This is a genomic window from Phyllobacterium trifolii, assembly GCF_014192095.1.
GTDB classification, from domain to species: Bacteria; Pseudomonadota; Alphaproteobacteria; order Rhizobiales; family Rhizobiaceae; genus Phyllobacterium; species Phyllobacterium trifolii.
The window spans coordinates 1-226,021 of record NZ_JACHXN010000002.1; the positions used below are offsets into that span (position 1 = coordinate 1).

Genomic DNA, 226,021 nt, shown 5'->3' on the forward strand with positions numbered 1-226,021 from the left:
GCCGAGGAAAGAGCGGCTCTCGTGAAAATCCACGACAATGGCCCCGGCCTTACGCCTGAAACCCGAAAGAAACTGTTTAGCCCCTTTTATACGACGAAGCCGGACGGAATGGGCATGGGCTTGTCAATATGTCGTTCGATTTTGACCGCGCACGGCGGGAGCATCAGTGCAAGTTCCGAACCGGGAGCAGGCACCACGTTCGAATTCACCATTCCTTTGAAACAAGGGACCGGGTAATGGACGAACACAGCTCGCCACTTGTCTTTGTCGTTGACGATGATGCACATCTGAGAGAAGCGTTGGCCAATCTTTTCAGGTCGGTTGGCATGAGTGTAGAGCTGTTCGGCTCCACCTCCGAACTCCTCTACCGTCCTGCCAAAATTTCTGCCGGAAGCTGCCTTGTTCTCGATATTCGGCTTCCTGGAGTCAGCGGGCTCGACTTCCAGGATAAGCTGGCTAACCTTGGCAACAATATTCCCATCATCTTCATGACGGGCCACGGTGATGTTCCGATGTCGGTACGGGCGATGAAGGCTGGCGCCATTGATTTTCTCACCAAGCCGTTCCGCGACCAGGACATGCTCGATGCGGTCTCGAATGCGCTCGTTCTTGACAGGGCTCGTCGGACGAGCGATGGCGAACTGTCCGCGCTGGTGAAGCGATATGAAAGCCTGACGGCTCGAGAGCGTGAGGTAATTGCCTTGGTGACAAGCGGCCTGATGAACAAGCAGATCGGATGGGAGCTTGGCCTGAGTGAGATAACTGTCAAAATCCATCGCGGCCACCTGATGGAGAAAATGGCTGTGCGAACCCTTGCTGAACTCGTCAAGGCCTATGAGGCGCTTAGGCCTGTCTTGAACAAGTGATGTCTGCTTAGACGATTGCCGCGGCACGGCAGCGAATGTTGGGAGCAGCATAAGGCCCGGCGGTCAGGCGAAGCCGACCTGAAACGAACATTTCAACGGTCCTGCTTCAAGCCGCGCAGCTGTCAAATTGCACGTGCAGCCGCTCGTATTGGGATGGGTAATTGATACGAACCCATTCCGTGGCGCCGCGCAGATATGCGATTTCGACCGCACTGCCGAGATCAAGTTTCAGATCGTGGATTTTGTGCTCAAGGTCCTTCATCCGGCTCGCAGTCGCCAGGGCCTTTCTGTCTTTTGGGCTATTTGTCATTGTCATTCCATCTGTTGGCCACTCAGCGGCGGGTTGACGAGGTGGCGGACGCGCGGGCTTGAATTAACCAAGCCCGTTCCAGACCTGATCCTCCCAAATATTGTTCTCCCATTCCGGGAAGACCTTACGAGTATCGCTTCGATAGTACTTGCTGCCGTGTCCAGACGTCTTGTCCATGTGCCGCGTTCGATCAGAGGCGAACGAGCCAGAGGTCCCATGACCGGGCACGAAACCTGCGGAAATCGCCGTGGAGATGACAACGGCAGCTATTGTATGGGTCAGAAGGTTTTTCATAGCCACTATGTTACATTGGCTTTTGGAGAATGAAATTATGCTTCGGATGTACATGATTATACATTGGTATAATTGTTCCATGACTAGTATTGGACGCCTCCAATGATGTGTGGGAAGTTGGACGGTAAAGCTGCGGGCTATGAGACAAAAGACCGTCCGGAGGGGCTCGGACGGTCTTTTGCGGGCCATTGGATGGCCGCAACTTCAACGGGCGGAAAACGTCGAAGTTATGGTAGCCGGGGGAACTACCAGCCCCGTCGGGGTTTGTGACAGGCGCAATTAAAAGACTACCTTTAGCCTGCCCGAGGCGTAAGTATACGTTGGTATATTCTGCTTAAACGAAAGATCGAATAGACCTCCAGTGACGGGAAGACGTAGCGCGTTTTCGCCATGGAGCAGCTCGTCGCCAACAGCGTATGTACCGGTAAGAAAACCTTTGAACGGCCCGGTGCATTCGCTCCACATTCCACTGGTCGCCACATCCATTCGATGTTCGAGACTACCGCAACGGCCATCGTCACTGCTCCTAGTGGCCAATTGCGTGCCGCACGTCGAGTAGTGCTATCTTGCAAAGGTTTGCATCACCAGCCCTGTCAGCCGCGCGCGCACGTGCGAGTGCAGCCAAAGCTCGTTCGCCTTTCGCTCCTTCACCGGCTTGTTCCTCCGCACGTGCGATTGACTCAGGTGTAGGCTCGTGATGGAGACCGGCAGATTGGCTCTCAGGGAGCGTAGGTCCAGCACCGGCCGTCGCTTCCAGTACAGCGTCGACCTGCATCTGAACGGCTTCGATCTTTTCAGTGCAGGGACCTGCGTAAGCGGCGGCAGCAAACCCCAACGCGAACGTTGCCTGGACGCCAAAAAAGATTGCAAAGATGCGAGTCCATCCTCGGGATATGGGTTTCGCCCCATATGAAATGCGTTGTGCATCAGGGGCACACACCACAACAGCATTCTGTACTTTTATGAGACCGATCAAAATCTTGATCCTCCGGCTAAGTTGACTAGAGAAAAGCGCTGACAGAATCGGATATGGTGCAAAGTAGCGCGCCCGCGCTGGATGCTCCATCATACCAACGTACGGGTGAATAATGCGGTCGTTTGATTGAGTTATACGTTCGATTAATATTGATTTGTTAGTCATGCCGGAAGGGCGGTTTGGTGCTCGTTTTCGAGAATAAATCAATAGCGTTCGGCCTGGACATGCCAACCACCCGCGAGGAAATGTTTGCTTAGCGCTAATAGCGGTCAGTTATTGGTGAACTCTGCTCACCGCAATGGCGGTTTTCTGAGAAAGCTGTTGCGATCGGCTGACTTCACGCGCAACCATGCCTCACGGCCGTTGCGCAGGACTCTCATGGGAATCTCTACGCCCGCGGGGCCGCTGGTCCACACCTTCCGGTAAAAATCACCGAGCCCATCAACCTCCTCACCTCGGATCTCCGAGATAACGTCGCCCTGACGCAGGCCCGCCTGAGCCGCCGGTCCCCCTGGCGCGACACTCATAACCACGACCTTGCCGCTGCTCTCGGCGGAGAACGCCCCGAGCCAGGGCCGCGGCGGTTTGTTGACTCGGCCGCGCTTGAGTAGATCATCCAGGATCGGCGGCAACAAATTGATCGGTACGATCATATTGATGTCTGCAGGCTCTCCATTATTGCTCATTTGTAAGTGAAGCGAGCCGATGCCCAGGAGTTTGCCGTCTGCGTCGAGCAGTGCAGCCCCTCCCCAGGAAGGATGAGCCGGCGCAATGAAGATCGCCTCATCCAGTACGTACTCCCAATAGCCGGCAAACTCCTGTTTGGCGACGATGTTCGCTCGGACGAACTGACCGATCCCGTCCGCAAGCACAACGGGATCTCCGACCTGGGCTCGGGCTGCGTCACCGAAGTCCACCGCAGGCACGCCGAGGGGCCCAATCGCCTGCACGAGGCCAAATCCCGTTTCTTGATCATAGGCCAGCGCATGACCGGGAATAACTTGCCCGTCATGGCGCGTCAGCCAAACCTCCTCGGCTTCTGTAATCAGATAGCCGATCGTGAGCACCAGCCCGCCCTCCCGAATGACCACGCCGCTGCCCTCTCTCAAGGTACCCAGCGTAGCCGCTGTAAACGCGTCATCGGGAATTGAGGAGCGTACAGTTATAATTGATTGCAAAGCCGTATCGATAGTCATGATTTCAATCCTGGCAAGGGCCCGGCAAAGGCCGCGATTCATGGCGTCGTGCGAACCACCTTGATCGGGATGGGCGCGTTTCGCCGCGACCTTGATACAGGTATGCGGCACCACTTCGCCCATTATTCAGCTGCATTCGGTTTTTTCACAGCCCCTGCGGTTGGCAGCATCACTGGTTTGAGCATGAACGCTGCCAGCAATCCAGTGATGGCAAAGCCTGCCGAGGTCAAGAAAAGCGGTGTGAATGCTGCGGCATAACTATCGGCAACTGCTTGTCGCGCCGCCTCTGGCAACGCACCCAGCATTTTCGGCGTCAACTGCTCAATATTACTGACCCCGGGAATGGTGACGCCGACACGGGATAGGTTTGCTGCAACGATAGCGCCATAGATGGAAATGGCGATAGACGCTCCGCCCATGCGCGAAAGTGTCACCGCCCCTGTCGCTGCCCCGACGTCCCGGCTGTCTGCTGCGTTCTGCACGCCGATCACCGGAACCTGTTGTCCAAGACCGATGCCGATGCCGTGCATGGCCATCAGGATGCCTATGAGAAACACGGGCGTTCCTGCCTGGACCAGCGTGAACAACATGAAGGCGAGAAAGCTCAAAGAAAGACTGGCTATGGATTGTGGTTTGTACCGACCTGTCGTCGAGATCAGCCGCCCTCCCAGGAGAGATCCACAAACGATGCCTCCGGTCAAAAGGATGAAAAACACACCCGCCTGCGAGGGCGACAGACCCGTTGTAGTCTGTAGGAAAAGCGCGAAATAATTGACCATGCCGATAGCAATCGCCCCGCTGGTGATCGAGATCACGAGCAGCAGCGAGAATGTCGGATTCCGGAAAAGTGTCGGCGGGACGATGGGCTCCACTGCTCGGCGTTCAACGAACACCCAACTCGTGGCGCACACGATGCCGAATGCAAGAATGCCAACACTCTGGACCGATATTATCGAACCGAACAGCTCTGAGCTGTCGGCAACGAGCACGATGCTGCTCGTGGTCAGAGCCAACAATATTGCGCCTGCATAGTCGATCTTTGGCTTACGTTCGGGCTTGCGATAGGGAAGCATCGTGAACAGGCCGGTCAGGACGATGATCCCAACCGGGATGTTAACCAGAAAAATCGATCGCCAGCCGAAAAGATCGCTCATCGTGCCGCCGAGTACCGGACCGATTGCTCCAGAAGCCATGAGGACAAGGCTTGAATAACTCTGATATCGCGCCCGTTCTCGCGGTTCGAAAAGATCGGCGTTGATGGAGAAGATCGATACCATGATACCGCCGCCGCCGAGCCCTTGCAGAACCCGTGCAGCGATCAGCGTGTTCATCGACACGGCGAGACCGCACACAGCTGATCCGATGGTGAATATCGCAATGGCGGTCATCATCACATATTTGCGCCCGAAAAGATCGCCGAGTTTGCCGTAGATCGGCATGACAGCACTCGAAGCAAGCAGATATGAGGATCCGATCCAGCCGAAGCGTTCCAGATGGCCGAACTCGCCGACAATTGTGGGCAAGGCAGTCGAGACGATCTGGTTGTCGAGCGTCGCCATGAACATGGCCGAACTCAGGAAAAAGAAGATGATAAGCCGCAGACGGTGGTCCGTCACGAGCGGCGCGGGCGGTGCATGCATGTCCATTGAGCAGGGTATCCGAACTAGATTACAGAGATAAGTGTGCTATTAGCATATAATTGTCAACAGCACTGTAATGCTATTTGCATATTTGGATGCCTTGAAGTATCAGTGTGTTCAAAAATGTGACAGGTGCCATGACGACACATAAACGTGAAGCCGACAATCAGAGCTACCATGAAGACATCGTGCATATCGGTCAGGTAATGACGCGGATGCGCCTGTTGGTAGGTAGACGCCTGATTGGCCGCCTTGCAGTTCAAAACGTTGCGCCTGGCCTGGAACTCTCGCACCTCGACGTCCTTGACGCCGTGAGACGAGCGGAAACAGCAGGCGAAGTGACCGTTGGTGCGATCGCCGAAATTTTGCGCATCGATCCCTCCCGGGCTAGCCGTATCGTTGCGGAAATGGTCACCCGGGGCGTCCTGCGCCGCAAAGCCTCCCAAGCGGACGCGCGGCGCATCGTGGTCGTTATAACAGCGCTAGGCCGGAAATTGGTCGCGGAAATAAAGGCCCAGAAACTCGCGGTCGTGCAGAGGGTCGTCCAAGACTGGCCCGCCGCGGATGTAGAAGCGTTCGCTACGTTTTTTGACAGATTCATCAGCGGATACGAGCAGACGTTCCTGCCTCGCAAGGATTAAACCACCTCCGCCGCAGTGACCTTAATTCCTTCACGATATGTTGAAGGCCTGGCGCAGTTTTTTCTGCCTGAGGCAAGCTGTCGCCTTTAATTCGCCTAGCACCCTTGCTATATGCATGGCTGTTATAAGCATCCTTATGAGTTTGCACATCCCATCATGGACAATGCACCAACACTGAGCTTTCTCCTGCATGAGGTCGCGCGCCTGTTGCGCAAGCGTTTCGAACAGCGTGCAAAGGATCTGGGCCTTACGCGGTCGCAATGGCAGACACTGGCCTATCTCTCCAAAAACGAGGGAATCCACCAGGCGGGTCTGGCCGAGCTTTTGGAGGTCGAGCCGATCACTTTGGTTCGTATCCTCGACAAGCTTGAGGAGCGCGGCCTCATAGAGCGCCACAAGCATCCCACCGACCGGCGCGTCCGGCTGCTGTTCTCCCGCCAAGAGGCGCGGCCACTCCTCGATGGTATTCGTCGTGTTGCGGATCTCACCCGCTCTGAAGCACTTGCCGATGTCCCGGATGCAGATCGCGAACATCTCATTCGAACACTGACCCTTATGAAGACAAATTTGATCGACGCATGCCAAACGCCGGTCGAGGACAGAGAGAAAAATCATGGCTGACGGTTCACCTTCCCTGCGGATACCTGCCAATTCGGACAATTCCGCTCGCAATGACCCGGTAATGGAAAAGCCCGATACGACCATCGAAACGGTGCCTGCCGTACCTGTGGCCAAGGAAACTACGCCCCCTGCGGCTCCCGCACCGGCGCGCGCGCGGCGCAGCTTGAAGCGTCCGCTGCTTTTTGTGCTTTTGCCGGTTCTTTTGATCGTTGGCGGCTATTTCTATGCGACTGGCGGTCAGGTCATGTCGACCGACAACGCCTATATCCAAGCCGACATGGTCGGTGTTTCCACCGACGTGTCCGGTATCGTGCAGTCGGTGGATGTCCGCGACAATCAGCAGGTCAAGCAGGGCGATGTGCTGTTCCGTCTCGATGCCTCTCCCTTTGCCATCGCACTTGCCGGCGCGAAGGCGCAGCTTGGCGTAGTCCGCAATCAAGTTCTCAATCTTGAAGCGAGTTACAAGCAATCGCTGGCGGAGATAACCCAGGCTGAAGCCGATATTCCTTTTTTCGAAAAGTCGTTGCAGCGCCAGCAGGACCTGAATGCAAGCTCCTTCGCGTCCCGCGCGACCTATGATCAGGCCAAGCACGATCTAGACGCGGCCCAGCAAAAGGTAGATGTTGCCAAGGCAGAAGCGGCGGCAACGCTGGCGCAGCTTGGCGGCAACGCAGATCAACCCGTTGAACAAAACCCTTCTTATCTGCAGCAGCAATCGGCTGTCGACAATGCCCAGCGCAATCTCGACCACACGGTTGTCCGTGCCCCGTTTGACGGCGTCGTCACCAATGTGAGCTCTCTGCAAACAGGCGCCTATCTTCAAGCGTCGCAGGCTGGTTTCAGTCTCGTCTCGACAACGCATATGTGGATCGCTGCGAGCCCGAAAGAGACCGAGCTCACCTACGTGCGCCCTGGCCAGACAGTTGCCATCAGCGTCGACACCTATCCGGACGTGACGTGGAAAGGCACGGTCTCCAGCATCAGCCCAGCTTCCGGCTCCAGCTTTTCGCTGCTGCCTGCCCAGAACACCACAGGCAACTGGGTGAAGGTCGTTCAGCGCATTCCCATGCTCGTCAGCATAGATGACATGGCGGGCAAGCCGCCGCTGCGGGTGGGCATGAGTGTCACCGTAGGTGTCGATACAGGCCATGCCCGCGGCCTCCCATCTTTCATGACAGACGTGGTCGGTCTTTTCGGCAGCAAGGATCATGTCTAATACCATCGCAATTCCCGGCGCCGCGCCCGTTGTCGCCAACCGCGGCGCGATAACCGCTTGCGTCATCCTTGCGGTGATCATGCAGGCGCTCGACACGACGATCGCCAATGTGGCGCTGCCCTATATTCAGGGCAGTGTCTCGGCGAGCGCTGATCAGATCAACTGGGTCCTCACCTCCTACATCGTCGCCGCGGCCATCATGACGCCGCCGTCGGGCTTTCTCGCCGCCCGCTTCGGTCGCAAGAATGTCCTTCTGACCGCCATTGTCGGCTTCGTGGCCGCGTCGGTCCTGTGCGGTCTCGCCCAGTCCTTGCCGCAAATCGTCGTCTTCCGGCTGATGCAAGGCCTCTTCGGCGCATCGCTTGTGCCGTTGTCGCAGGGTATTCTGCTCGACATCTATTCGGTGGAAGATCGCGGCAGGGCCATGGCGCTTTTCGGCGTATCGGTGATGGTCGGCCCAGTGCTCGGACCGGTCATCGGCGGCTGGCTCACCGACCATATCAGCTGGCGCTGGGTATTCTATATCAATGTGCCCATCGGCATGCTGGCGTTCTTCGGTATTGTCGCCTTCGTTTCCGAAACAACGAAAGAGGTGAGCGCAAAGCTCGACTGGTTCGGTTTCGGAACCCTGAGCCTTGCCATCGCAACGCTGCAGCTCTTCCTCGACCGCGGCGAACAGCTCGACTGGTTCTCTTCCGCTGAAATCCAGATTGAAGCGTTGATCTGCGCCTGCGCCTTCTATCTCTTTCTTGTACACACGTTCACCGCTAAGAAATCCTTCGTTAATCCACGGCTCTTCCTAGACCGCAACTTTTCGGTCAGCATGTTCTTTATCTTCGTCATAGGCGTCACCTATCTTGCGTCGCTCGCCTTGATGACGCCGTATCTGCAGACGCTGATGGGCTATCCCGTCGTCACCGCCGGTATCGTTATGGGGCCGCGCGGCGTCGGTACAATGGTCTGCATGTTTATAGTCGGCAGACTGATCGGCAAGGTCGATACGCGCCTTTTGCTGTTCCTCGGCTTCAGCCTGACCGCATGGGCAATGTACGACATGACCGGTTGGACGCCCGACGTGTCGCAGTGGACTATCGTCTGTGTGGGCTTCATCCAGGGCGCCGGTCTCGGCTTCCTTTTCGTGCCGCTTACGACAATCGCCTTTGCCACCCTCCCCGCGTCGATGCGCGGCGAAGGCACCGGCCTCTACAATCTGTCGCGCAATATCGGTTCGAGCGTCGGCATCGCTGTTGTCACCGCGCTCATCACCGAGAATGTGCAAAGCAATCATTCGTCGATCGCCGCCTATGTCACGCCGTTCAACCACGCATTCAACGCCCCTGCTGTGATGCAGAATCTCGATCCCATGAAGGCCGCGGGCCGCGCCGCGTTGGACGGGATGATCACGACGCAGGCGACGATCATCGCCTACATGGACGATTTCAAGCTCTTGATGATCATGTCGCTGGTCTCGATCCCACTGGTCATGCTGCTGCGCAAGCCTGCATCAAACGCCGCCCCAGCGGATCATGCGGCCGTGATGGAATAAGGCGTGAGCCGGGATATAAGCGTCCCCCTCGCCTCGCCAGAAAGTCATCACGAGACCTTCACTTTACTTCCTTGAGGTCTCCGAGCAGCGTTGGAATCAGCTCAGATACTGTAGGGTGTATAGGAACAGCCCATTTCAATTGCGGATAGGTTGCATCCACATTCATGATATCGATAATGCCGTGGATCGCCTCGTCGCCGCCAGTCCCCAGTATGGCTGCACCGAGTATCTTTTGTGTCTCTGCGTCTACCACGACTTTCATGAAGCCTTTTGTCTCGTCCTTTTCCACGGCGCGACCGACACGGGTCATCGGCCGTTTGGAAATCAGCAATGGTCGGCCCGTCTTGCGAGCCTGCGCCTCTGTCAGGCCTACCCGGCCGAGCGGCGGATCGATATAGAGCGCATAGCCGAGGATACGATCGCTCTCTTTGCGGTTCTCTCCGTCAAGGAGATTTGCCGCAACGATCTCGAAATCATTGTAAGCCGTGTGAGTGAAGGCACCGCGCCCGTTGCAATCGCCAATTGCCCAGATGCCAGGTACGTTTGTCTCAAGCTGATCATCAACTTTGATGTATCCACGCTCATCAAGTTCTATACCTGCCTTGCCGGCACCAAGATCGTCGGTATTGGGCCGCCGACCGATTGCCAGCAACACATGTGAGCCGACAACCGTTGGTGAACCGGCTGTGCAATCGACACCGACCTCCGCACCCTCGGCGTGAGGTCTAAACGATATGCATTCCGCATTAAGGCGAATTACAATTCCCTCGCCCTCGAGAATTTCCTTGATCGCTTCGGATACATCCTCGTCCTCGCGCGCAACTAGCCTTGGGCCCTTCTCGACAATGGTCACGTCCGCACCAAACCGGCGGTACATTTGCGCAAATTCGAGGCCTATATAGCTGCCGCCGATGACAACCAGGTGCTTCGGCACTGTATCGAGCCCCAGCATGGACGTGTTGGTCAGGATGTCGATGTCGTCAACGCCGGGCATATCCGGCACATTGGCACGGCCACCAACATTGAGGAAAATCCTGGGGGCGGTGAATGCGGCGCCATGGATATCGATTTCATGCGGTCCGGTGAAACGGGCGTGGCCCTGAATAACCGTGCAGCCATCCATGCTACGCAAGAATTTCTCGACCCCCGTGCGGGCATTGAAGGACACAGTGTCGGCGCGCTGCTTGACCCGCTTCATGTTGATTTGGACAGACCCACCCGTCTCGATGCCAAAATCAGCACCACGTCGGGCAAGATGTGCTGCATAGGCACTCGCGACCAGCGTCTTCGTCGGCATACAACCTGTGTTGACGCACGTACCTCCGAATAGCTTGCGTTCGACCATGAGCACTTTCATGCCGGCGTTTGTGAGACGACCCGCCAGAGATGGTCCGGCCTGCCCTGCACCGATAATGATCGCGTCGAAAGCTTTGGTCATAGCTGTAGCATAGATCAGGGCGGATGCTGCGTCACCCCGGCTCTTTCAAGGTTGGATGCGAGAATTGGGTAATTATTTGGAATGCCGGGTGAACGCCGGGTTCAGTCGCCGTTCAGATCGACAGCGATATCCTCAGGAAAGTCCAATGGGGTATTTGTCATGCTTGTTCAGCGTCTTGGCATCATTTTCGTGATTTTCGTCGCCTTCGCACTGTCCTTCGGCAGTTTCGTCAACCATGCGAAATCGAAACGCGTGGGGCACTACCAAAACAACCTCCTGCAGGTCAGAAACTAGATCGCAACGAGATCAGCGGGTTTTCTTCCAGTCTTTTTCCGCCTCGTCGAGTCGATCCAGCAGGTCCTGAAGCAATTTGGGGATGTTCCTATCGGCTTCCGATGGGCGAGCTGTTTTGGCCACATGGCGGAAGTCCGATCGAACGACCTGTTCTCGCAGTACATCCGCTGCGCGAGGGCGGGAACCTGGATGTTTTGCAGCCATCACCATTCCAATCACTCCTGTGCACCGCCAACAATCTGACCGCACATCTTCCGGACTTAACTTCCGTCCGGCGCATTTGTTTCAAATTCTATGGCTCTATAGTCAACAAATCCTGAATCGCACGACGAGCCTGACGTCCATTAAAATTTACTGCCGGGGAACCTGAACCGGATCGCAGCGTTCTTCTCAAAACCTTAGAGGATATGCCTATGTTGATCCGTATCGGTTACGAGATAGCCATTCGCTGTAACGAACCCACGCCTATGACGACCTATCTCAACCTGGAATCGGGGCGTATACCGGACATCCAATGCGAGCGTGGTCCGATCTCTACTCCGGACACAAAGCTTGAAACGTTTCGTGATCTTTTCGGAAACAGCTGCATCCGCCTCCTGGCTCCTGCGGGCAACCTCTCATTGAAGTATGATGCGGTCGTCAAGGATGACGGGCTCCCCGACTCCGTCGACGAGGACGCGATCGAGGTGAGCGTCGACCAACTTCCGATCGAATGTCTCGCTTATCTGTCGGCCAGCCGCTATTGCGAAACCGATGAATTGAGCAACCTTGCATGGAGTCTCTTCGGCCACGTCAAACCCGGCTGGTCGCGAGTCCAGGCGATAACGGATTATGTCAACCAGCGACTGACCTTCAGCTACGGTTTTGCCAGATCGACTCGCACTGCAGCGCAAGCACATGAGGAGCGCGTTGGCGTTTGCCGGGATTTCGCGCATCTGGCCGTTGCTTTCTGCCGCTGCATGAATATTCCCGCGCGCTATGTGAACGGCTATTTGGGCGATATCGGTGTGCCGGCTGATCCGGCGCCAATGGATTTCAACGCCTGGTTCGAGGTCTATCTCGGCGGCAAATGGCACACATTCGACGCCCGTCACAATCAGCGTCGCATCGGGCGGATTGTCGTTGCGCGTGGCCGGGATGCTGCCGATATTCCATTGATCCACACATTCGGACCGCATGAATTGACAAATTTCAAGGTCTGGACCTTCGAGGAACACGATCCATCTTTTGCCAGTCAACGCTTCGAGAAAATATCGCTGGTAACCCCCTGGTTCAGCCAGCGCTGGTCGCGCTTGTCGCGGGCAGTCAGGGAAAGATCGGAAACAGAGCCGACTATCTAGAGCAAATTTCCCGCTTGCCATATTTGAGCGTCAGTGAAAGCCTGTTGCGCTGCGGTAAGCCCTTTCAACTGCCGGTAAATTCTTTTCGATTTGCAACGCCACAATTGCGAAGCTATTTTCTCCTCCTTGTCGGGGTTCGTTTCGTCTAGGGGAAAGGAATAGTCCTATGCCTTTCGATAATCCTTCAAAACCGATCTACTCCCAGGATGACTGGAACGTCATGCAAACCGCCTACAACAAGGCAGCTGCGATGCTTGTGGTGAAATCAAGCTCGGAGGAAGACGCGAAAGTCATCGCAGAGACCGTGATGACCGCCTTCAATCGCGGCAATCGGGATGTCAATTCGCTGGCAGCTCTGGCGGTCATCACCGCGATTAACTCGCATCCGGGCGTCCATGGCGGCGGGGTCGATCAACAGAAGCGCTATGCGTAGGACAGATCGCTCTACAACCAGGCATGAGCATATACTACGACTTTGACTTTCATCGATGATTCCGGCACATCAGTTTGCAGTGGAGATTGCAGACGGGGGTCGGAAAATGAAATTCGTGATGGCTGCCATATTATTGTTCAGCAGCTTTGTTTTGGCCGGGTGCGGCTCCTACGCAACGTGGACTCCACGCCAGCCCGAACCAACCCAGATCAATCCGCCTGAGTGCCAGCAAGGCATCGGTATTTGTCCAGGACGATATGGACGCGCAGGTCAAATGCGGCGGCACACCTAAGAGACGTCTTACCCGGCAAAACTTTGTCGGAATAGTGCGTTCAGATCGTCGATGACGTTCCGCGCAGCGTGGCGCTGCAAAAGCCCCGCATTGAGCCTACCTGAAGCTGCTTCTTGAAAGTCCATGTAACCTTTATGGCGTGGGCGCACCCAGGCAGCTTCAAGCGTCTTGCGCGTTGCCGCGTAGAAGCTTGTCGTCGCCTTATTGACAGTTTCGTCTTCCCAAGCGTCGGTATGAGCCGGTTGACCACCCTCTGACGCATATGGCCCTCGTTGCACCTCGCCTCCGGCAATCCAGTACGCGAAATCGATAGCCGCGGCGCGATTTGCTGAAAAAGCCGAAACACCGATGCCCGTGCCGCCCAGCGCCGAGCCGGCAGGACCATCATCTCCCGCGGCGGGAATATCAGCAAAGGCGACGAGATTGGGCCTGAAACCATCGATGGAATAATTGACGTAGCCGTAGATCAATGGCGAACAGGCAATGTGCGAACCGGCCTCGCCCATCCTCTCCAGTGCCGCAATGGGGTCCATTTCGAAGCACGCGGGATCAATCAGCGCCACAATTTCACGCATCATTTCGAAAGTACGTATTCCGCTTTCAAGATCAATCAGTTGCCCGGTGACTGCACACGGTGAACCAAGATTGCCGCTCAACGTATAAAACGTCATCAGCGAGTGGGGAGGACGCAGCGGCAACAGGACCCTGCCCGCCTTGGCCAGACCCATTACCTCGTCCCAGCTTGCTGGCGAATCTTCGAGCAGGTCGGGCCGCCACGCACAAACCTGCGTCGCGGTATCGATTGGAAACGCCCATTGCCTTCCCTGCCAATGATAACTCGGGTAGGACTGCCCTACGCTTCCGGCGGAAAGCGCTTGTTGCTCTGCTTCACGTCCCGTCACATCGAGCGGTGCGAGACAATTTTCAGCTGTGATCTGGCCGACATGCGGATGATCGATGACGATCAGATCATATTTCCGCGCCAACTCCTCGACAGGAAAGGACTCAAAATCCTGCAGCGAACGTTTTTCCCATTCAATCTCGACTCCGGTCTGTTCTTTCCAGAGTTTTGAACACGCCACCATCGGGTCATAGCCGCGAGGATGGCTCCATGTCATGCCTTTGAGCTTGATCGCGCTCATAGGCCAAACTCTTTGCGGATTGCCTCGCTGTGTTCGCCGATGCGCGGAGCGGCCCGATCAAACTTCGCACGCTGGCCGTTAACCCGTATGGGCGAGCGTGTGGTGAGGATCGAAACATCGTCGTCGCGCTCCACGGTCTGCAACATGTCGAGAACTTTGAAGCCTTCGCTCTCCAGAAGCTCTTCCCAGTTCAGCACCTTGGCACACCAGATGTCCGCCGGTTCGAGAATGGCGAGCCAATGGTCGGTGGTCTCGGTTTCGAGCCGGGCAGCGATAATGCGTTTGATCTCGTCGCGCGCCGTGAACCATGTTGCCGGGCTGTCGCGGTAGGGCGCCAGATCATCGAGCGAGAGAAGGTCTGCCAATTTGGGTAGCGGGGTCATTGCGAGCGCCAGATAGCTGTCCTTCGTGTGGTAGACGCCGTAGGGTGCGGAAAGATAGGCATGGGCACTGCGGAAATCCGAACGTTTTGGCAGGCGCCGGCCATCGTTCAAATGTGTGGTCAAAACTTCGAACTGGAAGTCGATGAGCGATTCCATCAAGCTTGTCTCGATGTGGCTGCCCTTGCCAGTGATGCCGCGCCTGACAAGACAGGCGAGAATGCCCTGCACGATTGCCGCGCCCGCCAGCATATCGCCCACCGCCAGTCCAAACGGCACTGGCCCTTGGCTCTCATCGCCGTTCAGCCACATCAGTCCGGAACGGGACTGCGCCAAAAGATCCTGACCCGGGCGAGAAACCCATGGGCCTTCATCGCCATAGCCGGAAATGCTGGCATAGACGAGACGCGGGTTGATTGTCTTCACCGCCTCGTAGTCGAGGCCAAGACGCTGGATGACACCAGGACGGAAATTCTGGATCAGCACATCGGCGTTGGCGAGCAATGATTTCAGGGCCGCAAGATCGGCCTCGTTTTTCAGGTCAATCGCGAGGCTTTCCTTGGCGCGGTTGATCGCATGGAAAATGGTCGAGTCGCCACCAATTTCCGTATCGCTCAAATAAAGCCGGCGGGAGAGGTCACCTCCATCAGGCCTCTCTACCTTGATGACACGAGCGCCAAGATCCATCAAGCGCAGTGAAGCATAAGGCCCGGACAGGAACTGGCTCATATCGACGACAAGCAGGCCCGCCAACGGCAATTCATTATCGGCAGTCATTATTTCTCAGTCTTTCCAACGAAATCGGCAGGATTTTGGTACTTTACGGTCTGCAAATGCTCGCAATACAGAACGAGTTCACCCTCGTTCTTGTACACTTCATAGCTCGCTCGGATCAGGCCCAACTCCTCGTAGCGCGGGCGCTTATCCAGATTGGTACGGATCGTGTAGATCGTGTCATTGAGAAAGACTGGCTTGATGAAACGCAACTTGTCATAACCATAGGAAAAGGCGTTGACGCAGTTGGTTGCCACGAGTCCTAGGCCCGCAGAAAACACGAAAGCACCGGCAACAAGCCGTTTGCCGAAGATGCCCTCGCTCTCGGCAAACATCTGGTCCTGCACATAGGGGTGAATGTCGGTAACCAGCATGTTGAATAGGTGGCTATCGCTCTCAGCTATTGTCCGGCGTAGTGATCGTATCTTCTGCCCCACCGGCCAATCCTCGTAAAACCAGTTCTCGGCGTTCCACACGGGCAGCGCGGCATGGTCTTCCGGCATGTTTTTCGGATGAGTGGAGGAGACGCCGATGCCGGGTGCAAAATCGGTCATGGCCGCAAGGCCCCAGCCAGCAGATGTTGCCTCTGCAATCTCACGCGCCATTCTCCGATATCTTCTCTTGTGAATAATCTTTTCACATATGGGTACAGATGACAAGTGCAGGAAGCGTTAAATTCTAACTGTGAATGACACCCTCGCCCAATAGCCGCTCGCGATCGTGGGGACCTTCGAAGTCAATTTGGGGCCCGATGGGTACAATGCCGGTCGGATTGACGTGTGCGATGGAGTAGTAACCCGCCTTGATATGGTGGATCCTCACGGTGCTGCGCACATCCTGCCACTGGTAGAGCTCGCGCAAATAGTTGGAAAGATTGTGATAATCCTTCAGACAGCGGAGATTGCATTTGAACGCGCCATGATAGGCAGCGTCGAAGCGCACCAGCGTCACGAACAGGCGCCAGTCCGCTTCGGTTAAATGGTGACCAGCGATATATCGATGATCGGCTAAATGCGCCTCAACCTTGTCCAGCGCCTTGAAGACATCCGTCGCAGCTTCTTCGTAGGACGATTGAGTCTTGGCAAAACCGGCGCGGTAAACGCCATTGTTGATATTCTCGTAGATAAGCTCGTTCCATTTATCGATTTCGGGACGCAACTGCTCTGGATAGAAATCCTGGCGATCGCTGGTCAAGCCGTTGAAGGCGGTATTCAAAATTCGAATGATATCAGCGGACTCGTTGTTGACGATCCGTCCCTCTGTGCGATCCCAAAGCACCGGTACTGAAACTTTGCCCGTATAGTTAGGCTCGCTGGCGGTATAGAGCTGATGCAGATAACGGATCGGCGGCGCCTTAGGCCCTGCGTCTTGCTCCTTGGCGAAAGTCCAGCCATTTTCGCCGATGGCAGGTTCGGCGACGGAAATACGGATTATGTCGCGCAAGCCTTTGAGGTTACGGAAAATCAGAGTCCGGGACGCCCATGGGCAAAGATACGAGACGAAGAGCTGATAGCGATGGGGTTCGGCCGGGAATGTCGGTTTCCCTTGAGGGTCCGGGGCACCATCGGCTGTAATCCAGCCGTGGAAGTGCGTCGCCTCGCGGTGGAATGCTCCGTCCTTCATTTCGCTGGCGGCTACTTCGCCCTCGACCCATTTTCCGTTGACCAAAGCTGGCATTTGATTTGTTCCTGACATTCGAATTGTTGGTCAGGATCGCATTTCGCCGCCCGGTTGCAAACCGCGCAAGCTTTGACAGACTGTATTTGCACCCGCGACAGTTGGTTCACCTGATCGCGGCGATCAAATCCTTATCGGGAAAGCAGGTAGGCGCCAGGCCCTGTTTTGCCTGCCAATCACCAATTGAGCGACGAGTCTTGAAACCGGGAAAGCCATCCGCGCCACCCGCATCATAGCCTTTCTTTTCCAAAATTCGCTGTAGACCCGCGATATCCGAACGATAAAGTCCACCAACATCGCCCCAACCGGCAGAAAAGCCCGTTGCGCCGTGCGAGATACGATCTCCGACATGGCTGATAAACAGCGCATAGAGATCACTCATGTTGTATTCCTTGATCACATAAAAGTTCCTGGTGACGATGAATGCAGGGCCGTGCCGTCCCGCAGGCATCAGCAGAAAGCCTTCACGTTTGGTCTCGCTGGAAGGAAATGGCTTGCCGTTGACGCGGGTAATGCCGAGTTTTTCCCACGCCGCAAAAGGCTTGCCTTGGTCAGGACCTTCCAGCGCACAGCTGACATTAGCCGGAACATTGACCTCGTAACCCCAGTCACGGCCCTTCTGCCAGCCATATTGCGCAAGGTAGTGCGCGATCGAACCAAGCGTGTCGGGTACAGAATTCCAGATGTCACGTTTGCCATCCCCGTCAAAGTCTACGGCGTGTTCGAGATATGAACTCGGCATGAACTGCGGCTGGCCCAAGGCGCCCGCCCAGGAACTTTTCATGCTGCCGGCGCCGATATATCCTCTTTGAACGATCTCCAGTGCGGCGATAAGCTCTTCGCGGAACATATCCTTGCGCGTAGCCATGAAAGCCTTGGTGCCGAGCACGGTAAACGCGTTGTTGGGAATTTTGACGCTGCCGTAGCCGCTTTCGCGCCCCCAGATCGCAAGGACGATCTCACCCGGCACACCATATTTCGCCTCGACTGCCTTCAAGATGCGCGAATATTGGCCGGCCCGCGCGGTCCCGCCTGACGTAACCGCATTGATCGTCTTGTCATTGAAATACTTGCCGGGTGAACCGAATTCGGATTGAGTCTGCTTCTTCGGTGTTTGTGGTTTTTCACCCGGCATTACGAGGTCGGGAAGTTCAAAATTCAAAGAGACACCCGAGAAAGCCTGATCGAAAACCGTCTTGGAAATGCCTTTTGACTTGGCTTCTGGCCAGAGATCATTAGCCAACCAGGTTTCAAATTGGGATTCGACCTCGACCTTCGATACGGCAAACGCTGAAGAACTCAGAAGCACTCCAATCAATACGATGGCATATTTCACCAGGCCTGTGATCAAAACGTTCTCCCTACAGCGATGTTCGAGCCCGCAGCGCGGCGGTCAATGTTCCTTCGTCGAGATAGTCGAGCTCGCCGCCAACAGGGACGCCATGGGCGAGCCGAGTGACGCGAATATCAAGCCCTGAGAGCTGGTCCGTAATATAATGTGCTGTTGTCTGGCCCTCGACGGTGGCGTTGACCGCAAGGATTACCTCCTTGATCTCGCCTTCCGCCACCCGTCCGACCAGCGATGCGATATTGAGATCGTCCGGCCCGATGCCATCCAGGGGCGACAGACGCCCGCCAAGCACGTGATAGCGCACGTTCATAGACCCGGCACGCTCCAGTGCCCAAAGATCGGAAACATCTTCTACGACGATCAATGTCGCTCGCTCCCGCCGAGGATCGGTGCAGATCATGCATGGATCAGATGTATCGACGTTGCCGCAAATCGAGCAGATGCGCACCTTTTCAGCGGCATCCTGCATGGCAGAGCCAAGCGGTATCAGCAGTGCTTCTTTCTTCTTGATGAGATGCAGTGCGGCCCGGCGCGCCGAACGTGGCCCGAGGCCCGGCACTTTGGCCAGGAGCTGGATCAGACGCTCAATTTCGGGACCGGCGATTCGTTTCGACATAGCGTGGGTGTAGAGCAATTTAGCACTTTAGGGAATCAGGACGCGCAACAACTGTAGCGAATACGCTGCTGAAAAGCACAACCCTGCATGCGTTGCTGCCAACCTTCAGTATGTCCATGATCGGGATAGGGTGCACTTGCGCCAATGGTTCGAAGGTGAAGCAACAGCATCGTGCCAGCCGGTGCATCGGGAGGATAGGCCACCCGACTGCGGCAACAGGCCTTGCCATCGAACTTGGAGGTAAACTATGCGGAGATTTCCGTTTAGTGTTGCCCTCATTATGAAAAGAACCCGGAGCAGCTGGTCACTGACAATCCGGGTTCAATTCATATAAGGGAGGGGGGGACGGGCGACAGCTCGTTCCCCACTCCAAAGGCAATATAGTCGATACACGTGTCTTTTCCAATAAACTTGTGGTTGCCGCCAGAGTGGCTAAAACGGCAGCTTGAATCCGGGCGGGATTGGCAATCCGGCGGTAAGGGCCTGCGTTTTCTCGGCCATAATCGCCTCGACCTTCGTCTTGGCTTCGTTGTGCGCCGCGATGATCAGGTCCTCGATAACCTCGATATCGTCTTCCTTGAATAGCGACGGATCAATGGTGAGAGCGGTCAGCGCGCCCTTGCCGGAGAGCTTTACTGTAACGAGGCCGCCCCCCGCTTGGCCTTCCGCTTCAAGAGCAGAAATCTCTTCCTGCATGGCCGCCATCTTGGCCTGCATTTCCTTGGCCTGTTTCATCATGCCCATAATGTCACGCATGGAAAACTCCTGTTGTTCAATCGTCTTCTTCGATGGGTGCCAGTGTATCACCACTGGTAGCCGCACCCTCGATCATTTCGCTGTCCGCCTGTCCGGCTGGCGCCGCGATGCGCACATTTATAATCTTCGCGCCCGGAAATCTTGACAGGATGGCCGCAACATCCGGATCTGACCTTGCATCGCTCAAAAGTGAATCGCGTTTTGCCGTTTCGGTCTCGTTGATCGTCGCATCGCCTTGCTCGCGCGAAAGCGAAACCATCCAGCGAATGCCGGTCCAGTCGCTCAGCCTCTGCGACACATCCGTCAAAAGCGTCTTCGGTGCATTCTCCGTTAAATTGATTTCAAGCCGCCCGGGCCTGATGCTGACAAGCCGCACACAGTTCTTGACCATGATCTTGAACTGCATGTCACGCTGCTTTTCCGCCAGCGCGATTATATCCTCGATGCTGTTGACTGGCACCGTCGGAGCCTGCTCTTCAACTATTGGCGGAGCGATCGGCTCGGACCTTGCAGCAGGTTCGACCAGACGCATTGTGGCGCCACTATTGGAGCTGATCGCACCGCGCGCCAAAGCGATCGCGTCGGTAGAGCGTGCCACGGCTCCACCGCCATTTCCGGGACGCGGGCCATCACTGCGCGGAGCCTGAGCGGTAAGCAGTCCACCCTCCTCCAGCGATTTCAACGCCTCGTCCAGCGTCGGCAGGTCGGCAGCATGGGCAAGCCGGATCAGCAGCATTTCCGCTGCCTGCACGGGCCGGCTGGAATTGTCGACTTCGGTTATCCCTTTGAGCAGCATCTGCCAGGTGCGCGACAGCACCCGGATGGAAAGTTTCTCTGAAAAATCCTTGCCGCGAAGCCGCTCATCCTCCGATAGGGAAATGTCATCGGCCACGTCGGGCGTGAAGCGGATACGCGTCACCAGATGATTGAAATCGGCAAGATCGGTCAGCACAACGCTCGGGTCTGCACCCACATCAAATTGCGCCCGAAATTCGCGCAAGGCAGATGCAACGTCGCCGCGCATCAGCATTTCAAACAAGTCGATGATGCGAGCCCGATCGGCAAGACCGAGCATTGAACGGACGGCCTCGGCATCAACGGTGCCCGCGCCGTGGGCAATGGCCTGATCGAAGATTGAGAGCGAATCGCGCACCGAACCTTCGCCCGCCCGGGCAATCATGCTGAGCGATGCATCGTCGACCGCAATTGTTTCGAGGCCGGCAATCTTCTTCAAATGCCCGATCAGGAGACTTGTGTCGATACGGCGCAGATCAAAGCGCTGGCAGCGCGACAAAACAGTAATCGGAACCTTGCGGATTTCCGTGGTGGCAAAGATGAATTTTACATGGGGCGGCGGTTCTTCGAGCGTTTTCAACAGGCCGTTGAAGGCCTGATTGGAGAGCATGTGCACTTCGTCGATGATGTAGACCTTGTAGCGCGCAGAAACGGGACGATAGCGCACCTGCTCGATAATCTCGCGGATATCGTCGATACCCGTGTGCGAAGCGGCATCCATCTCGATCACGTCGACATGGCGACCTTCCATGATCGCCTGGCAATGCTCGCCCGGCACAGAAAGATCGATCGTCGGCTTGTCGATGTCAGTTGTCTTATAATTGAGCGCGCGCGCGAGAATACGTGCAGTCGTCGTCTTGCCGACTCCGCGGACCCCGGTCAGCATCCATGCCTGCGCAATGCGGCCGGTCTCGAACGCATTGGTCAACGTACGAACCATCGGCTCCTGGCCGATCAGATCGTCAAAATTTTGCGGGCGATATTTGCGGGCGAGCACGCGATAGGCGCTGTCTGCCATGGTGTTCATTCCGCTCCTGCTTTTGGTCTACTCGCGTTGCGCAAGTTTGGACCGCCATGCACCGCAGCGTCAATGCCGATAACGGCTTTGGCACAGGCAAGGTGACAAAGAAGAAAGGGTGGGAGGCTGGCACGGCGACCCGTGCCTGGCTCGTTGGGGCTGCTTCCTTCCGGACCTGACCCGGTTGGCGAGTGGCTCGTCCACCACCAACCTCCCGAGGCTCATATCGGCAATTCGCACGCAAAAAGCAAGCGTACAGCCGAAAAAACTGCTATTTGTCGCAAATCATGATGTTCGAACTCGATAGCAAGCTTGCAGCAGACACGTTTTCCATTGCGAGACTGGGTCTCTGTGACCTGCGCCTGATGAATGACCGCCGCTGGCCATGGCTCATCCTGGTTCCACAGCGCCCGAATATTTGCGAGATCCATGAAATGACCCCGCTCGATCAGACGATGCTCACCTTCGAGGCGGGAATCGCCGCGCAGGCGCTGAAAACCGTGGTGGACTGCGAAAAAATTAACACAGCCGCCATCGGGAATATTGTCCGGCAGCTGCATCTGCATGTCATTGCTCGTAACAGCGGCGATCCCGCCTGGCCCGGGCCAGTCTGGGGCTTTGGGCAGCGCGAGCCTTATGAGGAAAAAGAAGCAAAGGCCTTTGCGAACGCCATACTGAAGGCTATCTAATTACTCAACATACTTGGCTTCCCACGCCGGAGGCTCTCTGGAGTTCCATCCCATGCCTTTTCGCCTCTTTGATGCTCCGGATATGGAGCCAAGCCATTTCGTCGGCTTTGCCGGAAACAGGATCAACCGCCATTCAGAAAAGCGCAACGACGATGTGGTGGCCACTGCACTTGCCAACGCCAACGCTCGCATCCTGCTCACGGGCCAGGGCCAAGTGCTGGTTATGGGTGGCGACACGGGCAGTGCGCTATTCAGTCTGCCAGATGCAACAGCACTGTTACCTGCCCCGGACAAGACCATTTATCTCGGTACGCAGGACGATGTACCGATTCTTGCTTCTATCAGCGGTTTTGATTTTGCAGCCTTGCCGGATTCGATCAAGGCTTTCGACTACCGTTCCGTCTATACGCAAGGCCTCGTCCCGCCAGACCAGCTTGGCGCGATGGCGCAGGCCGTCTCGTTGCTGACATGGCACGAGAATCACAAGTTCTGCGGCCGGTGCGGCACTGAAACCGTGATGCGCGATGGAGGCTACCGGCGCACCTGTCCCAATTGCGAGGCACAGCATTTTCCCCGCACTGACCCGGTTGCGATCATGATGGTAGTACACGAAGACAAGTGTCTTCTGGCACGCGGTGCGCACTTCGGCCCGGGCATGTATTCCTGCCTCGCGGGCTTCATCGAACCAGGTGAAACGATCGAAAACGCCGTGCGCCGCGAGACGTTCGAGGAAACGAACCTGCCGGTCGGCCGCGTGCTCTATCACGCCAGCCAACCCTGGCCCTTCCCCTATTCACTAATGATTGGCTGCCACGCGGAGGCACTCTCCGACGAGTTCACGCTGGACAAGGCCGAACTTGAGGATGGGCGCTGGTTCTCCCGCGAGGAAGTTGTCGCGATGCTCGATCGCAGCCATCCTGACGGGCTGATGACCCCGCCGCCAGGTGCTATCGCTGCGCACCTCATTCGCAGCTGGGTGCAGAGCGGAGTTTAGGCCCTATTCTTCCTCACCCTGCGCACTGCGGAAAGTCGTATCGGCGGGATAAACACCGAGGATCCGCACTTCCTTGGAGAAGAATTCCAGTTCGTCCAGGGCATGCGCGACATTCTTGTCGTCTGGATGGCCTTCGATGTCGGCATAAAACTGGGTTGCGGTGAACTTGCCGTCGATCTGATAGCTCTCGAGTTTCGTCATGTTGACCATATTGGTGGCAAAACCGCCCATCGCCTTGTAGAGCGCAGCAGGAACATTTCGAACGCGAAAAACGAAGGTCGTCATCATAAGTTCGTCGGACCTACGCGGCGCCCACTTCTTGGTCTTGGTCAAAACCACGAAGCGCGTGACATTGTTTTCAGTGTCCTCCACGTCCTCTTCGAGGATATCGAGGCCATATAAACTGGATGCAAGCCGCGGCGCCAGTGCAGCCATCGTCTTGTCCTTGACCTCCGCAACGAGGCGCGCCGCTCCCGCCGTATCACCGGCAATCACCGGCTTCCAGCCGTTCTGACGAATATACTTTCGGCATTGGCCGAGTGCATGAATATGGCTGTGGACCGAGGTGATCTCGTTACGTTTCGTTCCCGGTAACACCATTAGCTGAAAATGGATCGGCAGGAAGTATTCTCCGACAATGTGCAGGCGAGATTCCGGTAGGAGATGATGGATATCGGCGACGCGACCAGCGATCGTATTCTCGATAGGGATCATTGCGAGATCTGCCGCACCGCTTTCGACCGCGTTGAACGCATCCTCGAATGTCGGGCACGGCATCGGTTCCATATCCGGGAACATGTCGCGGCACGCCGTATCGGAGTTCGCGCCAGGTTCACCCTGGAAAGAGATGCGATTGGTCTTTGCCATGATAGACTGCCTTATATAGAGGTGAGAATGTCTCGTGCGCGTTCGAGGTCTTCGGCCGTATCAACGCCAAGGGGCACCGAATCAACGATTTCCACATCGATCCGCATGCCAGCCTCCAGCGCGCGCAACTGTTCGAGCCGCTCGCGGCGTTCCAGCGGCGATGGTCCGAGGCCGACAAAACGTTCGAGAGCGGCGCGGCGATAGGCGTAAAGCCCGATATGATGGTAGAGCGGCCCCTCGCCCCAAGGCGCGGTCGCGCGGGTAAAATACAGCGCGCGCAGTTGGTCTTTCCCCGTGGGCGAGCCAATGATCTTCACGACGTTTGGATTGGTCTTCTCATCCTCGCGCCGGATTTCGACGCCGAGCGTGCCTATGTCGGCGGGACCATTCTGCAGCGGTAGCAGTGCACGCTTTATGATTTCCGTCTCGATGGTCGGCAGGTCACCCTGAACATTGACCACCGCGTCGACATTGCCGTCGGGATCGAGGGCAAGCAATGCTTCATAAATGCGGTCGGAACCGGATTCGTGATCATTGCGCGTCATCACCGCTTCGAGCCCGTGCGCTTCGACCGCCGCTTTGACATCGAGATTATCGGTTGCGACCACGGTGCGGCCAAGTCCCGCAGCCCTCGCCCGTTCCGCCACGTGCACGATCATCGGCTTGCCGGCGATATCGGCCAGCGGCTTGTCCGGGAGCCGGGTCGAAGCCATTCTCGCCGGTATAAGTGTCAGTATTTTCATCATTGCAAACACGCCTACGGTGTCAAAAAGTCTCAGGCAGAACCGCCCTTATATGTGTTGCAAGTCTGGAGTAAAAGACCTAGTTTCCGCGCGATCACGAGGGGACTCTTGTCGAAAAATGCAGCGATCTGCATTGACCAGATATTGAGAACCTAAGCAAGTAAGCTGAACACAAAGCTCCGGCACTGCACGAGCAAGCGCCGCTATCGACTTTGTATTCAGTGTACTTGAACAGGACACAAGTGGAGCAATGATCGACGATGGAATCGAGCGCATTCAACAAATATGCCATGGCGTTTCTGGCAACCGTTTTCGTTGTCATGTCGGCAGGCATCCTGTCCGATGCTTTTTTCGATTCTCACGCACCTGAAAAGCCCGGTTATATTATCCAGGCCGCCGAGCCCGAAGCTGGCGGCGCAGGCGGTGAAGCCGCCCCTGCGGCGGCTGTGCCGATTGCAACGCTTCTCGCTTCTGCCGATGCGACACGCGGCGAAGCGGTTTTCAAGCGCTGCCAGGCTTGCCACACCGGTGAAAAGGATGGCCCGAACAAGGTTGGTCCCAATCTCTGGGATATTGTCGACCGTCCGATCGCGACCCATCCGGGCTTCGGCTATTCCGGCGCCATCAAGGATTTCTCCAAGGGCGGCCAGGAAAAGTGGACCTATGACCACCTCAACCACTTCCTGACCTCGCCGAAGGGCTACATCAAAGGCACGGCCATGGGCTTCGCCGGCGACAAGAAGGACAATGAGCGTGCCGATCTGATCGCTTATCTGCGCACGCTGTCCGATAGTCCAAAGCCGCTGCCAACTGCCGATGCGGCGGCTGCACCTGCAGGCGATGCGGCAAAACCCGCAGATGCGGCGGCCAAGCCGGCTGAAGATGCTGCTCCCGCTGCGCCCGCAGGTGAAAAGCCAGCCGATGGGGCAGCACCTGCTGCTCCAGCTCCAGCCGCTCCAGCACCCGCCAACTGATTTAATAGCCATTTCGCGATAAGCCGGGCCCAGTGCCCGGCTTTTTGCGTTCTTGGCTGGGTTTTTTCGGTGGAGGCCTGTTCTCTGCCGCATTTTCTCTTAGACTACCAGCAAAGAGAACCTGTGGAGATTTGATTTGCGATTTCGCCCCTTCGTTGCCAGCCTCGCTCTCCTTGCCATCGCTACCGCTGGCACCGTCCAGATAGCTCAGGCCGCAGAACCGGAATGGCGGACAGGGACAAGTCTCCTAGGCGAGCTGAAATACGGTGCCGACTTCAAGCACTATGACTATGTCAATCCGGATGCACCCAAGGGCGGAACGCTCAACCAGACCAGCGAGGGTAGTTTCGACAGCCTAAATCCTTACGTTGTCCAAGGTACGCCCGCTTCAGGATTGGGAGCATTGGGAGGCGGCCAGCTCTACGATACATTGATGAGTCAATCCCTTGATCAGGTCGGAACAAACTATCCACTGATCGCTCAATCCGTCGCTTATCCCGACGACTTTTCCTGGGTCAAGTTCAAGCTCAATCCCGCCGCGAAATGGCACGATGGCGAACCCATTACAGTCGACGACGTGATCTGGTCCTTCAACGTCTTGAAGGCGCAAAGCCCGCTTTACAACAAGTATTACCACGACGTTGAAAAGGCCGAAAAAACTGGCGACGGCGAGGTAACCTTCACTTTTACGAGCGGCGGCAACAGGGAACTGCCGAATATCATGGGCGATCTTGTCGTCCTTCCCAAGCATTGGTGGGAAGGGACAGACGCTTCCGGCAAGAAGCGCGATATTACCAAGCCGACAATGGAGATCCCCCTTGGATCTTCGGCCTACAAGATCGAGAGCGTCGTTCCGGGTAAAACGATTGTCTGGAGCCGTGTCGAAAACTATTGGGGCAAGGACCTCCCAGTCAATGTCGGCCGCAATAATTTCGACCATATCCGCTATGAATACTTCCGCGACCAGAATGCCTCCTGGGAGGCCTTCAAGAAGGGCGGCTTTGAGGATTATCGAGGCGAAGCGAGCATTGGCCGCTGGATGCGCGGTTATGATTTTCCCGCTGTTGCGCGCGGTGACGTTATCAAGGCGATGTTTCCGCTCCGCTCGTCGGGCCGCATGCAGGGATTCCTGATCAATACAAGGCGCGACAAGTTCAAGGATCCGAAAGTGCGCGAGGCTTTGAACTGGGCCTATGATTTTGAAAGCATGAGCAAGAATCTGTTCTTTGGCCAGTATAAGCGCATTAACAGCTATTTTGCCGGGTCCGAGCTCGCTTCCAGCGGATTGCCGAGCGGTAAGGAGCTTGAAATCCTGGAGACTGTAAAGGGGCAAGTGCCTGAAGAAGTCTTCACCAAGGAATTCAAGCTTCCGGTCTACGACACGCCGCAATCGCAGCGGGACAATCTGCGCCATGCCGTTCAACTTCTGAAAGCGGCCGGTTACGACCAGAAGAATGGAAAGCTCGTCAATACACAAACGGGACAGCCATTGACCATCGAGTTTCTGGCGGATGATCCCTCGGCTGAACGCTTTATCGGACCGTTCATGGTAAATCTGCGCAAGCTCGGTATCGACGCACAGATTCGCGTCGTGGATAGCGCACAATACACGTCCCGGCTCAACGACTTCGATTTTGATATCACAACACCAAACGTCGTCATGGCCCAAAGTCTGTCGCCAGGCAACGAGCAACGCGACTTCTGGAGTTCGGCCGCAGCGGATACGCCGGGAAGTCGTAATTACATGGGCATCAAGAACCCGGCTGTCGACAAGCTGGTCGATCGGGTGATTTTCGCAAAGGATCGTGATGAGCTTGTGGCCGCGACGCATGCGCTCGACCGGGTGCTGCTCTGGAATTATTACGTGGTCCCGCAATGGTATGACGACAGAATCAAAATTGCGTACTGGAACAAGTTCGGCATGCCGGAGAAGCAGCCTGAATATACCGGAATCGACCCTTTCTCGTGGTGGATCGATACCGCCAAGGAACAAGCCCTGAAGGCGCGCGCCGAATGACGCGACTTACCCGCCGCGATGTACTGAAATTATCAAGCGCGACGATCCTGACGACGGTGGCGCCGCGCCTTGCACTGTCGGAAGTCGCGACCGATGTGCCTCTGCATGGGCTCTCAGCATTTGGCGAGCTGAAATATCCCAAGGATTTCACACATTTCGACTATGCCAGTCCCGATGCCCCCAAAGGCGGCACCTTCGCCTTCTCGCCATGGAGCTGGTTTTTCAACCAGTCGACTCAGACCTTCAATACGCTGAACAGCTTCTCGCCCAAGGGCGACGCGCCGCCGCGCATGGAGCTATGTTTTGATACGTTGATGGAAACCGCACTGGACGAGCCAGACTCCATATATGGGCTGGTGGCGGAAACAGTGACTGTCTCCGGCGACCGCAATACGTTCACCTTCAAACTACGCCACGAAGCCCGGTTCCACGATGGCTCGCCCCTCACCGCGCATGATGTGGTTTTCAGCTATCAGACGATACAGAAGAAGGGCCACCCTTCGCTTTTGTTGTTGCTGACCGAGATGAAGGAGATCGTTGCCGTCGACGATCACACCCTGCGTATCAGCTTCAGCGGCAAGCATTCCGACCGCGCCATTCTCGACATCGCCAGTATCATGCCAATTCTCTCAAAAACCTGGTATGCCACGCGCGATTTCGATGCCTCGACGCTTGAAGCTCCGCTTGCTTCGGGACCTTACCGGGTCGGCAACGTTTCGGTCGGCCAGCGTATCGAATATGAGCGTGTCGCGGATTACTGGGGAAAAGACCTGCCGGTCATGCGCGGCTTCAACCATTTCGACCGGATCAGGATCGATTTCTACCGCGACCGCCAGCCGGAATTCGAAGCCTTCAAGAAAGGGGATATCTTCTTTCGTCTCGAATCCACCGCCAAGACATGGGCGACGGAATATGATTTTCCGGCAATCCAGCAAAAGCGTGTCATCAAGCGCGACTTTTCCGGTGAGAAACGCCCGCAAATGCAGGCTTGGGCGCTGAACCAGCGCCGCGAACATTTCCGCGATCCGCGTGTTCGCGAAGCCATCGCCTTGTGTTTCGATTTCGAATGGACACAGAAAAACCTGTTCTATGGTCGCTACGACCGTTCACAATCGCTGTTCGAACAGTCGGATTTTCTCAGCTCCGGAAAGCCTTCGCCCGAAGAACTGGCACTCATGGAGCCGTTTCGCGACAAGCTGCCCGAAGCCATCTTCGACGAAGCGCTATTGCAGGCTCCCTCAGATGGTTCAGGCCGCGACCGCAAGAATCTGCGCCGTGCTTCCGAGCTTCTGACTCAGGCCGGGTTCAAGCGAGAGGGCAACCAGTTGGTCGATGCGGGAGGCAAACCGCTGAACGTTGAAATGCTCATTCAAGCCGAGGTTTTCACGCGAGTATATTCGCCCTTCATCAACAATCTCAAGGCAATAGGCATCAATGCCTTTTTGCGCCTTGTCGATCCCTCGCAATATCAACTGCGCCTGCAGGATTTTGATTTCGACATGATGGGCATCGCCTATATGCTCGATGCCACCCCAACGCGTGAATCTCTAGAGATCATGTTCGGGTCGAAGGCCGCCAGCGTAGCCGGCTCGTGGAATTTTCCCGGCACTGCCGACCCGGTTATCGATGCGCTTATCGCGAAAGTCAGCGAGGCGCACTCCCGTACGGAATTGATTTCAATCTTGCGTGTTCTTGATCGACTCTTGCGTATAAGACGCGACTGGATTCCAAATTGGTACGCAGCGAATCATCCGATCGCCTATTGGGACATGTTCGGCTTCAAGGAGCCGAAACCCGATTACGGTTTTCCGGTTGAGACGTTGTGGTGGCTCGACGAAGCAAAGGCGAAGGCAATTGGCAAGGTTTGATATTTTAGCGATGTTGAGAGGGAGCTCCTGATGGGAGCCTATATCCTTCGCCGTCTCGTTTTGATGGTTCCGACACTGTTCGGAGTTTTGCTTGTCTGCTTCGTCATCGTACAATTTGTCCCAGGGGGCCCGGTACAGCGCATTATCGGCCAGCTGACCGGCCAAGGCGGCAATGCCATGGACCGCATCGGCGGTGGCGGTACAGATTTCGGTCAGAGCCAGGATCAGCTTGGCCTTGGCGAGGGTAACTCAAAATATCGCGGTGCACAGGGCTTAGACCCCGCATTCATCGCCAGTCTGGAAAAGCAATTCGGCCTCGACAAGCCTCCCTTGGAGCGCTTCGGTCTTCTGATGTGGAATTATGTGCGCTTCGATTTCGGCAAGAGCTATTTCCGCGACATCAGCGTCATCGATCTCATCAAGGAAAAGCTCCCCGTCTCCATATCGCTTGGCCTATGGATGACGCTGCTCTCCTATATGATCTCGATTCCACTCGGCATACGCAAGGCAATCAAGGACGGCTCGACCTTCGATATATGGACCAGCGGCATCATCATTGTCGGCTATGCGATCCCGGGCTTTCTCTTTGGCATCATGCTGATCGTTTTCTTTGCAGGCGGCTCGTTCTTCGACTGGTTTCCGTTGCGCGGGCTGACCTCGAACAATTTCTCGCAGCTCTCGCTTTTCGGTAAGATCGTCGACTATGCATGGCATCTCGCACTGCCGCTGACCGCGATGCTGCTTTCCGCCTTTGCCACAACGACGCTGCTTACCAAGAACTCGTTCCTCGACGAAATCCGCAAGCAGTACGTGACGACGGCGCGCGCCAAGGGGCTCAGCGAGCGCAAGATCCTCTACGGCCACGTCTTCCGCAACGCCATGCTGATCGTGATTTCCGGCTTTCCGAGCGCCTTCATTTCAATCTTTTTCACCGGCCAGCTCCTGATCGAGGCGATCTTCTCGCTCGATGGACTGGGATTGCTGGGCTATGAATCGATCATCAACCGCGACTATCCCGTGGTGATAGCCACGGTCTATATCTTTGCGCTTGTCGGCGTCGTCGTCAGTCTCCTCTCCGATCTTCTCTATACATGGATCGATCCGCGGATCGATTTCGAGCGGAGGGACGTCTGATGACGAGCGAGGTTTTACGCGCACCCGCCATCCCGGTTCGGCGTCCACGCCTGTCGCCGCTCAATGCGCGCCGCTGGCAGAATTTCAAGGCCAACCGCCGCGGCTGGTGGGCGCTGTGGATATTCCTGTTTCTGTTCATTGCCTCGCTGTTCGCCGAGTTCATTGCCAACGACAGGCCAATCCTCGTTTCCTATAAAGGCGAAATCCTCTTTCCGGTTCTGGTCGATTATCCTGAGGAAAAGTTCGGCGGCTTCTATGCGGTCACTGACTATCGCGACCCAGTAATTCAGGACGAGATCAATGCCAATGGCTGGGCGATTTGGCCGCCGGTCCGCTATTCCTACCGCACGGTCAACAACGAGTTGCCCGATACGGCGCCGTCGAAACCCTATTGGCTATTTACGCCCGAAGAGCGCTGCGCCCGTTATCCGCAAGGGGTCAACGATCCGAATTGCACCTTTGGCAATTTGAACATTCTCGGCACCGACGATCAGGCACGCGATGTCTTCGCCCGTGCGCTTTACGGTTTCCGCATCTCGGTGCTGTTTGGCCTCATCCTGACAGCCGCCTCGGCGGTCATCGGCGTTACCGCCGGCGCCTTACAAGGCTATTTCGGTGGCTGGCTCGATCTCATCGCCCAGCGCTTCATCGAGATCTGGTCCTCTGTTCCAACCCTTTATCTGCTCCTGATCATGGCCTCGATCCTGCCGCCAGGGTTCTGGATTCTGCTTTGCATCATGTTGTTGTTCTCGTGGGTCAGCTTCGTCGGCATCGTGCGGGCCGAATTCCTCCGCGCCCGCAATTTTGAATACGTCAATGCAGCCCGCGCGCTCGGTGTGCGCGATCGAACCATCATGTTCAGACACCTGCTGCCAAACGCAATGGTGACCACCTTGACGTTCCTGCCCTTCATTCTCAATGGATCGATCACAACGCTGACATCGCTTGATTTTCTAGGTTTTGGCCTTCCGCCGGGATCCCCGTCGCTTGGTGAGCTACTGGCGCAAGGCAAGAACAATCTTCAAGCGCCGTGGCTCGGTCTCACCGGTTTCATCGTCATATCGCTGATGTTGTCGCTGCTGATTTTCGTCGGTGAAGCGACACGTGACGCGTTCGATCCGCGCAAGGCTTTCAAATGAACGCTCTACTTTCAGTACGCGATTTGTCAGTCGCCTTCACCCAGAACGGCAAGGAGTCTCTTGCGGTCGATCGTATTTCTTTCGATATCGCTCACGGCGAGACGGTCGCTCTGGTTGGAGAATCCGGTTCCGGCAAGTCGGTGACGGCCCTGTCGATCCTGAAGCTGCTGGCCTATCCGCCCGCATCACATCCGTCGGGCCAGATCCTGTTCAATGGCGAGGACCTTCTGGACAAGGATGAAAATGATCTGCGCCGGGTCCGCGGCAACGACATTACCATGATCTTCCAGGAGCCGATGACTTCGCTCAATCCGCTTCATCCAATTGAGAAGCAGATCAGCGAAGTGCTGAAATTGCATCAGGGCATGGGCGACAAGGCGGCGCGTCAGCGCACTCTGGCACTGCTGGAGGAAGTTGGCATTCGCGAGCCGGAAAAGCGCATGAACGCTTATCCGCACCAGCTTTCCGGCGGGCAGCGCCAGCGCGTGATGATCGCCATGGCGCTTGCCAACAAGCCAAAGCTGCTGATCGCCGACGAACCGACCACTGCGCTCGACGTGACCGTGCAGGCGCAGATTCTGAAACTGCTTGCGGAGTTAAAAGCCGCACAGGGCATGTCGATGCTCTTCATCACCCATGACCTTGGCATCGTGCGCAAGATCGCCGACCGCGTCTGCGTTATGACAGGCGGCAAGATCGTCGAAACCGGTCCAACGAAGCAGATATTCGACAATCCGCAGCACGAATATACGAAGCATCTGCTCGCGGCAGAACCGAAGGGCAATCCGCCATCCGCCGACCTTTCGGCTGAACCGGTGATGCGCGGCGAGAACCTCAAGGTCTGGTTCCCGATCAAACAGGGTTTTCTGCGCAAAACCGTTGACTACGTTAAGGCGGTCGATGGCATCGACGTGACGATCCGGGCCGGGCAGACGCTCGGTGTCGTCGGCGAATCCGGTTCAGGCAAGACGACGCTTGGTCTTGCCCTGTCGCGCATGATTTCGTCCGAGGGCGTGATCCGTTTCGGGACAAAGGACATCAACCAATATTCGTTCAAGCAAATGCGCCCACTGCGCCGCGAATTGCAGATTGTGTTTCAGGATCCCTACGGCTCTCTCTCTCCACGCATGTCGGTTACCGACATTATTGCCGAAGGTTTGCAGGTTCACGAGCCGAAGCTTTCAGTGGGTGAGCGGGATGCGCGCGTCGTCGCAGCGCTCAAAGAAGTCAATCTCGATCCGGAAAACCGTTTCCGCTACCCGCACGAGTTCTCCGGTGGCCAACGTCAACGCATCGCAATCGCACGCGCCATGGTGCTCAACCCGCGTTTCGTCATGTTGGACGAGCCTACGTCCGCGCTAGATATGAGCGTGCAAGCGCAGGTCGTCGACCTTTTGCGCTCGTTGCAGCAAAAGCATAATCTGGCTTACCTCTTCATCAGCCACGACTTGAAGGTGGTCAAGGCACTTGCCAATGACGTGTTGGTGATGCGCAATGGGAAGGCAGTGGAATATGGCCCTTCGGAGGAAATCTTCGCACGGCCCAAGAGCGATTATACAAAAGCCCTGATGGCTGCGGCCTTCAGGATAGAAACGGCCGAACAGGGAGCGGTGAGCGAATGACTGGGAATGCGGATGACACAATCTTGTTGGCGGTGACGGGCTGGGACCCGGATGTCTGGCAAACCGAATTTGCCAAGGCCGCACCAGCGCGCAAGCTTGTGCTCGATGCCGACACGGCCAAGGACAAGATTCGTTACGCCTTGGTGTGGAAACAGCGGCCGGGCTCTCTCATGGGCCTGCCCAACCTCGAGGTCATCTTCTCGCTTGGCGCCGGTGTCGATCATATCTTCCATGATCACCAGCTTCCGGATGTTCCCATTGTGCGCATTGTTTCGCCGGACCTCACCATGCGCATGAGCGAATATGTTGTATGGCAGGTGCTCGACCATCACCGGCTCGGCCTGCGCTATCGCCAGCAGCAGACCCAGAAGGTCTGGCATGAGGATCGACGCCAGCCCGCTGCACACGAGGTGACGGTTGGCATTCTGGGGCTCGGCGTGCTTGGACGCGATGCCGCGCAGAAATTGCGCAATCTCGGCTTCCGCGTCAGCGGGTGGAGCCGCCGCCTGCAAACCATCGAGGGCGTCACAAGCCACTTCGGCAAGGACGGACTGAAGGATTTCCTCAAGGATGTGGACATCGTCGTCTGCCTGCTGCCATTGACGCCGGAGACTAAAGGCATTCTGTCGATGAGCATGTTCGCACAGATGAAGGCCGAGGGTCCGCTTGGTGCGCCGGTATTGATCAACGCCGGTCGCGGCGGCTTGCAGAACGAACCCGATATCCTTGCCGCGCTTGATCGAGGCATGCTGTCAGCTGTGACGCTCGACGTGTTCAAAACCGAGCCATTGCCGAAGGGTAGCCCGCTATGGACACATCCGCAGGTTGTCATCACGCCGCATGCGGCTGCAAGTTCCAGCCCCCAAGCGTTGGTTCCGGAAATCATAGCGCAGCTTGAGTCTTATGAGCGTGGCGAGCCGCTCAAAAATATCGTGGACAAGGCCGCGCAATATTAGATACCGATTATCTCTCCCTTGAGGGAGATAAGAAGAACTAAAGCCGGCGCACCGCAGTCGGCTTGCCATAAAGATAGGCGATGCGTTCGATAGCCTCGCGCAACGGTTCGAGGGTGACACTCATCGTATGGCCGCTCGCATGCAGCACCATGGAGTGGCTCGCCATCATCGCCGCGTGACCAGTCCAGAACAGGAAGTCGCCGCGCTGCAGATTGTGATAGTCCTTGTCCGGTTCGATCAGCTCGCCGATCGAAGCCGCCTGCATATCCGAATCGCGCAACACGCCCTGGCCGGTCATCAGCAGTGAAAGCTGGATCAGGCCTGAACAATCAATGCCAAATCCCGAAACGCCGCCCCAAAGATAGGGCGTGTGCATAAGCGTTTCTGCGACAGCCACGTGATCATCCGTCACCTCGTCTATGGGCACGAGATGTTTGGCGATGATCGCCTCGCCGCTTGGCAGCATGGCATAGAGCGTGCTGCGCCTCTCCTGCCCGCCGGTAACCGCAACAAGCGAGCCCATCGACAGCGCTTTGGTTCGTGGGAACTTCAGGTCCGAGCCCGGGTAAACAAAGGTCCGCGGTGCGATGACGATATGGGTCGGTTCATGAGTGCGAAGGTCCAGCGTCGTGTCCACCACATAGCCGACATAGCCATCGCGCTCGTTCTGGACCCAGCACCAGCCATTGTCGTCTTCGAAGACGAGCACATCGTCGCCGTAGAGAAACTGTGTGGTGATACCAGCGTCGCCCCGCGGTTCGGAGCGCACGTCGACCACTGGATCGGCGATGCGCATCGGCATGCCGGCGGTGAATCGCTCCGCTTCAACCAGACCGCGCAAGCTTTCATCCGCAAGGTCGGGCCGGAATGCGTTCAGCCGCTTGTCGAGATTTACAGTTTCAGCTTTCAAAGCGGCAATCCTCTTGCTTTGGCGATAATCAGGTCGCCGAGCCGTTCAACATACAGCGCACCTTTTACCGTTCTCTTGACGAGAACATTGCGCTTGTCCTTCTCATCGCGGTGTCGATCGACCAAACCGTAGGATCCCATTGTGTCGAGAGCGCGGGTGATGACGGGTTTTGTTACGCCGAGCTTTGCCGCCATACCTCGTATCGTGTGCGGCGGCGGTTCGAGATAAACCGTAAGAAGCACAGCCAGCTGCCGCATCGTGAGATCGTGGGCATCGTCGCGCACTTCCGACAACGCAATTTCCTTCCACAATGTCAGTGCCTGAAGCGGTCTCAGCTCTATATTCATGAACGTTACCCGCGATCATTTCGGCTCCGTTCCATTCTAGCCGTTGCATCGAGGCACGCAAGGCAATCATTTGCTCGGGTAACGCTCTTTGAGAAGATGGTAAAGTGCGCGGATAGCCTGTGCCTCGCCTCCAATCGGAGCGTGCGGCTTCTCCACCGGGTTCCAGCCGAAAATATCGAAATGCGCCCAGACCTTCGCCTTGCCGACGAAGCGTTGCAGGAATAGCGCCGCAGTGATCGATCCGGCAAAACCATCGGACGTGACATTGTTGAGGTCGGCGACACGGGATGAGAGTTTGGCGTCATAGGGTTGCCAAAGGGGCATGCGCCAGACGGGATCTGCAACCGCGTATGCAGAGGCGGCTACCTCCGAAGCAAATCCATCATCATTGGTGTAGAATGGTGGCAAATCCGGGCCCAGCGCGACACGTGCTGCGCCGGTCAGGGTAGCCATATCGATGAGGATTTCTGGCTCGTCGTCATCAGCCAATGCAAGCGCATCCGCGAGGATCAAGCGTCCCTCTGCATCAGTATTCCCGATCTCGACGGTCAGGCCCTTGCGGCTGGTCAATATGTCTCCAGGGCGAAACGCATTGGCCGAAATCGAATTTTCGACCGCCGGTATCAGTACACGCAACCTGACCGGCAGCCTTGCATCCATGATCAGTCCAGCCAGCGCCAGCACGTTGGCCGCCCCGCCCATATCCTTTTTCATCAGGAGCATGCCGCTCGAAGGCTTTATATCCAAACCGCCTGTGTCGAAGCAAACGCCTTTGCCGACCAGTGTCACCTTTGGCGCATTTTTCTTGCCCCATGCAAAATCGATCAGGCGAGGTTCCTGGCTTCCTGCCCGTCCTACCGCGTGGATCATGGGGAAATTCTTCTTCAATAGATCATCGCCCTTGATCACGCTGAGCGTTGCCTTGTGTTCCTCGGCAACGTTCCGTACCGCTGCTTCCAGCGCTACGGGCCCCATATCGTTGGTCGGCGTGTTAATAAGATCCCTTGCCAGCATGACGGCCTTGGCGAGCCGTCTCACATCCGTCTCATCAGCGCCCTTGGGTGTCGAAAGCGTGACTTCAGCATCATCTTTTTTCGTGTAGCGCGTAAATTTGTAACCTCCGAGGAGAAACGCCAAAGCAGTGAGATCTGGCTCGCTGACTGGGCTCGCAATGTACCAGTCCCCTTTTGGCAACGCACTGGCCAGCTTGCCGGCAACGAGCCGAATATCGTCCTTGCCAATGCCGAACAGAGCACCCGCAACGTCGCCGTTCTCCCCCGGAACAACAAGAACACGGGCAGCCTGGCCATCAAACCCATTGGCTTTGGCCCATGCGAGAGCGCCACTATCGAGGCCGGCATCTTCCAATTCGCCTTTTTTCACGAACCAGATCGGCTTGCTGCCCGCCATTGTTCCAACTTTGATATCACTAGCCATAACGTTCTCTTCTCGCTCGTACTTTTGTATCGCGCCCTCAGGTCATTAACCGTCCGTTAGGGTTAACAGAATATTTCTAAGCCAAGGAAATGGTTAACGCACAGGTGATTTGTGCTGCGGGTGGGGCAAACTATGACAAGCGTTGGCATTATTCAATGTAATCGCCGCTTCATTTATGCTGTTGCAATTGTCGCGTTGGCCTCCGGAATTTCCGGCTGCGCAACCACCGACAAGACGACGACAGGATCGATCATCCCGGCCGCTACTACCACCGACACGCTTCCCGCTGGCAATTTCGATCAGATGAACCAGGAACAACTGATGCAGGCTTCGTCCAGCCTCGGCAAGCGCTACGAAGCAAATCCTAAGGACAGGTCTGCGGCGCTGAACTTTTCCACTGTCTTGCGCATGACAGGCCGCAGCGATCAGGCCCTCGCCGTGATGCGAAGCCTCGCTATTGCCTATCCGAAAGATCGCCAGGTGCTCGCCGCCTATGGCAAAGCGCTCGCCAGCACAGGCGAGTTCGACGCGGCTCTCGACGCGTTGCGCCGCGCCCAGACGCCGGAATACCCGGATTGGAAACTGCTCTCGGCCGAAGGTGCTATCCTCGACCAAATGGGCAAGACGGGTGAGGCTCGTGATCTCTACAAGCAGGCACTGATCATTAATCCAAACGAAGCTTCGATCCTCTCCAATATGGGTATGTCCTACGTTCTATCCGGCGAATTGGCCACTGCCGAACAATATATGCGCCAGGCCGTGAATGCGAAGGGCTCTGACAGCCGCGTGCGGCAGAACCTTGCACTTGTCGTTGGGCTGCAGGGGCGTTTTGACGAAGCCGAGAATATCGCCAAACAGGAACTCTCGCCCCAACAGGCACAGACGAATGTGCAATATCTGCGGTCGATGTTGTCGCAACAAAATTCATGGAACATGCTGAAAGACAAGAAGCAGCCCAAGAGCTGATCGTTTCGTCCGACGCAGCAAAACAGCCGCCCAGTCAGGTGGCTTTTTCGTGAGCGATTGGCACAGGGGGCTGTTGAAATTCATGCGCTGACGCGACGAAAATGGTGGTTTTCGAGCACCGGAACGCAGCGTACTTTGAGGTACATGAGTACCGGCGCGCAGAAAAACGCCATTTGCAGGCCGTCAGAGCGTCAATACCAACAGCCCCAGTTATTTTGGCGTTGCGGGGCCGAATATGCCACCCTGAGCCTGTATCTGAATGGCAGCGGGTCCAAGAATGACGCAGAACAACACGGGAAGCAGAAAAAGGATCATTGGCACTGTCAGTTTTGGCGGCAGTGCTGCAGCCTTCTTCTCAGCCGCCATCAACCGCATTTCGCGACTCTCATCGGATAGAACGCGCAAGGCGGTGCCGATCGACGTACCATACCGCTCCGATTGGACCAGCGCCTGTACCACGGACTTTACGGTTTCAAGACCTGTGCGGGTCGCAAGATTGTCATAGGCTTGGCGCCGCTCCGGCAAGAACGAAAGTTCCGCATTTGTCAGGACCAGCTCCTCAGCCAGCTCGCCCGACTGAACGCCGATCTCTTCCGATACCTTTTTGAAAGCGGCTTCGATCGACATTCCCGACTCCACACAGATCAACAACAGGTCCAGAGCATCGGGCCATGCCATTTGTATGGATTGCTTTCGCTTACCAGCAACATTTCTCACATAGAGATTTGGCAGATAGAAGCCAACATACGCGCCGGCAAAGCACGTCGCCAACCGAATAAGCGTCGATTTATCCGCAAGGCCGCCCAAACCGAAAACATAGAGAACCGCAAGAGCGAGCGTAATAAATGGCAGGCCAAACCGTGCGGCCAGAAAGATATTCAGAGCGTTCTGTCCACGAAAGCCAGCCATGCGCAGCGCGGCGAGCGTCTTTTCGTCAGCGAGTGCCCGTTGCAGATCCAGTCTTTCGACAAACTGGCGTACGCCTTGCCGTTCCGTTAGCCGCAGGGACTTGCCGTTCTTGCGTCTGCTATCGCTTTCCGAAGCAAGACGTGACCTTTCGCGCGACCTGATCTGGTCGCGCTCAAGAGCAACCGATTTCATGCGCGTTTTAAGGCCCGCCCCCGACAGCATGGGCATGAGAAATGTGACGAGCGTGGCGAAAATTGATACCCCGACCAGAATAGCGAAAATGAATGCCGGGTCCTGGATGGCTTTAGCAAAGGCGTTTACCATGCATCTCTCGCTAGAATTTGAAGTTGATCATCTTCTTCATCACCAGGATGCCGATCGACATCCACGTCCCGGCGCAAGCAAGAATGAAATTGCCGGTGTTGGTGTTGAAAAGAATCATGATGTATTGCGGGCTTGTCAGGTAAACCAAAAAGGCAACGATAAAGGGCAGTGCGCCGATAATATAGGCCGAAGCCTTTGCTTCCATGGACAGCGCCTGAACTTTGGCGGCCATCTTTTTCCGATCACGCAAGACACGTGACAGATTGCCTAGGGCTTCGGAAAGGTTACCGCCCGCCTGAGCCTGTATCTGGATGACGATGCCAAAGAAACTGGCTTCTGAGCAGGGCATGAATTCGGACATGCGCATAGCGCCTTCCGGGATACTGACACCGACCTGTTGAGCATCGACGATGCGGCGGAATTCTCCACGCACGGGCTCCTGAGCTTCGTGCGCTATGAGCCGGATTCCATCGTTCAACGGAAGACCCGAACGGATGGCGCGGACAATCACATCGATTGCATTCGGAAACTCGTTAAGGAAAGCCTTGATGCGGCGGCGGCGGCGGAAATAGACGAACCAACGCGGCAGGCCAAGAGCCCCGGCCAAGAACAAACCCGGCGCGAGATAAAGCGGCGATCCGAACATCAGGCCGAGCACAGTGACCACGATGCCTGTAATAACCGAATAGAGATAAAATCGCGGCATGGTGACCTTCATACCCGCTTGCTGAATGAGCATTTTCAACGGCGGCGACTTGATATTCTTGTCGCGCAGCTTCTGGCGTTGTTCAAGATCCTTCAATGTATCGTGAACCGACTTGCGACGCTTGACCGCCTCGGCCTGCTTGTCGCGAACCGTGAATTTGCCAAGGCTATCCGTTGCGGCGAGCTTGACCTCTTTCAGTCGTTCGTCCGCCTTTTTCTGCCACGCAATAGAATCAAAAAAGAATACGTAGGCCAATGCGGCGACGGCGAGCACAACCAGTACGATGAAACCAAGCTGCGCGAGATCAAGCCCGAACATTGTTGCGCTCCGATCCCACCATCATAGCTTCGCCGCTTCCATGGAATCGAGCGCATTGGCGAGCCGCCGGTCCTCATTGTAATAGCGCGCCCGCTCCCACATGTGCGGGCGGCCAATGCCCGTGGAGACGTGCTTTCCGATGAGACGGCCATTGGCGTCCTCGCCTGTGATCTCATAGACGACAAGGTCCTGCGTTATAACAACTTCGCCTTCCATGCCGATCACCTCGGTGATGTGGGTGATGCGCCGCGAACCATCGCGAAGGCGTGCCGCCTGAATAATAATATCCACCGAACCGACGATGATTTCACGCACGGTCTTTTGCGGCAAAGCAAAGCCGCCCATGGCGATCATGGATTCCATACGGCTGAGACACTCCCTCGGGCTATTTGAGTGGATCGTACCCATGGACCCATCATGGCCGGTGTTCATCGCAGAAAGCAGATCGAAGACTTCGGGTCCGCGCACTTCGCCGACGATGATCCGTTCGGGTCGCATACGAAGGCAGTTCTTGACGAGATCGCGCATGGTGACCTCGCCTTCACCTTCGAGATTCGCGGGCCTTGTTTCAAGCCGCACCACATGCGGCTGCTGAAGCTGGAGTTCCGCTGAATCCTCACAAGTGATGATGCGCTCATCTTTGTCGATATAATTGGTCAAGCAGTTAAGGAGCGTCGTCTTGCCAGAGCCGGTACCTCCGGAGATAACGATATTGCAACGAACGCGGCCAATGATTTGCAGGAGTTCGGCGCCGGCAGGAGAAATGGCGCCGAAACGGACAAGCTGGTCCAGTGTCAGCTTGTCCTTCTTGAATTTACGAATTGTCAGGACCGGTCCGTCGATCGCAAGTGGTGGTGCGATAACGTTGACACGCGAGCCATCGGGCAGACGTGCGTCGCAGATGGGACTGGACTCGTCCACGCGTCTTCCTACCTGACTGACTATACGCTGGCAGATGTTGAGGAGTTGCTGGTTGTCGCGGAAACGAACGCCGGATTCCTGTACCTTGCCGAGCACTTCGATGTAGGTCTTGCGGGCACCATTGACCATGATGTCGGCGATGTCATCGCGCGCCAGTAAAGGCTCCAGTGGACCATAGCCTAAAACGTCATTGCAGATATCGTCGAGCAGCTCTTCCTGCTCCGAAATCGACATGGCGAAATTCTTGATCGCGATGATGTCGTTGACGATATCGCGGATTTCTTCGCGTGCCACTTCCGGATCGAGTTTCGACAATTGCGCAAGGTCGATCGTGTCGATCAGTGCGGCGAAAACCTGCGATTTCGTATCGTAATAAGCTTCGTTTTTTTCGCGCAGCGGCGCGACAGGCTTCGGCGTTTCGACGGGCGAACGCTTGGGCTCCAATATATCCCGCGGCAGTCCGGCCGGCGCGATGACCCCTCCCCCGAGAGGCAGCGCCGTCTCCAGGGCTGGCGCCCGAAACTCCTGAACCTGGCTTCCGCCGGCCCCGCTTGATTGGGGATTACCGCGTTTACCGAACATGATTTCTCTTTACTGTTTCTTTCGCTTCAACCGGGAAAGTACCGACGACAATCCGGGCTTCTTCTTGGGCTTCAGTGTCATGCGACCAGTCAGGATATGCGCGATCTCGTTAATGCTTTGAACAATGGGATTAGCCCCATCCGTTTCCGCCAACATCCGGCCATTGTTAGCCGCGCTCCCGAACAGCGCAGGCTCGAAGGGGATCTTGGCGATCGGTAGAATTCCAAGCGGACTGCAGAAATCGAGGGGGGCAATTTCAGGGCGTTTGGGCACACCGACCTGATTGAGGATCAGTCTTGGCGGGGCGTCATTGGGGCGAAGCTGCTTCAGGGTATCGAGCAGGTTTTTTGTATTGCGCAGATTTGCCAATTCCGGTGATGCAACGATAACGACTTCATCGGCCCGGGCCAGCGTTGTGCGCGTCCAGCCGTTCCACGTGTGCGGCACGTCCAGAACGACGTGGGGAACGGATCTCTGCGCCACGTCGATCAGGTGCGCAAAGGAATCGTCGCGGAAATCGAAAACGCGATCAAGCGTCGATGGTGCCGCAAGCAGCGAGAGATGTTCGGCGCATTGTGCCAAGAGGCGGTCGAGATAGACATCGTCAATGCGTTCTGGCGAAAACACAGCTTCGGCAATTCCCTGTGCCGGGTCCTGGTCGAAGTTGATATTCGCCGTGCCATAAGGCAGGTCCATGTCGGCAATAACCACCTCATTCTTGAAGAGCGACGAGATGGCCCAGGCAATGTTGTGCGCCATTGTGGAAGCGCCGACACCGCCTTTGGCGCCAATGAAGGCAATCGAATGGCCGAGCGGCTTTGCTTCCGGATCGACGAACAGGCCGCCTATGACGCCGACAATCTCCGACAGATCGATCGGGGCAACCATATATTCCGATATGCCGTTGCGGATGAGTTCGCGGTAGAGCCAGACATCATTGAAATGTCCGATGATGACGACCTTCGTTGAGGGGTCGCACACCTCAGATAGAGCCGTCAGGTTCTGCAACATATCGCGTGGTGCAGCGGACGTCTCAAGTAGAATGAGATTGGGCGTCGGCACAGTCTGGAACAGTTCAACGGCAGTATCTACGCCGCCCATATGGACCTGAACGTGGGTTTTGGCCATGCGCCGATCTTCGCTGGCACGCGCTATCTGTTTCGCAACGCCATCGCTTTCGCAAAATGCCTGAATCGATATGCGGGGTATCGGCCGATGCGCGTGCAAGGCTATACCCGGCGATCGCTCGCCACCGTCTCCAGGCTGGTTTTCTGTTTCGAAGCCCACTTGACTCATTTTAGCATTCCGCTTTTCAAAGAGAGTTGGTTGCTCAAGACCAGCTTAGTACTCAACTTCCTGTGCCGTGATTGGCTCGGGTGTAGGCGCATTTCTGTAATCATCGATCACGACAATTCGCCGTTCTGCATCGATCGGAGACGTCGCGCGCGGTCCGAGCAAATCGGCCGGGTTGGCGAGCTGTGCAGCAAAGTTGTTTTGACTGGCGCAGCCGAAATTGGCGTAGTGCCTGTTTTCGGCCGTTTCGAGTAAATCCTTTGGCCATTGCCCGCACGTATTGGTCGATGCTGTCATGGCCGAAAACGACAGGCGTATCGGAGCAGATTCTTCTGGGCCTGCCCGATAACGTTCGCTGGAGATGTTGAATGGCTTCACGCCATGCCTCCGCAACGTCGCGGCAATATCTCCTCGCAACCTCGCCGCAGCACGCTCATTGGGCGAACCATCGGGAATGAGAATATGGATGACGCCGGAACCGTTTGCCCGGTAATTGGCTGCAGCACGATCGACAATGCTTCGCTGCGTGATCGAAAGTTTTGTATCTCCGTGGCCGACCGGTATGTCGGCGACCTGTTCTTTTTCAGAAATGACGATCGGATGATTCGTCCGGTAGTCATCCGGAATGCCTCCCGTCACATCTCGCTGCTGGGCGCATCCTGCAAGCAGGGTTACGGCCAGCAATGCCAGGACCGACTTCATGCGGAGTTTCTTGTTCACGTTCGACATGATCCGTTCCTCGTTCATTTGTAGATGTACCCGACGGAGCCCTCGTACTGGCCCGCAGGCAGACTGGCTTCCTTGGCGCCGTAAACGCGATTGACCTTGCCGAGGAATATCCCTGCAGCGTCACTGGCCGGATTTAGATTATCGTCAGGGCGAGCCAGTGCAGAGCGTGCGACCGGGCGGACGAGATAAGGCGTAATGATGATGACCAACTCGCTTTCATTCCGCACGAATTCTCGACTTCTAAACAGGGTGCCCAGTACCGGGATCTTCGACAATCCCGGAAGACCGGATATCGCAGCCCGGTTTTCATCTCGCATCAGTCCTGCGATCATCATCGAGCCGCCGGAGGGAAGTTCCACCGTTGTGTCGGCAAGGCGCTTGCGTATGGAAATGAGATTTGTCGAAGGTGCCGGTGCTAGATTTCGGTTAAAAAATCCATCGAAATGGGGATTTGTCCCTGCAGACAAACTGACGGAACCTTCCATTGTTGGCTCCGAAACCGATGTCCGGACTTTCAAACTGATCCGCCCTGGCGACAATACAACAGGAACGAATTCGAGCCCGATACCGTATTCAATCTTCGTAATTTCATATGCGGAGCGTTCAGCTCCAGTCTTGGAGTTCTCGGATACAGATTGTCCACTAACCAGATTATACTCACCACCCACCTTGAACGTAGCCTTCTCGCCCGACACTGCTGTCAAAGATGGCTCGGCCAAGGTTTTCATCACGCCGGCGCTTTCCATAGCATTGAGATATGCGTCAATAGTTGTGCTACCTATCGAAATGGGCGCAGATACTCCGGTGTTGGACAATGCCTTGCCTGCCAGTGAAGCGAGATTCTCGGAGCTGAAAAAGATACCGTCGGACTTTGTAGAGCCAATAAGATTGACGCCAAGTTGCTTCATCACGGTGCGGCTGACTTCTGCGACAGTCACCTTCAGCGTGACCTGATCGTCGCCGGCGATTTGGATAAGATTGACGATCTTGCTCTTCTGACGCGCCTCGTCCTGGTCGCCGATGACGACGCTGGTGCCACCAGCCCCGCCGCTCACAGCAGTCTGCTGATATTGTCCCGTCGTCGCCTCGCCGCCTGAGACGAGCAATGTCGCAAGATCGGTTGCCCTCTTCGCATCCAGCGGTGTCTCGACAGATCCTGTCAGAATAACGTTGTCATTCATTAGCTCGACTTTGATGTTCGAGTCCGGAATATATTTTTTCAAAGCGTCTTCAAGACCGGCGACATCTCGTTCGATCATCAGATCGAAGCTTGCCAGCTGCTCGCCATTCGGTCCAAAAACGAAAATATTCGTTTGCCCGACCTGCTTGCCGAAGAGATAAATACGCCGTGCCGTGCGGGTCACGGCATCGGCAACGCTCGGATTGGCCACGAGGATATCATAGGCGTCCGCTGGAAGATCGACGACCAGGGATTTGTTCAGGCCAAGATTGATGCGCTTGTTCATGCCCTGGCCCTGGTTGAGCCTTACGACATTGCTTTCGGCAATCGCCGTGCTTTGTATTGCAGGAACCGCGAGAGCGCAGCCAAGGGCAACAGCCATTGCCATCGATGGAAGCCGGAAACCGTATTTGATCATCTTTGTCTCGCTTCCCATTTTATTATTTCCGCCCCAGGATTTCGGTCACGGTGCCGGACTTGATCAACTTCACGTTGCCTGCCCTGCCGGGTGAGTTGACGAGATATTCGGCGCCGGGTCCCGTCTGTTCCTGCGCGTCCTGTACGGAGCGCAGAACCAGCGACAAGCGAGCAGCCATCTGCTGAGCGACGGTCAGAATTTCGGCTTGCTCCGGCGTGAGTTCAAGCGTTGCTGTAGAACCAACCTTGGTCTTGTCACCCTTTTCGTCCTCTTGAATTGTTTGATCGATCGCCAACACGCGAATGTTGCTGAGAATGGTTTCAGTCGCGTACTGCTTCTGCTCTCCCTCCATCTGCCGGATCATGATCACATCGACATAGTCATCCGGCAGGATAAACCCGCCTGCGCTGGTCTCGGCTGCAATCTGTGTCGCAACGGCGCGCATGCCTGCCGGGAGCTGTGCGGACATGAAGCTCTGGCCCTTGCCGATCAATTTGGCTTCACGGATCGGCTCTCCGGGGAAGATCTGCAAGCGGACTGTTGAACCTTTCAGTTCTTCTTCCGCATTAGGTCGTTCGGAACGCTTGATGTATCCATCAGCGACGGCGTCCTCTGGCCATTGCTGCCAACGCATCTGCCCTTGTACTTCGGCTCCAACACCGAGATTTTCGGTGGCGACCAGAACGTCCTGCAGCTTGATCTGCGGACCGGCATCGGCGACAACCGTAACATTGGGCTTCATATGCGTGGCGATGTAGCCGGCCGCACCCGCAGCAGCGACCGCTACGACTAATATGACAAGACGAGCTTTTTGCATTGATGTGCCCCACTAGACTTTCGTCTTAGATACTTTGGTCGCACATTGACGTGTTAATCGTGTAATTAAGGTTAACGTATTGCTTAAAAGTATGATTAACGGCGCTTAACGTTTACTATTTAAGCTATTGCTTGGCCCGGAGACTGCGCTTCGGGATCAATCCCAAACATTGCTCAACTATGAGCAAGACGATCGATAACCCAAAGGCCGAGGGGTGACGACGGAAAGGCCAGCAGTCCGGCAAATCCGAGCGCTATTCCATAGGGCACGCCTTCGCCTTTCTTTGCGAGGCGGCGCATGAATTCAAATCGCTCCGTATAGACCCGCGCAACAAACGAGCCGCGGTAGTGCAGGATCAACATGGTCAACATTCCGCCAAACAGCGATAGCGTTACCAAGTACTGCACCAGTTCCAAATTCCAGCCCAACCAGAGTGCCGTCGCGGCCATGAGCTTCGCGTCGCCGCCACCCATTGTTCCGGTGGCAAACAAGGCAAAAGTGGCTGCAAGCACTGTCACAGCCGCAACAAAGTGCATCCCATAGACATCCCAGGCCATACCGGTCAAAGGCGCAATGACCATAAAGGATACAATCAGAATAATTGGAACCCTGTTCTGTATGGTCATGGACAACAGGTCGGATGTGGCGGCAAACACCATGGCAAACGGAAAGATGACGAGTATAGCTGCTTCAACCATGGTTGTGTTCCGGCGAAAAAGTGATCGATTCCTGTCGGGTCATCTGTTGGCGGCTTCCGTCACGTCATTGGTGAAACTCGCGTACAGATCCTTCAACGATGTTCCGAGCGTACCTGCACCAACCATAATGCCTATGCTGATGATCGAGGCGATCAACGTGTATTCGATGGCTGTCGTGCCCGATCTATCCCGCACGAAATCTGCGAAGACGTCGAAGATGATCTTTACGGGTCGTCTCATGTCGAACTCGCTCGTGCCTCTGGCGTCACTGAATACTCATGGAAAGTAGGTGCCGCTCATTGCATTCGGCTTAAGAAATACCGTTACGAAAATGTAAACCACCATGAAACCTTAAATCACGTCACCAGAGGATGAAAAATACCGGTCCGATTTGGTATAAATTCTAACTATACTGTTTCTACAAATCTAACCGCCCCCGCGAGTCTCGTCGGCGAAGGCGCAGCGGAACGGCCGCCTCGCATATACTTTCATTATCTATTTGAAGATTTAAGCTTTCCTTCACCAATCCCCGCCATGGTTAACCGAACAATTTTCGAAGGGCTATCCTATGGTTCACGTCAGAAGCCGAAGCATCCGTTCCTGTGTCCTCACAACGGTGCTGACCCTGGCTGCAGTTTTGTCGGTTGCGCCGGCAACGCAGGCCGATACCGGCATCCACATCGTGATGAACCAGGCAAGAATCCTCAAACTCGCCCGTCCAGCCGATACGGTGGTCGTTGGAGACCCGGAGATTGCCGATGCGGTGGTCAAGGATTCGCGTACGGTCGTTCTAACAGGCAAGGGTTTTGGCATCACCAATATCGTCATCATCGATGCGGACGGCGCTGCTATCGTCGATGACCAGGTCATGGTCAGCCGTAGTGTCGCCAATACGACCCGCGTCTATCGCCGGGCCTATGTCCAGACGCTTTCGTGCACCCCCTATTGCGAGACCGCGCAGAAAACCGCTGCCGAGAAGGCATCCGACGCGCAAATCGGCGGCGGCGGCTAGGTCGACGCGGGATAGGGTTGAGAAAAAGTAAATCCATTGCCAGCAATTTGCCGTTGTCCCCAAACGAGATTCTAATATCTGATGTGTAAGAGTTCCTTCGGGCTAATTGCGCGGGGAAACTATGTTCGGGAAAATCCACAAATTTTTTGGCACTCGAGACACTGCCGAAGCGAATGATCGGCCGAGGAGCACGCGACGGTCTACCGCGGCGCGGTTCTTCGCCAACAAGCGTGGTACGGTTGCAATCGAATTCGCGATGATAGCGTTGCCCTTCTTCCTGCTAATCTTTGCTGTGATCGAGGTGAGCCTGAGTTTTACAGCCCAGCAGGTCATGGCGAACGCAACGGACGATATTGCACGCCAGCTACGCACCGGTGAGATCAAGACCCTCAATCTGACTCAGCTGAAGCAAATGGTTTGCACCAGACTGCTGATGCCGGCGGCGAACTGTCCCGACCTGGTTGTGGATTTGCGCACCTACACCACCTTCGCCCTCGTTCCGAAAACGATCCCGCTCAAGACAGGTGGCGATGTCAATTCGACTGGATTCAAGAGCGCACCGGGCGGCGCCAGCACGATCAACCAGCTGCGCGTCTTTTATCGCTGGCCGATTTTTACCGATCTCATGAAACCTCGCATCGCCACCATCGATGGAACAGGAAAGATACTGCTTTTCTCGTCCGCGACCTGGAGAAACGAACCCTATCTCTGAACCGGCACCTTCAAACAAGCATTCCTTCATTCTTCCGAAAGTGTGACGCATGGAAGCCTATAACAAACAAAAACCGACCGCAGTCTCGTTGCTGAAATGGATGCGGAGCTTTCTCCGTGATCGGCGCGGTGTCGCGGCGCTGGAGTTCGCCCTGATCGCGCCTGTCATGATCGCGCTCTATATGGGTAGCGTGGAGGCTACTGCGGGACTTGATCTCAACAAAAACCTCGGCCGTGCCACCAGCATGGTCGCAGATCTGGTTACTCAGCAACAGACCATCACCAAGGCGGATATCAAGAATATCATGGATATCGGAACGGCGACGCTTCTGCCCTATACGCGCGACACGCCGCAGATCACCATCACCGCCATCGACATAAATGCAGCCAGTGTGGCGACAGTTGCGTGGTCAAGGCGCAAGGTCAATCTGATCTACTCGAAACCTTATGTGGCCGGAAGTGCAGTGGCTCTTGATCCAAATCTGCTGATCCCGAGTACGTCGGTGATCCGGGTCGAGATGTCGATAGCCTATGTGCCGCTCATGGCCTTCTATATGAAGAATGTGATCACGAAAGCAAACGGCACTTCGGCGATCGGAATAACCATGCCCAAGACCGCCTACGGACGCGTGCGGCAGGGAGAATCAGTCGCCTGTTCAGACTGCTGATCGCAGACATTTGTCATTGCGCAAAGTTTCACCTATCTGTGGGAACAACCCTATCGGAGTGAGGCATGTCTCGCGCTTTCCTTTTTGTACTCGATTCCTTTGGTATCGGCGGGGCGCCAGATGCAAAGGCGTTCGGGGATGAAGGTTCAAATACATTCGGTCATATCGTCGAAGCCTGCGCAGCCGGGGCCGGCGATCGAGCCGGACTGCGTTCCGGTCCACTCCACCTGCCTAACCTGAAGGCACTCGGTCTCTTCCACGCCGCCAATCTCGCGTCAGATCTTCCGTTCCCTTCGGAGCCGCTCGCTCCGTCCGCACTATGGGGTGCAGCGGAAGAAGTATCCAGAGGCAAGGACACGCCGTCCGGCCATTGGGAGATTGCCGGCGTGCCGGTTACGTTCAACTGGGGCTATTTCCCCCAGAAAATTCCGACCTTTCCCGACAGTCTCGTAGCAGATGCCATGCAACGTGCGCAGATACCTGGCATCCTCGGCAACAAACACGCATCGGGGACGGACATCATCGATGAATATGGTGAGGAGCATATCCGCACGGGCAAGCCCATATTCTACACGTCGACCGATTCCGTCATCCAGATTGCCGCGCATGAAGTGCATTTTGGTTTGGACCGGCTCTATGAACTCTGCGCTATTCTTCGCGAGCTTGTCGATCCGCTCAATATTGGCCGCGTCATCGCAAGGCCTTTTATCGGAAACACCCAAGCAACCTTCACGCGGACCGGCAATCGCCGCGATTATTCTGTCCCGCCGCCGGAGCCGACATTGCTGGACCGGCTGACAGACGCGGGCCGCATGGTGATCGCCATCGGCAAGATCGGTGATATCTATGCTCATCGGGGCGTTGGCCAGGTGCGCAAGGCCAATGGCAATATGGCGCTCTTCGATGAAACGCTGGTTGCCATGGACGACGCACAGGACGGCGATCTGGTCTTCACCAATTTCGTCGATTTCGACATGCTCTATGGCCATAGACGTGACGTACCCGGGTACGCGGCAGCGCTGGAAGCCTTCGACCGGCGGCTGCCGGAGGCATTGGCCAAACTGCGTCTGGGCGATCTTATGGTTCTCACTGCAGATCACGGCTGCGACCCGACCTATAAGGGAACTGATCATACGCGCGAACGTGTGCCTGTCCTCTGCTACGGTCCAGACCTTCCCCACGCCTCATTCGGCATTCGCCCGACCTTCGCCGATATTGGAGAAACGGTCGCCGCCCATCTCGGTATCGCGCCGGGCTTGCATGGCAAGAGTTTCCTGAAGGGAACCGGAGACCTCTCTCCAAATGCCTGAGTTACCAGAAGTTGAGACGGTCAAACGCGGACTGCAGCCGGTCATGGAGGGCTCGACGATCCTTGCCGTCGATCAAAATCGTCCCGATCTGCGCTTTCCTTTCCCCGAACAGTTTGCCAAGCGGCTGACAGGTCGTCACATCGTGGCGCTCGAACGACGCGCCAAATATCTGATTGCGCATCTCGATGACGGTCTTGGCCTGATCAGCCATCTCGGCATGTCCGGCTCCTACCGTATCGAACATGAGGATGGCAGCAATATGCCTGGTGCCTTCCACCATGACCGGTCGAAAAACGCGGCCCACGATCATGTCGTATTGCATTTGGACACCAAGGACGGCAAGCGACGCATCATCTACAACGACCCGCGACGCTTCGGGTTTATGTTGTTCTCCGAACCCGGCAAGCTCAATGCGCATCCGCTAATCAAGGATCTCGGCACCGAACCGACAGGCAACCGTCTGGACGGGTCGCTTCTGGCGAAGTTGTTTGCAAACAAGGCCGCCCCGTTGAAAGCGGCGCTGCTCGATCAGAAGCTCATAGCCGGTCTCGGCAACATATATGTGTGCGAAGCGTTATGGCGGGCTGAACTTTCGCCATCGCGTATGGCCGGGAGCATATCAGGCGAGAACAGCACAGCCACGGACATGTCCAGACGTCTTGCCACTTCGATTCGCTCTGTCATCGGCGACGCGATCAACGCGGGCGGATCGAGCCTCAAGGACTACAGGCAAGCCGACGGCGCTCTTGGCTACTTCCAGCACTCCTTTTCCGTTTACGACCGGGAAGGTCAGCCTTGCCCGCGCAAGGGCTGCCATGGCACGGTGACACGCATGGTTCAGAGCGGGCGTTCGACGTTTTACTGTCCCGTCTGTCAGCAATGATTTGGAGGAGTTCGGATGACTTACGAAAACATCATCGTCGAGACGCGCGAAAAGGTCGGCTTCATTCAACTCAATCGCCCCAAAGCGCTCAACGCCTTGAACTCAGCGTTATTGGCCGAACTTGCCGAAGCGCTTGAGGCTTTTGATAAGGATAACACCATCGGCGCCATAGTGCTCACCGGTTCGGAAAAGGCCTTTGCAGCGGGCGCTGATATCAAGGAGATGCAAACGCTGGAGTTCGCCGACGCCTATCTTGGCGACTATTTCAGCGAATGGGAGCGGGTAACGCGGTTGCGCAAGCCACTGATCGCCGCCGTCGCCGGCTATGCGCTCGGGGGCGGCTGCGAACTGGCGATGATGTGCGACTTCATTATTGCCGCCGATAACGCAAAATTCGGCCAGCCGGAAATCACACTCGGCGTCATGCCTGGCATGGGGGGGTCGCAGCGACTCACCCGTTTTGTTGGCAAGTCGAAATCCATGGACATGTGCCTGACCGGGCGCATGATGGATGCCAACGAGGCGGAGCGCAGCGGGTTGGTCTCACGCGTGGTGCCCGCCAATGAACTGATCGACGAAGCCATGAAGGTCGCCGCGAAAATTGCATCTTTCTCCTTGCCCGTCGTCATGATGACCAAGGAGACCATTAACCGTGCCTACGAAACGACGCTCGCAGAAGGCTTGAGGTTCGAACGGCGTGTGTTTCATTCCATGTTCGCGCTTGAGGATCAACGCGAGGGAATGAACGCCTTTGCGGAAAAACGCACGCCGGATTTCAAAAACCGGTAAGGGCAAAATCGCGTAGATTCCAAGTTGACGCAAAAGCAAACGTCATCTATAAGCCCGACAACGTTCGGTGGCCTCTTGGCCGCCCTATTATTTTGTGACGGCCGCTTTAACGCTGCCGATTAGCTGACAGAAAAGAGAGGCAACATGGCCAACACTCCTTCGGCCAAAAAAGCGGCGCGTAAGATCGAAGCCCGCACCGAAGTAAACAAGTCCCGCCGCTCCCGCGTGCGCACCTTCCTTCGCAAGTTCGAAGATGCGGTAGCAAGCGGTGATCAGGCAGCCGCTTCCATCGCCTTCAAGGCGGTTGAACCGGAAGTGATGCGTGCTGCATCGAAGGGTGTCTTTCACAAGAATACCGCTTCGCGCAAGGTGTCCCGCCTGTCGGCTCGCCTGAAGAGCATGTCGGCCTGATCAACGTGTTATTTTTATATATGAAGACCCGGCTGCTCGTTAGCCGGGTTTTTTGTTTTGAGTGATTCTGTGGGAATAAATTCGTTTCCCAAGGAAAAGATCGTGGCTTATCAAAACCATGACATATGGCGGTCACAAACTCGCTAGGACAAAAAGCGTCAATCATCAATTTGCTTTTGTTTTCAATGGGTTATAGAAGGTAGTCGTTACGGCGTGAAGCGGGCGCGGAGAATCTCCCGCCTCAGCCTCTGTCAAGCGATAATTTAATATTTTTTTTTGCCAACATGAGTCCGCACTGCAACAAAATGTACAGCCCAAAAAAGGCTTTGAATCAGAACGATTTTTCCTCTTTGTCTCAAAGACTGTTAAAAAAAAAGCAAAATCGTTAACCTTTAATTCATCAAAAAACCCTTGGGGCGCACTTGCCCTTCCTGCAAAGGTTTTTGTAAGGTCCAGACATCGAAGGGGTGGGCAGAAACCCATTTAACAGGCTTAGTAAATGTAGGGTCGGGCGCAGATTTTATTGTTTGCGTGACGGGTAGATTTTGTCAGTACTCAAATCTTACGATTTGAGTTGTTTCAAAAACAAGAGCGAGTCGACGACGCTGGCGAGAGCCGGGCGAGAGTTTTACTGCGCCTAAACTGAGAGGGATGCGAACGTGGTAGTTATACATATTCTGGACCAGATTTATTCAGTCCGGCACTGCGTTATCGCTGAGACCTCTACCCTTTAGCTTTTAGACTGTTCGGGCTTACCACTGGGGCGGTTGGCCGGAATTCATTTTGCAAAATACGGGCGTGACCCGAACGACAATATCAGGATGAGGCGATGACAATGACCAGCGGAATAATGGAAAACGGCGCAAAGGCAGCCATGGTCCCGCTCCATATGGAAGGGGATAAAATGGACACGGCCAGCAGCCAGGGGGAGCTGATTTTTGAGCGCGTCAAGCTCAAGCTGAAAGCGAAACTCGGAAGCGAGGTTTATTCGAGCTGGTTCGGCCGCCTGAAACTGGATGAGACATCAAAGAGCATCGTTCGCCTGTCGGTTCCGACCGCCTTCCTGCGTTCGTGGATCAACAATCACTACTGCGACATGATCACTGCCCTCTGGCGTGAAGAAGATGAGCAGACGCTCAAGGTTGAGATCGTTTTCCGCAGCGCCAGCCGCGCCACCCGCCCGGCTTGCGATACGGAAACCACGGTGCGCGCCGACAGCCGTGCCCTCCTTCGCGAAAAGCCCGTCTTTCCGGTCGGCAACACCACGCAGGACAAGAAGGCGCCTACGCATTTTGTCGACCGCGCCCAAAATTCCGTCTTCGGTTCGCCGCTCGACCCGCGCTATACATTCGACACCTTTGTCGATGGCACACCCAACCGCGTTGCGCTTGCTGCTGCGCGCACGATTGCTGACGCAGGCGCCAGCGCTGTCCGCTTCAATCCGCTGTTCATTCACGCCTCTGTCGGTCTCGGCAAAACGCACCTCTTGCAAGCAATTGCCGCTGAAGCGTTGAAGCGTCCAGAGCGTGCCCGTGTCGTGTATCTCACCGCCGAATATTTCATGTGGCGCTTTGCCACCGCCATCCGCGACAACAACGCATTGTCGTTCAAGGAACAGCTCCGCGACATCGATCTGCTGATCATCGACGACATGCAGTTTCTGCAGGGCAAGTCGATCCAGCACGAATTCTGCCATCTGATCAATACGCTGCTCGACAGCGCCAAGCAGGTCGTCGTGGCTGCGGATCGCCCGCCGTCGGAATTGGAATCGCTTGATCCACGGGTTCGTTCGCGTCTTCAAGGCGGTGTCGCGCTTGAAATGATCTCGCCGGACTATGCGATGCGCCTCGAAATCCTGAAGCGCCGCCTTGTCGCCGCCCAGACGGAAGACCATTCGCTCGACATCTCGCCGGAAATTCTTGATCACGTTGCCCAGTCCGTCACCGGCAGCGGCCGCGAACTCGAAGGTGCATTCAATCAGCTCCTCTTCCGCCAGACATTCGAGCCTAATCTGTCAGTCGATCGCGTCGATGAACTCCTGAGCCATCTGATGCGCGGCGGCGAAGCCAAGCGTATCCGCATAGAGGAGATCCAGCGGATCGTTGCTCGGCACTACAACGTGTCAAAGCAAGACCTTCTATCGAACCGGCGCACGCGCACGATCGTTAAACCCCGTCAAATCGCTATGTATCTCGCAAAGACACTGACACCCCGTTCGCTGCCGGAAATTGGCCGCCGCTTCGGTGGCCGCGATCACACCACCGTTCTTCATGCGGTCCGCAAGATCGAGGATATCGTCGGCAAGGACCAGAAATTGTCGCAAGAGCTGGAGTTGCTCAAGCGTTTGATCAACGACCAAGCTCAATAGTTTATCAACAGAAAGCCTGCGGTATGGTACGCTGATGCCAGCCGCAGACTTGCTTTTTGCGGTAAATATCTGCCAATTTGCCTGACCTTGGGAAAATTGCGTTTCCCTCACCAGAAAAGTGCGGCAAACCCGCGGTGCTTTGGCTGGAATTGAAGTCAGCGAGACCGGTTTATCATGCGTGTAACTCTTGAACGTTCCAATCTTCTGAAGTCGCTCAACCATGTGCATCGTGTGGTCGAACGGCGTAACACCATTCCGATCCTGTCGAATGTTCTGTTGAACGCCGATGGCGCCAGCCTCGCCCTCAAGGCTACCGACCTTGATCTCGAAGTGACGGAAGCGACGGCGGCGCAGGTGGACCAGGCTGGCGCGACAACAGTTCCAGCGCATCTTCTCTACGATATCGTCCGCAAGCTGCCTGATGGCGCGGAAGTCTTGCTTGCAACCAATACCGACGGCAATTCCATGGCGGTTACCTCGGGCCGGTCGAGTTTCCGCCTGCAGTGTCTGCCGCAATCGGACTTTCCCGAGCTTACAGCCGGCTCCTTCACGCACACATTCCGCATGCCAGCGACCGCGCTGAAAGGCTTGATCGACCGGACACAATTCGCCATCTCCACTGAAGAGACCCGCTATTACCTCAACGGCATCTATTTGCATGCCATCGAGAGCGACGGCGCGCTGAAGCTGCGGGCAGTTGCTACTGATGGCCACCGCCTTGCCCGCGCCGAGCTTGAAGCTCCGTCGGGTGCTGAAGGCATGCCCGGCATCATCATTCCGCGTAAGACCGTCGCTGAACTGCAAAAGCTTGTCGATGACCCAGATATCGTCGTGACCGTTGAACTCTCGGAGACCAAAATCCGCTTCACGATTGGCTCGGTCGTCCTCACCTCCAAGTTGATCGACGGAACCTTCCCTGATTACCAGCGCGTCATTCCCTCCGGCAATGACAAGAAGCTGACAATCGACCGCCAAAGCTTTGCTTCCGCCGTCGATCGCGTCTCGACGATTTCGAGCGAGCGCGGCCGCGCCGTCAAGCTGACCATCGCGGATGGCCAGTTGACGCTCACCGTCAACAATCCTGATTCCGGCAGTGCCACGGACGAGCTTGCCGCGGATTATGATTCAGATCCGATCGAGATCGGCTTCAATGCGAAGTATCTGCTCGATATTACGGCCCAGTTGACAGGATCAGAGGCGATTTTCATGCTGGCCGATGCAGGTTCGCCGACGCTGGTGCGTGATACGGGCGACGAAAATGCGCTGTATGTACTCATGCCAATGCGGGTATAGCACCGCCAAGCATAGAGCGAGGTTCGACCATATTGAATCGTTCTGCCGAAGGGAATTCGTGGACAAGGTCAAGGGGTTTGGCGAGGCCGATGCCTTTCCATCGGACGATGCCGAAGCCCGATGGATTTGGCCCGAATTCACCCGGCCCTTCGGGTTTCCGGCTGGCGGACAACCACTTTGTCAGGCGGCATCGTCCGATGGATAAACATCGGCCTCGCCACCTTTCGCGTGGATTGTCTCCCCATCCGAGGAAACAGAACTGGTTGAATATGATCGAATCTCGCTCTATCCCATGACCGATGATCCGAATACGGACGCGGGCAAACCGGCCCGCGTTTCGATCAGCCGGCTGAAGCTTGCCAATTTCCGCAATTATGAAAGCCTGTCGCTGCGGCTGGCGCCGTCGCATGTGGTGCTGACCGGCGAGAACGGTGCGGGAAAGACCAATCTGCTCGAGGCGATTTCGTTCCTGTCGCCGGGTCGAGGTCTGCGCCGCGCAACCTATACCGATGTCACCCGCAACAATGCGGCCGACGGGTTTGCCATTCACGCCGCCATAGAAACAGCCGAGGGTACCGTCGAAGTCGGCACGGGGCTTGCCGGTAATACGTCCGGGGACAACGCGCGGCGTGTCCGCATCAATGGCGTAACGGCGGCGGGCGCCGACGAACTCCTGGAATACTCCCGCATACTCTGGCTGGTTCCAGCCATGGACGGGTTGTTCACAGGCCCGGCCGCTGATCGCCGCCGCTTTCTTGACCGTATGGTCCTCGCCATTGACCCGGCGCACGGCAGGCGCGTCCTCGACTACGAGAAAGCAATGCGCAGCCGTAATCGCCTGCTTACGGAAGAGCGCGGCAACGATGCCTGGCTCGATGCGATCGAGACGCCGATGGCCGAACTGGGCATCGCTATTGCTGCGGCGCGAGCAGAGCTCATGCGCCTGATCAATGGGATGATAGAGCGCTTGCCCGATAACACCCCCTTCCCCAAAGCGGATTGCCTGCTCGAAGGCGAGTTGGAGCAACGTATCGGTATCGAAGCGGCTACCGATGTGGAAGAAACGTTTCGGCGTGCGCTGCATGACGGGCGTAGCCGTGATCGTGCTGCCGGGCGCACGCTCGATGGCCCGCATCGCTCCGACCTGCTCGTCCGTCATCGGCCAAAGGCAATGCCGGCTGAACTCTGTTCGACCGGCGAGCAGAAGGCATTGCTCATCGGCCTCATTCTCTCCCATGCGCGATTGACGGGCGAACTTGCTGGCATGGCACCAATCCTTCTTCTGGACGAGATCGCCGCGCATCTGGATGAGGGCCGAAGGGCGGCGCTATTTGACATCATAGAAGAACTTGGCGGCCAGGCCTTCATGACCGGTACGGACAAGGCCCTGTTCAGAAGCCTGGAAGGACGAGCCCAGTTCTTTGATGTTTCGCACGGCGCGGTAGTACCGGGCTGAGCATATCAAAGACGGTCGATAGGATCATTCCGTTGGTTCATGAGTTGGCGGTGGTTGGACTTTCCGGGAGTCGTGACCGAGCACAAAGTGCGACAGGATCAATACCGGCTCAAGAATGACAATTCCGATCAGGATGCCCGCCAAGCGGTCAATACCTGGATCGACGACGGCATCCGAATAGCTATCCGGCACCAGCACCACAAGGAAAGCCAAAACAAACTGTGTACCGATGTAGCTGGTTGCCGCGTTGCCGTTTTCGATATGCCGCCCCACCAGCACGCCGAGGCATACGGCCAGTGTCATGAGCACCGGTGAGTGGTGACTTGCGAAAAGAATTGCGATGGCCAACAGGCCGCCGGTACTGCAGCCGACGAAGCGCAACACCAGCTTGGAGGTCACTGGATTGAGCGGGTCTGCGCCAAGGCTCGCCACCGGAATCATCATTACCGCCATGATCGTCACGCTTGATTGCGCTAGCGAAGTGATGCCCAGCCACGCCCATATCCATGGAATGAACGCCAGAGCGATCGCGGCCTCGACCGAATGCCTGACTGCACCCAAATGCCAGAGGGACGAATGCCGTACTGCGGTCTGCACCGCAGTTTCACCGCCTTGCACATTCAACCTGCGCCGAACGAGAAATGTCGAGGCGGCACTCACCAGAATGCAAGCGACAGTGCCCGCCACGATCTCAAGGAGGCGCGACTGCGCGAAGGGGAGCACGCTCTCCGTTGGATGTTTCATCCCTTCAATGACGATCATGCAGAATGTGAGCCCGGTGAATAGCCAGGCATAACTGCGCCGGCCAACCAGCGCGAAATAGAGGGTGACGCCGCCGAACACAGCGAGCGCGACGCTCATTAGCGCAGGTGACTCAACGGCCATCGGTGCGACTAGCAGCGCCACGCCGGCGCCAGCTGCAGTCCCGACCAAACGCAGACTCCCGCGCATCAGGCTCTGCGAGACATGCGAGCGCATGACCATATAGCCGCTGAAAGCCGCCCAACCGACATTCTGAGCCCCCAGAGCATGGGCAAAGACGATCGCGAGCAAGACGGATACCACGCACTCGAACTCGTCGATCATGCGTGGTCCAGGATGATGTATCGAGCGCAACTCGCCAATGAGTGCCGGCCACAGGCCGGGGATATCACGAAAAATGCGCTGGACGTAACTCATGCCAGACTATTAGCAGAACCTTCGCGCTATTGCGCAATGACCTGTTGAAGCACCGGAACCATCACCACCGGGGGCGGATTCCATTTCCCTGTCAGCGCGTCCATTTCCGGCCCGTAAAGCCGCATGGTCAGGTTGAAAGGTCCCGCCGGTGCAGGCAGCCAGTTGGCCTCCTTATCCTTGCCAGGGCTCTTTTCCTGGAAGTGGATATCAAGCGAACCATCGGCATTGTACTCAAACGGCATCCAACTGCTCACGGCGAACCGATTGATGCTGTTGGCAACCTGGAAGCCCTGAGGATCATAGAGCGTAATGGACCAGAACGCCTTGACTGGCGGCAGCGACGCCTTATCGAAATGAATTGTGTAACTGTTCGCTCCATTCAGCGGGTTGCCCTTTTCGTCGCCGAGATTGAGCGGGTAGATGGCGTCTTCAGGAAGATTGGCGCCGAGCCCCACCTGCGCGACAATGGCACGCTTCAGATAGTAATTGCCGTAGACACCCATCGTGTCGGTATTCATCGACCAATTGTTCGCGACCCGGGCCAGGGTCGCCATCTTCCATTCCATTAGTTTGCTCGCCTCCGCCGGCACACCTTCGAGCGCCTTGGCGACTGAGGGATCGAGCTTGGTAATGTCGAAGCTCTGACCAGGCTCTATGCCGATCCGTCTCATCTGGGAGATGATGGGCTGATCCGTCAGGTGGGGCGGATTGATTTTCAGGATATCCGCGGCTCGGGCGAAAAATTCACCGGCCGACATTCCGTCCACAGTGGCCTTCGGCGATGTCTTCATGTCAACTGCCGGGTCGATCGTGACTTTGACCGGCTCCGGCGTTTTGCCCCATTGCGACAGCGGCGTTACCTTGTAGCCGGCCTGTATCTTGTGGACCGCATCATAGTCCGGTGGGCCGTCGGTCTTGGTGCGCCCGATTATCCAGACAAAGGGTGTCGGCGCGTCTATACGTTGCGTTCCCTCGGGTAACCCTCCGCCCTCCCACTTTGGTGGAACGATAGCAAAATCGGCTTTGGCGGTGCCTGTCGTCCGCCAGCCGGGCGAGGCAAAGACGTCCGACCACATGTCGAGCATTGGCAGCAGATAAAACCGCCCGTTCGTGTCCGGAACCGAAACAATCATCGGCTCCTTGGTCATGTCCAGCCAGGCGACTGAGTAAAGCGTATCGAAATTGACGCGAACGACATCGCGCATGTCAGCCGTCGGGAATTCCGGCACGTTGGTGAATTCATTGGCCGGTCCGCGGCCCATCATCTTGCCAGCCTCGATATTGGTGGCCTGTTTGCGGGTGACGTCCATCGTCACCAGCGGATAAAAATACACATAGGCGTCCAGGCCTATGGAATGCGCCTGCTGCTCGGTAATGGCATCGGCGGCGCTATGATGCACAGTCGACGCGATGAACAAGATCGTACAGGTGATAAGTGCGAACAGTTTTGCCTTCATGATTGTACTCCCCGTTTAAAAAGGCCATTTCTGCTTGATCGGCTGGCGAGTGGGAGCAACTTGGATTTCAATTGTTCATGGGCTGCAGGCAAAGGCGATCAGCTTGGCACCGGGTCAGTTTTCAATATGTGGGCGGCGCGCACTGAAGTCAGCGGACATTTTGTCCGGCAAGCCTTGTCCGGCAGCGTACAAAGAAACAAGTACGTTACTGTAACACTGCCGCCGAAGTTGGGCTGCCTGACCTTGGAACAACGCCTTGTAGGTGTTCTGGTGATGCTGCAGGCCTACGTCTTTACCTGGATGATCGTCACACCACCCTGATCTGGACAGTAGCAGCTCAATAAAAAAGGGAGCCACAGGCCCCCTTCCGATCAGGTCCGGGTAATTGAAACGCCGCCATCCCTGCGGCGCGCACCCACAACCAGCTTGGCGCCTTCTTGCGCAAAAAGCTTCGCCGTGGCGCGGCCAAAGCCAGCGCTGGCGCCGGTAACGATTGCAACTTTTCCAGATAGGCGTTCCATGTTCATTCTCCAATTGGTCGGGAGCGATATTCCCGTTATTGCCATAGTATGGTGTTGCACGTCTGTTCGGATAAGTCAGTGAATACCCGAACTCGTATTCGAAAAAGCGGACAATCCCGATAAAGTGCTGACGTGCAAGCTGATCCGTTCCCGTGTTACGGTCACTCGAAGAATCACCCCCCCCAAATCCAGATTATGGAGTTTTCATGCCTGATCTATCAGCTTTCCCTATTGCCAAACGATGGCCGGCAAAACATCCGGACCGCTTGCAGCTCTATTCCTTTCCGACGCCAAACGGTGTGAAGGTTTCGATCGCGCTCGAGGAAATTGGTCTTCCGTACGAAGCGCATGCAGTGGACATCGGCAAAAACGAGAGCTGGACGCCCGAATTTCTGTCGTTGAACCCGAATGGGAAGATCCCAGCGATTGTCGATCCGAATGGGCCCGGCGGCAAGCCGCTGGGACTGTTCGAGTCCGGCGCCATTCTGCTTTACCTCGCGGAGAAGACCGGCAAGCTCATGCCTGCGGATCCGGCTTTACGGTATGAGACCATTCAATGGGTGTTCTTCCAGATGGCGGCGATCGGACCGATGTTCGGCCAGGTCGGCTTTTTCCATAAATTCGCCGGCCGCGACTATGAGGACAAGCGCCCGCTAGAGCGTTACCGGGACGAGTCGAAGCGGCTGCTCGGCGTTCTCGAAACGCGTCTCGATGGACGTGACTGGATCATGGGTGACTACAGTATAGCGGACGTTTCGATCCTCGGCTGGGTTCGCAATCTCGTCGGCTTCTATGGCGCACGCGATATCGTAGAGTTCGACAGCCTGAAACGCGTGCCCGCATGGCTGGAACGCGGTCTCGCACGACCGGCGGTGCAGCGCGGCCTCGATATTCCCAAGCGGCCTTAAAGAGTACGCGGTTCTGCGGTTACGGCAGGCGTGTAGGATCAAGTGCAGCTCCGTCGTCCTTGGACAACCCAAGGGCAAGGAGCAGCTAAGATGGCACAGCAGGACAAGATTACCGTCGAAAACATCAACCATCCCGGTCAGTCCCGATCAGTCGACCGGGCTAGGTACGACGCCATGAAAAAGGCTTACCTCAAGGTGCTTCCGGGCAAGTCGCCCGGCCTGACGCTTGCGGAAATCAGCGTGCGTCTATCCCGCGAACTATCCCAGGAACTTTATCCGGACGGTGCAAGGGCAGGCTGGTGGGCCAAGACTGTCCAGCTCGATCTGGAGGCGAAGGGGGTGATCCGACGGGAGAAAACCAGCCCGATACGGTTGTTCAGGGCGTAAGAGCATCGGAGCGCAGAAAACCGCCATCTTCAGCGCTCCGTGGCGGATTTTCGTTTGGGCTCTCAATGGATGGAGATTATCCCGTCCACCGCCCGCCATTCGCGCGGCTCGATCAGGCGCTGGTGAACGATGCGAATTGAATGGAGTGGCCCCTCGAGGTCCTTTTGCCAGAAATCAAGAAAGCCTTTCAATTCCGGGAAGTTCGGCGCAAGATCGTATTCTTGCCAGATGTAAAGCTGAAGAAATTTGGGGTAGTCGGGAAGACGATAATGTATTTCGGCCGTCGTCAGCCCATAGCCCTTCAACTGAAGTTCGAATGCTCTGCCGCTCATGATATCATCCTTATGGAACAACTCATGTATTGCAGTGAATCTTGCCAGATTCTGTATTGCTTTCAAGGGGAAAAAGCCCCACGAACCAAGGAGTGAACGACGATGGCTGCAAAAGAAGTCAAATTCGGCTCTGAGGCTCGCGATCGAATGCTGCACGGCGTCGACATACTCGCCAATGCCGTCAAGGTTACACTGGGCCCCAAGGGCCGCAACGTCGTCATAGAGAAGTCCTATGGCGCGCCACGCATCACCAAGGACGGCGTAACGGTCGCCAAGGAAATCGAACTTGAGGACAAGTTCGAGAATATGGGTGCGCAGATGCTGCGCGAGGTCGCATCGAGAACCAGCGATGTTGCCGGAGATGGCACGACGACGGCGACAGTGCTCGCCCAGGCGATAGTCCGTGAAGGCGCCAAGGCCGAAGCGGCCGGCATGAACCCGATGGATTTGAAGCGCGGTATCGACCTTGCAGTTGCTGCAATTGTCGAGGAACTGAAGCGCAACGCCCGCAAGATCTCGAACAATTCCGAAATCGCCCAGGTCGGCACCATTTCTGCCAATGGTGATACGGAGATCGGACAATATCTGGCCGATGCCATGGGAAAGGTCGGGCATGAAGGCGTCATCACCGTCGAGGAAGCCAAAACGGCCGACACCGAACTCGAAATCGTCGAGGGCATGCAGTTCGACCGGGGTTACCTCTCCCCATACTTCGTCACAAACCAGGAAAAAATGCGCGTTGATTTTGAGGATCCCTATATCCTCATCCACGAAAAAAAGCTCTCTAACCTCCAGGCCATGCTGCCTATCCTCGAAGCGGTCATGCAATCCGGCAGATCACTGCTCATCATCGCCGAAGATATCGAGGGCGAAGCTCTTGCAACCCTCATCGTCAACAAGTTGCGCGGTGGTCTGAAAGTCGCCGCCGTCAAGGCTCCGGGATTTGGTGACCGCCGCAAGGCCATGCTTGAGGATATCGCAATCCTCACCGGAGGAACGGCGATCAGCGAGGATTTGGGGATCAAGCTTGAAGGCGTGACACTTGAAATGTTGGGCAGTACCAAAAAGGTTGTAATCGATAAAGAAACCACGACGATTGTCGGTGGTGCTGGCTCCAAGGTGGCGATCGAAGGGCGCGTCGCCCAGATCAAAGCGCAGATCGAAGACACGACATCCGACTACGACCGCGAGAAACTGCAGGAGCGTTTGGCAAAGCTTGCCGGAGGTGTTGCGGTTATTCGCGTAGGCGGTTCAACGGAAGTCGAGGTCAGGGAGAGGAAGGACCGCGTCGATGACGCGCTGCATGCGACGCGAGCAGCCGTCGAAGAGGGCGTCCTTCCAGGTGGTGGAGTAGCGCTCTTGCGTGCAGCCAAGGCACTTGATGGGCTACAGGCTGCAAATGCCGATCAGCGCGTTGGCATCGAGATCGTACGCCGTGCCACCGAGACACCGGTTCGTCAGATCGCCGAAAATGCGGGTGCTGAGGGATCGATCATCGTTGGCAAGCTCCGCGAGAATGCCAATTTCTCTTTCGGCTGGAATGCCCAGACGGGGGAATACGGCAATCTCTTCGACATGGGCGTCATCGATCCCGTCAAGGTGGTGCGAAGCGCGCTGCAGGGTGCCGCGTCCGTTGCCGGCCTGCTGGTTACGACCGAGGCCATGATTGCTGAACGCCCGAAGAAACAGGCGGCGCCGCTGCCACCAAGCGCAGCAATGGATTACTGAGCTCAAGAAGCCGGTCCCAACAGCCTGCTCTTTGATCGCGCAGAATTAGTATCTGGAGCCTAACGCCGCCGCATAAAAACGCGCCGCGCCGGCAAATGGTCAACAAGGAGGATAGAATGCCAAAATTCGTGATCGAACGCGATATGCCAGGTGTCGGCAAGCTGACACAGCCGGAGCTCAAGGGCGCCTCGCAGACATCCTGCGCAGTGCTCCGCGATCTCGGAACAGATATCCAGTGGATCCATAGCTATGTCACGGATGACAAGATTTATTGTGTATATCAATCTACAAGCGAAGAACTGATCCGCGAGCACGCCAAAAAGGCTGGCTTCCCGGCAAACAAGATCTCGCAGGTACGCAACATTATCGAGCCGGCCACTGCCGAATAAAACGCAACTTCCTGGTTGCACTTTTCGACTGATGTGGCATGATAAGGGCAACCAGGAGGTTGCGCTTATGTCTGATCGTATCGAAAAAAGCATAGACTTGAATGCGCCGGTCGAGCGGGTCTGGCGCGCCCTTACAGATCATATTGAGTTTGGTGAATGGTTCCGCGTCAAGCTCGAAGCCCCGTTCAAGCCCGGCGAAATGGCCAAGGGCCGGATCACCTATCCTGGCTACGAGCATCTCAAATGGGAGGTGACGGTAAAAACAATGGACGAGCCACGGCTCTTCTCCTTTACCTGGCATCCCTATGCGGTGGAGCCCGGCTTCGACTACTCCAAAGAACCACCAACACTGGTCGAATTCAAACTCAAGCCCAAGGGCACAGCCACAAAGCTGACTATCGTCGAATCCGGCTTTGATCGCCTGCCACCACAGCGTCGGCCGGATGCCATGCGCATGAATGAAGGCGGCTGGGCCGAGCAGATCAAGAACATCAAAAAGCATGTTGATTGAAACACCTGGGCGCGATACCGCGTCACTTTTCGCAGCCCTGGGCGACCGCACCCGCCTGTCACTGCTGACCAAGCTCAGCGACGGGCAAACGCGTTCGATCGCCGGGCTGTCAGCTGGCACGGATCTTACCCGTCAGGCCATCACCAAGCATCTGCGCGTTCTCGAAGAGGCGGGGCTGGTCATCAGCAGCAAGGTTGGGCGGGAAAGCCAGTTCGCTTTCCGGCCCGAGCCTATCGATGATATCCGCGCCTATCTAGACAGTGTCTCGCAGCAATGGGGCGATGCCCTTTCGCGTCTTCGGGCTTTCGTGAAAACGTAAGCATTTACTTACATGCCGTTTCGTTTTCACGCTGAACGATGGAGCGATGCAGAATCACACTGATCAACGCGCAAAATCATTAGTATTGACTAATCAATGAGTATCTACTAATGTATTTTTCATGATTGAAGCCACCGCCATCGACGCTGTCCTGCGCACGCTTGCTGATCCTACCCGGAGAGCCATATTCGAGCGTGTCGTCAATTCCGACGAGATTACCGTCGTGGAGTTGACGCGGGGTAGTGGCGTGACACAGGGCGCCATCTCCCAACATCTCAAGTCGCTGAAGCAAGCCGGGTTGGTCGCCGAGCGCCCCGAGGGTCGCAACGTCTATTACCGCGCTCAGCCCGAAGGCCTTGTACCGCTTGCCGACTGGATGAGCCATTATGGCGTCTTCTGGCGCGAACGCTTTGCAAATCTCAAAACGCTCCTGAAGGAGATCGATCCATGAAAGACGCCGCACCGAAGTCCGACACGCAAGACATCATGGTCGACGAGGTCTTGCCGCATGCGCCGGAGACAATCTGGAACGCATTGACAAAAGGCGAACTGATCACGCGCTGGCTTGGTATGCCGACAAGCGGGTTCGAGCCCGTCGTGGGCAAGCGCTTCACATTCAAAACGACGCCGGCCGGCGCGTGGGACGGTTTCATCCAATGCCAGGTTTTGGAGGCAGTGCCGAATGAACGGCTCGTTTATACCTGGCAAGGCGGGCATGAGGGAAATGTCGGCTATGGCTCGCGCTTGGAAACTGTGGTCACGTGGGTTCTTTCCAAGGCAGAAAATGGCACCCGCCTTCGCCTTGTCCATTCAGGCTTCGTGCTGCCGCGCAATGATACTGCTTTCAGGAATATGGGCGCAGGCTGGAAGAAGGTCGTTCCCGGCATTGGCGCCATCGCAGCGGAACACGCCTCGTTGAAAAAGCACAATTGAAGCAACGATCGACTGCATCAGACGTTGGAAAGGCACTCAACTCATAGGAGGTAGCTATGAAGAATCCGGTCGTTTCACGCGATGAGTGGCTTGCAGCCCGGCTTGCGCTGCTCGAGGAGGAGAAGCAGCTGACGCGCCGCAGTGACGAGATCGCGCGGCGAAGGCAGGCTCTGCCATGGGTCAAGATCGACAAGGACTATGAATTCGATACAGACGAAGGCCGTGCGTCGCTCCCAGGTCTCTTCAATGGGCGCTCGCAACTGCTCATCTATCACTTCATGTTCGGGCCCGATTACAAAGCGGGGTGTCCTTCCTGTTCAGCGATCGCCGATGGCTTTGACGGCTCCGTTGTTCACCTCGCCAATCACGATGTAACGCTCATCGCGGTGTCACGGGCGCCGCTTGCCAAGTTGCAGGCGTTCAAACAGCGTATGGGGTGGACTTTCCCCTGGGCATCATCATTCGGCAGCGACTTCAACCCGGACTTCCACGTCACATTCACCGAAGAGCAGCAGCGCAAAGGCACCATCGAATACAACTACGTGCGTGAGGAGCCCGCGCCGGCCGGTGACGACGGCTCTGAAGGGGAGGATATATTCGCAACCATGGCCGGTACAGATACGGCTACGTACGCACGCGAGAGGCCGGGCATAAGTGCATTCGTGCTCGAAGACCGCGTCGTCTATCACACCTATTCCGCCTATGCGCGCGGGGTTGACGGCATCTGGGCAATGTATCAATGGCTCGACCGCGCACCCAAGGGACGAAACGAAAAAGACGACGTCTGGTGGCGCCGCCACGACGAATACAACAACTGAGCAAAGTTCGTGCTTGTGGCGGTAGCGCGGGCACGGCCGATCCCAGAATTCATCAAAGGAGATGGCATGAATGGGGGGTGAGCGGCCAAGCGGCCCGGTGCCTGTATGGTGTTGGGTAAGGCGGATAGGTTTCAGGTTGCATTCGCGTTTTAGGGCTTTTGACCCTGTAAAGGAGATTACCGTCGCCTGCTTCCGAACGACCATCTTGAGGCACGGTGACCGCCGAGGACCTCGTATAGGAGTTTGGCTTGGCCGTTCACACCCTTTGCAGGGTTCCGCCTCACGCCAACCAATGGAGTATAGCAAATGGCGCATGTCGGTGTCGATCTTCATAGCAACAGTTTTACCAGCTGCCGTCTCGATCTGGATGGGACGGAAACATTGGCGACCTATCAGCTTTGTGCGACTGATCTATCCAGCTTCCGCAAAACCCTTTTGGCGGATGATGAAATCGCCGTGGAAGCGACAGGCAACAGCGCCTGGTTCCGCGAGCAGGTCATTGACTCCGTCCAACGCGTTGTTGTGGTCAATGCCAAGCAATTCCAGGTGATCCGCAAATCGGTGAAAAAGACCGACAAGAATGATGCGCGCGCTCTGGCCTTTTTCCTGTCGAAGGACATGTTGCCGGAAACCCGCGTGAAAACTGTTGCTACAAGCGAGCTCGCCTCGTTGACCCATACCCGCGATCTCCTGGTCAAGCAGCGCACACGGCTTCTGAACAAGATCCACGCCCAGTTTACCCGCCACGGCATCAAGATCAAAAAGGAAAGCCTCGGCTCGAAGCGGGCGCTGGAAAAGCTTGAGATCATGCGGTTCTCGAGGCTGGAGCAGTTCGAACTGACCATTCTTCGCGATCAGGCGCAGAGCCTGACAGAAGCACTCGCCAAGATGGACAGGGAGATTGAATCAGCGGCGGCAAAATTGGAAGGCTATGAAGGGTTGAGCTCCATAAAGGGCGTGGGTGCACGCTCTGCAGCTGTGCTTCTGACCTCCATCGGCAATGTCAATGACTTCGACAATGCTGACAAACTGGCGGCCTATCTAGGTATTGTTCCAAGGGTAAGCCAGTCCAATGACACGGACAATCGCGGCAGGATTACCAAACGCGGCGACCGGCTTGCCCGTACCACCTTGGTCCAGTGCACACTGACTGCCATTCGTTATTCCGGCTACCTCAACAGCTATTACCGCCGCATCAAGGACCGGCGCGGATCAGGCAAGGCCATCATTGCAACGGCGCGCAAATTCCTCACCATCATCTTCGATACGCTCAAGAACGGCTGGGTCTTCGAGGACTTTCCAAACTTCAAAATCGCAGGAAAATCAATTGTCTCTGGACAATCATCATAGGAGATCAGAATGAGCGAGGCCTATACGGGCGGATGCGCTTGCGGCGCGATCCGTTATCAAATTTCCGCCGAACCGGTTGTCATGCTCGATTGCCAGTGCCGCCAATGCCAGCATGAAAGCGGTACAGGCCATGCGTCCCATCTGACCTTCCCGCGTGCGGGCGTAAAGGTTGAAGGCGAAGCGACGCTCTGGAACGCGACTGGCGATAACGGAACTGTCAAAACCCGCGCATTCTGTCCTACCTGCGGATCGCCGGTCTACATGACACTTCCAGATATGCCGGACTATTTCGTCGTGCGTGCCGGGAGCCTTGATGATCCTGGCCGATACAAGCCACAGATGGTTTCCTGGGCCGCCGCCGGGCACGCATGGGACCGCCTCGATCCAGCCTTGCCGAAATTCGACAAGATGCCGCCGACGTGACGGCTAGAGCAAGTTTTGTCTAGATTGTTGACCAGCGGCAACAGGCGTATAGTCGCTGCAGGCGGAGGGCGGATCAGTTCGCGGCCTCCGGCGTAAGCCGGGCCGCGTGGGAGGTTTGCCATGACCACTTACGTAATGTTGATCAACTGGACCGAGCTCGGCGTGAAGAACGTACGCGATTCGCCGGCAAGGCTTGATGCAGCCAGAAAGCTGCTCGGCGAGATGGGCGGTTCCTTCAAGGAATTCTATCTCACCATGGGCGAATACGACATGGTTGTGATCGGCGAGGCGTCCGATGATGCCGTCATGGCGCGGTTCGCACTTTCCCTCGGCATGAAAGGCAATGTGCGCACGAAAACCCTGAAGGCCTTCCCCGAAGCAGCCTATCGCGAGATCATCGCTTCGCTCGGCTAGAGCAATTCCAGGAAAAGTGGGAACCGATTTTCCGTCCGGGATTGCGAAGGATGCATGTAAATTATCTGGAGGCGAGACGCGACGACCCGCCTGGCATGCGTGCGACCACGACAAGCTGCGTAACCTCGCCCCGCTTGAAGGCGGCGAGGAAACGGCGATAATCCTTGAAGGACACACAGCCGTTCGAATCCCCGCGCGGTCCGAGCATATAGGTATGCGCCAGAAGTCCGTCGCGCCCGAAGATCTTACCCGGCTCGACAGGGTTGAGCCTGATTGCCTGTACGCCGTGGAAAAGCTTCTCGCGCATTGTGAGATTATAGGTATGCGGCGGTGTGGCGCCGCGCATCCTCTTGTGGACATAGCGTGGATTGTCGAGCATCGGCCCGAGCCCGGAATGCGCTTCAAGGCGCTCGCCATTCGGCATGTAGACGGTTTTCGCCTCGATACTGTAGATGGCCGTGCGGTTGCGTGAAGCAAAAAGCGGCGCAGGCCTGTAGCTCGGCGCATTGTCCTGAATGGCATTGTCCTGCGGCGCATAGGCCAACATTTGCGGGGCGGCTCGCTTCAAGGCCTTCGTCGAAGGCAAGAGCACATCGTCTGCCGGCCGGCGCGGCCTTATCCCCGGAAGTGGCACCGCAGCGATATCATCCTCCGCGGCCGGTTCCTCCTCGGCGAGTACGAGGCTGAATGGCCCTTGCGGCGAGGTTCCGACCGGCGGCGGCGCGTCCTGCAAGGCAGCCACCGCAATCGCAGGCGCCGGGGCGGAAGGCGCAGCAACAGGCGGCTCTGCGTCAAAAGCGGTGTATGTCTGGATCGAGGCGACTTGCATCGTATCGATGCCGGAAGCGCGGGCACCAAAGGCATCTTCGGCCAAGGGCCCGGCTCGCACCACATCAAAACGCGCGCCGAAAGATTCGGCGGCCAACGGATGATGCACGGCGGCTACCACCTTGGGCTTTGGCTGCGCGATGACGCTGATCTCTCCGGTCGGTAAAATCACCGAGCCTTCGTCCATCGTGCTGACCTGCCAAGCCGTGTGTTTCAGCTCCGGCACGCGTGGAAACTTCGAGGTTTTGGGTAAAGTGTCCAAAGAACTGACGAGCGCGATCGAAGGCGCCGAAAACGCCCGCTCTGCCCGATTGAAGGCGCCGCTACTTGCGGCATGGGAGCCGAAAGCGCCTTGCATGGTTGCCACCGCGGCGAGCGCGCCGAGAGAAGCCACGGCACTGACGCCCGCAAGCAAGCCAGCGGACAGCAAACGGCGGCCACGAAAACGGCCCCTCTCGCCAGAAGACGCAAAGCCCCTGGCGGATCTGACTGCAAACCCCATGATACACGCAACCCACGCTTGGACACCAACGCGTCAGCCTGCGCAAAACCCTATTCCCGTGGCAAAACTGAGGCCACAAGACGTAAAATCTGGCTCACGCCGTCATGCTGACTTTATGGACAATGAAGAATGTTGGTTACCAACCCGTTTATGCAGCGACGAATGTTTGAATGAATTTTGGCCAGGAGAGCAGAGGGAGCAGCCCACCACTCCCTCGTGGTGGGCACCCCCATTCAAGCCTCGACTTCGACGACGAGTTCAATCTCGATCGGCAGGCCAAGCGGCAGGCTTGCAACGCCGAGCACGACGCGGCCGGAGAGCTTATCCTCTCCGAAGACCTCGAGCAGCAGCTCGGACGCTCCATCCGCGACTTTCGGATGGTCTCTGAAATCACCCTCGGTGGCGATGTAGACGCCAAGGTTTGCGACGGCCTTTACCTTGTCCAGTGAGCCAAGATGTTCTCGCACGGCCGACAGTGCGCTGAGCGTCGCCACTTCCGCGGCCTTGCGGCCGTCCTCGGCGGTGAGTTCACCCCCAACGCGTCCGATGAACTGGGGCTTGCGGTCGATGACAGGCAACATCCCGCTAAAGAAGACGAGGTTGCCGATCGTCACTGCTTCCACGTAAGCGCCAAACGGGGTTGGTGGTGGCGGAAGCGTGATGCGCAGTTCCTGCAGCCGCTGTTCTGCACCGGCTGCCGATGCTTTCACGAGGTCTACCATTTGCCCAGATGTGCGCCGCCATCAACGTGCAGCACCTCCCCGGTTATGTGCGGAGCTTCCGTCAGGAAGACGATCGCATCGACGATTTCCTTAACGGTGGAGATGCTCGCCATCGGCGACAGAGTCCGCAGGAAGTCCTTCGGATTGTCCTTGTGCAAAGGCGTGTCGACCACACCGGGGGCGACAGTGTTAACCCGGATACCATCGCTTGCATATTCCATTGCGATGTTCTTGGAGATCGCGTCGATCCCGCCCTTGGTCATCATGGGGACCGAGGCGGAAAGGCCGGCAATCGGATGATCGATCAATGGCGTCGTGATGCTGACGATGCTGCCGCCGGAGTTCTGCGCCAGCATCTGCTTTACGGCCCGCTGGGTCAGGTGGATGAAGCCTTCGAGATTGGTCGAGGACAGCTTCCTGAAATCGTCCATCGTATAGTCGATGAACGGCTTGGTGTAGAAGATGCCGGCATTGTTGACGAGGGCATCGATCGAGCCGAACCGGCTGATTGCGGTCTCTGCAACGCGCCTTGCTGTTTCGGGATCACCAATATCGCCATCGACGACAGCAATCTGATCAGAAGCCCGGAAGGCATCTGACGACGTTACCTGGCGGGACGTCGCGACGACATTGTAGCCGCGCTCGGCAAAAGCCGTGACTATGCCTGCTCCGATACCCTGGGAAGCGCCCGTGACGATAACAGTTTTAGGTGTTGGCATTTTAATCTCCATCGGTTGCTAGCGCAGCAATTGCGCTTGTTGCCGATGAATATGGCTGAGACCCTATTGCGCGATTAGATGGAAATATCTGGAATCTATTTTCCAATTATGCAAAAATCTTGTCATGACGGATTTGAACGATATCGCGGTTTTCGTGAAGGTTGCGCAGTTCGAGAGCTTCAGCCGCGCAGCCCGCTCGCTCGGGATGCCGGTATCGACCGTCAGCCGCAAGGTCTCTGCGCTCGAGGACCAGCTCGGGGTCACCTTGATCCAGCGCACGACCCGCAAACTGACGCTGACGCTACAAGGCCGTGCCTACTACAGTCAGTGCAGCGAACCTCTCAGCCACTTGTTCGATGCCGAGCAGGTTCTGACCCAAACACAGAAGCAGCCGGAAGGCCTGCTCAAAATCTCGGTGCCTGTGCTCATGGGGCAGGAACCATTTTATGCGTTTCTCTCCGCTTTCCTGAAAAGACACCCGCGCATAGAGGTCGATCTATTCATCACAAACCTCTTCGTCGATCTGATCGCGGAGAATGTCGACGTCGGCATTCGCTTCGGAGAGTTGCGCGATTCAACAATCGTCACGCAAAGGATCGGCAAGAGCGTCCGCTATGTCGTCGCGGCACCGGACTATCTCGAAGGCCGTACGGCTCCGGAAAAACCAGAGAATTTGAAGGACCACCAGTGCATCCTGCTCAACGGGCGCAACAATGAGGCGGAATGGCATCTGGTCAACGGACGCAAATCGCTCAAGCAGCATGTGTCAGGGCCGCTGTCGAGCAGGGATTTTCAGTCGGTCGCCGCGTTCACTTATCGTGGCCACGGGATCGGCCTTTTGCCGTCGACCTATTGCGACGAACAGATCAAACGCGGCGAACTCATCCGCCTGCTGCCGGACTGGTCATCGCCGGAGATCTTCGTGCATGCGGTCTATCCGACCCGCCGGTATCTGCCCGCAAAACTGCTGGTCTTCCTCGATGAACTGAAGGCGTGGAAGAGTCCGCTATGGATTCCATTGCGCTGACAGCCATGTAGTTTGGCCAGTAGCATACATCGAACTACTTAGAGAGACCGACCGCCGCAAAGTAAAAATACCGACATCAGGGCCCAAAGCTTGCCGTTTTGCACTATCTCGGCTACTTTTGACAATTGCTGCAAGTTAGTCGGGGACGGCTGTCAGCCGGGTTTCACATGTCACATAATCTTATGGTCAATGGCAATGACTATGCCGTCGATGTGGATGACGACATTCCGCTTCTATGGGTTCTTCGCGACACCATAGGTCTTACAGGCACGAAATTCGGCTGTGGCATTGCCATGTGCGGTGCCTGCACTGTGCATGTGGATGGCATGCCGGTGCGGTCGTGCATCATGCCGGTCGCAGAGGCGGTGGGCAAACCTGTCACCACGATCGAGGCGATTGGCGATACTGCCGAAGGCGCGCGAATACAGAAGGCCTGGCTCGAAATCGATGTCGTCCAGTGCGGTTACTGTCAGTCCGGACAGATTATGTCCGCGACTGCCCTCCTTGCTGCCAATCCATCGCCGACCGACGACGATATCGATGCGGTCATGGCGGGAAACATCTGTCGATGCGGTACCTATCCGCGCATTCGGGCGGCCATCAAACAGGCGGCGAAGGCGGGGTGATGCGATGTCCATTCACGACAAAGTCAACGTTTCCGTTTCACGCCGCCACTTTCTGATCGGCACATCGCTAACAGGAGCCGGCCTCGTTTTCGGATTGCGGCCGTCGATTTCTTCGGCTGCCGCAGCCGGTTTTGAACCAAACCCCTTCATTCGCATTCCTGCCGATGGCAAGATCGTCCTCATCATGCCAGCCGCGGAGATGGGGCAAGGCATCTATACGTCGATCGCGATGCTGCTCGCCGAAGAACTGGAAGTCCCCCTCGACCAGGTAGTGCTGGAGCATGCACCCGCCGATCCTGCCCGTTACGCAAACCCTTTGCTGGGCGACCAGATCACCGGCGGTTCACTCTCCATTCGTGGCGTTTACGAGCAGATGCGCAAGGCCGGTGCCAGCGCCCGTATGGTGCTGATCAACACCGCAGCGCGTGGCTGGGACGTTGCGCCGGATACGTGCACAGCCGAGGCCGGGGAGGTCGTTCACGCCGCAAGCGGACGCACCGCGGCCTATGGCAGCCTTATTCGAGCCGCTGCTGCCGAGACCGTTCCACAGGACGTGCCACTGAAGCCGTCATCCAGCTTCAAGGTTATCGGCCAGGCCATCCGGCGCCTTGATAGCCCGCAGAAAGTGAACGGTACTGCAAAATTCGGCATCGACGCCCGTCCGGAAGGCGTGTCCTACGCCGCAATCGCGATTTGTCCGCACTTCGGCGGTAAACTGCGCAGCGTCGATGACAAGCCGGCAATGGCGGTTAAAGGCGTCAAGCAGGTGGTCCGCATCGAAGACGCGGTTGCGGTCGTGGCCGATAATACCGGTGCCGCCCGCAAGGGGCTTGCGGCGCTTTCCATCGAATGGGATCCGGGTCCGAGCGGCGATCTCACCTCGGCCGAGCTTGAGAAGCGCGTGGAGGATGCGACGAACGGCGGCAAGGCCCTGCCCCATATAAATGAAGGCGATGTCGCCAAGGCTGAAGCCGAACACGGGCCCGTTCATGAATTCGTCTACCGCATGCCGATCCTCACGCATTCGGCAATGGAGCCGATGAACTGCACGCTTCACGTTCGCAAGGACAGCTGCGACGTGTGGACCGGCACCCAGGTTGCGGGGCGTGCGCGGCAGGCGGTAGCCGACGTCACAGGCCTGCCTTTGGACAAGGTGGTGGTTCACAACCAGCTTCTCGGTGGCGGTTTCGGCCGCAGGCTCGACGTCGACGGCGTCATTCTGGCGGCGAAGATCGCGAAACAGGTTGATGGCCCGGTGAAGATCACCTGGAGCCGCGAGGAGGACATCCGCCACGACTGTTATCGCTATCTGAACTACAGCAAGGTCAGCGCGACGCTCGGCCCGGACGGCATGCCCGTCTCGTGGCGTCACCGCGTGATCGGTCCAGCCGTCATGGCGCGCTGGCTGCCGGCCTTTACCAAAGATGGTATCGACCTTGACATCATGGGCGGTGCAGAATCGTCCTACGCGATCCCGAACAAATTTACCGAGTTCGTGCGCCATGAGGCGCCCGACGGAATGTTGACCGGTAACTGGCGCGGCGTCGGCGCTACGCGCAACATCTTTCCGATCGAAGGCAGCATCGACGAACTGGCTACCGCCGCGAAAATCGATCCGCTCGAGTACCGCAAGCGCCTGCTGCAACATAAGCCGCGCCTGCTGGGTGCTCTTGATCTGGCCGCTGAGAAGGCGGGCTGGTCAAATGCCCTGTCTCAAGGCAAAGGCCGGGGCATCGCCCTTTCGGAGGATTTCGGCAGCTTTGCCGCAATGATCTCTGAAGTCAGCATTGGGGACGACGGAAAACCCAAGGTCGAGCGCATCGTCTGTGCAGTCGACTGTGGTCAGGTCGTCAATCCGGACACGGTGGACGCCCAGATATTGAGCGGCATCGTCTATGGCCTCAGTGCTGCACTCTACGGACGCCTGACCGTTCAAAACGGAGCCGTTGTCGAGAGCAACTTCGACGACTCCCCCGTGTTGCGCATCCATGAGACGCCGAGGATCGAGGTATACATCATCCCTAGTTCGGAGGCGCCAGGCGGCATAGGCGAGGTCGGAACGCCCGGTGTTGCTCCGTCGCTGTTCAACGCGATCTTTGCGGCGACCGGCAAGCGGCTGCGGTCGCTGCCGATCGACCAGCACGAATTCCAGAGGGTGTGATCATGGCCATGCGTTTTGCCGCCATTGCGATTGCATCCGTTCTCGCTACAGCCGGAACATATGTCGTCATGGGACCCTTGCAGGTCAACGCCGAGACATCAGCCAGCGGCGCGCTCAAGGCCGTCTCCGATTTCGATACGATAACGGACACCAGCGCACGCTCGAAGGCCATCTTCGAAGAGGCAAGCCGCGTCCTGACGCATCCGCGCTGCATCAACTGCCATCCGGCAACCCGCAGCCCGACGCAAGGGGAAGACAAGCATCCGCACGTGCCGTTGATGATCGCCAGCAACAGCTCGGTCGGCCCGCTGGGTCTTGCCTGCAGCGCCTGCCATGGCGCGGAGAACCGTTCGATCGTCGGAAGCCGCATGAAATCCATCCCGGGCAACGCACACTGGCAATTGGCCCCGGCGAGCATGGCCTGGCAAGGACTGACGGTCAGCGAAATATGCCAGCAGGTGAAGGACACGAGCCGCAACGGCAATCGCTCGCACGAGGATCTCATAAAACATATGGGCGAGGATCACCTCGTCGGCTGGGCTTGGCATCCGGGCGATGGACGAACCGCCCCGCCCGGATCGCAGGAGACATTTGCCGCGTTGATCGCCGCCTGGGTCAAGACCGGTGCCGACTGCCCCGATTGATCAACCGGGCCCGGCCAGACACCCAACAAAACTGTGATTTTGCCGAAATGGAATTAGCGGTTACGCTGCCAGCGCATCACAAAAAGCTCAGGAGTTAGACGATGAAGACAATCCTCGTACTTGCCGCTGCTTTCGGTCTTACCGTATCGGCCGCCTCGGCCGATTGTGCGGGCCATACTGCCTCCGTTGACAAGGACATGACGACAGCCAGTGTCTCGAAAGACCAGACACCCATTCCGGCTGAGAACCAATCAGTCAAACAGGAAAAGCCCCAGCAGGAAGCCGAATAGCTCGGGTTTTCGGGGAATGTGAACTATCGGGCGCGATCGGTGAGCTGATGCTTACCTCGCAAGTAAAGGTGAGCGTGCACCTGATGATGGACGCTCAAGATGCTTGAGCGGCACCCGCCCCGCGCGTCAATCGACGTGGTCCCAGTGGCGTCACAGGCGGTATCGCCGCCTCTCCGTCATCCTTTTCTCTTCGTCATCCTTTCCCTCTCCGTCATCCTCGGGCTTGACCCGAGGACCCACGGCTGAACTGCGAGGGCATCTCCATTCCGGCATTTGATGCCTGCTCCGTCATTGAGCAAGGATTTAACTGGAATGCTTGGTTGCCCCGAAACAACTGTGCTTCCTTTGCCATGGGTCCTCGGGTCAAGCCCGAGGATGACGGAAAGGTGGGTAGAGACTTCAGGGAGCAAACCCACACCCCTCGTGGTGAGCTTTCCTGAGCTTGTCGAAGGCCAACCACGCGACAGCTATTTCGCGGCCCTGAGTTCCGAAGCGCTTTTCAGGACCCTCCCGCCATCGTCCTGCTCGATCATATAGGCGGGCTCGTCTTTGGAAGCCTTGCGCGTCACCTCGACACCCTTGATCCTCCGCGTCACCGATTTGGTGAACTCCTCGACGACCTTGCCAGCGCCAACGCCCTCGGCCCAGTTCCATTCAACACGCGCGCCGTTGTGGAAATGTGTCATGGGTGGGTGTTCCCTGTTGGTGGTGATTGAGAGCGGAATGATTGGCAGCGAGAGAGTGTTCCGAAAGAAGCATACTTCGTCTGAAGCCTAACCACCTCTCAGTCGTCCTCGGGCCTGACCCGAGGATCACGGAATGACGGACTTCAGGGAGTGCACCACCTCCCTCATGGTGAGCTTGTCGAACCACGCACAGCTATTTTTGCCATTTGGCACAACTAACCCTCCGCGTTCAAGAGATGGTGCATCGCTTGAACGGTAAGAGCGGCGGTCAAAGAAATTGCGGTGATGTAAAGAATGAGGAGAAAGGCCCACACAATACCAATCTGCGCCGGAGGCCAAATTTTGTCTGTATCACCAGTAAAATCCAAGAGTAAAAGTTCACAGCTATGGTTTGGATTCCTATTCAAATAGTCGCTTGCTACGGGCAGATAGTCCCAGCCTATTGCCATTCGACCATCCGAATAAGGACAACTCCACTCCGCTCTAACGAAAAAATATGCCAGCAAAACTACAATTGTTAAACCCGTATAAAGATAAAAAGTACTTGGTCGAGCTGGTGCTTTGACAGCCAACATTGCGCTGAGCATCATCGAAGCAACTATACTGATTATAAAGGGGCCTAGTCTAGAAACGTCCCCAGCTTCCCGCCAAAGCGTTGGTGGAGAAGCCACGATTGGTCCAACAATCGCAAAAATGAAGGCTGCGAAAGCTGAAAGCAGCGCCCACTTTGATTTTAGGCGCGAGATCAGCAGCTCGAGCTTCATTGAGTAATCAAGCAGGTGATCGATTGATCCTGCGCACCCTTGAGACCAATGTTGACTTCCTGTCGCTCTATAACTTTTCCATTCAAAATAGCCACCATTTCATATCGTCCGGGAGGGAGCGATCCTTCGCTTGGGCTGGTCGGATTGTTGAATCGGTATATAGGATCTTGGCCTGAAAGATATTTGGGACTGAACCCAATAAAATAGCCGTGTACTTCCTGCTGATTTCTCATTGTTTTGACGACAACAGACACTTCGCTGTACGCTATAGCCGATGCGGTGGGGACTGCACGAATATATCCCGCTTTCACCGCCAAATCGTCTTTTACATCATAAACTATCTTCGCGTAACCTGCGTTTGTTTGCACTGCTGCCTCATCGAGCAACTTTCTATTGTAGTTCATTATTTCTTTATACTTATCTGTGGGAGAGCCGACCTTCCCAAAACTGTATTCTATAAAGGACCAATCTTCCGAAATTTCTCCCAGCGCTTTATTAACATCAGGCACATCCGATTTCTGCTTGAGAGCCCTTAAGCTGTCCGTTGGCACCGCCAACCCCCAATTATCTTGCGCTTTTACAATCTCGATCGGAAGCAACAAAAACATTGCCGTTAGTACAAAAGACTTCCAAATTGACATGAACAGTCCCCCCACTAATCAGAATACATTGCTGCTGGTTTGAGTTCTAGTGGTTTATCACCGATGCCATCACACCCACAGTCATCAAAGCAAGCCGCTCCTCCCTTCACTCCCCTTGAACCTAACCCTCAAAATTACTCATCCCTTCGTCGTCTTGCCAATTCCTCCACTGATCCTTACATAAATCGCTGGAGGACGGCCTCCACGCTTCCCAAGCGTTTCCAGACAAAATCCGGGACGGCCCGATCGAACATTAAAGGATGGTCGTCATGGCCTGGATTATTCTCATTCTCGCCGGTCTCTTCGAAATCGGCTGGGCCATCGGGCTCAAATATTCCGATGGTTTTACCAAACTCACCCCGTCTGTTCTCACCGCCGGCAGCATGGTCATCAGCGTCGTTCTGCTTGGCCTTGCCTTGCGCGATCTGCCCGTCGGCAGCGCCTATGCGGTGTGGACCGGCATCGGCACGGTCGGCACGGCGCTGCTCGGCATGTATATCTTCGGCGAACCGGCAACGGTTGTGCGCCTCGTCTGCATCGGCCTGATCGTTGCGGGTATCGGCGGGCTGAAATTTCTTGCCTAGCACCACTTATCTCCCCCCTTGTGGGGGGCCGAAGGCGGGCGAGACCCGTGGCTCGCCCCGGTAGCGATTTCAGCATCTTAGCTTCTTTAGCTAAGTGCTAGAAATCGCAAGAGAGGGGATTTGCAATAATTATACTACCCCCTCACTTGGCTTTTCTAAGGATTTAGCAAAGAGGCTAAATCCAAGAAAATCCTTTCTCTCCCACAAGGGGAGAGATAAAACAGCGTCATGACCGAACAGCAGATCACGCCCCTCACCTCTTCCGAAATCGAGCGCTATGCCCGCCATATCATCCTTGGCGAGGTGGGCGGGCCCGGCCAGCAAAAGCTGAAGCGCGCCCGCGTGCTTGTCGTTGGCGCCGGCGGGCTCGGCGCGCCGGTGCTGCAATATCTGGCGGCTTCGGGTGTCGGCACGCTCGGCATTATCGATGACGACCGCGTGTCGCTGTCGAATTTGCAGCGGCAGATCATCCATTCCACCGAGCTTGTTGGCGCACCCAAGGTGGAGAGCGCGGCGCGCGCCATCGCCGCGATCAACCCGCATGTGACTGTCGAGGCGCATGAGCTGCGCATCGCGCCGGACAATGTGGCGGATCTTGTCAGCCGCTATCACATCGTCGTCGATGGCTCGGATAATTTCGATACGCGCTATATGCTGGCGGATACTTGCCTTGAACAAAAGCGGCCGCTGGTTTCGGCGGCGCTCGGGCGCTTCGACGGGTCGGTGACGACGCTGATGCCCTACGCGGCGAATGCGGCGGGCGAGGCGAACCCATCCTACCGCGATCTCTTCCCCAATCCGCCGCCGCCAGGGCTTTTGCCCGCCTGCGCCGAGGCCGGTGTGCTCGGCGTCCTGCCCGGCGTCATCGGCACCCTGCAGGCGACCGAGGTGATCAAGCTCATCACCGGCATCGGCGAACCGCTCATCGGGCGGCTGCTGCTCTATGATGCGCTGACCTCGCGCTTCGAGACCATCAAGTACAAAGCACGCAAGGCCTGAGCGATGGCGCTCGCGCTTTCCGCCGAACAACAGGCGATTGCCAATGGCGCGCGCGGGGAAGGTGCCGCGATGGCGATGCGCATCGTCGCTGCCACCGCTCGGCTGATGGGTGCGCCATCCCTCATCCCGATCGCCTCGGCGCATATCGACGGCGCGCTCTATCACGGCGATAGCGGCACGCTGTTTGCGGAAAAGCTGGCCCTCGGCGGCGCCAAGGTTGCCGTGCGCGCAACGCTCAATGTCGGCTCGCTCGATCTTACCGGCTGCTCGAAGAACCGCCTGCCACCCCATGAACGCGGCATGGCGCGGCGCATGATGGATGCCTATCGCACCCTCGGCTGCGAGCCAAGCTGGACCTGCGCGCCCTATCAGGCCGGGCACCGTCCGGCGCTCGGCAGTGACGTCGCCTGGGGCGAGAGCAATGCGGTGGTGTTCTGCAATTCGGTGCTCGGCGCACGCACCAACCGCTATGGCGATTTTCTCGATATCGCCTGCGCCATATCCGGCTTTGCGCCCTATTACGGCCTGCACCGGCCGGAAAACCGCCGCGCCACGGTGGTGTTTGATGTGTCCGGGCTGGATCCGGCATTCCTCGGCTCGGAGGTCGCCTGGCCGATCCTCGGCAGTCTTTACGGCCGCGAGGTTGGCGATGCGATCGGCGTCGTTGCAGGCATAGCCGCCCACCCCGGCGAAGATGCACTGAAGGCATTCGGCGCGGCTTCCGCTTCGGCCGGCGCTGTCGGCCTGTTCCATGTCGCCGGCGTCACCCCGGAAGCGCCGGACCTTGCAACCGCCCTGCATCACCAGCCGCCACAAGCTGTGATCAAAGTGACGGCCGAAATGATCGCGGATTCGCGCCGCCGCCTCTCCACGGCGCTTGACATGGACCGTATCGACGCCGTCGCCATTGGTAGCCCGCATCTGTCAATCGCGGAGTTCGACCGGCTGGAAGCGTTGATCGGCAAGCGTAAGCTCAAGGTTACGCTCTACGCCTGCACCGGGCGCCATGCGCTTGCCTCGCTGGAGTCAAGTGGCCGCAGGGTCGCCCTGGAAGCAGCCGGCGTCGTCATCGTCGCCGACACCTGCGTCGTGGTCACGCCCATCCTGCCGGATATCGCAGGTGCGGTACTGATGACCAATTCCGGCAAGTTCGCGCATTATGCGCCGGGCAATACCGGCTATGGCGTCATCTATGGTTCCATGGCCGAATGCGTGGAAAGCGCGGTGCTCGGCCGCCCGGTATTTGAGGCCGCAGCATGAAGGCGGAAGTCCTCGTCGCGGGTCAACCTGCCGAGGCGCCTGCCCTTGTGCTCACCGCCCCGATCAGTTTCTGGGGCGGCGTCAATCCGAAGACCGGCATGATTGCAGATGTGCGCCATCCGCAGCATGGCGTTTCGATCAGCGGCAAGGTGCTGTGCCTGCCCGGCACCATCGGCTCGTCCTCGGCTGCCGCCGTGCTGCTCGAGCTGGTCAGCGCAGGCCTCGCACCGGCCGCGCTCATCCTGCATGAACCCGACGCGATCCTGCTACTCGGTCTCATCGTTGCGCAGGAGATGGGCCACGCAACGCCGATGGCGCTGAGATTGGCTCGCGGAAAATTTGCGGGATTTGCTGGTAACAAGCTGGCAATTGGCAGCGACGGTTCAATTACACCGAGCTAGGTGCTTCGAGACCGTATGAGAATTCAGCCTGACGAGTCCAGCTGGTGTGGTTTTTCGAGAACCGGAGCGCAGCGGACTTATTCGTCCGTGAGCACCGGAAGCGCAGAAAACCGCATCAGATTGCCGTCAGGGTGGATTGTCACCGGTCTCGGGGTAGGACCCGGTCGGGCGGGCGATGCCCATCGATGAAGGCGCGGATGTTGATGATCACCTTTTCGCCCATGTCGATGCGACCTTCGAGCGTTGCCGAACCCATATGCGGCAGGATCACAACCTTGCCTTGCCTTGCAAGCTTGCGGAGCTTGGAGTTGACCGCGGGCTCGTGCTCGAACACGTCCAGCGCCGCGCCCGAAAGTTTGCCGTGTTCCAGCTGCTCGATCAGCGCATGCTCATCGATGATCTGACCGCGCGCGGTGTTGACGACAAACGCCGTCGGCTGCATTAGCGCGATGCGCCGGGCGGAGAGGAGATGGAAAGTCGCGGGTGTCGAAGGACAATTGACCGAAATGATGTCCATACGGGCAAGCATCTGATCGAGGCTCTCCCAATAGGTCGCCTCAAGTTCGTCTTCGGTCTTGGGGCTCACCGGCTTGCGGTTGTGATAGTGGATCGAAAGGCCAAACGCCTTGGCGCGGCGGGCTACAGCGGTGCCGATCCGGCCCATGCCGACAATGCCGAGGCGCTTGCCCCAGATGCGGCGGCCGAGCATCCACGTGGGTCCCCAACCTTCCCATTTGCCATCGTCGAGCAGGATCGATGCCCCCTCGACCAGACGCCGCGGAACGGCCAGCATCAAGGCCATGGTCATGTCCGCCGTGTCTTCGGTCAGGACATTGGGTGTGTTGGTAACGGTAATGCCGTGTTTGGCGGCGGCCACGACATCGATATTGTCGGTGCCGTTGCCGAAATTGGCGATGAGCTTGAGATTGGGGCCGGCGGCGCTGATAATCTCTTCGGTGATATGGTCGGTAATGGTCGGCACAAGAACGTTGGCGTGGCTGACAGCCTCGATCAGTTCCGCTCTCGTCAGCCGCCGGTCATCGACGTTAAGCCGCGCCTCGAAGAGTTCGCGCATGCGCGTCTCGACGGAATCCGGCAGTTTGCGGGTAATGACGACCAGAGGCTTTTTGCTCACCAATATTCCCCTCCCAATTCGCGACGCATTGAGACCTCTTTAACCAAGTCATTGCAAACTGCAATTGCTCGTGGCGTTCTGCACCTGTCTATCAAGGCGGCGTACAGAAGACAAAGAAAAATAGGGATCGTTCTCCATTCGGCCGCAATTTGGCGGTTGCAAACCCGGGACGATGAAGGACTGACTTGTTGAATATTCGAAATTTTCGCCTTTTTGCTTTTGCGGCTGCGATCGTTCTGGCAATTCCACTCGGTATGCCGGCGCTGGCGCGAGCGGCCGCTGCGGCGCAGATAGGCCCGAGCGGCCTGCCGCTGCCACGTTTCGTCAGCCTGAAGCCGGGGCGCGTCAATTTGCGCGTCGGGCCCGGCCGCGATTACGCCGTGACCTGGCTGTTTCTTAAATCCGGCCTCCCGGTCGAGATCGTGCAGGAATATGACAATTGGCGGCGCATTCGGGATTCGGAGGGCACGGAGGGCTGGGTCTATCAGTCGCTGCTGTCTGGCAAACGCACAGCAATGACCGCGCCTTGGCAGCGCGACAAGGATGGCGTGATGCTGAACGTCTATCGCAGTGCCGACGATAAGGCGAGCGTTGTCGCCAAAGTGCAGCCCGGCGTTCTGGGAAGCCTCAAGACCTGCAACGGGAATTTTTGCCGTGTCGTATTCAGCGGCGCCAGCGGCTGGATGCGTCAGTCGGACATCTGGGGCGCCTATCCGGACGAGAAGTTCGACGACTAGACCTCGGGAAGCGGCGGCACAACGTCGCCATTGGCTCATTTCGCCTCACAGTTCCCCTTTGCGGACCGAGGGTCAAATTTCGGCCCGACTCTTTCGCTAGCAGCCCTTTGGACCTGCCGTCATGTAATCACCACAACCGATTGCTAGTGGTGCGGTTGCATATGCGAGCAGACGATTCGAGCACTGGGCCCACCCCTGAAGGAGAACGTAATGGCTAGAATGCATGCTATTGTCGGGCGTGCCCGCCGTGTGATTGACGAATCCCTTTTGAGCAACACGGCGCGATCGGTCCGGCGGGACCGACTTACATACCTGTCGCCACGGAAGCTGAGGCGCCTTGAAGGCGCGTTGAGTGAGATCCAGAAGCGGCGGGTGCCCGGCGATGTGGCGGAGTTCGGCGTTGCCCTCGGCGGAAGCGCGATCGTCCTCGCCACGACGGCGACAAGCCAGGGGCGGAGCTTCCATGGCTTCGACGTTTTCGGCATGATCCCTCCTCCCACTTCGGAAAAGGACGACGTGAAATCGAAGGACCGCTACGAGAAGATCGCGAGCGGAAAGTCTTCGGGGCTCGGCGGCGACGAATATTACGGATATCGCGACAATCTCTATGACGATGTCTGCCGGTCTTTTACGAAGTATGGCCTCGATGTCGACAGCTCGAACGTTGATTTGCACAAGGGGCTGTTCGAAAACACAATGCCGAACGCCAAAATGGAACGTATGGCCTTCGCCCATATCGATTGCGACTGGTACGATCCGGTCATGTATTGCCTGAACAAGGTCGCTGACCGGCTGAGCCAGAATGGCGTCATTTTGATCGATGACTACCACGACTACGGTGGATGCCGGACCGCAACAGATGAATTCCTGCGCCAGCGCGGGGATTTCACTTTTGATGACGGAGAAAACGTCATCCTTCGCCGGACGGGCATGATCGCCTGACCATCCAATTCAGCCGGGACAGAATATTGCGTCGCACCAAAATTGTTGCAACGCGTCAAAATTTACCTATGCTGCCCGGTAGAATATTTCCCGAAATTGGGAGTTTCGACAAGCCCATGAGCGCCGTCACCGCATCAAAATCGTTTCGCCCTGACATTGAAGGGCTGCGTGCCCTGGCAGTTTCTGGAGTGATTGCCTTCCACTTCGGCTATACTGGCCTGCCCGGCGGCTTTGTCGGCGTAGACATCTTCTTTGTCATATCCGGCTATCTCATTACCCAGCATCTTCAGCAGGAAATCGCCAAGCACGGCACGGTCAATCTTTGGACGTTCTACGCGCGGCGGGCACGCCGTCTGCTTCCAGCCTCGCTGTTCGTCATTCTCGTTACCCTCGTGGCCGGATATTTTATCCTCGCGCCGTCCGAGCAGCAGCTTTATTCCAAGGGAGCACTGTTCGCTTCGACGTATATAATCAACCTGTGGCTCATCCGTTGGTCTCTAGACTATTTCGCTGTCGACGCCACGAACAACCCGTTCATTCATTTCTGGTCGCTATCGGTCGAGGAACAGTTCTACCTTGCCTGGCCTGCACTTCTCCTGCTGTTCACCCGGATACGCCCGGGTAAACATGGTGTGTTTCTGCTGATGGCAGCCGTTGCCGCCATTTCGTTTGCGCTTTGCGCGTGGCTAACCGTTGTTTCCCAGCCCTGGGCGTTCTATTTTTCACCTCTCCGGGCTTGGGAATTTGCGATCGGAGGCCTTGCCTCCATGGCGTTGTTGAACAATTGGGCCAAGCGATTTTGCTATGCGCCGGCAATGGGTTGGATTGGCCTTGCATTGGTCATTGCAGCCTATTTGCGCGTGTCCGAGCAGGATCCCTTTCCTGGCTTTATTGCACTGGTCCCTGCCCTGGGAACTGTAATGGTGCTGCTTGGCGGCGTGCATCAAAGCGCCTACGGTCCAAAGGCCCTTCTCGCGGTCAAGCCCGCTCAGTGGGTGGGAAAGCTGTCGTATTCACTCTACCTTTGGCATTGGCCGGTCATTGTTTATGCGGCGATGCTGGTACCTGATCTGACCAGCGTACAACGTATCCTGCTCATGCTGCTGACCCTTGCATTGTCGATTTTCAGCTATCGTTTCGTTGAAAATCCGATACGCAGGAATGCATGGCTTATGGCCAGCACGCGCCGTTCCCTCGCCTTCGCCGCGCTGCTGACGATGACGGGCGTGGCGGTCGGCTACGCAAGTTCGACGTTTGCAAAGCACAATATCACGTCGCAGCAACGTATGATTGCCGAGACAGCTGAACGCCCGTCCACGGTGCGCGCAACGGATGAAAGCTGCGTGCTCGATCTCGAGACGGTCAAGCCGAAGCCTTGCATATTCGGGTCGCAATCTTCCAGTCAAACGATCGTGCTTTTCGGTGACTCACATGCCGATCACTGGTCGACGCCTCTTATCGATATTGCCAAGAAAGACGATATCCGCCTCGTCACATACCTCAAATCATCATGCCGGGCGACGCGGGTCACCACATGGTCCATCAAACTCAAACGTGATTACACCGAGTGCGATGAGTGGAGAGATTTGGCGATCAAGGAAATGATCGCAATGAAGCCTCAACTCGTCATCATCTCGCAGCTTTCGATAAGTCATCTCAATGAGGAGATCAGTGACCCATCCGAACTGTCGCCGCTCAGGCGACAATGGGCTGACGGGATAAAGTCAACGATACAGCCGCTTGTCGACGCAGGCATCAAGGTCGTTTTCCTGCGCGATGTCCCAACGCACAAAGCGTATCTGGACAAATGTGTGGCGCGCGCGCTCTGGCAAGGCAGAGACCCGTCGATTTGCGATACGCCACGCGCTGCGGCCCTCAATGAGGGTGATGCAAAAATTGAAAAAGGCATCGTGAGCAGCATCCAGAATGCATCATATGTCGATATGACATCATTTTTCTGCAGCGACACGCTGTGCCATGCCACGATCGATGGAAAGTTGATGTTCCGGGATCGTCACCACATTGCCACCGCCTACGCCGAATCCTTGGCGGGGCCACTCGAACGCGCAATCTTGAAACCGGCGATAGCAGGTGCTGTGAAATCTCAGCCTGCCAGTGAGAAAAACCTGTAAATAGAATAGCTTGCTGTGGGCGCCATGATTTCCGCTGGCGCCCGCAGCTTTACTGCCCGCCCCAAAATAGCCAATTACCTCTACGAATGATGCATCTCGTGCCGCCTGCCCGGAGAGATTGCATTTGAACGCGTTTATTCGTTATAAGCCATTGTTTTCAGCGTCATATTTATCGAAAACCAGGATGACACATCCAGCTTGGACACCACACTCGCTTATACGTATCGTAATAGCTGGCTAAGGGTCAGGACCTAATGAGCGGGGAACCAGTATTGAAGACACTTCTTGGGTTGTTGAGGTCCGATAGGCCTGCGCCGCGGAACGCAAGACGCCGTCTTTCAATCGATATCTCAGAGATGGCCGTTTACACGATCGGCGATGTGCACGGTTGCTACGATCAGCTGCTTGAACTGGAAAGCATGATCACCGAAGACGCTGCTGGGTTGCCGGGCAAAAAGCTCATCATCATGCTGGGAGACTATGTCGATCGCGGGCCAGCCTCCGCCCAGGTTATCGAGCACCTGCTCCACAAGCCGCATGCCGATTTCCAGCGCATATGCCTGACCGGCAATCACGATATCGCCATGCTCGATTATCTGGAAAAACGGCTGTCTCTATCGGGCTGGTGGCACATGGGAGCTAACTCGACATTGCTTTCCTACGGCATTGATGTGGAGCGTCTGAGAATGATCCACCGTACGCCGCAAATGCTGGATGACACCATCCGCGCTTCAATTCCCCACCGGCATAAACAGTTTCTGCGATCCTTGCCAATCATGATCAACGCCGGAAGTTTCCTGTTTGCACACGCCGGTATAAGGCCCACCCTTTCGCTGAAGGATCAGAAAGATGACGACCTTGTTTCTATCCGCAGCGAATTCTTTGAAAACGCCCATCTGCTCCGGCAGTGGGTCGTTCACGGCCACACGCCGATAGAAACCCCCCGCCAGGAAGGCAGGCGGTTTAACCTCGATACCGGGGCATTCTCGACAGGCAAACTGAGTGCGTTGCGGCTCTGGCAGAAGAAGGGCCGCGTGTTCACGACGTAAGGGCTCTATGTTTTGGTTGGGGGCATTCGTGGCGTATCGAGATAGTAGCTTGAGTATCGCTCCATGAAATGCTCGGTGCTTCCGTAAGAGCTGTACTTTGCAAGCCGCTTCATATCGACCTTGTTGAGGACCAGTCCGAGAATCTTCGGCGCGATTTCCGCCTCCGCTTGCAGCACGGACTTGACGAGTGCGCGAGGCGTGACACCCCACTCTGCCACCATGACGAAGCCATCGGCCATTGGAGCGAAGGCTTTGGCGTCGACGACGGGACCTAGAGGTGGCAGGTCGATGACAATATAGTCGAACACAGTGCGCGCTTCATCCAGCAGTTTCTTCATACCCGGGCTTGAAAGGATCTCGCTGGTGTGACGCAAATTCCGGTGAAGCACCGTTGGAATGATGGCCAGCTTGGTCTTGTTCTCGACCTTGACGGAATTTTGCCAAGGCTGACCATCCATGACCGCCTTTACGAGCCCTCGTTGCGTTGAAAGCGACAGGGCGCGGGACAGACCTGGATTGCGCAGATCGCCATCGATGAGCAGCGTCTTGGCCCCCTTTGCGGCCAGCAATCCCGCAAAATTGGCAGCAATCGTGGTTTTGCCTTCGTGCGGCAAAACGGAGACGACGCCGATCACCTTGCTTTCCTTGCCCTGCAGCACAACGTCCGCAGCGATTTTGACGTTCCGCAATGTTTCGGCAAATTGCGAAGACGGGTTATCGACAGCCAAGCGGATTATATTGGTCCGGGCTGGCGGCGCGGCTTGTCCCTCCAAGGCCACAGGCGCTCTCTTGGCCTCTGTTATACCCTCGAGTTTTGGCACAAAGCCAAGGAACTTGACGCCGAGAAGCGTGCGCACATCTTCGCCAACCCGGAAAAAGCGCTCACGGTATTCACGCCATGCGCCAATGCCAGCGCCAGCAAAAAGGCCGAGCAGCAGGGAGGCTGCGAGGGCGAGTTTCTTCTTCGGGCTCGATGGATCCGTCGGCGTCGATGCAACCGAGATCACGCGCGCCTTGGCGATCGGGAAGGACTGCTGCTGTGACGCTTCCTGATAGCGGCCGAGATAGGTCTGATAGAGATTGGTCAGTGCCTGGGCATTCTGTTCCAGATCCCTCAAATGCACGAGAGCTTCGTTTGCAGTGGACGTTTTGCCGGTCGCACTATCCAAACCTTCGCGCAGGGATGTCTCGCGTGACTGCGCAGCCTCATACTGATTGCGGTAGCTTTCGGTTATTTGCTGGAGCTCCTGGAAAATCTGTCGGGAAACGTCCTGCTCCTCGGTGCGCAGACTGACAGCTTGCGGATGATCCTGGCCGAAACGGCTGACGATTTCCTGCTCGCGCTTGGTGATCGTCAGATAGCGCGCCCTCAGGGTTCCTATCACCGAGGTGCCACTCTGGTCCGATACAACAGCCGCATTGTTGACAGCGCCCTCGGGACCCGAGGCCAATATCGACTTATATTGATTGTAAAGGGCTCGCGCCCGCGCGGTGTCAGCCTGCGCCAGGATCAGCTGGCTGTTGATATCAGAAAGTTGCTGCTCGGAAACCAGCGCTCCCTTAGCCGCCGTCAGACCATTGGCGGCCCGGAAGCGCTCGGTCTCGAGGGCTGCTGCCTGTGAACTTTCCTTCAGTTCATTCAAGCGGCCCTGAAGCCAGACGGTCGCCCTTTGCGTCGCATCGAAATTTGCGTCCAGCTGATCCGAGAGATAGACGTCAGCATAGGCCTTCGCAATTCTTCCGGCGAGTTCCGCGTCGTCTGACGTATAGGTGAGATCGATGACAAAGCTGCGTCCTTGCCTTTGGACATCAACGTTGGACTGCAGGAGCGATGCCGCATATTCGACCTTGAGATCCGCAGCGGACAGGCCATCCGTATTGGCCGGTTTGCTACTCCCGAAGAGCCCGACGATGGACCGCATTGTGGAAATGGCGGTTGCGAAAATGGAGCGCGGCGGGTTCATAAACCCATCGTTCTCGTCAAGCTTCTCCTTTCTCACCACCTTTTCTGCAAGCTCAGCCGACTTCAGAATCGCGATCTGGCTGAGTATTGTTGTATCTGTCTGCATATTGGCGGGTGCAGGCGAAGGTTCATCAGCGAATTTGCCAAGATTGTCGTCGAGCAAAATACTGGTCGCGGCCGTATATCCTGGTTTGGCGGCGATGATGTAAATGAGGCCGAGTAACAGACCCACAGCAGCGGTTATGGCGACCGTTCTTGCCTGCCGCCGGGCGATAGTCATCAAGTGCTCGAGGTCAATGAAATTATCGGAGTGGGCTTGCCCTTCCGGGCTTCCCGCTAGCCGAACATTAAAGAGTTGATTGCCTTGATGCATGTTACCGCCGATTGTTTGCTTTCGTATAAAATATTGACTGGGCCTGCCTGCCTTTAGGACGGGATCAAGCGCCTGAGACGTATTCCAATAGGCATAGAGAGATGGCGAAGCGCCGCAGGGTCCTTCAATACCACCTCGATGATCCCGCTGATCGATCTGCGTTTAATATGACCGACGAGAGAGAGAAAAGATTTCGCCTCCTCCAGGCTGCGCGTCCGTCGCGCCTGGGCAGCCTTAGCCTCAGCACCGAGTTCGAATTTTGCCAGGAATGTCTTGTCCGCCTCTAACATGGCGATGATATGATGTGTTTCGAGGACGCGCGAAATAGACCCAGGACGCACACGATAGGCATATCCGACTGATGGTTCCACGACGCATTTTCCTCCCTTCGCCAGAATGGATGCGAGGAAGATATAATCTTCTCCGATACGCAGGTTCTCTTCGTAACGCAAACCATGCGTCTCGATGAACCGGCGCTCAAAAATCGGCTTCATGTAGCCGAAATTGAAGGTCGTCACGAAAACGAGGTTCGAAGCTATGAAATCCGCCAGTGAAATCTCGCGGATTTTCGCAAGGTAGTGGACGGGAAACATCGTCTCTCCCTTTGTCTCGCCGTCCTTTATCACTTCGATATTGTCCACGGCGGCTTGCGCGCCGGTATTCTCCGCACGGGTTATCATCGCCGCGATGCGGTCGGGAAACACCGTGTCGTCGGAATCGAGCACCGCAATCCAGCGGCCCTTCGCGAGGGCAAGAGCGGCGTTGCGAGCGCAACCAGGACCGCTATTGCTTTCCAGTGTGACGACGCGTACCCGCTCGTCCGCCAACGAACCGGCGATGGCGGCGGTGTTGTCGGTAGACCTGTCATCGACAATTATGACTTCCACGCTCACGCCGCGCTGTGCCAGCGCGCTTTCTATTGCGCGCCGGATCGTGTCCGCGGCGTTATAGGCGGCGATAATGAAGGTGACATCAGGCTGCACGGGATTTATCTCTCCTCGCTGGCACCATCGCCACCTCTCCATATTGCTCGATCTCGCGGATGCCTATCAGGCCGCTGACGACACCCACATGCATAATGCCGCGCAGGAACCATCGGTTGCGCCGGGTAGCAGAAAAGGCCGTCACGAGTGCCATAGACACGCAAAAAGCCGCCTTGGTACCCGCAAGCACCATCTGAGCGGCACGTTTCATGCCGGTTGATCCACTCCTGAGCATCCGCCCATGCGTCTGACCGACGCGGAAGCGCCGTTTGCAAAGCCACGAAAATTTGGCCCGCGCCTGCGGCACCGGTTCGAAAACCCAGGCTTGGGGTGCGTATGAAATCCTGCCGCCCGCTTCGTGAATTTCGGTGAAATATTGTGTGTCTTCACCGCCGCTTCGTCCCAGCGCCAAACTGAAACGCCGGTTCCCGATGAATGTCGAGGAGCGGCGTAACAAGACGTTGCATGTATAGCCGGTGAGAATTTCCTCGCGTACCCATACAGGAAACGTCGAATGGAAATCACCCTTACTCATCCAGCGTGGCGCATCGCTTGCATAAGTTGCTTGTACGGGTCCGAGTACGGCATCGGCATTCGTATCGCGTGCCGTGGTCAATAGACGTTCTATCCAGTCCTCCGACGCCGTTTCATCATCGTCGATGAAGGCAACATAGTCGCCGGTGCTGGCGTCGAGGCAGGCATTGCGAGCCAATGATATGTTCGCTGCCGGGCTGTGGATATAACGCACTTCAAACGGAAGTTCCGACGCGATATCGGCAACCCGATCTTTGGCGCTGGGCTCGATATCATTATCGGCGACAACAACGCGTACGCGGCATTTTTCCGGCAGGTTCATTTGGCCGAGCGAAAGCAGGGTCGCCCTCAGCTCCTCACGACGATACGTGCAGATACAAATGTCGATCCAGGTCTCACTAGCACTGGATTGATTGCTCGAGCCAGTCATCAGGGCGTATCCCCCCGTCTGCGCGAATCGAACAGTTGCAGCCAAAAACCCGTGGACCAGGCGAGATGCATGATCATCGCTGATACGGACGCCAACGGACCGTAAGGATTACGTTCGCCAACGGCCAACCACACGCCATAGCCCAGGCAGATTGTCATCCATAGTACAGCCGGTACCGCCGCCCACCAGCTGAGGGCAGCGAGAAAAACGCCGGCGACGACAGGAAGGACCATAAGGGGAAGCGCCTGACGAACCTTCGGAATCATGCGATGTTTCAGGAGGTTTTTTGCCCTGCCTCTCCCATAGCCGAGATACTGCTTGAACAGCGCCGATACCGATGACCGCGGATAGTAGACCATGAAGGTCTTGTCCGTCATCCATATGCGTGCACCGGCAGCCTTCAGCCGGCAATCAAGCTCGGCGTCCTCGTTGTGGGTGAAGCCCTCGTCGTAACCGCCAACCTCGCGGAACATCGAAATACGCATCAGGGCATGATGGCCGTGATCAGTCCAGTGGCCTTTTGCGCCATGGCGATGCCGCGCGCCACCGTTACCAAGTTTGGAATTCTGTGCGAGGGCTGTCGCCTTTTGAAAGGTCCCGAACCCTTCGGTCGCCATGCCGACGACGACGGAATCCGCTCCCGTAGCTTCCGCTTCATTGAGCAGTTTTTCGCAATAATCGTCCGGGTATTTTCCATGCGCATCGATACGAATGAGATAGTCGTGCCCTTCGCCATAGCTCGCCACCGCCAGATTGATTGCGGCGCTCTGGACGCGTTTCTCATTGTGCAGGAGAATGACACGCGGATCGTTCTGCATTATTTCCGCAACGATCTGCTGCGTTCCGTCGCTGCTGCCGCCATCCGCAACGACGATCTTCAAGTCGAAGCGCCGGGCTTCGGCGCCCAGTTTTTCAAGAAGCGCGCCAATGTGCTCTGCCTCGTTGAGGCAAGGCACAACAACAATGCAACGGCCGACAAAATCCGTTTTTGTAGCGCTTGGCATTGACGTCACTTCTCCTGTTTTCATTTTTGCCGATCCGGCATTCCGGCTGGTCAAGCTGCGACCCGAAGTACGGCGCCATGTTCGTTTGCACGAGTGAGCCGCCCAAGACGTTCCACCAGTGCGCGGCAATCGTTCTGGTCAAACACCCAGGTCGAACGTTCCTGTGCTTTGACTTTTTCACGGGCGCGTTCGTAACGATCGGTATCCATTTCATCGAACAAAGCTGCAAGAACCTCGACCGTCGGTTCGCCTAGTGAAAAACCGATGCCGCGTTCTTGCAAAAACAGCGAGGTTTCGGTGCCCTGCATCGCTATTGGCACAGAGCCATAGCGACATCCTTCATAAAGCCTGTTCGGCAGAAGCCAGTTGGAATTTTGTCCGGCCTCGTAGAAATCGATAGCCCATGAAAAATGCACTTCGTCATAGATCTTCTGCAGATCTTCCGGATTTGCGTAGGCGCCATGGAACTGCATGAATGGTTCATCGGCAACGAAGCGGTCGAAATCATCGAACTCCGAATAGGCGGGGCGACCCCTCAAAACGATTTCAACCCGGCCCTCCATCTTGCGTGAGAACGCTGACAGGAGCTCCAGCGAAGTTCGGCAGCGCAAGGCACCAAACCAACCGATCTTCCAAGGCTCGTCTTTGGACTTGCCCGCACGGCTGATGGCCTCCGTTTCCTGAGGCCCGAGTTCCAGAACCTTGTTCTCCACCACTTCGACCGGCAAGTTGATCTGGCCAAAGGGTGCGAAATATTGCCTGACGAATGCGGGCGAAGACGTGATCAGAAGCTGTGCATTGTTGCTGAGCGTTCGTTCCACGAAGCGCAGCGCCTTACCCGTCATATCCCGGCGCAAAAGCAGCCGATGAATATCAAGGCATTCATAGACAATTGGCACGTCACCGGAAAAGAAAGCCTTCGCCCGATTGGCGAGTGCCAGCATTTCCAGGTTGCGTCCGATGATCAAGTCCGGTCTCGCCACACCCTTGAGCCTCGAGCCGAGTGTCAACGCGGCGCGTGCAACAGCGGCGACGCGTTGGGTAAACCTGCCATCACTCGTCCTGCCGAGATCGATCGGAACGATTGTCGCAATCTCCCTGATCGGTTCGCGGCTTCGCGTGAAACCGGCAACAGTGACGGTTGCACCGCCAGCTTGCATCATGATCACGCGGCGCCGGACCGCGGGGTCGGACAGATCATGCACGAGGTACAGGACATGCAGCATGAGGTCATCCCACGATTGATCTGCGTAGGTAACTTAGTATGGCTTTTACTGCAGTGCAACATTTTTGCTTCACTGCAGCAAGTTCCATAATGAGCCCTGCGGCATTATTGTAATGAATTGGGCGTAGGTATGTTGCCATCGAAAAAATCAATCCAGCGAGCACGCAACTGATTCAGGGAACTGGCAAGCTTCACCCAGCGCAGTAAACGCAACCCGGCCAAACTCGGCCGAAACGGGTGCGCTGGGCATGCTAAATGCTCCAAGCCAGGATTTCATCTTGTCGCTGGCCCAAAGGCTCAGAAATATCTTCTGCGGGTGGGTGGGCAGAGCCGAAGGATCGGTGACGGTGTGCACCAATTGACCGTTCACATAGTAGCGCAGACGATCCTTTTCCCAAACGAAGGCATAGTCATTGTACTTGCTGTCTGCGCCTTCAGGGACGGCGACCAGTTTCTCGTGTCCGCCCTTGCCGTTGACATAGGTATTCAACTGAACCCTGGAGGGGTCCTTTCCAAGAAACTCGAAGTCGATTTCGTCCCATGGTTGCTTTTGCTGGGGCCCGATATAGGCGAAAAAGCTGGTGTTGAACCCTGAACCCGCCGCGGCCTTGATGCGTGCTTCATAGGTACCGTAGCTGAAGCGCTCATTGGTCTGTATCTCGCCGCACACATAATCGCGATCCTTGGTTTTTTGAGGCGCAAAGCCGAGGGTCAAGGTGTTGTCCTTGAGACCCACCTGCCCCTTGGACCACGTGCAATTCTGGTGAGCGCCATTCGACCAGCCATCCGAAACGTACCAACGCTTCTTGTCCAGGCTGGCAAAGTTTTCGACGAAGGATTTTCCTGGCTGCTTCTCCTGGGCAAATGCGAGAACGGGTGTCAAGCAAAGGCCAAGCGCCATGCTGGCGAGTGCTATCCGGGATGAAATCGGGGCGACCATCGATCTTCCTTTCTTTATGGGAAAAGGCGCATCAGCCAGAAGCCGAAGTTGGACATAATCCTAAGAGTGCATATTATCTTTGCTGCACTGCATCATTTCACAACGCGCCGTAGCGGCTGTCAACCGCGTAAAAAAATCAAAAATGCGGCTCTTTTTTATCGCAAAATCAATATGTTAGTGAGCATAGAGCGATAACGAACCGCAAATACGTGCCTTTTTAAGGTCGTATTCGCCCTATCGGAAGCGAGACTTCAATCGGACTTCGGTTCCACTTGGCCAAGGCCATTCGCATTCTCAAACGTCGTTATGGCCTCGTCCATTTCCTGCATGAACGCCATCTGTTTTTCCAGGAAATCGATACGCTGCGAAAACCTTGTCAGTGCCTGCGTCAGATTATCCACCTGCGCAGACACCTTTTCTGTTTCGCCTTCGTTTTCCATGTTTTCGAAGGAAAATGCGGCATTGACCGAAGCGTCGTCATAACGGCGGCGAAAGCCGTCGCGCTCGCGTTCAGTCTCCGCAACAACATCCCGTATTGCCCGCTTGATACTCAGGAAACGCGTGGCATCCGACAGACGATCTCTCTCGGGATTTCTTGTCCGGAAGCGGAATAATGCCATCTCTCACCCATTTCCCAGGACGCAAAGGCGCCCTCAACAACGTACCCAGAGCTATAGACAAAACTTGCTACACAATGGTTGTTTCCGGTTTCGATCCTGTCAAGCCAGATAACGAAACTCCCAGTATCTGACACAACCTTTAACCTTCCGGAAAAACGACTACGGTTTTTTTGAATTTTACAAATTCCGCCGATAGTGCCAGTTTCCCGTATCGAATTTAACGAAGTGATAGAGCTCAAATCATCTCTGGACGACGAAAACGGAAATCCGTCCAAGAGAAAAACACAATGCTCCCATACGGACGTCACGATGAGAATTGCAAAATCCCTGCTTGTCGAGCCAGGCAAGAATTTTTGGTACGGAACGCTCGCCGTAGGCTTATCGGTCTTCGTTTTTGCCTATTCGACAAACTTTGGTTTTCTATCCATCCTGGTTTTTTACGGGCTTTGGTTGCCTCTTGTTTTGGTGGACTACCGAAAAGTCATCGGCAACTACGCACGTTTCTATTGGGTATTGCCCTTCGTCCTCTTGGCATGCATGTCGTTTTTATGGTCGGCCGCGCCCCCAGTCACCCTGCGCGCCGGCATTCAGTATTTGACGACGATAATCTGCGCCTTGATCGCATCCCGCATCATAGACGCGCGAACCTTTGCCAGCGGGGTCAGCATGGGTGTTGCGCTGGTCCTGCTTTATTCGCTTGGCTTTGGCCAATACCAATATGATGCGCTGGACGGCTCCTATAGTTTCGTCGGCGCGTTCGCGTCCAAGAACCAGCTTGGCTTCTTTGCATCCCTGGGTGTCTATTTCGCCTTCGCCAGTTTCTTCGTGTTGCAAACCAGCAAAATATGGCGATGCATCGCAGTCGTCTGCGGGATCCTGTCTGCCTATTGCCTGGTGGCCTCCAGTTCGGCTACCTCGGTCATCGCAACGCTTGCGATATTCACCGCAACCTTGATCGTCGGCGTTGTATTGAAATTTTCACCGAAGCACCGCCGGTCCTTTTTTGTAGTCGGCGTCGCGGTAGCGTTGGTGCTCGTTGCCGTGGCTATCAATGCCGGCGCCATTGATCTGGTACTTGGCGCTTTCGGCAAGAATTCCACACTCACCGGACGTACTTATCTTTGGCAAGAGGGATTCAGAGCTTCGCGCGAGGCGCCACTTATGGGTATTGGCTATCAGGCTTACTGGGTACAAGGCTTCTCTGAGGCCGAGCGACTATGGGCAGAATTCTACATTCCTGCGCGTACCGGATTTCATTTTCACAATACCTATATCGAAGTGCTTGTCGAACTTGGCTATGTCGGCGTTGTTCTGATCAGCCTGCTCCTGGGGGGTGTGGTGATCGGCTTCCTGCGGCGTCTGCTGACGGAAGGATATACGCCGCAAGGACACCTCATGTTTGGCATCGCGCTGCTGCTATTGATCCGCTCGTTCTTCGAGATCGACTTCATCCAGCCTTACACGATCGGGTCATTCCTCCTGTATTATTCAGCAGGATTGCTTGCCATCCCCCAGCGCACACCCTTCAAAATGATGCAACCGACGCAACTACAGACATAACAATATCGTGATCGATCAAAAAAAGGCACAAATATGGACCGGGTGGAACCCGCCCGTTCGCCACTTCTTTATGCATTGAAGGGATTAGTGCAGTGCAGCATAACGCCCGGTTTGCGGCCCCGAAAAAGTTACCGCATTCGCGTTATGACCTGTATCAGACGCCTATTTTGCGCTGAACCATGCCTTAAGGCGCAACCACTGCCAAATTCGCCACAGTACAATGCAAATAGCGAACAATAGTCGGCAAAACGTCTGCAAGTTAACAGACGTATAATATAGTCGAAGAGGTCAAAAATTGGGCAACTTATGGGCAATTTCTAGCCATCACTTAGTGTTTCACGCGTGTTAATTTTTTGTGTTGCATTGCACCATATTTTTAATGCAACTTTAGATGTAGCCTTGGATGTACCGTTTGATACCGTCGCATCAGCCCATTCGATCACCCGACCCCCGGAGTTGCGCCATGAGCGATTCAGTCAAATCGACCGATTTGAGCTATTCACAAATTGATACGGATTTCGATCCTGCTTTGGGCGGATTCCTGAAGCGTGGATTCGATATTGCTGGGGCCTTGGCAGGCCTCATTGCCCTTAGCCCCCTGTTCCTGCTTATTGCACTCCTCGTAAGGTTGTCCGATGGCGGGTCGGTATTTTATGGCCATCGCCGTATTGGGCGCGGGGGCAGCATTTTCCATTGCCTCAAATTCCGGACGATGGTTCCAGATGGCGATGGCGTGCTGGCCAGCTATTTTGCAGCCAACCCCGATGCTAGGGCCGAGTGGGAAGCCACCCGCAAGCTCAGGGACGATCCGCGTGTCACTCGCGTCGGGGCGGTACTGAGAAAACTGAGCCTTGATGAATTGCCGCAGATCATCAATATCCTTCAGGGCCACATGAGCATTGTCGGACCCCGTCCCGTCGTCCACGACGAGCTGGAGAATTATGGCAACGCCGCGGTGTTCTACCTCAAATCACGCCCTGGCCTCACAGGGCTTTGGCAGGTAAGCGGGCGCAACGACGTTTCTTACGACAGCCGCGTGGAGTTCGATCGGCACTATGTCGAGAACTGGTCGTTGAAACTCGACTTGCATATCATCATCAAGACTGTGCCTGCCGTTTGCATGGCCAGAGGCAGTTACTGAACAGCTCAATGACAATTGCAAAACCTGGTTGCGGGCATTCCTTATGGCCCGCGATTTTAATGTTTTTAAGTGACCGGATCCAGATGCGATCCGATGTCTTTGCACAGGAACAAATCCAATGAATTTGACGGTTTTTGGAATTGGCTATGTCGGTCTTGTACAGGCCGCGGTATTGGCTGAGGTGGGGCACAATGTTTTGTGCGTCGATATCGACGCCGACAAGGTAGAACGGTTGAATCAGGGATTGATCCCGATTTACGAGCCAGGTCTTGAGAGTCTCGTCAGAGAGAATCACGCAGCGGGCCGCATCACGTTCACGACGGACGTCGCAGCCGCAGTTAAACATGGCCAGATCCTGATGAGTGCGGTCGGTACACCGCCCACCGAAGACGGATCCGCCGACCTCAAATATGTGCTGGCCGTGGCAGAGGCGATCGGGCGCGAAATGGAAGCGCCAAAGATCGTTGTGAGCAAATCCACAGTGCCGGTAGGTACCTGCGACAAGATAAGGCTTAAAATCGCGGAAGTGCTCAAGGCGAGAGGACGCGAAGAACTGGATTTCGATGTCGTCTCAAATCCGGAATTCCTCAAGGAAGGCTCGGCCGTTGTGGATTGCATGAAGCCTGACCGCATCATCATCGGAACCAGCAGCGATAACACCGAAAAGGTGATGCGGGAGCTCTACGCTCCCTTCAGCCGCAATCATGATAAAATGATTGTCATGGATGTGCGCAGTGCCGAATTTACGAAATATGCAGCCAATTGCATCCTCGCGACAAAAATCAGCTTCATGAATGAAATGTCGGGTCTGGCTGAGCGGCTCGGTGCCGATATCGAGGAGGTCCGCAAGGGCATCGGCAGCGATCCACGCATTGGCTACGACTTTATCTATCCGGGAATAGGCTATGGCGGGTCGTGCTTTCCGAAGGACGTCCGCGCCATGATCCAGACAGCAGAAGGCATCAGTTTCGATGCCAAGATGCTGAAGGCGGTGGATGAGCGGAACAACGCGCAGAAGTCCATTCTGTTCGAAAAAGTCCACCGCTATTTCAAGGGCAATCTCAAGGGCAAGGTATTTGCGCTTTGGGGGCTGGCCTTCAAACCGAACACCGACGACATGCGTGAAGCGCCTTCGCGCACGCTGATGGAGGCTCTGTGGCAGGCGGGAGCCAGCGTGCAAGCCTTTGATCCGGAGGCGATGCAGGAATGCCAGAGCATTTACGGCCAGCGCGATGATCTGCTACTTTGCGGAACCAAGGAAGCAGCGTTGCGCGGTGCCGACGCCCTGCTGATCGTAACCGAATGGAAGAGCTTCCGGGCACCATCCTTCGACCTCATGAAGGACGCCCTTACGACGCCTGTCGTCTTCGATGGCCGGAATATCTATGATCCCAAGGTCATCGCCCGTCATGGTCTGGAATATTACAGCATCGGCAGGCAGGCCGCATAGGTCGCCGGTGGAAAACAGGATACAAGGAGCCACGCGATGAAAGTACTTTTTGCGGGCGGCAACGGCTACTATCCCCAGTTCAGCGGTGGCGTTCAATCGAGTACGCATCATCTGGTCGAACAATTGCGCAATCAGGGGCACGAGGCCTCGGTTCTAGCTGCCTTGTTTGGCCAGGGGATGTTCGGACTGAAGGCGCGCGCCAAGATGAAGATCATGGGTCAGCGGGCGGCAGTAGACAGTTTTCCGGGCTATCCCGTGGTCAGGGCCTGGTTTCCCTGGGAGGCTGCGGGCTTCGCGGTCAAAAGGCTCAGGCCCGACGTGGCTGTCGTACAATGCCACAAATCGGTTCCGATAGGGAAAGCCCTGCAAGCTGAAGGGATACCCTTGGTCATTTACCTCAGAAACGTAGAATTCCACGAACTTGCCGGTGATCTGCGGGAACTGGATTCAGCACTCTACATCGCGAATTCCGAATTCACCGCGAGGACCTACAAGGAAAAGTTCGGGATCGATTCGACCATCATCCCTCCGACGATCGACCCTGTCCTGTACGGAACGCCGACGACTGGCGAATATGTAACGTTCATCAATCCCTACAACGAAAAGGGTTTTGAACTGGCCGTCCAGATTGCCGGGCAGTGTCCCGACATCCCGTTTCTCTTTGTCGAAAGCTGGAAGCTTGCCGATGATCACCGGGCCAGCATCGAAAAGACGATCGCTCCTCTGAAGAACGTCAAACTCGAAAACCGCACCAGCGACATGAAAACGGTCTATGGGCGCACCAAGATCCTGCTCGCCCCCAGCAAATGGGAGGAGGCATGGGGCCGCGTCGCATCAGAAGCGCATTGCAGCGGCATTCCTGTCGTGGGGTCACGCCGTGGCGGACTGCCGGAAGCGATTGGCGAAGGCGGCCTTGTCTTGGATTACAACGCGCCGCTGGAAGATTGGGTCGGAGCAATCCGCACGCTCTGGACTGACAAGGGCGAATATGACCGGCTCTCGTCCGCTGCAAGGAAATTTTCCGAGCGGCCGCAGATGGATCCGAAGAGCCAGTTTTCGACCTTTCTCGGCGTTCTTGACCAAGCTGCCAGCCGGAATATCAAACAGGTGGCGTGATAAGCGCCGCCCCATATTTGCAGATTTTTTGAAAGAACGCTCGGTAATGAGAGTTGGTTTTGTTGTCGACAAGTTCCCGTCATTGTCCGAGACCTTCATTGTGGATCAGGTAAATGGATTTCTTGAGCGCGGTATCGAGGTGGGCGTTATCTGTAACGAGAACCTCCTGAAGCAGGGCAGTGCTCGAACAAAGCATTGGCAAGCGCTGTCTGAAAATACGGTTTGCTGGTGGGGTGCTCTGGCGCCGTTGCGCCCGATCCTTCGAAAACTGCCAACAGCCCTCTGGGACAAGATTTCGACGGCATTCGACATTGTCTTTTCGCGAAAGCTCCAAAATTTCGATGTTATCATCGCCCATTTCGGCAACAACGGCTTGCGTGTGGCTCGCGTGCTCAAGCGCAAGAAACTTGGCGCTCCCTTGGTCACGATATTCCATGGCCGCGATGTTGGCCGGCCGCTCCTCGACAACTCCCTCTGGCAATATAATGTCCTGTTCGACCAGGGTACTCGGCAACTGACGGTCAACGACTATTTCCGCAATGCGCTGGTGGACGCCGGGGCGCCAGAAGCAAATGTCGTCGTGCATCACATGGGTGTACGGATCAACGAGATCGAATATGCGTGGCGCTCGTGGGATCAAGGCACCTTGAATCTCGTTTCGGTCTGCCGCTTGACCGAAAAGAAGGGAATCGAGTTTGCCTTGCGCGCGCTGGGCCAGCTTTCGACTTCAAATCCAGACCTCGATTGGGCTTATACGATCATAGGCGGCGGCGAATTGCTCGACGAGCTGAAGCACCTCGTCAACGATCTGAATATTGCGCACCGGGTGACATTTCTCGGACCGCGCCCACACAGCGAGGTCAAGCAGCGCTTGCGCGAAGCACACGTGTTCCTGCTGCCGAGCGTGACGGCACAGGATGGAGATGTGGAAGGCATTCCGGTTTCCCTCATGGAGGCAATGTCTGCCGGGCTTACAGTGCTCAGCACATATCATTCGGGGATTCCCGAACTTATAGAAGACCAGAAGACAGGATTTCTCGTTCCCGAAAGGGATATCGAGGCTCTTGCGGGAAAACTTTTGTGGATCGCCGAACACCCGGCCGAATGCGAGCGCATCGCTTTGGTTGCAAGGAGGAAGATCGAAGCCGATTTCAACGCCGATGTTTTGAATGATCAATTTGCCCATATGATCACGCGTCTGGCCGAAGTGAAGTTAAGCGCGTGAGTGCCGAACCGCTTCAGTTTGGACGCGTTGCCCTCCGCGGCGGCCTTTTGACGGTTATCGCACAAGGCATCAAAATCGTTGTCCAGTTCCTCTCCGTCATCGTCCTGGCGCGCCTGCTCATTCCGGAAGATTTCGGACTTGTCGCCTCTGTCAGTCCGATCGTAGCGTTCGTTGCGCTTTTCCAGAATCTCGGGCTCCAGCAAGCGGTCGTTCAGCGCAAGGAGATCAGTCAGCGGCAGCTCAACCAGGTCTTCTGGATGAGCGCCTTTGCCGGTCTCGCCAGCACTGCCGTCGTCGTCGCGCTCTCCCCCGTCGTCGCTTCCTATTATGGTGATGCGCGCATGGTCGGGATCACCATCGGCGCCGGCCTGCCGCTCTTCCTCGGAAGTCTGGCGGCCATGCCGCTCAGCCTGATGAACCGCCATCTGCAGTTCGGTCAGCTCGCGATCAACGATGTCGTCACCGCCATTGCAGGCTTTGCAACAGCGGCCGTGGCGGCTTATGCCGGCATGGGCTATTGGTCGTTGGTGCTTGGTCCGGCAGCATCGGCGGCGGTTGGATTGCTTGCAGCCTGGCGTGTGGCGCGATTCAGGCCGGACAAGCCGGTCTTGAAGATCGATCGCGACATCATGTCCTTCGGCGCCAACCTTACAGGCTTCAACCTCGTCAACTTCTTCTCCCGCAATCTCGACAATATTCTGATCGGCAAATTTTCAGGCGCGATTGAGCTCGGCTATTACGACCGCGCTTACAAGCTTCTGCTGTTCCCGTTGCAGAACATCAATCAGCCGCTGACACGTCTGATGATTCCGCTGCTCAGCCGAATACAAGACGATAAGAAACGCTTTCGCGATATCTACATGCAGACCAACTGGGTGCTTGCGGCCGTCACGGTACCCGCTATCGCAGCGTTGACCCTAACCTCTGAACAGGTCGTCGGCATTCTTTTCGGCGACAGATGGCTGCCCGTCGCGCCGATTTTCGCCTGGCTCGGCATTGCCGGCCTCATTCAGCCCATTTCGAGCACCACTGGCTGGATCTTCATCTGCCAGGACAGGACGAAGACCATGTTCCGCTGGGGCATCTACTCTTCGATCACGACGGTGGTTGCTTTTATCGTGGGCCTGCATTGGGGTGCTGTCGGCGTCGCCGCGGCCTATGCCATCAGCGGCTATATCCTGCGCGTTCCCGTTCTCGCAGTGCTTGTGCACCGCGTCGGCCCGGTGACAGCGATGGATGTGCTTTTGGTGCAAGGCCTCTTCATCGTTTCGGCCCTGCTGGCCTGGCTCGCCTACTGGCTGCTGCCCTTGTCGCTGATCGCCCGCTCGGACTTTCTCGCGGTCATCCTGGCTGTGCTGCTGAACTATGCGTTCGCGTTCGCACTGATGCTTTTGCTACCCCAGTCACGCAGCGCTCTGTCGGCTATCTGGTCCAAGGTTGCGAGCAACATTCGCTGAAGGCGTGGCAAGAAGCGGCTTCAGAAGCTCCGTTGCGGACATTGCCGATGCGTGCTCGCCAAGAACAGCCTTGAGGCTCGTCTTGCGATAATGTTCCAGATTCTGGATGAAGGTAGCGAGCTTTTCACTGGCTTCCCCTACTGTCACGGTGTCGATGTCGAGCAGAACGTCGGACACACCGATACGCTTGGCGACTTCCTTGGTCTTGAACTCGTAGGCGATCGGCAACACCGGGGTGCCGACGCACAGCGACATGATCATCATGTGCATGCGTGTGGCGACCACGAAATCAAAGCCTTTTACGAGCGCCATCAGTTGCTCTGGCGTATGAAATGACGCGTCGACGCTGACATGGCTGGCAATCTCGGGATCGAGCTCGGCAACGATCGCGTTGGCCGCCTTGGAATCGTCATGGGCATATTCCGGCACGCCCTGGCAAGTCGACAGGAAGGTCACCTCTTTGCCCTGGTCCCGCACCAGCGTGGTGACGATATTCCGGATGGAATCAAGGTAGCGGCGCATGCCATCCCCACCGCCCTTGACGTAGTTCCAGTGCCGGACGGAAATAGCGACGCGACCCGTTTTCGGTGTCTGGTCCGCAGCCAGAATCCCGGCAATCCGGTCCGTGTCGGCGAGCGCGAACACCGCATCGGCCACCACATGGCATTTGCCGGGGTCCTCAACGAGATCGACAATATGGTCCTTCGACCGGGAATCGCGAAGAAGAATGAGCGGGCTCCGGTCAAAGACAGGTTTCAGTTCCTGGCGATTGTATTCCTTGTTGAAGGGCCCCAGCGACTGCGTGAAGAACACGGGATCCTTACCGACTATCGCATCGATGCGGAATTGATTGAGACGCCGTTCGAGGTTGTAGTTCTCGACGAGGTAGGTTCCGCCCGTCGTGATGACGAGGTCAGCGTCCCGGTAGATCTCAAGCGAGCGGCGATCACTGTCGCTAAACAACATCTTGTCGATCGGCCCGCCCCTGCCGAAGCGGCGCAGGGCCTCGAGTACAATTCGATTGTAGAGCGGCTTGACAGCGTTCTTCAGGACGTTTTGATCGTAGCTGTACTTGAAGACGGACTCCGACAGGAGTTTGTGAAATTCGAGATCCGGATATTCTTGTCGAGGGTAAAGTCGTGCGGCCACTTCCGGCTGGCTGTCGAAGACCTGAAAACGCAAATCCTCGCCCCAGACTTTTCTCAGGATGTGCCTGATCGCTAGAAGAATGGCGGCGTCGCCCGTATTCAGGCAGACCGTGTTCTCGACAATGATTTTCATAAAACTAACCCTGGTATCTGATTGGCGGCATGGGGTCTGTTGGCTGCGAGTCAATCATAACCGCAGCCTGTGCGCGCTCAGTTGTCGAAACCAACTGAGCAAATCCGCTCATATTGGCCCCTGATCTATTCTTGAAACAGACTAGTCCATTGTGTCTTTTTGTGCAACGCACAATAAATTCGAATGGATATCCGCGTCAGGCTCACTGCGTTTTGGCAGTTGCCGGAAACAGATAGCGCAGCTCTGGTTTGACCTGGGGGACAGTCGATCTGTTTCTGATGGCTCCATCGAACTTGTCGGTCAGGATGCCCGTTGCGATTGGAAAAACCGCAGACGGATTGCGCAAACCATAGACAGCTGCCGCAACGAGCCCCTGCTGCGATTTGATGTCGAGAAACTGCCGGTGATGGAATTTGGAGCGAATATGGTGCTCATGCTCGCGGACTGCTTCCAGCCCCCCTCCCGACAGCATACCGCTATCCAGAAGCGTCCTGTCGGCATCGGCGAGTTGTTTCAGATCGTCCGTCCTGTGCCGCCCACTCAGCGAATCCGCACGGACGACGGCTCCATAACCACAATTGTTGATTATCTGAAACCGGGCACCCAAGGCCAGCGCTCTCGTATAGAGATCGTAATCCTCGCCGAGCCGCAGCTTTTCATTGTAGCGCAGGCTGTGGCGATCCAGAAACTCGCGCCGGATGACGGGCTTCAGGAAGCCGAGCTCGCCGCGCTGCTTGTTGCGCCTCGAAATGTTGCGGTCGACGAATGTCGGCAAGTCGAGAAACCAGGTTTCCGGAGAAAACTTGTCAATGGCGAGTGTGTTGAAATGGCTGACCCAACGTTGATCAACGAAGACGATGTTGTCGGCGGCCATATCCCAGTCCCGGGTCGACAGCAGATGGGAAAAGCGCCCCGGGATAAAGAAATCGTCGGCGTCGAGAATACTGATCAGAGCTGCCGAGGAACAGGAAATGGCGTGATTACGTGCGTAAGATGGCCCCCTGTTTACGTCGAAACGAATGATACGCAGCCGCCCGCTCGCGTCATCGGCCTCTGCGGCTGCTTCTGAAGTACCATCGGTCGAGCCATCGTCGACGACGATCACTTCTGTCACGTATGTATCCGCCAAGGCGGAGGATATGGCGGCCGCGATTGTGTCGGCTGCGTTCTTCGCAGCGATGATCACACACACACTATTGTCCGGATTATCTGTAATTGCCCCTGCCCTCGACTGTGCGGGTCTCTACTGGGTGCACGAAGGCGTGTTAGCGCGCACCACGTATGGTCTGTGGGCGTATTGCCGACACCAGACCGATGCAGCAAGGATACAAATATTTCGGCCTCCCGCAAGAGGCAGACCTCAAACCGGCAGTTACGAAGGAACTCCAGGGTCGGAAGTTAGTGCGTTTCTGTTGGTGTAATTGACTTGAACGGCGGCTGCTTGTTGGCGACAATGCCGGTTGCCTCATTAGTCCCGGACTGCTTCCACTCGGACGTCCGCGGCTTTTCGCGCGCGACAAGGAAAAGCACCACCGCGAAATATCCTACCTGGATGACGACTGCGCAAATCAACGTCTGGACGATTGTTGCCCACAGGGATTGCGTGAGAATGTAGGTCGTGATCGCAAATGCAATAAGGACGCCGAACATTCCAACTAAAAAATTTGGAAATCTCATGCTCAGCTCCCATTCTCTATGCGGAGAAAAGCTGGCGTATCGTTTCTTGTCATTTTGTCTCCCCCCACACACGCTAATGCGCGTACATGAATGTTTTTTTGACTGCCAATTTGTCTATACCAAACCCCTTGAGTTTAGATGAAAGCACCTCGGCTAATTTTAAGCCGGAATATAACAGTTTTCTTACCTTGTAACCACAATTTTTCTGCGCTTTTGGAGTCGGCGAGGTATTGAGACCCGCGAATACAGCATACAACGCACGCGGACGGCTGAAGCACATCCTGTCTTCACTCAAAAATAACGAAACACGACACATTCACGCTATGTTGCAGCGCAAATAAAAAAATTACACAATATTCCACAGCTATACAACCCATCCAATTCTCTAGAAGGAGACAAAACTAATTACAATCACTCAATTATATAAGCATATGTAATTATGTTTTTGGCCTGAGCGAGCGGAATTGCGATCACAAATTACATAACACTCCGGTAAGATACACCGTCATTTCCGGCGGTTACGACCAAAGAATGCAGCCAAAATGCTATACAACTCGCATGCTGCAGACGGCGTTCTGTTGCAACGCACAATTTTTATGTTATCTTCCGAACATCATTCGCGTCCGTTCCGGGCTGACTGGAGCGGATACCACGAGGGCAGCGGTGTTACCTTCGACGAATGCCTTGTTTTCGACAAGCATTCCGTTGAAATTGGCCTTTTCGGAAGGACATTGTGATCGTTCGCAAGATCATTCCCGCCTCATATATGTCACACGATCCTGCTTATGAGGCTTGGGCCGGGTGGCTTTGCCGAGATTAGGGCGGAAATAGCCACACCGATCCCGATTGATTTACAGGAGTAATTGTTGGAAATGACCCCGATTTCCCCGTCAAGTGCGTGCTCAGGCATGCCACGCGGTTTCACCGCTGCAACGCGCTGGTTCTTTTATGGCTGCATGCTGCTTCTCATGATGCTGTTTGCGCCGGGTGCCCATGCTGCGGATTACGCGTTGGGCCCGATGGACAAGGTCACCATACGCGTGATCGAATGGCAGACCGCAGAAGGCACCTTTCGCGAGTGGCCCACGATCACAGGTGACTACAGGGTTGGGCCCTCAGGCACCTTGTCTCTTCCCTTCGCGGGTGAAATAGCCGCTGGCGGCAAGACCACATCCGAAATTGCCAAGGAGATCTCCGAGAACCTCCGGCAGAAACTCGGCCTTAGCGATCTCCCGGAGGCTTCCGTAGAAATATCCGAGTTTCGGCCGATTTTCGTTTCAGGCGACGTGCAGACGCCAGGCAGATATGCATTCGAGCCGGAAATGACGGTTCTCAAGGCTGTCAGCCTTGCTGGCGGAATGCCGCGAACGACCGGGCAGCGCTTCGAGCGGGATTATTTCAATGCGCGCGGGGACTATGATGTCATAGTAGCCGCGCATGACCGGGCGGTGGTCAAACTTGCAAGACTGCAAGCCGAATTGGCCAATGTGCAGGAAATCAAGGTTCCGAACGATTTGATCGAGAAGTCGAACCTCAAGAGACTGGTCGACGATGAAACGGCAATCATGCGGACAAGGAAAAATTCCCTCGATCTCCAGATCAGTGGGCTGAACGACCTCAAGACGCTCTATACGAACGAAATCAGTTCGCTTGAGAAGAAAATGGGCGTGCAGAACCGGCAGCTGGATCTGACCCGCAAGGAACTCACGAGCATTGGCGGACTGGCGGATCAGGGCCTTGTTGTGAACTCCCGCCTCCTCGGGTTGCAAACCTCGGTTGCAGACATGGAAGGCAAACTTCTGGATCTTGATACCGCGTCGTTGCGTGCCAAGCAGGAAATCAGTAAATCGACCCAGAACGAGACCGACCTTGATAATGAGCGCAAGTCGGAATTGGCAACCGAGATGCAGGCGACACAGGCCACGCTCGATGAAAGCAATCTGAAGCTTCAGATGAACAAAAATCTGATGACCGAAGCGCTGGTCAATGCGCCGGCTGCCGCGGGCAACGGCTCAGATCCTGTTGTTATGCAATACAGCATTGTCCGCAACTCCAACGGAAAAACCGAAGAGACTACCGCTGAAGAAGGGACCATCCTGCTGCCCGGCGATGTGGTCAAGGTCAAAATCGACACCGAGCATTCGTGAACCTAGAGCAATTCCAGGAAAAGTGGGAACCGGTTTTCCGTCCGGAATTGCTCTAACTCGCCTAACACGCATCACTGATTTCGCAAGGTCTCGGCTTCAGCGTAAAAACGTTTTTCCCATTCCTTGTGGTTATCGAGGCCTTCACGGATAAATGGCGTGAAGATCGCCAGGTTCATAAGCGCCCAATTGATGAAACTGGCGGGAAATCCTAGCGGCTTCACGAAATCCACGAACAGGACGACGCGCGTCTTATCCGTATGATTCCAGGCTTCGTGCTCGTAGGCATCGTCGAAGATCAGGGCTTTGCCTTCTTGCCAATGACATATCCTGTCTTTGACCCGGATGGCGAGCTTGTCGCCCGGCTCCGGCACGATCAAACCGAGGTGAAGGCGCAATACGCCGTTGTAAGGTCCTCGATGAGCAGGCAGATGTTTGCCGGGCTCGAAGATCGAAAACATGGCTGTCTTCAGGTGGGGAATCTTCTGCACCGCCGCCCATGTCTTGGGACAGGCTTGAATGTTCTGTTTTGACTTCACGCCGAATCCGACGAGGAAAAAGGTTTTCCATTGACTGTCTGTCGAGATTGTTTTGACGTCCGTCGAAATATCCTGAAATGCAGGCAGTTCGCTTTGACGTAGAAGAACGCGGTCGAGTTCAATGCGAATGTCCGGCCAAGCCTTTTCTATCTCGCTTGTCCAGGGAAAGACCGCATTGTCATAAACTGGAGGGTTGCCAAACCTGGCGTATTTGAGGTTGAGCTTCTCTGCCCAGGAGACGATGCCCATGAAAAAGCGTGTGGTCTTGCTCGGGCGAGCCATCGGCGCGATACCGGCTGTCCCGAATTCCTGCTCGACTTCTTCAGCCCCAGAGTCTTGAAGACTTGGTTCCTTCAACGTTCCTTCGGTCATAATCAATCCAATGCGTTGCTGGCTTTGCGGACCGGGACGCAGTGGCGGATACGTTCGGTTCCGGTGACGGGATTCTATTTAGGCGACGATAGACCGGTACGCCAGATGACTCACCAATTTTTGCTCCGGGGTGTGTTGAGATTCGCGATCATGACGAGGCGGAAAATGGTGGTGGTTTTCGAGCACCGAAGCGCAGAAAACGCTATTTGCAACCCTCCCTGGCGAACTCTCGCTCAGGCTCTGAGACTATCCATTATGCCGCCAATCAGGTCCTCTGTCGTCTTGTACTCGTCAACATCAAGGACCTTGCAGCCGTGCTCGCTGACAAGTTCGGCGGTCTTTCGATCGAATAACAGCGTGCGTTCGAGAAATCTTGAGATCATTCCACGGTTCTGTTCGCTGGCATTGTGGAAACCGCTTGCTTCATAGATCCGTGTGCGCAACGTATCGGAACTGGCCGTCAGCCAGACAGTTCCAACTTCCTTCATGCGGTGTCCACTCGTGATAAAAGGCCAAAGTGCCGATCCCTCGAGCACCAATTTCTCCATGCCTACATCGTGCACCGTTGCCCGGACAAGTTCCGCGACGAGTGGCGACATCTTGCGGTGATGCAGAATGACGGATTCCAGCAGTTCGTTGGCCTTTAAACTAAGATAGTGCTCGGCCACGTGGTTGGGGACTTTCTTGTTCGACTGTCGCCACGGCCTGCCGGGGTGCCTGGCAAGGCTGTCCGTTGAAATACAGCGCCAGCCAATTTTGCCAGCCAATGCGCCTGCCACCCTTGATTTCCCGACATTGGACGAGCCTCCGATCAGGATAATTTTAAGCTGCGGATCAATCCGTGTGTTCAAGGGCGCTATCCTGGTCGAAAATGAAAAAGAACTTCAGAAGTGTTTATCGCCGACTATTTTACTATTTTCTGTCATCTGCAACCAGAATGCACCTTCACGCAAAGAGCAACAAAAAACTGATCCCAAAACATAACCGGGTAACAAACGTTTGATGGTTGTGACAAGTTGCACTTCCTCACCGAAGCAAAACAAATCCGTACTAAGCGAAAGATCAACGACATCCGGGTCACGTTTTCTTTTCCATCCGAACGCTTCATCCTTCTGGCCGCCTGAATCTTGACCTTTTATCGAGTATCTTTTGTCCCATTCTGCATGAACGGAAATCCTTCCATGTCCAACATCACGACCATAGTATCGACTATGACGGCAGCCTTCCTCGGCTCCTTCGTCGAAGTCGTCGAAGCCTTCACCATTATCCTTGCCGTCGGGGTTTCCCGCAGCTGGAAGCCCGCATTCATCGGCACTGGCCTTGCGCTCATCGTGCTGGCCGCTCTGGTCATAATCCTCGGGCCGCTGCTCGGGCTGATCCCGATCGAGCTCCTGCAATTCGTCATCGGAACCCTGCTGATCCTGTTTGGCATGCGCTGGCTGCGCAAAGCCATCCTTCGCGCTTCAGGCGTTATTGCTCTTCACGACGAGGCAGAAGCCTTCGCCAGGGAAACCGATCAGCTCAAGCGTCAGGAAGCCGAACGACGCGCGGACTGGATCGCTGGGACCGCCGCGTTCAAGGCGGTACTGCTTGAGGGTATCGAAGTGGTTTTCATCGTCATCGCGGTTGGCGCGGGACGCGGCATGCTTGGTTATGCTGCGCTTGGCGCGGCTATCGCCTGCCTCCTGGTGCTGATCATCGGTTTCGTCGTGCACAAGCCGTTGTCGCAGGTGCCCGAAAACACCTTGAAATTCGTCGTCGGACTTCTACTTACAGCATTCGGTGTCTTCTGGGTTGGTGAAGGACTTGGCGCCGATTGGCCGGGCGACGATCTATCGCTGATCGCGATCCTTGCCGTGCTAGCAGTCTTCTCGTTTGTCGCGGTGCGAATGCTGCGCGGCTATTACAGCTCCAACGCAAAGGCAGCCGCCTGATGAACATCTTACGCATTACCATACGAGAACTGATCGGGATGTTCATCGATGACGGCGCTCTGGCACTCTGGTCGATTGCCTTGATCGGCGTCATTGCGGCCGCTGTGGAATATGCCGGATTGTCTGGATTCGCCGGTGGTATCCTGTTATTGGCGGGCTGCATCCTCATCCTCGCAGAGAGCACGTACCGTGCTGCGCGGCAAAAATCCCACGGATAGTGCTGGAGTAAATTGGAATTGGTTAGCTTACCAACGTCCGGGCAGTCGCGCGACAGCCTGGCTTATCGCCGCGACATCGACGGCCTGCGGGCCATCGCGATTTTGCCGGTCGTCCTTTATCACACGGGCATGTCGGGTTTTCAGGGCGGGTTCGTCGGCGTCGACGTATTCTTCGTTATCTCCGGCTATCTGATGGCCTTGCGAATCATTGGAGGAATCGACCAGGGCGATTTCAGCCTCTGGCGGTTTTACGAAAGCCGCATTCGCCGCATCTTTCCGGCGCTTTTCGCAATGATCGCAGCGTCGGCAGTGATGGCATGGCTATTTTTCATGCCGGTCGAATTTGAGTATTTTGCGCGCAGCGTGAAGGCGGCTGCGCTTTTTGTTTCCAACATCCAGCTCAACAGGGAAAGCGGATATTTCGATATCAGCGCCCAGCTGAAGCCGTTGTTGCACACATGGTCGCTCGCCATCGAAGAACAGTTCTATATCGTCTTTCCCCTGTTGCTCCTTCTTTTGAGCAGGATCAGCCGGGAATGGATAAAGCCGGCGCTCATTCTGCTGTTTGTCGGGTCGCTCGCCGCGAGCATCTGGGCCGTTGAGCAAAGGCCTGTCGAGGCGTTTTACCTGTCGCCTTACCGCGCATGGGAGCTGCTTCTCGGCGCTTTGCTCGCATTGGGTGTCGTGCCCCGGCCGAAACAGCAATTTATCGGCGAAATCTTGGCTGCCGTCGGACTCATCCTGATAGGCTTTGCGGTCTTCGTCTATAATGACAGCACGCCGTTTCCCGGCCTTGCCGCACTCGTTCCCTGCATTGGTGCCGCTCTCATCATTCAGGGGCGAGCCGCGCGCGGTCCGGCGGGATTGTTTCTCACGTCCTCGCCGCTGGTGTTCACCGGCCTGATTTCCTATTCGCTTTATCTCTGGCACTGGCCGATCATCGTCTTCACGCGTTACCTGAACGGTCACGAGCTCACCTTCATCCAGAACGGTCTGCTCGTAGCTATCTCGCTTATGGTGGCTATTTTTTCCTGGCACTTCATCGAGCGGCCGTTCCGCGGGCATGCTGGCCCGGTTCCCCGCAAACCGGTTTTTGCCGCTGCGACGGCGGTTATCGTAGCGGTCGTGGCTTTCGGCAATTATGTCATCACCGAAGTCGGGCTTCCCAGCCGCCTTACCCCGGTTGCCCAGAAAATCTATGGTGCCACCTATGACGAAAGCCGGTTTTCCGGCCCCGAATGCATGCAGGACACCAGTGGAAAGGGTCCTTCCCTTTCCGACGTCCAATCGGGCAACCTCTGCCGCCTGGGGATTCCCGGTGCGGATAATGTGAATTTTCTCGTTTGGGGCGACTCGCACTCTGGTTCAATGGCGCCCGCCATCGACCTTGCAGCGACGAAGGCCGGTGCCAGTGGTATTTTGGCCGCACGCGCCTCGTGTCCGCCGCTTCCAGATGTGGAGCTGAAAGACCAAAAAGATACGCTGCGCTGCGTTGATTACAATGCGGCGGTGCGAGACCTCATCGTTAGCAAGCGCATACCGTTGGTCTTCATGATTGCCTATTGGCCCAAATACGTCCTCCGCTCGGAGTTGCCTAATCAGGGACTTTATTTCGATCCCAGGATCCGCCCGCAGCTTGACGACGAATCGGCGCCCATAGCGACCGCTCTGGACCAGACCCTCGCGGATCTCAAACGACACGGTACGCAAGTGGTGCTTGTGATGGATGTTCCGGAGATGGGGCACTACATGCCGGAAGCCCTTGCCAAAGCGGCAACGAGAGGCACGTCTACCGATATCGCACCGTCATGGACCTACACTTCAGAGCGGCAGGCGGCCTCCCGCGACATGCTCAGCGCATACGCCGCAAAATATGGGGCAATAACCGTCGATGCGCTTCAGGGTATCTGCGACAATGGCCGCTGCGACAGCATGCGAAACGGCCTGCCCCTCTATAGGGATTCAGACCATATCACGGCCACGACCGCCCGCAGTTTGAGCTACCTCTATACCCCGGTGTTCAAGACACTGGCTGGTGCGTTGGGAATCGATATCGACTAGGTTCCGGGCTGATGGCCAGAGCGACGACCCGCAGGCCAAGCGGAAAGCGCTTGCTCGGCAACACCCTCCAGCATGTCGCGGCTGAAGCCGGCTTTGGCCTGCACGGCCATGCCGTGAGAGACAGCCATCACGAATGCCGCAAGGGCATCGGGTTTGGCCGTATCCGGTAAGTCGCCTTCGGCCTTTGCCCGTTCGAAGCGTTCACGAAGCTGCGCCTCACCGCCGGCGCGAGCTTCGATCAGCGCTTGACGCACTGGCTCCGCTTCATCCGATCCTGCCAAAACCCCGTTGATACCCAGGCACCCCGTATGGTGGGAGTAACGTGTATTGAGTTCGGCTGCACTGTAAAGGATATGCGCAGCAACTGCCCGCGCTGTCGGGAGCTCAAGGGACTTCGGGATGAAATCCAGGTATCGTTCATAATAGCGATCCAGGGCTCGGCGGAAGAGAGCTTCCTTGTTGCCGAATGCAGAATAGAGGGCCGGCCTCTCTACGCCGGCAGCCTCTGTCAGGTCAGCATAGGATGCGCCCTCGTAGCCCTTGCGCCAGAAAACGCACAGCGCCGCGTCGAGCACTTTCTCCACATCAAATTCGCGATGGCGCCCCATCAGCGCAAACCGATCTTTTTCATAATGATCGTTATTAAAACACTTGACCGTCTCTGTCAAATTTCATACCAAGCGTTATCGTAATGCTTGTCATGAAAACAAGCCGCTTTCGCTCACCAGATCAGGGCGACGCCTTGATCGTCCACTGAAAGGGATTCTCATGTCGAACATATTGAAGGGCAAGACAGTGCTCATTACGGGCGGCTCGCGCGGGCTCGGCGCCAACATCGCGGAAGCCTTTGCCGATCAGGGAGCTGATGTTGCGATAAGCTACGTCGCGTCAGCCGAGAAAGCCGAAGCTGTCGTGGAGAAGCTCAAGGCGAAGGGCGTTCGCGCGATTGCGATCAAGAGCGACCAGGCTGATCTTGCTTCCGCCAAGCCTTTGATCGACTCGGTGATTGCTGAATTCGGCAAGCTCGATATCCTCGTCAATAACGCGGCAATCGTCGTACAGGGCAAGACTGTTGACGATCCCGAACTCGACACGGTCAATCTCGACCGTCTGTGGCAGATCAACGTCATGGGCGCGGTAGCGACCACGCGCGCGGCAGCGCCGGCGCTTCCCGATGGCGGGCGGATTATCTTCATCGGTTCTGTGAGCGGCACCCGCTCCCTGTTCCCCGGTCTCGCGGACTATGTGGGAACGAAGGCCGCCATCAACGGCTATGCGAGGGGCATTGCCCGCGACCTGGGCGGACGCCAGATCACCGTCAACGTTGTCCAGCCCGGTGCCATGCCGACCGATATGATGAGGCAAGTTATGGGCGACGTTGATGCTCCCGACGCGTTCCTCGACCTTCACCCCATCCGCCGCATCGCTAAGCTCGAGGAAGTTGCCGCGCTCGTCACCTTCCTCGCCGGACCGGACGCCAGCTACATGACCGGTGGTGTAATCGACGTCGGCGGTGGTCTCGGAATCTGAGCGTCGAATGCAATAATCCATTCCACTTTCGTACTCGACCGGGTCAGGACCTGTTGATCCGGTCGAGAATGGGATAGCGCTAAGTTATGTCCTGAAGCTGGGCCTCACCATTGTGCAGGAAGCAGGCTTTCGTGAAGAGCCCTAGATCAATAAGATTGGGTAGGCGAATGTCCCGAATATCCGGCAGAGGCCTGATTGCTGGATCAAACGACCGATCAATCTGCGAGATGAACCCCAGTACAACGCCGGTCTTTCTGGCGAAATCCTTAAGGGCGAGAATTTGGTCGGAGAGTGCTGGCTTGCTTCGTTGCTGGTCGAGTATTTGAAGATAGTCGATAACGGCAACTGTTCCTCGGTCCGAGGCTGACAAGTGGCGAATAATGTAGTCCGCGCTGATTTCATTCGACGTCACGATTTCCAGAGCGTCGCCAAGATCCTGATAACCTTCGTCCAACGAGCGGATGTGTTCCCGCGCCTGCTGCTCGGTAAATTCCAGCGTGAAGAATATCACCTTTCTGCCGTCTCGGGCGGCGTCGAGCAAAAGCTGAAGTCCAAGCGTGGTCTTGCCATGTCCAGGGCGACCGGCCACCAGCAGCAGATCGCCGTCATTGAGCCGGGATAATACGGTTTTCGACAGTGATCCCTCTGCGATCTGGGACGAAAGCAGGCTCCACCTCGCAAACCCCTCCTCACGCGCAATTTGGTCCAGCGCTTCGTGCAAGGGAACATTATTTTTCCGGGCCAGTAGCTTGGCGCGGCGTTTCAATTGGAAGATAGGGGCAGAAAGCTTCATCCAGGACCTCCGTTCCGAGCCAGAAACGCAACCCCTCCTTATGCGTCGCTCGAACAGATGGTTCGATGATGATGTCACCCCGTATGTGCGATACTTCCCGAAAGAAGGGAGGAGGCGTGGGCCAAGCCTATGTCGCAGACGTTAGAGGGCATCATGATTCGCGACAAGCACAAATGACAGCTTTGTGCCTCGCGGATCGGACAACGAGCCTCAAGGCGCAACAGCCAATGCGTTGCCGCTCGCGCCTATAAGAGCATGACCGAAAATCCGTCAGGGCGTGGCGAAAGTGGTGATTTTCGAGCACCGAAGCGCAGCGTACGTTGGGTACGTGAGCATCGGAGCGCAGGAAAGCGCCATTTGCAGCCCGCCTTGGCGAATTTTCCGTCTAGATCAGCCGCGCTTCTTGCGCAGGCGGATGATGATGTCGACGTTGACGATTTCCATGCCTTCCGGAACCGGAGGCAAATTGCCGACCATGGTCGAACCACTGGGGATATCGATCACCTCATTTTCGCCTTCGACGAAAAAGTGATGATGGTCGGAAACGTTCGTGTCGAAATAGGTCTTTGCGCCCTCGACGGCGAGGATGCGGAGCATTCCGGCCTGGGTAAATTGATGCAGTGTATTGTACACCGTCGCCAGCGAAACCGGCACATTGGCACCAAGCGCCTCTTCGTGCAGTTCCTCGGCCGAAAGGTGTCTGTCACCCTTGGCAAAGATCAGGCTGGCGAGCGCGATACGCTGACGGGTCGGCCGTAATCCTGCAAAGCGCAAGCGCTCCTGCAAGGATACATCAGCGTCAATTTCATAAGAAATATGCATGGCCCGTCTGCCACTCCGTTAACTCATATCAGAAGTCCCACCACAGACACATTGTCCGTCGTGTTACATGATTGATATATGCTGTCTTGCGAAATCGATCAATAGGCAGCATTGAAGCCATTTGTCTAAGGAAAAGTGTGGGTACAACTGGAAATCGCATGTCGCACTAAATTCGCAGAGGGCTTCGATCCGGCGAGGGTTCCATTTGACCGTAGTTTGCTCTATGCAGCGTTTTCAGGCGGAAATACACTATGATAGGTTCCGCCCGCGCCGGAACATATCCAGGCGCAAGCCTTGACGTTACCGATGGGAGAAAGAATGCCAGAACAGAAATCAAGCTACGGGTATGAAGAGCTTCTTGCCTGTGCCCGCGGAGAGATGTTCGGTCAGGGCAATGCCCAGTTGCCAGCACCGCCCATGCTGATGTTCGACCGTATCACCGAGATTTCTGAAACAGGCGGCGAGAATGGCAAAGGCTACATCCGTGCTGAATTCGATATCAAGCCTGACCTTTGGTTCTTCCCCTGTCATTTCATTGGCGATCCTGTAATGCCCGGCTGCCTCGGCCTTGATGCCATGTGGCAATTGACCGGCTTTTACCTCGGCTGGCTCGGTGAGCCTGGCAAGGGCCGCGCCCTCTCTACCGGCGAGGTCAAGTTCACCGGCATGGTCACGCCGAAAAACAAACTTGTCGAATATGGCATCGACTTCAAACGCGTCATGCGCGGCCGTCTGGTGCTTGGAATCGCCGATGGCTGGTTAAAGGTCGATGGCGAGACTATCTATAAAGCAACTGACCTGCGGGTTGGCCTATTCAAGGAAAGCGCTGCCTGACAAATTTGGCAACGTATTACCTTTAAGGAGATCGCGATGCGGCGAGTGGTTGTGACGGGCATGGGTATCGTGTCCTCTATCGGCAACAATGTAGGGGAGGTGCTGGAATCGTTGCGTGCAGCGAAATCGGGCATCGTCTTTGCTGAGGAATATGCGAAGCACGGCTTCCGCAGCCAGGTCCATGGTGCACCCACACTCGATCCGTCTACGCTGGTAGACCGCCGCGCGATGCGCTTCCACGGTGGCGGCACTGCCTGGAACCATGTCGCCATGGATCAGGCCATCGCTGACGCCGGGCTCGATACGGATCTCATTTCCAACGAACGCACCGGCATCATCATGGGTTCGGGCGGCGCCTCCACCCGCACGATCGTCGAGGCTGCCGAAAAGACCATCGAATCCGGGTCCAGCAAGAAGGTTGGCCCGTTTGCGGTGCCGAAAGCCATGTCTTCGACCGCCTCGGCAACGTTGGCCACATGGTTCAAGATAAAGGGCGTCAATTATTCAATTTCCTCAGCCTGCGCGACATCCAACCATTGTGTCGGCAACGCCTATGAGATGATCCAGTACGGCAAGCAGGACATGATGTTCGCCGGCGGCTGCGAGGATCTCGACTGGACCTTGTCCGTGCTTTTCGACGGCATGGGCGCCATGTCCTCCAAATTCAACGACCGGCCATCTGTGGCCTCACGCGCCTATGACAAGAACCGCGATGGCTTTGTCATTTCGGGTGGCGCGGGCGTCCTTGTTCTCGAAGAGCTTGAACATGCCAAGGCGCGTGGCGCAAAGATTTATGGCGAACTTGTCGGTTACGGCGTGACCTCGGATGGTGCCGATATGGTCGCACCGAGCGGCGAAGGCGCAGCGCGCTGCATGCGCATGGCGATCGCCAACGTCAAGGGTCCGGTCGATTACATCAACCCGCACGCAACCTCGACGCCCGTCGGCGACTTGAAAGAAATCGAGGCCATCCGCGAAGTCTTCGGTTCGGGCAACCAGTGCCCGCCTATTTCGGCGACCAAATCACTGACAGGCCATTCGCAGGGTGCGACCGGCGTACACGAGTCCATCTATTCACTTCTGATGATGAACCACGACTTCATCGCGGAAAGCGCCAATATCGAAGAACTCGATCCGGCATTCGAAGACATGCCCATTACGCGCCGGCGGATAGATAACATCAAATTGAACACAGTCCTGACCAATTCCTTCGGATTTGGCGGCACGAATGCTTCGCTGGTTTATCAGCGTTACGAGGGTTGAGGAAACAATGGCAGATTTAATGAAGGGCAAACGCGGCCTTATCATGGGGGTCGCGAACAGCCACTCCATTGCCTGGGGGATCGCCAAGGAATTGGCGGACAATGGTGCCGAACTCGCCTTCACCTACCAGGGCGAAGCCTTCGGCAAGCGTGTTGCACCCTTGGCAGAACAGCTCGGCTCGAAGCTGCTGCTGCCTTGCGATGTCGAGGATATCGCGACCGTCGATGCGGTTTTCGAGACGCTGGAAAAAGAATGGGGCACGATCGATTTCGTCGTCCACGCCATCGGCTTCTCGGACAAGTCGCAGCTCAAGGGCCGCTATGCCGATGTGACGACGCGGGACAATTTCAGCCGCACCATGGTCATCTCCGCCTACTCCTTCACCGAGGTCGCCCAGCGCGCGGCAAAGCTGATGAAGGAAGGTGGTTCAATCCTGACGCTGACCTATGGCGGCTCCACCCGGGTCATGCCCAACTACAATGTAATGGGCGTGGCCAAGGCCGCTCTCGAAGCGATGGTCCGCTATCTCGCCGCCGACTACGGTCCGGAAGGAATTCGCGTTAATGCAATTTCTGCGGGTCCTGTACGCACATTGGCGGGTGCCGGTATCGGCGATGCCCGCGCCATGTTCTCCTACCAGAAGCGCAATGCACCGCTGCGCCGCACGGTCGATATAGAAGACATCGGCCGGTCTGCTCTCTACCTCCTATCGGACCTGTCGAGCGGCGTCACCGGTGAAATCCACTACGTGGATTCCGGCTACAACATCGTATCGATGCCAACTCTGGAAGAGCTGAAAAAGTCCGACGACGGCAAGGAGTGATTCTGGTACGACCCTACCCGGAACCGGAACAAATCTTGCGCAGGTTTTTGCAAAAATAGCGCAAGATCCTGCGAAACTGATGCAAGAAATGCCGAATCAGACATGCTTTTTGCTACCGCTTGTGGCATTTTAGTTGTGATAGGTAGAAATTACTTCTTCGCTTCGATGATCTTGTAGCCGGCATTATCTTCAAGCGGCAGCACCGATTTGAACAGTGCTTTCAGTCCCGCCTCGTAGGGCATCTGCCGGTTAGCGACGAGGAGCAGCTTGCCGCCCGGCTTCAGTCGTTTGGCCGCCGCTGCAATGAAACCCTGCCCCATTGTCGGATCCGCGCTGCGCCCGGCATGGAACGGCGGGTTCATGACGATCGTATCGTAAATCTCTGTAATCGCTTCACTATTCACGTCATGCCAATGGAAGCCCACAGGGATTTCGCCCCCGTTGACGTTCAATTTTGCGGCCTCCAGCGCCTCGAAATCGGCTTCGTAAAGGGCCAGCGACTTGAGCTTTTCCGGGTGGTTCAAAACTTCGCTGGCGAGATAACCCCAGCCCGCGCCGAAGTCTGCCACGTGCCCGCTGATACGGCCGGCGAAGTGCTTGACCAGCATGGCCGAACCCTTGTCGATCGCGGCATGCGAGAACATGCCGGGGGCCGTCGTGAAGCGATCTTCGAGCTTTGTCGGCTCGCCCGTAAGCCTCTCAATTTGCTCACTATTTACCATTTCTGGCCGCATGAACCAGAAGGCGACGGCATGATGTTTTGATAGCCTGTCGGCGACCGGAACGATGCTTTCCACCGTCTTTCGGAAGCTGTCGACGCCGAGCTTCTTATCGCCCGAAACCACAATCTGACCACCGGGTTTGACGTGCTTCAGTGCCTGAGCCAACCAGTTTTCATTGCGTCCCTTGTGCTTGCCCAGCAAGATCAATGCGCCATCAAACTGCTCATTGCCAAGTAATCTTGGCGCAGCACTGAAGCCCGCCTTCTGCAATGCCAAATAGTCCGGTTTGAATGGTTGAAGACAGGTCAGGCTTGTCTTCCACTCATCACCTACATTGCGATCTACTTCAGCACCGAGAAAAAGCCATGCGGAGCCTTTGTCTGGCAAAGCCAGTATCTCGTCTTCAAAAGGCAGGAAGAGCGTCTGCAGGGCGCCGTTGGCCATAAAGGATCCATCTATAGATATGTTGTGCCAAGAAAAAAGCGCGCCACAAGGGCGCGCTTTCATTATAGCCTATTCAGAAGATTACTCAGCGTCTTCCTGAGCCTTCTTTTCCTGAACGATTTCCTTGCCAGTTTCCTGGTCAACGACTTTCATCGACAGGCGAACCTTGCCGCGTTCGTCGAAGCCCATGAGCTTGACCCAGACCTTCTGGCCTTCCTTGACCACGTCTGAAGTCTTGGCAACACGATCCGAAGCAAGCTGCGAGATGTGAACCAGACCGTCGCGTGGGCCAAAGAAGTTTACGAACGCACCGAAGTCAGCAGTCTTTACAACTGTGCCTTCATAGATCTCGCCTACTTCCGGTTCTGCGACAATGGAATGGATCCACTTGCGGGCTGCCTCGATTTCCTTGGCCGAGGACGATGCAATCTTGACCGTACCATCATCTTCGATGTTGATCTTCGCGCCGGTCTTTTCGACGATTTCGCGAATGACCTTGCCACCGGAACCGATAACGTCACGGATCTTGTCGGTCGGAATGTTCATGACTTCAATGCGCGGTGCAAATTCGCCAAGTTCCGAGCGGCCTTCGGTGATGGCCTTTGCCATTTCGCCGAGGATGTGCAAACGCCCATCCTTGGCCTGCGCCAAAGCAACCTTCATGATCTCTTCGGTGATGCCGTCGATCTTGATATCCATCTGCAGGGCAGTGATACCATTTTCCGATCCGGCTACCTTGAAATCCATGTCGCCGAGATGATCTTCGTCGCCGAGGATATCGGAGAGAACAGCGAACTTCTCGCCTTCGAGGATCAGGCCCATGGCGATACCGGCGACCGGACGGAGCAGCGGAACACCAGCATCCATAAGGGCGAGCGATGTGCCGCAAACTGTAGCCATCGAGGACGAACCATTGGATTCGGTGATCTCGGAGACCGTGCGGAGCGTATAGGGGAACTGTTCCTTGGCAGGCAGAACCGGATGGATAGCGCGCCAGGCGAGCTTGCCATGGCCGATTTCGCGGCGGCCGGGCGAACCCATGCGACCTGTTTCACCGACCGAATAGGGCGGGAAATTGTAGTGAAGCATGAAGGTTTCTTTGTACATGCCGGTCAGCGAGTCGACATATTGCTCGTCTTCGCCGGTACCCAGCGTCGCAACGACGATGGCCTGCGTCTCACCGCGTGTAAACAGGGCCGAACCGTGTGTGCGTGGCAGAAGACCAACTTCCGAAACGATCGGGCGAACTGTCGAAAGATCGCGGCCGTCGATACGGCTGCCGGTATCGAGAATGTTCCAGCGAACGATCTTCGCCTGAACCGACTTGAACACCGTTGCGATTTCTTCGGCAGAAAACTCTGGTTCTTCAACGCCTTCCGGGAAGAAATGCGCCTTGACCTTGGCTTTGGCCGCATCGACCGCGTTGTAGCGATCCTGCTTGTCGGTGATTTTGTAAGCATCGCGGAGATCAGCTTCAACAACCTTCAGAACGGCTGCTTCTGCGGCCGAAAGGTCGTCTGTCTGGAAATCCCGCGGCTCTTTGGCGGCGACTTCAGCGAGCTTGATGATAGCGTCGATAACCGGCTGGAAAGCGCGGTGGCCGAACATCACGGCGCCGAGCATAACGTCTTCCGCCAATTCCTTGGCTTCCGATTCAACCATGAGAACCGCGTCGCCTGTACCGGCAACAACGAGATCGAGGCTCGATTCCGGCATTTCGTCAACGGTAGGGTTCAGCCTGTATTCGCCACCGATGTAGCCGACGCGCGCGCCGCCGATCGGGCCCATGAAAGGCACACCGGAAAGCGTCAGGGCAGCAGATGCACCGATCATCGAGACGATGTCCGGGTTGTTTTCGAGATCATGCTGGATAACGGTCAGAACGACCTGTGTGTCGTTCTTGTAGCCATCAGCAAAGAGTGGACGGATCGGGCGGTCGATCAAACGCGAAACCAATGTTTCGTTTTCGCTCGGACGGCCTTCACGCTTGAAATAGCCACCGGGGATCTTGCCGGCTGCGTAGGTCTTTTCCTGGTAGTTGACGGTCAGAGGGAAGAAGTCCTGACCAGCCTTCGGGGCCTTGGCGGAAACGACTGTCGCGAGTACGACCGTTTCGCCGTAGGTGGCGAGAACAGCGCCGTCAGCCTGACGGGCGATCTTGCCGGTTTCGAGAATGAGCGGACGTCCGCCCCATTCGATTTCAACTTTGTGTTGATTAAACATATCTTGTCCTTCAGTGGAGAAAGACGCGCTTCCCTTTGGATAGCAGCATCGATGCCCCGTTTCGATTTAGACCAATCACGGGCAAGACAATTTGCAACTCGCACTTTCGAGTTGCCAGCAATCCTGCCCCATGACCTGTCTCATGGTAGAATTCATTCCTCACCGGAATGAAAGAAACCGGCGGAACGCAATGCGTATCCGCCGGTTTAATCCGTTATTAGCGGCGCAGGCCGAGCTTTTCGATCAGCGTCTGGTAACGGCCCTGATCAACTTTCTTGAGATAATCAAGAAGGCTGCGGCGCGTCGAGACAAGCTTGAGTAGGCCACGGCGGGAATGGTTATCCTTCTTGTGGTCCTTGAAATGTTCGGTCAAATTGACAATGCGCTCTGTCAGAACGGCAACCTGGACTTCCGGAGAACCGGTATCGCCTGGCTTCGTTGCATATTCAGTGATCACTGCCTGCTTGCGTTCAGCGGTTATCGACATCGTATATCCTTTCATTTGAAGAGGAAAACAGGATGCCCACGGCCGGGATGTCGTCCAGCGGGGGCCGGTTAAAGCGACAGGCAAAGCCATCGCTGCGGGCCGTATAGTCGAAAATGTGACAAATTACCAGCCGCAAATGATTCTGGCCGTTTTAGGCCGTGAACACGCGCTTCGGTTGGAACTGGCCTTTCTCAATAAAGCCGATGGCCAAAAGTTTACCTTTGGCTGTCACGCAGGCTTCGTCGGCTTCGACAGGTGCATCGCGCCCGCGCAGTATCACAGGATTGCCCATGCGAATACGATGCGCCTGATCATCGGAGACGGCTACCTGCGGCAGGCTTTCCAACGCTGCGCCCGTATCGATCAGGAACGCATCCATCACCGAGAAGCGCTCGGCCAGCCGCTCATAGGAGCGATCCTCGCCCTCTTCCTCAGTCGGGACAGGAGGGTGCGCAGCTTCCAGCTCCGCGAGTGTGACGAAATCAGACTCGTCGAACGGTGCAACCTCAATGCGGCGCAGGTCGGAAATGTGGCCATAGCAACCAAGATCGCGGCCCATGTCGCGTGCGAGAGAGCGCACATAAGTGCCCTTCCCGCATTCGACTTCGAAGATCGCCGTCGCGGCATCGGCCTGTTCGATCAATTCCAGTCTGCCAATTTCCACTTCGCGGGAGGGTATCTCGACCTCTTCGCCACCACGGGCGAGATCGTAGGCTCGTTCGCCGGCGATTTTGATGGCGGAGAATTTGGGCGGCGTCTGTTGGATGACACCGACATATTTCGGCAGCAACGCTTTGATTGCAGCTTCGTCCGGACGCAAGTCCGAGGTCAAAGTCACCTCGCCCTCGAGATCATCCGTGGAGCGTTCAGCACCCCAAGTCACTTCAAAGCGATAGATCTTTGTTCCGTCCATGACATAGGGAACCGTCTTTGTCGCTTCACCCAAAGCGATCGGCAGCATGCCGGATGCCAGAGGGTCCAGCGTGCCCGCATGGCCGGCTTTCTCGGCCTTGAACAACCATTTGATCTTGGAGACGGCCTCGGTGGATCCCATGCCCTTCGGCTTGTCGAAGATCAGCCAGCCGGAAACCGGACGGCCCTTTTTCTTGCGCTGCCGTGTCATCTCAGTCGTTACCGTTGCCGTCATGGCCCGGCACGTCGCCCGGATTGGGATCTCCACCGTCGTCATCCTCATCGTCGACGAGGTCGCGGGTGACTTCCGGCTTGCGCAACAGAGCGTCGATCTTGGCGTAATTGTCAAAGCTGGTGTCAATGCGGAACCGGAATTCCGGCATATATTTCATCTGCTTGAGATGAGCCGCGGCCCGGCCGCGAATGAACTTGGCATTCTTGTTAAGGGCGCTGATGACGCCTTCGCTGTCGACGGCACCAACCGGAGATACAAAACAGGTAGCGATTTTCAGATCTGGTGACATTCGCACTTCGGAAATGGCAATCACCGCATTTTCCAGCGTGTCGTCGCGAACATCGCCGCGCGCAAGCACTTGCGAAACCGCATGGCGCACTTGCTCACTGACGCGCAACTGACGTTGAGAAGGGCCTGTTCCTGTAGCAAAGCGAGCCATTAATTACTGTATCCCAAAAATTCGCATCCCAATAAACAATGGATCGCCGGTTTTCATTCCGGCGATCCTATCCTCAGTGATTTGGTCGCTGCCCTTTAGAGCGTGCGGGTCACATGTTCGACGCGGAAAGCTTCGATCGTATCGCCTGCGCGCATATCGTCGTAATTCTCGAACGCCATACCGCATTCCTGGCCGGCCGGGACTTCGGTAACTTCGTCTTTGAAGCGCTTGAGCGTCTTGAGCTTGCCTTCGTGGATGACGACGTTATCGCGGATAAGGCGCACGCCCGCACCACGTTCGACCTTGCCTTCTGTGACACGGCAGCCAGCGACCTTGCCGACCTTGGTGATGTTGAAGACTTCGAGAATTTCCGCATTACCAATAAAGGTTTCACGGCGTTCTGGTGACAGGAGACCCGACATCGCCGCTTTCACATCATCAACGAGGTCGTAAATGATGTTGTAGTAGCGAATTTCGATGCCTTCGCGCTCGGCCAGATCGCGGGCCTGCTTGTTGGCACGCACGTTGAAGCCGATGATCGCTGCGTTGGAGGCCTCAGCGAGGGCGATATCGCTCTCGGTGATGCCGCCAGCACCAGAATGAATGATTCTGGCGCGCACTTCGTCGGTTCCAAGCTTATCCAGGGCGCCGGCAATGGCTTCGATCGAGCCTTGTACGTCGCCCTTGATGAGAAGCGGAAATTCCTTCAGCCCGGTTACCTGCAACTGGCTCATCATCTGTTCAAGCGAACCGCGTGAACCGGCTTGACGTGCCACAACCTTTTCACGGGCGAGACGTGTACGGTATTCGGAAATTTCACGCGCCTTGGCTTCGCTTTCAACGACAGCAAAACGATCACCAGCCTGCGGCGGTCCGCCTAGACCAAGAACCTCGACCGGCATTGCAGGTCCGGCATCCTTGAGATTTTCACCGCGGTCATTGACCAATGCACGAACACGGCCCCACTCGCTGCCCGCGACGATGATATCGCCCGGCCTGAGAGTGCCCTTCTGAACCAGGACAGTAGCAACCGAACCGCGGCCACGATCAAGCTTGGCTTCGATCACGACACCTTCGGCAGTCCGGGTAGGATCGGCTTTAAGGTCGAGAACTTCCGCCTGCAGCAGGATCGTTTCAAGAAGTTTGTCGAGACCGGCACCGGTCTTGGCCGAAACCTCGACGTCCAGTGTTTCACCGCCCATCGATTCCACGAAGACTTCGTGCTGCAGCAGTCCATTACGGACTTTCTGCGGATCAGCAGACGGCTTGTCGATCTTGTTGATCGCGACGATGATCGGAACACCCGCAGCCTTGGCATGGTTGATCGACTCGATCGTCTGCGGCATGACGCTATCATCGGCAGCAACGACCAGAATGGCGATATCGGTTGCCTGCGCACCGCGAGCACGCATGGCCGTAAAGGCCGCGTGGCCCGGCGTATCGATAAACGTGATCCTTTGGCCGTTCTGTTCGACCTGATAGGCACCGATATGCTGGGTAATGCCGCCAGCTTCGCCGGAAACGACATTGGCCTTGCGGATCGCATCGAGCAGCGAAGTCTTGCCGTGGTCGACGTGACCCATGATGGTGACAACCGGCGGACGCGACACAAAGGATGCCGTGTCGTCCTGCACATTGAAGATACCTTCTTCAACGTCGGACTCAGCAACACGGCGGACCGTGTGACCGAATTCTTCGGCAATCAACTGAGCCGTATCGGCGTCGATCAGATCGCCCGGCTTCATCATCTGACCTTCCTTCATCAGGAATTTGATGACGTCGACGGAACGCTCGGCCATACGTTGAGCAAGCTCCTGGATCGTAATCGTCTCCGGCAGGATGACTTCACGCGCGATCTTCTCGCGGGTTTCCTGCTGCATGCCGCGCTTGAATTTTTCCTGGCGGCGGCGCATGGCAGATAGCGAACGGCTGCGACTTTCATCATTGAGCGCAGTGCCCAATGTCAGCTTGCCGCGACGGCGTTCATCTTCACCCTTGACGACCTTTGGCGCCCGGACTTCCGGCTTGGCCGGAGCAGCACTTGTGCCACGGCGCGCACCAGCAGGACCACGACGATCGTCGTCTTCTTCGGCAGCATTCGGCTTGCGCGCCGCTGCCTTCAACGTTGCATCGTCGGCTGTCTTCAACTCGGCAGGCTGGCGCTTGCGGGATTCTTCTTCCGCACGCTGCTTGGCCTCGGCCTCTTTGCGCAGGCGCTCTTCTTCCTCAGCCTGACGGCGGGCAGATGCTTCACGTTCCTGAGCACGCAGTGCGTCATCTTCAGCACGGCGGGCGGCTTCGATGGCTGCCTTGGCGCGATCTTCCGCATCACGGGCCTTGGAACCTTCAAGCGCTTTGCGGCGCGCTTCGAGTTCAGCTGTGGACAGCGTATTAAGCACCATACCGGAACGATCGTTCGGGCGCTGACCAGAAGGACGATACGGCTGTTGGGCGGGGCGCTGCTGGGCTGGCGCAGCGGGACGCGCACTTGTCTGGGGCGCTGGTGCCGGCGCGGCTGGAGCCACCGGACGCGGCGCCGGTGCAGCTGCAGCACTTGGCTGCGGTGCAGCCGGCTGGGGCGCAGGGCGTGCGGGTGCAGCCGCCGGCGTTGGCGCTGGAGTCGCCGCAACAGGAGGCGCAACCTCCGGTTTCTGATCCGGGAGGCTGAACTTGCGCTTCTTTGTTTCAACGACAACAGACTTCGTACGCCCATGGCTGAAGTTCTGACGCACGGTGCTCTGTTCAACGCCAGGCCGCTTCAGGGTCAGGGTCTTCTTATTGACGCCTAGCGTCTTGTCGTCTGTCGATTTTGTATCGCTCATTCCGTTTCCGTTTCCTTCGCGACAGTCGCCGCTTTAGCGTCGGCCACATCCGTGGGGCCATCGCGAAAATGCTGTAGAAGCCAGGCTCGTTTTATGAACCCGGCAGCTGCCTTCCCCTTGAGTACGGCAGCATGTATCACATTTACCCCACCCAATGCCAAATCCATTTCACTGCTTTCAAACAATGAAAGGGCGGGTATTTCAGGTCCGCCCGCATAAACAACCGAACGGCGGGCCTGGTCAAGTTTGCGGACACCATCTTCCGCCGCTTCAAAGGCATGAAGCACGAGTGCAGCGGTGCCATTGCGGATCGCAATATCCACTTTTGCGGCCCCTGTTACCACAACCCCGGCCTTTCGCGCCAACCCAAAACTGCCCAACGCTGATTTTGCGAGCATCCGGTCCACTGCCTGTCCCAGATTATCGGGGGCCGTGACGCTGCTTTTCAATCCGCGCGGAAAGAGTTTTCGCTTGACCGCGTCATCAATGTAGCGCCGTTGGGCTTTCACCCAACAGCCCCGGCCGGGAAGATTGCGCTTCAGATCAGCCACAACCGTGCCATCGGGACCAGCGACAAACCGGATCATGTCATCGACAGAACCGCTTGTCCGCGTGACAATGCACGTTCTGTCGTTCATTTCCGGTTCCACGTCTGGATCGCTCGAAATCAGCCAGCGACCTCTTCTTCTGCCGTTGGTTCAGCTTCGGCAGCAGCAAGATCGTCTTCCGTGATCCATCCGGCTTTCAGGCGTGCGGCAAGAACCATCTGTTCCGCGTCAGCACGGCTAACCTCGAACGACGACAGAATGCCGGGATAATTGATTGTCTCACCATCCTTGCGTTCACGCCAGCCGGTCAGTTCGTCGACCGCATACCCAGCGAAGTCCTCGATTGTCTTGACGCCATCTTCACCGACAGCAACGAGAATAGCGTTGGTCATGCCTGGCAGGTCACGAAGCTCATCCGCAACACCCAGTTCCTTACGGCGGGCATCGCGTTCTTCTTCAATACGGCCAAGATATTCCTGAGCGCGCTGCTGAATTTCAGTTGCCGTATCCTCATCGAAGCCATCGATGGAGGAAATGTCGTCGGCATCCACATACGCGATTTCCTCGACGCTGGCAAAACCTTCGGAGGCAAGAACCTGGCCGACCATCTCGTCGACATCAAGCGCTTCCATGAAGAGGTTCGAACGTTCCACGAATTCCTTCTGGCGGCGCTCGGATTCTTCCTGCTCGGTGAGGATATCGATATCCCAGCCAGTCAACTGCGAAGCCAGACGCACATTCTGCCCGCGACGACCGATTGCAAGTGATAGTTGGTCATCCGGAACCACAACTTCAATACGTTCGGCGTCTTCATCGAGAACAACTTTGGAAACTTCTGCCGGCTGCAGCGCGTTGACGATGAACGAAGCGGGCTCAGGCGACCAGGGAATAATGTCGATCTTTTCGCCTTGGAGCTCACCGACAACCGCCTGAACGCGCGAACCACGCATACCAACGCAGGCACCAACAGGATCGATTGAGGAATCACGGGAGATGACCGCGATCTTGGCGCGTGAGCCTGGATCGCGGGCTACCGACTTGATCTCGATGATGCCATCATAAATTTCCGGCACTTCCATGGTGAAGAGCTTTGCCATGAACTGCGGATGAGTGCGGCTCAGGAAAATCTGCGGGCCTCGCTGTTCGCGGCGTACATCGTAAACATAAGCGCGAACACGATCGCCATAACGGAAAGTTTCGCGGGGGATCAGCTCGTCGCGGCGGACAATGGCTTCGCCACGCCCGAGGTCGACGATCACGTTGCCATATTCAACGCGCTTGACACTGCCGTTGATGATCTCGCCAACGCGATCCTTGTATTCGTCGTACTGGCGGTCACGCTCGGCTTCGCGCACTTTCTGCACGATGACCTGCTTGGCAGATTGCGCAGCGATACGGCCAAAATCCATCGGCGGCAGCTGGTCGGCAAGGAAATCGCCGGGCTGCGCATCCGGATTGCGATCCCGCGCAGCTTCCATGCTGATCTGGGTGACCGGGTCTTCGACATCGTCAACCACCTCAAGCAAGCGCTGAAGCTTGATTTCACCGGTCTTGGCGTTGATATCGGCCCGGATATTGGTTTCCTGGCCATAACGCGAGCGCGCGGCTTTCTGAATGGCATCGGCCATCGCCGCAATCACGATCTCGCGGTCAATCGACTTCTCGCGCGCCACCGCATCGGCGATCTGCAGAAGTTCTAGCCTGTTTGCACTGACTGCCATGTTCTTCTCCTTGAAGTTCCCCTTGGGGTTCATCGCCGCATTGCTTCTGCGGGCGTATGAAATATCAATCCTGTTTTGTCTGTTCCTGCCCGGCCGTCGAAGCTTCCGCCTCATCTGCCTGGCCAGTGCTATCTTCCGGGATCCGGCCTTCGCGCAAATCCTTGTCGTGGCGCAGCGCATCACGAATGAGATCGTCCGTCAGGACAAGCCGTGCATCCGAAATCAGCTCGAACGGGACCTCCACGACTGGTTTGTCGCCATAGCTCGCCTGGTCGCTCTCGACCGTAACACCTTCGACGGAAACCTCGGCTATGCGGCCGCGAAACTTTTTGCGCCCTTCGTGAACGGCTGACGTATCTATCTTGGCGATATGGCCGATCCATTTGGTAAAATCTGCTTTGCGCACCAATGGCCGGTCAATACCCGGTGAGGACACTTCGAGATGATAGTTGCGGTCAATTGGATCCTCTACATCGAGCACCGGTGACAATGTCCGACTGACGAGTTCACAATCCTCGACGGTCATCGTGCCATCGTGGCGCTCGGCCATGATTTGCAGCGTCAAACCGTTGAGACCGGAAAGCCGGGCGCGTACCAACCGAAAGCCGATCGACTGCAGCACCGGTTCAATGATACCGGCAACGCGGGCATCGATACCCGTTTCAGTAATGATCCGCTCTTCCGCACCCTCTATCGGGGCCATTTCCTGTTTCGTATTAGCGTCGTCTGTCACGCAAAGATTTTCCCTGTTTCGGCCTTAAGAAACAAAAAAGAGCGGGACCGGTCTGGACCCACTCCTGTTCTATCGACCAAGAATATGACGCTTATATACCGAAATGGTGCGCGAGTTTCAAGCGCAGAGGTGATTTTCTGCTGAGTTGTGTGCAGACGCCAATCTCGTCATGCGTTTTCGCATGGCTGCCCTGCATTGTTGGACCTAAATTTATCAGCTCATTCATCCTATCTATGCTGCGGTGCAATATAGATTAAGGGATTAAAAAATGTCCAAAACTCAACAGCTTTCAAAGATTGGTAACTTCTTCCGCGCGTTCGGAAGTGCGGTTGCTGTCGCCGAAGCTACTCGACTTGGCCACCAGCCCGTCGCGTCCGACCTTCGTGCGCTCGGCATCGATCCAGTACAGTTCAAATCCATCTACCGGCGCTAATCTCCGGTAGATGGCGTAGCAGACCTTCTCAATCCTCGTTCGCAGCGAGGGCGGCCAGTACTTTACCCTTGCCTCGCGCCCGCAGGACAAGCGGGATGACAACTGCGCATACCGCGAGCAACAGCAGTATCACCGAGATCGGCGAGCCGACAAAGACGGTGAAATCACCCTGACTGATCTGCAGGGCGCGGCGGAAATGTATCTCCGCCATGGGTCCGAGAATGAGACCCACGACCACGGGCGCAATCGGATAGCCAAAAAGCCGCAGGAAATAGCCGAGCAGGCCAAACAGCAGCAACATTCCTAACTCGAATGTCGAGGGATTGGCGCCGATGGTTCCGAGCGTCGCAAAGACCAGGATGCCGGCGTAAAGCCAATGTCTTGGGATGGACAGCAACCGGACCCATAATCCGACCAGCGGCAAATTCAGAACCAGCAACATGAAATTGGCCACGAGCAGGCTGGCGATCAAACCCCAGACCAGCTGCGGGTTGGTTGCAAACAACAGCGGGCCTGGCTGCAGGCCGAACTGCTGGAATCCTGCCAGCATGATGGCCGCGGTCGCGCTCGTCGGAAGACCAAGTGTCAGCAGGGGAACAAGCGTGCCCGCGGCCGATGCATTGTTGGCAGCCTCAGGACCGGCAACGCCTTCAATCGCGCCATGGCCGAATTCTTCAGGCTTTTTCGAGAGCTGCTTCTCCACCGAATAGGACAGGAACGTACCAATCTCGGCACCGCCTGCCGGCATCGCGCCGATCGGGAAACCGATAAATGTCCCCCGAAGCCAAGGTTTCCAGGAGCGTGACCAATCTTCCCTGTTCATCCAGACTGACCCTTTGACGGGCTCGATTTTTCCTTCGCCCGTGCTTTTCGATGCAGCGACACTCAATGTTTCACCAATCGCAAACAGGGCAACGGCAAGCGTTGTAATCTCGACGCCATCGGTCAAATCGGGGATGCCGAAGCCCAGGCGCACCTGTCCCGACAGACCGTCGGCTCCTATCAAACCAAGCGCGAGGCCAATGAACAGTGCAGTCAATCCACGCAAGGTGGAATCGCCAAAAGCTGCCGAAACCGTCATGAAGGCCAACATCATCAGGGCAAAATATTCGGCCTCGCCAAAGGAAAGCGCAAATTTGACGATGGTGGGAGCAATCAGCGCCAGTGCCATGGTCGCGATCAACCCCGCCACGAAGGAACCGATCGCGGCCGTCGCCAGGGCGGGACCACCTCGCCCGGCACGAGCCATCTTGTTGCCTTCGAGCGCAGTGACGATCGATGCGCTCTCTCCTGGCGTGTTCAAAAGAATCGACGTGGTCGACCCGCCATACATGCCGCCATAGTAGATGCCGGCAAACATAATCAGCGAACCTGCAGGATCGAGCTTATAAGTTACCGGCAGCAACAAAGCGACCGTAAGGGCTGGTCCGATGCCGGGCAGAACGCCAACGGCCGTACCCAATGTTACGCCAATGAGCGCATAAAGCAGATTGAACGGCTGGAATGCGACGGCAAAACCATGTGCCAGTAGAGTAAAACTATCCATAGCCGGTCCTTAAATGAGACGTTCAAGCGGTCCAGCCGGTAGGGACAACTGCAGTCCCTTGGCAAAAATGACCCAGATTATAAATGACAAAACAATACCGACTGGAATTGTCATCCAAAGCGGTCCCTTGCCGAAGCCGCGCGCCGTAGCGGCGAAAAGCAGTCCTGTCGCAATGGCAAAGCCCGTTATATGCAATAGCAGCATCTGGGCGACGAGACCGCCTACGATCCAGACAACAGGCTGGATCTGCTGTTCCTCTCGTTCGGGAAAATCACCACGCATAGCCTCAAACGCGGTCCAGATCGCAAGAATAAAAAGACCGCCGGCAATCGTGTAAGGGAAAACTGCCGGACCGATGCGTGTCGCACTGCCGCCAACGGCGGTGGCCGTACTATAGGCAATTATCGCAGCAACAATTGCGATACCAACGGCAATCGCCAGCGCCGCCCGATCGGGGCGGCGCGCTTCGGAACTCGGTGTCTCTTGTGTCATTTCACGAGGCCAATATCTTTCAGGATAGCTGCTGTTGCGTCGGTATCCTTTTTCAACTGAGCTTTGAACTCGTCACCGGCAAGGTAGGTATCAGCCCAGCCCTTGGCTTTTAGCTGTTCCTGCCAGGTTTTCGACTTTGCCAGTTTTTCGACGTCTGCACTGATCGCAGCTTCCTGTTCTGGTGTGATGCCGGGAGGGGCCGCGATCATGCGCCAATTCTGGATAGCAACATCCACCCCGCCCTCCTTGAACGTCGGCGCATCGATGCCTTCAACCTTTGCATCGCTGGAAATGCCAATAATGCGCAGAGCGCCGGACTTGATCTGCGATTCGAATTCGCCGTAACCGGAAATGCCGACCGTAACCTGCCCGCCAAGGAGTGCAGCCAGAGCTTCACCACCACCGGAGAAGGCAACGTAATTGATCTTTGTTGGATCGACGCCAACAGCCTTTGCAATCAGACCAGCTGTGATCTGATCAGTGCCGCCGGCCGAGCCACCGGCCCAGGAAACCGCCCCTGGGTCAGCCTTCAGCTTTTCGACCAGTTCAGCCATCGTCTTGATCGGCGACGCAGCCGGAACAACCACAGCCTCGAACTCACCTGTCAGGCGAGCGATCGGAGTAACCTGATCGAGCGTTACAGGGGATGCGTTCGTCAAAATGGCGCCCACCATGACGTAGCCGCCAACCATGAGCTGCGAAGGATCGCCCTTGGCTGAATTGGCGAATTGCGCAAGGCCAATTGTACCGCCTGCACCTGGCACGTTCACAACCTGAACGCTGCCAGAAATTTTTTCATCCTGCAGTGAACTCTGGATCGTGCGAGCAGTCTGATCCCAACCGCCACCTGGTGCTGCTGGAGCCATGATTTTGTAATCGGCGGCGAAGGCCTGGCCGGACAGCACCATCGCCCCGGCGGCCACACAGGCAAGCAAGATTCTACGCATTCTGGAAATCCCTCCCATGACGGCCATCGCGGCCGCCTGTTTTTGATAAATACTGAAGAAAACGGGAAGATGCCAATGCGTATCAAACCGGATGGCAGATGCCAAAATCCTTGGGTTCGATAACTTTAATGTACGGACAGCCTCCCAGCGGTCTCCTCATCCTTAAAATGATACTAGGAAACTGTCAGGAAGCTGTCACGCGAAATGACGAACTCACCGCGATTGATGTTACAGGCGCGAAAAGGTCAGGTAAGCGCCAATACGGCCTTCGCGATGGGCTTTCTGTTCGTAACGAGTGCCCGGCCAGGCTTCGTAGGGCGTATGCCAGTTGGCGGAAGTCTTCGCCTGCCACTCAAATTGCCCGTGCGCGTGGCAATGTTGCAGCGTCCAGTTCACATAAGTGTCGATGTCGGAAGCAAACCGGAAACGACTCCCGGACTTCAGGACGCGGGCAAAACGGTCGAGATTCTTCTGGCTCACGAAGCGGCGTTTCCAGTGCTTCTTCTTGGGCCATGGATCGGGATAGAACAGATCAATGCCATCCAGGGAGTTGTTCGGCAACCAGTCGAGGACCTGCGTTGCATCATCATCGTAGAGCCGAATGTTCCGTATCGGATCATCATGGAGATCGACAACGAGTTTCGCCATGCTGTTGATGAACGGCTCCACGCCGATGAAACCGGATTTCGGACAACGCCTCGCCTCGTGCAACAGGTGTTCGCCGCCGCCAAAGCCAATTTCCATCCGGACCGTTTCGACCTCCGCAGAAAACAAACTGCGGAGGTCGTCGGGTGCCTGCACACCGATATCAAGCTTGAGCAGGGGCAAGAGCTCATCACGGATGGAGCGCTGCAAAGGACGCAGCGCTTTACCGCTTCTTCTACCGAAGAATGCCTCCGTTGAACGCTCGCGCCGTGCCTCAGTCATAGGATTGCAATGGCCGCTCAAGCGGCCAGAGCTGACTTCAACTGCTTGGCCAGATCGGTCTTCTCCCAGGAGAAAGAGCCGTCGCGACCAGGCTTGCGACCGAAATGGCCATAGGCAGACGTCTTGGCATAAATCGGCTTGTTGAGGTCGAGATGCTTGCGGATGCCGGACGGCGAAAGATCCATAACGGTACGCAGAGCCGCTTCCACTGCGTCCTCCTTCACACTGCCGGTTCCATGCAGATCAACGTAAACCGATAGCGGCTGGGCAACGCCAATCGCATAGGAGAGCTGGATCGTGCAGCGATCGGCAAACCCGGCGGCAACGACGTTCTTCGCCAGATAGCGAGCGGCGTAGGCGGCTGAACGGTCTACCTTGGTCGTGTCCTTGCCGGAGAATGCACCGCCGCCATGTGGCGCGGCGCCACCATACGTGTCAACGATGATCTTGCGGCCCGTCAGACCGGCATCCCCATCGGGCCCGCCGATAACGAACTTGCCGGTAGGGTTGATGTACCAGACACAATCGTCCGCGATCTTCAGATCGCCCATCGCTTCGCGGATATACGGCTCAACGACCTTGCGAACCTTCTTGGAATCCCAGCTGGCATCGAGATGCTGCGTCGACAGCACGATCTGCGTGGCTTCTGCTGCAACGCCGTCGACATATCGCACGGTAACCTGGCTCTTGGCGTCCGGTCCGAGTTTGCCAGCGTCGCCCTCGCCCTTGTGGCGGGCACTTGCCAGAAGTTCCAGAATTTTGTGGGAATAATAGATCGGAGCTGGCATCAGGTCTGGCGTCTCGCGGCAGGCATAGCCGAACATGATGCCTTGATCGCCAGCACCTTCTTCACCCTGGCGGTCGGCAGCGTTGTCGACGCCCTGCGCAATGTCAGCTGATTGCGGATGCAGGAGTACTTCGATTTTTGCGGTCTTCCAGTTAAAACCGTCCTGCTCGTAGCCGATATCGCGGATCGCGCGGCGGGCAGCAGCGCGAAAGCGCGAGGGATTGATGACCGGATGTCCCTTGGCGTCTTTCAGCACAACGCCGTCCTTGTCTTTCTTCAGCAATGTGTCAGGCACACGCACTTCGCCGGCGATCACGACGCGGTTGGTGGTTGCCAGCGTTTCGCAAGCAATGCGCACAGTCCACGGGTCAACGCCCGTTTTCTTTGCCTCTTTGTAGATCATGTCTACGATTTCATCGGAAATGCGGTCACAGACCTTGTCTGGATGACCTTCAGATACGGACTCACTGGTAAAAAGATAAGAACTGCGTGTCACGGGGAACCCCTCTTGAAAGCGAACGAATGCTCAATCAGCAAAGTCTGAATTGGGCAGCGTAGTCTTTGCCAATGTCGAGAGGATCAGTCAATTGCTTTCGTTTTCAAACAAATGGCAGTTTGAGAATTTTTTTCTAAAGCGTGAGAATGCGCTTTCATCTCCGAACACGCATTTCGGCTGATTATTCTTCTTCGTGACCCAATGTACGGACAAGATCGAGAATTTTCCGCCTTATCTTGGCATCACCGATTTTCGCAAATGCACGGGCAAGCTGAATCCCCTCGGAACTGTTAAGGAAGCCGACAACATAGGTGGTCTCGCTCTCCTCCTCGAACCCCTTGGGCTTGTCGGATTGTCCGGGCATGTCGTCGAAGAAAAATGTGACGGGTACATTGAGAATATTGCCAATAGCTTGCAGGCGACTAGCGCCGACCCGGTTCATTCCCTTTTCGTACTTTTGAATTTGCTGAAATGTTATTCCAAGGCTTTCGCCAAGCTTTTCTTGGCTCAATCCAATCATGTTGCGTCGCAACCTAATGCGTGCACCCACGTGTACATCTACTGGGTTTGGTCTCTTCTTATTAGTATCAGTCATAAAAATCTCATTCGTATGAAATGAAGCTTAAAACGAATTTTATCATCAATGTATCAACGGGCCAAATATGGCTTTATTCGATAGGTCCACGTCTAAAATGTCAACCAACCCTCGCTCTATAGCGAAAAAAATAAGCCAGCGTTACAACCAGAACAATGCCAATTACAATCCAGAATTGAAAATGGCGCGCACCTGCACGAATTGGTAGTTCCACTTTCGTTGGAAGAGCGACATCGATCACGCCAACAGCGTTGAGCGCCAATGCATCAATGATTCGGCCATACGGATCTACAACACCAGAAAGCCCGTTGTTGGCAGCCCTTACAAGAGGCAATCCCTGCTCCACAGCGCGCAATTGCGCCTGTCGGAAATGCTGGTAAGGACCCGGAGTGTCTCCATACCAAGCATCGTTCGTGACGTTGACAATGGCGTCGGCACGCGGACCTTCATAGGACATTTCGGCTGGAAAAATCGCTTCGTAACATATGAGGGGCAACGCGGTGAAATTGTCCCTCACGGTAAGCGAACGACGGGTAGCCGCTGCTGTGAAGCCGCCAGGAAGCTCGATAACTTCGCTGATGCCAAACCTGCGCAGAATATTCTCCAGCGGCACATATTCTCCAAAAGGAACGAGATGGACCTTGTCGGCCGCTCCCGTAATTTCTCCCTCGGCGTCGATTGAATATATTGAATTGTAGTAAAGCGGCGCATCACTGCCGCCGGGCTCTTCCATCCGAATGGCGCCAGCTAACAAAACCTGATCATCCGTCAGGATGTCGGCAATGCTCTTCAGTGCTTCCGGCGTTTTTGTCAAAATATAAGGAACCGCCGTTTCCGGCCAAACGATGAGCTGCGGCTTGGGCTTACCGTCCTGGGGTACTTCACCGGTCATGGCGAGGTATTTATCCATTATGCCCCGCCGTGCGTCGGCATCCCATTTGAGATCCTGCGCGATCGATGGTTGAACCACACGCACTTGCAGCCCTTTGGCTTCGACCTTTGCATTGTTGAGACGATAGACGCCGAATCCAACGTGGGCGGATATCAGGACAAGGGCGAGAACAATACCTGTTTTCAGGCCGCGCCGGTCCGCTAGCAACGCAGGAGTGGAAAAAACGACCACGGCCAAGGCATTCATCGCCAGCAGCCCCACGATGACTGATGATTGCATCAAAACCGGCACCGGCATAGCCGCGTAGCCTATGGCGTTCCAGGGAAAGCCCGTCAGAACGAATGATCGCAGCCATTCGGCAATTCCAAAGCCAAAGGACAGCGCGAATATTCGGCCAAGACCATCGCTCCACAAGAGCCGCGCAAGCGCCGCAGCAAGGGCATAAAAGATGGCAAGGAAAGCAGGAAGTCCGAGAATGGCGAAAGGTATGGCCCAGGCGAAATTGGCGGCGTCGACAAGCAAAGCATTGCCGATCCACCAAAGCCCGAATACGAAATAGCCAAAGCCGAACCACCAGCCCACCATCGCGGCCGGTAGCAAGCGGCGGATCGGCCCAGCGCCAGCATTATCGACGGCCCCATCAATAAGCCAGACAAGAACCGGGAACGATATGAAACAAACGGCAAAGAAATCATAGGGCGGAAGCGCAAAGCTTGCGAGCGCGCCCATAAAGAACGCCAGCGCAACCCGCCTCCAGCCCGACAGAAGAATGATTTTCCCCGCCAACCGCTGCACTACGCCCGTCTCTTTTTCAGCTCGGGATATTGTAACATTCACAGGCGCGACACGAGTAAAATGATCATTGGCCATGATCCGACGGCTGATCCGCAGGATCTTCTTGCTTGACAGGGCGGGTTGGCCGGCGTTCCGCCGTGTGGCGGAGAGGCACAATACGTACCTTGCGAATGCGTCGGGGGTCAGCTTCCAACACGTGAAACTCATACCCAGGGACCGCCTGCACCATCTCGCCCCGTACCGGAATACGGCCGAGAATCGAGAAGATCAGCCCGCCGACGGTATCGACATCCTCGCCGTGTTCACCGATGACGAATCCAGCTCCGATCTTTTCGGAAACCTCATCGAGATCGGCGCGAGCATCGGCAATGAAAACGCCTTCCGGATCTTCAACGAGCATCACTTCATCGTCGTCATGCTCGTCTTCAATATTACCGACCACCATCTCGACGATGTCTTCCAGTGAAACCAGACCGTCGGTTCCGCCATACTCGTCAATAACAAGAGCAATCTGGATGCGTTGTGCCTGCATTCGGCCCATCAGATCGTTGGCTAGCATCGATGGCGGCACGAAAAGAACCGGCCGCATGAGGCTTAAATCGGCGATCGTCTTGGTGAGATCGACATTGGAAAGGTTGAACTTTGCTGCAACGGGCGTTTTTGGTGCGCGCGCAACGCTCCTGCGCGGGGTTTTAACGCGTGAAATATTGGTGATGTGATTAACCACATCCCGTATGTGGACCATGCCCCGAGGGTCGTCGAGTGTTTCCGCGAATACTGGCATACGTGAATGGCCCGACTCCTCAAAAACCTTGAGAAGGTCGCCAAGTGTCGTGGAAATCTCTACGGCTTCGATATCAGAGCGCGGGATCATGACATCCTCGACCCGCAACTCCCGCAGGCGCAGGATGTTGTGCAGCATGGCGCGCTCTTCGGGCGAAAACGCCGTGTCTCCATGTTGGCTTTCGGCCAGGGCCGCGTCCAGATCTTCCCTGAGAGACGTACCGGGGCGAGCCCGCAGAAATGGAAATATGGTGGAAAGAAGCGAGCGCTTTTCTGGACCTTGCGCTCTGGTACTACTCTGCCCTTCGGCATCACTCTCCTGCCCCGACATTCCCCTTGCGGGAGCGGCGGCAGAATCGTTCTGGTGTGACGTGTCAGACATGGTCCTCAATCGAATTGATCGTCAATGACGGATAGCGCATATGGGTCGGGGATGGCAAGACGTTCAAGGGCTTTGCGTTCAAGTCCTTCCATCTCCTCCGCTTGCGTCTCGCTAAGATGATCATAACCGAGCAAATGCAGAAATCCATGAACGATGAGATGGCTGACGTGGTGATCGAAAGGCTTGCCTTCAGCCACAGCTTCGCGCGCCACTGTTTCATGCGCGATGACAATATCGCCGAGCATTGGCCCAGGCTTCTGACCAGGCTTTAGCGCAGAAGCTGGAAACGACAGGACGTTGGTGGGCTTGTCCTTGTCACGCCAGTCATTGTTGAGTTCCTTGATCGTGGCATCCTCGGTGAAGACCAGACTGAGTTCGCTTGTGGGTTGTTCCCCTCGCTGAAGCGTTTGCCACGCGGCAGCAATGGCGTTGGTCGCCAGATCGCGTAACACGGATTCGTCGCCCCAGTCGTCCGTTTCAACCAGTATGTCGATATCGATCAAGACAGTATCGCCAAGCGTCAGGGCTTGGCGCCTTCCTTGTCATAGGCGCGGACAATTGCAGCAACTAGCGGATGCCGTACAACATCTACATCAGTAAAGCGCACGGTGACGATCCCGCTGACGCCGTCAAGAATTCTCAGCGCCTCCACCAATCCGGATTTCTGGCCCGGAGGCAAATCGATCTGGCTCGGATCACCGGTGATGATCATTCGGCCGTTTTCACCCAAACGAGTCAGAAACATCTTCATCTGCATGGCAGTCGTGTTCTGCGCCTCATCGAGAATGATTGCCGAATGGGCGAGCGTGCGGCCGCGCATGAAGGCGAGCGGCGCTATTTCGATTACGCCAGCAGCAATCGCCCGCTCCACCTTGTCGGCGGGCATCATGTCGTAAAGCGCATCGTAGAGCGGTCGCAGGTAGGGATCGACCTTTTCCTTCATGTCGCCCGGCAGGAAGCCAAGTCGTTCGCCGGCCTCCACGGCTGGACGCGACAGAATAATCCGATCGACAAGCCCGCGCTCCAGCAGCATGGCTGCGTGCGCGACTGCAAGATAAGTCTTGCCAGTACCTGCAGGCCCGACACCGAACACCATTTCCGAGCGATCGAGCGCCCGCATATAGGCATCCTGAGTCGGCGTACGAGCAAAGATCGTCTTTTTGCGGGTCGATATCTGGGCTGCAGCCATCTTGCTTTTGTTTTCCATCGTCGGGAGCGTCAACTGGTCATCGGCGGCGATTGCCATGCGCAATGCGCCATCGACATCGGACGCGGAGATGTCATGGCCTTTCTGCAGAAGTTCATAGAGCTGATCGAGCGTCCTGCGTGCCTGTTCCGTTGCGCCAGGCTCACCCCGAATGGCAAGCTGATTACCTTTTGAGCGAACATCGACACCGAGCTTCTGCTCGATGCGGGCGAGATTTTCATCGAACTGGCCGAACAGCGCACTCGCCAGCCGGTTATTATCAAATGTCAGTACGATATGCGCCAGATCTGAAGCTCCATGGGGGGCTCCCGAGGGAGCGGGTTTCAGTTTTTCGGTGGCGTTCAAACGGCTCTCCTGAATATGTGTTCAGCCTTTTATATAGTCCCATTGCTCGCTGAGTTCATCTCCCGAATGCCAATCAGACTGTTGGTACCCGTGTCGATGATTCGTACGTTGATAATGTCGCCGATTCTTGCCCCGTGTACATCGATAATTACAGGTTGTAACCAGGGAGATCTTCCGACCATCTGGCCAGGTACTCTGCCAGGCTTTTCGATCAGCACATCCATGCTCTTTCCAACAAGGCTGCGCTGGAACGCATACTGCTGCTCGCTGAGCAAGGCCTGCAGGCGCTGGAGTCTCTCATCCTTCACCGCTTCATCAATATGGCCGGTCATATCAGCACCGGGCGTGCCGGGACGCGGCGAGTATTTGAACGAATAGGCTGCAGCATATGTAGCATCGCGCACGATCTGCATCGTCGCCTCGAAGTCTTCTTTCGTCTCGCCCGGAAATCCCACAATGAAGTCACCGGACAGGGCGATATCGGAACGGGCAGCGCGAATGCGCTCGATCAAACGCAAATAGTCGGCGCTTGTGTGCTTGCGATTCATGGCTTTCAGGATGCGATCGGAACCGGACTGAACGGGCAAATGCAGATAAGGCATCAGCATATCAAGATCGCGATGCGCGTTGATCAATGTATCATCCATATCGCGCGGATGACTGGTGACGTAACGAAGCCGCGCGATGCCAGGGACTTCGGCCAAACGGTAGAGCAGTTTGCCCAAGCCCCATTCGCGTCCGTCCGGACCCTCGCCGTGCCAGGCATTCACGTTCTGACCGAGCAGGGTCAGTTCACGCACGCCCGCATCGGCAAGCTTTTCGGCTTCTTTCAGAATTTGTGCGACGGGACGGGAAACTTCCGAACCACGGGTATAGGGAACCACGCAGAAGGTGCAGAATTTGTCGCAGCCTTCCTGCACGGTCAAAAAAGCCGTCACTCCACGGCTTCTTGTTTGCTCTTTTGCAGGCGCAGGCAGATGCTCGAACTTGTCTTCTATCGCATATTCGGTCTCGACGACACGCTCGCCTTGGCGAACGCGGGCCAACGCCTGGGGCAGACGATGATACGTCTGGGGACCGACGACGAGATCCACCACCGGCGCTCGGCGCGTGATCTCATCACCTTCTGCTTGCGCAACGCAGCCAGCAACACCGACAGTCAGTTCACGACCATCTTTTGCCCGCGCATCCTTCATCTTGCGTAGCCGGCCCAGTGCTGAATAAAGCTTTTCGGAAGCCTTTTCACGAATATGGCAGGTGTTGATCAGCACGAGATCTGCGTCGTCAGCAGTATCGGTCGGACTATAGCCCTCGGCGGCGAGGCTGTCGGTCATCCGCTGGCTGTCATAGACATTCATCTGACAGCCATAGGTCTTCACATAGACCTTGCGCGTGTTCACGAGCGCCGGCGAATGCGGCGCGGTGCCGGAAGCTTCCCCCGGCTCAGTTTTGATGTTCATGTCGTCCATTTGCAGGCTTCTAAAGCTTTTTGGCGTCGTTGAGAATAGCTGAGTCGCTTTCGGTGTCCGGATTGACAAAATCACGTCCCATCACCGAAGAGCGTACCATTGCGCGGACCCGCTCTTCCATCGTCCGTGCTAAAGCCTTGCGGTCACTTTTCCTGTCGATGACGACTGGTTCACCAAACCAGACATCGACGTCGATAGCGCCATCTTTGAGAAGACCAATCAAACTTGGGCCGAGGGGTACATCACCCGGCCAGGCAACAAGCGGTCTATGCGACCGCCCCATTGGTATGCCATGAACTCGTGTATAGGCGATCGCCACCGGTTGTACCGTAACCGTTTCAGCACCCGCATCGCGAATTGCCACCTGTGCGGCGCCAAAGAGAGATGTCTTGAATGGAAGGACGTGGTTGCCGTCGGAGGTTGTTCCCTCGGCAAACAACATCATGGCGTCGCCTCCAGCGAGCCGGGTTGCGATTTCACTGGCTTGATGATGCGTCTTGCCGCGTTTTTCCCGTTCGATGAAGACCGTGCGTTGCAGCTTGGCCAGCAAGCCAAACAGCGGCCAGTTCGCCACTTCCGCCTTGGCGATAAAAGCCATCTCGTGCAATGAGCCGAGGATGACGATGTCCGTCCACGAGGAATGATTTGCCGTCAACAGAAGGGGCCGTCCCTTTGCCATCTCGCCATGGATATGAACTCGAAAACCAAGGAGACGTCGCACGATCCGATGAAACAAGATTGGCGTCGTGGTACGCGGTCGCCACCCGGTTTTCAAAAACAGGAACTGCAGGGGCACCAGGAGTACTATAACGAGAACAAACGCCGTCGCCGTCACCAGAAAACGCAACCACGCGATCATTCAGCGGCTCTTTTTCAAATCGCGGCGCATCGTCAAGGCTGCCGAGCGTCCTGCAGCCGTTTCATAGTAGGCCGGCCGCTTTCCAACCTGCTTGAAACCAAGCCTGCGATAAAGTGCAAGTGCCGGTATGTTGAGCTCATCGACCTCGAGAAACAGCATAGTTGCGCGCGCATTGTGAAGATAACGGAGCGCTGCATCCATCAAAGCGTGGCCAAGACCCTTACGCTGTGACTGGGGTGCAACGGCGATAGTCAGGATTTCTGCTTCGTCCAACACGAGACGCGCCAAAACGAACCCGCCCGGTTGCGCTTTTCGGTTCCCCTCCTCCCGAGCGATAAACCCGAAAACCTTGTCGTCGACGATAAGTGCATGAAACTCCTCGTCGCTCCACGGTTGCCGAAATGTCCTCTCATGGATCTTGGCCAGATGTGGCGCATCCTCCGGAAGAACCGGCTCAATCACAAAGGATTGCGATCGCATGGTGTCGAATGGAAAGCCGATCATTCGACGATCTTCCTTTTCAGAACAAAACCCTGCTGCTGCTTGACATCAAGACCACGCAGATAAAGCGGCCTTGGCGCTTCGCCGTCGTCCCTCCGCAATGCGCCAAGCCGCGCGAAGGCTTCTATGCTTCCTGTCGCTGTGTTTGCGGCAATGTCGAGAGGGCGACCAAGCTCTTTTTCGATTAGAATTGCACCCGAACCCGCGAGCACGTGTTCCCTGCCTCGTTCTTCCAATTGTTTCACAATCAAGGGCAATGTCGTCACCATAGGCTCCGATGTCGCTGATCCATTCTCACCAAAGAATTGAGCATAAAGCTCGTCATGCCGTGCATCGATGATCGAAAGGATTGGCCTATGCGAAAATTGCTTGGCAGCATCGTAAGCGAGTGCCTGAAGGGTGCTGATACCAACTGCCGGGCATTTCAGTGCAAAGGCAAACCCCCGGGCTGTCGAGACGCCGACGCGGACGCCGGTAAACGAACCGGGTCCGATGCTGACAGCTATCTTGCCAATATCCGTGATGGAAATTCGGGCCGTAGCAGCCACCTGCTCGATCGCGGTCATCAATCGCTCTGCATGCCCTTTGCCGATATCTTCGCTGGACGCTGCCAGTATAGTTCCGCTTTCAACGTCGAGAACGGCGACGGAGCAGAGATTGGCAGCGGTATCGAGCGCAAGCAGTTTCATGGGCCTCGCCTAAACAAGAATCAGCCAGCACACAAGTGGGCGGATGTGGCCGTTCGGATATAGAACTCACGTTTCGCGCAATCCCAGCCCATCTCCCTTCTATGAAATCGGACAGCTTCCGGCAGTTACATCGAAACTTTTTGATACCAGTTCCCGGCCGGACAGGTCACGTAACGAGATCGTCCACTCCCCGGAGACGAGTTCGAAGTCCCTTTCGAAAACCCAGCCGGCGTAACGGCGCAGGGAGGTCGCACTGTCAGGCCAGCTGCTTTTCAGCATCGATCGGCCGTCCAGTGTTTTGATCATTGGATGGAAAACCACGACCATTATTGGAAGGACCGCCTCACCGACATCCGACGTTCTGTAGAGGACACCGAAACTCGTGCCGATGCATGCCCGGATTTTCGTGGTTCGCGTGACATCGACAGGGCCTTCGACCAGCCGGTTCACACCTGTTGGTGTATCGGGTGAAACTTCGGATCCGACTTCTTTCGGGCTCGTCAGCCCCCAGTCGACGATCTCTACCGAGATTTGTCTTTCTTCAGCCAGGCCAGTGTTCCACACCATCACAGCGGTGAGGAACACAGCGGTGAGGAACACAAGATATCTGACGTAGTGCGCCATGTGTCCGTTGACCTAGACTGTAGTCTGCCTTGCCTTCAGCTCGAGCCGACGGCGATGCAAGACCGGCTCCGTATAGCCATTTGGCTGTTCGCGGCCTTTGAAAACGAGGTCGCAGGCCGCTTGAAAAGCAATTGAACCGCCGAAATCAGCGGCCATCGGGTGATAAAGTGGGTCGCCAGCGTTCTGCTTGTCGACGACCGCTGCCATGCGCTTCAGCGTCTCAAGCACTTGCGCCTCGCTGGTCACACCGTGATGCAGCCAATTGGCGATATGCTGGGCGGAGATACGAAGCGTTGCACGGTCTTCCATCAAGCCCACATTGTTGATGTCTGGCACCTTGGAACAGCCGACGCCCTGGTCGACCCAACGCACGACGTAACCAAGAATCCCTTGAGCGTTATTGTCGAGTTCGCGCTGAATATCCTCCGGCGTCCAGTTGGGGCGCGAAACGACGGGTACGGATAGAATATCGCTGAGCTTGGCGCGTCCACGCTTTTTCAAACTGGCTTGGACTTCGGCGACATTGACCTTGTGGTAGTGCGTGGCATGCAGTGTTGCCGCTGTCGGGGATGGTACCCAGGCGGTATTGGCACCGGCTTTCGGATGCGCGATTTTCTGCTCAAGCATGGCTGCCATCAGGTCCGGCATGGCCCACATGCCCTTGCCGATCTGCGCATGACCTGAAAGTCCGCACTCGAGACCGACATCGACGTTCCAGTCCTCATAGGCGCCAATCCAGGCCGCCTTTTTCATGTCGCCCTTGCGGATCATCGGACCGGCTTCCATCGATGTGTGAATTTCATCGCCTGTACGGTCGAGGAAGCCAGTGTTGATGAAGACGACGCGCTCCTTCGCAGCACGTATGGATTCCTTCAAGTTGACCGTGGTGCGTCGTTCCTCATCCATGATTCCCATCTTCATGGTGTTGGGCTGCATACCCAGCAGCACTTCGACCCTTCCAAACAGCTCGGAAGTGAATGCTACCTCTTCGGGACCGTGCATTTTTGGTTTGACCACATACATGGATCCGGCGCGGGAATTCATATGGCGGCCGTCTGGTCCTATGTCGTGGAGCGCAGCCAGCGCGGTAATCGCTGCATCCATAATACCTTCGGGAACCTCGTTGCCTTCCTCGTCGAGGATGGCAGGATTGGTCATCAGATGGCCTACATTGCGCACCAGCATCAGCGAGCGTCCAGGTACGGTCAGACGCTTGCCGTCTTTGCCTGTATACGCCCGATCTGCATTGAGTTTGCGCGTAACCGTCTTGCCGCCCTTCTCGAATGTATCTTCGAGATCGCCATTCATCAGGCCAAGCCAGTTGCGGTAGACGACAACCTTGTCTTCCGCATCGACAGCAGCAACGGAATCCTCGCAATCCTGAATCGTGGTCAGAGCCGATTCCAACAAAACATCGGCAATGTGCGCGGGATCATTCTTGCCAATCGGATGATCGGCATTGATAACGATCTCGACATAGAGGCCATTCTTCACGAGAAGAATTGCGGTCGGAGCCGTCGTGTCGCCGCGATAACCGGCAAACTGTCCTTCATCTTTTAGCGCAGCAAGCTTGCCATTGGTCTTCAGCATAAGCTTATGATTTTCGATACTCAGGCCGGAAACATCGGCCCAGTGTGCACCATCCAGTGGCGCGCTGTCGTCGAGAAACGCCTTGGCCCAGGCAATCACCTTCGATCCTCGAACCGGATTGAACGCCTTGCCCCTTTCAGCACCATCCTCGTCAGAGATTGCATCCGTGCCGTAAAGAGCATCGTACAGAGAACCCCAGCGCGCATTGGCGGCGTTGAGCGCATAGCGAGCATTCATCACGGGAACGACAAGCTGCGGACCAGCGACAACAGCAATTTCAGGGTCGACATTGCTGGTTGAAACAGCAAAGGCTTCGCCTTCTGGCAGCAGGTAGCGGATGCCCTTCAGGAAGGTCTCGTATTCTTCGTGGCTGCAGCCAATGTCGCGCTTGCTCTTGTAAAAATCGTCCAGCTTCTTCTGAAATGCATCGCGTTTTTGCAGGAGTGCGCGGTTCTTCGGAGCCAAATCTTCGACAATCTGTGCAAAGCCAGACCAGAATTGCACCGCATCGAGACCTGTACCCGGGATAGCTTCGTTGGCCACGAAGTCGTGGAGTTCCTTCGCTACCTTCAAGCCATTGATCTCGGTGCGTTCAACCATGGTTCATTCCTTAAATTTTCTTAGACCTACCCTTGAACACGCAGAAGCATTGTCAGTCAATTCTTCAATAGCAGCAGAATTTCGGGCCAAGCTGGAAAGAATGTTTCAATGCGCAATGCGCGGCCTGCCGGAGGCTGTTGCTATCACCACCGCTTCGATGAATTTGCGCTGATCCTCGACTGTAGCGGCGCTGAGGTCACAAGTGATGCTGATCTGCGCTTCATCGGTTCCAGCTTCCAGGGCCAACTGCGCGACTTGATGCTCTAGCGTTGTTTCCGCAAAGGCGATCGATTCTTCCTCAATCTGAAAATCCCTGACGACCTCCCCGGCCATGACGCGGAAAATGCCCTCGGCGGGCTGGCTGATATGGGCCTCAACCGAAACACGAACCTGGCCAACGACAGCGCCCAGAGCGTTGGCGACGTCCGTGTCTACAGGGACTATGCAGTCTGTGCCAAGCATGTCACCCACGGCCGGGTAATAGACCGGCGCAGAGGCTCCTAGTCCAATCAATGGACGGTCTATGTCCAGCTTGGCTCCGGCAATCCCGGTCTCACCGGAAAGGGCCCGCTGAACCAATGGGCTAGCCACCGTTTCCGGTCCCTCAAGCCCCTCCTCGGCGAAAACCGTCTCGAGGACCACTTCGGACGAGCGCCGGATCAACGCATCATAGGTACGGTGGGAGACTTCCTCGGGCGTATCGCACAGTGGACGACCAGCGCCATCCTTGCGCCGTGCATAGAGTATGGCACCGTAACGTGCTGCCTCTGCATTCCAATTACTTTGCAGCCCAAGAACGTGGCAAGCATCTGAGGGCGTGAAACCCGACAGATGAACTAAACCCCGCGCCACAAGCCGGTTGACAGTGGTTGCCTGTGATATGGAACTCAAAAGCCTGTCCAGCGGCTGCGGTTCGGAAGTGATGCGTCCATATAGTTCTGCTTCATTCTTGCTCAAACCGGATGCCATTTGCGCCGGAACACCGGTAAGAAGCGCAAAACGCCCATCTAATCGGCCGGCAGTGGCTGCCTTTGCTTGCCGCATCAGATGATCGATGACCAATGAGCCGTGATTGGCGGCAAGCAGCGACAAGGGCACGAGCCGTCTCGGGCCAAGCTTGATACCTGGAACCATGGCATTGTCGTCGAGAGATACTTCCGAATCTCCCCCAAGACCAAAAGTGTGCATGGCGACCGCCTCAACCATCGTACGGAAACCACCTACCGTGGCGCCATTCGGGTCGAGCCGAGGCCGACCTTTGTCAAGAACCGCCACATCGGTCGTCGTGCCGCCAATGTCGGAGACGATCGCATTATCGAGGCCCGTCATGTACCGTGCACCGACAAGACTGGCCGCTGGTCCCGAAAGAATGGTCTCAATTGGTCGATGCCGGGCAAAGGCGGCAGAGACAAGAGCGCCGTCGCCGCGCACCACCATGAGCGGGGCGTGGATACCGCTCCCATCGAGAAAGCTTTCCGTTGCAGCCACCAGCCGGTCGATCATGGCGATGAGGCGGGCATTGAGAACAGTAGTCAAAGCACGCCGGGGGCCATTCAATTTGGCCGAAAGTTCATGGCTGCAGGTAACGGGCAAACGGGTTTCTCTTCGCACGAGATCGCGAACTGCGATTTCATGTTCAGAGTTACGCACGGCAAAATAAGCGCAGACGGCAAAACCAGTTACCTCTCTCATCAACTGTGGCAGGGCCTCGCTCAATGCGCTCGTGTCGAATGGCTGTGCCCGGCCATAGACGTCATGTCCACCGGGGATGAAGATGACGGGATCTGATCCGAGGGCTGTGCCAAGATCAGCCTTTTCCAGATCAACTTTGGAGAATCCGACCATGACCAGTGCGATGCGGCCGCCTTGCCCCTCTACAAGTGCATTGGTGGCCAGCGTTGTCGACATGGAAACAAGCCGTATGTCGGCAGGAGCGACCGACGTCTCAGCCATGATGCGCTTTACGGCGCCGGAAATGCCCACGCTCAAATCATGCCGGGTTGTTAAAGACTTGGCTTTGGCAATGACGCCGCGTTGCTCGGACCAAAGCACCGCGTCGGTATAGGTACCGCCGGTATCCAACCCGAGGAAGATAGCACTTTCAGTTGTGGATTCACTCATGATGCCCTGCACTATTTGAGGCAGGGTTATCGCATGAATGGTCGCAGAGCTAGCGCCATTCCGACCATTCTCTGCCGCAACCTTGTAAGACACGTGGTCGTGACCGCTCCGGAACCAATCAAATCATTTGGCGTTTCGCAAGGTCAGGGGAATCGCGATGTCATCACAATCAGCAACGACGCACGCTGGATCGAAGAAAGTGATCTACGCTGCGATCATTGGCAATCTGCTCATTGCTGCAACCAAGTTCATTGCGGCCTTCTTCACCGGCAGTTCGGCAATGCTTTCTGAAGGTGTGCATTCCCTGGTGGACACCGGCAATGGAGCGCTGTTGCTCTATGGTCTTCGCCGCGCTGCGAGGCCCGCAGACAAGACTCATCCACTGGGTCATGGACGCGAACTCTATTTCTGGAGTTTCATCGTGGCACTGCTCGTCTTTGCGGTCGGTGCCGGCGTGTCGTTCTACGAAGGAATTATCCATATCCTGGCTCCTGAACCGGTCGCCAACCCGATTGTGAACTACGTTGTGCTGGGCTTTGCAACTGTTTTCGAGGGAGCATCGTGGTCAGTCGCCCTGAAGGAATTTCGGGCGGCGAAAGGCGACCTCGGTTATGTCCGAGCCGTACAGCAGAGCAAGGATCCAAGCGTTTTCACCGTACTGTTTGAGGATACAGCGGCATTGCTGGGGCTAGTCATAGCCTTCATCGGTATCTCTACTGCACAAATCTTCGCTATGCCGGAGCTCGATGGCGTTGCATCGATTGGCATTTCGTTTGTCCTTGCCGCGACAGCGATTTTCCTGGCGCGCGAAAGCAAAGGCCTCCTTATGGGCGAATCGGCGTTGCCCGAAGTCGAACAGCAAATCCTGGACATCGCAAACAGGGATCCGGACGTTCAGAAGGCCAATGGTGTGTTGACTGTGCACATGGGCCCCAAACAAATCGTGGCCGGCCTTAGCGTCGAGTTCGAGGACCATGTCCAGGCGCCCGAAATCGAAGCCTGTGTAGAACGGCTTGAAGCCGCCATGAAAAAGGCCAATCCGGATATTGTCACGCTATTCGTCAAACCGCAGACGACCGGTACCTGGAAAGCACGGCGTAAGAAAATCGAGGCAGCTTAGGTCTTAATCGTCGCCATCAACCACCCGCAGGCGCAATTGACCCGTTGCCGAGGCAGCGGAACGTGTCGTTTCGGCATCCTTAAGAGAGTCACTAACCGGCGCTTCGGCAAATTCCAGGGCTTCAATCTTTTGGCCGCGCTTGGTCACCTTGCTGGAAGAGACCAAAATGTCGTCGATATCCTTGTTGGCCTGACCGAAATGCGTCTGCAAGCGGCGCACCCGGTCATCGAGCCGCACCACATCCTCCATGAGCCTTATGACTTCGCCCTGAATGAGATGCGCCTGCTCACGCATACGGACATCCTTGAGGATGGCCTGAATCACTTGAATAGACAGCATCAGCAGTGAAGGCGAGACAATCACGATGCGCGAGCGATGCGCCTTCTGGACTACGGCCTCAAAATTCTCATGAATTTCCGCAAAAATCGATTCGGACGGCACAAAGAGAAACGCCGTATCCTGGGTCTCGCCGTTGATCAGGTATTTCTCCGCCACGTCACGGATGTGAATCTCGACGTCCCGGCGAAATTGAGCGGCTGCGATCTTCTTGGTATCCGGTGTTTCCGACTCGCGGATAGCATTCCATGCCTCCAGTGGAAACTTGGCGTCGATAACGAGGTTGGGCGCGCCATTCGGCATCCGCACCACGCAATCCGGCCTGCTGCCATTGGAGAGCGTCGCCTGGAACTCATACGCCCCCTGGGGCAGGCCATCAGCGATGATTGCTTCCATCCGGGCTTGGCCAAAGGCCCCGCGCGTCTGCTTGTTCGCAAGGATTGCCTGTAGTTGCACAACTTGACCGGCGAGAGCCTGGATGTTGTTCTGCGCGGTATCGATGACCGCCAGCCGTTCCTGCAATTTCGTCAGATTTTCGTGTGTGGACTGCGTTTGTTCCGTCATGGTCTGGCCGATGCGGCTGGTCATACCATCGAGCCGTTCGCGGATCGATTGATTGAGTTCGGCCTGCCTTGATCCGAACAGCTCGGCCATTGTCTGCATTCGGCCTTGCATCTCCGACTGGCTTTTCAGAATTTCGGCCATACGGGCTTCCGCATCGCGCGCCCGGTCTTCTGCCTGGATCTCGGCGACCATCCGCATCCGGGTCGAGCGTAACGCTGCAATGACAGCGAAGAATACTATAAGCGCTGTGGCGAAACCCGCTGTCAACAAGGCCATACCGAGCGATACAGAGCTCGAGCCAAGTTGAAACAAAGTTTGATCCAGAGAAATTGATGTTTCCATAATGTACAGACTAACCGATTCGGATGGCAAATGTGAGATCAAAACGAGAACATTTTTATAAACGACTTTCACGCCGGATTGACGGTTGAAAGCCGAGATATTAGGTGATGCTCATGTCTATAAAACCACTTGTCATTCTTCCCGATCCATTGCTGCGCCAGGTGTCAAAGCCTGTGGAGCGCTTCGACGCCGATTTGCGCAAGTTTTCGGCCGACATGCTCGACACCATGTATGACGCGCCCGGTATTGGGCTCGCAGCCATTCAAGTCGGTGAGCCGCTGCGTATGCTGGTTATCGACCTTGCCAAGGAAGACGAGCCGAAAGCCCCTCAGATATTCATTAATCCTCAGATATTGTCGTCGAGCGAGGAGCGTAATGTCTATGAGGAAGGCTGTCTTTCTATTCCCGACTACTATGCTGAAGTCGAGCGGCCGGCACAGGTGCGCATTTCTTATGTCGACATCGATGGCAAACAGCACGAGGTCGCCGCTGAAGGGCTCCTCGCCACTTGTCTGCAGCACGAGATCGACCATCTGAACGGTGTTCTGTTCATCGATCACATTTCGCGATTGAAGCGTGAGATGGTGGTGAAGAAATTCAAGAAACTTGCCAAGGACCGCCCGCCAAGCCGGTTGGCGGTGTGAGCAGATGAGCCTGCGTATTATCTTCATGGGAACACCGGAGTTTTCGGTACCCATCCTCAACGCCCTGATCGGCCAAGGTCACGAGATTGTCGCGGTGTACAGTCAGCCACCGCGCCCTGCAGGACGGCGCGGGCTGGAGCTGACGCCCTCGGCGGTGCAGCGCAATGCCGAACAGTTCGGCATTGAAGTGCGGACACCGAAAAGCTTGAAGTCCGAGGAAGAGCAGCAGGCGTTTCGGGACCTTGAGGCCGATGTTGCTGTGGTCGTCGCGTACGGGCTTATCCTGCCTGCCCCTATTCTTGAGGGCACACGGCTTGGTTGTTACAACGGACACGCTTCGCTGCTGCCGCGTTGGCGCGGAGCTGCGCCCATTCAGCGCGCGATCATGGCCGGTGATGATGAGACCGGGATCATGATCATGAAAATGGACGAAGGACTCGATACTGGCCCTGTCGCCATGGCCGAAAAGGTGACGATTACAGCTGATATGACTGCCGGCGAGTTGCACGACCAGCTCAGCATGGCGGGCGCCGATCTGATGGTTCGCGCCATGGCGGCACTGGAGCGCGACAGTCTCACGCTCACGCCGCAGTCCGAAGACGGCGTCACCTATGCCTCCAAGATCACCAAGGCCGAAACGCGCATCGACTGGACGCAAGCTGCCATTGATGTTCATAACCGCATCCGAGGCCTTGCCCCGTTTCCAGGTGCGTGGTGCGAGATGGAAATCGGCGAGGAGCTTGAACGGGTAAAACTGCTGCGCTCGATCCTGGCCACCGGAGTAGGTGATCCGGGAGCGGTACTTGGCGACGATCTGCGGATTGCTTGCGGCGAAGGCGCTATTCGCCTGCGCTCTTTGCAGCGTGCGGGCGGCAAAGTCATGGATGGCCTCGAGTTCCAACGAGGCGCCAAGATCGCACAGGGAACACGCCTGCCATGAACGGCAAGACCTAGTGCCTCGTTACAAGCTGACGATCGAATATGACGGCACGCCCTACGCCGGCTGGCAGCGGCAGGAGAACGGCCACACGGTTCAGGCTGCCATCGAACAGGCGATCTTCAAATTCTGCGGCGAAACGGTTGCGCTTGGTGCCGCTGGGCGTACGGACTCCGGTGTGCATGCAACGGCGCAGATCGCGCATGTTGATCTGACGAAAGACTGGGCCAGTTCCAAGGTGCGCGAAGCGTTGAACGCCCATCTCGTCATCGCAGGGGAAACCGTCGGCATCATCAATGTCGAACTCGTCGGGCACAATTTCGATGCGCGGTTTTCGGCGACGGGCCGGCACTATCTTTACCGCATCGTCAACCGCAGGCCCCCCGCTCCGCTTGAAGCGCATCGCGCGTGGTGGGTAAAGAAACCGCTTGACGAAATGGCCATGCACGACGCCGCACAACGGCTTATCGGCACGCATGATTTCACCACGTTTCGCGCAACCCAATGCCAATCAAAGAGCCCGGTCAAAACGCTCGATCATCTGAGCGTCGCTCGCAGCGGTGAAATCGTCGAGATCAGGGCATCCGCGCGATCATTCCTGCACAACCAGATCCGCTCTTTTGTCGGAACACTCAATGAGGTCGGATGCGGGAGATGGGATGCAGATGATGTCACCGCTGCGCTTGCGGCCCGCGACCGCAAAGCCTGCGGGCCCGTAGCGCCGCCTTACGGTCTTTATCTTGTCAGCGTCGACTATCCCATCATTACCGGTTCGGGCAGAGAAATTCCTAGCAAACTCTGAAGCAGGATCATCAGGAACAGCGAGCCGACAATCATGACCACGAAAAACGTGGCCGTATAGGCATGGGATTTTTTCAGCGCGACATGCGTCAAACGGTAGGTCAGGTACATTATGCCTCCATAGAGGACAAGCCCGAAACCTGTTGCCAAAGTGGGCCAACCGGGCAGCAGTAGCCGTGCCAACGTCGCTGGGACCATGAGCCAGGCCGCGATCGCGGTTCCCCAATTGCTTGCCACGACATAGGGACTGAAACGCTTGTTAAGGCCAAGCCGCTTGGCACTGAGGGCGAGAACCACCAGCGGTACCACCCACGATGCAAGATCGACGAACGCCACCCGGCCCATGATGGAAAAGCGGTTACCCGTTTCCGGCTGCAATGAGATCATGTCATTGGCGAAGATAATCCAGCCGAGGATGAGCGGCGGCAAGGAAATCGTAATCGCATGGAACGACTGCCAGAAGCCATCCTCAGAGAAATCGAGTTGGTCAAGCCCGTCGGCATGACCATTCATCATCCGCCACGCGCCCCACAGATATTGCTGAATCTCGTCAAAATCCGGCATTTCACTCGTAGTCATGCAAAAAAATCCGCGATGAACCGTTCGTAGATTTGCGTCAGTGTTTCAAGATCGGCAATCGCCACCCGCTCGTCAACCATATGCATCGTCTTGCCGACAAGTCCAAATTCGACGACGGGGCAATAATCCTTGATGAAACGAGCATCCGAGGTGCCTCCGGAAGTTGATAGTTGCGGGCGTTTTCCTGTTGTCGCTTCGACCGCCGAGGTCAGGGTTCCGATCAGCTTTTCATCGTGCGTCAGAAAAACATGGCTTACCCGGTTACGCCAAGTCAGCTCGTAGTTCACCGGCGCCATTTTGCCAGGTCGCAGCTTATGACGACCCGCGGCCTTATCGAGACGGTTGTGGATCTCGGCCATCAGTGTCTCATCGGTCCAGGTGTCGTTGAAACGAACATTGAACGTCGCAGTAGCTTTCGCCGGGATCACATTTACCGCCGGGTTGCCGACGTCAATCGTTGTAATTTCGAGATTGGTGGCCTGGAAGTCTTTCGTTCCACTGTCGAAGGCGGGATAAAGCAAGCTCTCAACCAGCGTCACCAGCCCGCGTACAGGATTGTCCGCCAAGTGCGGATAGGCAACATGACCTTGCACGCCATGAACGACGATCGTGCCTGACAATCCGCCCCGGCGACCGATCTTCATCATGTCACCCATTTTTTCGGAATTTGTCGGCTCGCCAACAATTGCAGCATCCCAGCTCTCGCCTTTTGCCTTGGCCCACTCCAACAGCTTTCCTGTCCCGTTGATGGAGGGCCCCTCTTCATCGCCGGTAATCACAAAGGATATCGAACCGTTGAGTCCCGCGTGCTTCTCCAAATGGCGCCCTACAGCCGCGACAAAGCAGGCAATGCCACCCTTCATGTCGACGGCGCCGCGTCCATACATTTTGCCATTGTGGACCGCGGCCGAAAATGGCGGATAGGTCCAGGCCGCTGCGTCGCCGACGGGTACGACGTCCGTGTGGCCCGCGAACATCAGGTGAGGTCCGTTGCCGGAGCGCCGCGCATAAAGGTTTTCGACATCCGGTGTACCATCTTCACCGAAAGTTGGTCTTTCCACGGAAAAACCCAACGGTGTCAACATAGCTTCAAGTACCGTCAACGCACCCCCTTCCGCGGGCGTTATCGACGGACAAGCAATGAGTTCAGCAAGATTCTGGACGGGGTCGATGGAGGATTTCATGGTCAAAGCGATAATGGAAAAGCGCGATCCTGTCACGCACTGGATGGGGGTTCCTCCGTCTGATTTAATAACACCAACGACTCAACCAAGGACCAGCAGCATGATCGGAATTGATAGCCGGATCGTCATAGCCGGCGCCGGGTCGATCGGATGCTATGCAGGCGGACGTCTCGCTGTGGCAGGCAAGGCAGTGACCTTGTTGGTTCGGCCTCGGATGATTGAGGGACTCCGACAGGAGGGCCTAAGAATCATTGACCCCGATGGATCGGACAAACTGGTAGAGCCCGAGCAATTTTCGCTGACTAGTGATCCTAAGATCGCGTTCGGACAAGCCGACATTATTCTCGTCACCGTCAAGAGCGGCGCAACCGAAGAGATGGCCAAGTCGATAAGAGAAAATGCTCCATCCGATGTCATTGTGGTCAGCCTGCAGAACGGCGTCGGAAACGCTGAAACTCTCCGCCAACATCTGCAGCCGGAAGCGACTGTTATCTCTGGAATGGTTCCATTCAATGTCGTTCAGTCCGAGCCTGGCGTCAGCCCGCTTAATGTAAGGCAGACAATCCCAGGGACCATTCTCATCGACGATACTCTGCGCGGTTTGGCAGAGGTTCTTTCGGTTTCGGGGCTCTCGGTCCAAGCGCATCCGGATATGCAAGGTATCCTTTGGGGCAAACTGCTGATAAATCTCAACAATGCTCTCAACGCTCTTTCAAACCTGCCGCTCGTGAACCAGTTGGCAGATCGAGATTGGCGGCTGTTGATAGCGGATCAGATGGGTGAAGGTCTCAAAGTTGTGGGAGCCCACGGTATCACGCCGGCAAAAGTGCAAGGGGCACCCCCCGCCGTGCTCCCCTGGATTCTCCGATTGCCGAATGTTCTGTTTCGCATCGCCGCGGCGCGAATGCTCGCGATCAACCCGCACGCCCGCTCATCCATGTGGGAAGATCTGTCGCGAGGCCGCGCCACCGAGATCGACTACCTGCAGGGGGTGATCATCCGGTTGGCCCACGAGAAAAACATCGCAGTCCCGCTCACACGCAAGGTGCTTGCCTGTGTGAAGCAGGCCGAGGGAAAGCCATTGCGAAGTCATTCCGTCGAAGAAATTCGCGGGTGACCATTCAGAAGAGCGAGCTCTGGTAACCCTCTCTCCCGATTTGGGTCAATCGCGCAGCAGTTCGTTGATCGAGGTCTTCGAACGCGTCTTTTCATCGACGCGCTTGACGATCACGGCGCAATAAAGGCTGGGACCCCAGTTCTCGCCCGGGACGTTCTTGCCGGGCATTGAACCGGCTACGACCACCGAGTAGGGAGGGACTTCGCCATAGAAAATCTCACCGGTAGCGCGATCGACAATCTTGGTCGATTTACCGATAAATACGCCCATACCAAGGACTGAACCTTCGCGAACGATGCAGCCCTCGACCACCTCGGAACGTGCTCCGATAAAGCAATTGTCTTCAATGATCGTAGGTCCGGCCTGCATCGGTTCGAGAACACCGCCAATGCCGACGCCGCCTGACAGGTGCACGTGCTTGCCGATTTGTGCGCACGAACCAACCCCCGCCCAGGTGTCGACCATGGTCCCCTCATCGACGTAAGCGCCAAGGTTGACAAAAGATGGCATCAGGATCACGCCGGGGGCAATATAGGCGGAGCGGCGGACAATCGACCCCGGAACGGTGCGGAGACCCGCTTTGGCAAATTCAGTCGCGCCCCAGCCGTCAAACTTCGATGGAACCTTGTCCCACCAGGTTGCACCGCCCGGGCCACCCTCGATAATGCCCATCGGGTTAAGCCGGAATGACAGCAGAACTGCCCTTTTCAGCCATTGATTGACTTTCCAATCGCCGTTCGCCTGCTTCTCCGCAACACGGGCTTCTCCGCTATCGAGCAGCAACAGAGAGGTTTCCACTGCTTCCCGGATTTCGCCACGCGTTTCGGTGCTGATTGCATCGCGTTCTTCGAAGGCCTTGTCGATCGTCTTCTCGAGACTGGTCAGATCGGGCTTGGACATTTTCAGATCACTCCATTAAACGGACGGGCTATGGCTAATGACAAGGGCTACTATGTTAAGTCTGCGAGAGCGTCAATTCGCTGCGCCACATTGTTGGATGACGAATCGATTTTTATGTCTCTAAGCGCCATAAGTGTCCGCAGAAGGAGAAAAACAATTGAACACTGATGAAAAACACAGCTGGACGCCATTCTCGCATTCTTCCGAAGCCGTGCGCCGCGTAGAGAGCGCACCGGAAACGCCGCAGACCCAATCGCCTACCTATCGGCTGGCCTTTGCCGATCCGGATTTCATGACGAAGCGTGAACTTCGTGCAGTGCGTCTGCAGCTTGAATTGCTCAAGCCGGAGATGGCACTGGCCGAGCGCGGCATTCGATCAACCGTCGTGCTTTTCGGCGGGGCACGCATTCCGGAACCAGGCGGTGCTGCCTGGGCTGCAAAAAACGAAACCCAGAAGAAGAACCTCGAAGCCAATTCTCACTATTACGCCGAGGCACGCAAGTTCGCGCAGCTGTGCTCGACCTATTCTTCAACGACCTATAATCGCGAATTCGTGGTCGTTACCGGAGGCGGTCCCGGGGTGATGGAGGCCGGCAATCGCGGCGCCGCTGACGTCGGTGCGCCAACGATCGGCCTCAATATCGTGCTGCCGCATGAACAGGCGCCTAACGCCTACGTAACGCCGGAGCTTTGCTTCAACTTCCACTACTTTGCCATTCGCAAGATGCATTTTCTCATGCGTGCCAAGGCCATGGCGATCTTTCCTGGTGGCTTCGGGACGATGGACGAGACCTTCGAGGCCCTCACCCTCATTCAGACCGGACGCATGGAGCGCATTCCCTTTCTGCTGTTTGGCAAGCCATTTTGGGAAAAGGCAATCAACTTCGATTTCCTGGCGGAGCAAGGCGTCATTTCGCCGTCCGATCGCGAGCTCATTACATTCGTCGATACTGCCGAGGAGGCTTGGGACGTGATCAAGACCTTCTACGAACTGACCTAGAGTCCTCTACGCAGGCACATTCAGTGCCGTCTGACCTGGTAGGATGGCGCTGAGGAACGAGGCTAGGTTGTCCGTAACATAGTCGACATGATCGGTATGACCTGGATCGCGTTCCCAGATTTCCGAGAATGTCGGTTCGAAATTGTTGGGAACGATCAGGACCGTCGTCATCCCCAAGGCTTTCGGCACGATAAGGTTGCGCGCCAGATCCTCGAACATCACGCTGCTTGCCGCGTCGATCTTGTGCAGCGCTAAAAAGCGATCATAAGTCTCTTGAGCAGGCTTTGGCAGCAATTCCGCCGCGACAATATCGAAGATGTCATCGAACTCATCAAGAACGCCAAGCTGACGCGCAGCGCGCTCGGCGTGTGCGCGATTGCCGTTGGTGAAAATGAACTTGCGACCAGGCAGTTGCCGGATGGCGGTGGCCAATGAAGGGTCCGGCACCAGCCAGGAATAATCGATGTCGTGGACTTTCTGTAGAAAGTCGTCCGGATCGATCTCGTAACGGTCCATCAATCCTTTGAGCGTCGTGCCGTAATCCTTGTAAAATTGCTTCTGCATCTGCCGCGCATCGGTCCGGGACAGCTTCAGAAGATCAGCAACATAGTCCGTCATTTTCACATCAATCTGGGAAAACAGATTTGAATGATGTGGATAGAGGGTATTGTCGAGATCGAAGACCCAATCGGTCACATGGGCAAAGCTCAAGGATTCTGGTTGATTTGTCATACGCGATTAAGGTTCCGCCGTTTTCTGATAGGCAAAAGCAAATGCAGAAAATTCTGTTTCGCTCCCGAATCAATAGACGAAAAGAGTCTGAACTACGACCGTTTTTAAATTTTTCACTAACAACCGCTTCATTTGTTCCTCGTATTGGTTAAGAGCTGTCTCCGAGGTCCGATGTCCAGAATTCTCCTCAAATGTGCAATCGTTATTGTCGTTTCCGTTATGGGCTCCCTGCTGATCACCGGGGCCATCATGACGGCCAACGATATGCATGACGCAAGGGGATATATGATCGCAACCATTTGCCCCCTGATGATCTCTCCAGCCATTTCCTTCATCGTCTTTCGCCAGTCGGAAAAACTACGGCTGACCCTCGAAAGACTCTATCACGTCATGCGGGAGCTTGAGACCACCAATGCGAAACTATTCGAGAAGTCATCACGCGATAGTATGACAGGCCTGCTCAATCGCGAAGCGTTCTTCAACCATATCGAGGATGTCCGTACGCGAGAGGCAAGTTCTCTCCTGATCATAGACGCGGATCATTTCAAAAAAATCAATGATGTTCATGGCCATTACAATGGCGATGGCGCATTGATGGCGATTGCTCAGAGTATCGCTGGCTGCCTTGGAAAAGAGGACAGTATCGGACGCATCGGCGGCGAGGAATTCGCTGTCTTTCTCGCAACGGATGATGAGGACAATGTCAAATCCATTGCGGAAACCATTCGGGCGGCAGTTAACCGCATTGAGTTCCGCACGCCGGAAAACGAACGCGTCTCGCTGAGTGTCAGCATTGGGGGCATTGTTGGGCGGGCAAATGGAGCGATCGCCGATCATTTTCAGATCGCCGATCGCAGGTTGTACGAGGCCAAACGCAATGGCCGCAATTGCGTGATCATCGAGTCAAACATGAAGAATGCCGCCTGAGATGACCCATCTTAGCGGCTTGTTTTCGGCTGTCTCAGACCATTGCCGGATCCAATGGATCGACATCTTTCCAGCGCGCAACCAGTTTTTCCATGTCGGCTTTCTCAAACGCATCTCTCAATGCGGCGAAGGATGGCAACACGAAATATGCCCGTTGGAACTTGTCGATTTCATACGCCGTACGCATCACCGTTTCCAGATCGAATGGTACGTGATGGGCGTCCGGACTCGTTACAGCGAATTGCAGTTCACTGAACGACGACATAAGACCGGCACCAAACGCTTTGAGTGATGCGCCCCCCTCACGCATAAGACCAAACTCGGCAGTGTACCAGTAAAGCCGGCCTGCCAGCTGTTCCCCGCCCATGCGTGATGCGGCACCACCCTTCTCACCATAAAGCTGCATGAAATCCGCAAATACCGGTTGACTAAGAATTGGAACATGACCGAAGAAATCATGAAACATGTCCGGCTCAACAATATAGTCGAGTTCCTTCTTGCTGCGCAGCCAGTTCGTCACCGGGAAGCGCCGGTTGGCAAGATGGTCGAAAAACGGCTCATTCGGGATAAGACCCGGAACGGCAACGATTTCCCAACCGGTCAGCTTATGAAGCCGCTCGCTCACCTCGTGAAAATCCGGTATTCGGTCGAGAAGTCCTAGGGCATCCACGCCGTCGAGATAGCTGTGGTGCGCCAGCTTCTCCGTCAATTTTGTCTGGCGATCGCACAGGGTGCGCCAGACCTCTTGGTCTTCATCGGAATAGTCATATTTCTGTTCAACGGTGAAATCCGCCTGGCAAACCGCATAGTTACCGCGAAGTCCCTGTTCGGCACACTCCCGGGCATAAGCCTCAACGCTGATAGTCATCGTTTCCTCCTAGATTGGTTTCCAGGAGGATACGATGGGGAAATGAGGGGATTTGACTTAATCGGCCACTCTGAGCATCATTATGAGTGAATTAACAAATAATATGGAGCATTCCGAGTGACTTTACCTCAACTCAGCGACTTCGAGATCAAGATGCTGCAGATTCTCCAAAATAATGGACGCGTTGCGATAACTGACCTCGCCCAATTGATCGGCTTATCCGCAACACCCTGCGCCCGCCGGTTCGAGCAGCTGCAGGAAAGTGGGATTATTAAAGGCTTTGCGGCCACCATCGACAGGCGATCGATCGGACTGATGGTAGAAGTCTTCATACAGGTGCGTCTCAACACCCATAGCGACGATTCTCCCGAGCGCTTTATCGCAGAAATTCAGCGTATGGACGAGGTTTCGTCTTGCTGGACCATGACCGGCGAACATGATTTTCTCCTGCACGTCATGGTGCCCACCGTGGACGATCTCAATGCTTTCGTCATGCACAGGCTGATGCGATTGAAGGGCGTGCGAGATGTGCATACCCAACTGGTGCTGCAGAATATCAAAGGACCCGGGAAAATCCCGCTCGAACATCTCAAAAAGTGATCAGGGAACGAGTAGCGTTCCCGCACCGCGTTCTGTGAAAAGTTCGAGCAGTACCGAATGAGGCGTCTTGCCATTAAGGATGACCACACCCTCGACACCACGATTGATCGCATCGATACAGGTTTCAACCTTCGGGATCATGCCCCCTGATATAGTGCCGTCCTTGATCAGCGCGCGTGCCTGCGCGACGGAAAGTTCCTTGATAAGCTGCTTGTCCTTATCGAGAACACCGGGAACGTCTGTCAGGAACAAAAGGCGAGAGGCAGCAAGTGCGCCGGCGATCGCGCCAGCGAACGTATCTGCATTGATATTGTAAGTGTGGCCATCACGCCCGGGCGCAACAGGCGCAATGACGGGTATCATCTCGGAACGAGCGAGAAGGTCGAGCAGCGTGCGGTCGACTTCTACCGGCTCTCCGACAAATCCGAGGTCGACGATCTTCTCGATATTGGAGTCGGGATCGATGATGGTCTTTTTCGCCTTTTCGGCAAAGACCATATTGCCATCCTTGCCGCACAGGCCGATTGCCCATTCGCCCTCGGCATTGATCAAAGCAACGATTTCCTTGTTGATCGAGCCAGCGAGCACCATTTCGACGATTTCGAGCGTCTTCGCGTCGGTTACGCGCAGTCCCCCCTCGAACTTGGACTCGATGCCCATGCGTGCCAGCATGGATGCGATCTGCGGTCCGCCGCCGTGGACAACGATGGGATTTATACCGGACTGCTTGAGAAGCGCTATGTCGCGGGCAAACGCCTTACCGAGAGCCGCGTCACCCATGGCATGGCCACCATATTTTACGACGACGGTCTTGTTTTCATAGCGCTGCATATAGGGCAGAGCAGCAGAAAGCAGGCTTGCCTGAATTTCAGCAGTGTGGTCGGCGTCGGATGTGGAGGACATGCGCAAGCTCCAGCTTGGGAAGGACGGGGGTTCTTAACGCTAAAGACGGTTTCGGGCAAACATGATTTAGGCCATTTGCAGACGTTTTTCTTATCCGCCATTGACAGTGCAACCCCTCGGCAGATTTAAATTGAGCGATAAGAGTTGGAAACGCCATTTATATGACGCCTGAAGGCATATCGGAGCTGATTTCGCGAGTTTCGTTACGGGACCGCGCGGCCTTCGATGTGCTGTATGCCGCCACAAGCGCGAAACTTTTTGGTGTATGCCTGCGTGTCTTGGGTAATCGAACGGAAGCAGAAGACGCGCTACAGGACATCTACGTCAAGATTTGGAACAAAGCGGGCCGATTCGCCGTCGCGGATACCAGTCCTATTTCATGGCTGGTGGCGATCGCCCGCAATCACTGCATTGACGTATTGCGGTCCCGCAAGCCTGCAGCAGTCGAATTGGATCAGGCTGCAGACGTTTTTGAGCCGTCACCCAATCCCGAACAGGCTGCTGTCGCAAGTGGGGAAGCGCAACGGATCTATGATTGCCTCGGCCAGCTGGAGGCAGACAGAGCAGCGGCTGTCCGTGGCGCCTACCTGAATGGCGACAGTTACGAGGTACTGGCCAGCCGCCATAATGTGCCGTTGAATACAATGAGAACCTGGCTGCGCCGCAGCCTGATGAAACTGAAGGAATGCCTAGAGGGATGAGCCCGACCGAACCCGATGACAACACGATACCGGAGGGCGATGATTTCATCGCCGCCGAATATGTGTTGGGTGTGCTCCCCGAGCAGGAGCGTCGGGAGGTTGCACGCCGAATCGAAACGGACAAGCCATTTGCTCAGCTCGTTGCGCGCTGGCAAAAGCAATTCGACCCTCTCAACGATGAGTACGACGCGGCGCAAGCCCCGCAACATCTGAAGAGCCGGATCGATCAACGTCTCTTTGCCATCGAGGTGGCCGCCAGTTCGTCGTTCTGGAACAATATTGCCTTTTGGCGCGGACTGGCCTTCGCCGCACTTGCTTTTGCTGTGATCGGCATTGGCCGTGATTTGATCGAGCGCCCTGCCCGGATCAGCGAGCAACTGGTCGCATCGATGGAGACACAAGGCAGCAGCGTCCACACGCTGGCGATTTTTGATGACCGGACCAAGAAACTGAAAGTAACCGTCGTCAGCGGCGACATGCCGAAGGACCGCTCGCTTGAACTTTGGCTGATTGCCGGCAACGAAGCGCCCGTCTCGCTCGGCCTGATGGTTTCCCCGCAAGTGACAGAATTCAATCTACCATCGCCATTACTCGCCAAACTGCGTGATGGCACGACACTGGCGCTGACTGTAGAGCCTGTCGGAGGTGCACCAGGCGGCGCGCCTACCGGCCCAATTGTCGCTGCGGGCATCGTACGCAAAATTTAGAGCGTTAATTTTGATGCCGTCTGAAACTTAAGCCTCCAACCTCCCGTATCTCCATCTGTCCTCACCTGAGGGGAAACAAACAATGGAGATGAACTATGTTGAAGAAATCATTGGGCCTGATCGCACTTTCGGCCATGCTGGTTGCCGGACCTGCGTACGCCAAGAACCCGACTGTGGGCGGTGCGGCCATGTACGAGAACAAGAATATCATTGAAAATGCCGTGAACTCCAAGGATCACACAACACTGGTGGCTGCAGTCAAAGCGGCCGGCCTTGTCGAAACGCTTCAGGGCAAGGGGCCTTTTACTGTATTCGCCCCAACGAATGAGGCATTTGCCGAGCTTCCGAAAGGAACCGTCGACACGCTGCTAAAGCCTGAAAACAAGGAAAAGCTGGCGAAGATCCTGACCTGTCACGTGGTTGCTGCCGACGCTTCATCGAAGGCCATCATGAAGATGATCGATGATGACGAAGGCGCTCATCCGGTAAAGACGGTCGGTGGATGCGTATGGACCGCCAAGTACAAGGGCAAGAAGCTTACTCTGACCGATGAAAACGGAACGGTGGCTACAGTCACCATCGCCAATGTCAAGCAATCGAACGGCGTCATCCATGTGATCGACAAGGTTCTTCTGCCAAAAATGTAGTCAGAGACGCCTGGTTCATTTGCGCAGAGTGAACCAGGCTTTTGCCCCGCCGATCCGCCGGATCGCGTGGGGCTTTTTTATTTACGCTGTTCTTCGAGGAGCTGGGCAATTGCCGCCCGGAGTTCATCCAGCCCCCCACCTTTTTCAGACGATGTCGCCAGGATTTCCGGATAGGCCGCGGCGCGCTTTCTGATGGCCTGCGCCGTCTCTTCGATCAAACGCGGCACCCCAGCGGGCTTGATCTTGTCGATCTTGGTCAAGACGATCTGGTAGGATACGGCGGCTCGATCAAGCAGGTCCAATACCTCGGCGTCATTCTTCTTCACCCCGTGGCGGGCATCAATCAGCAGGTAGACACGCTTGAGCGTCGTACGTCCGCGCAAGTAATCGAAAACCAGCCGTGTCCAGGCATCGACCTGTTCCTTGGGCGCTTCAGCGAAGCCATAGCCCGGCATATCCACGACCGCGAGGGGAGGAAGATCGCCGTCTTCGCCTGAATGGCCATCTGGAACGAAATAGTTGAGCTCCTGTGTCCGTCCAGGTGTATTCGATGTTCGGGCCAATCCCTTCTGGCCGATGATCGCGTTGATCAACGACGATTTGCCGACGTTGGAACGCCCGGCGAACGCAATTTCGAGCGGGCCCTCCGGCGGCAGGAACTTCATCGCAGGAACGCCGCGGATAAAAACCCAGCCCTGTGCGAAGAGCATTCTGCCCTTCTCGATAAGCCTGTTGGTGTTTTGCTGCGTTTCGCTCAATTTCTTCGATCCATTTGCCGCAGACGGCCATGATTGCAATCAATGTTTATGGGAGGCTTGTCAACCGCGCAAAAGAAAAGCCCCCGATCAAGTCGGGGGCCCTTCCGAGTAGTTTAGCGATTCATCGCTATTCGGCGGGTTTCGGCTTCTTGCGGAAAAGCCCGGTGAGATTGTCCCACAATTCGACCTTGACCCCCTGGCGCTTCATTATGATGCCCTGCTGGATAATCGACAGCGTATTGTTCCACGCCCAGTAGATTACCAATCCTGCCGGGAAAGTCGCCAACATGAATGTGAATATGAGCGGCATCCAGTTAAAGATCATTTGCTGGGTCGGATCCGGCGGTGTCGGGTTCATACGCATCTGCAGGAACATCGTGACGCCCATGATCAAAGGCCAGACGCCGATCATCAGGAACGCAGGGACCGCCCACGGGATAAGGCCGAAGAGATTGAACAAAGATGTCGGATCGGGAGCTGCCAGATCCTGGATCCAGCCAAAGAACGGCGCGTGGCGCATTTCTATGGTGACATAGAGGACCTTGTAGAGCGCAAAGAAAACCGGAATCTGAATCAGGACCGGCCAACAGCCGGCAATCGGATTGATCTTCTCCGTTTTGTACAATTCCATCATGGCCTGCTGCTGTTTGACCTTGTCATCCGCATACTTCTCGCGGATTTCGGTCATCTTCGGCTGTACCAGCTTCATCCTCGCCATAGAGGCATAAGACTTGTTGGCAAGCGGGAAGAAGAAGGCTTTCAGAATAACAGTCACCGCCAGAATGGCGACGCCGAAGTTTCCGATAGCCTTGTAGAGCCAGTCGATAAGATAGAACATCGGCTCGGTGATGAAATAGAACCAACCCCAGTCGATCAAGTTCTTGAAGAGCGGAATATGCAGGTCATTCATATAGGCATTGATTTTGCCGACCTCTTTCGCGCCTGCGAATATGAGATTGTCGGTCTGTGCAGTCTGGCCCGGCTGGATTGTCGCCGGATCAGACAGATAGTCGCTTTGATAGCGCGGACGTCCGTCATCGAAATATGAAAAGCGTATCTTGAACGGCGTTGCCTGTGCTGGAACGAGCGCAGCAGCCCAATACTTGTCGGTAATTCCAACCCATCCGCCGGTGGTCGACCGGTCTGGCGCAACTTCGCGCTCTTTTTCAATTGCAGCAAACTTGTATTCGATCAACTTATCGTTGACCACGCCAATCGGGCCCTCGTGCAGCACGTAGGTGCTCGGATGCAGAGGCTTCGAGAAACGCGTCACACGTCCGTAGGACGCCAGCGAAACAGGTGCTGCGGTCGTGTTGGTAACAGCGTCCTTGACCGTGAACATGTAGTTCTCGTCGACACTGATCGTCCGCTTGAAGACCAGCCCTTTCTCATTGGTATAGGACAGCGTAACAGGTGTGGACGCCGTCAAATCGTTGTTGCCCTCGCGGGTCCAAACGGTCGTCGGGCCTGGAACGGTCCCGGTCAGATCATTTCCCGCAAACCCAACCTCAACAAACTGGCCATCGGCCATCTGCGCAGGACTTAGCAACTCGATATTGGGCGAATTGTCGTCGACGGTCTCGTGATAATGCTTCAGCTGCAGATCATCGAGCCGCGCTCCGGTCAGGCTGATCGAGCCGCCGAGGCTGGGTGTATCGATCTTGATACGCTGTGTCTGACCAAGGGCGGCGGCACGTGTGAGACTACCTGCCTGAGCAGCATCTTGCGACTGGCCTGGGACATTTGCAGCGGGAGTAGCGGGGGTCGAAGACGGGAGATTATTTGCTGTATTGCCGTTGGTGGCAGTACCTGCTGGCGTGCTCGCCTGTCCGTCAACACGGGTTTGTCCTTGCCGCGTAGCCTCGATCTGGGCCTGTTCGCGCTGCGCTTCGATCTTGGGGTTCATATAGAACACCTGCCAAAGCGTCAGGATCACAATGGACAAGGCAATGGTGATGAAGAAATTACGGTTGGTTTCCATTGTCAGTCCTTGGGTCGGGTTCGCGGATACCTGTCAAGGCTTTGTCGAACGCCGGGTCAATATTTTCCTGGAAACCCGTTTGGAGAGTTCCCGCGTCAAGTCAGCGAACGGCGCGTTCAGCGCATCGCGGCGAGCAACGATCACATAGTCGGTTCCAGCTTGCATGTCATCAGCAACATTGACGCGCACTGCCTCTCTGAGGCGCCGCTTGATGCGATTGCGGATAACAGCGTTCCCGTTCTTTTTGGTGACCGTGAAACCTACGCGCGGGGGTCCAACCTGGTCCTCTCGCTCTTTGACTTCGACAAGAAAGTAGACGCCGCGGCGCTTTTCTCCGTTTCGGACAGCCAAAAACTCCGCTCTCTTGCGAAGGCGGAGTGGTTTTTGCTCATTCATTCTATAGTGCCAACTCTGGCCAACCGCACAAGTCTGCGCGGAACGCCTTACGCCGACAACCGCTTGCGACCGCGAGCGCGACGCGCTGCAATAACCTTGCGGCCGCCTGCCGTTGCCATGCGGGCACGGAACCCGTGACGACGTGCGCGGACAAGCTTGGATGGCTGATAAGTACGCTTCATTTGTTAAATACCGCGGTGTGCGGCCCTTCTTGTGGTCTGTTCTTGACAGGAGCATATCAGGACCGCCGTTAGCATATGCGAATATGCCGTCGATATTCGTCGTGGGGGCGGTCAGCCCGGACGTGCGCGGCTTATAGAGGCACGATGCTGATAAGTCAATTGATTGACGCGATTCAAAAATAGGCAAATCCACGCAACTGATTTATTGTGCTGGGCAAGCATTTGACCTACATCGAGTGCCGATGGAGCGTATATGACGGCGACTCAGCAAAAGCCAGAAAACACGAGTGTGCCTCTGCATGCCGGTCGGCGTTTGCCCGTTCTGAAACGTCTTTCCGGCAAGTTGCTGCGCCTCACCCTCTTGTTCGGCCTTCTCGCAGAAGTTATGATTTTCGTCCCTATCATTGCAGATATGCGTATTCGCTGGCTTTCCGACCGGCTCAACACCGTTGCTGCGGCGAGCGTCGTGCTAGCTGCGAGCGATAGCGAGAATGTACCGCAATCAGTGCAGAATGACGTCCTTCTTGCGACAGGAACGAAAGCGATCGTTTTGCGCGAAAAAGGAGCCTCCCGGCTTCTTGCCGTATCGGAAATGCCTTCCAAAGTGGACAAGCACATCGATATTACAGTGACGGATCCGGTTACGATGATCCGCGACGCATTCGACACCCTGATTAACGGCGGGCACCGGATTATCCGCGTTTATGGTCCGGTCGGAGATACCGGCAAGATCATCGAACTCCTTACCTCCGACGCCCCGCTGCGGAATGCGATGTTGCGCTATGCCGGGAATGTCGCACTGATCTCGTTGTTTATTTCGCTCATTACCGCGGGCCTGGTTTTCCTGACGATCAGCCGCTTGCTGATCCGACCGATCCAGCGCATGAGTGAAAACATGCTGGCCTTTGCCCAGGCACCCGACGATCCGCAGCGGATTATCAAGCCGGAAGAGCGTGAAGACGAACTCGGCATCGCCCAGCGGGAGCTCGCAGATATGCAGCACCAGTTGCAACGTACGCTGTCGGAACAGAAACATCTCGCCGACCTCGGCCTGGCGGTTTCCAAGATCAACCATGACATGCGCAATATCCTGGCCTCGGCCCAGCTCATATCCGATCACCTCGCAAACACCAGCGATCCGGCGATCCAGCGTTTCGTGCCGAAATTGGTACGTACCATCGATCGCGCGATCAATTATTCACAGACCGTGCTTGCCTATGGCGGCACACAGGAAGCACCGCCGCAAAGACGGCGGGTCAAGTTGCGCACGATCATCAGCGACGTCGAGGAGATGCTTAACCTCGACGCAAAATCGGAGATCGAATTCAAGAACCTGGTTCCCGCCGACTTTGAAATCGATGTCGATCCAGACCAATTCTTCCGTGTCATTTCCAATCTGTGCCGCAACTCGGTTCAAGCTATGGCCAGCGACACCCGAAGTGATCCGTCCGTGGTCAAGCGATTGACAATCACTGCAGGACAGATCGGCACGACCTCTATCATCGGCATTGACGATACCGGGCCCGGCCTGCCTCCCAAGGCGCGCGAAAATCTGTTTACAGCCTTCAAAGGGTCGGCGCGATCGGGTGGCACCGGCCTCGGTCTTGCTATTGTCCATGAACTTGTACGAGCTCACGGGGGAACGATTGAATTGCGGGGAGGCGATGGAGCGGGAACAAGTTTTGAAATTCGTATTCCGGACCAGCCGGTATCCCTGGCCGAATGGCGTTCCCGCCGGGACTCAGCGTCCTGACATGAAACGCCACAATGGCTGATTACCTCTACACCCACTTACCGCATATCTTCTTTGTGCTGTCGATCGTTCTCGGCGTCCCGGCGGCCGTTCACGCGACAATGACCAAGGAAGAGGTTCGCGCCGCCATCGGTTGGGTCGGCGTGATCATCCTTTCCCCGGTCATCGGTGCACTCATCTATGCCGTCGCAGGGATTAACCGCATCAGACGGTCGTCCATCTCCTCGCAACGCAAATTCCTGCACGAGATTGGCCAAGACATCTTCATGCGTTTTGATGCCAAGGACAAACATGTTCTGGCGCATTTCGAAAAGCGTTTTGCGGCAATGAAGACACTTGGAGATCGCGTCAGCCGATGCCGGCTTACGACCGCCAACAGCATCGACATATTGCAAGGCGGCGATGAAGCCTATCACGCGATGCTATCCGAGATTAACCAAGCCCAACGCAGCATTCTGGTTGAGACCTACATCTTCGACCGAGACAAGCTTGGTCTGCGCATAGCCGATGCGCTGATCGCGGCCGTCAAGCGTGGGGTCGAGGTGAGAATATTAATTGACGCGGTGGGTGCTCGATATTCCATTCCGAGCATCGTCGGCTATCTCGCCAAACACAACATCAAAGTTGCCGTCTTTAACGGCAATATTATCATGGGGTTACGCTTGCCCTATGCCAATCTTCGTACCCACCGCAAGATAATGATTATCGACGGGCGTGTAGCCTTTACAGGCGGCATGAATATCAGGGCAGGTTTTTCAGCGGAAGTCGTGGGCGAAGACAATGCGCGTGACACGCACTTCCAACTTACCGGGCCTATTGTGACGGATCTGTTTCACATTGCTTCCGAGGATTGGCGATTTACGACGCATGAGATGCTCACAGGGGAGCCCTGGCACCTCGCCACGCCGGAAAAGCAGCCGGGAGATCCCGTGTTCATTCGCGCCGTACCGTCGGGACCGGATCGCAGTGTCGAAGCCAATCACCGGATGCTGATGGGCGCATTTTCCGTTGCGCAATCGCGCATTCGCATCATGTCACCCTATTTTCTGCCGGACCGCGAATTGATCAGCGCGTTGGTAACGGCCGCACGCCGCGGTGTCGAGGTGGACATTGTCGTGCCCTCAATCAACAATCTCAAACTGGTGGACCGTGCAATGACGGCGCAGTTCGACCAGATCCTCAAGGGTCACTGCCGTATCTGGCGCGCCCGTGGCAACTTCAACCATTCCAAACTTTTGGTGGTCGATGGGCAGTGGGCCTATGTCGGATCGTCAAATCTTGATCCGCGGTCGTTACGGTTGAATTTCGAAGTCGATCTCGAGGTGATGGATGCAGCATTTGCGTCCGAAGTGGAAGCGCTCGTTGAGAACGCAATGGCCTCAGCAAAACCGGTTCTGCTTCAAAACCTGCGCGCCAGGTCGTTCTGGGTACGCCTGGTAGAGCGAATCATCTGGCTAGGCTCGCCCTATCTTTGATTTCTTCCGTTTCGGACAACGCCGATTTTATATCGACATATGCCTTGATCGGTAGATGATCGGATGCAACACGGGCCAAGGGTGTGTCGTGAACCTCGATCGTCGTAACGAGGCTGTGCGGATGGCCAAGAACCCTGTCCAACGCCAGGACAGGAAACCGTGACGGAAAGCTTGGCACCGCATTTTTTGCCGGATCGAAGACCGGGCGAAGGAAGTGCAACGACGACCCTTTGCCCACGCGCCATTCGTTCAAGTCACCCAACAACAAAGTCGGACGCGATGCATCCGCCTTCACGGCATTCAAAATTGCTTCTGATTGTTGTTGTCGCGAGTGTCTGAGGAGGCCGAGATGTGCGGCAATGATGCGAAGTGGGCCTGCTTCCAGATCGATATCGACCACCAATGCGCCGCGCGGCTCAAGGCCAGGTAGTACAAGTTGCTGAACTCGGCGAACCACGCCCTCGCGGAACAACAGCAGATTGCCGTGCCAGCCGTGGCCTTTTGGGTAAAGCGAAGTTACCGGAACTGGAACAAGGCTGTTCTCGCGATGCAGACGGGCAAGATCAAGCAAGCCTGTCCTTTCGCCAAAACGCTTGTCGGCCTCCTGGATGGCGATAACGTCCGCGCCAATTTCGCCAATCACATGAGCAACGCGATCTGGATCGAATTTCTTATCGATCCCGACGCATTTGTGGACATTGTAGGAAGCAATCAGCAGATCGTTGCGCACGACTCGGGTAATGCCAACCGGGCGTTTGTTGCGGTTCCTGACCGCGGCGAGAATGCTGGCGGAGACGCTGGGTCTGGTGTGCCGCATCGGCTTCTTGCTGTCCATCGCTTAGAGATATGTCGGGATGCCAAGAATGGCAAGCGAATGAGTAGATGGGGTTAACAACCGGCGATAGCCGTGTTCACTTAAAACCTGTTCCCGACCATATGCGCCAGTTGCGCACCGACTTCATAGTATCCTTCACGGATTGCCCGCAAGCCCTGATCCTTTGGCACGGTTACTGGTAGTGGCAACTCCGCTTCGGTGATCTTGCCGACTATATGCTCAGCAAGAAGACGGCCGAATACTGTGCCCGGCGCAATGCCGCGGCCATTATAACCGCTGAAACTTATGATGTTCGGCGCGAGCGTATGGAAGCGCGGCAGACTGTCACTCGTCATGCCGATCTTGCCGTACCATCCAGCTTCAAATTTTACATCCTTGATCTGTGGAAATAGCTTGCGGATGGATCTCGCAGCCCACGCCTTGTGCACGGCCATGCCGGTGCCGCGCAATGCACCGACGCTGCCGAAAATCAGTCGCCCTGCCCGGTCCATGCGGAAGGAGCTCAATATTTCTCTCGTATCCCAGCCGCCCTGCTTTTCGGGTAGGACAGTTTTCCGCACTCCTTCCGGCAGCGGCGCTGTGGCGAAATTGAAATAGGGGAGATGCAGAAGTTCCGCCCGCAATTCCGGCCAAGGCGATGTCGTGTAGGCGTTAGTCGCAACGACCACCCAGTCGGCCGATACCGTGCCAGATGGCGTTCGCACTATCCAACGCTTACCGGATTGTTCGGTGGCCATTACCGGCGTCCCGGTATAGACAGCAGCGCCGGCCCCGATAGCAGCTCCCGCGAGCCCGCGAACATAGCCAAGCGGCTGTATCGTGCCCGCCCGGTTATCGAGAAGCGACGCCGCAAAAGCATTTGAACCAACCTTGGCGGCGGTTTCTTTTGCATCCAGCAGTCGAACCGCTGCACCACGGGCAAGCCACTGTTCGGCCCGTTGCTCGATCTGCTTCAGGCCTTCCCGGCCAACGGCACAGTGTAGCGTACCATTGCGCTCGAGTTCGCAGTCAATCTCGTGTCTATCAACAAGATTGAAAACCGATTGCGGCGCGTTTCCGAGCAGTTCCAGGAGGCGCTCGCCATGAACTGCTCCCAATACCCCTGGTAGATCATTGGGCATCACCCACATGCCCGCATTTACGAGTCCGACATTCCTGCCTGAGCCGCCGAACCCTATCTCAACGGCATCGACGACCGCCACCTTCGTTCCTGCTTCGGCCAGATGCAACGCGGCGGAAAGCCCGGTGAAGCCTGCACCGATCACTGCAACGTCGACGGAGATATCCCCATGCAGCCGTTCCGTCTTTGGCGCGGGCGGCGCGGTCTTTTCCCACAGGCCGTGGGAACGCTCATCATTCAGCATTGGATCACCGTCAGGTCGGCCAGAGATAACCGGCGCATTATCATGTCGTTATAGGGTGTGATCTTGCCAACGGAAATGAAATTTCTTGAAGACATGATGCGGTTATCGAATGATTAGGGTCGCGTCGGTCGTTCGGTGACCTGATCGGCTATCCAGGTGAAGAAGCTTTGTGCCAAAACGTTCTCCTTTTTGTGGTCGGGCACCACAAGATAGTAGCTATTCTCGGTCTGGAGTGGCTGCTCGAACAGCACGAGCAAACGCCCTGATGCGACCTCTTGCTCAATCAAATAACGGGGCAGCAACGCGAAGCCCAGACCGGCAAGCGCCGCCTCTATAACCATGGAGAAATGTTCGAAACGATGCCCCTTGTAGGGCGTGGCAATCTCTGCCTGCACTGTTTCGAACCAGGAGGCCCAAGCCTTGGGCCGGGTCGAGAGATGCAGCAATGGCGCGGAGCTCGCCAGCTCAGCTGGTGTCTTTACGGGGTTTGCGGCGCAAAGCTCCGGGCTCCCCACGGGTACAATCAACTCGCTGCATAGATACGTGCATGTGGCATGCGCCCAGACCGGTTGTCCATAATGGATCGCCAGATCGAATGGCTCCTCCTCGAAATCGAAGGGTTCCGACCGCGATGCGACGCTGAGCGCCATTTCGGGATGGCGGCGCAAGAAATCGGGGAGCCTTGGCATCAACCAGCGGCTGCCGAAGGTAGGCAGCGTGGCGATATTCAGGGAGGATGCCGACTGTGACGCCGCCATGGCACGCAGCATCGTCTCTTCAGTCAAACCAAGCAGGCGCCGTACTTCCGGAAGAAACTTCTGCCCTGCATCGGAAAGAACAACACGCTGACGAATGCGCTCGAACAACAGCACGCCGATTTGGCCTTCAAGTTCACTCATCTGCCGGCTTACAGCACTCTGCGTAAGATTGAGCTCTCTCGCCGCTTGAGTAAAACTACCATGCCGCGCCGCACATTCGAATGTCTGCAGAATATCGATGTCCGGGATCAATCTGCGGCTTAACTTCATTCGTTTCTCGCATCAACCCAGTTTGAATCATCGCAATCCGCGGGTCATTATCTTATCTATAATCCAGTTTAAGCATGACGGCGATGAAATTTGCTGTCGCACCACTGCAACGGAACCATCATTGTGAAATCAACAAGTTTTGTCTCGACAGATGCTATCCGGGCATCTTTTTCTTCAGCCATGTCATCCATGTACCGGACGGAAGTTCCCGCCTATGGAACACTTCTGTCGCTTGTCGCGAAAGTGAACGCACAAACGCTTGCCGCATCGCCGGAATTGAGACATCGCCTGGAGCAAACCGACACGCTTGACCGTATTTCGGAAGAGCGACACGGCGCTATCCGCGTCGGCACGCCGGCAGAACTCGCCATGCTGCGTCGGGTGTTCGCCATCATGGGCATGTATCCAGTCGGTTATTACGATCTGAGTGAGGCCGGCGTTCCCGTCCATTCAACCGCCTTTCGGCCGTCAAGCGATGCGTCGTTGAAGATCAATCCGTTTCGGGTTTTTACCTCATTGCTGCGGCTCGATCTCGTTGCGAATCCAGAGCTTCGCGATGAAGCCCGGAAGGTCCTCGAAGCACGGCAGATTTTTACTGCAGAGGCGATTTCTCTCATTGAGAAAGCCGAGACTGAAGGTGGCCTCAACGCTGACGATGCGGCGCTTTTCGTACAGGAAATCCTCGAAACCTTCCGTTGGCACGATCATGCCAGCGTTAGCGGTGAGCTTTATGACCGCCTGCACGATGCGCACCGGCTGATCGCCGATGTCGTGTCTTTCAAGGGGCCGCACATCAATCATCTGACGCCGCGCACATTGGATATCGATGCCGTTCAGGACCTGATGCCAGCACACGGTATTTCGCCCAAGGCAGTCATCGAAGGCCCTCCGACCCGGGCCTGTCCCATTCTCCTGCGCCAGACCTCTTTCAAGGCGCTTGAGGAAAACGTCTCGTTTCGCAACGCTCAAGGCCAATGGGAAGCCGGCTCGCATACGGCCCGCTTCGGCGAAATCGAGCAGCGTGGCATTGCGCTGACACCTAAAGGTCGCGCGCTCTACGACCAACTCCTGGCCAAATCGCGTGAAGTAGTTCGCCCTGCCGCCGATGGTTCGAATGCCGAAGCCTACGTTGCTGCACTGGCTGATGCGTTCAAAGCCTTCCCGGATGATTGGAATGATATCCGCATCAATGGGCTCGGTTATTTCCGCTGTTCTGTCGTCGAGTGCTTTCCGCTGAACACGCTGTCGCCTCGCGAAGCTGCCAACATCGAAACCCTCGTCGCGATGGGCGCCGTCCAGTTCGACCCGATCGTCTATGAGGATTTTCTGCCGGTGAGTGCCGCCGGAATTTTCCAATCCAATCTCGGCGACGATGCGAGCCAGAAATTCACAGCAAGCCCTAGTCAGCGGGAATTCGAGGAGCAGCTTGGCGTACCGGTTCTGGATGAATTCGCGCATTATGAAAGTCTTGAAAAGGCATCTATCGATGCCTGCCTGAGACACTTCAAACCCATCGCGCTCGCAAGCTGAGCAGCGGCTGTATCAAAAATTCGAGCCGCCTGATAAAAACTGCCCCAAAACCGGCAGGCAAACAGACAAAAAAGGAAGCAAGATGACCATTGCTCAAGAAGTAAAAACACTCCTTTCCAAGCTCGGCGTAGCTGAATCCGCTTATACCGGAGGCAATATGCCTTCTTTTAGTCCCGTCAGCGGAGAGAAAATCGCCGATATCGTAGTTCATTCGGCAGACGATACGGCAAAGACAATCGAACAGGCTGATGCGGCGTTCCGCGAATGGCGTCTGGTTCCCGCCCCAAGGCGCGGCGAGCTCGTGCGTCTGTTCGGCGAGGAGTTGCGCGCGCTGAAGGGTGAACTCGGCCGCCTCGTTTCGATCGAGGCTGGTAAGATCCCGTCCGAGGGCCTCGGCGAAGTACAGGAAATGATCGACATTTGCGATTTTGCTGTCGGCTTGTCGCGCCAGCTCTACGGCCTGACAATCGCAACCGAACGTCCCGGACATCGCATGATGGAAACCTGGCATCCGCTTGGCGTCGTGGGGGTTATCTCCGCTTTCAATTTCCCGGTTGCCGTCTGGTCATGGAACACGGCGCTCGCACTCGTCTGCGGCAATGCCGTTGTCTGGAAACCATCGGAAAAAACACCTCTGACCGCGCTTGCATGCCAGGCCATCTTTGAGCGCGCCGCCAAGCGTTTTGGAGATGTTCCCGCCGGTCTTACCCAGGTGCTGATGGGCGACCGCACCGTTGGCGAGACACTCGTCGATCATCCGAAGGTTGCGCTCGTGTCGGCGACGGGATCGACCCGCATGGGCCGTGAGGTCGGGCCGCGTCTCGCCAAGCGTTTCGCCCGCTCGATCCTCGAGCTTGGTGGCAACAATGCCGGCATCGTCTGCCCCTCGGCCGATCTCGACATGGCACTGCGTGCTATTGCCTTCGGTGCAATGGGAACCGCCGGTCAGCGTTGTACGAGCCTTCGCCGTCTTTTCGTACATGAAAGCGTCTATGAAACACTCGTGCCTCGCCTGAAGAAGGCCTATGAGAGTGTTTCCGTCGGCAGCCCGCTTGACACATCGGCATTGGTTGGTCCGCTCATCGACAAGGCAGCCTATGACAATATGCAAAAGGCGCTGAGGCAAGCAATCGATCATGGCGGCAAGGTAACGGGCGGTGCGCGCATCGATACCGGATACGACAATGCCTATTATGTCCGTCCAGCTCTTGTTGAAATGCCAAAACAGGATGGGCCGGTCACTGAAGAAACCTTCGCTCCTATCCTCTATGTCATAAAATACCGCGATTTCGACAAAGCGATCGCCGATCATAATGCAGTCGGAGCCGGACTTTCGTCTTCAATCTTCACACTCAATCTGCAGGAAGCCGAACGTTTCCTCAGCGCTGACGGGTCAGACTGCGGTATCGCCAACGTCAATATCGGCACATCCGGCGCTGAAATCGGCGGTGCCTTTGGCGGCGAGAAGGAAACGGGTGGCGGGCGCGAATCCGGATCGGACGCATGGAAGGCCTATATGCGCCGTGCCACGAACACGGTGAACTATTCGTCAGCCCTTCCCCTCGCGCAGGGCGTATCCTTCGACATCGACTAATCAGATTTCAACGCCGTTCCCCGGAAACGGGGGACGGCGCAGTGCACGGAATATCATGCCTGAAATTGTTCGCCGACAAATTCCCAGTTAACAAGCTTGCCGAGAACTGCAGCGACGTGTTCCGGGCGGCGGTTTTCATAATCGAGATAGTAGGCATGCTCCCAGACATCGATACCGAGCAGCGCTTTCTTGCCCTCTGCGAGCGGATCACCGGCATCCTGCATCCCAACTATTGAGAGCTTGTCACCATCCTTGACCAGCCATATCCAACCTGTGCCGAACACATTGTCGCCCTCGGCGGTCATCTTCTTCTTCAGTTCGTCAAACCCGCCAAAGTCCTTTTCGATGGCTTGGAGAAATGCGCCCTTGGGTGCGGCAGATCCGCCTTTGAACTGCTGCCAATAAAGATTGTGATTCCATGCCTGCGCCGCATTGTTGAAGATCGCAGTGTCACCATCTTTTTTTGCGCGAACGACAACCTCCTCAAGTGAGAGGTCTGTATAAGGCGTCTTTTCAACCAAGGTATTGAGTTTCTTGAAGTAACCGGCGTGATGCTTGCCATAATGGAGGCCAACCGTTCTCGCCGAAATCACCGGCGCAAGCGCGTCTTCCGCGTAAGGCAGTTCCGGCTGTTTGAAAGGCGCGGCTGCGCGAGCCTTGATGGCTGGGGCAAAGAGCGTTGTCGCAGCAGCGGCTCCGGAAATCGCCAGGACATGGCGTCGGTTCATCTGCATATTAATCTCCTTCGATCGTCTACGGACGCAAGCCAATAGATATCTCATAAATGGCGAGATATCTCATAAATGGCGCCCAACTGCTTTAACATGTTTGTGATGGCGAAGCGCCAAAGCAACCTCTCCGTGATCGATTTCTCGGCGCTCAGGACAGCCCCCATCGATGGACCCCGCGCAAACATCCCGCAAGCATCCGCGCAGCCCGGGGGTCGTTTCAGGGCTGCTTAGCCTGTCGCGCAACCTCGGGCTCATCACCGGCGCATCCGCTTTGTTCACGTCGCATCAGCAACGGTGGACATAGAGACGGCGCGGCCCGAGGCCATTGCCTTCGTCAGACCCATTGTCCGGTCCACGATCATGACCACTGCCAGCGTCATCAGGATCAGAAGAACTGAAACGCTTGCAACCAACGGGTCAGCCTGGCTCTCGACGTGATGGAACAGCTCAACGGGCAACGTGGTCATTCTGGGTCCCGTCAGGAACAGCGTAATGACCACTTCGTCAAATGAAACGAGGAAACAGAGCGCGGTCGCGGCGACTATGCCCGGCGCCATCATCGGCAGGGTGACCTTGCCGAAAACAGCGAGAGGTTTGGCTCCGAGCGACGAAGCTGCCTCTTCACACGCAAGGCTGAGATTGCCGAGCGACACGGAGAGCACTCGCAATGCATAGGGAAGCGTGATCACCAGATGGCCGATCACGAGGCCTGTAAACGTTGCCAGGAGACCCATCGACGCAAAAATGATCAGGATGGCTAACCCGAGAACGATTGTCGGCAACAGCAACGGGGCAGTGAAAAGATTGAACAGGAACTCCGATCCCGTGACCTTCAACCGGACAATCGCATAGGACGCGGGAATTGCGATAATCAACGACAAGACAGTAACAACACTTGCAAGCCCGAGACTTGTCAGAAACGCCGACATCATGACGTTGTTTCCGAGCAGGGCCTCATACCACCGCAGCGACCACGAGCTCGGCGGGAAGGCGAGGATCTGGTCACCACTGAAGGAGATCGGAAACACAAGCAGGACCGGTGCCAGAAGAAACAGGAACAGGATGGTTACGGTGATACGCATAAACCAGGAGGTGGGATTATCTTCCATTACCGTTACCCTTCAATCATGCGCAGCACGCGCGAATAAACAGCCAATGCAGCTCCGAAAATGATAAGCACGAGCATTGACAGTGTCGCAGCCAGCGGCCAGTTCAATGTCACGATTGCCTGATCGTAGATTTCCGTCGCCAGCAAGAACACCCGTCCGCCGCCCATCAGCTTCGGTGTGATGAAGGAGGAGATGGAGAGAACAAAGCAAAGAAGGCAGCCAAGGGCGATACCCGGTAGTGTCAGAGGCAAAATAACGCGCCAGAAGGTCCTGAAAGGTGTCGCGCCGAGCGTTCGGGCCGCCTCCTCTACCTTGGGGTCGAGCCGGCCGAATCCAGCCATCAACGACAAGATCATATAGGGCATCAATATCTCGGTCAGTCCAATGACGACGCCGGTGGTGTTGAACATCATACGCGGCGGCTGAAAGCCCATTGACGCAATCACATTGGCAACCGGGCCCTGTTCGGCAAGCAGCGCAATCCAGCCATAGGTGCGCACGACGGCTGAGGTCAGGAGCGGTGAAATGACGAGCACCGTCAAGAATGTCCGCCATGCACCGGACGCGCGATGAAGATATAGCGCTATCGGATAGCTCACCAACAGGGTTGCGAGGGTAATCCCTAAACTGACCATGATCGAATTCAGGATCAGTTCGATATAAAAACTGTCCTGAAGCAGCCCGGTCCAGTTGGCGGCCGTGAAAGCCTCTGCAATACCGCCGCCAGGCAAGGCTTCGTTGAAGGACATTCGTGCCAGATTGAAAACCGGAAGAATAAATCCGATGGCGTTGACCAGGGCGATTGGCAACAGCAGGGCAACAGCGATACCGGCAGTGCTGGAGGGTTTCTGTGCGCCGACAGGCATATCGAAGGTTGCCGTCGTCATTGATCCGCTCCGAAGACGAGCGTGTCCTCCACGCTCCAGGAGAGGACGGCTTTGTCCCCGTGGCGATGGCTGGACTGGGATTTTTTGGTCGACTCTTCGACGATGAATTCGGAACCGTCGACATCAAAATGATACTGTATGACGTCGCCGATAAAGGTAATACGCGAGAGCACAGCGGCCGTTCGGTTTGCCGTTTCATCTTGTTCCGTTGACGTTGCGTTCCAATCGATATGAATTCGGTGCGGGCGCACCATCACCACAACGTCGTCCTGCCCGGCCGGTGTGGCCGACCGGATCATCGATGAACCAATTCGTATGCAGCCGTCTGCCGTGCGCTTGCCCTTGACCCGGTTCGTGCGACCGACAAAGGAAGCGACAAAAGGTGTCGCCGGCCGCTCGTAGATCTCATGCGGCGTGCCAACTTGTTCAATCAGTCCGCCTTTCATGACCACGATGCGATCACACATGCTCAACGCTTCGACCTGATCATGTGTCACAAAAACCGTCGTAATGCCCAGCTGCTGCTGTATGTCCCGGATCTGGGTCCGCATTTCATCGCGCAGTTTTGCATCGAGATTTGAGAGCGGTTCATCGAGCAGAAGTATCGACGGTTCAATGACGAGAGCGCGAGCCAACGCCACGCGCTGCTGCTGGCCGCCGGAAAGTTCCCGTGGTTTTCGCTCGGCAAGATGTTCAAGCTGGACCATGGAGAGCGCCTTGGCCACCTTATTGGCAATATCGGCACGCGACAGGCCGCGCATTTCCAGACCGAACGCGACATTCTTCGCTACGGTCATATGCGGAAACAGCGCATAACTTTGAAAGACCAGGCCCATGTCCCTGCCATGCGGCGCGATATGAGTTACATCGCGTCCCCCGACAGCAATCTTTCCAGCCGAAGGAGCGATCAGTCCGGCAATCATGCGAAGAGTGGTGGTCTTGCCGCATCCAGAAGGACCCAGCAGGGCAATGAGTTCGCCCTTCCGGACCTCGAGATTCAGATTTGAGATGACTTCGACAAGACCGTATTTCTTATTGATACCTTCCAGGCTGAGGTGTGGGTTGCCAATCGTTTCAACGCCATCGCGTTTGATGGTCTGATGCATCATGGTAGCCTCCAAATTTTTACGGCTTGAACTCTAGCGGCTGAGCGGAATGATGCGACGACGCCATTGCTCGGTGATGCCATCGCGCACTTTCGCCACTGCCAGCCAATCGATATCGATCATCTTATCCATATCGTCTGCGGCGGTGCGCTTCAAAGCATCTTGTGCAATGACAGTTTTGGAATTTGTGGGAGCATAGAACATTTCGCTGGTGAATGCCGCTTGGGCTTCAGGGCTGAGCGCGTAGTCGATGAATTTCTTCGCAGCTTCGCCCGCCGGGGCGTTCTTCACGAGATTGATCGTATTGATCTGGAACCCGCTCCCCTCTTCCGGCAGGGCAACGCCCAGTTTTCCACCAGAGGTCCCGGAGTAAATCTGAGCGCGCGCATTCCAGCCGATACCCAAAGCGGCCTGTCCGTTGGCGATTGGAGCGTAAACATCTGGCTTCGGATCCCAGGTCTGCACGCCCGGAGCGAGTTCACCAATCTTTGCGATGCCTGCCGAAACGTCGGTCTTGTAATCTCCGCCGCCGGCAAGCTTGTTCGAAATGATCGTAAATGTTGTTCCTTGAATATCCGGGGCAGCCTGTATGATCACCTTTCCTTCATACTGCTTGTCCCAAAGGGCGTTCCAGGACGTCGGCGCTGTCTTCACCTGGTCAGTGTTGTAGATGATCACCAGATTGTCGAAGGTAACGCCGACGCCTGCAACACCTTCGGCGTGAGCGTTCGGGTAAAGATCCTTGACGTTTGCAGACACACTTTCATCGACCTTGTCGAACAGGCCCTCATCCGTGCCCGCCTTCGCCACACTCACATCAAGGATTGCCACATCTATTTGCGGGCTGCTCTTCTGCGCACGCAGGGTTCCGAGCATCTGCGCCGAGTTCGGCATGCTATAGAACTGCACGGTGATATCGGGATATTTTTTCATGAACGGCTCGATGACGGCCTTCGTATAGTGTTCTTGAAATATACCGCTATAGGCCGTCAGCGTTACAGTCTCCGCCGAAGCGCTGCTGACCGCAGCGATTGTGAGTGCTGAAACAGCAATTGAAAGTCTTGCAAACATCATCTCGTTCCCTGTTTTTATGAGTTGACTGTTATCGATCAGGCGACCTGGCGCTTCTGGCCCTCCACGATTTTCGTAGCTCCCGAAATGTCGGGAAGAAATTCGCCTTTACGCAAGCGTTCGAGCAACAGGATTTCGTTTTCCTGCATGCCGAGCGCTTTCTCCGCGGCAGCCCGTGCCTGGGATGGTGCCAGGACTACGACACCACTTTCATCGGCGATGATTGCATCGCCAGGTTTGATAACTTGACCACCGACCGTAACCGGGACGTTAATCGCCCCTTCCAGGCCCAGAATTTTGGTCGTTATCGGTGACGGTCCACGGCACCACATGGGCATTTCCACCTTGCGGATTTCGGAGAAATCCGTGGCCGGGCCATCGATTACCGCGCCGACAACGCCGGCCAGCTTCATGGCATGTGTCACAACGCCGCCCCAGCAGGCATGGCGATTGTCGCCGCACCGTTCGATCGCGACGAAATCGCCAGGACGGACAATCTTGGTCAGGTAATGCAGGATAGTCGAATCCGCATGCGGAATCCGGATGGTGACAGCCGTTCCGGCTACACGTTTTTCCGGCAGAACGGCGCGAATCTCCCGATCGACGAATCCCGAATGCAGGAAGTGTCCAATCGTGGCTGTCTCGACCCGTTCCATGAGCTTGATCAAATCAGCATCGATCTGACGTGGCATTTCATTGACTTCAAACATGGTCTGACCTCTCAAAGGACGTGGTGGCGAGCAACTGGGACATCGCCGCGCACTTTGCTGATGTAGCCGAGGTCCAGTTTGGAGCTGGTGGTTCCGACACCATCTGAGCATTGCGCCACGATATGGCCCCATGGATCGATGACCATGGAATGACCCCAGCACCATTTGCGTCCCTCGGCGTGGGAAAGCGTCTGCCCAACAGCAAGGAAATAGGTCTGCGTTTCGATGGCACGGGCACGGGCAAGCACTTCCCAATGATCCTTGCCGGTCATCAGGGTGAAGGCAGCGGGAAGGACGATGACTTCGGCGCCCTCGTCACGCAGTTTGCGGAACAGTTCGGGGAAGCGGACGTCATAGCAAATGGCACAACCGACCTTTGTGTCACCAACTTGGTAAGTTACAACGTCCTCGCCGCGACTGATCGTATCTGACTCGCGGTAGACCGTGCCGCCTGGCGTATCCACATCGAACAGGTGAATCTTGCGGTATTTCGCCAGTTCCTTACCGTCAGGGCCAAAGACAATCGTCGTGTTGTAATATTTGTTGCCATCCTGTTCGACGATGCTGCCAGCGTGAATTGTGACGCTATGTTTTGCCGCCAGTCCTGACATCAGCCGGTAGCCGTCGCCATCCGGAAACGTCTCGCCATTGGCGTAGATGTTGTCCCGGCCTTCACCAAGGAAAGCATAGTATTCGGGTAATACGATGAGGTCTGGTGCATCATTCTCAACGGTTTCGTTGATCAGACGTGCCGCCGTGTCCAGATTTGCGGCCTTGCTGTCTTGCGAGTTCATTTGTACTAGACTGACTTTCACGCTCATACCTCCATTTTCGGTGAAGGGATCGTGCGAAAAATATCGTGGTGAGACAAACTCGAAATAATTGAGCAATCCTATAGATTTTTCTTATGCATACGTGGCCCGCTGTCGCGTTCCGTCAGAATGCTCTTACGCGTCCGCCATGCAGAGCGATACTTCAGCTGCCATCTGGGCAATGATGGACGGAAGAAGACTGTCCGGGTGATCGGCATAGACCGCATGAAATGTCAGAGGATGAAACGCTGGCGTAACGTCAAGAATCTCCAGTGCACCTGCATCGACATATTCGCCGAGAATGACGCGCGGCAAAGGCGCAACGCCAAGGCCATCTTTGGCAAGGCGCATAATGGTGGCAAGCGAATTCGAGTTCGAGATCGCCGGTGCTTCAAGCCCCGCTTCACGAAATTGCTGCAACAGCCCATGATGGGGAACACTGCCTTTTGAGAAGGCCAGCAAGGGGTAGCTCGCAAGGTCGGCGAGTGTGAGTTTCTTGCCTACCAAGCCGTATTTGGGGCTCGCGACCCAGACGCAACGATAGGTTCCGAGATCGATATTGACCAATCCGTGATCAAGCGCCGGTCCCATGATCAACGCCAGGTCAATTTTTCGTTCAATGATTTCCCGCGCCATATTGAGGCTGGTGTCGACGTTGAGATCGATGGCAATCCCCGGATAGCGCTCTTGGACACGCTCTACGAGGTGTGGCAGAAACGAGTGGACGATGGAGTCGATCGTGCCGATGCTGACTGAACCTTTCAGGCTGGTGGGATCGGCAATCGCCTCGCGAAATTCTCCGACAGCTTTCACAATTTCTTCGGCTTTGGACACCGCCTGCTGGCCAACAGGTGTCAGTTTTACAGTGCGCATGTCGCGATCAAACAGCTGAACGCCAAGTTCGCGTTCGAGTGTGGCAATGCGGTTGGAGATCGAAGCCTGAGTTGTATTCAATTTCTCCGCAGCGGCACTAAAACTGCCGAGGCGGACGATCCAGAGGAATGTTTCGACGAAGCGCAGGTTCATGGTGTTCGACTCTTTCTGCGGCCATCTTCACGCAAACGAAGCGTGATGCCAATGGCGAACTATGTCGAACTTGCACGATGCAGAGAGCGAGGCCGTTCCTGGTGGATCACGTGCTGCCTGCTATAGACCGCAGCTCCAAACGGGGCGCGTCAGGCGCGCCCCAGAGTTTGCTCGACCTGTACCTTTAGCCTTGGATCGATCTTAAGAGCACGCGCGAGCCCGTCGAGGTAATTTTTCTCAGCGGGTGTATCGACCGCTATCGCCAGAACTGAAGCCATGTAAATCTGAAGCGCTACCTCCGGCGAAGTCGCGGCGTTCAGGATCTCTCGAAGATCCACAGGCGTCGTCAGCTGTTCCGCCAAGCCGCGGCGATCAGCGGAACTGATACCGAGCTGATCAAGGCGCCCGGCCAAGTTGCGCTGTTCATCTTCGTCGATGACGCCATCGGCTTGTGTCGCGGCCACCATTGCCTTGACGAACACACCGGAGAGGGCATCGGCACCCCCTGGCGCCTGCGCTGGATGAAAACCATTGTCGGCCGGCGGCGCCACTGCAGCCGTATCTATTCCGGACGACTTTGCTCCCGACTGTCCTGCTTGCTGATATCGCTTGAACACCTGGTAGGCGAGTACGCCGATCACCGCCATGCCGCCATAGCGGGCGAGATCGTTCGTTCCTGCCTTTTGTGGCATTTGGGCCTGCGGCTGGGGCGATCTCGTTGGAGCGCTGCCACTGCTCGCGCCGTTGCCGGCCGCTGCACCCCCTAGGAGACTGCCCAGAATGTCGCTAAGCCCACCGTTGCCAGCAGGAACCGATCGTCCCACGGTTGCCCCGCCCCCACCCGCTGCTGGGCTCCCGCCCAACAGGCTTCCCAAAATATCGCTAAGATTGCCCGACCCGCTCGGCGCCGGCTGGCTAGGCGTATTCGTTCCTTGGCCCGCGCGGAGTCCACCTCCCTGCAGGGCGGCTTGAAGCATCTGCTCTAGCACTGATTGGTTGCTGGCCATTGAAACGTCCTCCCGCTAATGTTGATCTGGCCGTTCAAGCCGTAAGCTTAAGCGCTTTCGAAATCTCGCCCAGAGTGGCTTTTTCCGCGTCGCTCACCCGCACGCCGCCAAAACCCATGAAACCACCTTCGCTGGCTGCATTCGCCACGCGTTCACTGATGCTATAAAGCCAAGCCTTGAATCCGGCAGCGTCATCTGGAGCTTTCGCGTCAACGAGCGCGACGGTTTGGCTGAGCGTTTCCAGGATAGCGCCCTTCATCTCGGCAGCCTGCTTGCCCGCAAGCTTGTTTTTGATCAGTCCGCGCGCCGCTGTGCGTCCCTCGGACGTCTCGAAGTCGGATACCACCGACTTGATCAAGGTGTTTGAATTCGGATCGGTCTTGGCCGCGACCAGTGCACTGCCACTGGCCAGCCCTTCTTGGGTCATGCCGATGAGGCCGCTTGGATCGGCCAGCGTAACGGCCATCCCCGCCATCATGACGCTGCCAAGCACTTCGCTCCATTCCTCTGCGGTGAAATCTGTCTTGGTCGCCATGGGAATTTTCCCTTTTCTGTCAGTAAGGCCTTTATAGCCCAGCCAAGCACCTGTGAGACATCATTACGCCATGCGAGGTGGGAATCAACGCAAAGTTCGCCTTGGCCCAAGGTTGCATCGGTGCGGGACATTATACTTCCCACGCGTCAGGTGCATGACAGGATTGGCCCGCATCGGTGCATTCTGCCGTCACTCTTGTTTTCGGTTTTATAACGTATTATATAACTTGTTATACAATTTGTCGCGAGGAAACATCTTGGTTGAAGATATCGTCAAATCGTTGGGGTTCCTCTGCCTCGGCAGCCGCTTCCGCCGTATCGGCGAACGCCTTCAGGCTGATACGCAGCGCATCATCGAAGAGTTCGGCGTCCCCATTCAGTCCGCCCAATATCCCTTTCTTGCGGCGATCGACCGCGCCGGCCCGCTGACCACAGGGCAGCTTGCCCAAGCTGTCGGTATCACACAACCGGGTGCCACCCGCATCATCTCGCAGCTTCAGGAATTGGGATATGTCGACATGCAGACTTCAGTCGAGGATCAGCGTCGAAAGCTGGTGTCGCTGACGCCGAAGGGCCGGGAACTCGTTGATTTTTCGAAACGACTGGTCTGGCCGCGCATAGAACGGGCAGTAAGCGAACTTTGTGATGATCTTCCTGGCCCGATCCTGGAACAACTGACAGCAATCGAGAGTCGGCTTGCAGATGCGCCACTTGCCAATCGCGGCAAATTCGACAAGGAGCAGAAATCATGAGCCACGTTCTCGACCGCCCAGCTTGGAACGCCCTTCGAACCGCCCATTCGGCATTGGCCCAAGGCAGTGAGCGTGCCCGCCGATATCCACCCTCCATCGTCCCCTTCGCCGCCGCAGCCGACAATACGGCCGAAAGCTTGGAGGCCTTGGAGAATTTGCTCACTGCCCATGAGGTCATGGCGCTTGTCGAATCCGAAGCCATCACAGTTCCAAAAGGCCTGACGGTTGTCTCCGAAGCCAAGCTCGTGCAGATGATCGCCGAACAAGCCTTTGAGCGGATCCGCGACAGCAGGATCGAACTGCTGACCGAAGCCGATTCAGCCGAGATGCTCGCCTTGGCCACGCTCACCAAACCCGGCCCCTTCACACTTCACGCCCAAAGCCTCGGCAACTTCTGGGGCGTCAAGATCGATGGCAGCCTTGTCGCCATGGCTGGTCAGCGGATGCGTCAGCCCGGCTTTGCCGAACTCAGCGGCCTCTGTGTCCGTCCCGATTTTCAGGGTCGCGGTCTCGGCACGATGCTCTTTCGTTTCGTCGCTGGCGAGATTTCGGCAAGGAATGAGCTTGCCTACCTCCATGTGTATGCCACAAACACGCCCGCCATTTCGCTTTACAAGGCGATGGGTTTTCGCGTGCGCTCCGAGATGAACTTCGCCATCATCAAACGTCCTGATCAAGCGTGACGATGAATGCCCTCCATTTCCCGACGCACAACTGAAATTCGCCATTGAAGCGGCGGGCCGCATCGGTTAGAAACGCTTCGCGCATATAGGGTCAACGCCTTATCAGCACCCGTAGCTCAGCTGGATAGAGTGCTGCCCTCCGAAGGCAGAGGTCACAGGTTCGAATCCTGTCGGGTGCGCCAAAATACATAATGATTTCCAATAGATATGCTTACGTAATCGCCAATCAAAAAAACGCGACCCTTATAGGTAAGCAGGAAAATCAGACTGATTTGGTCCACTTCATAAATTGCGAATAATTCTGCCGGGCAGCCGCTGACTCCTGAGCAATACGTTTCATGGATGGCTGGTTTTAAATATACTTCTGACGAAGAATGCCGTTCGGTCCCTTAAGAAAGTAGCGCGCCCATGTCCCGGCTAAAACTTTTACAGATAGCTTTGTTTGCCTTCGGTGTCGTGTTCTGTCTGGTCTATCCGCTTGCTATTATCTGGCCGTCGGGTTGGACCTGGCATGATGGACCGCCCAGCGCTTCGCACTATTTCATGATGATCGTGGGTATATACGCAACGCTTGGAATATTTCTGATCCGCGCGTCGCGCGATCCCATATCGCATCGGTCGCTAATCGAGTTCACGATCTGGTCGAGTGTCGTGCACGCGCTGATCATGGCGGTCCAGTCCTACAGCCCGGGCGCGCATATGGGCCATATGCTGGGCGACGTGCCGGCCTTGCTATTCGTGGCAGCGGTGCTCGCCTGGTTGACGTATTCTCACGCTGCAACGAACGACGGCTAGAGGCCGGAACGTCGGTATAGCACTCCGTCTACATCTGACCGCGACTTGCGGAGTCTGACGTCACTGCGCCAATCCCGGTTGAACAGTCGACGCTCGCTGAGTACCCCTGCCGACCTTCTCCAATGCAAGATCAGGGCAGTTCTGATCCAGAATCTCTCTAACCAATAAGGATGAAGGGACACTTGTCTCTATCGCATGTACTATGTTCGGCTTCAGATGGGGGTCCAATGCCGTACTCGCGTGCTGCCGCCGTAGCGGCGCTCAGTATGATGCTTTTAAGCCCGCTGCCGACGATGGCGGCGGAGCCTGTCGGTGAGGCTGTCCTTATCAAAACGGAAGTAACTGGTGGAGGCGGCCCCATTGCGGTGGATACGCCGGTCCACCGGGACGAAAAAATCAAGACCTCTCAGTCCGGCCTTGGCCAATTCCTTTTTCGTGACGGTACCAAGCTGGCGGTGGGTTGGGGCTCGTCGGTGACGATTGACAAGTTTGTGTATGATGACACGGACTCTGTCAAGAAATTGACTATCAAGGCTGCCAAGGGGACGTTTCGCTGGGTCAGCGGGAATTCGAAATCGTCGGCTTATCAAATTTTGACCCCTGCCGGAACGATCGGCGTGCGCGGAACCGCATTCGACTTCTATGTGGGCCCAGACGGAACAACAGCGGTCGTCCTCTTGAACGGTTCGGCGCGATTTTGCGGCGCGGGCGGCTGCAAAGAACTGAAGCGCCGTTGCGATTGTGTCGTTGCCAAGCCCAATGGTCAAGTTACCGACACCCGCCGCGTCGATCGGAACATATTCAAGACGTTGGGCAGTACGAAGGCACTGCCCTTCCTGTCGGGCAATCAAAAGCTCTCGGGAGGATTGGGAATAACTGGTACAGGTTGCGGCCTTTCGATGGCCGCAGCGGAGCCTGCGGATAATGGCTCGCTTCCTCCAGCCAGAGCACCCGGTCCCGTCCCGCAAAGTCCGCGAGTTCCTGATCCTCCTGCTCCTCAGAGTCTTCGGGCCTCTGATCCGCCTGCTGCAGCCCCCAATCCGCCTGCTGCGGCCCCCGATTCGCCCGCACCGCCGGCCACGCCAAGGACGCCTGATGCGCCATCCAAGCCGGACAAACCAGACAAACCGGATCGGCCGCACAAGCATGACAAGCATCATCATCACGACAGGCACCATGATAAAGACCGTCATCACCACGACAGGCATGATGATGATCGGCGCGGTAAGGATCGTCACGATCACGATGGAGGCCGCAATAACCGGGACGGCAATGGATCAAGCTGGAACAACAACTAACCGGATCTGATACAAATGCCGGGGGACCGGTCCTTCGCTGCCGGCTGATCGATGAAGTGATCGGAGCGGCGCGATATACGGCGATAGAATTCCGGCAGACCACTTGTGAGTTCCACTGCCTGCAATTTTACAATCCGCAAGAATTTACGACTGCTTGAAGACCGCAACCGCAAAGCTTCGATGAGTTGGGCGTGGATAGCCTGCAGTTGCACGAATTCGGCAGTACGGCCGATCTTATCATCACCGACCACCGCGAAAAGCCTGGTCCGCATACTTTTCCCTTTCAAGGCGAGGGCGCCTGCTTCAAGCAAAGCATAGCCCGGCAGCATTTCGGCGGTGCTGTCTGAAACAAGAATGTCGAAGCTGACCTCCTTGCACGAGGATTCGATGCGCGCAGCAATGTTGACTGCATCGCCGATGGCGGAATAATTGAAGCGTGTCTCCGCACCCATGTTTCCGACGCATGCAAGTCCCGTATGGATACCAATACCTATTCCGACCTTCTGTTCGTCTCCAAAGCCAAACGCATTATCCTGATTGAGGCGTGCGAGTGTCTCACGCATGGCCAATGCGGCATGGACCGCTTTGTTGGCATGGTTGACTACGTCCACAGGGGCGTTCCAGAAGGCCATTATCGAGTCGCCGATAAACTTGTCGAGAGTCCCTTCGTTGGCAATGACATGACGGCTAAGCGCATCGAGAAGCGTATTAAGGAACAATACGACTTCTGCTGGGGTCAGGCGCTCGCTGATTTCGGTAAAGTTGCGGACGTCGACAAACATAACCGTCAGTTCCCGGTCGTCTCCTCCAAGGCGCAACGCATTCCGCGTGTGCTCGATGCGATATAGCAGCGAAGGCGAAAGATAGTGACCAAATGCGCGTCTGACCGCCCGGCGTTCGCGGTCGATCACCAGAAAGCGAAACGACGTCGCTGCAAAATGCGTTATCGATCCGCTGACGATGGGCGCCAGCGGATCAAATAAAAGGCCCGCGTAAAAAAAGGCGAGCCACGACGCGACAAGCGCCATGACCGTGATCAGCAGCCCGCAAACCAGGGCGACGGCCGGACTAACGAAAGTCGTCAATATCACCAGCAGACTTCCCATCGCTGCGATTGACAGGATTTCGAGCCCATTTGCCCAATCCGGACGCGAGAGAAATCGTCCCGACAATATCTGCTCGACGGTTTGCGCGTGTAGCGAAACGCCAGGCACGTTCTGTCCAAGGGCAGTGGTACGGATGTCCTGAAGCCCGGCAGCGGATGTCCCGATAAATACGATACTGCCGTCGATCGCGTTCTTTATCTCGGGAGCGGCGCCTCCAGGCGCCAACACCTGCCTGGCTGAAATATATCTCTCGGCGGTATCGGGGGTGATATAGAGCCATAGTTCACCCTCGGCAGTCACCGGAACTACGAATTCACCGATTTTGACCATGGTTATGGTGTTCGGCACGTTCGTTGCGCCGGCCAGCACATAGGTGGAAGCGCCTTGGGCTACACGTAGCGCCTCAAGTGCAAGGTTGGGATAGAGCTGCTCGCCATCGCTCAGGAAAAGCGGAACCGCGCGAACGACCGCTGATGGGTCACCGGGATTGAGGCTGATGTGACCAATACCGGCGGCATTCGCTTCAAATTCCGGCCGCAACGGCGTCGCGGCCTTGATGCGTGGAGGCGCGCCGGCGGGATTTTCACCTGTAAAGGCAAAGCCGGCCTTCACCTGTGGGCGATAACTCCCTTCATTAGACAAACCAAAGCCCAGGACGACAGGTTTCCCGGCAATCGCTTGAGCAAAAATTTCATCATTATCTGGCAGTTGACCAAGAAGCGTGGGATCAATTCCGGCAACGTCTCGTACGACTGTACGCGGCGATAGACGGTCCGGCTCGGCGAAAAGAACATCAAACGCGATTGCAGATGCCCCCATTTCAGTGAGCCTGTCGACCAGGGTGGCAAGCCGGTCCCGCGGCCATGGCCACTGACCGAACTCCCGCAGCGATGCTTCATCTATATCCACGACCTTGACGGGCAGGTTCTCGAACGTGCGTGGCGCGATGCGCTGATATTCGTCGAATGTGAGGTCGCGGGCCTGCTTCAACAGCGGCGGGTCACTTGCCCGCAGGATCGTGAGCGCCGCTACGATCGCTAAGCCGATAAGTACGCCAACTTGCTGCGCGCGCGTCATGGATGCCGTATCAGACCCCTTCTACCGAAAGCCTGACGACAAGGAGTTCTCACCCGGAGGAGTAAGTCCGGTCTGATGGCCTGCCGCCGCGCCAAGGAATGGCATGCTGCATTTTTCTTGGCTTCTATGCAATCGGGACATTATTGCGATCAAACTGCAAAGAGTGGCGCACCCGAATGTGATTTGACGAAGGGGTTGCCGAGAGTCACGCTTCTTCCTGCCCTCCCCTGGGTACAGAGGTTCGGCGCTTGACCCCAGTCAAAAAGGTCTTTCGTCGGGCCTCGCCCCCAGCCAGCCATGAACCCGAAAACGACGTCGCACGGTTGGTGTCGTACATACAACCAAACAGAAATCACAGGCTGTGAATTCACCAAATGTTTCTTGTCGAAACATCTTGCGCGCGCTGGTGCGGCAAGGGTATGATAGCCGATGAAAACCACTTCCGCTAAAATTTTACCTGCAATTGGCTCGGGCGATCGTCCTTGGCTCAAGATTCTTTCCAGCTACCGTAAACCGCACAGAGGACGCAGCGCCTTCGAACTCGCTGTTACTGTCATTCCGTTCGCTTTTTTCTGGGCATTGACCTGGGCCGCCGTGCACTATGGATACTGGTGGGGTCTGGTATTGATTGTTCCCGCAGCTGGCTTCCTGCTTCGGCTATTCATGATCCAGCACGATTGCGGCCATGGCTCTTTTTTTGCGCATCGTCATACGGATGACTGGACCGGCCGAGTGATCGGCGTTCTGACGCTGACCCCTTATGATTACTGGCGTCGTACGCACGCTTTGCATCACGCTTCGGCCGGCAATCTTGACGAGCGCGGCGACGGTGACATTACTACGCTGACCGTTGCGGAATATCGCGCCCTGTCGCGTTGGGGCCGGCTTGGGTATAGGCTGTATCGCCATCCAGCCGTGATGTTTGGCATCGGGCCCATCTGGCTTTTCATCTTCAAGCAGCGACTACCCTTCGGCATGATGCGTTCCGGCTTGGAGCCGTGGGTTTCGACGATGGCAACAAATCTCGGAATAGCGGTTCTGGCGATATTTCTTATGTGGCTAGTTGGCGTCGGCCCATTTCTCCTGATCCATCTGCCGATCGTCACTCTGGCAGGCGCTGCCGGTATCTGGCTGTTCTACGTGCAACATCAGTTCGAGGAAACGCATTGGTCGTCCGGTCCCGAGTGGCAATTTGCAGAGGCCGCGCTGCATGGTTCTTCGCATTACGTGCTGCCGGGCGTGCTGCGCTGGATGACCGGCAATATCGGCATTCATCACGTGCATCATTTGTCCTCAAGGGTTCCCTGTTACCGGCTTCCGGAAGTGCTGAAAGACTATCCGGAGCTCGGCGATGTCGGCCGCATCACCATCATGGAAAGTCTTCGCTGCGTTGACCTCGTCCTTTGGGACGAAAATCGTCGCAAGCTTATCTCGTTTCGCGAGGCCAAAAAGCTGGCTTGAACCAGGAGAAAGCTCGGAACCATCTTCCAGGCGGGCCGTTGACTCCCTGGAAAGTGTGATGACCGTGTCAACCGGACGCGATGGTAAGGCGGACAGGAACGTTTTTCCGGTTTCCAATCCTGGCCAACGAAATGGCAGACGAGCGCCTGTCCCATCCGGTCCACGCTCCTCTCAAAGCTTGGAGCTACTAACGAAAGTCCGTTGCGGTCAGAACGTACATGGTTTTGCGTCCGTGGGAATAGGCCTTTATTGCCGCGCCCTGGATCGACGCACGCGCCGCGTCGAATGCCGCGAGATAATCGTCTTCGGCTGATTCCGGCGTCGGTGATACTTTGGCAAAAACGTCAATATCAACAAAGAACGGTACCTGGAAAAGTCCGTCGTAGCCGATGAAGCGCACGCGCTGGCCCGCCGCATCGTAACTGCGACTGCGATTAGGAAAACTTAATGCCATCATCGATACCGATCACTACTATTTCTAATATTATTCTGACTAGTCGCCCGCTTATATTGCGATTAAATTTGACTTATGGGGCCTTTTTCTAGAATATCATTCTACCATAAATACTGATTGTGCGGCCATTTATTTAAAACATTTAATTTTTTATTTGATGCCCATGACAACACAATTAAAGCCCAAACTGTAATACTCGGTCCGAATCGAATTTGACCAGTGGGCTCCTTGAGAAGGTCGAATAGTTCGACCCTTCACGGACGCAGAGTTTTAATGCGACAGAATGAATATCTATCCACCGTCTCCCGCCGGAGACTGCGGGACCAAAGCAAATCATCTACCAGGAGAATTTCGATGAACATGCATCGACGCTACAAGACGCCCGATATACCAAGCCACCGCTTTGCGGTCGGCCAAAAAGTCCGTATGAAGGGCTGGGGCGGCAACAAGGTGAAATCGACGGCTACGTTCGAGATTATGGCAACCTTACCCGCGGCGGGTGGTGCCTTGCAATACCGCGTCCGCGATAACGATGAGAAACACGAACGAATTGCGACCGAGGATAATCTCGAAGCTGCTGACATGTGGAGTACCAAGGAGCGCAGCAGTTTCGATCGGAAAGAAGAATCTTGACGGCTGGTCCCGATGCTGAAATTCTCGTTGTTGAAACGGTGGGCCGATGATTATCAAAGAGATGACACAGCAGGAAATCCGGGAATTGCTCGAAAGAGCGACGATCGGCAGGTTGGCGTGTGCAAAGGACGATCGACCTTACATCGTGCCGCTGACTTTCGCCTATCATGCCGTGTTTCTCTATTCATTCACGACCGCCGGGCAGAAAGTCGATTTCATGCGCGCAAATCCGCATGTCTGCGTGGAATTCGATGAGATATCCGCGACGAACAATTGGCAGAGTGTCATTGTGACGGGCAAGTTCGAGGAACTTACGAAGGAACCCGATCATATCGACGGCAGAAACACGGCCCATGCGCTTTTGAACAAGAGCGCCGAATGGTGGCAGCCTGCTTATGTGAAGACCGTCATTCGAGACCATGAACGGGCCCTGGAGCCGGTTTACTTCCGTATTTCGATACTGGAAACCACCGGGCACAAGGCTGTCAAAAGCGAATAGGTCTGTGTAACCAGCAATACAGTTTATTCAGTCAGGCAATAGACAGTTGCTGCTTGTTTGGCGACCCTGCCAGCCGCATGACAACCAGACCCATGAGCGGGAATATACCGCCGATCCAGCCGAGATATTCGAGGCCGATATTGGCAATGACCAGCCCGCCGATCATCGAACCAAGTGCGACGCCGAGATAAAGCGCCGAGTAGTTGAGCGACAAAGCCAATGGCGCGCTTTCCGGTGCAATGGCGAGAACCCGACTCGCCTGCGCTGGCGGGAACATCCAGGCGATGACACCCCAGATCACCATGATTGCGATGAGAGCCGGACCGGCAATATTGTCAGGCAATTGCATGATCCAGCTCACGGCCATCAGCACGATGGCGTTGAGCACCGATGCTGCAATGACAGTTTTCGTCGCTCCGAAACGATCCGAAAGCTGTCCTCCCAGGATATTTCCAAGAGCAGCACCGATCCCGAACGTCAGCAATACGACTGGCATCATTGAATGGCTGAGTCCGACGCCTTCGACGGCGATAGCCGCTACATACGTGTAAACCGCGAATGCGCCGGTCATATAAAGCAGCATCGTCAAGAGCGCCGGCGCTAACCCGGGATGACGAATGACACCAAGGCGTTGCGCCAGGCTCAATCGATCTGCATAGAGCCCGCGCGGCACAAGGAACCAGACGATCAGGGTAGCCAACGCTCCTATCGAAGCGATGAAGAAATAGGTGCCGCGCCACCCTGCTAGGTCGCTGATGAAGGCGCCAAGCGGTGCGCCAAAGGCAACTGCCAGCGTCGTGCCACCGACAATTGCGGCGATGGCGCGGGCGCGGTGATGCGGTTCGGAAATGGCGACTGCCGTTGCCTGAGCTGTAGCTGCGTAAAGACCCGCCTTCACAGCAATCAATACACGTGCTGCCATAAGGAGGAGGTATGTCGGTGAAACGGCGGCAAGAATTGCTCCCGCCACAAATATGAGAGCGCTGCCTGTGAGAACGTTGCGCCTCTCGAATGCACCTGTGAGTGCAGCAGCGATCGGGGCGCCGATTGCATAAGCCAAGGCATAGGTCACGACAAGGTAGCCGGCCTGCACCAAGGTAACGCCCGTGTCCCCGGCGATCTGCGGCAGGAGGCTGGCGACAACGAAACCCTCAATGCCGATTGCAAATGTACCAAGCGCCAATCCGACGAGACGAATATCCATGGGAGCACCTTAATGTTCAATGATCCTTGAACTAATGAACCCACTCTCTCCGGGTGTCAAGAATAAAGTTCAACAAATATTGAACATTGAAATCTCTCCTGACAATTGCTATTAAAACTCCCATGACTGATTATCTCCCGCATCCGCCCGTCGAGGACATCGCGCTGCCTGCCGTCTTGACCGCACTTGGCGATGAAACGCGCCTTGCGATCATCGCCATTCTCGCCAGCAACGGCGAACGGGCAATGACTTGCGGCCAGTTTCTGCAGTTCGGCTCAAAGACAGCAATCAGCTATCACGTAGCGAAGTTACGTGAGGCCGGTATCATCCATGTTCGCCCCGAAGGTACCAAACGGCTACTGACACTTCGGCGCGGCGATCTGGAAAGCCGATTTCCTGGTTTCCTCGATACGGTGATCGCCTCTACTGCAGCAACACTGCCGTACGACAGCCTTGGCATGCCGGAAGCGGCTCAATTTGCGGGAGAATAGAAATGGACATCAAGCCATCCGGATCGGTCCCGACGCGCCGCGCTTCATCCGACTGGTTCTCCGGCACCGTCTGGGTAGAGCCGATTATCGATGCAGGCGCACCAGCACGACTGCAAGCAGCTGTCGTACGCTTTGAGCCTGGTGCGCGAACCGCATGGCACACGCATCCTCTCGGCCAGACACTGCACGTAACATCCGGATCGGGTTTAGCGCAGGTCTGGGGTGGGCCGATACAAAAGATCAAGGTCGGCGATACGATATGGATTCCGCCTGGCGAAAAACACTGGCACGGCGCTGGTCCCGAAAATTTCATGGTCCATATCGCAATGCAGGAAGCCTTGGACGGTAAAACCGTCGAATGGATGGAAAAGGTCTCCGATACGCAATATTCCGGCCATGATTAATCTGGTAGTATGATATTCGCAGTGCATGTGAAAGGAACCATCATGGCGTTCGAAGACATCAAGGCCCGGATCGCCCTTCTGGTCGAAGAGATGGTGAGACGACCGACAGATGCTCATGAGATTCACGAGACACTGCGCGAGCACCTCAACGAACTGAAGGCCATGGGCATGCCACTACCCGATGACCTTGTTGCGCTTGAAAAGCGCTTGGAAACTGACTTCGACTCTTGAGCATCGCACTATAGAAAATGTTTGGGATTGTCTCTGCGCAGATCGCTCAAATCGTCGCGGTCTGTTCTCTCTCCTCTTGTGGCCCGGCCATCGTGTATACCGATGTCCCTGAGCATATGATCGGAAAAATCCTCGGTATCGATGCGAACAAGTTCGCTCTCATCCTTTTCCTGCTTCCATGGATTTGCGATCCGGCTCCACCACGAAGCGTGGCCCGATATGTGCGATAGAGATGCTGATACAGGGTTCATAGCCTCAACTCCAAGTTGTTGGCAGCAACATCCGCCTAGATAAGTTGACTTGAAGATGCGCCCTTCTGCGCTTGTTTTCCAACAAAACGCCGAGTAGCATGCATAAGGACAGCTTATGTGAGACTATTGATGAATCTGCCTCCCCTCGCCGCCATTCGCGTCTTCGAAGCTGCCGCGCGGCACGGCAGTTTTACCAATGCCGCGGAAGAACTCGGGATGACGCAGGCGGCAGTGAGTTATCAGATCAAGCTTCTGGAGGAGCGGATAGGCGCGTCACTTTTCCTGCGGCGGCCACGCCAGGTGATCCTGACGGAGGTCGGAGCGCGGCTTTCACCGGCAATCAGCGAGGCGTTTGACATGATGCGCGCGGCAATTGCCGCCACTCGTGAAAACGCCGATGGTATTCTTACGATCACGACCATTCCGACATTTGCGGCAAACTGGCTCGTTCCCCGTCTCGGTTCGTTCCAGTTGGCACACCCATCCCTTGCGGTGCGGTTGCAGGCAACGCGCGAGGTGATCGACTTCGCCCGCCAGGACGCCGACATCGGCATACGCTCTGGCGGGGGGCATTGGCCGGGCATGGTCGCTCACAAGATTTTTGGAGCCGATTTCGCGCCCATGCTCAGCCCCGTCCTTGCCGCAACGATTGGCGGGGTAAACACCCCGATGGATTTTCTCCGGTTGCCAATTGTCGACCCAAGCGATCCATGGTGGAAGATATGGTTTGCTGCGGTCGGAGTGACGGATCCTGACCTACGCGGTAATCCACGCGGCCGCTTTGGGGATCAGCATCTTGAAGGAAAGGCAGTCATTGCAGGCCAAGGAGTTGGCATTCTCACTCCGGCCTTTTTCGAAACGGAACTCAAATCAGGCCTACTGATTCAGCCGTTCGATATTGTCGGCAATGACGATCATTTCTATTGGCTGGTCTATCCGGAAGCGCGGCGAAATACGCCGAAGATCCGGGCATTTCGCGACTGGTTGTTGGAACAGTTGGCGGATCAATAAAAACCGGGCGGAACAAAATATCCCGCCCGCTGAAATGCTTAAAAAACGGCGAGATAGCGCAACAACGAAATTATTCCGATCACGACGACGATGACCCGCACGATCTGTTTTGCACGGGCATCCAGAGGCAGCATCTGGACAAGGTAAAGAACAAGAAAGATCACCAGAACGGTGATCAAAAGACTGATCAATATGGACATTTCAAACTTCCTGTTTTCGGGATCAAAGCGAAAGTAGCGTGATACAACTCACAGTTGGGTGATTTGGTTCCCCTGAAGAGAAGTTGAAACCTTGCATTTCCTTCAACCTTTCATTGTCTGCTTGGATATCTGCTGCTAGGTTTCAGCGCACTCCCGCCCCACCAGGATATCTCCGATGCGCTCATTGTTTCACCTTGCCTATCACGTCACTGATCTCGATGATGCAAGGCAATTTTACGGGGGCGTGCTTGGCTGCCAGGAAGGCCGCAGTACCGAGACCTGGGTGGATTTTGACTTCTTCGGCCACCAGATTTCACTGCATCTCGGCAAACCTTTCGAAACAACAAATACCGGCAAGGTCGGCGACCACATGGTGCCAATGCCGCATCTCGGGGTTGTCCTACCGCTGGATGACTGGAATGCACTGGCCGAGAGGCTGAAACAGGCGGACGTCGATTTTGTCATGCCGCCGCTCGTGCGATTCAAGGGCGAGCCCGGCGAGCAGTGGACGATGTTCTTCCGCGACCCCTCAGGCAATCCGATCGAGGTCAAGGGTTTTGCCGATTTCGCCAGCGTCTACGCGAAATAACGCCCGTTCATCGTGGAAGTACAGCAGTCCAACCTGAAAGCAGCGTTCTGGATGACCGGTTCGCTTACCGCCATCCTGCTCATGGCCATTTCCGGCCGCGAGGCATCGAGGGAGCTCAACGTTTTCCAGATCATGGAAATGCGCTCGGTCATCGGACTTGCGATGCTCTATCCCTTGATACGCTCGTCGGGTGGTTTCAGGGCTATGAAGACCGCGCGTATCTGGCAACACCTCGGACGAAACACAGCGCATTATGCCGGGCAGTTTGCCTGGTTGCAGGCCCTGTCGATGATCCCGCTTGCACAGGTCATCGCCATCGAATTCACGACGCCGGCCTGGACAGCGGTAATGGCTGTGGCCTTTCTCGGCGAGCGATTGAACATCTGGCGGATCCTGACGATTGCCCTTGGTATCATCGGCGTCATTATCATCGTCCGGCCTGGCATAGGCACGGTGGAGGTGGGTCAGCTCATCGTGCTCGGCGCCGCCCTCACCTTTGGCATATCGTTCACGATGGTCAAATCTTTGACCCGAACGGACAGCGTTGTGAAGATCATTTTCTGGATGCTGATCATCCAGTCGGCGATGGGCCTTCTGCCCGCCGTCTACGTCTGGCACTGGCCCTCATTTCATATCATGCCTTGGGTGGTGATCATTGCTTTCACCGGCACGTTTTCGCATTTTTGCATGGCGAAGGCCTTGCAGTACGCCGATGCGACCGTAGTCATTCCCATGGACTTCCTGCGCGTGCCGCTGACGGCCGTGCTTGGCTGGCTGATCTATTCCGAACGGATCGATGTTTTCACCGCGCTTGGTGCGGCGCTTATCCTTTCGGGCAATCTTCTTAACCTCAAAAATCGTACCCCTGCGCCAATAGGGGCGTAATTTTTGGGCAAATTCTTTCTTGTTACCCGTTACTATAGGCGTTCGGCCTTCCTACATAGCCATAGGAAGGACATAAATCTGCGGGATGATAATCGTTAGACGGCGGACACATCTCAATATCTTGATTGATATATACAATATTATAGCAATCAGTGTCTTGCGCAGTGCAGCGACTCATCCGACACTGTGTCCATTCGGCATGCAATCCTCTGAGCGAGGGGCGGCCCCTTCAGCTCAGATTCCACTGAATTTGCACGTGGCTGGAGGTAAACATGACTACGCAAGCTTCTGACGTATTTAGCCTCTTCTCTGAGATTTACAGCAGCGAGAAGCAGGAAGAGATGAGCCTGCAGGAATATCTCCTCGCTTGCCGCAATGATCCAAAGATGTTTGCCACCGCTTCCGAACGAATGGTGGACGCTATTGGCGAGCCAACCCTGGTCGATACCAGCGATGACGAACGTCTCGGCCGGATTTTTCTCAACCGCACGATCAAGATCTATCCAGCCTTTGCCGACTTCTACGGCATGGAAGATACGATCGAACGGATCGTCGGTTATTTCCGCTATGCTGCCCAAGGTCTTGAGGAACGTAAGCAGATCCTTTATCTGCTCGGCCCCGTTGGTGGCGGCAAGTCTTCATTGGCCGAGCGGCTCAAGCAACTCATGGAACACCGGCCCATCTACACGCTGAAGGCCGGGAACCAGATCAGCCCCATCTTCGAATCTCCGCTGGGCCTTTTCCACCCGGATCGGATGTCCGGGTTGCTCGAGGATAAATATGGAATTGCCCGCCGGCGCCTCAACGGCCTGATTTCGCCATGGGCGACAAAGCGGCTTGATGAGTTTGCTGGCGATATCTCCAAATTCAGCGTCGTCAAAATTATGCCGTCGCGACTGCGCCAGATCGGCATTGCCAAGACGGAACCCGGCGACGACAACAACCAGGATGTCTCTTCGCTGGTCGGCAAGGTCGATATTCGCCAGCTCGAAAATTTCAGCCAGGCCGATCCTGACGCCTATTCCTTCAGTGGCGGGTTGAACCGGACGACACAGGGCATGCTTGAATTCGTCGAAATGTTCAAAGCGCCGATCAAAGTGCTGCATCCTTTGCTGACGGCGACGCAGGAGGGTAACTACAACGGGACCGAGAATTTCGGTGCCTTCCCGTTCCAGGGTATCATTCTTGCCCACTCGAACGAATCCGAATGGTTGCAATTCAAGAACAACAAAAACAACGAAGCATTCCTTGATCGCATGTCGGTGGTCAAAGTTCCCTATTGCTTGCGGGTCACCGAGGAAAAGCAGATCTACGAAAAGCTGCTGCGTGAGAGCGAGCTCTTGAATAACCCATGTGCACCTGAAGTGCTGGAGATACTTAGTCGATTTACGGTCTCCACCCGCATGGCGGAGCATGAAAACTCACCGCTCTATACCAAGATGCGCGTCTACGACGGCGAAAATCTCAGAGAGTCCGATCCGAAAGCCAAATCCGTGCAGGAATATCGCGATGCAGCCGGTGTTGATGAAGGCATGAATGGCATCAGCACACGATTTGCCTTCAAGGTACTTTCGGAAACCTTCAACTACGATACCAAGCAGGTGGCGGCCGATCCCGTGCATCTCATGTACGTGCTGGAGCAGGCAATCAAACGTGAGCAGTTTCCCCAAGAGATCGAAGCGAACTATCTCGACTTCATCAAGACTGAACTCGCCTCGCGCTATGCCGAATTCATCGGCCACGAAATCCAGAAAGCCTATCTGGAATCCTACAGTGAATACGGCCAAAACCTGTTCGACCGCTATATCGCCTATGCCGATGCGTGGATCGAAGACCAGGACTACAAGGATCCAGACACGGGGCAGATACTCAACCGGGGCATTCTCGACAGCGAATTATCGCAGATCGAAAAGCCTGCGGGCATCGCCAATCCGAAGGATTTCCGCAATGAAGTGGTAAAGTTCACCCTGCGTGCCAAAGCCAAGAACAATGGCCGCAATCCATCATGGACGAGCTACGAAAAGTTGCGCGAAGTCATCGAGAAGCGCATGTTCGGTCAGGTGGAGGATCTGCTGCCGGTTATCAGCTTCGGCTCGAAGAAGGACGGCGCCACCGAGAAGCAGCACACGGAATTCGTCCAGCGCATGGTCGAACGCGGTTATACGGAGCGGCAGGTTCGCCGTCTGGTCGATTGGTACATGCGGGTGAACAAGGCCGGCTGACGACCGCCGAAGAAAGGTGCGTGAATGCCGAACTTCATTGATCGTCGCCTGAACCCGAAAGACAAAAGCCTGAGCAATCGCCAGCGCTTTCTGAGGCGCGCGCGTGTGGAGTTGAAGCGGGTCATCAATGAGAAGATATCGACTGAAAAGATAACGGATGTCGATGCCGGGCACGCAATTTCTCTGCCGGTGAGTGGCACCAGTGAACCCAGCTTCTCGCCGGACCGCGGCACCGGCCGCCGCGAATATGTCTTGCCGGGCAATCGGGAATTCGTTCTGGGCGATCGCTTGCCAAAGCCGGGTGCGGGTGGTGGCGCGGGTGCCGGCAAAGGCGGCGCAGCCGATATCGAACTCGAAGACGATTTCCGTTTTGTGCTGTCGCGTGAGGAGGTTCTCGATCTGTTTTTCGAGGATCTGGAACTTCCGGACATGGTCAAGTCGAGCCTGAAGGAAGCCATTGCTTTCAAGCCTCGCCGCGCTGGCTTTACGACTGCCGGAGCTCCGACCAATATCAATGTCGGGCGGTCCATGCGCAACAGTTTCGGCCGGCGTATTGCCTTGAGAAGACCGAAGCAAGCCGATCTCGATGCTATCGCCGATGAGATAGCGGTACTGGAGGCGGAAGCTAAACCAAGTGCGGTATCAAGCGAACGCCTAGCCGGATTGCGCCGGGACCTTGAGGTTCTGCAAAGGCGGCGCAAACTGGTGGCTTACATCGATCCCGTCGATATTCGCTTCAACCGCTTCGAGCCCATGCCCGTGCCTAACGCCAATGCGGTCATGTTCTGCCTGATGGATGTTTCCGGTTCCATGGGCGAGCGGGAAAAGGATCTCGCCAAGCGATTTTTCGTCCTGCTGCATCTGTTTCTCAAGCGGCGGTACGAGCGCATTGATATCGTCTTCATCCGTCATACCCATCAGGCTCACGAAGTGGATGAGGAGACATTCTTCCACAGCACACAAAGCGGTGGAACGGTCGTGTCCACAGCGTTGGAGGAAATGCGGCACATCATCGAGGAACGTTATCCCAGCAGGGACTGGAACATTTACGCGGCCCAGGCCTCGGATGGAGACAATTTGACGGGCGATTCCGAAAATTGCGTCAATCTTCTGAACAACGAGCTGATGAAGCTTTGCCAATATTATGCCTATGTCGAGATTCTGGATGAACGGGAAAGCGCCATATTCAGGTCTACGGACAATGGCACCTCGCTTTGGCGCTCGTATCGCCTTGTCGGAAAAAACTGGCGCAATTTCCAGATGACGCGAATAGCCAAGCCCGGGGACATATATCCGGTGTTCCATCAGCTTTTTGCCAAGCAACCGAAAACAGCGAAAAGTGGTTGAAGGGCAACGCCGAATGAACAAGCGCGCAGACACATCCAACCTTCTGTTTCAGAGTTCCGAATGGAATTTCAACACGCTGTACCGCACTTATGACGCGATCAAGGAAATCGCGATCGATGAGCTTGGTCTTGATGTCTATCCCAACCAGCTGGAGATCATTTCATCCGAGCAGATGCTTGATGCCTACTCCTCCAATGGCATGCCGCTGATCTATCGGCATTGGTCATTCGGCAAGCATTTCGTTTATGAAGAGCACCACTATCGCAAGGGGCATCGTGGGCTTGCGTACGAATTGGTCATCAATTCCAATCCCTGCATCACCTATCTGATGGAAGAAAACACCATGTCGATGCAGACATTGGTGACCGCACACGCCGCCTTCGGCCACAACCATTTTTTCAAGAACAACTATCTGTTCAAACAATGGACGGATGCCGATGCCATTCTGAATTATATGGAGTTTGCCAAAGGCTACATCGCACGCTGCGAGGAAAAGTACGGCCTCGCTGCAGTGGAGCCCATTATCGATGCCGCCCATGCGCTCATGGAGCAAGCGGTGTTCCGCTATAACCGGCCTCCGCGTAATTCGCCCTTGAAAGAGCGTGAGCGGGTCCGCGATCGGCTGGAATATGAGGAGCGCGCCTTCAGCGACTTGTGGCGCACCCTGCCGCAGCGCAAGGCCGACGAGGATCCTACCGAAACCGAGCGGGACTTATCCGAGCGTAAGAAGACACTCAATCTTCCGGAGGAAAACCTTCTCTATTTCATCGAGAAGAACAGCATCATCCTCGAACCGTGGCAGCGGGAAATCCTGCGTATCGTTCGCGTCGTCGCGCAATATTTTTACCCGCAGCGGCAGACAAAGGTGATGAACGAGGGCTGTGCCACGTTCGTTCACTACACGATCATGAATATGATGTTCGACAAGGGGCAGCTCAGCGAAGGCAATCTTCTGGAAATGCTGCACAGCCATTCCAACGTCGTGTTTCAGCCCGGGTTCGATGATCCGCGCTTTTCCGGTCTCAACCCTTATGCGCTCGGTTTTGCGATGATGCAGGATATCGAACGTATCTGCACCAAGCCTACCGCAGAGGATCGCGACTGGTTTCCAGAGTTTGCCGGCAATGGCGACTGGCGTGGAACATTGCTCGACGCCTGGGCCAATCACCGCGACGAATCGTTTATCCTGCAATATTTGAGCCCGGCGCTAATTCGCAAGTTTCGATTGTTTGCTCTTGAGGACGAGACCAAGGAAAATCACTACAGGGTTGCGTCCATCCACAATGAGCGCGGCTATGAGCGTATCCGCAGCACCTTGGCGCGGAGCTATGATATTGGCGTGAACCAGCCCAACATCCAGGTCGTCGATGTGGATTTTCGCGGCAACCGGCATCTCCATCTGCAACACACGGTGCGCGACGGTATTGTTCTCGACGAGCACACGCGCAGCGCCACCTTACGGCACGTCCGCCGCCTTTGGGGTTATGATGTCAGTCTTGTCGGGGTCGAAGCAGGTTCGGAAAAGACCCTCTACGAAACCTCTTCCAGTAAGCTCGCGGAATAGCGTCCGCACCTATTCTACAACCCGTGGACACGGCGATGCATCCGGCGTATCTTCGCTGAGGATTTGACGAGAGCGCAGATGCTCTCCTTCGACTCTTCAGCTCGTGTCAACTCCACTTTTCCCCCTGCCCCAGCCACCCTCGAGGAAGCCATGGCCTATAACCTTAAGATTAACGGAACCGCTCATAGCGTGGACGTCGATGACGACACACCGCTGCTTTGGGTAATACGCGATGTGCTCGGCATGACCGGCACAAAGTTCGGCTGCGGCGCCGCCCTTTGTGGTGCGTGTACTGTCCATATCGACGGCGTAGCAACACGCTCCTGCATTACTACCGTCGACAGCATCGGCGATAGCGCCATTACAACAATCGAAGCGATCGGAGAGACGCCGCAAGGCGCGGCGTTGCAAAAAGCCTGGTTAGATCTCGAAGTAATTCAGTGCGGCTACTGTCAGTCCGGCCAGCTCATGTCGGCTGCTGCCCTATTGAAAGAGACACCAAAGCCGACCGACGAAGACATAAACAGCGCCATGTCCGGCAATGTCTGTCGTTGCGGCACCTATCAGCGCATTCGCGCCGCCATCAAGCAAGCAGCGGAGGCCTGAGCCATGGACACGCTTAATCTCGACGCACCGACCTCTGGACCCAGCACATCACGCCGCACCTTCCTGAAAGGAGGCGGACTGCTTCTCGGCTTCGCCCTGCTCGGTGGCATGACGACATCGGTCTTTGCAGCAAACGCAGCGCAAGTGACCGAAGATGAAGTAAAGGCACCCTTCGCGCCGAATGGCTTCATTCGCATAGACCCCAAGGGCACGGTCACGCTGGTCATGCCAATGGTTGAAATGGGCCAGGGTACATATACCTCCCTTGCCATGCTGTTAGCCGAAGAACTGGAAGTCGACCTCGATCAGGTCCAGGTGCAGCATGCGCCGCCCAACGATGCGCTCTACGCCAATTCGATCCTGCATATCCAGTCGACCGGCCTTTCATCATCGGTGCGAGCGTTCTGGACACCATTGCGTCAGGCCGGCGCTGTCGGCCGCACGCTTTTGATCGCTGCTGCGGCCAAGCAATGGGGTGTAGAGCCCGGCACCTGCAAAGCCGCACACGGTGTGGTCACCGACGGGTCCGGTTCAAAACATCTGAGCTACGGTGAACTGGCGGAGGCAGCATCGAAGCTGCCCGTACCGGCGGCGGACAGCGTGAAGCTGAAAGAACCAAAAGATTTCACCCTGATCGGCACACCTGCCAAGCGACTCGACACGCCGATGAAGGTCGATGGACGCGCCATCTATGGCATCGACACCAAATTGCCGGGAATGAAAGTTGCGGCGATTGCGATCTCGCCGGTGTTGGGCGGCAAGGTGAAGACCGTCGATGAAAAAGCGGCCCTCGCCGTGAAGGGCGTGCATCAGGTCGTCAAGATCGATGAGGCTGTAGCGGTGGTCGCAGATCATCTGGGTGCGGCCAAGAAAGGGCTGGAAGCCGCTGCCATAGAATGGGATGACGGCCCGCATGCCACCGTAAACAGTGCAGATATTATCAAGGAGCTCGAAGAAAAGTCGAAGCAGCCCGGCGCGGTCGCTCGCAATGAAGGCGATGCGGAAAAGGCGCTTGGATCGGCGGCACAGCGCATCGATGCCATTTATCAGGTGCCGTTCCTTGCCCACGCGACAATGGAACCGATGAACTGCACGGTCCATATGCAAAAAGACAGCTGCGATATCTGGGTCGGTACGCAGGTGCCAACCTTAACGCAGATGTTCGTCGCCGGCGTAACAGGTTTCCCAAAGGAAGCGATCCGGATTCACAACCATCTTCTTGGTGGCGGTTTCGGCCGGCGTCTCGAGCCGGACGGCACGGTATTGGCCGTCAAGATCGCTAAGCACGTGGATGGCCCGGTCAAGGTCGTCTGGAGCCGTGAAGAGGATATCCAGCACGATATGTACCGCCCGTATTACTATGACAGGATGTCGGCCGGACTGGACGCTGATGGCAAGCCGGTCGCATGGACCCATCGTATCGCCGGTTCCTCCATATTTGCGCGCTATGTCCCTCAACTATTCGTCAACGGGCTTGACCCCGATGCCGTCGAGGCGGCAGCCGAACCGCCCTATGCCTTGCCGAATATCCATGTGGACTATGTTCAGGTGGAGCCTCCCGGTGTGCCTACCGCGTTCTGGCGGGGTGTTGGTCCAACTCACAATGTGTTCGTGGTCGAGAGTTTCATGGATGAACTCGCCCATGCTGCCAAACAGGATCCGGTTGCCTACCGCAAGGCGCTGCTGACAAACAACCCGCGTGCGCTCGGCGTATTGACCTTGGCTGCAGAGAAAGCCGGGTGGGGAACACCCTTGCCCGATGGCCAGGGTCGCGGCGTTTCGGTAGCCTTCATTTTCGGCTCCTATGTCGCGCAGGTGGCCGAGGTGGAAGTTGGTACTGACGGGGCCGTCAAGGTCAATCGCATTGTCTGCGGACTCGATTGTGGTATGTCGGTCAATCCCGATACAATCGAAGCGCAGATCGAGGGCGGATCCATCTTCGGCCTTACCGCCGCCTTGCACGGTGCGATCACAATAAAGGATGGCCGGGTGGAGCAGAGTAATTTCGACAATTACCTTCCCATGCGGATCGATGAAGTGCCTGTGATCGAGACGCATCTCATCAAAAGCTCAGAGGCGCCTGGCGGTATCGGTGAAGTGCCAACCTCCATTGTCAGCGCGGCTGTGACGAACGCAATATTTGCCGCCACCGGCAAGCGTGTCCGCACACTGCCTGTCGATCCGGAAATGCTGAAATCATCCAGCTAAAACGACCGCACCAATGCATCGGGGGAAATCCTCCCGATGCATTGAACAAGGGGGTCTCAGTCGTAGGCAAATGCCCAGCCAAGGCCCTTGAGCCAGCAGCGATCATCCGCGATGTCGTCGCTACGGTGGAGGCGCGTGACGCGGTCCCAGCCGCCACTCGCAAAGGCCTTTGCGAGTGCATCCTCCGATTTTTCGTCCCGCAGGCCGGCACATGGGTAGATGGCGACACCTGACACCCAGCGAGCCGCAAAGTCTTTTCCTTCACGCGTGATAACGAACACCGCACCGCGCGGCCTGCTGCGCCGGCTTTGGCTAGCGTACCCATCATCGGTTGTCATAGGCAAAACCAGGCGCCCGCCGTCTTTGAGCCGGTCCAGCCAAATATCGGAGGGGCGCGTTGCACCCGCATTGACATAGATTATATCCGCCGGTTCGAACTCGACTTTCGTACCGTCACCTTCAATCACTTCGACATTTGGATAGGCGGAAAGATTGGACTTGGCGCGTGCCGCGAGGTCAGTCTCCAACTCAATTCCCGTAACGTGCCCTGACGGTCCCGCCAGATGTGCCATGATCGCCGTGTAATAGCCGACTCCCGCGCCGATATGCACAATATGTTCGCCTGCAACTGGATGCGCGCACCAAAGCAGGTGCGCGTGCAACGATGGTTCACCATTGTTGATATGCCGCTCCGGCGATATCCCGACCAGATCGTCCGTGTAGAGGTAAACTGGATCGGCGTTTGGCGTATCGACATAGCCAATACCGAAACGGCGCATCGGCCACGGTCCGGGTCCGAGAAAATCCTCGCGCGGAACGTCCGCAAAGGCATTTTCGATACGGTGATCCTCAACGCCAACGCTCGCCAATATCTGCTTGGCGAATGAGCGGCGAACGATCTTCAGTTCGTCAGGATCGGTCATCCATTGCATTCCGGTTGGACTACGACATTGCTATTGTAGTCATGTCATGCCGGAAGGTTCAACTTCAATGATCACAGCTAGTTGGCCAGCTCCCGGTGAATGCCTGTCGAGCTCGTCGCATGTGCAGAGCATACACGGCTTGTCAGCTCGGCGTCTCGTGCTTCTATTGCCGAGACAATAGCACGGAGTTCGTCAAACGCATCCCGGTTGTGGTTGGTGACGCCCGGCTCAAGATGCTGCAGAATGATCATTCGATTGTTGAGGAGCGTAAGCATCGCGCTTGCAACACTGTTGCCGCAACCTTCGAGCAATATGGAGTAGAATCTATTCTCTGCGGTCATGGCGTTTTGGTCGTCCGTGCGATCGACATGCGCACGCAGGCGCGCTACCTGCGCATTGCTCGCATTGCAGGCGAATTCCTCGCCCACCAGCGGCGTCAACGCCTGCCTGACGCGAAGCATCTGGTTGGCCTCCTCCGCGCTGGGTTTGGCCACCGAAAGACCCCGGCGCGGTGTGCTGACGATCACGCCTTCAGCCTGCAGATGCTGCAATGCTTCACGCAATATTGTGCGGCTCACAAGCAGTTCCTCGCAAAGCACACGTTCGATGAGTTTCTGACCCGGTCGCAAGGATCCCGACAGGATTGATTCACGCAGGGTGTCTGTGACTTGCTGGCGCAAGGATGTTGTTTCGCGCGGCATATGTAGGCCCAATAACGCCATAACCCTTCCTCGATTCCACATTTGCCCGATGATCAGGCTCGTGCTTATTCGTTATATTTCATTGAATATAACGTCAAGAGAAAGTCATTCGCGCTGTCCGGTGTCCGTGCCTAAATTCTCGGTCAAAAAATCGACGAAGCTCCGCACGCGCGCCGCAAGGTATTCATGACCGACGAACACCGCATGGACGAGTTCAATGTCACCCGGGTTGTAGTCCTCAAGCAACGCGATCAGCCGCCCGGCCTTGATGTCTGCCCTGACATGAAAGAGGCCCAGTCTCGCGATACCAAGCCCCGCCACGCACATCTGCTGCGCGGTCGATCCATTGTTCGAAAGGAAATTTCCAGCGACCGCGATCGTATCGATCTCCCCGGTTTTGGGATCGCGAAACGGCCATTCATTCAGTATCCGCCGGAAATTGAAGTTAAGGCAGTTGTGGCGCTCAAGGTCACGGGGATGCATCGGGGTGCCGTGTTCGGCCAGATAGGCAGGTGAAGCGATGACCACCACCCGGCTCTCGAAGAGCTTGCGCGCCTTCAGGCTCGAACTGCGCATGGGACCAACGCGAATGGCGACGTCGGCACGCTCCTCGATCAGATCGACGACGCCGTCGCTCAGGGAAACATCGAGCTCTACCTCCGGGTAGCGCCGCAAGAACTTGGGAACGAGCGGTAAAATGCACATCATTCCGACTGGCACGGAAGAGTTCACGCGCAACAATCCGCGTGGCGCCGCCGATGCACCCGAGGCTACAGCCCGTTCCGCCTCGTCGATCTCCGCCACGATGCGCAGCGCCCGCTGATGATAGATTTCGCCCTCCGGCGTTAATCTCAGCGTACGCGTCGAGCGTACGAGCAGACGGGTTCCAAGCCTCTCTTCGATACGGCTGATGATTTTGCTGACAGCGGACGGCGTAAGGCCAAGGCGCCGCCCCGCAGCGGAGAAGCTGTTGAGGTCAACCGCCTGAACGAAAACTTCCATTTCTCCAGCTCGATTGTCCATGTGCAGCACCTATGAATTGGTTTCACAAGTATTGAGCATTATAGGGTGATTATCAAGGCAATGACGATGCGCCATATTCCCTCCAGTTTCCATCAATTCTCCGGCTGACTCCCAAGCAGCCGCAATTCAAAGGACAAGACAATGCCTCTCGCTCTTCTGGCGTTGACTATCAGCGCCTATGCCATCGGAACGACGGAATTCGTTATCGTTGGCCTTCTCCCCACGGTTGCCACCGATCTCCATATTACGTTGCCGCTCGCTGGTCTTATCGTCAGCGTCTATGCACTCGGCGTAACCTTCGGCGCGCCCATCCTGACCGCTCTGACCGGCCGTATCGAGCGCAAGCCTCTGCTGCTTGGCCTTATGGCGCTTTTCATCGTCGGCAATACCGCCGCCGCGCTCTCGCCGACCTATGAACTACTGCTCGTCGCCCGCGTGCTCAGTGCTTTTGCGCATGGCGTATTCTTCTCGGTCGGCGCCACCATCGCTGCCGATCTCGTGGCGCCAAACCGCCGCGCTTCCGCCATCGCCATGATGTTCCTGGGCCTGACCGTCGCGATCGTTACCGGCGTGCCGCTCGGCACGTTCATCGGTCAGCAGCTCGGCTGGCGCGCGACATTCTGGGCCGTATCCGGACTTGGTGTCATTGCCTTGCTCGCCATCGCGTTCCTGTTACCGTCAAAGATCGCCAAAGCAGAACCTGCGCGGCTCATTGATCAGGTTCGCGTGCTCGCCAGCGGCCGTCTGCTTCTCGCCTTTGCCATGACGGCGCTCGGTTATGGCGGCACATTCGTCATGTTCACATTCCTTGCGCCCGTCCTGCAGGAAATCACAGGCTATGCCGGTTCTACCGTCAGCCTGATACTCGTCCTCTACGGTCTTTCCATTGCTGTGGGCAACATGGTTGGCGGACGCGTCGCCGATGGTAATCCAGTCGGCGCCCTTGCGGTCATGTTCACGCTACAAGCGGCAGTGCTGGCGATTTTCACCTTCACGGCGGTCTCGCCCGTATGGTCTTTGGTGACGCTCGCCGCTCTCGGTGCGCTCTCCTTCTCCAATGTTCCCGGCCTCCAGCTCTACGTCGTGCAACTTGCCAAGATTCACACACCTGAAACGGTCGATGTTGCCTCGGCACTGAACATCGCCGCCTTCAATCTCGGCATCGCCGGCGGGGCATTCCTCGGTGGTCTCATCGTCGCCTCGCCCCTCGGTCTCGGCGCAACGCCCTGGGTTGGTTCGCTTCTGGTGGTTGGCGCGCTCGGTCTGACCCTCTGGAGTCAGATGCTCGATCGCCGTGCGACGACCGAAGCTCTCGCCACCTGCTAAAGCGAAGAGGCCGTCCGAAGGGGTGACAGGATGAGATAATTTGCTAAGGTCGGCATGAGATTCGCGAAAGGTTTTCCATGCTGGCCGAAGTGGCATTGCCCATCAAGCTGACATTCAGGCTCTGGTTGCGCTTCTGGCCACAGCTCATCGCTGTGGTTCTGTTAGGGCTCACCGTATCGGATTTGTTGATGTGGGTGGCGGTCAAGGCCGCCTATATCAACCATTATGCCGGTCTTGGACTTTTGACCCTCGTTGCGCTTACCCAACTCGTAACGACGGTTTCCATGATCCAGATCGTGCGGCCGGGTTTGCCCTCCGTCAACGCCGCACAGACCCAGGCAGATGAACAAGCAGACAAGAGCGAATTCGGCCTGTCCCGTCTCACCACGATTATTGCCGTCGCGCTGCTTCCGTTCTTTGCCTACTACGCAGCCTGGGGATTTCTGGGCGACACGGTGCGCCAATATTCGCGACTTGCACTTGAGTTGCGACCATTCGAAGGCGGTGGCGGCAGCGTGCTCGATGTTCTTGATTCGAAATGGATCCTCCTGTCGGTCGCCGTTTCGTGGATCATTCGCAATTTCGCAAAGGCCATGAAGGAACGCACCAAGCGCTCGGTCTGGGATATCATCATGGTCGTTTGCGAGACCAACTGGATATTCATCGGTCTCTACATCATCAGCCGCTGGAAGGATGACTGGTTGCAGGCACTGGTCGAAGGGCGGCTGTGGTCGTGGTTCGAACAATTCTTCGCAGCACTCGCCCAGCCGGTTTCATCGGCCTTTGCCGCGGCCCTGGTCCCGGTCGAGCAGGTTCCGGAGAACTTCAGTGCGGTAGCGATCAACCTGTTCTTCCACGCACTCCTGCCGGTGATCTGGCTGGTCATGGTCGCTCTTGTCTACGGCTATGACGTCCGCGACCAGAAAGAACTCATGCGCATCCATCATCGCGTCGAACGCTTTGGCGAGCGATATCAGGCCATCCCGAAATTCCTGCGCGACTTCATCGAGCATTTCATCAGCGGGTATCGCTCAAGATACTTGCCCATCGCAAATGGAGTGAGGCTCACGCTGAATTCCGGACTGCTGCTCATCATCACGTTGATCCTCGGCTATCGCTTTATCGAATGGGCTGCGGCTTGGCTGTGGCTCGGCACCGCACACCTGATAGGCCCGCATTCGATCGCCGTGTGGGAAGTCCTTGCGAATGGTGTAACCTTCCTGTTTGGCAGTCCGCTCCAGGATTCATCAACCGGAATTCTCGTAGAACCCTTGCGTATCTGTTTTCTGGCCGCCGTCCTCGAAACAGCGTTTTCGATGACAAAGAGAGCTAAGGCTTAGCAAACCTCAGATAAAACGGCCGCTCGCTGTGCATCCCTAAAGTCGGGACGAGTTCGTCTGCGACATCAGACGGCACGAGATAGTTCTGCTCGATCACCCTTCGCTCTCCCTTTTGCGCTCCGGAAAATGCGGTGGAACTGCACGTTTCGATGCCCGGTTGCGGTGAAGGCATTCCCGGCACACTCGAAGGATACCAGGTACGTCCCGTATGATCGGTCAGTTTTATGGCACACATAAGCCAGAGACTTTGAAGGTCGGGATCACCGATCTCGACTACAAAACGCGCGATGATTGGCGCTGAACCGGCGGGAAGCCGGCCGGGTCTTATACCCTCCACCCTGCGCAATCCCTGAAACTGCCATTCGCTGCCGCCATAGTGTTTGGTCTCTCCTGCAGCGACGTCAACCGGCAGCATATCGCGGTACCGGATGAGTTCATTGATGTCTCTGTACGAGATCGATAACAGTGAAATCGGAACGAGGAATAGCAAGGCCCACAGGCTGCGCTTGCGCCATCGCCGCTCCAAAGCATTCTGCTTTTCCTCAATCAAGACCGACATTTCATGTTCCTGTTAGCGGCCGCAGCGGATCGTAACTGTCGATAACCAGAGGCTGCCCATCATTGAACGTCTTGAGATCATCGATCGAAATGCGCGCTTCGGAATCCAACGCCGGCTCTATCTTGCCCGAAAGAACCAGCGTTGCCCCGTTCACCTGATCGGGCATTGTCTCAAAGATGAACCGAACCTTCTTGGGCAATCCCGGAGCAAGCAGATGCGGCGGCATGCCCGGCGCCCAGCCGATCCGGCCGGACGTTGTGAATTTCAGACCTGTCGGCCCGAGCCAGGTCGGCGCTGCAACGCTTGTACTGCTGGTCGTGGCCGCAAGCTGCGCGGTGACAATCACCCAAAGACCCGAAGTCGTCAGCGTTTTCTTCTCGCCATACTGGGTAAAGTCCAGCTGGCGCGCGAAAACGACCTGATCGAGCGTCACATCGAACTCGCGGGTGCGAACCTTGTCGTGCATCTTGCCATAGACGGGAATTGGAGCCGTCAGCTCACCAAAGCGTGGCTTGGTCTGCTGCATGCCGTAAAGCACGCCGACGGCAACGATCAGGACGAGAATATTGGCGAGCCGGCGCATTAGCCTTGACCCTCCGAGATTGGCAGGCTTACCGTGCCCGCCGGAGCCTTGCTCCACCAGCCCGGCGTGCCAGTCAGATTGTTGCGCAGCTTGAACTTCCATGCCTCGATGCCAAGTTCAATCGTGCCGGTCGGGACTGCATCGGACGGCACCACCCAGACGTAAGTAATCTTCTCGGGCATTCCGGGTTGCAGATCGGGCAACGACGATCCATCCCGATCGAGATAGGCGAGAGGCTGCTCGGTGACTGCTTGCAATTTCCCAAGCAGATGAAAAGTATTGGCGTAGCCGCTGTCGGACTGGGTCGTGCGGTTCATCAATTCGACTGCGAAAACGACGGCCTTCTGCCCCTCCTTCGGCGTCACACGGAAGATTTTCTGGTCGGTCACCCAAGCTTTCAAGGGTTTGATCAGCCATTTGCCCGCATCGATTGACTCGCCGACAGTGATTTGCGGCAGTTCCGGTTTGTCCGCTGCCTCGAATGCCCCAAGGGCAAATGCAGCTGCCAGTGCTGCAAATGAGCCGATGCCCGCCGTTAGCCAGGCGATTGCTTTGCTGCGCAGGTTCAGGAAACGGGATCGCATCGGCCCGATCGTTCTCCTCTAGATCCTCGGATCAATAGTGAGTTGCTTTCGTGCCGCACCATGCAATGTTTGTGAGATAAATTTCAAGTCTTGGATTTTAACGCGCGATAACTTGTGGAAGTTGCCGCAAGTTCGTGAACCTAAGTGACCGCAGGAAATCGCATCGTGTTTATTAGAATCGCGAGGCAACTTGCGGTAGGTAGGCGTTGACCAGACTTACAACCTGTGCGTCGCGGCTTCGTGCCGTCTCGCCGCCCATGACAACTGCCACAAGCTGCCGTCCGTTGTCGCTGATGGATGTGACGATGTTGAAGCCGGAAGCCCGCACATAACCGGTCTTTATACCATCCGCGCCGTTCAACTGCGCCAGAACGCGGTTATGCCCGCGGATCAACTTGCCGTTGTAGACGAAATCCTGGGTGACGAAATAATAGTATTGCCCAGGGTAGTGCTTGCGCAGCGACATACCAAGCAGTGCCATGTCACGCGCCGTCGTGATCTGCTGCGGATCGGGCAGACCGGAAGCGTTGTGGAAGTTCGTGCCTCGCATGCCGAGTTGACGTGCTTTCGCCGTCATCTGGGCTGCGAACTGGTCTTCCGTGCCGCCGAGATATTCGGCTAGAACCACGGCGACATCATTGGCGGATTTGACAACGATCGCCTTGATTGCGGTATCGACATCGATCGTCTGACCCGGCTTCAAACCGAGTTTGCTCGGCGCCTGTGATGCAGCGTGAGCAGAGACTGGCAGGAGAGTCGTCTTGGTGATCCGGCCGGATTTCAGTGCCTCGAAAGTAAGGTAGAGCGTCATCATCTTGGTCAGCGAGGCAGGCACCCGCGGTAGATCGGCGCTCGCCTGATAGAGAACCGCGCCCGTGCTGCCATCGACCACGATTGAGGCGGATTTTTCCGAAACCGGTGCAACCGTCGTCGGGGCGACGGTACTCAGCGTTGCAGCAGTCGTACAACCGCTGGCCGTGCCAAGAATCACCCCTATCAACACCACGACTTTCGAAAATGAATAGAACGACATATGAACTCGCAGCACGTTTATATTCCGAACATAATGCTTATGCGAAAGAGCAGATGTCTAGCGCAGGAGAGGTTAACAATTCGGCTTAGAGCCTTTCATGAAAGGCTCCAACCGCGCTTGTTAGCCGATTTGACCCCGTGCGCCAAGCGCAGTCTCCCACACCAAATTGTCGCGCGTTACGCTGTGAGCACCACCTTGACGCTCCGCGAGCGGTCCAGAGCCACACGAAACGCTTCAGGCGCGTCGGCGAGTTTGAACTCGCTAGTCACCAGCCGGAGCACATCGATCTTGCCCTCTACGATCAGTTCGACCGCTTCAAAAAACTCCTCGCCAAAGCGGAATGTCCCGATCAGATCGAGCTCCTTCGACATCACTGCATTTGCAGGAACCGGAATAGATCCGCCTGCAAGATTACCGACTTGAACCACTGTTCCGCCGCGCCTGACCGTGCGAATGGCCGAAGCCAGTCCCGCCGCCGTTCCCGAAATCTCGAAGGCGATATCGTAAGGCGTGGCTGCTGCAAACGCCGCCAGCTGTTCCTCGCCTTGCGACAGGTCTATCGTCTGGTCTGCGCCGAGCTCTTCCGCGAATTTCAAGGGAGCGGCGGCAACGTCGACCATGGCCACAGATCCCGCACCAGCGTGTTTCAGTGCCAGCATGGTCAAGAGACCGATGGGGCCCGAACCGAATATGATGGTTGAAGTTCCCTTGACATGGCCGGCGCGACGTACCGCGTGCAGGCAGACCGCCAGCGGTTCGGCGAGCGCCGCTGCCTGATAGGGCAAGTCCGCTGGCACCTTGACGCATTGCGACGCAGTCGCATCGAACAGGCTGGCGAATCCCCCCTGCATATGCGGCGTTTTCGAAGCCGAACCCATGAAATAAATGTTCTCACAAAGGTTTGCCCGACCTTCATGGCAATAGGCGCAGTGTTCGCACCAGCGCGACGGATTGACCGCAACCCGCTCACCAACCGCCAGTCCGGTCACGTTGCTCCCGATCTCGACGACCTCGCCTGCTACCTCGTGACCGAGTATCAGTGGCGAGGTAACGACGAAATCGCCGGTTCTCGCATGACGGAAATAATGCATGTCGGAGCCGCATATCCCGGCAGCCCCGAAGCGAACCCGCACCATGTTCGGCGCGAGATCGCCGAGTTCGATATCGACGACACGAAGATCTTCGGCGCCGAAGAGAGTTGCAGCAATGCCCGTAGTACTCATTTGATCAGACCCAGTTGTGTTGGCAGCCAGAGGGTGATGGCCGGAATGAATGTGATGGCGATCAGTGCAATGAACAGTGGAACGAGCCAGGGCAAGATTGCCATTGTGGTGCGCTCGACCGAGAGCTTCGCTACACGCGACAAGACGAACAATACCATGCCAAGCGGCGGATGCAGCAGGCCAATCATCAGGTTCAGCGTCATGATCAAGCCGAAATGCACCGGATCGATGCCGAATTTCAGTACGAGTGGCAACAGGATCGGCACGAGGATGGTGATGGCGGCAATCGTATCGAGGAAGCAGCCGACGAACAGCATCAGCAGGTTAACGAGGATGAGGAAAACCCACTTGTTCTCGGTAATCGACAGGATTGCCGTCGACAGGAGCTGAGCCGCCTGGCTGACGGTCAAAAGCCATGCGAAGACGGAGGCCGCTGTCACGATGAACAATACCGAAGCGGTTGTCTCGATCGTGTCGAAACTCGCCTTGGCAAGGCTCTTCAAGGTCATCGTTCGGTAGCGCACCAGGCCGAGGAACAATGACCACAAGACGGCCGCGACCGCCGCTTCTGTCGGCGTGAACCAGCCCATGGTCATGCCGCCGATGAGGATCACCGGCGTCATCAGCGCCATAACCGCGGAGAAATCGAAATACCAGTCGGCGGCGAGGAGTAGTACCAGCGCGATACCGACCGACGCGTTGATGGAAAGGCCGGTGAGCATCAGCAGATAGATAACCACTGGAACGGATGCGACGACCAGGATCTCGAGCGAAGCTTCCAGGAGCTGCTTTATCTCGAACGGTGCGTCGGAGCCCCAGCGCTTCACATAGGCGAAGATGGCAACGGTAACCATCATCAGCACAGTCATGACGATGCCCGGCAGGATGCCCGCCATGAACAGTGCGCCGATGGAGACGTTGGCCATCATCCCGTAGATGACGAATGGCAATGACGGTGGAAAGATCGGCCCGAGCGTCGCGGAGGCCGCGGTAACGCCTACAGCCGCCTCGACGGGATAGCCGTGATCCTTCATCGCCTTGATCTCGATGGTGCCGATACCTGCGGCGTCCGCGAGAGCAGTTCCTGACATGCCGGAGAAGATTACAGACCCGATGATATTGACCTGCGCCAGACCACCCTTCATCCAGCCGACGAGTGAGACGGCGAAGGAATAGATGCGCCCGGTGACACCTGCGGAATTCATCAGGTTACCGGCGAGGATGAAGAACGGTACGGCGAGAAGCGGGAAGCTTTCAACACCGGCGATCATACGCTGTGCCACGATGATGTCCGGGGCGACTCCGAAGAAGACGAGATAGAGCACCGAGGCAACGGCCATGGAAATCGCGACCGGCACACCGACAAGCATAAGGATAAGGAAAGTTCCAACGAGCAATAACATTAATCAGTCCTCGATCTTCTGGAATTCTTCGGGACGCTCCAGGACGGAATAGCCTCGGCGAACATTGCGGATGAAAACCTGAACGGCGCGGATCAGCATCAATATGAATGCAACGAGCACGCTGTAAAAAACGATGTTGCGCGGAAGATCGACAGTCACCATGCGCTCTTCCGCAACGATCTCGACGTATCGCCACATCAACCAGACCGCATAGGCGAAGAAGCCGATGCGCACGATATCGACGAAGTTTGACAGCGCGCGAGCGACGCCCGCCGGCAGGTAATGATAGAGCACGTCCACCTGGATATGCCGCGAGACGCGGACGCACATCACCGAGCCGAGAAACACGACACCGATCAGACAGTTGATGGCGATTTCTTCGGTCCAGGCATAGCTGTCGTTCATGACGTATCGCGTAAAGAACTGAAGGAAGACGCACCCCGTCATGAGCCAGAAGACGATCAGCGTCAGCCAATCTTCAATGGCATAATCCGACAGATCAGCCACCGGCGCAGCATCTTCAAAGGAATGAGCGAGTTCTTCGGCAGTTACCGGGGTATGAATTTCATTTGACATGTTCCGTCTCCGGTTGGCGTCAGCATGGGATGCGGCCGGGCGATAGCATCACCGCCCGGCCCCGTCGGATCATTCCTTGATCGCGCGAATGGCTTCCCAGTCGGATTTCTCGTAGCCGAAGTCCTCGAACTTGACCTTTTCCACCACGTTCTTTTCGAAATCGGCCTTGTCGACTTCCGTCACGTTGATACCCTTTTCCTTGAATGTCGCGACGAGCTGCTTTTCCTTCTCCGATATGATCTTCGTTGTGCGTTCGGCAGCTTCCTGCATCACATCACCGAAGATCTTCTTGTCTTCATCGGATAGGCTGGCCCAGAGCTGCTTCGAAATCACCGTATTCAGATGATCGACGATGTGCCCGGTCAGGATGATGTTCTTCTGGACCTCGAAGAACTTCTTGGCTTCGATCGTCGTCAGCGGGTTTTCCTGCGCCTCGACCGTGCCGTTCTGCAGCGCCAGATAGACTTCCGCGAAAGCAATCGGCGTGGTGTTGGCGCCGCAGGCACGCGGCATGGCGAGATAGGCAGGCACATCCGGCACGCGGATCTTCAGACCTTGCATGTCCTCGCACTTGGCAATCGGCTTGTTCGACGTTGTGTGGCGGGTACCGTAATAGCTGACAGCTGCAATATGGTTGCCGGTCTTTGCCTCATAGCCGGCGGCAAGACGCTTGAAGACGTCACTCTTCGTATAGGCGATCAGATGATCTGGCCCGCGGAAGATATAGGGGAAATAGGTGACGCCGATCGGCTTGTAGTCCCGGGCGGCAAAGCTCGATCCGGAAATGATGATATCGACCGTGCCAAGCTTAAGCCCCTGATTGATATCGGCTTCCTTGCCCAGCTGCGAAGCCGGGAATACGTCAATCTTGTAACGGCCGTTGGTCCGCTTGGCGATCTCTTCGGCCGCCCACACGGACTCCGTATGGAACGGCTCAGACGTTTCGTACACATGCGCCCATTTGAGCGTCGTTTGCGCTTGCGCCACCACGGCCGATAGCGCGAGAGCGGCAACCGCCCCCAGAATTGTCGTCAGTTTGATCTTCATATCCTAGTCCTCCCAGATTGAATTCAGATCTTGGTACTTCTGCTCCGGCCTCCCGCGGGATGGCCCCTCTCACTTTCCAGCTCCTCATCGAAGCTCTTGGAAAATCTCACTTGCGATTGCAGCAGATGATGCTGCATCGCCGATTTGGCACGCGCCGGGTCGCCCGAAGCGATGGCGTCGCGGATGGCCCGGTGTTCCTCGAATGCCTCGCGCCAGGAAGCGGGACTTTCGAAATAGCTCGCCAGCTTCTCGAAATAAGGCGTCATCCTCTGGTCGAAGAGCTCGCCGACAAACCGATTGAGCGCGGCGTTTTCGATAATGCCAGCAATCGTCGTGTGAAAAGTCCGATCGAGCGCAATGGAAGTGTGCGGGTCATTGAAGGTGCTCGCCATCTTCGTCAGCACCTCATCCAGGACATCGACATGAGCTGGCGTAATCGCCTTGGCCGCCTCTTCCGCAATCGCACATTCGATCAACGCACGGGCGCGCAGCAGTTCGAATGGTCCTTCCAGATCTTCGGCTTGTACAGGTGCAGGCTTCTCGCGCTGGCGGGTGACATAGATGCCGGAACCCATGCGGATATGAACAAGCCCTTCAACCTCAAGCGCAATCAGCGCTTCGCGGATGGTCGGACGGGATACGCCTAGTTTTTCCGCAAGTTCGCGCTCACCGGGCAGCCGCTCGCCGACGGCAAACTCGCCGCTTTCGATCAGCGTACGTATCTGGTCTGCCACCTGCCGGTACAAGCGGCGCGGCTGGATCGCTGCAAACATTGGTCCTCCCCGCACGGCTCTCCCTTCCGCACTCGACTGGTAAACTGGCCTTACCAATATACAACTGATACATTGATATATATGACGGAGTCAAGGCAGACTTTAGTCCAAGGAAACTCTGAAGGCACAAGGTAAAATCGGAGTGCGGTATCCTATTGTTACGCCTTGTATTGGAAAGTGATTGCCCCACTCCCCTGCGAACAAGCTATGACAACTCAACATCTGCCTCGTCCTACCGGTGACAAATGCTGCTTGATATTCGATTGCCGCGCGCCTTTGCCTGCCTGAGCCTTGCTTTGGTACTCGGCGCTTGCACGACAGCCGATCCGAAATTGCCCAATGCAGCGTCGATTCCGCTTCCTGAACCATCGCCGCGGCTTGCAAATGCTGTAGATACCAAGCCGCAACCCAAATCTTCCGATAGGTCGTCCGTCGATGGTCTGATCTCGAAATATTCCGTTGCCTATGCTGTTCCGGAATCGCTGGTGCGCCGTGTCGTGCAGCGCGAGAGCCGGTTCAATCCGGCGGCTCGCAACGGTCCGTACTGGGGCCTGATGCAGATGCTACCCGCGACCGCACGCGGTATGGGGCATGGCGGCAGCGCCAAGGATTTGCTCGATGCCGAGACCAATCTTAAATATGGCGTGAGATATCTGGCCGGGGCCTACAAGGTCGCCGATTACAATCCGGACCAGGCTGTGCGACTTTACTCACGCGGCTACTATTTCCAGGCCAAGCGCAAGGGCATGCTGGACGTATTGGAGCCGGCATCGCCGGTCAAAACCGCTGCCGCTTCCGAACCTGCCCCGGTTGCCGGCAATACCGCGGTGACCGCGACCGCTCCGACGGCAACCCAGCCGTTCCCGCCGGCAGCTCCGGCCGCCGCGCAACTCGCTTACGCGAGCGATCAAGTCGTTCTTCCCGCGATGGTCCCCTTGCCGTTCGAGCGGCCCGAAATGATCGACACCGTCATGCCGGCCACCAGCGGTGGAAGTGGTGTACAGGCCCGCGCCCCTGCCCCACTTTGAGCGTTTCGGCCGCGGCAATCGCCGCCGTCAGATAGTCTTTCGCATCAGTTACAACCTCACCTAAATCGAAGCCTTTGGCCAATCCGGCGGTTATTGCAGCGGCCAGCGTGCAGCCAGTGCCATGGTCATTTTTCGTGATGAGGCGCGGGCTTGAAAAGCGCCGCGTCGTAACACCGTCGAACAGCAGGTCCGTACTCATCTCGGATTTCGCGTGACCGCCCTTGACCAGCACCGCCGCGGCCCCCAGCGCCAGCAGTTTCTCTGCCTGCCGGGCCATCCCGGCTTCGTCCTCTGCCATAGGCTCACCTGTCAGCAATGCTGCTTCCGGCAGATTGGGTGTCAGTACCAAAGCGCGCGGCAGAAGAAGCTGCCGCAATGCTTCAATAGCCTCTGGCTGCAACAGGCGGTCGCCCGATGTGGCGACCATAACCGGGTCCAGTACCACCTTGCGGTTCCAGTGCTCGAGCGCGTCAGCGATTGCCTCGATCGTTTCGACCACGCCGACCATGCCGATCTTGATGGCCTTAACGTCGATATCCGACAGGACAGCATCGATCTGCGCGCGGACGATGCCAGGCGAGAGGTTCTCGATAGCCGTCACCCCGCGTGTGTTCTGCGCGGTGATCGCCGTCAAAACACTGGTGCCATAAACGCCAAGCGCCGAGAATGTCTTCAAATCCGCCTGGACGCCTGCGCCTCCGCCGCTGTCGGAACCGGCAATCGTCAATGCAATTGCAGTCATGCCCGTTCCTTCAACGCTGCATCGACTGCCGCCAGCAACGCAGCGGTCGCGCCTAACGCATCGTCCTGCCGGAAGATCGCCGAAATCACCGCCACGCCATCGGCTCCCGCGGTAATGGCGGGCGGCGTTCGCGCAAGATCGATGCCGGCGATTGCGCCGATCGGCAGGTCGGGCTTCACCTTGCGGATGATCGGCGCCAGGCGGCTGAACCCTTCAAAGCCGATAGGCTCCAGATTTTGCTTGGCCGGTGTTTCGAACAGGCCGCCAATACAAGCGTAGTCGATATCGGCCTCGATCGCCGCCTGAGCGTCTGCTTCGTTCTTGACCGTCAGGCCGATGATCGCATCTGGTCCGAGAAGACGGCGCACATCTGCCACGAGCATGTCCTCGCGGCCGACATGCACGCCCTCCACACCAGCGG

229 protein-coding genes, 1 tRNA gene, 1 other RNA gene and 1 pseudogene (1 of these 232 cut by a window edge) are annotated in these 226,021 nt (G+C 56.2%); 108 read left to right on the forward strand and 124 right to left on the reverse strand.

Features of this window, described 5'->3' with window-relative positions; translation table 11 throughout:
* Positions 1–237: sensor histidine kinase (locus tag FHS21_RS02940; protein ID WP_246410789.1), on the forward strand; the 237-nt coding region annotated here is incomplete at its 5' end.
* A complete protein-coding gene (locus FHS21_RS02945) occupies positions 237–866 on the forward strand; it encodes a response regulator transcription factor (protein ID WP_112526377.1) in 630 nt (209 codons plus the stop codon). The genes FHS21_RS02940 and FHS21_RS02945, both read left to right, overlap by 1 nt.
* A gap of 106 nt (positions 867–972) precedes the next feature.
* On the opposite strand, the gene FHS21_RS02950 is transcribed toward FHS21_RS02945, so the two are convergent.
* The 4 genes from FHS21_RS02950 to FHS21_RS02965 all read right to left on the reverse strand — a co-directional run bounded on the left by FHS21_RS02950 (position 973) and on the right by FHS21_RS02965 (position 5,288).
* Positions 973–1,176, reverse strand: a complete 204-nt coding sequence (locus FHS21_RS02950; protein ID WP_158482207.1) for a hypothetical protein — start codon at positions 1,174–1,176, stop codon at positions 973–975.
* Positions 1,177–1,239: 63 nt separating this feature from the next.
* Positions 1,240–1,470 carry a hypothetical protein gene (locus tag FHS21_RS02955; protein ID WP_158482208.1) on the reverse strand — a complete coding sequence of 77 codons (231 nt, stop codon included), beginning with the start codon at positions 1,468–1,470 and terminating at the stop codon, positions 1,240–1,242.
* Positions 1,471–2,736: 1,266 nt separating this feature from the next.
* The gene (locus FHS21_RS02960) at positions 2,737–3,642 is read right to left on the reverse strand and encodes a S1C family serine protease (protein ID WP_112526800.1); all 906 of its coding nucleotides are present in this window, start codon (positions 3,640–3,642) and stop codon (positions 2,737–2,739) included.
* Between the two features lie 122 nt (positions 3,643–3,764).
* Positions 3,765–5,288 (reverse strand): MDR family MFS transporter, encoded by a 1,524-nt coding sequence (locus FHS21_RS02965; RefSeq protein ID WP_112526383.1) that lies wholly within the window; start codon positions 5,286–5,288, stop codon positions 3,765–3,767.
* A gap of 131 nt (positions 5,289–5,419) precedes the next feature.
* Here FHS21_RS02965 and FHS21_RS02970 point away from each other — a divergent pair, with 131 nt between their 5' ends.
* From FHS21_RS02970 to FHS21_RS02985, 4 genes are all read left to right on the forward strand, one after another.
* Complete coding sequence (locus FHS21_RS02970) at positions 5,420–5,923, forward strand: MarR family winged helix-turn-helix transcriptional regulator (RefSeq protein ID WP_112526802.1); 504 nt, start codon at positions 5,420–5,422, stop codon at positions 5,921–5,923.
* A 156-nt stretch (positions 5,924–6,079) separates the two neighbouring features.
* Positions 6,080–6,544, forward strand: a complete 465-nt coding sequence (locus FHS21_RS02975) for a MarR family winged helix-turn-helix transcriptional regulator (protein ID WP_112526804.1) — start codon at positions 6,080–6,082, stop codon at positions 6,542–6,544.
* Entirely contained in the window at positions 6,537–7,760 is a 1,224-nt protein-coding gene (locus tag FHS21_RS02980) for an HlyD family secretion protein (RefSeq protein ID WP_112526385.1), read from the forward strand. The genes FHS21_RS02975 and FHS21_RS02980 overlap by 8 nt, the downstream gene beginning before the upstream one ends.
* Entirely contained in the window at positions 7,753–9,306 is a 1,554-nt protein-coding gene (locus FHS21_RS02985; RefSeq protein WP_112526387.1) for a DHA2 family efflux MFS transporter permease subunit, read from the forward strand. Before FHS21_RS02980 ends, FHS21_RS02985 begins: the two co-directional genes overlap by 8 nt.
* A gap of 58 nt (positions 9,307–9,364) precedes the next feature.
* Here the strand turns inward: FHS21_RS02985 and FHS21_RS02990 are convergent, their stop codons facing one another.
* The gene (locus FHS21_RS02990; RefSeq protein WP_112526389.1) at positions 9,365–10,744 is read right to left on the reverse strand and encodes an FAD-containing oxidoreductase; all 1,380 of its coding nucleotides are present in this window, start codon (positions 10,742–10,744) and stop codon (positions 9,365–9,367) included.
* Between the two features lie 159 nt (positions 10,745–10,903).
* On the opposite strand from FHS21_RS02990, the gene FHS21_RS31125 reads away from it, so the two are divergent.
* A complete protein-coding gene (locus tag FHS21_RS31125) occupies positions 10,904–11,038 on the forward strand; it encodes a hypothetical protein (protein ID WP_281385851.1) in 135 nt (44 codons plus the stop codon).
* 12 nt (positions 11,039–11,050) lie between these two features.
* On the opposite strand, the gene FHS21_RS02995 is transcribed toward FHS21_RS31125, so the two are convergent.
* Positions 11,051–11,248, reverse strand: coding sequence for a hypothetical protein (locus tag FHS21_RS02995; RefSeq protein ID WP_112526391.1), 198 nt, complete (start codon positions 11,246–11,248; stop codon positions 11,051–11,053).
* A gap of 203 nt (positions 11,249–11,451) precedes the next feature.
* On the opposite strand from FHS21_RS02995, the gene FHS21_RS03000 reads away from it, so the two are divergent.
* The gene (locus tag FHS21_RS03000; protein ID WP_183660959.1) at positions 11,452–12,378 is read left to right on the forward strand and encodes a transglutaminase-like domain-containing protein; all 927 of its coding nucleotides are present in this window, start codon (positions 11,452–11,454) and stop codon (positions 12,376–12,378) included.
* Between the two features lie 166 nt (positions 12,379–12,544).
* The gene (locus tag FHS21_RS03005; protein ID WP_112526395.1) at positions 12,545–12,811 is read left to right on the forward strand and encodes a hypothetical protein; all 267 of its coding nucleotides are present in this window, start codon (positions 12,545–12,547) and stop codon (positions 12,809–12,811) included.
* A gap of 300 nt (positions 12,812–13,111) precedes the next feature.
* On the opposite strand, the gene FHS21_RS03010 is transcribed toward FHS21_RS03005, so the two are convergent.
* From FHS21_RS03010 to ffs, 9 genes are all read right to left on the reverse strand, one after another.
* Positions 13,112–14,245: an extracellular solute-binding protein gene (locus tag FHS21_RS03010; protein WP_183660961.1), complete on the reverse strand. Its 1,134-nt coding sequence runs from the start codon at positions 14,243–14,245 to the stop codon at positions 13,112–13,114.
* Positions 14,242–15,402 carry a CaiB/BaiF CoA transferase family protein gene (locus FHS21_RS03015; RefSeq protein ID WP_183660963.1) on the reverse strand — a complete coding sequence of 387 codons (1,161 nt, stop codon included), beginning with the start codon at positions 15,400–15,402 and terminating at the stop codon, positions 14,242–14,244. The genes FHS21_RS03010 and FHS21_RS03015 overlap by 4 nt, the downstream gene beginning before the upstream one ends.
* Positions 15,402–15,953, reverse strand: coding sequence for a MaoC family dehydratase (locus FHS21_RS03020; RefSeq protein ID WP_112526806.1), 552 nt, complete (start codon positions 15,951–15,953; stop codon positions 15,402–15,404). The genes FHS21_RS03015 and FHS21_RS03020 overlap by 1 nt, the downstream gene beginning before the upstream one ends.
* A gap of 124 nt (positions 15,954–16,077) precedes the next feature.
* A complete protein-coding gene (locus FHS21_RS03025) occupies positions 16,078–17,076 on the reverse strand; it encodes a glutathione S-transferase family protein (protein ID WP_183660965.1) in 999 nt (332 codons plus the stop codon).
* A 106-nt stretch (positions 17,077–17,182) separates the two neighbouring features.
* Positions 17,183–18,427 carry a lytic murein transglycosylase gene (locus FHS21_RS03030; RefSeq protein WP_183660967.1) on the reverse strand — a complete coding sequence of 415 codons (1,245 nt, stop codon included), beginning with the start codon at positions 18,425–18,427 and terminating at the stop codon, positions 17,183–17,185.
* Between the two features lie 10 nt (positions 18,428–18,437).
* The gene (gene recR, locus FHS21_RS03035) at positions 18,438–19,043 is read right to left on the reverse strand and encodes a recombination mediator RecR (protein ID WP_112526405.1); all 606 of its coding nucleotides are present in this window, start codon (positions 19,041–19,043) and stop codon (positions 18,438–18,440) included.
* Positions 19,044–19,475: 432 nt separating this feature from the next.
* Positions 19,476–19,799 carry a YbaB/EbfC family nucleoid-associated protein gene (locus tag FHS21_RS03040; RefSeq protein ID WP_112526406.1) on the reverse strand — a complete coding sequence of 108 codons (324 nt, stop codon included), beginning with the start codon at positions 19,797–19,799 and terminating at the stop codon, positions 19,476–19,478.
* A gap of 16 nt (positions 19,800–19,815) precedes the next feature.
* Positions 19,816–21,621, reverse strand: a complete 1,806-nt coding sequence (locus FHS21_RS03045) for a DNA polymerase III subunit gamma/tau (protein ID WP_112526408.1) — start codon at positions 21,619–21,621, stop codon at positions 19,816–19,818.
* A gap of 109 nt (positions 21,622–21,730) precedes the next feature.
* Positions 21,731–21,827: signal recognition particle sRNA small type (ffs, locus tag FHS21_RS03050), an RNA gene on the reverse strand.
* A gap of 69 nt (positions 21,828–21,896) precedes the next feature.
* On the opposite strand from ffs, the gene FHS21_RS03055 reads away from it, so the two are divergent.
* Together FHS21_RS03055 and nudC are read left to right on the forward strand one after the other, a co-directional pair.
* Positions 21,897–22,301, forward strand: coding sequence for an HIT domain-containing protein (locus FHS21_RS03055; RefSeq protein WP_112526808.1), 405 nt, complete (start codon positions 21,897–21,899; stop codon positions 22,299–22,301).
* Positions 22,302–22,353: 52 nt separating this feature from the next.
* Positions 22,354–23,295, forward strand: a complete 942-nt coding sequence (gene nudC, locus FHS21_RS03060; protein WP_112551059.1) for an NAD(+) diphosphatase — start codon at positions 22,354–22,356, stop codon at positions 23,293–23,295.
* Between the two features lie 3 nt (positions 23,296–23,298).
* On the opposite strand, the gene FHS21_RS03065 is transcribed toward nudC, so the two are convergent.
* On the reverse strand, positions 23,299–24,162 hold the full coding sequence (locus FHS21_RS03065; RefSeq protein WP_183660969.1) for a prephenate dehydratase: 864 nt from the start codon (positions 24,160–24,162) through the stop codon (positions 23,299–23,301).
* 11 nt (positions 24,163–24,173) lie between these two features.
* Entirely contained in the window at positions 24,174–24,905 is a 732-nt protein-coding gene (locus FHS21_RS03070; RefSeq protein WP_210283330.1) for a 3-deoxy-manno-octulosonate cytidylyltransferase, read from the reverse strand.
* A gap of 260 nt (positions 24,906–25,165) precedes the next feature.
* Here FHS21_RS03070 and FHS21_RS03075 point away from each other — a divergent pair, with 260 nt between their 5' ends.
* From FHS21_RS03075 to FHS21_RS03105, 7 genes are all read left to right on the forward strand, one after another.
* Positions 25,166–25,879: a c-type cytochrome gene (locus tag FHS21_RS03075; protein ID WP_112526416.1), complete on the forward strand. Its 714-nt coding sequence runs from the start codon at positions 25,166–25,168 to the stop codon at positions 25,877–25,879.
* Positions 25,880–26,015: 136 nt separating this feature from the next.
* Positions 26,016–27,896 (forward strand): extracellular solute-binding protein, encoded by a 1,881-nt coding sequence (locus tag FHS21_RS03080; protein ID WP_112526418.1) that lies wholly within the window; start codon positions 26,016–26,018, stop codon positions 27,894–27,896.
* Positions 27,893–29,764, forward strand: a complete 1,872-nt coding sequence (locus FHS21_RS03085) for an extracellular solute-binding protein (protein WP_112526420.1) — start codon at positions 27,893–27,895, stop codon at positions 29,762–29,764. The genes FHS21_RS03080 and FHS21_RS03085 overlap by 4 nt, the downstream gene beginning before the upstream one ends.
* Positions 29,765–29,794: 30 nt before the next feature.
* Positions 29,795–30,898 carry a microcin C ABC transporter permease YejB gene (locus tag FHS21_RS03090; protein ID WP_112526422.1) on the forward strand — a complete coding sequence of 368 codons (1,104 nt, stop codon included), beginning with the start codon at positions 29,795–29,797 and terminating at the stop codon, positions 30,896–30,898.
* A complete protein-coding gene (locus FHS21_RS03095; RefSeq protein WP_112526424.1) occupies positions 30,898–32,037 on the forward strand; it encodes an ABC transporter permease in 1,140 nt (379 codons plus the stop codon). Before FHS21_RS03090 ends, FHS21_RS03095 begins: the two co-directional genes overlap by 1 nt.
* Positions 32,034–33,659, forward strand: coding sequence for an ABC transporter ATP-binding protein (locus FHS21_RS03100; protein WP_112526426.1), 1,626 nt, complete (start codon positions 32,034–32,036; stop codon positions 33,657–33,659). Before FHS21_RS03095 ends, FHS21_RS03100 begins: the two co-directional genes overlap by 4 nt.
* Positions 33,656–34,615: a 2-hydroxyacid dehydrogenase gene (locus FHS21_RS03105; RefSeq protein ID WP_112526428.1), complete on the forward strand. Its 960-nt coding sequence runs from the start codon at positions 33,656–33,658 to the stop codon at positions 34,613–34,615. The genes FHS21_RS03100 and FHS21_RS03105 overlap by 4 nt, the downstream gene beginning before the upstream one ends.
* A gap of 37 nt (positions 34,616–34,652) precedes the next feature.
* Here FHS21_RS03105 and FHS21_RS03110 read toward each other — a convergent pair whose 3' ends face one another.
* The 3 genes from FHS21_RS03110 to FHS21_RS03120 all read right to left on the reverse strand — a co-directional run bounded on the left by FHS21_RS03110 (position 34,653) and on the right by FHS21_RS03120 (position 37,309).
* Positions 34,653–35,525 (reverse strand): C40 family peptidase, encoded by an 873-nt coding sequence (locus FHS21_RS03110; protein WP_112526430.1) that lies wholly within the window; start codon positions 35,523–35,525, stop codon positions 34,653–34,655.
* The gene (locus tag FHS21_RS03115; RefSeq protein WP_112526432.1) at positions 35,522–35,872 is read right to left on the reverse strand and encodes a MarR family transcriptional regulator; all 351 of its coding nucleotides are present in this window, start codon (positions 35,870–35,872) and stop codon (positions 35,522–35,524) included. The genes FHS21_RS03110 and FHS21_RS03115 overlap by 4 nt, the downstream gene beginning before the upstream one ends.
* Positions 35,873–35,938: 66 nt before the next feature.
* Positions 35,939–37,309: a leucyl aminopeptidase family protein gene (locus FHS21_RS03120; protein ID WP_112526434.1), complete on the reverse strand. Its 1,371-nt coding sequence runs from the start codon at positions 37,307–37,309 to the stop codon at positions 35,939–35,941.
* Between the two features lie 132 nt (positions 37,310–37,441).
* Here FHS21_RS03120 and FHS21_RS03125 point away from each other — a divergent pair, with 132 nt between their 5' ends.
* Complete coding sequence (locus FHS21_RS03125) at positions 37,442–38,275, forward strand: tetratricopeptide repeat protein (protein ID WP_112526436.1); 834 nt, start codon at positions 37,442–37,444, stop codon at positions 38,273–38,275.
* 210 nt (positions 38,276–38,485) lie between these two features.
* On the opposite strand, the gene FHS21_RS03130 is transcribed toward FHS21_RS03125, so the two are convergent.
* The 9 genes from FHS21_RS03130 to FHS21_RS03170 all read right to left on the reverse strand — a co-directional run bounded on the left by FHS21_RS03130 (position 38,486) and on the right by FHS21_RS03170 (position 47,410).
* On the reverse strand, positions 38,486–39,508 hold the full coding sequence (locus tag FHS21_RS03130; protein ID WP_112526438.1) for a type II secretion system F family protein: 1,023 nt from the start codon (positions 39,506–39,508) through the stop codon (positions 38,486–38,488).
* Between the two features lie 10 nt (positions 39,509–39,518).
* Positions 39,519–40,532, reverse strand: a complete 1,014-nt coding sequence (locus tag FHS21_RS03135) for a type II secretion system F family protein (protein ID WP_112526440.1) — start codon at positions 40,530–40,532, stop codon at positions 39,519–39,521.
* A 21-nt stretch (positions 40,533–40,553) separates the two neighbouring features.
* Positions 40,554–42,035, reverse strand: coding sequence for a TadA family conjugal transfer-associated ATPase (locus tag FHS21_RS03140; RefSeq protein WP_246410791.1), 1,482 nt, complete (start codon positions 42,033–42,035; stop codon positions 40,554–40,556).
* Between the two features lie 9 nt (positions 42,036–42,044).
* Positions 42,045–43,331 (reverse strand): CpaE/TadZ family protein, encoded by a 1,287-nt coding sequence (locus FHS21_RS03145; protein WP_112526442.1) that lies wholly within the window; start codon positions 43,329–43,331, stop codon positions 42,045–42,047.
* 45 nt (positions 43,332–43,376) lie between these two features.
* Entirely contained in the window at positions 43,377–44,057 is a 681-nt protein-coding gene (locus tag FHS21_RS03150; RefSeq protein WP_112526810.1) for a CpaD family pilus assembly protein, read from the reverse strand.
* A gap of 14 nt (positions 44,058–44,071) precedes the next feature.
* Positions 44,072–45,673 carry a type II and III secretion system protein family protein gene (locus tag FHS21_RS03155; protein WP_246410793.1) on the reverse strand — a complete coding sequence of 534 codons (1,602 nt, stop codon included), beginning with the start codon at positions 45,671–45,673 and terminating at the stop codon, positions 44,072–44,074.
* Between the two features lie 4 nt (positions 45,674–45,677).
* Positions 45,678–46,472, reverse strand: coding sequence for a Flp pilus assembly protein CpaB (cpaB, locus tag FHS21_RS03160; protein ID WP_112526444.1), 795 nt, complete (start codon positions 46,470–46,472; stop codon positions 45,678–45,680).
* 173 nt (positions 46,473–46,645) lie between these two features.
* Positions 46,646–47,170, reverse strand: coding sequence for an A24 family peptidase (locus tag FHS21_RS03165; protein ID WP_112526446.1), 525 nt, complete (start codon positions 47,168–47,170; stop codon positions 46,646–46,648).
* 39 nt (positions 47,171–47,209) lie between these two features.
* A complete protein-coding gene (locus FHS21_RS03170) occupies positions 47,210–47,410 on the reverse strand; it encodes a Flp family type IVb pilin (RefSeq protein WP_210283320.1) in 201 nt (66 codons plus the stop codon).
* 328 nt (positions 47,411–47,738) lie between these two features.
* Between FHS21_RS03170 and FHS21_RS03175 the strand changes: the two genes are divergently transcribed.
* From FHS21_RS03175 to recF, 11 genes are all read left to right on the forward strand, one after another.
* Positions 47,739–48,182, forward strand: coding sequence for a pilus assembly protein N-terminal domain-containing protein (locus FHS21_RS03175; protein ID WP_112526448.1), 444 nt, complete (start codon positions 47,739–47,741; stop codon positions 48,180–48,182).
* A 121-nt stretch (positions 48,183–48,303) separates the two neighbouring features.
* Entirely contained in the window at positions 48,304–48,894 is a 591-nt protein-coding gene (locus FHS21_RS03180) for a TadE/TadG family type IV pilus assembly protein (protein ID WP_112526450.1), read from the forward strand.
* 49 nt (positions 48,895–48,943) lie between these two features.
* Positions 48,944–49,561: a TadE/TadG family type IV pilus assembly protein gene (locus FHS21_RS03185; RefSeq protein WP_112526452.1), complete on the forward strand. Its 618-nt coding sequence runs from the start codon at positions 48,944–48,946 to the stop codon at positions 49,559–49,561.
* Between the two features lie 65 nt (positions 49,562–49,626).
* Positions 49,627–50,871 (forward strand): phosphopentomutase, encoded by a 1,245-nt coding sequence (locus tag FHS21_RS03190; protein WP_112526454.1) that lies wholly within the window; start codon positions 49,627–49,629, stop codon positions 50,869–50,871.
* A complete protein-coding gene (mutM, locus tag FHS21_RS03195; RefSeq protein WP_112526456.1) occupies positions 50,864–51,754 on the forward strand; it encodes a bifunctional DNA-formamidopyrimidine glycosylase/DNA-(apurinic or apyrimidinic site) lyase in 891 nt (296 codons plus the stop codon). The genes FHS21_RS03190 and mutM overlap by 8 nt, the downstream gene beginning before the upstream one ends.
* 15 nt (positions 51,755–51,769) lie before the next feature.
* A complete protein-coding gene (locus FHS21_RS03200; protein WP_112526458.1) occupies positions 51,770–52,543 on the forward strand; it encodes an enoyl-CoA hydratase in 774 nt (257 codons plus the stop codon).
* A gap of 144 nt (positions 52,544–52,687) precedes the next feature.
* On the forward strand, positions 52,688–52,954 hold the full coding sequence (rpsT, locus tag FHS21_RS03205; protein ID WP_112526460.1) for a 30S ribosomal protein S20: 267 nt from the start codon (positions 52,688–52,690) through the stop codon (positions 52,952–52,954).
* A gap of 904 nt (positions 52,955–53,858) precedes the next feature.
* The gene (gene dnaA / locus FHS21_RS03210; protein WP_376772062.1) at positions 53,859–55,322 is read left to right on the forward strand and encodes a chromosomal replication initiator protein DnaA; all 1,464 of its coding nucleotides are present in this window, start codon (positions 53,859–53,861) and stop codon (positions 55,320–55,322) included.
* Between the two features lie 174 nt (positions 55,323–55,496).
* Entirely contained in the window at positions 55,497–56,615 is a 1,119-nt protein-coding gene (dnaN, locus tag FHS21_RS03215; RefSeq protein WP_112526462.1) for a DNA polymerase III subunit beta, read from the forward strand.
* Positions 56,616–56,673: 58 nt separating this feature from the next.
* Positions 56,674–56,820: a hypothetical protein gene (locus FHS21_RS03220; RefSeq protein ID WP_162701829.1), complete on the forward strand. Its 147-nt coding sequence runs from the start codon at positions 56,674–56,676 to the stop codon at positions 56,818–56,820.
* 87 nt (positions 56,821–56,907) lie between these two features.
* Complete coding sequence (gene recF / locus FHS21_RS03225; protein ID WP_112526464.1) at positions 56,908–58,071, forward strand: DNA replication/repair protein RecF; 1,164 nt, start codon at positions 56,908–56,910, stop codon at positions 58,069–58,071.
* Between the two features lie 24 nt (positions 58,072–58,095).
* On the opposite strand, the gene FHS21_RS03230 is transcribed toward recF, so the two are convergent.
* Together FHS21_RS03230 and FHS21_RS03235 are read right to left on the reverse strand one after the other, a co-directional pair.
* Positions 58,096–59,250 (reverse strand): FUSC family protein, encoded by a 1,155-nt coding sequence (locus tag FHS21_RS03230; RefSeq protein ID WP_112526466.1) that lies wholly within the window; start codon positions 59,248–59,250, stop codon positions 58,096–58,098.
* Positions 59,251–59,276: 26 nt separating this feature from the next.
* Positions 59,277–60,707, reverse strand: a complete 1,431-nt coding sequence (locus tag FHS21_RS03235; protein WP_183660970.1) for a DUF1254 domain-containing protein — start codon at positions 60,705–60,707, stop codon at positions 59,277–59,279.
* A gap of 60 nt (positions 60,708–60,767) precedes the next feature.
* Here FHS21_RS03235 and FHS21_RS03240 point away from each other — a divergent pair, with 60 nt between their 5' ends.
* The gene (locus tag FHS21_RS03240; RefSeq protein WP_112526470.1) at positions 60,768–61,028 is read left to right on the forward strand and encodes a hypothetical protein; all 261 of its coding nucleotides are present in this window, start codon (positions 60,768–60,770) and stop codon (positions 61,026–61,028) included.
* 83 nt (positions 61,029–61,111) lie between these two features.
* Here FHS21_RS03240 and FHS21_RS03245 read toward each other — a convergent pair.
* Positions 61,112–61,228 (reverse strand): annotated as a pseudogene (locus tag FHS21_RS03245) (SDR family NAD(P)-dependent oxidoreductase); the annotation flags it as partial.
* A gap of 206 nt (positions 61,229–61,434) precedes the next feature.
* On the opposite strand from FHS21_RS03245, the gene FHS21_RS03250 reads away from it, so the two are divergent.
* The gene (locus tag FHS21_RS03250; RefSeq protein WP_112526472.1) at positions 61,435–62,136 is read left to right on the forward strand and encodes a glutathione S-transferase family protein; all 702 of its coding nucleotides are present in this window, start codon (positions 61,435–61,437) and stop codon (positions 62,134–62,136) included.
* A 90-nt stretch (positions 62,137–62,226) separates the two neighbouring features.
* Positions 62,227–62,523: a DUF6958 family protein gene (locus tag FHS21_RS03255; protein WP_112526474.1), complete on the forward strand. Its 297-nt coding sequence runs from the start codon at positions 62,227–62,229 to the stop codon at positions 62,521–62,523.
* A gap of 62 nt (positions 62,524–62,585) precedes the next feature.
* On the opposite strand, the gene FHS21_RS03260 is transcribed toward FHS21_RS03255, so the two are convergent.
* The gene (locus FHS21_RS03260) at positions 62,586–62,855 is read right to left on the reverse strand and encodes an usg protein (protein WP_112526476.1); all 270 of its coding nucleotides are present in this window, start codon (positions 62,853–62,855) and stop codon (positions 62,586–62,588) included.
* A gap of 102 nt (positions 62,856–62,957) precedes the next feature.
* Here FHS21_RS03260 and groL point away from each other — a divergent pair, with 102 nt between their 5' ends.
* From groL to FHS21_RS03310, 10 genes are all read left to right on the forward strand, one after another.
* A complete protein-coding gene (gene groL / locus FHS21_RS03265; RefSeq protein ID WP_112526478.1) occupies positions 62,958–64,583 on the forward strand; it encodes a chaperonin GroEL in 1,626 nt (541 codons plus the stop codon).
* A gap of 116 nt (positions 64,584–64,699) precedes the next feature.
* A complete protein-coding gene (locus FHS21_RS03270) occupies positions 64,700–64,972 on the forward strand; it encodes a DUF4242 domain-containing protein (RefSeq protein ID WP_112526480.1) in 273 nt (90 codons plus the stop codon).
* Positions 64,973–65,039: 67 nt separating this feature from the next.
* On the forward strand, positions 65,040–65,483 hold the full coding sequence (locus FHS21_RS03275) for an SRPBCC family protein (RefSeq protein ID WP_112526820.1): 444 nt from the start codon (positions 65,040–65,042) through the stop codon (positions 65,481–65,483).
* Positions 65,473–65,802: an ArsR/SmtB family transcription factor gene (locus tag FHS21_RS03280; protein WP_183660973.1), complete on the forward strand. Its 330-nt coding sequence runs from the start codon at positions 65,473–65,475 to the stop codon at positions 65,800–65,802. The genes FHS21_RS03275 and FHS21_RS03280 overlap by 11 nt, the downstream gene beginning before the upstream one ends.
* Before the next feature lie 121 nt (positions 65,803–65,923).
* A complete protein-coding gene (locus tag FHS21_RS03285; protein WP_112526482.1) occupies positions 65,924–66,253 on the forward strand; it encodes an ArsR/SmtB family transcription factor in 330 nt (109 codons plus the stop codon).
* Entirely contained in the window at positions 66,250–66,735 is a 486-nt protein-coding gene (locus tag FHS21_RS03290; RefSeq protein WP_112526484.1) for an SRPBCC family protein, read from the forward strand. Before FHS21_RS03285 ends, FHS21_RS03290 begins: the two co-directional genes overlap by 4 nt.
* A gap of 56 nt (positions 66,736–66,791) precedes the next feature.
* Entirely contained in the window at positions 66,792–67,553 is a 762-nt protein-coding gene (locus FHS21_RS03295; protein WP_183660975.1) for a DUF899 domain-containing protein, read from the forward strand.
* A gap of 306 nt (positions 67,554–67,859) precedes the next feature.
* The gene (locus FHS21_RS03300; RefSeq protein ID WP_112526488.1) at positions 67,860–68,903 is read left to right on the forward strand and encodes an IS110 family RNA-guided transposase; all 1,044 of its coding nucleotides are present in this window, start codon (positions 67,860–67,862) and stop codon (positions 68,901–68,903) included.
* Positions 68,904–68,912: 9 nt separating this feature from the next.
* The gene (locus tag FHS21_RS03305; protein ID WP_112526490.1) at positions 68,913–69,326 is read left to right on the forward strand and encodes a GFA family protein; all 414 of its coding nucleotides are present in this window, start codon (positions 68,913–68,915) and stop codon (positions 69,324–69,326) included.
* A 120-nt stretch (positions 69,327–69,446) separates the two neighbouring features.
* On the forward strand, positions 69,447–69,740 hold the full coding sequence (locus FHS21_RS03310) for a GYD domain-containing protein (RefSeq protein WP_112526492.1): 294 nt from the start codon (positions 69,447–69,449) through the stop codon (positions 69,738–69,740).
* A gap of 61 nt (positions 69,741–69,801) precedes the next feature.
* On the opposite strand, the gene FHS21_RS03315 is transcribed toward FHS21_RS03310, so the two are convergent.
* From FHS21_RS03315 to FHS21_RS03325, 3 genes are all read right to left on the reverse strand, one after another.
* Positions 69,802–71,070, reverse strand: coding sequence for a DUF2778 domain-containing protein (locus FHS21_RS03315; RefSeq protein ID WP_246410795.1), 1,269 nt, complete (start codon positions 71,068–71,070; stop codon positions 69,802–69,804).
* Positions 71,071–71,303: 233 nt separating this feature from the next.
* The gene (locus FHS21_RS03320; protein WP_112526496.1) at positions 71,304–71,792 is read right to left on the reverse strand and encodes a RidA family protein; all 489 of its coding nucleotides are present in this window, start codon (positions 71,790–71,792) and stop codon (positions 71,304–71,306) included.
* The gene (locus FHS21_RS03325; protein WP_112526498.1) at positions 71,786–72,511 is read right to left on the reverse strand and encodes an SDR family NAD(P)-dependent oxidoreductase; all 726 of its coding nucleotides are present in this window, start codon (positions 72,509–72,511) and stop codon (positions 71,786–71,788) included. The genes FHS21_RS03320 and FHS21_RS03325 overlap by 7 nt, the downstream gene beginning before the upstream one ends.
* 124 nt (positions 72,512–72,635) lie before the next feature.
* Here FHS21_RS03325 and FHS21_RS03330 point away from each other — a divergent pair, with 124 nt between their 5' ends.
* From FHS21_RS03330 to FHS21_RS03350, 5 genes are all read left to right on the forward strand, one after another.
* Positions 72,636–73,538 (forward strand): LysR family transcriptional regulator, encoded by a 903-nt coding sequence (locus FHS21_RS03330; protein WP_112551063.1) that lies wholly within the window; start codon positions 72,636–72,638, stop codon positions 73,536–73,538.
* A gap of 167 nt (positions 73,539–73,705) precedes the next feature.
* Positions 73,706–74,164, forward strand: a complete 459-nt coding sequence (locus FHS21_RS03335; RefSeq protein ID WP_112526502.1) for a (2Fe-2S)-binding protein — start codon at positions 73,706–73,708, stop codon at positions 74,162–74,164.
* Positions 74,165–74,168: 4 nt separating this feature from the next.
* Positions 74,169–76,325: a xanthine dehydrogenase family protein molybdopterin-binding subunit gene (locus FHS21_RS03340; protein WP_112526504.1), complete on the forward strand. Its 2,157-nt coding sequence runs from the start codon at positions 74,169–74,171 to the stop codon at positions 76,323–76,325.
* A 2-nt stretch (positions 76,326–76,327) separates the two neighbouring features.
* Complete coding sequence (locus tag FHS21_RS03345; RefSeq protein WP_112526506.1) at positions 76,328–76,969, forward strand: Isoquinoline 1-oxidoreductase subunit; 642 nt, start codon at positions 76,328–76,330, stop codon at positions 76,967–76,969.
* Between the two features lie 101 nt (positions 76,970–77,070).
* Positions 77,071–77,259: a hypothetical protein gene (locus FHS21_RS03350; RefSeq protein ID WP_112526508.1), complete on the forward strand. Its 189-nt coding sequence runs from the start codon at positions 77,071–77,073 to the stop codon at positions 77,257–77,259.
* A gap of 467 nt (positions 77,260–77,726) precedes the next feature.
* On the opposite strand, the gene FHS21_RS03355 is transcribed toward FHS21_RS03350, so the two are convergent.
* The 3 genes from FHS21_RS03355 to FHS21_RS03365 form a co-directional block, all read right to left on the reverse strand.
* On the reverse strand, positions 77,727–77,945 hold the full coding sequence (locus FHS21_RS03355; protein ID WP_112526510.1) for a hypervirulence associated TUDOR domain-containing protein: 219 nt from the start codon (positions 77,943–77,945) through the stop codon (positions 77,727–77,729).
* A gap of 215 nt (positions 77,946–78,160) precedes the next feature.
* On the reverse strand, positions 78,161–78,709 hold the full coding sequence (locus FHS21_RS03360) for a hypothetical protein (RefSeq protein ID WP_112526512.1): 549 nt from the start codon (positions 78,707–78,709) through the stop codon (positions 78,161–78,163).
* Positions 78,706–79,350 (reverse strand): hypothetical protein, encoded by a 645-nt coding sequence (locus FHS21_RS03365; RefSeq protein ID WP_158482210.1) that lies wholly within the window; start codon positions 79,348–79,350, stop codon positions 78,706–78,708. The genes FHS21_RS03360 and FHS21_RS03365 overlap by 4 nt, the downstream gene beginning before the upstream one ends.
* A gap of 269 nt (positions 79,351–79,619) precedes the next feature.
* On the opposite strand from FHS21_RS03365, the gene sugE reads away from it, so the two are divergent.
* The 4 genes from sugE (at position 79,620) to FHS21_RS03385 (ending at position 82,594) form a co-directional block, all read left to right on the forward strand.
* On the forward strand, positions 79,620–79,934 hold the full coding sequence (gene sugE, locus FHS21_RS03370) for a quaternary ammonium compound efflux SMR transporter SugE (RefSeq protein ID WP_112526822.1): 315 nt from the start codon (positions 79,620–79,622) through the stop codon (positions 79,932–79,934).
* 228 nt (positions 79,935–80,162) lie between these two features.
* Positions 80,163–80,933: a molybdopterin-synthase adenylyltransferase MoeB gene (locus FHS21_RS03375; protein WP_112526516.1), complete on the forward strand. Its 771-nt coding sequence runs from the start codon at positions 80,163–80,165 to the stop codon at positions 80,931–80,933.
* A 3-nt stretch (positions 80,934–80,936) separates the two neighbouring features.
* The gene (locus FHS21_RS03380; protein WP_183660977.1) at positions 80,937–82,193 is read left to right on the forward strand and encodes an aconitase X; all 1,257 of its coding nucleotides are present in this window, start codon (positions 80,937–80,939) and stop codon (positions 82,191–82,193) included.
* A complete protein-coding gene (locus FHS21_RS03385) occupies positions 82,190–82,594 on the forward strand; it encodes an aconitase X swivel domain-containing protein (protein WP_112526520.1) in 405 nt (134 codons plus the stop codon). Before FHS21_RS03380 ends, FHS21_RS03385 begins: the two co-directional genes overlap by 4 nt.
* Positions 82,595–82,733: 139 nt before the next feature.
* Here the strand turns inward: FHS21_RS03385 and FHS21_RS03390 are convergent, their stop codons facing one another.
* On the reverse strand, positions 82,734–83,735 hold the full coding sequence (locus tag FHS21_RS03390; protein WP_112551065.1) for a 2-hydroxyacid dehydrogenase: 1,002 nt from the start codon (positions 83,733–83,735) through the stop codon (positions 82,734–82,736).
* Positions 83,736–83,983: 248 nt separating this feature from the next.
* Between FHS21_RS03390 and FHS21_RS03395 the strand changes: the two genes are divergently transcribed.
* The 4 genes from FHS21_RS03395 (at position 83,984) to FHS21_RS03410 (ending at position 88,589) form a co-directional block, all read left to right on the forward strand.
* Positions 83,984–84,466, forward strand: a complete 483-nt coding sequence (locus FHS21_RS03395; protein WP_112526824.1) for an SH3 domain-containing protein — start codon at positions 83,984–83,986, stop codon at positions 84,464–84,466.
* A 210-nt stretch (positions 84,467–84,676) separates the two neighbouring features.
* Positions 84,677–85,408, forward strand: a complete 732-nt coding sequence (locus FHS21_RS03400) for a TylF/MycF/NovP-related O-methyltransferase (protein ID WP_112526524.1) — start codon at positions 84,677–84,679, stop codon at positions 85,406–85,408.
* A 116-nt stretch (positions 85,409–85,524) separates the two neighbouring features.
* Positions 85,525–87,540, forward strand: coding sequence for an acyltransferase family protein (locus tag FHS21_RS03405; protein ID WP_183660979.1), 2,016 nt, complete (start codon positions 85,525–85,527; stop codon positions 87,538–87,540).
* Positions 87,541–87,896: 356 nt separating this feature from the next.
* Positions 87,897–88,589, forward strand: a complete 693-nt coding sequence (locus tag FHS21_RS03410; RefSeq protein WP_246410798.1) for a metallophosphoesterase — start codon at positions 87,897–87,899, stop codon at positions 88,587–88,589.
* 5 nt (positions 88,590–88,594) lie between these two features.
* Here FHS21_RS03410 and FHS21_RS03415 read toward each other — a convergent pair whose 3' ends face one another.
* The 7 genes from FHS21_RS03415 to FHS21_RS03445 form a co-directional block, all read right to left on the reverse strand.
* Entirely contained in the window at positions 88,595–90,925 is a 2,331-nt protein-coding gene (locus FHS21_RS03415; RefSeq protein WP_112551066.1) for a polysaccharide biosynthesis tyrosine autokinase, read from the reverse strand.
* 53 nt (positions 90,926–90,978) lie between these two features.
* Positions 90,979–91,908, reverse strand: coding sequence for a glycosyltransferase family 2 protein (locus FHS21_RS03420; protein WP_183660981.1), 930 nt, complete (start codon positions 91,906–91,908; stop codon positions 90,979–90,981).
* Positions 91,898–92,872 carry a glycosyltransferase family 2 protein gene (locus tag FHS21_RS03425; protein ID WP_112526532.1) on the reverse strand — a complete coding sequence of 325 codons (975 nt, stop codon included), beginning with the start codon at positions 92,870–92,872 and terminating at the stop codon, positions 91,898–91,900. The genes FHS21_RS03420 and FHS21_RS03425 overlap by 11 nt, the downstream gene beginning before the upstream one ends.
* Complete coding sequence (locus tag FHS21_RS03430; protein WP_162701830.1) at positions 92,872–93,876, reverse strand: glycosyltransferase family 2 protein; 1,005 nt, start codon at positions 93,874–93,876, stop codon at positions 92,872–92,874. Before FHS21_RS03430 ends, FHS21_RS03425 begins: the two co-directional genes overlap by 1 nt.
* Before the next feature lie 50 nt (positions 93,877–93,926).
* Positions 93,927–95,102 carry a glycosyltransferase family protein gene (locus FHS21_RS03435; RefSeq protein WP_162713582.1) on the reverse strand — a complete coding sequence of 392 codons (1,176 nt, stop codon included), beginning with the start codon at positions 95,100–95,102 and terminating at the stop codon, positions 93,927–93,929.
* 147 nt (positions 95,103–95,249) lie between these two features.
* Positions 95,250–96,041, reverse strand: a complete 792-nt coding sequence (gene exoK, locus FHS21_RS03440; RefSeq protein WP_183660984.1) for an endo-1,3-1,4-beta-glycanase ExoK — start codon at positions 96,039–96,041, stop codon at positions 95,250–95,252.
* A 251-nt stretch (positions 96,042–96,292) separates the two neighbouring features.
* A complete protein-coding gene (locus FHS21_RS03445) occupies positions 96,293–96,661 on the reverse strand; it encodes a hypothetical protein (RefSeq protein ID WP_112526536.1) in 369 nt (122 codons plus the stop codon).
* A gap of 309 nt (positions 96,662–96,970) precedes the next feature.
* Here FHS21_RS03445 and FHS21_RS03450 point away from each other — a divergent pair, with 309 nt between their 5' ends.
* From FHS21_RS03450 to FHS21_RS03475, 6 genes are all read left to right on the forward strand, one after another.
* On the forward strand, positions 96,971–98,221 hold the full coding sequence (locus FHS21_RS03450) for an O-antigen ligase family protein (protein WP_183660986.1): 1,251 nt from the start codon (positions 96,971–96,973) through the stop codon (positions 98,219–98,221).
* A 463-nt stretch (positions 98,222–98,684) separates the two neighbouring features.
* Positions 98,685–99,362 carry a sugar transferase gene (locus FHS21_RS03455; protein WP_112526540.1) on the forward strand — a complete coding sequence of 226 codons (678 nt, stop codon included), beginning with the start codon at positions 98,685–98,687 and terminating at the stop codon, positions 99,360–99,362.
* A gap of 118 nt (positions 99,363–99,480) precedes the next feature.
* Positions 99,481–100,812: a UDP-glucose dehydrogenase family protein gene (locus tag FHS21_RS03460; RefSeq protein ID WP_112526542.1), complete on the forward strand. Its 1,332-nt coding sequence runs from the start codon at positions 99,481–99,483 to the stop codon at positions 100,810–100,812.
* 36 nt (positions 100,813–100,848) lie between these two features.
* Positions 100,849–101,928 carry a glycosyltransferase gene (locus FHS21_RS03465; RefSeq protein WP_112526545.1) on the forward strand — a complete coding sequence of 360 codons (1,080 nt, stop codon included), beginning with the start codon at positions 100,849–100,851 and terminating at the stop codon, positions 101,926–101,928.
* Between the two features lie 46 nt (positions 101,929–101,974).
* The gene (locus FHS21_RS03470) at positions 101,975–103,153 is read left to right on the forward strand and encodes a glycosyltransferase (protein ID WP_112526547.1); all 1,179 of its coding nucleotides are present in this window, start codon (positions 101,975–101,977) and stop codon (positions 103,151–103,153) included.
* Complete coding sequence (locus FHS21_RS03475; RefSeq protein WP_112526549.1) at positions 103,150–104,610, forward strand: lipopolysaccharide biosynthesis protein; 1,461 nt, start codon at positions 103,150–103,152, stop codon at positions 104,608–104,610. The genes FHS21_RS03470 and FHS21_RS03475 overlap by 4 nt, the downstream gene beginning before the upstream one ends.
* On the opposite strand, the gene FHS21_RS03480 is transcribed toward FHS21_RS03475, so the two are convergent.
* The 3 genes from FHS21_RS03480 to FHS21_RS03490 form a co-directional block, all read right to left on the reverse strand.
* Positions 104,557–105,891 (reverse strand): polysaccharide pyruvyl transferase family protein, encoded by a 1,335-nt coding sequence (locus FHS21_RS03480; protein WP_112526551.1) that lies wholly within the window; start codon positions 105,889–105,891, stop codon positions 104,557–104,559. The two genes, FHS21_RS03475 and FHS21_RS03480, sit on opposite strands and share 54 nt — an antisense overlap.
* A gap of 202 nt (positions 105,892–106,093) precedes the next feature.
* Complete coding sequence (locus FHS21_RS03485; protein ID WP_312879836.1) at positions 106,094–107,083, reverse strand: glycosyltransferase family 2 protein; 990 nt, start codon at positions 107,081–107,083, stop codon at positions 106,094–106,096.
* 206 nt (positions 107,084–107,289) lie between these two features.
* The gene (locus FHS21_RS03490) at positions 107,290–107,568 is read right to left on the reverse strand and encodes an exopolysaccharide production repressor protein (protein ID WP_112526555.1); all 279 of its coding nucleotides are present in this window, start codon (positions 107,566–107,568) and stop codon (positions 107,290–107,292) included.
* Between the two features lie 872 nt (positions 107,569–108,440).
* On the opposite strand from FHS21_RS03490, the gene FHS21_RS03495 reads away from it, so the two are divergent.
* Positions 108,441–109,715 (forward strand): polysaccharide biosynthesis/export family protein, encoded by a 1,275-nt coding sequence (locus FHS21_RS03495; protein ID WP_112526559.1) that lies wholly within the window; start codon positions 108,441–108,443, stop codon positions 109,713–109,715.
* Between the two features lie 71 nt (positions 109,716–109,786).
* Here FHS21_RS03495 and olsC read toward each other — a convergent pair whose 3' ends face one another.
* Entirely contained in the window at positions 109,787–110,623 is an 837-nt protein-coding gene (gene olsC, locus FHS21_RS03500; RefSeq protein ID WP_112526562.1) for an ornithine lipid ester-linked acyl 2-hydroxylase OlsC, read from the reverse strand.
* A gap of 233 nt (positions 110,624–110,856) precedes the next feature.
* Entirely contained in the window at positions 110,857–111,474 is a 618-nt protein-coding gene (locus tag FHS21_RS03505; RefSeq protein WP_112526564.1) for a hypothetical protein, read from the reverse strand.
* A gap of 330 nt (positions 111,475–111,804) precedes the next feature.
* On the opposite strand from FHS21_RS03505, the gene FHS21_RS03510 reads away from it, so the two are divergent.
* From FHS21_RS03510 to FHS21_RS03520, 3 genes are read left to right on the forward strand one after another with little or no spacing between them, the layout of a single operon-like run.
* Positions 111,805–112,557 (forward strand): COG4280 domain-containing protein, encoded by a 753-nt coding sequence (locus tag FHS21_RS03510; protein ID WP_112526566.1) that lies wholly within the window; start codon positions 111,805–111,807, stop codon positions 112,555–112,557.
* On the forward strand, positions 112,557–112,775 hold the full coding sequence (locus tag FHS21_RS03515) for a hypothetical protein (protein ID WP_112526568.1): 219 nt from the start codon (positions 112,557–112,559) through the stop codon (positions 112,773–112,775). The genes FHS21_RS03510 and FHS21_RS03515 overlap by 1 nt, the downstream gene beginning before the upstream one ends.
* An 18-nt stretch (positions 112,776–112,793) precedes the next feature.
* Entirely contained in the window at positions 112,794–114,836 is a 2,043-nt protein-coding gene (locus FHS21_RS03520) for an acyltransferase family protein (RefSeq protein ID WP_112526828.1), read from the forward strand.
* On the opposite strand, the gene FHS21_RS03525 is transcribed toward FHS21_RS03520, so the two are convergent.
* Positions 114,833–115,444, reverse strand: coding sequence for a TetR/AcrR family transcriptional regulator (locus FHS21_RS03525; protein ID WP_112526570.1), 612 nt, complete (start codon positions 115,442–115,444; stop codon positions 114,833–114,835). The two genes, FHS21_RS03520 and FHS21_RS03525, sit on opposite strands and share 4 nt — an antisense overlap.
* Positions 115,445–115,604: 160 nt before the next feature.
* Here FHS21_RS03525 and FHS21_RS03530 point away from each other — a divergent pair, with 160 nt between their 5' ends.
* Complete coding sequence (locus FHS21_RS03530; protein ID WP_112526572.1) at positions 115,605–116,366, forward strand: SDR family NAD(P)-dependent oxidoreductase; 762 nt, start codon at positions 115,605–115,607, stop codon at positions 116,364–116,366.
* A gap of 79 nt (positions 116,367–116,445) precedes the next feature.
* On the opposite strand, the gene FHS21_RS03535 is transcribed toward FHS21_RS03530, so the two are convergent.
* Both FHS21_RS03535 and irrA read right to left on the reverse strand, forming a co-directional pair.
* Positions 116,446–117,159, reverse strand: a complete 714-nt coding sequence (locus FHS21_RS03535; protein WP_183660988.1) for a DNA helicase — start codon at positions 117,157–117,159, stop codon at positions 116,446–116,448.
* 390 nt (positions 117,160–117,549) lie between these two features.
* Positions 117,550–117,981 (reverse strand): iron response transcriptional regulator IrrA, encoded by a 432-nt coding sequence (gene irrA, locus FHS21_RS03540; protein WP_112526576.1) that lies wholly within the window; start codon positions 117,979–117,981, stop codon positions 117,550–117,552.
* A 318-nt stretch (positions 117,982–118,299) separates the two neighbouring features.
* On the opposite strand from irrA, the gene fabA reads away from it, so the two are divergent.
* From fabA to fabI, 3 genes are read left to right on the forward strand one after another with little or no spacing between them, the layout of a single operon-like run.
* Positions 118,300–118,815 carry a 3-hydroxyacyl-[acyl-carrier-protein] dehydratase FabA gene (gene fabA / locus FHS21_RS03545; RefSeq protein WP_008122449.1) on the forward strand — a complete coding sequence of 172 codons (516 nt, stop codon included), beginning with the start codon at positions 118,300–118,302 and terminating at the stop codon, positions 118,813–118,815.
* Between the two features lie 36 nt (positions 118,816–118,851).
* On the forward strand, positions 118,852–120,078 hold the full coding sequence (gene fabB / locus FHS21_RS03550; RefSeq protein WP_112526578.1) for a beta-ketoacyl-ACP synthase I: 1,227 nt from the start codon (positions 118,852–118,854) through the stop codon (positions 120,076–120,078).
* Between the two features lie 7 nt (positions 120,079–120,085).
* The gene (gene fabI / locus FHS21_RS03555) at positions 120,086–120,901 is read left to right on the forward strand and encodes an enoyl-ACP reductase FabI (RefSeq protein WP_112526580.1); all 816 of its coding nucleotides are present in this window, start codon (positions 120,086–120,088) and stop codon (positions 120,899–120,901) included.
* Between the two features lie 149 nt (positions 120,902–121,050).
* On the opposite strand, the gene FHS21_RS03560 is transcribed toward fabI, so the two are convergent.
* The 9 genes from FHS21_RS03560 to rimP form a co-directional block, all read right to left on the reverse strand.
* A complete protein-coding gene (locus tag FHS21_RS03560) occupies positions 121,051–122,067 on the reverse strand; it encodes a class I SAM-dependent methyltransferase (protein ID WP_112526582.1) in 1,017 nt (338 codons plus the stop codon).
* A gap of 81 nt (positions 122,068–122,148) precedes the next feature.
* Positions 122,149–124,290 carry a polyribonucleotide nucleotidyltransferase gene (pnp, locus tag FHS21_RS03565; protein ID WP_112526584.1) on the reverse strand — a complete coding sequence of 714 codons (2,142 nt, stop codon included), beginning with the start codon at positions 124,288–124,290 and terminating at the stop codon, positions 122,149–122,151.
* A 217-nt stretch (positions 124,291–124,507) separates the two neighbouring features.
* On the reverse strand, positions 124,508–124,867 hold the full coding sequence (gene rpsO / locus FHS21_RS03570) for a 30S ribosomal protein S15 (RefSeq protein ID WP_112526586.1): 360 nt from the start codon (positions 124,865–124,867) through the stop codon (positions 124,508–124,510).
* Positions 124,868–124,928: 61 nt separating this feature from the next.
* On the reverse strand, positions 124,929–125,900 hold the full coding sequence (gene truB / locus FHS21_RS03575; protein ID WP_112526830.1) for a tRNA pseudouridine(55) synthase TruB: 972 nt from the start codon (positions 125,898–125,900) through the stop codon (positions 124,929–124,931).
* Position 125,901: 1 nt separating this feature from the next.
* Positions 125,902–126,363 carry a 30S ribosome-binding factor RbfA gene (rbfA, locus tag FHS21_RS03580; RefSeq protein ID WP_112526588.1) on the reverse strand — a complete coding sequence of 154 codons (462 nt, stop codon included), beginning with the start codon at positions 126,361–126,363 and terminating at the stop codon, positions 125,902–125,904.
* A 95-nt stretch (positions 126,364–126,458) separates the two neighbouring features.
* Complete coding sequence (gene infB, locus FHS21_RS03585; RefSeq protein ID WP_112551067.1) at positions 126,459–129,185, reverse strand: translation initiation factor IF-2; 2,727 nt, start codon at positions 129,183–129,185, stop codon at positions 126,459–126,461.
* Positions 129,182–129,835 (reverse strand): RNA-binding protein, encoded by a 654-nt coding sequence (locus FHS21_RS03590; protein WP_112526592.1) that lies wholly within the window; start codon positions 129,833–129,835, stop codon positions 129,182–129,184. The genes infB and FHS21_RS03590 overlap by 4 nt, the downstream gene beginning before the upstream one ends.
* Positions 129,836–129,852: 17 nt before the next feature.
* Complete coding sequence (nusA, locus tag FHS21_RS03595; RefSeq protein ID WP_112526594.1) at positions 129,853–131,454, reverse strand: transcription termination factor NusA; 1,602 nt, start codon at positions 131,452–131,454, stop codon at positions 129,853–129,855.
* Positions 131,455–131,518: 64 nt separating this feature from the next.
* Positions 131,519–132,157: a ribosome maturation factor RimP gene (gene rimP / locus FHS21_RS03600; protein ID WP_112526832.1), complete on the reverse strand. Its 639-nt coding sequence runs from the start codon at positions 132,155–132,157 to the stop codon at positions 131,519–131,521.
* 298 nt (positions 132,158–132,455) lie between these two features.
* Here rimP and FHS21_RS03605 point away from each other — a divergent pair, with 298 nt between their 5' ends.
* On the forward strand, positions 132,456–132,620 hold the full coding sequence (locus FHS21_RS03605) for a hypothetical protein (protein ID WP_181872304.1): 165 nt from the start codon (positions 132,456–132,458) through the stop codon (positions 132,618–132,620).
* 28 nt (positions 132,621–132,648) lie between these two features.
* Here FHS21_RS03605 and FHS21_RS03610 read toward each other — a convergent pair whose 3' ends face one another.
* From FHS21_RS03610 to FHS21_RS03690, 17 genes are all read right to left on the reverse strand, one after another.
* Positions 132,649–134,166 carry a tripartite tricarboxylate transporter permease gene (locus tag FHS21_RS03610; protein ID WP_112526596.1) on the reverse strand — a complete coding sequence of 506 codons (1,518 nt, stop codon included), beginning with the start codon at positions 134,164–134,166 and terminating at the stop codon, positions 132,649–132,651.
* A gap of 9 nt (positions 134,167–134,175) precedes the next feature.
* The gene (locus FHS21_RS03615; RefSeq protein WP_112526598.1) at positions 134,176–134,658 is read right to left on the reverse strand and encodes a tripartite tricarboxylate transporter TctB family protein; all 483 of its coding nucleotides are present in this window, start codon (positions 134,656–134,658) and stop codon (positions 134,176–134,178) included.
* Positions 134,655–135,605: a Bug family tripartite tricarboxylate transporter substrate binding protein gene (locus tag FHS21_RS03620; RefSeq protein WP_112526834.1), complete on the reverse strand. Its 951-nt coding sequence runs from the start codon at positions 135,603–135,605 to the stop codon at positions 134,655–134,657. Before FHS21_RS03620 ends, FHS21_RS03615 begins: the two co-directional genes overlap by 4 nt.
* 228 nt (positions 135,606–135,833) lie before the next feature.
* Entirely contained in the window at positions 135,834–136,532 is a 699-nt protein-coding gene (gene trmB / locus FHS21_RS03625; RefSeq protein ID WP_112526600.1) for a tRNA (guanine(46)-N(7))-methyltransferase TrmB, read from the reverse strand.
* Positions 136,533–136,549: 17 nt separating this feature from the next.
* On the reverse strand, positions 136,550–137,815 hold the full coding sequence (metK, locus tag FHS21_RS03630; protein ID WP_112526602.1) for a methionine adenosyltransferase: 1,266 nt from the start codon (positions 137,813–137,815) through the stop codon (positions 136,550–136,552).
* A gap of 181 nt (positions 137,816–137,996) precedes the next feature.
* Complete coding sequence (locus FHS21_RS03635; protein ID WP_112526604.1) at positions 137,997–138,410, reverse strand: helix-turn-helix domain-containing protein; 414 nt, start codon at positions 138,408–138,410, stop codon at positions 137,997–137,999.
* A gap of 100 nt (positions 138,411–138,510) precedes the next feature.
* A complete protein-coding gene (gene lnt, locus FHS21_RS03640) occupies positions 138,511–140,097 on the reverse strand; it encodes an apolipoprotein N-acyltransferase (RefSeq protein ID WP_376772063.1) in 1,587 nt (528 codons plus the stop codon).
* A 64-nt stretch (positions 140,098–140,161) separates the two neighbouring features.
* Positions 140,162–141,262 carry a hemolysin family protein gene (locus FHS21_RS03645; RefSeq protein WP_112526608.1) on the reverse strand — a complete coding sequence of 367 codons (1,101 nt, stop codon included), beginning with the start codon at positions 141,260–141,262 and terminating at the stop codon, positions 140,162–140,164.
* Positions 141,263–141,267: 5 nt separating this feature from the next.
* A complete protein-coding gene (gene ybeY / locus FHS21_RS03650; RefSeq protein WP_162701832.1) occupies positions 141,268–141,765 on the reverse strand; it encodes an rRNA maturation RNase YbeY in 498 nt (165 codons plus the stop codon).
* A gap of 17 nt (positions 141,766–141,782) precedes the next feature.
* Complete coding sequence (locus FHS21_RS03655; RefSeq protein ID WP_183660991.1) at positions 141,783–142,814, reverse strand: PhoH family protein; 1,032 nt, start codon at positions 142,812–142,814, stop codon at positions 141,783–141,785.
* A gap of 29 nt (positions 142,815–142,843) precedes the next feature.
* Entirely contained in the window at positions 142,844–144,283 is a 1,440-nt protein-coding gene (gene miaB / locus FHS21_RS03660) for a tRNA (N6-isopentenyl adenosine(37)-C2)-methylthiotransferase MiaB (RefSeq protein WP_376772058.1), read from the reverse strand.
* Positions 144,284–144,293: 10 nt separating this feature from the next.
* Entirely contained in the window at positions 144,294–145,142 is an 849-nt protein-coding gene (gene olsA, locus FHS21_RS03665) for a lyso-ornithine lipid O-acyltransferase (protein ID WP_183660993.1), read from the reverse strand.
* On the reverse strand, positions 145,143–145,646 hold the full coding sequence (rimI, locus tag FHS21_RS03670) for a ribosomal protein S18-alanine N-acetyltransferase (RefSeq protein ID WP_183660995.1): 504 nt from the start codon (positions 145,644–145,646) through the stop codon (positions 145,143–145,145).
* Positions 145,643–146,332: a tRNA (adenosine(37)-N6)-threonylcarbamoyltransferase complex dimerization subunit type 1 TsaB gene (gene tsaB / locus FHS21_RS03675; RefSeq protein ID WP_183660998.1), complete on the reverse strand. Its 690-nt coding sequence runs from the start codon at positions 146,330–146,332 to the stop codon at positions 145,643–145,645. The genes rimI and tsaB overlap by 4 nt, the downstream gene beginning before the upstream one ends.
* 99 nt (positions 146,333–146,431) lie before the next feature.
* Positions 146,432–146,956, reverse strand: coding sequence for a DUF3859 domain-containing protein (locus tag FHS21_RS03680; RefSeq protein WP_112526618.1), 525 nt, complete (start codon positions 146,954–146,956; stop codon positions 146,432–146,434).
* 12 nt (positions 146,957–146,968) lie between these two features.
* Positions 146,969–149,146, reverse strand: a complete 2,178-nt coding sequence (locus tag FHS21_RS03685; protein ID WP_112526620.1) for a malate synthase G — start codon at positions 149,144–149,146, stop codon at positions 146,969–146,971.
* A gap of 105 nt (positions 149,147–149,251) precedes the next feature.
* Complete coding sequence (locus FHS21_RS03690; RefSeq protein WP_112526622.1) at positions 149,252–151,267, reverse strand: hydantoinase/oxoprolinase N-terminal domain-containing protein; 2,016 nt, start codon at positions 151,265–151,267, stop codon at positions 149,252–149,254.
* Between the two features lie 157 nt (positions 151,268–151,424).
* Between FHS21_RS03690 and FHS21_RS03695 the strand changes: the two genes are divergently transcribed.
* Positions 151,425–152,387 carry a cation diffusion facilitator family transporter gene (locus FHS21_RS03695; protein ID WP_112526624.1) on the forward strand — a complete coding sequence of 321 codons (963 nt, stop codon included), beginning with the start codon at positions 151,425–151,427 and terminating at the stop codon, positions 152,385–152,387.
* A 3-nt stretch (positions 152,388–152,390) separates the two neighbouring features.
* On the opposite strand, the gene FHS21_RS03700 is transcribed toward FHS21_RS03695, so the two are convergent.
* Positions 152,391–153,629 carry a DNA recombination protein RmuC gene (locus FHS21_RS03700; RefSeq protein WP_112526626.1) on the reverse strand — a complete coding sequence of 413 codons (1,239 nt, stop codon included), beginning with the start codon at positions 153,627–153,629 and terminating at the stop codon, positions 152,391–152,393.
* 113 nt (positions 153,630–153,742) lie between these two features.
* Between FHS21_RS03700 and def the strand changes: the two genes are divergently transcribed.
* Genes def through truA form a run of 3 tightly spaced genes read left to right on the forward strand, consistent with a single transcriptional unit; the run spans position 153,743 to position 156,012 of the window.
* On the forward strand, positions 153,743–154,273 hold the full coding sequence (gene def, locus FHS21_RS03705; RefSeq protein ID WP_112526840.1) for a peptide deformylase: 531 nt from the start codon (positions 153,743–153,745) through the stop codon (positions 154,271–154,273).
* Positions 154,274–154,283: 10 nt separating this feature from the next.
* Entirely contained in the window at positions 154,284–155,213 is a 930-nt protein-coding gene (gene fmt / locus FHS21_RS03710) for a methionyl-tRNA formyltransferase (RefSeq protein ID WP_112526842.1), read from the forward strand.
* Between the two features lie 13 nt (positions 155,214–155,226).
* The gene (gene truA, locus FHS21_RS03715) at positions 155,227–156,012 is read left to right on the forward strand and encodes a tRNA pseudouridine(38-40) synthase TruA (protein ID WP_112526628.1); all 786 of its coding nucleotides are present in this window, start codon (positions 155,227–155,229) and stop codon (positions 156,010–156,012) included.
* On the opposite strand, the gene FHS21_RS03720 is transcribed toward truA, so the two are convergent.
* Both FHS21_RS03720 and dapE read right to left on the reverse strand, forming a co-directional pair.
* Complete coding sequence (locus tag FHS21_RS03720; RefSeq protein WP_112526630.1) at positions 155,964–156,590, reverse strand: hypothetical protein; 627 nt, start codon at positions 156,588–156,590, stop codon at positions 155,964–155,966. The two genes, truA and FHS21_RS03720, sit on opposite strands and share 49 nt — an antisense overlap.
* Positions 156,587–157,774 (reverse strand): succinyl-diaminopimelate desuccinylase, encoded by a 1,188-nt coding sequence (gene dapE, locus FHS21_RS03725; RefSeq protein ID WP_112526844.1) that lies wholly within the window; start codon positions 157,772–157,774, stop codon positions 156,587–156,589. The genes FHS21_RS03720 and dapE overlap by 4 nt, the downstream gene beginning before the upstream one ends.
* A gap of 100 nt (positions 157,775–157,874) precedes the next feature.
* On the opposite strand from dapE, the gene FHS21_RS03730 reads away from it, so the two are divergent.
* Positions 157,875–158,891 (forward strand): 2-dehydropantoate 2-reductase, encoded by a 1,017-nt coding sequence (locus FHS21_RS03730; protein ID WP_112526632.1) that lies wholly within the window; start codon positions 157,875–157,877, stop codon positions 158,889–158,891.
* Positions 158,892–158,936: 45 nt separating this feature from the next.
* On the opposite strand, the gene dapD is transcribed toward FHS21_RS03730, so the two are convergent.
* The gene (dapD, locus tag FHS21_RS03735; protein WP_112526634.1) at positions 158,937–159,791 is read right to left on the reverse strand and encodes a 2,3,4,5-tetrahydropyridine-2,6-dicarboxylate N-succinyltransferase; all 855 of its coding nucleotides are present in this window, start codon (positions 159,789–159,791) and stop codon (positions 158,937–158,939) included.
* A gap of 157 nt (positions 159,792–159,948) precedes the next feature.
* On the opposite strand from dapD, the gene FHS21_RS03740 reads away from it, so the two are divergent.
* The gene (locus tag FHS21_RS03740) at positions 159,949–160,791 is read left to right on the forward strand and encodes an LOG family protein (protein ID WP_112526636.1); all 843 of its coding nucleotides are present in this window, start codon (positions 159,949–159,951) and stop codon (positions 160,789–160,791) included.
* 6 nt (positions 160,792–160,797) lie between these two features.
* Here FHS21_RS03740 and FHS21_RS03745 read toward each other — a convergent pair whose 3' ends face one another.
* On the reverse strand, positions 160,798–161,523 hold the full coding sequence (locus FHS21_RS03745; RefSeq protein WP_112526638.1) for a pyrimidine 5'-nucleotidase: 726 nt from the start codon (positions 161,521–161,523) through the stop codon (positions 160,798–160,800).
* Between the two features lie 171 nt (positions 161,524–161,694).
* Between FHS21_RS03745 and FHS21_RS03750 the strand changes: the two genes are divergently transcribed.
* Positions 161,695–162,450: a GGDEF domain-containing protein gene (locus tag FHS21_RS03750; RefSeq protein WP_112526640.1), complete on the forward strand. Its 756-nt coding sequence runs from the start codon at positions 161,695–161,697 to the stop codon at positions 162,448–162,450.
* 34 nt (positions 162,451–162,484) lie between these two features.
* Here FHS21_RS03750 and phhA read toward each other — a convergent pair whose 3' ends face one another.
* Entirely contained in the window at positions 162,485–163,318 is an 834-nt protein-coding gene (gene phhA, locus FHS21_RS03755; protein WP_112526642.1) for a phenylalanine 4-monooxygenase, read from the reverse strand.
* 117 nt (positions 163,319–163,435) lie between these two features.
* On the opposite strand from phhA, the gene FHS21_RS03760 reads away from it, so the two are divergent.
* Positions 163,436–163,918: an Lrp/AsnC family transcriptional regulator gene (locus FHS21_RS03760; RefSeq protein ID WP_112526643.1), complete on the forward strand. Its 483-nt coding sequence runs from the start codon at positions 163,436–163,438 to the stop codon at positions 163,916–163,918.
* On the opposite strand, the gene argB is transcribed toward FHS21_RS03760, so the two are convergent.
* A complete protein-coding gene (argB, locus tag FHS21_RS03765) occupies positions 163,919–164,821 on the reverse strand; it encodes an acetylglutamate kinase (protein WP_112526645.1) in 903 nt (300 codons plus the stop codon). It abuts the gene before it with no gap.
* Positions 164,822–164,982: 161 nt separating this feature from the next.
* Here argB and FHS21_RS03770 point away from each other — a divergent pair, with 161 nt between their 5' ends.
* From FHS21_RS03770 to FHS21_RS03780, 3 genes are all read left to right on the forward strand, one after another.
* On the forward strand, positions 164,983–165,522 hold the full coding sequence (locus FHS21_RS03770) for a sigma-70 family RNA polymerase sigma factor (RefSeq protein WP_112526647.1): 540 nt from the start codon (positions 164,983–164,985) through the stop codon (positions 165,520–165,522).
* Positions 165,519–166,229: an anti-sigma factor gene (locus FHS21_RS03775; RefSeq protein WP_162701833.1), complete on the forward strand. Its 711-nt coding sequence runs from the start codon at positions 165,519–165,521 to the stop codon at positions 166,227–166,229. The genes FHS21_RS03770 and FHS21_RS03775 overlap by 4 nt, the downstream gene beginning before the upstream one ends.
* Before the next feature lie 95 nt (positions 166,230–166,324).
* Positions 166,325–166,876: a fasciclin domain-containing protein gene (locus FHS21_RS03780; RefSeq protein ID WP_112526651.1), complete on the forward strand. Its 552-nt coding sequence runs from the start codon at positions 166,325–166,327 to the stop codon at positions 166,874–166,876.
* A 77-nt stretch (positions 166,877–166,953) separates the two neighbouring features.
* Here the strand turns inward: FHS21_RS03780 and yihA are convergent, their stop codons facing one another.
* The 4 genes from yihA to rpmH all read right to left on the reverse strand — a co-directional run bounded on the left by yihA (position 166,954) and on the right by rpmH (position 170,193).
* Entirely contained in the window at positions 166,954–167,586 is a 633-nt protein-coding gene (gene yihA / locus FHS21_RS03785) for a ribosome biogenesis GTP-binding protein YihA/YsxC (protein ID WP_246410812.1), read from the reverse strand.
* A gap of 175 nt (positions 167,587–167,761) precedes the next feature.
* Positions 167,762–169,615 carry a membrane protein insertase YidC gene (gene yidC, locus FHS21_RS03790; protein ID WP_112526655.1) on the reverse strand — a complete coding sequence of 618 codons (1,854 nt, stop codon included), beginning with the start codon at positions 169,613–169,615 and terminating at the stop codon, positions 167,762–167,764.
* Between the two features lie 33 nt (positions 169,616–169,648).
* Positions 169,649–170,011: a ribonuclease P protein component gene (gene rnpA, locus FHS21_RS03795; protein ID WP_112526657.1), complete on the reverse strand. Its 363-nt coding sequence runs from the start codon at positions 170,009–170,011 to the stop codon at positions 169,649–169,651.
* Between the two features lie 47 nt (positions 170,012–170,058).
* The gene (gene rpmH / locus FHS21_RS03800; RefSeq protein ID WP_040853797.1) at positions 170,059–170,193 is read right to left on the reverse strand and encodes a 50S ribosomal protein L34; all 135 of its coding nucleotides are present in this window, start codon (positions 170,191–170,193) and stop codon (positions 170,059–170,061) included.
* A gap of 253 nt (positions 170,194–170,446) precedes the next feature.
* Here rpmH and FHS21_RS03805 point away from each other — a divergent pair, with 253 nt between their 5' ends.
* Both FHS21_RS03805 and cls read left to right on the forward strand, forming a co-directional pair.
* The gene (locus tag FHS21_RS03805) at positions 170,447–171,946 is read left to right on the forward strand and encodes a sensor histidine kinase (protein ID WP_112526659.1); all 1,500 of its coding nucleotides are present in this window, start codon (positions 170,447–170,449) and stop codon (positions 171,944–171,946) included.
* A 14-nt stretch (positions 171,947–171,960) separates the two neighbouring features.
* Positions 171,961–173,421, forward strand: coding sequence for a cardiolipin synthase (cls, locus tag FHS21_RS03810; RefSeq protein ID WP_112526661.1), 1,461 nt, complete (start codon positions 171,961–171,963; stop codon positions 173,419–173,421).
* Here the strand turns inward: cls and FHS21_RS03815 are convergent.
* The 3 genes from FHS21_RS03815 to FHS21_RS03825 all read right to left on the reverse strand — a co-directional run bounded on the left by FHS21_RS03815 (position 173,393) and on the right by FHS21_RS03825 (position 176,648).
* On the reverse strand, positions 173,393–174,238 hold the full coding sequence (locus FHS21_RS03815) for an endonuclease/exonuclease/phosphatase family protein (protein ID WP_112526846.1): 846 nt from the start codon (positions 174,236–174,238) through the stop codon (positions 173,393–173,395). The two genes, cls and FHS21_RS03815, sit on opposite strands and share 29 nt — an antisense overlap.
* A 98-nt stretch (positions 174,239–174,336) precedes the next feature.
* The gene (locus FHS21_RS03820) at positions 174,337–175,620 is read right to left on the reverse strand and encodes an NAD(P)/FAD-dependent oxidoreductase (RefSeq protein ID WP_112526663.1); all 1,284 of its coding nucleotides are present in this window, start codon (positions 175,618–175,620) and stop codon (positions 174,337–174,339) included.
* A 113-nt stretch (positions 175,621–175,733) separates the two neighbouring features.
* Entirely contained in the window at positions 175,734–176,648 is a 915-nt protein-coding gene (locus FHS21_RS03825) for a LysR family transcriptional regulator (protein ID WP_112526665.1), read from the reverse strand.
* 123 nt (positions 176,649–176,771) lie between these two features.
* Between FHS21_RS03825 and hglS the strand changes: the two genes are divergently transcribed.
* Positions 176,772–178,178, forward strand: a complete 1,407-nt coding sequence (gene hglS / locus FHS21_RS03830; RefSeq protein WP_112526848.1) for a 2-oxoadipate dioxygenase/decarboxylase HglS — start codon at positions 176,772–176,774, stop codon at positions 178,176–178,178.
* Positions 178,179–178,260: 82 nt separating this feature from the next.
* Positions 178,261–179,772: an L-piperidine-6-carboxylate dehydrogenase gene (gene amaB, locus FHS21_RS03835; RefSeq protein WP_112551068.1), complete on the forward strand. Its 1,512-nt coding sequence runs from the start codon at positions 178,261–178,263 to the stop codon at positions 179,770–179,772.
* A 53-nt stretch (positions 179,773–179,825) separates the two neighbouring features.
* Here amaB and FHS21_RS03840 read toward each other — a convergent pair whose 3' ends face one another.
* The 10 genes from FHS21_RS03840 to FHS21_RS03885 all read right to left on the reverse strand — a co-directional run bounded on the left by FHS21_RS03840 (position 179,826) and on the right by FHS21_RS03885 (position 188,766).
* Positions 179,826–180,506 carry a superoxide dismutase gene (locus FHS21_RS03840; RefSeq protein WP_112526671.1) on the reverse strand — a complete coding sequence of 227 codons (681 nt, stop codon included), beginning with the start codon at positions 180,504–180,506 and terminating at the stop codon, positions 179,826–179,828.
* A 272-nt stretch (positions 180,507–180,778) separates the two neighbouring features.
* Positions 180,779–181,612 (reverse strand): ABC transporter permease, encoded by an 834-nt coding sequence (locus FHS21_RS03845; protein ID WP_183661001.1) that lies wholly within the window; start codon positions 181,610–181,612, stop codon positions 180,779–180,781.
* A gap of 5 nt (positions 181,613–181,617) precedes the next feature.
* Positions 181,618–182,499 (reverse strand): ABC transporter permease, encoded by an 882-nt coding sequence (locus FHS21_RS03850; protein ID WP_162701834.1) that lies wholly within the window; start codon positions 182,497–182,499, stop codon positions 181,618–181,620.
* Positions 182,496–183,608, reverse strand: coding sequence for an ABC transporter ATP-binding protein (locus FHS21_RS03855; RefSeq protein ID WP_112526676.1), 1,113 nt, complete (start codon positions 183,606–183,608; stop codon positions 182,496–182,498). Before FHS21_RS03855 ends, FHS21_RS03850 begins: the two co-directional genes overlap by 4 nt.
* Positions 183,609–183,638: 30 nt before the next feature.
* Complete coding sequence (locus tag FHS21_RS03860) at positions 183,639–184,679, reverse strand: ABC transporter substrate-binding protein (RefSeq protein ID WP_112526677.1); 1,041 nt, start codon at positions 184,677–184,679, stop codon at positions 183,639–183,641.
* Positions 184,680–184,714: 35 nt separating this feature from the next.
* A complete protein-coding gene (locus FHS21_RS03865) occupies positions 184,715–185,386 on the reverse strand; it encodes an RraA family protein (RefSeq protein ID WP_112526679.1) in 672 nt (223 codons plus the stop codon).
* Between the two features lie 11 nt (positions 185,387–185,397).
* Entirely contained in the window at positions 185,398–186,201 is an 804-nt protein-coding gene (locus FHS21_RS03870) for a carbon-nitrogen hydrolase family protein (protein ID WP_112526852.1), read from the reverse strand.
* A 132-nt stretch (positions 186,202–186,333) separates the two neighbouring features.
* A complete protein-coding gene (locus FHS21_RS03875) occupies positions 186,334–187,224 on the reverse strand; it encodes a LysR family transcriptional regulator (RefSeq protein WP_112526681.1) in 891 nt (296 codons plus the stop codon).
* Between the two features lie 149 nt (positions 187,225–187,373).
* Positions 187,374–187,916, reverse strand: coding sequence for a tellurite resistance TerB family protein (locus FHS21_RS03880; protein WP_162701836.1), 543 nt, complete (start codon positions 187,914–187,916; stop codon positions 187,374–187,376).
* A gap of 349 nt (positions 187,917–188,265) precedes the next feature.
* A complete protein-coding gene (locus FHS21_RS03885; protein WP_112526685.1) occupies positions 188,266–188,766 on the reverse strand; it encodes a hypothetical protein in 501 nt (166 codons plus the stop codon).
* Between the two features lie 256 nt (positions 188,767–189,022).
* Between FHS21_RS03885 and FHS21_RS03890 the strand changes: the two genes are divergently transcribed.
* The 5 genes from FHS21_RS03890 (at position 189,023) to FHS21_RS03910 (ending at position 192,293) form a co-directional block, all read left to right on the forward strand.
* Entirely contained in the window at positions 189,023–189,517 is a 495-nt protein-coding gene (locus FHS21_RS03890) for a MarR family winged helix-turn-helix transcriptional regulator (protein WP_112526687.1), read from the forward strand.
* Entirely contained in the window at positions 189,514–190,200 is a 687-nt protein-coding gene (locus tag FHS21_RS03895) for a GNAT family N-acetyltransferase (RefSeq protein WP_112526689.1), read from the forward strand. The genes FHS21_RS03890 and FHS21_RS03895 overlap by 4 nt, the downstream gene beginning before the upstream one ends.
* A 105-nt stretch (positions 190,201–190,305) precedes the next feature.
* Positions 190,306–190,382: transfer RNA gene (locus FHS21_RS03900), tRNA-Arg, on the forward strand.
* Between the two features lie 226 nt (positions 190,383–190,608).
* The gene (locus tag FHS21_RS03905; RefSeq protein ID WP_112526763.1) at positions 190,609–190,995 is read left to right on the forward strand and encodes a DUF6632 domain-containing protein; all 387 of its coding nucleotides are present in this window, start codon (positions 190,609–190,611) and stop codon (positions 190,993–190,995) included.
* Between the two features lie 227 nt (positions 190,996–191,222).
* A complete protein-coding gene (locus FHS21_RS03910; protein ID WP_112526765.1) occupies positions 191,223–192,293 on the forward strand; it encodes a FecR family protein in 1,071 nt (356 codons plus the stop codon).
* Here the strand turns inward: FHS21_RS03910 and FHS21_RS03915 are convergent.
* Positions 192,290–194,476 (reverse strand): CHASE2 domain-containing protein, encoded by a 2,187-nt coding sequence (locus tag FHS21_RS03915; protein WP_112526767.1) that lies wholly within the window; start codon positions 194,474–194,476, stop codon positions 192,290–192,292. The two genes, FHS21_RS03910 and FHS21_RS03915, sit on opposite strands and share 4 nt — an antisense overlap.
* 429 nt (positions 194,477–194,905) lie before the next feature.
* Between FHS21_RS03915 and FHS21_RS03920 the strand changes: the two genes are divergently transcribed.
* Entirely contained in the window at positions 194,906–195,937 is a 1,032-nt protein-coding gene (locus tag FHS21_RS03920) for a fatty acid desaturase (RefSeq protein WP_112526769.1), read from the forward strand.
* A gap of 187 nt (positions 195,938–196,124) precedes the next feature.
* On the opposite strand, the gene FHS21_RS03925 is transcribed toward FHS21_RS03920, so the two are convergent.
* A complete protein-coding gene (locus FHS21_RS03925) occupies positions 196,125–196,391 on the reverse strand; it encodes a DUF1488 family protein (protein WP_112526854.1) in 267 nt (88 codons plus the stop codon).
* A 354-nt stretch (positions 196,392–196,745) separates the two neighbouring features.
* On the opposite strand from FHS21_RS03925, the gene FHS21_RS03930 reads away from it, so the two are divergent.
* Both FHS21_RS03930 and FHS21_RS03935 read left to right on the forward strand, forming a co-directional pair.
* Positions 196,746–197,024, forward strand: a complete 279-nt coding sequence (locus FHS21_RS03930) for a hypothetical protein (RefSeq protein WP_112526771.1) — start codon at positions 196,746–196,748, stop codon at positions 197,022–197,024.
* Between the two features lie 46 nt (positions 197,025–197,070).
* Positions 197,071–197,523, forward strand: coding sequence for a pyridoxamine 5'-phosphate oxidase family protein (locus FHS21_RS03935; protein ID WP_112526773.1), 453 nt, complete (start codon positions 197,071–197,073; stop codon positions 197,521–197,523).
* A gap of 31 nt (positions 197,524–197,554) precedes the next feature.
* On the opposite strand, the gene FHS21_RS03940 is transcribed toward FHS21_RS03935, so the two are convergent.
* Complete coding sequence (locus FHS21_RS03940) at positions 197,555–198,727, reverse strand: MFS transporter (protein ID WP_112526775.1); 1,173 nt, start codon at positions 198,725–198,727, stop codon at positions 197,555–197,557.
* Between the two features lie 122 nt (positions 198,728–198,849).
* Here FHS21_RS03940 and FHS21_RS03945 point away from each other — a divergent pair, with 122 nt between their 5' ends.
* The 3 genes from FHS21_RS03945 to FHS21_RS03955 are packed head-to-tail and all read left to right on the forward strand — an operon-like array spanning position 198,850 to position 199,853.
* Entirely contained in the window at positions 198,850–199,218 is a 369-nt protein-coding gene (locus tag FHS21_RS03945) for an ArsR/SmtB family transcription factor (RefSeq protein ID WP_183661003.1), read from the forward strand.
* A 2-nt stretch (positions 199,219–199,220) separates the two neighbouring features.
* Positions 199,221–199,622, forward strand: a complete 402-nt coding sequence (locus tag FHS21_RS03950; protein WP_112526779.1) for a (R)-mandelonitrile lyase — start codon at positions 199,221–199,223, stop codon at positions 199,620–199,622.
* A gap of 42 nt (positions 199,623–199,664) precedes the next feature.
* On the forward strand, positions 199,665–199,853 hold the full coding sequence (locus FHS21_RS03955; protein WP_112526856.1) for a hypothetical protein: 189 nt from the start codon (positions 199,665–199,667) through the stop codon (positions 199,851–199,853).
* Between the two features lie 8 nt (positions 199,854–199,861).
* Here the strand turns inward: FHS21_RS03955 and FHS21_RS03960 are convergent, their stop codons facing one another.
* Positions 199,862–200,104, reverse strand: a complete 243-nt coding sequence (locus FHS21_RS03960; RefSeq protein ID WP_158482214.1) for a hypothetical protein — start codon at positions 200,102–200,104, stop codon at positions 199,862–199,864.
* A 129-nt stretch (positions 200,105–200,233) separates the two neighbouring features.
* On the opposite strand from FHS21_RS03960, the gene FHS21_RS03965 reads away from it, so the two are divergent.
* Positions 200,234–201,115, forward strand: coding sequence for a LysR substrate-binding domain-containing protein (locus FHS21_RS03965; RefSeq protein WP_112551074.1), 882 nt, complete (start codon positions 200,234–200,236; stop codon positions 201,113–201,115).
* Positions 201,116–201,153: 38 nt separating this feature from the next.
* Here the strand turns inward: FHS21_RS03965 and FHS21_RS03970 are convergent, their stop codons facing one another.
* Positions 201,154–201,315, reverse strand: coding sequence for a Thivi_2564 family membrane protein (locus FHS21_RS03970; RefSeq protein WP_112526786.1), 162 nt, complete (start codon positions 201,313–201,315; stop codon positions 201,154–201,156).
* A 175-nt stretch (positions 201,316–201,490) separates the two neighbouring features.
* On the opposite strand from FHS21_RS03970, the gene FHS21_RS03975 reads away from it, so the two are divergent.
* From FHS21_RS03975 to FHS21_RS04005, 7 genes are all read left to right on the forward strand, one after another.
* Entirely contained in the window at positions 201,491–201,904 is a 414-nt protein-coding gene (locus tag FHS21_RS03975) for a VOC family protein (protein WP_112526788.1), read from the forward strand.
* Positions 201,905–201,955: 51 nt separating this feature from the next.
* Positions 201,956–202,789: a DMT family transporter gene (locus tag FHS21_RS03980; protein ID WP_183661005.1), complete on the forward strand. Its 834-nt coding sequence runs from the start codon at positions 201,956–201,958 to the stop codon at positions 202,787–202,789.
* A 272-nt stretch (positions 202,790–203,061) separates the two neighbouring features.
* On the forward strand, positions 203,062–205,011 hold the full coding sequence (locus tag FHS21_RS03985) for a PrkA family serine protein kinase (RefSeq protein WP_112526792.1): 1,950 nt from the start codon (positions 203,062–203,064) through the stop codon (positions 205,009–205,011).
* Positions 205,012–205,035: 24 nt separating this feature from the next.
* Positions 205,036–206,358 carry a YeaH/YhbH family protein gene (locus FHS21_RS03990; RefSeq protein ID WP_112526794.1) on the forward strand — a complete coding sequence of 441 codons (1,323 nt, stop codon included), beginning with the start codon at positions 205,036–205,038 and terminating at the stop codon, positions 206,356–206,358.
* Between the two features lie 13 nt (positions 206,359–206,371).
* Complete coding sequence (locus FHS21_RS03995) at positions 206,372–207,922, forward strand: SpoVR family protein (protein WP_112526797.1); 1,551 nt, start codon at positions 206,372–206,374, stop codon at positions 207,920–207,922.
* Positions 207,923–208,072: 150 nt separating this feature from the next.
* Complete coding sequence (locus FHS21_RS04000) at positions 208,073–208,528, forward strand: (2Fe-2S)-binding protein (RefSeq protein ID WP_112530991.1); 456 nt, start codon at positions 208,073–208,075, stop codon at positions 208,526–208,528.
* A 3-nt stretch (positions 208,529–208,531) separates the two neighbouring features.
* Complete coding sequence (locus tag FHS21_RS04005; protein WP_112551075.1) at positions 208,532–210,736, forward strand: xanthine dehydrogenase family protein molybdopterin-binding subunit; 2,205 nt, start codon at positions 208,532–208,534, stop codon at positions 210,734–210,736.
* Between the two features lie 56 nt (positions 210,737–210,792).
* Here the strand turns inward: FHS21_RS04005 and FHS21_RS04010 are convergent, their stop codons facing one another.
* The 3 genes from FHS21_RS04010 to FHS21_RS04020 form a co-directional block, all read right to left on the reverse strand.
* Positions 210,793–211,659: a protein-L-isoaspartate O-methyltransferase family protein gene (locus FHS21_RS04010; protein WP_246410803.1), complete on the reverse strand. Its 867-nt coding sequence runs from the start codon at positions 211,657–211,659 to the stop codon at positions 210,793–210,795.
* Between the two features lie 77 nt (positions 211,660–211,736).
* On the reverse strand, positions 211,737–212,381 hold the full coding sequence (locus FHS21_RS04015) for a GntR family transcriptional regulator (protein WP_112531087.1): 645 nt from the start codon (positions 212,379–212,381) through the stop codon (positions 211,737–211,739).
* Between the two features lie 84 nt (positions 212,382–212,465).
* On the reverse strand, positions 212,466–213,383 hold the full coding sequence (locus tag FHS21_RS04020; RefSeq protein WP_112531086.1) for a LysR substrate-binding domain-containing protein: 918 nt from the start codon (positions 213,381–213,383) through the stop codon (positions 212,466–212,468).
* 141 nt (positions 213,384–213,524) lie between these two features.
* On the opposite strand from FHS21_RS04020, the gene FHS21_RS04025 reads away from it, so the two are divergent.
* On the forward strand, positions 213,525–214,709 hold the full coding sequence (locus tag FHS21_RS04025; RefSeq protein WP_183661007.1) for an MFS transporter: 1,185 nt from the start codon (positions 213,525–213,527) through the stop codon (positions 214,707–214,709).
* A 77-nt stretch (positions 214,710–214,786) separates the two neighbouring features.
* A complete protein-coding gene (locus FHS21_RS04030) occupies positions 214,787–216,049 on the forward strand; it encodes a hypothetical protein (RefSeq protein ID WP_112551076.1) in 1,263 nt (420 codons plus the stop codon).
* Here FHS21_RS04030 and FHS21_RS04035 read toward each other — a convergent pair.
* The 9 genes from FHS21_RS04035 to FHS21_RS04075 all read right to left on the reverse strand — a co-directional run bounded on the left by FHS21_RS04035 (position 216,039) and on the right by FHS21_RS04075 (position 223,830).
* On the reverse strand, positions 216,039–216,608 hold the full coding sequence (locus FHS21_RS04035; RefSeq protein ID WP_112531083.1) for a hypothetical protein: 570 nt from the start codon (positions 216,606–216,608) through the stop codon (positions 216,039–216,041). The genes FHS21_RS04030 and FHS21_RS04035 overlap by 11 nt on opposite strands.
* A 1-nt stretch (position 216,609) precedes the next feature.
* Positions 216,610–217,191 (reverse strand): hypothetical protein, encoded by a 582-nt coding sequence (locus FHS21_RS04040; RefSeq protein ID WP_112531082.1) that lies wholly within the window; start codon positions 217,189–217,191, stop codon positions 216,610–216,612.
* Positions 217,191–217,775 carry a hypothetical protein gene (locus FHS21_RS04045; RefSeq protein ID WP_112531081.1) on the reverse strand — a complete coding sequence of 195 codons (585 nt, stop codon included), beginning with the start codon at positions 217,773–217,775 and terminating at the stop codon, positions 217,191–217,193. The genes FHS21_RS04040 and FHS21_RS04045 overlap by 1 nt, the downstream gene beginning before the upstream one ends.
* Before the next feature lie 172 nt (positions 217,776–217,947).
* Positions 217,948–218,808 carry a D-alanyl-D-alanine carboxypeptidase family protein gene (locus FHS21_RS04050; protein ID WP_112531080.1) on the reverse strand — a complete coding sequence of 287 codons (861 nt, stop codon included), beginning with the start codon at positions 218,806–218,808 and terminating at the stop codon, positions 217,948–217,950.
* Positions 218,809–218,984: 176 nt separating this feature from the next.
* Positions 218,985–220,031: an L-idonate 5-dehydrogenase gene (locus FHS21_RS04055; protein ID WP_112531079.1), complete on the reverse strand. Its 1,047-nt coding sequence runs from the start codon at positions 220,029–220,031 to the stop codon at positions 218,985–218,987.
* Positions 220,028–221,434 carry a TRAP transporter large permease gene (locus tag FHS21_RS04060; protein ID WP_112531078.1) on the reverse strand — a complete coding sequence of 469 codons (1,407 nt, stop codon included), beginning with the start codon at positions 221,432–221,434 and terminating at the stop codon, positions 220,028–220,030. The genes FHS21_RS04055 and FHS21_RS04060 overlap by 4 nt, the downstream gene beginning before the upstream one ends.
* 3 nt (positions 221,435–221,437) lie before the next feature.
* Complete coding sequence (locus FHS21_RS04065) at positions 221,438–222,010, reverse strand: TRAP transporter small permease (protein WP_112531077.1); 573 nt, start codon at positions 222,008–222,010, stop codon at positions 221,438–221,440.
* A 69-nt stretch (positions 222,011–222,079) separates the two neighbouring features.
* Positions 222,080–223,057, reverse strand: a complete 978-nt coding sequence (locus tag FHS21_RS04070) for a sialic acid TRAP transporter substrate-binding protein SiaP (protein WP_112531076.1) — start codon at positions 223,055–223,057, stop codon at positions 222,080–222,082.
* Between the two features lie 23 nt (positions 223,058–223,080).
* Complete coding sequence (locus tag FHS21_RS04075) at positions 223,081–223,830, reverse strand: FadR/GntR family transcriptional regulator (RefSeq protein ID WP_112531075.1); 750 nt, start codon at positions 223,828–223,830, stop codon at positions 223,081–223,083.
* A gap of 245 nt (positions 223,831–224,075) precedes the next feature.
* On the opposite strand from FHS21_RS04075, the gene FHS21_RS31440 reads away from it, so the two are divergent.
* Positions 224,076–224,858 (forward strand): transglycosylase SLT domain-containing protein, encoded by a 783-nt coding sequence (locus FHS21_RS31440; RefSeq protein ID WP_112531074.1) that lies wholly within the window; start codon positions 224,076–224,078, stop codon positions 224,856–224,858.
* Here FHS21_RS31440 and thiD read toward each other — a convergent pair.
* Positions 224,800–225,600, reverse strand: coding sequence for a bifunctional hydroxymethylpyrimidine kinase/phosphomethylpyrimidine kinase (gene thiD, locus FHS21_RS04085; protein ID WP_112531073.1), 801 nt, complete (start codon positions 225,598–225,600; stop codon positions 224,800–224,802). The two genes, FHS21_RS31440 and thiD, sit on opposite strands and share 59 nt — an antisense overlap.
* Positions 225,597–226,021, reverse strand: the 3' portion of a protein-coding gene (thiE, locus tag FHS21_RS04090; protein ID WP_112531072.1) for a thiamine phosphate synthase. 235 nt of this gene lie beyond the right edge of the window; 425 of the gene's 660 nt are visible here — the last part of the coding sequence; its start codon lies beyond the right edge, outside the window; its stop codon occupies positions 225,597–225,599. Before thiE ends, thiD begins: the two co-directional genes overlap by 4 nt.

Excerpts from the sequence above, each read along its gene's own strand:
- FHS21_RS02970 (WP_112526802.1), top strand. The coding sequence starts at position 5,420 with ATGACGACACATAAACGTGAAGCCGACAATCAGAGCTACCATGAAGAC.
- nusA (WP_112526594.1), bottom strand. The coding sequence starts at position 131,454 with ATGGCAGTCAGTGCAAACAGGCTAGAACTTCTGCAGATCGCCGATGCG.
- FHS21_RS03995 (WP_112526797.1), top strand. The coding sequence starts at position 206,372 with ATGAACAAGCGCGCAGACACATCCAACCTTCTGTTTCAGAGTTCCGAA.
- FHS21_RS03975 (WP_112526788.1), top strand. The coding sequence starts at position 201,491 with ATGCGCTCATTGTTTCACCTTGCCTATCACGTCACTGATCTCGATGAT.
- rpmH (WP_040853797.1), bottom strand. The coding sequence starts at position 170,193 with ATGAAGCGTACTTATCAGCCATCCAAGCTTGTCCGCGCACGTCGTCAC.
- FHS21_RS03510 (WP_112526566.1), top strand. The coding sequence starts at position 111,805 with ATGTCCAACATCACGACCATAGTATCGACTATGACGGCAGCCTTCCTC.
- FHS21_RS03720 (WP_112526630.1), bottom strand. The coding sequence starts at position 156,590 with ATGACTACGAGTGAAATGCCGGATTTTGACGAGATTCAGCAATATCTG.
- FHS21_RS03950 (WP_112526779.1), top strand. The coding sequence starts at position 199,221 with ATGGACATCAAGCCATCCGGATCGGTCCCGACGCGCCGCGCTTCATCC.
- FHS21_RS03380 (WP_183660977.1), top strand. The coding sequence starts at position 80,937 with ATGGCGCTCGCGCTTTCCGCCGAACAACAGGCGATTGCCAATGGCGCG.
- FHS21_RS03250 (WP_112526472.1), top strand. The coding sequence starts at position 61,435 with ATGCCTGATCTATCAGCTTTCCCTATTGCCAAACGATGGCCGGCAAAA.
- FHS21_RS03680 (WP_112526618.1), bottom strand. The coding sequence starts at position 146,956 with ATGGCGCACTACGTCAGATATCTTGTGTTCCTCACCGCTGTGTTCCTC.
- FHS21_RS03455 (WP_112526540.1), top strand. The coding sequence starts at position 98,685 with ATGAGCGATTCAGTCAAATCGACCGATTTGAGCTATTCACAAATTGAT.
- FHS21_RS03180 (WP_112526450.1), top strand. The coding sequence starts at position 48,304 with ATGTTCGGGAAAATCCACAAATTTTTTGGCACTCGAGACACTGCCGAA.
- FHS21_RS02965 (WP_112526383.1), bottom strand. The coding sequence starts at position 5,288 with ATGGACATGCATGCACCGCCCGCGCCGCTCGTGACGGACCACCGTCTG.
- FHS21_RS03125 (WP_112526436.1), top strand. The coding sequence starts at position 37,442 with ATGACAAGCGTTGGCATTATTCAATGTAATCGCCGCTTCATTTATGCT.
- fabB (WP_112526578.1), top strand. The coding sequence starts at position 118,852 with ATGCGGCGAGTGGTTGTGACGGGCATGGGTATCGTGTCCTCTATCGGC.
- FHS21_RS03015 (WP_183660963.1), bottom strand. The coding sequence starts at position 15,402 with ATGACTGCCGATAATGAATTGCCGTTGGCGGGCCTGCTTGTCGTCGAT.
- FHS21_RS03495 (WP_112526559.1), top strand. The coding sequence starts at position 108,441 with ATGACCCCGATTTCCCCGTCAAGTGCGTGCTCAGGCATGCCACGCGGT.
- rimI (WP_183660995.1), bottom strand. The coding sequence starts at position 145,646 with ATGATCGGCTTTCCATTCGACACCATGCGATCGCAATCCTTTGTGATT.
- rbfA (WP_112526588.1), bottom strand. The coding sequence starts at position 126,363 with ATGGCTCGCTTTGCTACAGGAACAGGCCCTTCTCAACGTCAGTTGCGC.
- FHS21_RS04050 (WP_112531080.1), bottom strand. The coding sequence starts at position 218,808 with ATGTCGTTCTATTCATTTTCGAAAGTCGTGGTGTTGATAGGGGTGATT.
- FHS21_RS03045 (WP_112526408.1), bottom strand. The coding sequence starts at position 21,621 with ATGAACACCATGGCAGACAGCGCCTATCGCGTGCTCGCCCGCAAATAT.
- olsC (WP_112526562.1), bottom strand. The coding sequence starts at position 110,623 with ATGACCGAAGGAACGTTGAAGGAACCAAGTCTTCAAGACTCTGGGGCT.
- FHS21_RS03385 (WP_112526520.1), top strand. The coding sequence starts at position 82,190 with ATGAAGGCGGAAGTCCTCGTCGCGGGTCAACCTGCCGAGGCGCCTGCC.
- FHS21_RS03860 (WP_112526677.1), bottom strand. The coding sequence starts at position 184,679 with ATGATGTTTGCAAGACTTTCAATTGCTGTTTCAGCACTCACAATCGCT.
- FHS21_RS03090 (WP_112526422.1), top strand. The coding sequence starts at position 29,795 with ATGGGAGCCTATATCCTTCGCCGTCTCGTTTTGATGGTTCCGACACTG.
- FHS21_RS03480 (WP_112526551.1), bottom strand. The coding sequence starts at position 105,891 with ATGAAAATCATTGTCGAGAACACGGTCTGCCTGAATACGGGCGACGCC.
- rimP (WP_112526832.1), bottom strand. The coding sequence starts at position 132,157 with ATGGCCCCGATAGAGGGTGCGGAAGAGCGGATCATTACTGAAACGGGT.
- FHS21_RS03730 (WP_112526632.1), top strand. The coding sequence starts at position 157,875 with ATGATCGGAATTGATAGCCGGATCGTCATAGCCGGCGCCGGGTCGATC.
- FHS21_RS03905 (WP_112526763.1), top strand. The coding sequence starts at position 190,609 with ATGTCCCGGCTAAAACTTTTACAGATAGCTTTGTTTGCCTTCGGTGTC.
- FHS21_RS04030 (WP_112551076.1), top strand. The coding sequence starts at position 214,787 with ATGCTGGCCGAAGTGGCATTGCCCATCAAGCTGACATTCAGGCTCTGG.
- FHS21_RS03140 (WP_246410791.1), bottom strand. The coding sequence starts at position 42,035 with ATGTTCGGTAAACGCGGTAATCCCCAATCAAGCGGGGCCGGCGGAAGC.
- FHS21_RS03155 (WP_246410793.1), bottom strand. The coding sequence starts at position 45,673 with ATGGGAAGCGAGACAAAGATGATCAAATACGGTTTCCGGCTTCCATCG.
- dnaN (WP_112526462.1), top strand. The coding sequence starts at position 55,497 with ATGCGTGTAACTCTTGAACGTTCCAATCTTCTGAAGTCGCTCAACCAT.
- FHS21_RS03435 (WP_162713582.1), bottom strand. The coding sequence starts at position 95,102 with ATGCTGCATGTCCTGTACCTCGTGCATGATCTGTCCGACCCCGCGGTC.
- FHS21_RS02985 (WP_112526387.1), top strand. The coding sequence starts at position 7,753 with ATGTCTAATACCATCGCAATTCCCGGCGCCGCGCCCGTTGTCGCCAAC.
- FHS21_RS03355 (WP_112526510.1), bottom strand. The coding sequence starts at position 77,945 with ATGACACATTTCCACAACGGCGCGCGTGTTGAATGGAACTGGGCCGAG.
- FHS21_RS03880 (WP_162701836.1), bottom strand. The coding sequence starts at position 187,916 with ATGCCACAAAAGGCAGGAACGAACGATCTCGCCCGCTATGGCGGCATG.
- FHS21_RS03305 (WP_112526490.1), top strand. The coding sequence starts at position 68,913 with ATGAGCGAGGCCTATACGGGCGGATGCGCTTGCGGCGCGATCCGTTAT.
- FHS21_RS04005 (WP_112551075.1), top strand. The coding sequence starts at position 208,532 with ATGGACACGCTTAATCTCGACGCACCGACCTCTGGACCCAGCACATCA.
- FHS21_RS03685 (WP_112526620.1), bottom strand. The coding sequence starts at position 149,146 with ATGGTTGAACGCACCGAGATCAATGGCTTGAAGGTAGCGAAGGAACTC.
- FHS21_RS03920 (WP_112526769.1), top strand. The coding sequence starts at position 194,906 with ATGAAAACCACTTCCGCTAAAATTTTACCTGCAATTGGCTCGGGCGAT.
- FHS21_RS03175 (WP_112526448.1), top strand. The coding sequence starts at position 47,739 with ATGGTTCACGTCAGAAGCCGAAGCATCCGTTCCTGTGTCCTCACAACG.
- fabI (WP_112526580.1), top strand. The coding sequence starts at position 120,086 with ATGGCAGATTTAATGAAGGGCAAACGCGGCCTTATCATGGGGGTCGCG.
- FHS21_RS03820 (WP_112526663.1), bottom strand. The coding sequence starts at position 175,620 with ATGCTGAATGATGAGCGTTCCCACGGCCTGTGGGAAAAGACCGCGCCG.
- FHS21_RS03940 (WP_112526775.1), bottom strand. The coding sequence starts at position 198,727 with ATGGATATTCGTCTCGTCGGATTGGCGCTTGGTACATTTGCAATCGGC.
- FHS21_RS03185 (WP_112526452.1), top strand. The coding sequence starts at position 48,944 with ATGGAAGCCTATAACAAACAAAAACCGACCGCAGTCTCGTTGCTGAAA.
- olsA (WP_183660993.1), bottom strand. The coding sequence starts at position 145,142 with ATGATCGCGTGGTTGCGTTTTCTGGTGACGGCGACGGCGTTTGTTCTC.
- FHS21_RS03560 (WP_112526582.1), bottom strand. The coding sequence starts at position 122,067 with ATGGCCAACGGCGCCCTGCAGACGCTCTTCCTGCCTTTTGAAGACGAG.
- FHS21_RS03465 (WP_112526545.1), top strand. The coding sequence starts at position 100,849 with ATGAAAGTACTTTTTGCGGGCGGCAACGGCTACTATCCCCAGTTCAGC.
- FHS21_RS03935 (WP_112526773.1), top strand. The coding sequence starts at position 197,071 with ATGATTATCAAAGAGATGACACAGCAGGAAATCCGGGAATTGCTCGAA.
- FHS21_RS03925 (WP_112526854.1), bottom strand. The coding sequence starts at position 196,391 with ATGGCATTAAGTTTTCCTAATCGCAGTCGCAGTTACGATGCGGCGGGC.
- FHS21_RS03335 (WP_112526502.1), top strand. The coding sequence starts at position 73,706 with ATGTCACATAATCTTATGGTCAATGGCAATGACTATGCCGTCGATGTG.
- FHS21_RS02955 (WP_158482208.1), bottom strand. The coding sequence starts at position 1,470 with ATGAAAAACCTTCTGACCCATACAATAGCTGCCGTTGTCATCTCCACG.
- FHS21_RS03000 (WP_183660959.1), top strand. The coding sequence starts at position 11,452 with ATGTTGATCCGTATCGGTTACGAGATAGCCATTCGCTGTAACGAACCC.
- FHS21_RS03235 (WP_183660970.1), bottom strand. The coding sequence starts at position 60,707 with ATGAAGGCAAAACTGTTCGCACTTATCACCTGTACGATCTTGTTCATC.
- FHS21_RS03360 (WP_112526512.1), bottom strand. The coding sequence starts at position 78,709 with ATGAAGCTCGAGCTGCTGATCTCGCGCCTAAAATCAAAGTGGGCGCTG.
- FHS21_RS03280 (WP_183660973.1), top strand. The coding sequence starts at position 65,473 with ATGTTGATTGAAACACCTGGGCGCGATACCGCGTCACTTTTCGCAGCC.
- FHS21_RS03825 (WP_112526665.1), bottom strand. The coding sequence starts at position 176,648 with ATGAAGTTAAGCCGCAGATTGATCCCGGACATCGATATTCTGCAGACA.
- FHS21_RS31440 (WP_112531074.1), top strand. The coding sequence starts at position 224,076 with ATGCTGCTTGATATTCGATTGCCGCGCGCCTTTGCCTGCCTGAGCCTT.
- truB (WP_112526830.1), bottom strand. The coding sequence starts at position 125,900 with ATGACACGGCAGCGCAAGAAAAAGGGCCGTCCGGTTTCCGGCTGGCTG.
- irrA (WP_112526576.1), bottom strand. The coding sequence starts at position 117,981 with ATGCATATTTCTTATGAAATTGACGCTGATGTATCCTTGCAGGAGCGC.
- rpsO (WP_112526586.1), bottom strand. The coding sequence starts at position 124,867 with ATGGCTTTGCCTGTCGCTTTAACCGGCCCCCGCTGGACGACATCCCGG.
- FHS21_RS03165 (WP_112526446.1), bottom strand. The coding sequence starts at position 47,170 with ATGGTTGAAGCAGCTATACTCGTCATCTTTCCGTTTGCCATGGTGTTT.
- FHS21_RS03745 (WP_112526638.1), bottom strand. The coding sequence starts at position 161,523 with ATGACAAATCAACCAGAATCCTTGAGCTTTGCCCATGTGACCGATTGG.
- FHS21_RS02960 (WP_112526800.1), bottom strand. The coding sequence starts at position 3,642 with ATGACTATCGATACGGCTTTGCAATCAATTATAACTGTACGCTCCTCA.
- cls (WP_112526661.1), top strand. The coding sequence starts at position 171,961 with ATGGCTGATTACCTCTACACCCACTTACCGCATATCTTCTTTGTGCTG.
- FHS21_RS03285 (WP_112526482.1), top strand. The coding sequence starts at position 65,924 with ATGATTGAAGCCACCGCCATCGACGCTGTCCTGCGCACGCTTGCTGAT.
- FHS21_RS03095 (WP_112526424.1), top strand. The coding sequence starts at position 30,898 with ATGACGAGCGAGGTTTTACGCGCACCCGCCATCCCGGTTCGGCGTCCA.
- FHS21_RS03040 (WP_112526406.1), bottom strand. The coding sequence starts at position 19,799 with ATGCGTGACATTATGGGCATGATGAAACAGGCCAAGGAAATGCAGGCC.
- FHS21_RS02975 (WP_112526804.1), top strand. The coding sequence starts at position 6,080 with ATGGACAATGCACCAACACTGAGCTTTCTCCTGCATGAGGTCGCGCGC.
- FHS21_RS03945 (WP_183661003.1), top strand. The coding sequence starts at position 198,850 with ATGACTGATTATCTCCCGCATCCGCCCGTCGAGGACATCGCGCTGCCT.
- recR (WP_112526405.1), bottom strand. The coding sequence starts at position 19,043 with ATGTCGAAACGAATCGCCGGTCCCGAAATTGAGCGTCTGATCCAGCTC.
- FHS21_RS03515 (WP_112526568.1), top strand. The coding sequence starts at position 112,557 with ATGAACATCTTACGCATTACCATACGAGAACTGATCGGGATGTTCATC.
- FHS21_RS03115 (WP_112526432.1), bottom strand. The coding sequence starts at position 35,872 with ATGAATATAGAGCTGAGACCGCTTCAGGCACTGACATTGTGGAAGGAA.
- FHS21_RS03130 (WP_112526438.1), bottom strand. The coding sequence starts at position 39,508 with ATGGTAAACGCCTTTGCTAAAGCCATCCAGGACCCGGCATTCATTTTC.
- rnpA (WP_112526657.1), bottom strand. The coding sequence starts at position 170,011 with ATGAATGAGCAAAAACCACTCCGCCTTCGCAAGAGAGCGGAGTTTTTG.
- FHS21_RS03970 (WP_112526786.1), bottom strand. The coding sequence starts at position 201,315 with ATGTCCATATTGATCAGTCTTTTGATCACCGTTCTGGTGATCTTTCTT.
- FHS21_RS03350 (WP_112526508.1), top strand. The coding sequence starts at position 77,071 with ATGAAGACAATCCTCGTACTTGCCGCTGCTTTCGGTCTTACCGTATCG.
- yihA (WP_246410812.1), bottom strand. The coding sequence starts at position 167,586 with ATGCTCTTCGCACAGGGCTGGGTTTTTATCCGCGGCGTTCCTGCGATG.
- FHS21_RS03865 (WP_112526679.1), bottom strand. The coding sequence starts at position 185,386 with ATGTTTGAAGTCAATGAAATGCCACGTCAGATCGATGCTGATTTGATC.
- FHS21_RS03145 (WP_112526442.1), bottom strand. The coding sequence starts at position 43,331 with ATGAGTCAAGTGGGCTTCGAAACAGAAAACCAGCCTGGAGACGGTGGC.
- FHS21_RS03025 (WP_183660965.1), bottom strand. The coding sequence starts at position 17,076 with ATGCCAGCTTTGGTCAACGGAAAATGGGTCGAGGGCGAAGTAGCCGCC.
- FHS21_RS03150 (WP_112526810.1), bottom strand. The coding sequence starts at position 44,057 with ATGTCGAACGTGAACAAGAAACTCCGCATGAAGTCGGTCCTGGCATTG.
- FHS21_RS03885 (WP_112526685.1), bottom strand. The coding sequence starts at position 188,766 with ATGGCGACCAAGACAGATTTCACCGCAGAGGAATGGAGCGAAGTGCTT.
- FHS21_RS02980 (WP_112526385.1), top strand. The coding sequence starts at position 6,537 with ATGGCTGACGGTTCACCTTCCCTGCGGATACCTGCCAATTCGGACAAT.
- FHS21_RS03910 (WP_112526765.1), top strand. The coding sequence starts at position 191,223 with ATGCCGTACTCGCGTGCTGCCGCCGTAGCGGCGCTCAGTATGATGCTT.
- FHS21_RS03965 (WP_112551074.1), top strand. The coding sequence starts at position 200,234 with ATGAATCTGCCTCCCCTCGCCGCCATTCGCGTCTTCGAAGCTGCCGCG.
- FHS21_RS03120 (WP_112526434.1), bottom strand. The coding sequence starts at position 37,309 with ATGGCTAGTGATATCAAAGTTGGAACAATGGCGGGCAGCAAGCCGATC.
- FHS21_RS03915 (WP_112526767.1), bottom strand. The coding sequence starts at position 194,476 with ATGACGCGCGCGCAGCAAGTTGGCGTACTTATCGGCTTAGCGATCGTA.
- FHS21_RS03070 (WP_210283330.1), bottom strand. The coding sequence starts at position 24,905 with ATGAAAATACTGACACTTATACCGGCGAGAATGGCTTCGACCCGGCTC.
- FHS21_RS03805 (WP_112526659.1), top strand. The coding sequence starts at position 170,447 with ATGACGGCGACTCAGCAAAAGCCAGAAAACACGAGTGTGCCTCTGCAT.
- FHS21_RS03255 (WP_112526474.1), top strand. The coding sequence starts at position 62,227 with ATGGCACAGCAGGACAAGATTACCGTCGAAAACATCAACCATCCCGGT.
- tsaB (WP_183660998.1), bottom strand. The coding sequence starts at position 146,332 with ATGAAACTGCTTGCGCTCGATACCGCTGCCAATCTCTGCTCCGTCGCC.
- FHS21_RS04015 (WP_112531087.1), bottom strand. The coding sequence starts at position 212,381 with ATGGCGTTATTGGGCCTACATATGCCGCGCGAAACAACATCCTTGCGC.
- FHS21_RS03375 (WP_112526516.1), top strand. The coding sequence starts at position 80,163 with ATGACCGAACAGCAGATCACGCCCCTCACCTCTTCCGAAATCGAGCGC.
- FHS21_RS03275 (WP_112526820.1), top strand. The coding sequence starts at position 65,040 with ATGTCTGATCGTATCGAAAAAAGCATAGACTTGAATGCGCCGGTCGAG.
- FHS21_RS02990 (WP_112526389.1), bottom strand. The coding sequence starts at position 10,744 with ATGACCAAAGCTTTCGACGCGATCATTATCGGTGCAGGGCAGGCCGGA.
- rpsT (WP_112526460.1), top strand. The coding sequence starts at position 52,688 with ATGGCCAACACTCCTTCGGCCAAAAAAGCGGCGCGTAAGATCGAAGCC.
- FHS21_RS03405 (WP_183660979.1), top strand. The coding sequence starts at position 85,525 with ATGAGCGCCGTCACCGCATCAAAATCGTTTCGCCCTGACATTGAAGGG.
- FHS21_RS03325 (WP_112526498.1), bottom strand. The coding sequence starts at position 72,511 with ATGCCAACACCTAAAACTGTTATCGTCACGGGCGCTTCCCAGGGTATC.
- FHS21_RS03365 (WP_158482210.1), bottom strand. The coding sequence starts at position 79,350 with ATGTCAATTTGGAAGTCTTTTGTACTAACGGCAATGTTTTTGTTGCTT.
- dapE (WP_112526844.1), bottom strand. The coding sequence starts at position 157,774 with ATGAAATCCTCCATCGACCCCGTCCAGAATCTTGCTGAACTCATTGCT.
- FHS21_RS03010 (WP_183660961.1), bottom strand. The coding sequence starts at position 14,245 with ATGAGCGCGATCAAGCTCAAAGGCATGACATGGAGCCATCCTCGCGGC.
- FHS21_RS04035 (WP_112531083.1), bottom strand. The coding sequence starts at position 216,608 with ATGTCGGTCTTGATTGAGGAAAAGCAGAATGCTTTGGAGCGGCGATGG.
- FHS21_RS04055 (WP_112531079.1), bottom strand. The coding sequence starts at position 220,031 with ATGAGTACTACGGGCATTGCTGCAACTCTCTTCGGCGCCGAAGATCTT.
- cpaB (WP_112526444.1), bottom strand. The coding sequence starts at position 46,472 with ATGCAAAAAGCTCGTCTTGTCATATTAGTCGTAGCGGTCGCTGCTGCG.
- FHS21_RS03290 (WP_112526484.1), top strand. The coding sequence starts at position 66,250 with ATGAAAGACGCCGCACCGAAGTCCGACACGCAAGACATCATGGTCGAC.
- FHS21_RS03615 (WP_112526598.1), bottom strand. The coding sequence starts at position 134,658 with ATGACACAAGAGACACCGAGTTCCGAAGCGCGCCGCCCCGATCGGGCG.
- FHS21_RS03075 (WP_112526416.1), top strand. The coding sequence starts at position 25,166 with ATGGAATCGAGCGCATTCAACAAATATGCCATGGCGTTTCTGGCAACC.
- amaB (WP_112551068.1), top strand. The coding sequence starts at position 178,261 with ATGACCATTGCTCAAGAAGTAAAAACACTCCTTTCCAAGCTCGGCGTA.
- FHS21_RS02950 (WP_158482207.1), bottom strand. The coding sequence starts at position 1,176 with ATGACAAATAGCCCAAAAGACAGAAAGGCCCTGGCGACTGCGAGCCGG.
- FHS21_RS03635 (WP_112526604.1), bottom strand. The coding sequence starts at position 138,410 with ATGACTGATACTAATAAGAAGAGACCAAACCCAGTAGATGTACACGTG.
- FHS21_RS03020 (WP_112526806.1), bottom strand. The coding sequence starts at position 15,953 with ATGACCGATTTTGCACCCGGCATCGGCGTCTCCTCCACTCATCCGAAA.
- FHS21_RS03985 (WP_112526792.1), top strand. The coding sequence starts at position 203,062 with ATGACTACGCAAGCTTCTGACGTATTTAGCCTCTTCTCTGAGATTTAC.
- FHS21_RS03770 (WP_112526647.1), top strand. The coding sequence starts at position 164,983 with ATGACGCCTGAAGGCATATCGGAGCTGATTTCGCGAGTTTCGTTACGG.
- FHS21_RS03395 (WP_112526824.1), top strand. The coding sequence starts at position 83,984 with ATGCCGGCGCTGGCGCGAGCGGCCGCTGCGGCGCAGATAGGCCCGAGC.
- sugE (WP_112526822.1), top strand. The coding sequence starts at position 79,620 with ATGGCCTGGATTATTCTCATTCTCGCCGGTCTCTTCGAAATCGGCTGG.
- FHS21_RS02945 (WP_112526377.1), top strand. The coding sequence starts at position 237 with ATGGACGAACACAGCTCGCCACTTGTCTTTGTCGTTGACGATGATGCA.
- pnp (WP_112526584.1), bottom strand. The coding sequence starts at position 124,290 with ATGTTTAATCAACACAAAGTTGAAATCGAATGGGGCGGACGTCCGCTC.
- FHS21_RS03425 (WP_112526532.1), bottom strand. The coding sequence starts at position 92,872 with ATGACTGGCTCGAGCAATCAATCCAGTGCTAGTGAGACCTGGATCGAC.
- FHS21_RS03295 (WP_183660975.1), top strand. The coding sequence starts at position 66,792 with ATGAAGAATCCGGTCGTTTCACGCGATGAGTGGCTTGCAGCCCGGCTT.
- FHS21_RS04070 (WP_112531076.1), bottom strand. The coding sequence starts at position 223,057 with ATGAAGATCAAACTGACGACAATTCTGGGGGCGGTTGCCGCTCTCGCG.
- FHS21_RS03065 (WP_183660969.1), bottom strand. The coding sequence starts at position 24,162 with ATGGCAAAGACCAATCGCATCTCTTTCCAGGGTGAACCTGGCGCGAAC.
- FHS21_RS03990 (WP_112526794.1), top strand. The coding sequence starts at position 205,036 with ATGCCGAACTTCATTGATCGTCGCCTGAACCCGAAAGACAAAAGCCTG.
- FHS21_RS03470 (WP_112526547.1), top strand. The coding sequence starts at position 101,975 with ATGAGAGTTGGTTTTGTTGTCGACAAGTTCCCGTCATTGTCCGAGACC.
- FHS21_RS03310 (WP_112526492.1), top strand. The coding sequence starts at position 69,447 with ATGACCACTTACGTAATGTTGATCAACTGGACCGAGCTCGGCGTGAAG.
- FHS21_RS03695 (WP_112526624.1), top strand. The coding sequence starts at position 151,425 with ATGTCATCACAATCAGCAACGACGCACGCTGGATCGAAGAAAGTGATC.
- FHS21_RS03605 (WP_181872304.1), top strand. The coding sequence starts at position 132,456 with ATGTCCAAAACTCAACAGCTTTCAAAGATTGGTAACTTCTTCCGCGCG.
- thiD (WP_112531073.1), bottom strand. The coding sequence starts at position 225,600 with ATGACTGCAATTGCATTGACGATTGCCGGTTCCGACAGCGGCGGAGGC.
- FHS21_RS04025 (WP_183661007.1), top strand. The coding sequence starts at position 213,525 with ATGCCTCTCGCTCTTCTGGCGTTGACTATCAGCGCCTATGCCATCGGA.
- exoK (WP_183660984.1), bottom strand. The coding sequence starts at position 96,041 with ATGGTCGCCCCGATTTCATCCCGGATAGCACTCGCCAGCATGGCGCTT.
- FHS21_RS04075 (WP_112531075.1), bottom strand. The coding sequence starts at position 223,830 with ATGTTTGCAGCGATCCAGCCGCGCCGCTTGTACCGGCAGGTGGCAGAC.
- FHS21_RS03535 (WP_183660988.1), bottom strand. The coding sequence starts at position 117,159 with ATGAAGCTTTCTGCCCCTATCTTCCAATTGAAACGCCGCGCCAAGCTA.
- def (WP_112526840.1), top strand. The coding sequence starts at position 153,743 with ATGTCTATAAAACCACTTGTCATTCTTCCCGATCCATTGCTGCGCCAG.
- FHS21_RS03775 (WP_162701833.1), top strand. The coding sequence starts at position 165,519 with ATGAGCCCGACCGAACCCGATGACAACACGATACCGGAGGGCGATGAT.
- FHS21_RS03875 (WP_112526681.1), bottom strand. The coding sequence starts at position 187,224 with ATGAACCTGCGCTTCGTCGAAACATTCCTCTGGATCGTCCGCCTCGGC.
- FHS21_RS03260 (WP_112526476.1), bottom strand. The coding sequence starts at position 62,855 with ATGAGCGGCAGAGCATTCGAACTTCAGTTGAAGGGCTATGGGCTGACG.
- FHS21_RS03315 (WP_246410795.1), bottom strand. The coding sequence starts at position 71,070 with ATGGGGTTTGCAGTCAGATCCGCCAGGGGCTTTGCGTCTTCTGGCGAG.
- fabA (WP_008122449.1), top strand. The coding sequence starts at position 118,300 with ATGCCAGAACAGAAATCAAGCTACGGGTATGAAGAGCTTCTTGCCTGT.
- FHS21_RS03410 (WP_246410798.1), top strand. The coding sequence starts at position 87,897 with ATGGCCGTTTACACGATCGGCGATGTGCACGGTTGCTACGATCAGCTG.
- FHS21_RS03005 (WP_112526395.1), top strand. The coding sequence starts at position 12,545 with ATGCCTTTCGATAATCCTTCAAAACCGATCTACTCCCAGGATGACTGG.
- FHS21_RS03930 (WP_112526771.1), top strand. The coding sequence starts at position 196,746 with ATGAACATGCATCGACGCTACAAGACGCCCGATATACCAAGCCACCGC.
- FHS21_RS03320 (WP_112526496.1), bottom strand. The coding sequence starts at position 71,792 with ATGGTAGACCTCGTGAAAGCATCGGCAGCCGGTGCAGAACAGCGGCTG.
- FHS21_RS03525 (WP_112526570.1), bottom strand. The coding sequence starts at position 115,444 with ATGGGGCGCCATCGCGAATTTGATGTGGAGAAAGTGCTCGACGCGGCG.
- FHS21_RS03815 (WP_112526846.1), bottom strand. The coding sequence starts at position 174,238 with ATGCGGCACACCAGACCCAGCGTCTCCGCCAGCATTCTCGCCGCGGTC.
- recF (WP_112526464.1), top strand. The coding sequence starts at position 56,908 with ATGACCGATGATCCGAATACGGACGCGGGCAAACCGGCCCGCGTTTCG.
- FHS21_RS03610 (WP_112526596.1), bottom strand. The coding sequence starts at position 134,166 with ATGGATAGTTTTACTCTACTGGCACATGGTTTTGCCGTCGCATTCCAG.
- argB (WP_112526645.1), bottom strand. The coding sequence starts at position 164,821 with ATGTCCTCCACATCCGACGCCGACCACACTGCTGAAATTCAGGCAAGC.
- FHS21_RS03230 (WP_112526466.1), bottom strand. The coding sequence starts at position 59,250 with ATGAGTTACGTCCAGCGCATTTTTCGTGATATCCCCGGCCTGTGGCCG.
- FHS21_RS03345 (WP_112526506.1), top strand. The coding sequence starts at position 76,328 with ATGGCCATGCGTTTTGCCGCCATTGCGATTGCATCCGTTCTCGCTACA.
- FHS21_RS04040 (WP_112531082.1), bottom strand. The coding sequence starts at position 217,191 with ATGCGCCGGCTCGCCAATATTCTCGTCCTGATCGTTGCCGTCGGCGTG.
- FHS21_RS04065 (WP_112531077.1), bottom strand. The coding sequence starts at position 222,010 with ATGTCAAATGAAATTCATACCCCGGTAACTGCCGAAGAACTCGCTCAT.
- FHS21_RS03955 (WP_112526856.1), top strand. The coding sequence starts at position 199,665 with ATGGCGTTCGAAGACATCAAGGCCCGGATCGCCCTTCTGGTCGAAGAG.
- FHS21_RS03445 (WP_112526536.1), bottom strand. The coding sequence starts at position 96,661 with ATGGCATTATTCCGCTTCCGGACAAGAAATCCCGAGAGAGATCGTCTG.
- FHS21_RS03855 (WP_112526676.1), bottom strand. The coding sequence starts at position 183,608 with ATGATGCATCAGACCATCAAACGCGATGGCGTTGAAACGATTGGCAAC.
- yidC (WP_112526655.1), bottom strand. The coding sequence starts at position 169,615 with ATGGAAACCAACCGTAATTTCTTCATCACCATTGCCTTGTCCATTGTG.
- FHS21_RS03645 (WP_112526608.1), bottom strand. The coding sequence starts at position 141,262 with ATGTCTGACACGTCACACCAGAACGATTCTGCCGCCGCTCCCGCAAGG.
- FHS21_RS03700 (WP_112526626.1), bottom strand. The coding sequence starts at position 153,629 with ATGGAAACATCAATTTCTCTGGATCAAACTTTGTTTCAACTTGGCTCG.
- FHS21_RS02995 (WP_112526391.1), bottom strand. The coding sequence starts at position 11,248 with ATGGTGATGGCTGCAAAACATCCAGGTTCCCGCCCTCGCGCAGCGGAT.
- phhA (WP_112526642.1), bottom strand. The coding sequence starts at position 163,318 with ATGACTATCAGCGTTGAGGCTTATGCCCGGGAGTGTGCCGAACAGGGA.
- FHS21_RS03105 (WP_112526428.1), top strand. The coding sequence starts at position 33,656 with ATGACTGGGAATGCGGATGACACAATCTTGTTGGCGGTGACGGGCTGG.
- FHS21_RS03460 (WP_112526542.1), top strand. The coding sequence starts at position 99,481 with ATGAATTTGACGGTTTTTGGAATTGGCTATGTCGGTCTTGTACAGGCC.
- FHS21_RS03960 (WP_158482214.1), bottom strand. The coding sequence starts at position 200,104 with ATGAACCCTGTATCAGCATCTCTATCGCACATATCGGGCCACGCTTCG.
- FHS21_RS04045 (WP_112531081.1), bottom strand. The coding sequence starts at position 217,775 with ATGCGATCCCGTTTCCTGAACCTGCGCAGCAAAGCAATCGCCTGGCTA.
- FHS21_RS03780 (WP_112526651.1), top strand. The coding sequence starts at position 166,325 with ATGTTGAAGAAATCATTGGGCCTGATCGCACTTTCGGCCATGCTGGTT.
- nudC (WP_112551059.1), top strand. The coding sequence starts at position 22,354 with ATGCCTTTTCGCCTCTTTGATGCTCCGGATATGGAGCCAAGCCATTTC.
- FHS21_RS03450 (WP_183660986.1), top strand. The coding sequence starts at position 96,971 with ATGAGAATTGCAAAATCCCTGCTTGTCGAGCCAGGCAAGAATTTTTGG.
- FHS21_RS03850 (WP_162701834.1), bottom strand. The coding sequence starts at position 182,499 with ATGACGACGGCAACCTTCGATATGCCTGTCGGCGCACAGAAACCCTCC.
- FHS21_RS03750 (WP_112526640.1), top strand. The coding sequence starts at position 161,695 with ATGTCCAGAATTCTCCTCAAATGTGCAATCGTTATTGTCGTTTCCGTT.
- FHS21_RS03895 (WP_112526689.1), top strand. The coding sequence starts at position 189,514 with ATGAGCCACGTTCTCGACCGCCCAGCTTGGAACGCCCTTCGAACCGCC.
- FHS21_RS03690 (WP_112526622.1), bottom strand. The coding sequence starts at position 151,267 with ATGAGTGAATCCACAACTGAAAGTGCTATCTTCCTCGGGTTGGATACC.
- FHS21_RS03980 (WP_183661005.1), top strand. The coding sequence starts at position 201,956 with ATGACCGGTTCGCTTACCGCCATCCTGCTCATGGCCATTTCCGGCCGC.
- FHS21_RS03100 (WP_112526426.1), top strand. The coding sequence starts at position 32,034 with ATGAACGCTCTACTTTCAGTACGCGATTTGTCAGTCGCCTTCACCCAG.
- miaB (WP_376772058.1), bottom strand. The coding sequence starts at position 144,283 with ATGGACGACATGAACATCAAAACTGAGCCGGGGGAAGCTTCCGGCACC.
- FHS21_RS03135 (WP_112526440.1), bottom strand. The coding sequence starts at position 40,532 with ATGTTCGGGCTTGATCTCGCGCAGCTTGGTTTCATCGTACTGGTTGTG.
- infB (WP_112551067.1), bottom strand. The coding sequence starts at position 129,185 with ATGAGCGATACAAAATCGACAGACGACAAGACGCTAGGCGTCAATAAG.
- FHS21_RS04010 (WP_246410803.1), bottom strand. The coding sequence starts at position 211,659 with ATGACCGATCCTGACGAACTGAAGATCGTTCGCCGCTCATTCGCCAAG.
- FHS21_RS03430 (WP_162701830.1), bottom strand. The coding sequence starts at position 93,876 with ATGCCAAGCGCTACAAAAACGGATTTTGTCGGCCGTTGCATTGTTGTT.
- dapD (WP_112526634.1), bottom strand. The coding sequence starts at position 159,791 with ATGTCCAAGCCCGATCTGACCAGTCTCGAGAAGACGATCGACAAGGCC.
- FHS21_RS03620 (WP_112526834.1), bottom strand. The coding sequence starts at position 135,605 with ATGCGTAGAATCTTGCTTGCCTGTGTGGCCGCCGGGGCGATGGTGCTG.
- groL (WP_112526478.1), top strand. The coding sequence starts at position 62,958 with ATGGCTGCAAAAGAAGTCAAATTCGGCTCTGAGGCTCGCGATCGAATG.
- FHS21_RS04060 (WP_112531078.1), bottom strand. The coding sequence starts at position 221,434 with ATGTTATTGCTCGTTGGAACTTTCCTTATCCTTATGCTTGTCGGTGTG.
- FHS21_RS04000 (WP_112530991.1), top strand. The coding sequence starts at position 208,073 with ATGGCCTATAACCTTAAGATTAACGGAACCGCTCATAGCGTGGACGTC.
- mutM (WP_112526456.1), top strand. The coding sequence starts at position 50,864 with ATGCCTGAGTTACCAGAAGTTGAGACGGTCAAACGCGGACTGCAGCCG.
- FHS21_RS03415 (WP_112551066.1), bottom strand. The coding sequence starts at position 90,925 with ATGCATCAAGGCAATCAACTCTTTAATGTTCGGCTAGCGGGAAGCCCG.
- FHS21_RS03400 (WP_112526524.1), top strand. The coding sequence starts at position 84,677 with ATGGCTAGAATGCATGCTATTGTCGGGCGTGCCCGCCGTGTGATTGAC.
- FHS21_RS03200 (WP_112526458.1), top strand. The coding sequence starts at position 51,770 with ATGACTTACGAAAACATCATCGTCGAGACGCGCGAAAAGGTCGGCTTC.
- FHS21_RS03340 (WP_112526504.1), top strand. The coding sequence starts at position 74,169 with ATGTCCATTCACGACAAAGTCAACGTTTCCGTTTCACGCCGCCACTTT.
- FHS21_RS03490 (WP_112526555.1), bottom strand. The coding sequence starts at position 107,568 with ATGAGATTTCCAAATTTTTTAGTTGGAATGTTCGGCGTCCTTATTGCA.
- FHS21_RS03530 (WP_112526572.1), top strand. The coding sequence starts at position 115,605 with ATGTCGAACATATTGAAGGGCAAGACAGTGCTCATTACGGGCGGCTCG.
- trmB (WP_112526600.1), bottom strand. The coding sequence starts at position 136,532 with ATGACTGAGGCACGGCGCGAGCGTTCAACGGAGGCATTCTTCGGTAGA.
- FHS21_RS03170 (WP_210283320.1), bottom strand. The coding sequence starts at position 47,410 with ATGAGACGACCCGTAAAGATCATCTTCGACGTCTTCGCAGATTTCGTG.
- FHS21_RS03190 (WP_112526454.1), top strand. The coding sequence starts at position 49,627 with ATGTCTCGCGCTTTCCTTTTTGTACTCGATTCCTTTGGTATCGGCGGG.
- FHS21_RS03845 (WP_183661001.1), bottom strand. The coding sequence starts at position 181,612 with ATGGAAGATAATCCCACCTCCTGGTTTATGCGTATCACCGTAACCATC.
- FHS21_RS03300 (WP_112526488.1), top strand. The coding sequence starts at position 67,860 with ATGGCGCATGTCGGTGTCGATCTTCATAGCAACAGTTTTACCAGCTGC.
- FHS21_RS04020 (WP_112531086.1), bottom strand. The coding sequence starts at position 213,383 with ATGGACAATCGAGCTGGAGAAATGGAAGTTTTCGTTCAGGCGGTTGAC.
- FHS21_RS03330 (WP_112551063.1), top strand. The coding sequence starts at position 72,636 with ATGACGGATTTGAACGATATCGCGGTTTTCGTGAAGGTTGCGCAGTTC.
- FHS21_RS03270 (WP_112526480.1), top strand. The coding sequence starts at position 64,700 with ATGCCAAAATTCGTGATCGAACGCGATATGCCAGGTGTCGGCAAGCTG.
- FHS21_RS03085 (WP_112526420.1), top strand. The coding sequence starts at position 27,893 with ATGACGCGACTTACCCGCCGCGATGTACTGAAATTATCAAGCGCGACG.
- FHS21_RS31125 (WP_281385851.1), top strand. The coding sequence starts at position 10,904 with ATGCTTGTTCAGCGTCTTGGCATCATTTTCGTGATTTTCGTCGCCTTC.
- dnaA (WP_376772062.1), top strand. The coding sequence starts at position 53,859 with ATGGACACGGCCAGCAGCCAGGGGGAGCTGATTTTTGAGCGCGTCAAG.
- FHS21_RS03840 (WP_112526671.1), bottom strand. The coding sequence starts at position 180,506 with ATGCAGATGAACCGACGCCATGTCCTGGCGATTTCCGGAGCCGCTGCT.